This window comes from Clostridium fungisolvens (assembly GCF_014193895.1).
Classification (GTDB): Bacteria; Bacillota; Clostridia; order Clostridiales; family Clostridiaceae; genus Clostridium_AR; species Clostridium_AR fungisolvens.
Window position 1 is genome coordinate 4,383,025 of sequence record NZ_BLZR01000001.1, and the last position, 230,686, is coordinate 4,613,710.

Annotated in this window: 209 protein-coding genes, 13 tRNA genes, 3 rRNA genes, 1 riboswitch and 2 other annotated features (2 of these 228 running past the window's edge); of the genes, 35 read left to right on the forward strand and 190 right to left on the reverse strand. The window is 32.1% G+C overall.

The annotated features are described in order from the left end of the window. Nucleotides 1–1,409: the 5' portion of a phosphoenolpyruvate--protein phosphotransferase gene (gene ptsP, locus bsdtw1_RS19365; protein ID WP_183279158.1), read on the reverse strand. It extends 208 nt beyond the left edge of the window; 1,409 of the gene's 1,617 nt are visible here — the first part of the coding sequence; the start codon lies at nucleotides 1,407–1,409; its stop codon lies off the left edge, out of view. 431 nt (nucleotides 1,410–1,840) lie between these two features. On the opposite strand from ptsP, the gene bsdtw1_RS19370 reads away from it, so the two are divergent. After that, nucleotides 1,841–3,847 carry a sigma 54-interacting transcriptional regulator gene (locus bsdtw1_RS19370; protein WP_183279159.1) on the forward strand — a complete coding sequence of 669 codons (2,007 nt, stop codon included), beginning with the start codon at nucleotides 1,841–1,843 and terminating at the stop codon, nucleotides 3,845–3,847. Between the two features lie 145 nt (nucleotides 3,848–3,992). Here the strand turns inward: bsdtw1_RS19370 and bsdtw1_RS19375 are convergent, their stop codons facing one another. From bsdtw1_RS19375 to ribD, 11 genes are all read right to left on the reverse strand, one after another. After that, nucleotides 3,993–5,441, reverse strand: a complete 1,449-nt coding sequence (locus bsdtw1_RS19375; protein ID WP_183279160.1) for a DEAD/DEAH box helicase — start codon at nucleotides 5,439–5,441, stop codon at nucleotides 3,993–3,995. A gap of 238 nt (nucleotides 5,442–5,679) precedes the next feature. Beyond that, nucleotides 5,680–9,063 carry an ATP-binding protein gene (locus bsdtw1_RS19380; protein WP_183279161.1) on the reverse strand — a complete coding sequence of 1,128 codons (3,384 nt, stop codon included), beginning with the start codon at nucleotides 9,061–9,063 and terminating at the stop codon, nucleotides 5,680–5,682. Between the two features lie 446 nt (nucleotides 9,064–9,509). Beyond that, nucleotides 9,510–9,677, reverse strand: a complete 168-nt coding sequence (locus tag bsdtw1_RS19385; protein ID WP_183279162.1) for a zinc-ribbon domain-containing protein — start codon at nucleotides 9,675–9,677, stop codon at nucleotides 9,510–9,512. Between the two features lie 214 nt (nucleotides 9,678–9,891). Then, nucleotides 9,892–12,048 carry a cellulose biosynthesis cyclic di-GMP-binding regulatory protein BcsB gene (locus tag bsdtw1_RS19390; protein WP_183279163.1) on the reverse strand — a complete coding sequence of 719 codons (2,157 nt, stop codon included), beginning with the start codon at nucleotides 12,046–12,048 and terminating at the stop codon, nucleotides 9,892–9,894. 113 nt (nucleotides 12,049–12,161) lie between these two features. After that, on the reverse strand, nucleotides 12,162–13,412 hold the full coding sequence (locus bsdtw1_RS19395; RefSeq protein WP_183279164.1) for a glycosyltransferase family 2 protein: 1,251 nt from the start codon (nucleotides 13,410–13,412) through the stop codon (nucleotides 12,162–12,164). Between the two features lie 14 nt (nucleotides 13,413–13,426). Next, a complete protein-coding gene (locus bsdtw1_RS19400) occupies nucleotides 13,427–14,779 on the reverse strand; it encodes a hypothetical protein (protein WP_183279165.1) in 1,353 nt (450 codons plus the stop codon). Then, nucleotides 14,769–15,620, reverse strand: coding sequence for a GGDEF domain-containing protein (locus bsdtw1_RS19405; RefSeq protein ID WP_183279166.1), 852 nt, complete (start codon nucleotides 15,618–15,620; stop codon nucleotides 14,769–14,771). The genes bsdtw1_RS19400 and bsdtw1_RS19405 overlap by 11 nt, the downstream gene beginning before the upstream one ends. 67 nt (nucleotides 15,621–15,687) lie before the next feature. Beyond that, on the reverse strand, nucleotides 15,688–17,130 hold the full coding sequence (locus bsdtw1_RS19410; RefSeq protein ID WP_183279167.1) for a YfdI family membrane protein: 1,443 nt from the start codon (nucleotides 17,128–17,130) through the stop codon (nucleotides 15,688–15,690). Between the two features lie 332 nt (nucleotides 17,131–17,462). Beyond that, nucleotides 17,463–18,995, reverse strand: coding sequence for a methyl-accepting chemotaxis protein (locus tag bsdtw1_RS19415; protein ID WP_183279168.1), 1,533 nt, complete (start codon nucleotides 18,993–18,995; stop codon nucleotides 17,463–17,465). A gap of 203 nt (nucleotides 18,996–19,198) precedes the next feature. Beyond that, complete coding sequence (gene ribA / locus bsdtw1_RS19420) at nucleotides 19,199–20,386, reverse strand: GTP cyclohydrolase II (protein ID WP_183279169.1); 1,188 nt, start codon at nucleotides 20,384–20,386, stop codon at nucleotides 19,199–19,201. 117 nt (nucleotides 20,387–20,503) lie between these two features. Continuing rightward, a complete protein-coding gene (ribD, locus tag bsdtw1_RS19425) occupies nucleotides 20,504–21,592 on the reverse strand; it encodes a bifunctional diaminohydroxyphosphoribosylaminopyrimidine deaminase/5-amino-6-(5-phosphoribosylamino)uracil reductase RibD (protein WP_183279170.1) in 1,089 nt (362 codons plus the stop codon). Between the two features lie 839 nt (nucleotides 21,593–22,431). On the opposite strand from ribD, the gene bsdtw1_RS19430 reads away from it, so the two are divergent. After that, nucleotides 22,432–23,511: a glycosyltransferase gene (locus tag bsdtw1_RS19430; protein ID WP_183279855.1), complete on the forward strand. Its 1,080-nt coding sequence runs from the start codon at nucleotides 22,432–22,434 to the stop codon at nucleotides 23,509–23,511. Between the two features lie 378 nt (nucleotides 23,512–23,889). Then, nucleotides 23,890–25,305 (forward strand): aspartate ammonia-lyase, encoded by a 1,416-nt coding sequence (locus bsdtw1_RS19435; protein ID WP_183279171.1) that lies wholly within the window; start codon nucleotides 23,890–23,892, stop codon nucleotides 25,303–25,305. Between the two features lie 126 nt (nucleotides 25,306–25,431). Here bsdtw1_RS19435 and bsdtw1_RS19440 read toward each other — a convergent pair whose 3' ends face one another. From bsdtw1_RS19440 to bsdtw1_RS19450, 3 genes are all read right to left on the reverse strand, one after another. Then, nucleotides 25,432–26,466 (reverse strand): ribonucleotide-diphosphate reductase subunit beta, encoded by a 1,035-nt coding sequence (locus tag bsdtw1_RS19440; protein WP_183279172.1) that lies wholly within the window; start codon nucleotides 26,464–26,466, stop codon nucleotides 25,432–25,434. Nucleotides 26,467–26,527: 61 nt separating this feature from the next. After that, nucleotides 26,528–28,759 carry a ribonucleoside-diphosphate reductase subunit alpha gene (locus bsdtw1_RS19445; RefSeq protein ID WP_183279173.1) on the reverse strand — a complete coding sequence of 744 codons (2,232 nt, stop codon included), beginning with the start codon at nucleotides 28,757–28,759 and terminating at the stop codon, nucleotides 26,528–26,530. Between the two features lie 346 nt (nucleotides 28,760–29,105). Continuing rightward, nucleotides 29,106–29,462 carry an arsenate reductase family protein gene (locus bsdtw1_RS19450; protein WP_183279174.1) on the reverse strand — a complete coding sequence of 119 codons (357 nt, stop codon included), beginning with the start codon at nucleotides 29,460–29,462 and terminating at the stop codon, nucleotides 29,106–29,108. Between the two features lie 305 nt (nucleotides 29,463–29,767). Between bsdtw1_RS19450 and bsdtw1_RS19455 the strand changes: the two genes are divergently transcribed. After that, nucleotides 29,768–30,466: an ABC transporter ATP-binding protein gene (locus bsdtw1_RS19455; RefSeq protein WP_183279175.1), complete on the forward strand. Its 699-nt coding sequence runs from the start codon at nucleotides 29,768–29,770 to the stop codon at nucleotides 30,464–30,466. 1 nt (nucleotide 30,467) lies between these two features. Then, a complete protein-coding gene (locus bsdtw1_RS19460; RefSeq protein WP_183279176.1) occupies nucleotides 30,468–32,045 on the forward strand; it encodes a putative ABC exporter domain-containing protein in 1,578 nt (525 codons plus the stop codon). Nucleotides 32,046–32,307: 262 nt separating this feature from the next. Here bsdtw1_RS19460 and galE read toward each other — a convergent pair whose 3' ends face one another. Further along, entirely contained in the window at nucleotides 32,308–33,315 is a 1,008-nt protein-coding gene (gene galE, locus bsdtw1_RS19465) for a UDP-glucose 4-epimerase GalE (protein ID WP_183279177.1), read from the reverse strand. Nucleotides 33,316–33,461: 146 nt separating this feature from the next. Further along, complete coding sequence (locus bsdtw1_RS19470) at nucleotides 33,462–33,620, reverse strand: hypothetical protein (protein WP_183279178.1); 159 nt, start codon at nucleotides 33,618–33,620, stop codon at nucleotides 33,462–33,464. Between the two features lie 306 nt (nucleotides 33,621–33,926). Between bsdtw1_RS19470 and bsdtw1_RS19475 the strand changes: the two genes are divergently transcribed. Further along, nucleotides 33,927–34,784, forward strand: coding sequence for a YitT family protein (locus tag bsdtw1_RS19475; RefSeq protein WP_183279179.1), 858 nt, complete (start codon nucleotides 33,927–33,929; stop codon nucleotides 34,782–34,784). Between the two features lie 52 nt (nucleotides 34,785–34,836). Here the strand turns inward: bsdtw1_RS19475 and bsdtw1_RS19480 are convergent, their stop codons facing one another. Both bsdtw1_RS19480 and bsdtw1_RS19485 read right to left on the reverse strand, forming a co-directional pair. Continuing rightward, entirely contained in the window at nucleotides 34,837–35,394 is a 558-nt protein-coding gene (locus bsdtw1_RS19480; RefSeq protein ID WP_183279180.1) for a Fe-S-containing hydro-lyase, read from the reverse strand. 12 nt (nucleotides 35,395–35,406) lie between these two features. Then, the gene (locus tag bsdtw1_RS19485) at nucleotides 35,407–36,249 is read right to left on the reverse strand and encodes a fumarate hydratase (protein WP_183279181.1); all 843 of its coding nucleotides are present in this window, start codon (nucleotides 36,247–36,249) and stop codon (nucleotides 35,407–35,409) included. A 172-nt stretch (nucleotides 36,250–36,421) separates the two neighbouring features. On the opposite strand from bsdtw1_RS19485, the gene bsdtw1_RS19490 reads away from it, so the two are divergent. Further along, a complete protein-coding gene (locus bsdtw1_RS19490) occupies nucleotides 36,422–37,231 on the forward strand; it encodes a DUF3048 C-terminal domain-containing protein (RefSeq protein ID WP_183279182.1) in 810 nt (269 codons plus the stop codon). Nucleotides 37,232–37,386: 155 nt separating this feature from the next. On the opposite strand, the gene cwlD is transcribed toward bsdtw1_RS19490, so the two are convergent. The 69 genes from cwlD to bsdtw1_RS19835 form a co-directional block, all read right to left on the reverse strand. Next, on the reverse strand, nucleotides 37,387–38,082 hold the full coding sequence (cwlD, locus tag bsdtw1_RS19495; protein WP_183279183.1) for an N-acetylmuramoyl-L-alanine amidase CwlD: 696 nt from the start codon (nucleotides 38,080–38,082) through the stop codon (nucleotides 37,387–37,389). 287 nt (nucleotides 38,083–38,369) lie between these two features. Continuing rightward, nucleotides 38,370–38,762: a 30S ribosomal protein S9 gene (gene rpsI / locus bsdtw1_RS19500; protein WP_183279184.1), complete on the reverse strand. Its 393-nt coding sequence runs from the start codon at nucleotides 38,760–38,762 to the stop codon at nucleotides 38,370–38,372. A gap of 26 nt (nucleotides 38,763–38,788) precedes the next feature. Continuing rightward, nucleotides 38,789–39,223: a 50S ribosomal protein L13 gene (gene rplM / locus bsdtw1_RS19505; protein ID WP_183279185.1), complete on the reverse strand. Its 435-nt coding sequence runs from the start codon at nucleotides 39,221–39,223 to the stop codon at nucleotides 38,789–38,791. A gap of 157 nt (nucleotides 39,224–39,380) precedes the next feature. Further along, the gene (gene truA, locus bsdtw1_RS19510; RefSeq protein ID WP_183279186.1) at nucleotides 39,381–40,115 is read right to left on the reverse strand and encodes a tRNA pseudouridine(38-40) synthase TruA; all 735 of its coding nucleotides are present in this window, start codon (nucleotides 40,113–40,115) and stop codon (nucleotides 39,381–39,383) included. A gap of 13 nt (nucleotides 40,116–40,128) precedes the next feature. Next, nucleotides 40,129–40,941 (reverse strand): energy-coupling factor transporter transmembrane component T family protein, encoded by an 813-nt coding sequence (locus bsdtw1_RS19515; protein ID WP_183279187.1) that lies wholly within the window; start codon nucleotides 40,939–40,941, stop codon nucleotides 40,129–40,131. Between the two features lie 20 nt (nucleotides 40,942–40,961). Continuing rightward, nucleotides 40,962–41,819 (reverse strand): energy-coupling factor transporter ATPase, encoded by an 858-nt coding sequence (locus tag bsdtw1_RS19520; protein ID WP_183279188.1) that lies wholly within the window; start codon nucleotides 41,817–41,819, stop codon nucleotides 40,962–40,964. Further along, nucleotides 41,804–42,649, reverse strand: a complete 846-nt coding sequence (locus bsdtw1_RS19525; protein WP_183279189.1) for an energy-coupling factor transporter ATPase — start codon at nucleotides 42,647–42,649, stop codon at nucleotides 41,804–41,806. Before bsdtw1_RS19525 ends, bsdtw1_RS19520 begins: the two co-directional genes overlap by 16 nt. 197 nt (nucleotides 42,650–42,846) lie before the next feature. Beyond that, nucleotides 42,847–43,188, reverse strand: a complete 342-nt coding sequence (rplQ, locus tag bsdtw1_RS19530) for a 50S ribosomal protein L17 (protein WP_128211299.1) — start codon at nucleotides 43,186–43,188, stop codon at nucleotides 42,847–42,849. Nucleotides 43,189–43,204: 16 nt separating this feature from the next. Continuing rightward, nucleotides 43,205–44,152 (reverse strand): DNA-directed RNA polymerase subunit alpha, encoded by a 948-nt coding sequence (locus bsdtw1_RS19535; protein ID WP_183279190.1) that lies wholly within the window; start codon nucleotides 44,150–44,152, stop codon nucleotides 43,205–43,207. Nucleotides 44,153–44,247: 95 nt separating this feature from the next. Next, a complete protein-coding gene (gene rpsD, locus bsdtw1_RS19540; protein WP_183279191.1) occupies nucleotides 44,248–44,868 on the reverse strand; it encodes a 30S ribosomal protein S4 in 621 nt (206 codons plus the stop codon). A 25-nt stretch (nucleotides 44,869–44,893) separates the two neighbouring features. Further along, nucleotides 44,894–45,289, reverse strand: coding sequence for a 30S ribosomal protein S11 (rpsK, locus tag bsdtw1_RS19545; RefSeq protein ID WP_128211296.1), 396 nt, complete (start codon nucleotides 45,287–45,289; stop codon nucleotides 44,894–44,896). A 15-nt stretch (nucleotides 45,290–45,304) separates the two neighbouring features. Next, a complete protein-coding gene (gene rpsM, locus bsdtw1_RS19550; RefSeq protein ID WP_128211295.1) occupies nucleotides 45,305–45,673 on the reverse strand; it encodes a 30S ribosomal protein S13 in 369 nt (122 codons plus the stop codon). Nucleotides 45,674–45,893: 220 nt separating this feature from the next. Further along, nucleotides 45,894–46,007 carry a 50S ribosomal protein L36 gene (gene rpmJ / locus bsdtw1_RS19555; RefSeq protein WP_039312872.1) on the reverse strand — a complete coding sequence of 38 codons (114 nt, stop codon included), beginning with the start codon at nucleotides 46,005–46,007 and terminating at the stop codon, nucleotides 45,894–45,896. 143 nt (nucleotides 46,008–46,150) lie between these two features. Next, nucleotides 46,151–46,369, reverse strand: a complete 219-nt coding sequence (infA, locus tag bsdtw1_RS19560) for a translation initiation factor IF-1 (protein ID WP_005212092.1) — start codon at nucleotides 46,367–46,369, stop codon at nucleotides 46,151–46,153. A gap of 7 nt (nucleotides 46,370–46,376) precedes the next feature. Then, complete coding sequence (locus bsdtw1_RS19565) at nucleotides 46,377–46,658, reverse strand: KOW domain-containing RNA-binding protein (protein ID WP_183279192.1); 282 nt, start codon at nucleotides 46,656–46,658, stop codon at nucleotides 46,377–46,379. Nucleotides 46,659–46,745: 87 nt separating this feature from the next. Next, nucleotides 46,746–47,495 (reverse strand): type I methionyl aminopeptidase, encoded by a 750-nt coding sequence (gene map, locus bsdtw1_RS19570; protein WP_183279193.1) that lies wholly within the window; start codon nucleotides 47,493–47,495, stop codon nucleotides 46,746–46,748. Further along, nucleotides 47,495–48,145: an adenylate kinase gene (locus tag bsdtw1_RS19575; protein WP_183279194.1), complete on the reverse strand. Its 651-nt coding sequence runs from the start codon at nucleotides 48,143–48,145 to the stop codon at nucleotides 47,495–47,497. Before bsdtw1_RS19575 ends, map begins: the two co-directional genes overlap by 1 nt. Nucleotides 48,146–48,168: 23 nt before the next feature. Further along, the gene (secY, locus tag bsdtw1_RS19580; RefSeq protein WP_183279195.1) at nucleotides 48,169–49,446 is read right to left on the reverse strand and encodes a preprotein translocase subunit SecY; all 1,278 of its coding nucleotides are present in this window, start codon (nucleotides 49,444–49,446) and stop codon (nucleotides 48,169–48,171) included. A gap of 2 nt (nucleotides 49,447–49,448) precedes the next feature. Continuing rightward, nucleotides 49,449–49,889, reverse strand: a complete 441-nt coding sequence (gene rplO / locus bsdtw1_RS19585; protein WP_183279196.1) for a 50S ribosomal protein L15 — start codon at nucleotides 49,887–49,889, stop codon at nucleotides 49,449–49,451. Between the two features lie 20 nt (nucleotides 49,890–49,909). Beyond that, on the reverse strand, nucleotides 49,910–50,089 hold the full coding sequence (gene rpmD, locus bsdtw1_RS19590) for a 50S ribosomal protein L30 (protein ID WP_128211290.1): 180 nt from the start codon (nucleotides 50,087–50,089) through the stop codon (nucleotides 49,910–49,912). 13 nt (nucleotides 50,090–50,102) lie between these two features. Continuing rightward, a complete protein-coding gene (gene rpsE / locus bsdtw1_RS19595) occupies nucleotides 50,103–50,600 on the reverse strand; it encodes a 30S ribosomal protein S5 (RefSeq protein ID WP_128211289.1) in 498 nt (165 codons plus the stop codon). A 15-nt stretch (nucleotides 50,601–50,615) separates the two neighbouring features. Next, entirely contained in the window at nucleotides 50,616–50,978 is a 363-nt protein-coding gene (gene rplR, locus bsdtw1_RS19600; RefSeq protein WP_183279197.1) for a 50S ribosomal protein L18, read from the reverse strand. Nucleotides 50,979–50,996: 18 nt separating this feature from the next. Next, nucleotides 50,997–51,539 (reverse strand): 50S ribosomal protein L6, encoded by a 543-nt coding sequence (gene rplF / locus bsdtw1_RS19605; RefSeq protein ID WP_183279198.1) that lies wholly within the window; start codon nucleotides 51,537–51,539, stop codon nucleotides 50,997–50,999. Nucleotides 51,540–51,611: 72 nt separating this feature from the next. Continuing rightward, on the reverse strand, nucleotides 51,612–52,010 hold the full coding sequence (rpsH, locus tag bsdtw1_RS19610) for a 30S ribosomal protein S8 (protein WP_183279199.1): 399 nt from the start codon (nucleotides 52,008–52,010) through the stop codon (nucleotides 51,612–51,614). 33 nt (nucleotides 52,011–52,043) lie between these two features. Further along, nucleotides 52,044–52,229 carry a type Z 30S ribosomal protein S14 gene (locus tag bsdtw1_RS19615; protein ID WP_128211285.1) on the reverse strand — a complete coding sequence of 62 codons (186 nt, stop codon included), beginning with the start codon at nucleotides 52,227–52,229 and terminating at the stop codon, nucleotides 52,044–52,046. 14 nt (nucleotides 52,230–52,243) lie between these two features. Beyond that, nucleotides 52,244–52,783 (reverse strand): 50S ribosomal protein L5, encoded by a 540-nt coding sequence (rplE, locus tag bsdtw1_RS19620; RefSeq protein ID WP_183279200.1) that lies wholly within the window; start codon nucleotides 52,781–52,783, stop codon nucleotides 52,244–52,246. A 25-nt stretch (nucleotides 52,784–52,808) separates the two neighbouring features. Beyond that, nucleotides 52,809–53,123 carry a 50S ribosomal protein L24 gene (rplX, locus tag bsdtw1_RS19625; RefSeq protein ID WP_183279201.1) on the reverse strand — a complete coding sequence of 105 codons (315 nt, stop codon included), beginning with the start codon at nucleotides 53,121–53,123 and terminating at the stop codon, nucleotides 52,809–52,811. A gap of 20 nt (nucleotides 53,124–53,143) precedes the next feature. Continuing rightward, complete coding sequence (gene rplN / locus bsdtw1_RS19630) at nucleotides 53,144–53,512, reverse strand: 50S ribosomal protein L14 (protein WP_183279202.1); 369 nt, start codon at nucleotides 53,510–53,512, stop codon at nucleotides 53,144–53,146. 32 nt (nucleotides 53,513–53,544) lie between these two features. Beyond that, entirely contained in the window at nucleotides 53,545–53,799 is a 255-nt protein-coding gene (rpsQ, locus tag bsdtw1_RS19635) for a 30S ribosomal protein S17 (RefSeq protein ID WP_183279203.1), read from the reverse strand. Nucleotides 53,800–53,819: 20 nt separating this feature from the next. After that, entirely contained in the window at nucleotides 53,820–54,032 is a 213-nt protein-coding gene (gene rpmC, locus bsdtw1_RS19640; RefSeq protein ID WP_183279204.1) for a 50S ribosomal protein L29, read from the reverse strand. Further along, complete coding sequence (gene rplP / locus bsdtw1_RS19645; protein WP_183279205.1) at nucleotides 54,032–54,466, reverse strand: 50S ribosomal protein L16; 435 nt, start codon at nucleotides 54,464–54,466, stop codon at nucleotides 54,032–54,034. Before rplP ends, rpmC begins: the two co-directional genes overlap by 1 nt. Nucleotides 54,467–54,487: 21 nt before the next feature. Further along, complete coding sequence (gene rpsC, locus bsdtw1_RS19650) at nucleotides 54,488–55,153, reverse strand: 30S ribosomal protein S3 (protein ID WP_183279206.1); 666 nt, start codon at nucleotides 55,151–55,153, stop codon at nucleotides 54,488–54,490. A 17-nt stretch (nucleotides 55,154–55,170) separates the two neighbouring features. Beyond that, on the reverse strand, nucleotides 55,171–55,506 hold the full coding sequence (gene rplV, locus bsdtw1_RS19655; protein WP_183279207.1) for a 50S ribosomal protein L22: 336 nt from the start codon (nucleotides 55,504–55,506) through the stop codon (nucleotides 55,171–55,173). Between the two features lie 24 nt (nucleotides 55,507–55,530). Next, entirely contained in the window at nucleotides 55,531–55,812 is a 282-nt protein-coding gene (gene rpsS / locus bsdtw1_RS19660; protein WP_128211276.1) for a 30S ribosomal protein S19, read from the reverse strand. A 69-nt stretch (nucleotides 55,813–55,881) separates the two neighbouring features. Next, nucleotides 55,882–56,715, reverse strand: coding sequence for a 50S ribosomal protein L2 (rplB, locus tag bsdtw1_RS19665; protein ID WP_183279208.1), 834 nt, complete (start codon nucleotides 56,713–56,715; stop codon nucleotides 55,882–55,884). Nucleotides 56,716–56,772: 57 nt separating this feature from the next. Then, entirely contained in the window at nucleotides 56,773–57,069 is a 297-nt protein-coding gene (gene rplW, locus bsdtw1_RS19670; RefSeq protein WP_183279209.1) for a 50S ribosomal protein L23, read from the reverse strand. Continuing rightward, nucleotides 57,069–57,689 carry a 50S ribosomal protein L4 gene (gene rplD / locus bsdtw1_RS19675; RefSeq protein ID WP_128215906.1) on the reverse strand — a complete coding sequence of 207 codons (621 nt, stop codon included), beginning with the start codon at nucleotides 57,687–57,689 and terminating at the stop codon, nucleotides 57,069–57,071. The genes rplW and rplD overlap by 1 nt, the downstream gene beginning before the upstream one ends. 25 nt (nucleotides 57,690–57,714) lie before the next feature. Continuing rightward, nucleotides 57,715–58,344: a 50S ribosomal protein L3 gene (rplC, locus tag bsdtw1_RS19680; protein WP_183279210.1), complete on the reverse strand. Its 630-nt coding sequence runs from the start codon at nucleotides 58,342–58,344 to the stop codon at nucleotides 57,715–57,717. A gap of 83 nt (nucleotides 58,345–58,427) precedes the next feature. Next, entirely contained in the window at nucleotides 58,428–58,736 is a 309-nt protein-coding gene (rpsJ, locus tag bsdtw1_RS19685; RefSeq protein WP_183279211.1) for a 30S ribosomal protein S10, read from the reverse strand. A gap of 787 nt (nucleotides 58,737–59,523) precedes the next feature. After that, the gene (gene tuf / locus bsdtw1_RS19690) at nucleotides 59,524–60,717 is read right to left on the reverse strand and encodes an elongation factor Tu (RefSeq protein ID WP_183279212.1); all 1,194 of its coding nucleotides are present in this window, start codon (nucleotides 60,715–60,717) and stop codon (nucleotides 59,524–59,526) included. 46 nt (nucleotides 60,718–60,763) lie between these two features. After that, entirely contained in the window at nucleotides 60,764–62,827 is a 2,064-nt protein-coding gene (gene fusA / locus bsdtw1_RS19695) for an elongation factor G (RefSeq protein ID WP_183279213.1), read from the reverse strand. Nucleotides 62,828–62,902: 75 nt separating this feature from the next. Further along, a complete protein-coding gene (rpsG, locus tag bsdtw1_RS19700) occupies nucleotides 62,903–63,373 on the reverse strand; it encodes a 30S ribosomal protein S7 (RefSeq protein ID WP_183279214.1) in 471 nt (156 codons plus the stop codon). A 141-nt stretch (nucleotides 63,374–63,514) separates the two neighbouring features. Next, nucleotides 63,515–63,892, reverse strand: coding sequence for a 30S ribosomal protein S12 (rpsL, locus tag bsdtw1_RS19705; RefSeq protein WP_183279215.1), 378 nt, complete (start codon nucleotides 63,890–63,892; stop codon nucleotides 63,515–63,517). Nucleotides 63,893–63,960: 68 nt separating this feature from the next. Further along, entirely contained in the window at nucleotides 63,961–64,200 is a 240-nt protein-coding gene (locus tag bsdtw1_RS19710; protein ID WP_183279216.1) for a ribosomal L7Ae/L30e/S12e/Gadd45 family protein, read from the reverse strand. 154 nt (nucleotides 64,201–64,354) lie between these two features. After that, entirely contained in the window at nucleotides 64,355–67,891 is a 3,537-nt protein-coding gene (rpoC, locus tag bsdtw1_RS19715) for a DNA-directed RNA polymerase subunit beta' (protein WP_183279217.1), read from the reverse strand. 21 nt (nucleotides 67,892–67,912) lie between these two features. Next, nucleotides 67,913–71,611 carry a DNA-directed RNA polymerase subunit beta gene (gene rpoB / locus bsdtw1_RS19720; protein ID WP_183279218.1) on the reverse strand — a complete coding sequence of 1,233 codons (3,699 nt, stop codon included), beginning with the start codon at nucleotides 71,609–71,611 and terminating at the stop codon, nucleotides 67,913–67,915. Nucleotides 71,612–72,039: 428 nt separating this feature from the next. Then, the gene (ptsG, locus tag bsdtw1_RS19725; protein WP_183279219.1) at nucleotides 72,040–74,073 is read right to left on the reverse strand and encodes a glucose-specific PTS transporter subunit IIBC; all 2,034 of its coding nucleotides are present in this window, start codon (nucleotides 74,071–74,073) and stop codon (nucleotides 72,040–72,042) included. A 217-nt stretch (nucleotides 74,074–74,290) separates the two neighbouring features. Continuing rightward, nucleotides 74,291–75,142 (reverse strand): BglG family transcription antiterminator LicT, encoded by an 852-nt coding sequence (gene licT, locus bsdtw1_RS19730; protein ID WP_183279220.1) that lies wholly within the window; start codon nucleotides 75,140–75,142, stop codon nucleotides 74,291–74,293. A 292-nt stretch (nucleotides 75,143–75,434) separates the two neighbouring features. Beyond that, the gene (gene rplL, locus bsdtw1_RS19735; protein WP_183279221.1) at nucleotides 75,435–75,797 is read right to left on the reverse strand and encodes a 50S ribosomal protein L7/L12; all 363 of its coding nucleotides are present in this window, start codon (nucleotides 75,795–75,797) and stop codon (nucleotides 75,435–75,437) included. Nucleotides 75,798–75,850: 53 nt separating this feature from the next. Continuing rightward, nucleotides 75,851–76,354, reverse strand: a complete 504-nt coding sequence (rplJ, locus tag bsdtw1_RS19740; RefSeq protein WP_183279222.1) for a 50S ribosomal protein L10 — start codon at nucleotides 76,352–76,354, stop codon at nucleotides 75,851–75,853. 37 nt (nucleotides 76,355–76,391) lie between these two features. Further along, nucleotides 76,392–76,518, reverse strand: a sequence feature (ribosomal protein L10 leader region). 43 nt (nucleotides 76,519–76,561) lie between these two features. Then, nucleotides 76,562–77,251: a 50S ribosomal protein L1 gene (gene rplA / locus bsdtw1_RS19745; protein ID WP_183279223.1), complete on the reverse strand. Its 690-nt coding sequence runs from the start codon at nucleotides 77,249–77,251 to the stop codon at nucleotides 76,562–76,564. Between the two features lie 58 nt (nucleotides 77,252–77,309). After that, entirely contained in the window at nucleotides 77,310–77,735 is a 426-nt protein-coding gene (gene rplK, locus bsdtw1_RS19750; RefSeq protein ID WP_128211260.1) for a 50S ribosomal protein L11, read from the reverse strand. A gap of 72 nt (nucleotides 77,736–77,807) precedes the next feature. Then, nucleotides 77,808–78,329, reverse strand: a complete 522-nt coding sequence (gene nusG / locus bsdtw1_RS19755) for a transcription termination/antitermination protein NusG (RefSeq protein ID WP_183279224.1) — start codon at nucleotides 78,327–78,329, stop codon at nucleotides 77,808–77,810. 38 nt (nucleotides 78,330–78,367) lie between these two features. Beyond that, nucleotides 78,368–78,601, reverse strand: a complete 234-nt coding sequence (secE, locus tag bsdtw1_RS19760) for a preprotein translocase subunit SecE (RefSeq protein ID WP_183279225.1) — start codon at nucleotides 78,599–78,601, stop codon at nucleotides 78,368–78,370. 36 nt (nucleotides 78,602–78,637) lie between these two features. Beyond that, nucleotides 78,638–78,787 (reverse strand): 50S ribosomal protein L33, encoded by a 150-nt coding sequence (gene rpmG, locus bsdtw1_RS19765; RefSeq protein WP_128211257.1) that lies wholly within the window; start codon nucleotides 78,785–78,787, stop codon nucleotides 78,638–78,640. 164 nt (nucleotides 78,788–78,951) lie between these two features. Next, nucleotides 78,952–80,145 carry an elongation factor Tu gene (tuf, locus tag bsdtw1_RS19770; protein ID WP_183279212.1) on the reverse strand — a complete coding sequence of 398 codons (1,194 nt, stop codon included), beginning with the start codon at nucleotides 80,143–80,145 and terminating at the stop codon, nucleotides 78,952–78,954. A gap of 61 nt (nucleotides 80,146–80,206) precedes the next feature. Further along, nucleotides 80,207–80,282, reverse strand: a tRNA-Thr gene (locus tag bsdtw1_RS19775). Nucleotides 80,283–80,373: 91 nt separating this feature from the next. Beyond that, complete coding sequence (sigH, locus tag bsdtw1_RS19780) at nucleotides 80,374–81,012, reverse strand: RNA polymerase sporulation sigma factor SigH (RefSeq protein WP_183279226.1); 639 nt, start codon at nucleotides 81,010–81,012, stop codon at nucleotides 80,374–80,376. A 72-nt stretch (nucleotides 81,013–81,084) separates the two neighbouring features. Further along, the gene (locus tag bsdtw1_RS19785; protein WP_183279227.1) at nucleotides 81,085–81,594 is read right to left on the reverse strand and encodes an NYN domain-containing protein; all 510 of its coding nucleotides are present in this window, start codon (nucleotides 81,592–81,594) and stop codon (nucleotides 81,085–81,087) included. Nucleotides 81,595–81,617: 23 nt separating this feature from the next. After that, nucleotides 81,618–82,478, reverse strand: a complete 861-nt coding sequence (gene rlmB, locus bsdtw1_RS19790; RefSeq protein ID WP_183279856.1) for a 23S rRNA (guanosine(2251)-2'-O)-methyltransferase RlmB — start codon at nucleotides 82,476–82,478, stop codon at nucleotides 81,618–81,620. A gap of 42 nt (nucleotides 82,479–82,520) precedes the next feature. Then, nucleotides 82,521–83,261 carry an FAD-dependent thymidylate synthase gene (thyX, locus tag bsdtw1_RS19795; RefSeq protein ID WP_183279228.1) on the reverse strand — a complete coding sequence of 247 codons (741 nt, stop codon included), beginning with the start codon at nucleotides 83,259–83,261 and terminating at the stop codon, nucleotides 82,521–82,523. A gap of 271 nt (nucleotides 83,262–83,532) precedes the next feature. Further along, a complete protein-coding gene (locus bsdtw1_RS19800) occupies nucleotides 83,533–83,949 on the reverse strand; it encodes a Mini-ribonuclease 3 (RefSeq protein WP_183279229.1) in 417 nt (138 codons plus the stop codon). 35 nt (nucleotides 83,950–83,984) lie between these two features. Then, nucleotides 83,985–85,793: a penicillin-binding transpeptidase domain-containing protein gene (locus bsdtw1_RS19805; protein WP_183279230.1), complete on the reverse strand. Its 1,809-nt coding sequence runs from the start codon at nucleotides 85,791–85,793 to the stop codon at nucleotides 83,985–83,987. Between the two features lie 161 nt (nucleotides 85,794–85,954). Further along, the gene (locus bsdtw1_RS19810) at nucleotides 85,955–87,208 is read right to left on the reverse strand and encodes a glutamate-5-semialdehyde dehydrogenase (RefSeq protein ID WP_183279231.1); all 1,254 of its coding nucleotides are present in this window, start codon (nucleotides 87,206–87,208) and stop codon (nucleotides 85,955–85,957) included. Nucleotides 87,209–87,228: 20 nt separating this feature from the next. Further along, nucleotides 87,229–88,341: a glutamate 5-kinase gene (gene proB / locus bsdtw1_RS19815; protein WP_183279232.1), complete on the reverse strand. Its 1,113-nt coding sequence runs from the start codon at nucleotides 88,339–88,341 to the stop codon at nucleotides 87,229–87,231. Nucleotides 88,342–88,484: 143 nt separating this feature from the next. Continuing rightward, the gene (cysS, locus tag bsdtw1_RS19820) at nucleotides 88,485–89,882 is read right to left on the reverse strand and encodes a cysteine--tRNA ligase (protein WP_183279857.1); all 1,398 of its coding nucleotides are present in this window, start codon (nucleotides 89,880–89,882) and stop codon (nucleotides 88,485–88,487) included. 49 nt (nucleotides 89,883–89,931) lie between these two features. After that, nucleotides 89,932–91,644 carry a proline--tRNA ligase gene (locus tag bsdtw1_RS19825; RefSeq protein WP_183279233.1) on the reverse strand — a complete coding sequence of 571 codons (1,713 nt, stop codon included), beginning with the start codon at nucleotides 91,642–91,644 and terminating at the stop codon, nucleotides 89,932–89,934. Nucleotides 91,645–92,067: 423 nt separating this feature from the next. After that, entirely contained in the window at nucleotides 92,068–92,751 is a 684-nt protein-coding gene (ispD, locus tag bsdtw1_RS19830; protein WP_183279234.1) for a 2-C-methyl-D-erythritol 4-phosphate cytidylyltransferase, read from the reverse strand. A gap of 13 nt (nucleotides 92,752–92,764) precedes the next feature. Further along, entirely contained in the window at nucleotides 92,765–93,874 is a 1,110-nt protein-coding gene (locus tag bsdtw1_RS19835; RefSeq protein ID WP_183279235.1) for a PIN/TRAM domain-containing protein, read from the reverse strand. A gap of 291 nt (nucleotides 93,875–94,165) precedes the next feature. Between bsdtw1_RS19835 and bsdtw1_RS19840 the strand changes: the two genes are divergently transcribed. Beyond that, nucleotides 94,166–94,564 (forward strand): nucleoside triphosphate pyrophosphohydrolase family protein, encoded by a 399-nt coding sequence (locus bsdtw1_RS19840; protein ID WP_183279236.1) that lies wholly within the window; start codon nucleotides 94,166–94,168, stop codon nucleotides 94,562–94,564. Between the two features lie 360 nt (nucleotides 94,565–94,924). On the opposite strand, the gene disA is transcribed toward bsdtw1_RS19840, so the two are convergent. The 4 genes from disA to bsdtw1_RS19860 all read right to left on the reverse strand — a co-directional run bounded on the left by disA (nucleotide 94,925) and on the right by bsdtw1_RS19860 (nucleotide 99,361). After that, nucleotides 94,925–95,989, reverse strand: coding sequence for a DNA integrity scanning diadenylate cyclase DisA (gene disA / locus bsdtw1_RS19845; RefSeq protein ID WP_183279237.1), 1,065 nt, complete (start codon nucleotides 95,987–95,989; stop codon nucleotides 94,925–94,927). Between the two features lie 18 nt (nucleotides 95,990–96,007). Further along, nucleotides 96,008–97,366, reverse strand: coding sequence for a DNA repair protein RadA (gene radA, locus bsdtw1_RS19850; protein ID WP_183279238.1), 1,359 nt, complete (start codon nucleotides 97,364–97,366; stop codon nucleotides 96,008–96,010). Between the two features lie 541 nt (nucleotides 97,367–97,907). Further along, nucleotides 97,908–98,642: a glucosamine-6-phosphate deaminase gene (gene nagB, locus bsdtw1_RS19855; RefSeq protein WP_183279239.1), complete on the reverse strand. Its 735-nt coding sequence runs from the start codon at nucleotides 98,640–98,642 to the stop codon at nucleotides 97,908–97,910. Next, a complete protein-coding gene (locus tag bsdtw1_RS19860; RefSeq protein WP_183279240.1) occupies nucleotides 98,639–99,361 on the reverse strand; it encodes a GntR family transcriptional regulator in 723 nt (240 codons plus the stop codon). The genes nagB and bsdtw1_RS19860 overlap by 4 nt, the downstream gene beginning before the upstream one ends. 1,074 nt (nucleotides 99,362–100,435) lie before the next feature. Here bsdtw1_RS19860 and bsdtw1_RS19865 point away from each other — a divergent pair. After that, complete coding sequence (locus bsdtw1_RS19865; RefSeq protein WP_183279241.1) at nucleotides 100,436–100,663, forward strand: glutaredoxin family protein; 228 nt, start codon at nucleotides 100,436–100,438, stop codon at nucleotides 100,661–100,663. A 51-nt stretch (nucleotides 100,664–100,714) separates the two neighbouring features. Here bsdtw1_RS19865 and bsdtw1_RS19870 read toward each other — a convergent pair whose 3' ends face one another. After that, nucleotides 100,715–101,533: a rhomboid family intramembrane serine protease gene (locus bsdtw1_RS19870; RefSeq protein ID WP_183279242.1), complete on the reverse strand. Its 819-nt coding sequence runs from the start codon at nucleotides 101,531–101,533 to the stop codon at nucleotides 100,715–100,717. Between the two features lie 269 nt (nucleotides 101,534–101,802). Here bsdtw1_RS19870 and bsdtw1_RS19875 point away from each other — a divergent pair, with 269 nt between their 5' ends. Then, a complete protein-coding gene (locus tag bsdtw1_RS19875; protein WP_183279243.1) occupies nucleotides 101,803–102,231 on the forward strand; it encodes a CBS domain-containing protein in 429 nt (142 codons plus the stop codon). A 124-nt stretch (nucleotides 102,232–102,355) separates the two neighbouring features. On the opposite strand, the gene lepB is transcribed toward bsdtw1_RS19875, so the two are convergent. The 10 genes from lepB to bsdtw1_RS19925 form a co-directional block, all read right to left on the reverse strand. After that, nucleotides 102,356–102,946, reverse strand: a complete 591-nt coding sequence (lepB, locus tag bsdtw1_RS19880; RefSeq protein WP_183279244.1) for a signal peptidase I — start codon at nucleotides 102,944–102,946, stop codon at nucleotides 102,356–102,358. 313 nt (nucleotides 102,947–103,259) lie between these two features. Then, nucleotides 103,260–104,654, reverse strand: coding sequence for an MATE family efflux transporter (locus tag bsdtw1_RS19885; protein ID WP_183279858.1), 1,395 nt, complete (start codon nucleotides 104,652–104,654; stop codon nucleotides 103,260–103,262). A gap of 7 nt (nucleotides 104,655–104,661) precedes the next feature. Beyond that, entirely contained in the window at nucleotides 104,662–105,471 is an 810-nt protein-coding gene (locus bsdtw1_RS19890) for a TrmB family transcriptional regulator (protein ID WP_183279245.1), read from the reverse strand. 192 nt (nucleotides 105,472–105,663) lie between these two features. After that, nucleotides 105,664–107,124, reverse strand: coding sequence for an NADP-dependent glyceraldehyde-3-phosphate dehydrogenase (locus tag bsdtw1_RS19895; RefSeq protein WP_183279246.1), 1,461 nt, complete (start codon nucleotides 107,122–107,124; stop codon nucleotides 105,664–105,666). Beyond that, nucleotides 107,124–107,354, reverse strand: coding sequence for a glutaredoxin family protein (locus tag bsdtw1_RS19900; RefSeq protein ID WP_183279247.1), 231 nt, complete (start codon nucleotides 107,352–107,354; stop codon nucleotides 107,124–107,126). Before bsdtw1_RS19900 ends, bsdtw1_RS19895 begins: the two co-directional genes overlap by 1 nt. Nucleotide 107,355: 1 nt before the next feature. After that, nucleotides 107,356–108,297, reverse strand: coding sequence for a thioredoxin-disulfide reductase (gene trxB / locus bsdtw1_RS19905; protein ID WP_183279248.1), 942 nt, complete (start codon nucleotides 108,295–108,297; stop codon nucleotides 107,356–107,358). A 403-nt stretch (nucleotides 108,298–108,700) separates the two neighbouring features. Next, a complete protein-coding gene (locus bsdtw1_RS19910; protein WP_183279249.1) occupies nucleotides 108,701–111,157 on the reverse strand; it encodes an ATP-dependent Clp protease ATP-binding subunit in 2,457 nt (818 codons plus the stop codon). 11 nt (nucleotides 111,158–111,168) lie between these two features. After that, nucleotides 111,169–112,206, reverse strand: a complete 1,038-nt coding sequence (locus tag bsdtw1_RS19915) for a protein arginine kinase (RefSeq protein ID WP_183279250.1) — start codon at nucleotides 112,204–112,206, stop codon at nucleotides 111,169–111,171. 11 nt (nucleotides 112,207–112,217) lie between these two features. Next, a complete protein-coding gene (locus bsdtw1_RS19920) occupies nucleotides 112,218–112,736 on the reverse strand; it encodes a UvrB/UvrC motif-containing protein (RefSeq protein WP_183279251.1) in 519 nt (172 codons plus the stop codon). 20 nt (nucleotides 112,737–112,756) lie between these two features. Then, nucleotides 112,757–113,212: a CtsR family transcriptional regulator gene (locus bsdtw1_RS19925; protein WP_183279252.1), complete on the reverse strand. Its 456-nt coding sequence runs from the start codon at nucleotides 113,210–113,212 to the stop codon at nucleotides 112,757–112,759. 195 nt (nucleotides 113,213–113,407) lie between these two features. Here bsdtw1_RS19925 and bsdtw1_RS19930 point away from each other — a divergent pair, with 195 nt between their 5' ends. Next, nucleotides 113,408–114,046 carry an MBL fold metallo-hydrolase gene (locus bsdtw1_RS19930; RefSeq protein ID WP_183279253.1) on the forward strand — a complete coding sequence of 213 codons (639 nt, stop codon included), beginning with the start codon at nucleotides 113,408–113,410 and terminating at the stop codon, nucleotides 114,044–114,046. A gap of 50 nt (nucleotides 114,047–114,096) precedes the next feature. Here the strand turns inward: bsdtw1_RS19930 and fdxA are convergent, their stop codons facing one another. The 8 genes from fdxA to bsdtw1_RS19970 all read right to left on the reverse strand — a co-directional run bounded on the left by fdxA (nucleotide 114,097) and on the right by bsdtw1_RS19970 (nucleotide 119,210). Continuing rightward, nucleotides 114,097–114,267, reverse strand: a complete 171-nt coding sequence (gene fdxA, locus bsdtw1_RS19935) for a 4Fe-4S ferredoxin (RefSeq protein WP_160678819.1) — start codon at nucleotides 114,265–114,267, stop codon at nucleotides 114,097–114,099. A gap of 98 nt (nucleotides 114,268–114,365) precedes the next feature. Then, entirely contained in the window at nucleotides 114,366–114,569 is a 204-nt protein-coding gene (locus tag bsdtw1_RS19940) for a heavy-metal-associated domain-containing protein (protein ID WP_183279254.1), read from the reverse strand. Nucleotides 114,570–114,580: 11 nt separating this feature from the next. Further along, entirely contained in the window at nucleotides 114,581–115,486 is a 906-nt protein-coding gene (locus tag bsdtw1_RS19945) for a PSP1 domain-containing protein (protein ID WP_183279255.1), read from the reverse strand. A gap of 1 nt (nucleotide 115,487) precedes the next feature. Next, nucleotides 115,488–116,417, reverse strand: a complete 930-nt coding sequence (locus bsdtw1_RS19950; RefSeq protein ID WP_183279256.1) for a DNA polymerase III subunit delta' — start codon at nucleotides 116,415–116,417, stop codon at nucleotides 115,488–115,490. Nucleotides 116,418–116,431: 14 nt separating this feature from the next. After that, the gene (gene darA / locus bsdtw1_RS19955; protein ID WP_183279257.1) at nucleotides 116,432–116,761 is read right to left on the reverse strand and encodes a cyclic di-AMP receptor DarA; all 330 of its coding nucleotides are present in this window, start codon (nucleotides 116,759–116,761) and stop codon (nucleotides 116,432–116,434) included. Nucleotides 116,762–116,851: 90 nt separating this feature from the next. After that, on the reverse strand, nucleotides 116,852–117,496 hold the full coding sequence (tmk, locus tag bsdtw1_RS19960; protein ID WP_183279258.1) for a dTMP kinase: 645 nt from the start codon (nucleotides 117,494–117,496) through the stop codon (nucleotides 116,852–116,854). 38 nt (nucleotides 117,497–117,534) lie between these two features. Next, on the reverse strand, nucleotides 117,535–118,980 hold the full coding sequence (locus bsdtw1_RS19965; RefSeq protein ID WP_183279259.1) for an aminotransferase class I/II-fold pyridoxal phosphate-dependent enzyme: 1,446 nt from the start codon (nucleotides 118,978–118,980) through the stop codon (nucleotides 117,535–117,537). 14 nt (nucleotides 118,981–118,994) lie between these two features. Then, on the reverse strand, nucleotides 118,995–119,210 hold the full coding sequence (locus bsdtw1_RS19970) for a sigma factor G inhibitor Gin (RefSeq protein ID WP_244638195.1): 216 nt from the start codon (nucleotides 119,208–119,210) through the stop codon (nucleotides 118,995–118,997). A 159-nt stretch (nucleotides 119,211–119,369) separates the two neighbouring features. Here bsdtw1_RS19970 and bsdtw1_RS19975 point away from each other — a divergent pair, with 159 nt between their 5' ends. Further along, nucleotides 119,370–120,536, forward strand: a complete 1,167-nt coding sequence (locus bsdtw1_RS19975; RefSeq protein WP_183279260.1) for a zinc-binding metallopeptidase family protein — start codon at nucleotides 119,370–119,372, stop codon at nucleotides 120,534–120,536. A gap of 132 nt (nucleotides 120,537–120,668) precedes the next feature. Here the strand turns inward: bsdtw1_RS19975 and bsdtw1_RS19980 are convergent, their stop codons facing one another. Then, entirely contained in the window at nucleotides 120,669–121,181 is a 513-nt protein-coding gene (locus tag bsdtw1_RS19980) for a hypothetical protein (RefSeq protein WP_183279261.1), read from the reverse strand. A gap of 273 nt (nucleotides 121,182–121,454) precedes the next feature. On the opposite strand from bsdtw1_RS19980, the gene bsdtw1_RS19985 reads away from it, so the two are divergent. Both bsdtw1_RS19985 and bsdtw1_RS19990 read left to right on the forward strand, forming a co-directional pair. Then, nucleotides 121,455–122,399: a magnesium transporter CorA family protein gene (locus bsdtw1_RS19985; RefSeq protein WP_183279262.1), complete on the forward strand. Its 945-nt coding sequence runs from the start codon at nucleotides 121,455–121,457 to the stop codon at nucleotides 122,397–122,399. A gap of 124 nt (nucleotides 122,400–122,523) precedes the next feature. Next, nucleotides 122,524–123,441 (forward strand): S66 peptidase family protein, encoded by a 918-nt coding sequence (locus tag bsdtw1_RS19990; protein WP_183279263.1) that lies wholly within the window; start codon nucleotides 122,524–122,526, stop codon nucleotides 123,439–123,441. Nucleotides 123,442–123,679: 238 nt separating this feature from the next. On the opposite strand, the gene bsdtw1_RS19995 is transcribed toward bsdtw1_RS19990, so the two are convergent. From bsdtw1_RS19995 to bsdtw1_RS20025, 7 genes are all read right to left on the reverse strand, one after another. Next, a tRNA-Cys gene (locus bsdtw1_RS19995) sits at nucleotides 123,680–123,754 on the reverse strand. An 18-nt stretch (nucleotides 123,755–123,772) separates the two neighbouring features. Next, a tRNA-Phe gene (locus bsdtw1_RS20000) sits at nucleotides 123,773–123,848 on the reverse strand. A gap of 6 nt (nucleotides 123,849–123,854) precedes the next feature. Continuing rightward, a 5S ribosomal RNA gene (gene rrf / locus bsdtw1_RS20005) occupies nucleotides 123,855–123,972 on the reverse strand. A 56-nt stretch (nucleotides 123,973–124,028) separates the two neighbouring features. Beyond that, nucleotides 124,029–126,934, reverse strand: a 23S ribosomal RNA gene (locus bsdtw1_RS20010). 128 nt (nucleotides 126,935–127,062) lie between these two features. After that, nucleotides 127,063–127,139, reverse strand: a tRNA-Ile gene (locus bsdtw1_RS20015). 5 nt (nucleotides 127,140–127,144) lie between these two features. Continuing rightward, nucleotides 127,145–127,220, reverse strand: a tRNA-Ala gene (locus bsdtw1_RS20020). A 124-nt stretch (nucleotides 127,221–127,344) separates the two neighbouring features. Further along, nucleotides 127,345–128,864: ribosomal RNA gene (locus bsdtw1_RS20025) — 16S ribosomal RNA — on the reverse strand. Together the 16S, 23S and 5S rRNA genes with 4 tRNA genes alongside form the textbook arrangement of a ribosomal RNA operon. Nucleotides 128,865–129,691: 827 nt before the next feature. Between bsdtw1_RS20025 and bsdtw1_RS20030 the strand changes: the two genes are divergently transcribed. After that, nucleotides 129,692–130,714 (forward strand): DUF5050 domain-containing protein, encoded by a 1,023-nt coding sequence (locus bsdtw1_RS20030; RefSeq protein WP_183279264.1) that lies wholly within the window; start codon nucleotides 129,692–129,694, stop codon nucleotides 130,712–130,714. A 72-nt stretch (nucleotides 130,715–130,786) separates the two neighbouring features. Here bsdtw1_RS20030 and murD read toward each other — a convergent pair whose 3' ends face one another. Further along, nucleotides 130,787–132,163, reverse strand: coding sequence for a UDP-N-acetylmuramoyl-L-alanine--D-glutamate ligase (gene murD, locus bsdtw1_RS20035; RefSeq protein ID WP_183279265.1), 1,377 nt, complete (start codon nucleotides 132,161–132,163; stop codon nucleotides 130,787–130,789). Between the two features lie 209 nt (nucleotides 132,164–132,372). Here murD and bsdtw1_RS20040 point away from each other — a divergent pair, with 209 nt between their 5' ends. Then, entirely contained in the window at nucleotides 132,373–132,846 is a 474-nt protein-coding gene (locus bsdtw1_RS20040) for a methylated-DNA--[protein]-cysteine S-methyltransferase (protein WP_183279266.1), read from the forward strand. An 88-nt stretch (nucleotides 132,847–132,934) separates the two neighbouring features. Here the strand turns inward: bsdtw1_RS20040 and bsdtw1_RS20045 are convergent, their stop codons facing one another. From bsdtw1_RS20045 to bsdtw1_RS20085, 9 genes are all read right to left on the reverse strand, one after another. After that, the gene (locus bsdtw1_RS20045) at nucleotides 132,935–134,209 is read right to left on the reverse strand and encodes an FAD-dependent oxidoreductase (RefSeq protein WP_183279267.1); all 1,275 of its coding nucleotides are present in this window, start codon (nucleotides 134,207–134,209) and stop codon (nucleotides 132,935–132,937) included. Nucleotides 134,210–134,358: 149 nt separating this feature from the next. Next, nucleotides 134,359–135,750, reverse strand: coding sequence for a glycine--tRNA ligase (locus bsdtw1_RS20050; RefSeq protein ID WP_183279268.1), 1,392 nt, complete (start codon nucleotides 135,748–135,750; stop codon nucleotides 134,359–134,361). A gap of 182 nt (nucleotides 135,751–135,932) precedes the next feature. Further along, nucleotides 135,933–136,095: a binding site (T-box leader), on the reverse strand. Nucleotides 136,096–136,384: 289 nt separating this feature from the next. Next, nucleotides 136,385–136,459 (reverse strand) — tRNA-Asn (locus tag bsdtw1_RS20055). Nucleotides 136,460–136,672: 213 nt separating this feature from the next. Then, complete coding sequence (gene lysS, locus bsdtw1_RS20060; protein ID WP_183279269.1) at nucleotides 136,673–138,175, reverse strand: lysine--tRNA ligase; 1,503 nt, start codon at nucleotides 138,173–138,175, stop codon at nucleotides 136,673–136,675. Nucleotides 138,176–138,189: 14 nt separating this feature from the next. Then, nucleotides 138,190–138,672, reverse strand: coding sequence for a transcription elongation factor GreA (gene greA, locus bsdtw1_RS20065; protein ID WP_183279270.1), 483 nt, complete (start codon nucleotides 138,670–138,672; stop codon nucleotides 138,190–138,192). 415 nt (nucleotides 138,673–139,087) lie between these two features. Beyond that, nucleotides 139,088–140,065 carry a tRNA dihydrouridine synthase DusB gene (gene dusB, locus bsdtw1_RS20070; RefSeq protein WP_183279271.1) on the reverse strand — a complete coding sequence of 326 codons (978 nt, stop codon included), beginning with the start codon at nucleotides 140,063–140,065 and terminating at the stop codon, nucleotides 139,088–139,090. A gap of 16 nt (nucleotides 140,066–140,081) precedes the next feature. Beyond that, complete coding sequence (locus tag bsdtw1_RS20075) at nucleotides 140,082–140,861, reverse strand: type III pantothenate kinase (protein ID WP_183279272.1); 780 nt, start codon at nucleotides 140,859–140,861, stop codon at nucleotides 140,082–140,084. 161 nt (nucleotides 140,862–141,022) lie between these two features. Continuing rightward, nucleotides 141,023–142,714, reverse strand: a complete 1,692-nt coding sequence (locus tag bsdtw1_RS20080; RefSeq protein ID WP_183279273.1) for a DEAD/DEAH box helicase — start codon at nucleotides 142,712–142,714, stop codon at nucleotides 141,023–141,025. Between the two features lie 513 nt (nucleotides 142,715–143,227). Continuing rightward, complete coding sequence (locus bsdtw1_RS20085) at nucleotides 143,228–144,898, reverse strand: formate--tetrahydrofolate ligase (protein WP_183279274.1); 1,671 nt, start codon at nucleotides 144,896–144,898, stop codon at nucleotides 143,228–143,230. A 494-nt stretch (nucleotides 144,899–145,392) separates the two neighbouring features. On the opposite strand from bsdtw1_RS20085, the gene bsdtw1_RS20090 reads away from it, so the two are divergent. Next, nucleotides 145,393–146,747 (forward strand): IS3 family transposase gene (locus bsdtw1_RS20090; protein WP_183276183.1). Its coding sequence is split into 2 segments (ribosomal slippage): nucleotides 145,393–145,852 and nucleotides 145,852–146,747, totalling 1,356 coding nucleotides; the frame shifts between segments, so codons are not numbered across the junction. Nucleotides 146,748–146,804: 57 nt separating this feature from the next. On the opposite strand, the gene ftsH is transcribed toward bsdtw1_RS20090, so the two are convergent. The 30 genes from ftsH to purR form a co-directional block, all read right to left on the reverse strand. Beyond that, a complete protein-coding gene (gene ftsH, locus bsdtw1_RS20095) occupies nucleotides 146,805–148,607 on the reverse strand; it encodes an ATP-dependent zinc metalloprotease FtsH (RefSeq protein WP_183279275.1) in 1,803 nt (600 codons plus the stop codon). Between the two features lie 72 nt (nucleotides 148,608–148,679). Beyond that, nucleotides 148,680–149,219 (reverse strand): hypoxanthine phosphoribosyltransferase, encoded by a 540-nt coding sequence (gene hpt, locus bsdtw1_RS20100; protein WP_183279276.1) that lies wholly within the window; start codon nucleotides 149,217–149,219, stop codon nucleotides 148,680–148,682. 5 nt (nucleotides 149,220–149,224) lie between these two features. Then, nucleotides 149,225–150,628 (reverse strand): tRNA lysidine(34) synthetase TilS, encoded by a 1,404-nt coding sequence (gene tilS / locus bsdtw1_RS20105; protein ID WP_183279277.1) that lies wholly within the window; start codon nucleotides 150,626–150,628, stop codon nucleotides 149,225–149,227. A 299-nt stretch (nucleotides 150,629–150,927) separates the two neighbouring features. After that, nucleotides 150,928–153,324, reverse strand: a complete 2,397-nt coding sequence (spoIIE, locus tag bsdtw1_RS20110; protein ID WP_183279278.1) for a stage II sporulation protein E — start codon at nucleotides 153,322–153,324, stop codon at nucleotides 150,928–150,930. Between the two features lie 480 nt (nucleotides 153,325–153,804). Further along, a tRNA-Leu gene (locus tag bsdtw1_RS20115) sits at nucleotides 153,805–153,893 on the reverse strand. A gap of 20 nt (nucleotides 153,894–153,913) precedes the next feature. After that, nucleotides 153,914–153,990: transfer RNA gene (locus tag bsdtw1_RS20120), tRNA-Met, on the reverse strand. A 6-nt stretch (nucleotides 153,991–153,996) separates the two neighbouring features. Further along, nucleotides 153,997–154,072 (reverse strand) — tRNA-Met (locus bsdtw1_RS20125). Between the two features lie 6 nt (nucleotides 154,073–154,078). Next, a tRNA-Leu gene (locus bsdtw1_RS20130) sits at nucleotides 154,079–154,167 on the reverse strand. 22 nt (nucleotides 154,168–154,189) lie between these two features. Next, nucleotides 154,190–154,266, reverse strand: a tRNA-Met gene (locus bsdtw1_RS20135). A gap of 6 nt (nucleotides 154,267–154,272) precedes the next feature. After that, nucleotides 154,273–154,348, reverse strand: a tRNA-Met gene (locus bsdtw1_RS20140). Nucleotides 154,349–154,354: 6 nt separating this feature from the next. Next, a tRNA-Leu gene (locus tag bsdtw1_RS20145) sits at nucleotides 154,355–154,443 on the reverse strand. Between the two features lie 207 nt (nucleotides 154,444–154,650). Further along, nucleotides 154,651–155,055: a S1 domain-containing RNA-binding protein gene (locus tag bsdtw1_RS20150; RefSeq protein ID WP_183279279.1), complete on the reverse strand. Its 405-nt coding sequence runs from the start codon at nucleotides 155,053–155,055 to the stop codon at nucleotides 154,651–154,653. A gap of 62 nt (nucleotides 155,056–155,117) precedes the next feature. Further along, nucleotides 155,118–155,405, reverse strand: a complete 288-nt coding sequence (locus bsdtw1_RS20155; protein ID WP_183279280.1) for an FtsB family cell division protein — start codon at nucleotides 155,403–155,405, stop codon at nucleotides 155,118–155,120. A gap of 90 nt (nucleotides 155,406–155,495) precedes the next feature. Beyond that, the gene (gene yabQ / locus bsdtw1_RS20160) at nucleotides 155,496–155,885 is read right to left on the reverse strand and encodes a spore cortex biosynthesis protein YabQ (protein WP_183279281.1); all 390 of its coding nucleotides are present in this window, start codon (nucleotides 155,883–155,885) and stop codon (nucleotides 155,496–155,498) included. A gap of 8 nt (nucleotides 155,886–155,893) precedes the next feature. After that, nucleotides 155,894–156,184: a sporulation protein YabP gene (gene yabP, locus bsdtw1_RS20165; protein ID WP_183279282.1), complete on the reverse strand. Its 291-nt coding sequence runs from the start codon at nucleotides 156,182–156,184 to the stop codon at nucleotides 155,894–155,896. Between the two features lie 118 nt (nucleotides 156,185–156,302). Then, nucleotides 156,303–156,569: an RNA-binding S4 domain-containing protein gene (locus bsdtw1_RS20170; protein WP_183279283.1), complete on the reverse strand. Its 267-nt coding sequence runs from the start codon at nucleotides 156,567–156,569 to the stop codon at nucleotides 156,303–156,305. 61 nt (nucleotides 156,570–156,630) lie between these two features. Next, complete coding sequence (hbs, locus tag bsdtw1_RS20175; protein WP_183279860.1) at nucleotides 156,631–156,954, reverse strand: non-specific DNA-binding protein Hbs; 324 nt, start codon at nucleotides 156,952–156,954, stop codon at nucleotides 156,631–156,633. Between the two features lie 157 nt (nucleotides 156,955–157,111). Next, nucleotides 157,112–158,566, reverse strand: coding sequence for a bifunctional methyltransferase/pyrophosphohydrolase YabN (gene yabN / locus bsdtw1_RS20180; RefSeq protein WP_183279284.1), 1,455 nt, complete (start codon nucleotides 158,564–158,566; stop codon nucleotides 157,112–157,114). A 13-nt stretch (nucleotides 158,567–158,579) separates the two neighbouring features. Beyond that, complete coding sequence (locus bsdtw1_RS20185) at nucleotides 158,580–160,121, reverse strand: putative polysaccharide biosynthesis protein (RefSeq protein WP_183279285.1); 1,542 nt, start codon at nucleotides 160,119–160,121, stop codon at nucleotides 158,580–158,582. Nucleotides 160,122–160,264: 143 nt separating this feature from the next. Continuing rightward, nucleotides 160,265–160,819: a stage V sporulation protein T gene (spoVT, locus tag bsdtw1_RS20190; RefSeq protein ID WP_183279286.1), complete on the reverse strand. Its 555-nt coding sequence runs from the start codon at nucleotides 160,817–160,819 to the stop codon at nucleotides 160,265–160,267. Nucleotides 160,820–161,020: 201 nt separating this feature from the next. Then, nucleotides 161,021–162,019: a peptidylprolyl isomerase gene (locus bsdtw1_RS20195; protein ID WP_183279287.1), complete on the reverse strand. Its 999-nt coding sequence runs from the start codon at nucleotides 162,017–162,019 to the stop codon at nucleotides 161,021–161,023. Between the two features lie 199 nt (nucleotides 162,020–162,218). Next, a complete protein-coding gene (mfd, locus tag bsdtw1_RS20200; RefSeq protein ID WP_183279288.1) occupies nucleotides 162,219–165,737 on the reverse strand; it encodes a transcription-repair coupling factor in 3,519 nt (1,172 codons plus the stop codon). Nucleotides 165,738–165,761: 24 nt separating this feature from the next. Then, on the reverse strand, nucleotides 165,762–166,328 hold the full coding sequence (pth, locus tag bsdtw1_RS20205) for an aminoacyl-tRNA hydrolase (protein WP_183279289.1): 567 nt from the start codon (nucleotides 166,326–166,328) through the stop codon (nucleotides 165,762–165,764). Between the two features lie 296 nt (nucleotides 166,329–166,624). Next, a complete protein-coding gene (locus bsdtw1_RS20210; RefSeq protein WP_183279290.1) occupies nucleotides 166,625–167,815 on the reverse strand; it encodes a S1C family serine protease in 1,191 nt (396 codons plus the stop codon). A gap of 33 nt (nucleotides 167,816–167,848) precedes the next feature. Then, nucleotides 167,849–169,264 carry a sensor histidine kinase gene (locus bsdtw1_RS20215; RefSeq protein WP_183279291.1) on the reverse strand — a complete coding sequence of 472 codons (1,416 nt, stop codon included), beginning with the start codon at nucleotides 169,262–169,264 and terminating at the stop codon, nucleotides 167,849–167,851. Beyond that, nucleotides 169,265–169,951 (reverse strand): response regulator transcription factor, encoded by a 687-nt coding sequence (locus bsdtw1_RS20220; RefSeq protein ID WP_183279292.1) that lies wholly within the window; start codon nucleotides 169,949–169,951, stop codon nucleotides 169,265–169,267. A gap of 371 nt (nucleotides 169,952–170,322) precedes the next feature. Beyond that, nucleotides 170,323–171,282 (reverse strand): ribose-phosphate diphosphokinase, encoded by a 960-nt coding sequence (locus bsdtw1_RS20225; protein ID WP_183279293.1) that lies wholly within the window; start codon nucleotides 171,280–171,282, stop codon nucleotides 170,323–170,325. Nucleotides 171,283–171,322: 40 nt separating this feature from the next. Next, nucleotides 171,323–172,690, reverse strand: coding sequence for a bifunctional UDP-N-acetylglucosamine diphosphorylase/glucosamine-1-phosphate N-acetyltransferase GlmU (glmU, locus tag bsdtw1_RS20230; RefSeq protein ID WP_183279294.1), 1,368 nt, complete (start codon nucleotides 172,688–172,690; stop codon nucleotides 171,323–171,325). A gap of 440 nt (nucleotides 172,691–173,130) precedes the next feature. Next, a complete protein-coding gene (spoVG, locus tag bsdtw1_RS20235; RefSeq protein WP_183279295.1) occupies nucleotides 173,131–173,409 on the reverse strand; it encodes a septation regulator SpoVG in 279 nt (92 codons plus the stop codon). A gap of 264 nt (nucleotides 173,410–173,673) precedes the next feature. Next, nucleotides 173,674–174,489 (reverse strand): pur operon repressor, encoded by an 816-nt coding sequence (gene purR, locus bsdtw1_RS20240; RefSeq protein WP_183279296.1) that lies wholly within the window; start codon nucleotides 174,487–174,489, stop codon nucleotides 173,674–173,676. A gap of 395 nt (nucleotides 174,490–174,884) precedes the next feature. On the opposite strand from purR, the gene bsdtw1_RS20245 reads away from it, so the two are divergent. Further along, nucleotides 174,885–175,946, forward strand: coding sequence for an HD-GYP domain-containing protein (locus bsdtw1_RS20245; protein ID WP_183279297.1), 1,062 nt, complete (start codon nucleotides 174,885–174,887; stop codon nucleotides 175,944–175,946). A gap of 53 nt (nucleotides 175,947–175,999) precedes the next feature. On the opposite strand, the gene bsdtw1_RS23665 is transcribed toward bsdtw1_RS20245, so the two are convergent. From bsdtw1_RS23665 to bsdtw1_RS20255, 3 genes are all read right to left on the reverse strand, one after another. Then, nucleotides 176,000–176,134 (reverse strand): clostri-philic family protein, encoded by a 135-nt coding sequence (locus tag bsdtw1_RS23665; protein WP_280514157.1) that lies wholly within the window; start codon nucleotides 176,132–176,134, stop codon nucleotides 176,000–176,002. A gap of 113 nt (nucleotides 176,135–176,247) precedes the next feature. Continuing rightward, the gene (locus bsdtw1_RS20250; protein WP_308463804.1) at nucleotides 176,248–176,961 is read right to left on the reverse strand and encodes a DUF1287 domain-containing protein; all 714 of its coding nucleotides are present in this window, start codon (nucleotides 176,959–176,961) and stop codon (nucleotides 176,248–176,250) included. A gap of 175 nt (nucleotides 176,962–177,136) precedes the next feature. Beyond that, entirely contained in the window at nucleotides 177,137–177,703 is a 567-nt protein-coding gene (locus bsdtw1_RS20255; RefSeq protein ID WP_183279298.1) for a hypothetical protein, read from the reverse strand. 633 nt (nucleotides 177,704–178,336) lie between these two features. Here bsdtw1_RS20255 and murC point away from each other — a divergent pair. Next, nucleotides 178,337–179,713 carry a UDP-N-acetylmuramate--L-alanine ligase gene (murC, locus tag bsdtw1_RS20260; RefSeq protein WP_183279299.1) on the forward strand — a complete coding sequence of 459 codons (1,377 nt, stop codon included), beginning with the start codon at nucleotides 178,337–178,339 and terminating at the stop codon, nucleotides 179,711–179,713. A 99-nt stretch (nucleotides 179,714–179,812) separates the two neighbouring features. Here the strand turns inward: murC and bsdtw1_RS20265 are convergent, their stop codons facing one another. Together bsdtw1_RS20265 and bsdtw1_RS20270 are read right to left on the reverse strand one after the other, a co-directional pair. Further along, nucleotides 179,813–181,105 carry an alpha-amylase family glycosyl hydrolase gene (locus bsdtw1_RS20265; protein WP_183279300.1) on the reverse strand — a complete coding sequence of 431 codons (1,293 nt, stop codon included), beginning with the start codon at nucleotides 181,103–181,105 and terminating at the stop codon, nucleotides 179,813–179,815. 312 nt (nucleotides 181,106–181,417) lie between these two features. After that, on the reverse strand, nucleotides 181,418–181,984 hold the full coding sequence (locus bsdtw1_RS20270) for a YdcF family protein (RefSeq protein ID WP_244638197.1): 567 nt from the start codon (nucleotides 181,982–181,984) through the stop codon (nucleotides 181,418–181,420). Between the two features lie 660 nt (nucleotides 181,985–182,644). On the opposite strand from bsdtw1_RS20270, the gene bsdtw1_RS20275 reads away from it, so the two are divergent. Together bsdtw1_RS20275 and bsdtw1_RS20280 are read left to right on the forward strand one after the other, a co-directional pair. After that, entirely contained in the window at nucleotides 182,645–184,381 is a 1,737-nt protein-coding gene (locus bsdtw1_RS20275) for an ABC transporter ATP-binding protein (protein ID WP_183279301.1), read from the forward strand. Between the two features lie 35 nt (nucleotides 184,382–184,416). After that, on the forward strand, nucleotides 184,417–186,168 hold the full coding sequence (locus tag bsdtw1_RS20280; protein WP_503826566.1) for an ABC transporter ATP-binding protein: 1,752 nt from the start codon (nucleotides 184,417–184,419) through the stop codon (nucleotides 186,166–186,168). Nucleotides 186,169–186,264: 96 nt separating this feature from the next. Here bsdtw1_RS20280 and bsdtw1_RS20285 read toward each other — a convergent pair whose 3' ends face one another. Further along, nucleotides 186,265–186,879 carry an NUDIX hydrolase gene (locus bsdtw1_RS20285; protein WP_183279303.1) on the reverse strand — a complete coding sequence of 205 codons (615 nt, stop codon included), beginning with the start codon at nucleotides 186,877–186,879 and terminating at the stop codon, nucleotides 186,265–186,267. Between the two features lie 443 nt (nucleotides 186,880–187,322). Between bsdtw1_RS20285 and bsdtw1_RS20290 the strand changes: the two genes are divergently transcribed. After that, nucleotides 187,323–189,479, forward strand: coding sequence for an SPFH domain-containing protein (locus bsdtw1_RS20290; RefSeq protein ID WP_183279304.1), 2,157 nt, complete (start codon nucleotides 187,323–187,325; stop codon nucleotides 189,477–189,479). 46 nt (nucleotides 189,480–189,525) lie between these two features. Here bsdtw1_RS20290 and bsdtw1_RS20295 read toward each other — a convergent pair whose 3' ends face one another. After that, nucleotides 189,526–190,182 carry a hypothetical protein gene (locus bsdtw1_RS20295; protein WP_183279305.1) on the reverse strand — a complete coding sequence of 219 codons (657 nt, stop codon included), beginning with the start codon at nucleotides 190,180–190,182 and terminating at the stop codon, nucleotides 189,526–189,528. A gap of 669 nt (nucleotides 190,183–190,851) precedes the next feature. Here bsdtw1_RS20295 and bsdtw1_RS20300 point away from each other — a divergent pair. Both bsdtw1_RS20300 and bsdtw1_RS20305 read left to right on the forward strand, forming a co-directional pair. Then, complete coding sequence (locus tag bsdtw1_RS20300) at nucleotides 190,852–192,021, forward strand: phosphopentomutase (RefSeq protein ID WP_183279306.1); 1,170 nt, start codon at nucleotides 190,852–190,854, stop codon at nucleotides 192,019–192,021. 40 nt (nucleotides 192,022–192,061) lie between these two features. Continuing rightward, nucleotides 192,062–192,880 (forward strand): purine-nucleoside phosphorylase, encoded by an 819-nt coding sequence (locus tag bsdtw1_RS20305; RefSeq protein ID WP_183279307.1) that lies wholly within the window; start codon nucleotides 192,062–192,064, stop codon nucleotides 192,878–192,880. A 31-nt stretch (nucleotides 192,881–192,911) separates the two neighbouring features. Here bsdtw1_RS20305 and bsdtw1_RS20310 read toward each other — a convergent pair whose 3' ends face one another. Continuing rightward, complete coding sequence (locus bsdtw1_RS20310; protein WP_183279308.1) at nucleotides 192,912–193,094, reverse strand: hypothetical protein; 183 nt, start codon at nucleotides 193,092–193,094, stop codon at nucleotides 192,912–192,914. A 78-nt stretch (nucleotides 193,095–193,172) separates the two neighbouring features. Beyond that, entirely contained in the window at nucleotides 193,173–194,246 is a 1,074-nt protein-coding gene (locus tag bsdtw1_RS20315) for a M24 family metallopeptidase (RefSeq protein ID WP_183279309.1), read from the reverse strand. Nucleotides 194,247–194,620: 374 nt separating this feature from the next. Here bsdtw1_RS20315 and bsdtw1_RS20320 point away from each other — a divergent pair, with 374 nt between their 5' ends. Next, nucleotides 194,621–195,319, forward strand: a complete 699-nt coding sequence (locus tag bsdtw1_RS20320) for a metallophosphoesterase family protein (protein WP_183279310.1) — start codon at nucleotides 194,621–194,623, stop codon at nucleotides 195,317–195,319. Between the two features lie 150 nt (nucleotides 195,320–195,469). Here the strand turns inward: bsdtw1_RS20320 and bsdtw1_RS20325 are convergent, their stop codons facing one another. Then, nucleotides 195,470–195,919 (reverse strand): cytochrome b5-like heme/steroid binding domain-containing protein, encoded by a 450-nt coding sequence (locus bsdtw1_RS20325; protein WP_183279311.1) that lies wholly within the window; start codon nucleotides 195,917–195,919, stop codon nucleotides 195,470–195,472. Nucleotides 195,920–196,244: 325 nt separating this feature from the next. Between bsdtw1_RS20325 and asnS the strand changes: the two genes are divergently transcribed. Then, nucleotides 196,245–197,636 carry an asparagine--tRNA ligase gene (asnS, locus tag bsdtw1_RS20330; protein ID WP_183279312.1) on the forward strand — a complete coding sequence of 464 codons (1,392 nt, stop codon included), beginning with the start codon at nucleotides 196,245–196,247 and terminating at the stop codon, nucleotides 197,634–197,636. Nucleotides 197,637–197,758: 122 nt separating this feature from the next. Here asnS and bsdtw1_RS20335 read toward each other — a convergent pair whose 3' ends face one another. Continuing rightward, on the reverse strand, nucleotides 197,759–198,646 hold the full coding sequence (locus bsdtw1_RS20335; RefSeq protein ID WP_183279313.1) for an anti-sigma factor domain-containing protein: 888 nt from the start codon (nucleotides 198,644–198,646) through the stop codon (nucleotides 197,759–197,761). A 4-nt stretch (nucleotides 198,647–198,650) separates the two neighbouring features. Continuing rightward, nucleotides 198,651–199,319: a sigma-70 family RNA polymerase sigma factor gene (locus bsdtw1_RS20340; RefSeq protein ID WP_183279314.1), complete on the reverse strand. Its 669-nt coding sequence runs from the start codon at nucleotides 199,317–199,319 to the stop codon at nucleotides 198,651–198,653. Nucleotides 199,320–199,716: 397 nt separating this feature from the next. On the opposite strand from bsdtw1_RS20340, the gene bsdtw1_RS20345 reads away from it, so the two are divergent. Further along, nucleotides 199,717–200,868: a DUF5667 domain-containing protein gene (locus bsdtw1_RS20345; RefSeq protein ID WP_183279315.1), complete on the forward strand. Its 1,152-nt coding sequence runs from the start codon at nucleotides 199,717–199,719 to the stop codon at nucleotides 200,866–200,868. Between the two features lie 128 nt (nucleotides 200,869–200,996). Here bsdtw1_RS20345 and bsdtw1_RS20350 read toward each other — a convergent pair whose 3' ends face one another. Both bsdtw1_RS20350 and bsdtw1_RS20355 read right to left on the reverse strand, forming a co-directional pair. Further along, nucleotides 200,997–202,481, reverse strand: a complete 1,485-nt coding sequence (locus tag bsdtw1_RS20350; RefSeq protein WP_183279316.1) for a leucyl aminopeptidase — start codon at nucleotides 202,479–202,481, stop codon at nucleotides 200,997–200,999. 169 nt (nucleotides 202,482–202,650) lie between these two features. Further along, on the reverse strand, nucleotides 202,651–203,478 hold the full coding sequence (locus bsdtw1_RS20355; RefSeq protein WP_183279317.1) for a VanW family protein: 828 nt from the start codon (nucleotides 203,476–203,478) through the stop codon (nucleotides 202,651–202,653). Nucleotides 203,479–203,749: 271 nt separating this feature from the next. On the opposite strand from bsdtw1_RS20355, the gene bsdtw1_RS20360 reads away from it, so the two are divergent. Then, nucleotides 203,750–204,649, forward strand: coding sequence for an alpha/beta fold hydrolase (locus tag bsdtw1_RS20360; RefSeq protein ID WP_183279318.1), 900 nt, complete (start codon nucleotides 203,750–203,752; stop codon nucleotides 204,647–204,649). Nucleotides 204,650–204,950: 301 nt separating this feature from the next. Here bsdtw1_RS20360 and nrdG read toward each other — a convergent pair whose 3' ends face one another. From nrdG to bsdtw1_RS20380, 4 genes are all read right to left on the reverse strand, one after another. Continuing rightward, nucleotides 204,951–205,460, reverse strand: coding sequence for an anaerobic ribonucleoside-triphosphate reductase activating protein (gene nrdG / locus bsdtw1_RS20365; RefSeq protein ID WP_183279319.1), 510 nt, complete (start codon nucleotides 205,458–205,460; stop codon nucleotides 204,951–204,953). Between the two features lie 31 nt (nucleotides 205,461–205,491). Continuing rightward, nucleotides 205,492–206,139, reverse strand: a complete 648-nt coding sequence (locus bsdtw1_RS20370; protein WP_183279320.1) for an HD domain-containing protein — start codon at nucleotides 206,137–206,139, stop codon at nucleotides 205,492–205,494. A gap of 314 nt (nucleotides 206,140–206,453) precedes the next feature. Continuing rightward, entirely contained in the window at nucleotides 206,454–207,194 is a 741-nt protein-coding gene (locus bsdtw1_RS20375) for an NADPH-dependent oxidoreductase (protein WP_183279321.1), read from the reverse strand. Nucleotides 207,195–207,437: 243 nt separating this feature from the next. After that, on the reverse strand, nucleotides 207,438–209,558 hold the full coding sequence (locus tag bsdtw1_RS20380) for an anaerobic ribonucleoside triphosphate reductase (RefSeq protein WP_183279322.1): 2,121 nt from the start codon (nucleotides 209,556–209,558) through the stop codon (nucleotides 207,438–207,440). A 308-nt stretch (nucleotides 209,559–209,866) separates the two neighbouring features. Between bsdtw1_RS20380 and bsdtw1_RS20385 the strand changes: the two genes are divergently transcribed. Beyond that, entirely contained in the window at nucleotides 209,867–210,895 is a 1,029-nt protein-coding gene (locus bsdtw1_RS20385) for a DUF3048 domain-containing protein (RefSeq protein ID WP_183279323.1), read from the forward strand. Between the two features lie 249 nt (nucleotides 210,896–211,144). Here the strand turns inward: bsdtw1_RS20385 and bsdtw1_RS20390 are convergent, their stop codons facing one another. Beyond that, nucleotides 211,145–212,257, reverse strand: coding sequence for a sensor domain-containing diguanylate cyclase (locus bsdtw1_RS20390; RefSeq protein ID WP_183279324.1), 1,113 nt, complete (start codon nucleotides 212,255–212,257; stop codon nucleotides 211,145–211,147). Nucleotides 212,258–212,515: 258 nt separating this feature from the next. Between bsdtw1_RS20390 and bsdtw1_RS20395 the strand changes: the two genes are divergently transcribed. The 5 genes from bsdtw1_RS20395 to bsdtw1_RS20415 all read left to right on the forward strand — a co-directional run bounded on the left by bsdtw1_RS20395 (nucleotide 212,516) and on the right by bsdtw1_RS20415 (nucleotide 215,532). Continuing rightward, nucleotides 212,516–213,358: a DegV family protein gene (locus tag bsdtw1_RS20395; protein ID WP_183279325.1), complete on the forward strand. Its 843-nt coding sequence runs from the start codon at nucleotides 212,516–212,518 to the stop codon at nucleotides 213,356–213,358. Nucleotides 213,359–213,366: 8 nt separating this feature from the next. After that, nucleotides 213,367–213,819 carry a PadR family transcriptional regulator gene (locus tag bsdtw1_RS20400; protein ID WP_183279326.1) on the forward strand — a complete coding sequence of 151 codons (453 nt, stop codon included), beginning with the start codon at nucleotides 213,367–213,369 and terminating at the stop codon, nucleotides 213,817–213,819. Nucleotides 213,820–214,108: 289 nt separating this feature from the next. Continuing rightward, nucleotides 214,109–214,318 carry a hypothetical protein gene (locus tag bsdtw1_RS20405; RefSeq protein WP_183279327.1) on the forward strand — a complete coding sequence of 70 codons (210 nt, stop codon included), beginning with the start codon at nucleotides 214,109–214,111 and terminating at the stop codon, nucleotides 214,316–214,318. A gap of 29 nt (nucleotides 214,319–214,347) precedes the next feature. Beyond that, nucleotides 214,348–214,449: riboswitch (TPP riboswitch) on the forward strand. A 75-nt stretch (nucleotides 214,450–214,524) separates the two neighbouring features. Further along, nucleotides 214,525–215,229, forward strand: a complete 705-nt coding sequence (thiT, locus tag bsdtw1_RS20410) for an energy-coupled thiamine transporter ThiT (RefSeq protein ID WP_183279328.1) — start codon at nucleotides 214,525–214,527, stop codon at nucleotides 215,227–215,229. Nucleotides 215,230–215,241: 12 nt separating this feature from the next. Beyond that, nucleotides 215,242–215,532, forward strand: coding sequence for an MTH1187 family thiamine-binding protein (locus bsdtw1_RS20415; protein WP_183279329.1), 291 nt, complete (start codon nucleotides 215,242–215,244; stop codon nucleotides 215,530–215,532). 47 nt (nucleotides 215,533–215,579) lie between these two features. Here bsdtw1_RS20415 and bsdtw1_RS20420 read toward each other — a convergent pair whose 3' ends face one another. The 10 genes from bsdtw1_RS20420 to bsdtw1_RS20465 all read right to left on the reverse strand — a co-directional run bounded on the left by bsdtw1_RS20420 (nucleotide 215,580) and on the right by bsdtw1_RS20465 (nucleotide 225,778). Continuing rightward, a complete protein-coding gene (locus bsdtw1_RS20420; RefSeq protein WP_183279330.1) occupies nucleotides 215,580–215,768 on the reverse strand; it encodes a ferredoxin in 189 nt (62 codons plus the stop codon). Nucleotides 215,769–215,974: 206 nt separating this feature from the next. Continuing rightward, complete coding sequence (locus tag bsdtw1_RS20425; protein WP_183279331.1) at nucleotides 215,975–216,817, reverse strand: Mrp/NBP35 family ATP-binding protein; 843 nt, start codon at nucleotides 216,815–216,817, stop codon at nucleotides 215,975–215,977. A 19-nt stretch (nucleotides 216,818–216,836) separates the two neighbouring features. Beyond that, the gene (locus bsdtw1_RS20430; RefSeq protein WP_244638198.1) at nucleotides 216,837–217,670 is read right to left on the reverse strand and encodes a YhfM domain-containing protein; all 834 of its coding nucleotides are present in this window, start codon (nucleotides 217,668–217,670) and stop codon (nucleotides 216,837–216,839) included. Nucleotides 217,671–217,844: 174 nt separating this feature from the next. Continuing rightward, entirely contained in the window at nucleotides 217,845–218,429 is a 585-nt protein-coding gene (locus bsdtw1_RS20435) for a hypothetical protein (protein ID WP_183279332.1), read from the reverse strand. Between the two features lie 141 nt (nucleotides 218,430–218,570). Then, the gene (locus tag bsdtw1_RS20440; protein ID WP_183279333.1) at nucleotides 218,571–219,893 is read right to left on the reverse strand and encodes a DUF7922 domain-containing protein; all 1,323 of its coding nucleotides are present in this window, start codon (nucleotides 219,891–219,893) and stop codon (nucleotides 218,571–218,573) included. Between the two features lie 202 nt (nucleotides 219,894–220,095). Then, the gene (gene rsmA / locus bsdtw1_RS20445; RefSeq protein WP_183279334.1) at nucleotides 220,096–220,947 is read right to left on the reverse strand and encodes a 16S rRNA (adenine(1518)-N(6)/adenine(1519)-N(6))-dimethyltransferase RsmA; all 852 of its coding nucleotides are present in this window, start codon (nucleotides 220,945–220,947) and stop codon (nucleotides 220,096–220,098) included. A 4-nt stretch (nucleotides 220,948–220,951) separates the two neighbouring features. Then, nucleotides 220,952–221,506 carry a ribonuclease M5 gene (gene rnmV, locus bsdtw1_RS20450; protein ID WP_183279335.1) on the reverse strand — a complete coding sequence of 185 codons (555 nt, stop codon included), beginning with the start codon at nucleotides 221,504–221,506 and terminating at the stop codon, nucleotides 220,952–220,954. Between the two features lie 483 nt (nucleotides 221,507–221,989). Next, nucleotides 221,990–223,009: a resuscitation-promoting factor gene (locus bsdtw1_RS20455; protein ID WP_183279336.1), complete on the reverse strand. Its 1,020-nt coding sequence runs from the start codon at nucleotides 223,007–223,009 to the stop codon at nucleotides 221,990–221,992. Between the two features lie 309 nt (nucleotides 223,010–223,318). Then, nucleotides 223,319–224,098 carry a TatD family hydrolase gene (locus bsdtw1_RS20460; RefSeq protein ID WP_183279337.1) on the reverse strand — a complete coding sequence of 260 codons (780 nt, stop codon included), beginning with the start codon at nucleotides 224,096–224,098 and terminating at the stop codon, nucleotides 223,319–223,321. 156 nt (nucleotides 224,099–224,254) lie between these two features. After that, the gene (locus bsdtw1_RS20465; protein WP_183279338.1) at nucleotides 224,255–225,778 is read right to left on the reverse strand and encodes a DUF445 family protein; all 1,524 of its coding nucleotides are present in this window, start codon (nucleotides 225,776–225,778) and stop codon (nucleotides 224,255–224,257) included. Nucleotides 225,779–225,955: 177 nt separating this feature from the next. Between bsdtw1_RS20465 and bsdtw1_RS20470 the strand changes: the two genes are divergently transcribed. After that, nucleotides 225,956–226,639, forward strand: a complete 684-nt coding sequence (locus bsdtw1_RS20470; protein WP_183279339.1) for a Crp/Fnr family transcriptional regulator — start codon at nucleotides 225,956–225,958, stop codon at nucleotides 226,637–226,639. 364 nt (nucleotides 226,640–227,003) lie between these two features. On the opposite strand, the gene metG (bsdtw1_RS20475) is transcribed toward bsdtw1_RS20470, so the two are convergent. Further along, entirely contained in the window at nucleotides 227,004–228,632 is a 1,629-nt protein-coding gene (gene metG / locus bsdtw1_RS20475; RefSeq protein WP_183279340.1) for a methionine--tRNA ligase, read from the reverse strand. 134 nt (nucleotides 228,633–228,766) lie between these two features. After that, nucleotides 228,767–230,686, reverse strand: the 3' portion of a protein-coding gene (gene metG, locus bsdtw1_RS20480) for a methionine--tRNA ligase (RefSeq protein ID WP_183279341.1). The gene runs 15 nt beyond the window's last position; only the last 1,920 of its 1,935 coding nucleotides appear in the window; its start codon lies off the right edge, out of view; the stop codon is at nucleotides 228,767–228,769.

Genomic DNA, 230,686 nt, shown 5'->3' on the forward strand with positions numbered 1-230,686 from the left:
AGGTAAGATACCTTTTCACTCATTCTGTCTGCAGCTAAAGTATATTGAATTAAGTCGTTTGTTCCTATTGAGAAGAAATCAACGTGCTTAGCTAACTCATCAGCATAAACTGCTGCTGCAGGGATTTCAACCATGATACCCCATTGAGTTGTTTCTGAGTATTCCTTACCTTCTGCTTTTAATTCAGCCTTACATTCATCAACAACTTCTTTAGCTTGAACGAATTCTTCTAAGCCTGAAATCATTGGGAACATTACACAAAGATTTCCGTATATTGATGCTCTAAGTAATGCTCTTAACTGAACTTTAAATAGTTCTTTTTTATCTAAGCAAAGTCTTATCGCTCTGTATCCTAAGAATGGATTCATTTCTTCTGGTAATGGAAGATATGGAAGTGTTTTATCTCCTCCGATATCAAGAGTTCTTATAACAACTTGCTTTCCTTCCATCTTTTCAAGAACATATTTGTAGCTTTCAAATTGTTCTTCTTCTGTTGGAGCACTATCTCTATCCATGTATAAGAATTCTGTTCTGAAAAGACCAACTCCGTCTCCACCGTTAGCTAAAACTTGGTGTACATCTTCTGGCTTACCTATGTTTCCACAAACTTCTACTCTCTTACCTGACTTTGTAACTGTCTTTACGCTTATAAGCTTCTTTAATTCTTCTTGCTCAGCTACAAACTTTTCTCTCTTAGCTTTATATTCTTCAACTACAGCTTCAGCTGGGTTTACTATAACAGTTCCTTCAATACCATCAACTATTACGAAATCCCCATTTTTTACTGATGTAGTTATATCCTTTAATCCAACAACAGCAGGAATTTCAAGTGTTCTTGCCATTATTGCAGAGTGAGACGTTCTTCCACCAATATTAGTTAAGAAAGCAACTACCTTGCTTCTATCAAGTTGAGCTGTGTCTGATGGAGTTAAATCATGAGCAACAACTATAGTATTTTCTTCAGTTATTTCAAAGCTATCAACTTTACCAGCTATATTAGCTATTATTCTCTTAGAAACGTCCTTAATGTCTGCGGCTCTTTCTCTCATATATGCATCTTCCATTGATTCGAAGATCATAACAAAAGTGTTAGTTACTCCATCAACAGCCTTCATAGCATTAACACTATTATTTTCTATTTCAAGTTCCATAGCTCCAGTAAATTCTGGGTCATCTAATAATGTAATGTGAGCTTCAAAAACTTCAGCCTTTTCTTCTCCCATTGATTCAACAGCTTTTGCTTTTATCTTTTCTAATTGTTCCTTTGAAGAAGCTAATGCTCTTTGAAGTAATTCTTTTTCTGCTTGTATATCATTTATCTTTACGTCACTTATTACTATCTCTTCATGTTCTTGTATAAATACTTTACCTATTGCATAACCTTTTGAAGCTGCAATACCTTTTTTCATTATGTTACTCCTCCTTATAAATAAACGAATAAACTATTATTCCATATAACTAAATAAATAGACCTTAAACAATAAATATCTAAATTTTATGTTTCTAGCCTTTAATTTTATTAGCAATTATCATGCCAACTTCTGATTCACTCTATTTTAATAATAGTTTTTGCATTTTAACCCATTTAATGTAATAATATTTGTCATTCTTATGATTATAATGACAAAATTTGCACAATATTTATTGTTACAAATAATTAATATGATTATTCTCCTAAAGTTAATTACTTAACTCTTGATAATTTTTATCAACCTACCTCCTCGCTTACTAATATATTCTATTACAAACCCTTAAAATATATGATATAATATGTATTGATATTTTTTATCAACATCTAAATACCTTGATAAATTTTATCAAGGTAATATGGAGGTGCACTATGTACTCAAAAGAAATATTTATAAAAGACCCAAATGGATTACATACAAGATTTGCTGCTATGATAGTAAATAAAGCCTCGCAGATAAAGTCAAGGCTTAATATCAATTTATATATAAAGAAAAGTGAATATACCGATTGGCTAGGAATTAGCATGTTAGCACTCTTATCTTTAAGAGTACATTCTAACGAAACAGTTCTTATAGGATGCAAAGAAGAAACCCCTACTGGTATAGTAGCAGTCCAAGAACTTTTAGACTATATAGAAACTCATATAAATCAAGGTTCTACTCTAATGAATCCAATAGATGTTTTTATAGAAGAAAGTAAAATTGCTAATGATCAGATCCTAGAAAATGTACCAATTGGAATTATTGTTATTGATATGAACTACAACATTATAAGTATTAATGACTATGCTTTAAATATAATAGAAATGAAATATGAACAAGTAATAGGCAAAAACGTCAATGACATTATCCCAACTAGTGAACTTCCTCAAATTATTGAGAGAGAGATAAAACAATTCGGACAAATTCAACATATAAACAATAAGACCACAATGGTAAATCGTAGTCCTATCTTTACTAATGATACCGTAATTGGTGCTGTTGGAGTTTTTCAAGATGTTTCCGATCTTGTTGGAATGAAAGAGCTAAATGAAAAGTTTAGCAAAATACTATCAGCTTCTCATGACATGATTTGCTTTGTTGATGAATATGGCAAGGTAAGTTATATCAATCCTGCTTACAGAGAACACTTTCCAACATCGTCTCAAAATGTAATAGGAAAGGATATTTTCACACTTTCTCCAAACGGATATAGGGTGAAGGCTTTCAACGAAAGAAAAAAGATAGAGAATATGATTCATAACAAAGAAAATATAGAAATAATAACTACTTTGGATCCTATATTCATTGATGGAGATTTTAAAGGGATAATCTCCACTTCAAAACCAATAAATGAAATCAAAGAGCTTATGGGAAAATTAAAACGTTCTGAGGAGGAATTAAACTATTATAAGGAAGAGTTAAAGAAACATACTTATTTAGAATCATCCTTTAAGGATATTATAGGTTCATCCGGTACCCTCAAAGATATATTACACATATGCGAAATGGCTTCTAAAAGTACTTCAACTGTTCTTATTAGAGGAGAAAGCGGAACTGGAAAAGAGTTAATAGCTAAAGCTATACATAGTAATAGCGACAGAAAAAACAAGCCTTTTATAAGAGTGAACTGCGCTGCAATACCTGAAAATTTATTAGAAAGCGAATTATTTGGTTATGAAAAAGGAGCTTTCACAGGCGCTGTAAAAAGCAAACCTGGTAAATTCGCTATAGCAGACCAAGGAACTATCTTCCTTGATGAAATAGGCGATATGCCTATTACAATGCAAGTTAAACTCTTAAGAGTTCTTCAAGAACGAGAGATTGAAAGCCTTGGTGGTTTATCTCCTCAAAAAATAGATGTTAGAGTTATAGCTGCCACCAATAGAAACCTTGAAGAAATGATATCCAACAATGACTTTAGAGAAGATTTATATTACAGACTCAACGTACTTCCTATTAATCTTCCACCTCTAAGAGACAGAAAAGAAGATATAGGTCTTTTAGTTGAACACTTTATAACGAAGATAAATGAAAAATTAAATATAAATATCAAAGGCATAAGTAAAGAATGCATACTTTTATTACAAGATTACTCGTGGCCAGGAAACATAAGAGAATTAGAAAACATAATTGAGAGGGCTATGAATCTATGTAATGATGAATATATTAGAGAAATAGATCTTCCTTCTTTCCTAAAGAAATCTTCCATCAGCAACAAGTCACCTATAAATCTTGATGTAGATGATTTACTGCCTTTTGAAGAATATGAAAAACAAATAATAAAAGCTGCTATGGATAAATATAAGAGCTATAACAAGGCTGGAAAAGCCTTAGGACTTACCCATAGGACTATAGCCTTAAAATGTCAGAAGTACAATCTGATAACTAAAGAGTAGGTTACTAAAAATGCACGCACCTTATTTATTCATCTAAATAATCAAAGACCCCGCTTATAGAGGATTTTAATCCTACATCTATGCGAGGTCTTTATTATATACTAAGTATTTCATTAATCAGTTAGTAACATAATTATATAAAATTCTATTTCTTAGCTCTTTGTGCTTTAACCGACTTCCCCTTAATAGTAATGTCAGTGTTAAGCCCATCTAGAACCTTACTTCCTTTTCCATTAAGTATATCAATATAAGAAAATCCGTCTTGAATATCAATAATGCCTATGTCATCACTAGTTAATCCCTCTACACTAAGGATTGCACCAACAATATCTCCTGGTCTTATCTTTTTCTTTTTTCCTGCATTGATATAAATCTTATATACTTGTTTATTAAGTTCACTACTCTTATCTTTTTTCAGCACAGGCTTTGTATTTAGTTTATCCAAGAAATCTTTTTTCAAACTAATAACTAAATCTTTGCTTGGAATCTCTTCTCTTTCAAGATTAAACCCTAAATACTCTTCAATTTGCAATAAGAATCTATTATCATAATTATTTACAAAAGTTATCGCTTTCCCTTGCTTACCAGCTCTTCCTGTTCTACCAGTTCTATGCACATAACTTTCTTTTTCCATAGGAATATCATAGTTTATTATATGACTAACATCTTGAACATCTATCCCTCTAGCAGCAACATCAGTAGCTACTAAAATTCTAAATTTACCTCTTTTAAATGCATTCATTACATCTAATCTATCTTTTTGCATCATACCACCGTGAAGTTTATCGCAAGGAAAACCTTGAGCATTCAACTTACTGCTTACCTCATCTACATTTTCCTTTGTGCTGCAAAATATAATAGAGCTATCAATATTTTCTAATATCAATATATCTTTTAATAGATTAAATTTGTATTCATACCCTACCTTGTAACAAATATGTTTGATCCTTTCAGTGGTGATTCTCTCTGGATTCACCTCAATCTTCATTGGATCCTTCATATGTTTCCCACATAACTTATCTATTTCTTCTGAAATAGTTGCAGAAAAAAGCATTGTAACTCTGTTTTTAGGAAGTTTCTTTATCACATCTTCTACTTGATCTATAAATCCCATATTAAGCATTTCATCAGCTTCATCAATAACAAGATACTTGATTTTGTCTAATACTATGCTTCCTCTTTCTATATGATCTAGCGTTCTCCCTGGTGTACCAACCACTATGTGCGTCCTCTGCTTCAACTCCCTAACTTGATCACTAAAAGGTTGTTTTCCAAACACAGCCGCAGCTCTTACTCTTTTAAGTCTTCCTATATTGGCTATTTCATCTTTTACTTGAACACAAAGCTCTCTAGTAGGTGTTAGCACTAAAGCCTGGGGATCTCTTTCTTCTATATCTATACTTTCACATAAAGGTATAGCAAACGAAGCAGTTTTACCACTTCCTGTTTGTGACTTTACTATTATATCCTTATTCTCCATAGCTTTAGGTATAACTTGCTGTTGTACCTTTGATGGATTTCTGTACCCTAGCTTATGCACTGCCTCCAAAATTTGTCCACTTAAATTTAATTCTTCAAAACTTAAATTATTCATATGTTATTAACCTCTTTGTTTGTTAAGTACTTTCTTATAAATTTTCCTACTGTATCACTATATATACATAGCTTCTAACCTAATTTCTTTATTTCACTCTAACTTTATACATTTGCAATTCATCCATCAACTTATCAATAAAGCAATATAAGTTTTATAACTATGTGATATCTCTAAAGATATATTAATCAACCAATGTATGAATCAAAAATCAAATTATTTACTTGCCTAACTTTTATCATAAATATATATCAGAAAACTCAATAGATAAACTTTTATCATACTTTAACTTAGATTCTTCCCTGATTTGTTTATATGCTATAGAGTTTACATCCTCCCCTTGGATAATTCGCACTGGAAGATTTATAATAAACTCGCTGCCGAGTCCTACTTCACTGACTACTCTTATGGTACCTTCATGCATTTCTACCAAAGATTTTACTAGAGCTAACCCTATTCCACTACCTTCATTTTGTCTTGTTATAGACTTATCTATTTGTGCAAAACGCTCAAATATATATTCTGTCAGCTCTCTTGGAATTCCTATTCCTGTATCCTTGACAGAAATCTCTACATTATCATCTTTATCATATATATTTATAAATATACTTCCGCCTTCTTTTGTGAATTTAATGGCATTTGAAAGAATATTTAATATAATTCTCTCTATCTTTTCCTCATCAAAAGCCATTATCTTCTCCTCAATATCTGTATCAAAGATAATTTCAATTTTTTTTGCATTACCATACTCTGTTACAGATTGGCATATCTCTTCAACAACATAAACTATATTGTCATTTTTAAGATTTAAACCTATATATCCACCATCAATTTTGGTAGTATCTATAAGGTTATTTATAAGCCTTAGAAGTCTTAATGAGTTTTGATTCATAATCTTGAAATAATACTTTATTTTCTCATCCCCTAATTGCTTATTTCTATCCAAGGACTCTAATAATTGTATAGTACTAGAAATTACATTTAGCGGAGTCTTTAATTCATGGGATATATTTGTAAAAAATTCAGTCTTTATCTTATCATATTCCATAAGGGCTTCAACTTTTTTATTATTTTCAACATTTTGCTCACTTAACGACTTTACTTCCTTATTCGCAGCTATAACTTGATTCGATAAGCTTAGAGCTTCTTTTACCTTACTCTTAAGTGTTAACAAAGTAGTTACTCTAGCTAACAATTCATTCTTATCAAAAGGTTTGTTTAAATAATCATTAGCACCGCACTCAAAGGATGAGATTAAACTTTCTATTCTTCTATCAGCAGTCATAATAAGTATTGGTAACTCAAATATATTCTTTTTCTTCCTTATATTTTCTGAAACCTCATATCCTAAGAGGTCCGGCATCATCATATCTAGAATAATCAAATCTATATCTTCATTTAATTCCAATATATCTAATGCTTCTTTTCCACTTGAGGCTATCAAAATATCCTCTGAAATTTCACTTAAATAATTCTCTAACACCTTTTGATTGATATACTCATCATCAACTACTAAAATCTTATATGAATGTCCCATGTTATTTATATACGGAGTATTAGAAGCTTTTTCTTCTACGTGTCCATAATTATAGTCATTTTTATTATTTTCTAATTCGTCGTAAGCCACTTCATAGGCAAAATCGTTGTTTAACTCATCTACACCACTAGGAATTATGTCCCCAGTTGCTAATGGAATTGAAAATGTAAACTTACTCCCTTTACCGAAATCTGAAGATGCCTTTATACTACCTTTATGTAATTCTACAAGTTGTTTTGTTATATATAACCCAATCCCTGTTCCTCCATAATTGGATGAAATCCCTTCAACTTGCTCGTAAATCTTAAATATATCTTGTAGCTTATCCTTAGGAATACCAATCCCTTGATCCTCTACAGAAACTTCTATATAATCTTCGTTACATACGTACGATACAACTATATTACCTGTATGTGTGAATTTAATGCTATTAGAAATCAAATTATATAATATTTGCTGAATCCTATTTTCATCAGCAACTATGTAAGGTACATCTTTATCTATCAAATTAATTATCTTTATTTCTTTTTTCCCAACTGATGTCTCTAAAAACCTTATTACATTATCTACCATCCTATTTATTTTTATTGGCTTTTTGTGAAGTTTAATATTGTTATTCTTTAATCTAGAAAACAACATCATGTCTTCCACAAGATTTGCTAGCCTCTTAACACTTAAGTTAATCAAATTAATACTGCTTTGATCTTCAGCATTTAATATATGCTTATTAATCAAGCTTTCAGATAACCCTACTATTCCACTGATTGGTGTCTTAAGCTCATGAGATGTTACAGCCAAAAAATCATCCTTTAGCTTATTTATAGATTCAAGTTTTTCTCTAGCTACCTCTAGATTATTGTAGGCATTTGATTGTCTACCAGCTAGTACATAATAATTAGCTATAATAAATACTAGAGTTCCAAGAGGAGCTAAGGAAGTTGATATAATAATGCTATATTCATATAATATATCATTAACTCTTGATATAAATAATGCAAACAATCCAACTAAGGCAATATAGTCAGGCTGACCACTGGAAATATGAGTTTTCGATATCTTATACATCATATACAAAAGCATACCCAGTGCAAACCCCTCAAAGGGTATTATATACTGCAGATAGTATTTTATAGGGCTTACAACTGCTATAAATGTATATAAGACTGCAGTAACCGTAGAGATCTTGACTAGATCCTTTAGCAGTATTTCTCCATAACACTTATTTATAAATAAAACAATAAAGGGGATGTACACATAAAAGGTAAGTACCATTATTTTCACTGCAACCTGGTAACTAAAGCCAGGAAAAAGCATAATAAAAAATCTTTCTCCAATAAACATAGTCCTTATCGCAATGAATAAACATACTATAGCAAAATATAATGGAGCCTTATCTTTTCTTCTCTTAACATAGACCCCTAGATTATACAATGCCGCAATAAAAGTACTTCCTAGAATAAACAAGTCAAAAGCTAGCTTTTTATCTCTGTAGCTACTTACGGCTTGATTATCTCCCATAACTATATTGTCTATAAACCCAAGTTCACTATAATAATTACTTACCTGCAATGTTATGTAAAATTCTTTACTATTTGGACTAAATGTTCCCATCTTAGGGAGAAGCTGCGGAGTCATTGCCTCCTTACTACTTCCCACTACTCCGTTACTCATCACTAAACTGTCATTAACCCAAAGCTTATACGCACTTTGGATATAATCTATCTTAATAGAATATATGTCATTTGGATTATTAACTAATACTTTCAATCTATATGTTCCATAGCCTTGTGTCGCAAATATACCAGGCACTGTTGAATACTGCTTATTGCTATTAATAAGCGCTATTTCAAACTCTTCTGGACTAATTAATTTATCTTTATAAAATTCCCATTGGCCATTTAAATTTATCATTCCATTATTCTTGAAGTTCCAATGTGTAAAATCAATTACTCCTGAATTCGCTTGAGGAAATTTGTTTCCACCTTTATTTACGTTTATACTATCTACAATTAAAAATCCAAAAACTAATAATGTAATAGAAAGCATAATTAATAATTTTAACTTTTGCGACTTAAAATATTTCATTAAAAACTCCCCACCATAAATTTATAATTATATTCTTAGTACATTCCACATACAACTTTACCACTTTTCAACACATATCTAAAGTAAATATATCTTATTTTTTATCCAGGCAAATAAGTTTTATTTTTTACTGTATAGCCATAAAAAACTTTTAAAACCATCGAATATCTAGGTTTAACCGACATAGAAATTTTATGCTTTCCTAAACAGTAAAAAATCGCTGAAGCGACTTTCTTCAGTGATTTTTTGCGCATCTGCCTTTCCGAATGCATATGAGGAAAATTTGGCAGGCGACATATTCTTCTTTTTTTATTCTTTAACTTATATTATTACTTAAATGTGCTCGCATAATTATGAACAGATCTCATTGAGTTATAAATTGCTAAAGAATAAAAAAGCTACCTAAAAGAACTAAATCTTCTAGATAGCCTATATTCAGTCAATTATTATCTTCTGAATCCTCTGTTGTTGTTTTGTTGCTTTCTTGCTCTTCTACAATCTGGACATCTTTGTGGTTCGTTTTCGAATCCTTTTTCTTTGTAGAATGCTTGTTCTCCTTCTGTGAAAACAAATTCTTTTGAACAATCTTTGCAAACTAAAGTCTTATCTGCCATTTGAACATTTCTCCTTTTTATTCATATATTAAGATTTAAAAATAGATTACTATACGCCTAAAAAGGTAATGTTCAATCATATTAATTAAATCTTTGTGTTTGCGACAAAAATTTATCACAACGAATACAGTATAGCATACATAGAAATATTAAGCAAGTTTTTTATTCAACAATAAATTCCATTTTATCCAGTTCATATAAATGTAATTATATTTTATTTTCTCTTTCTATTTTTAATAAAATATAAACTTATAGCTGTAATTATAAATATCATAAATAAACTAAAAAAGATTATAAAGTTTTTTGACTCAATATCTAAATTCCTTATTTTTTCGTATCCAGGTTCGCTAATATCCTTCTTAAACCTAAAGGTTCTTAAGTTCCCAAACTTATCAATAATAGCACTATCTCCTATTAGCTTTGGTGACAGCTTAGCAGAAGATAAGTATAAAAGTGATTCAGTTAGTATATTCCTGCTTGGTGATGTTAGTACTAAAAGTGAGCACTGCTTATTAAATGGTGATATATCAAATTGAAAAGTAGCTATATTACTGGCATATTCATCTTCTAAAAACAACTTTTCATTTGATAAAATTTTATTATACTCAGTGTTATATTTAAACCATAGATTTTCATTTATTTGTTTAATTATTGGGTTATCTTGAGCAGTACCATATAATATTAAGTTCATATTTTTATATTGATCATTAAACTTACTAGCCCTAACTACTTTAAAAATACCACCACTTAAACTTGTTCCATTTCCTATGTATGAGAACATATACGACAAGGATCTTATTTCATTTAAAGATAGATTATCAGGTACTACTAATGCTGTATTATTAAATTTGTTATTAACTAAATATGGACTTGGATATGTTTCAAATTTATAGGTCGATACTTCTTTTGTCGGCAAGTATAAAGTGGATATATCATTGACTACTGCCCAAGGCATTTCCATCTGTCTCTGTTCACAGTAGTAATCTTCAAGTTCTAAATCAAAAACTATATTTATCTCTATGTAATTTGTTTTACTTATGTTACTTGGTATATTTAGTTCGACAGTATCTCCGTTAGCCTTTGTTTTATCAAGTTTTTTACTTCCTATAGGAGTTCCATTTACAAAAACAGTAAGCAATGACTTAGAAAAATCAAGATTCTCTGAATACTTCGTAAAAAGAGAAATCTTTGATCCATTGCTAAGTGCCCTATTTTTAGGCAGTGAATAGGATATAGTACTACTTCTTCTAAAAGGACCCTTAATAATTATATTCCCTATACCAAGATCACTAAAAGTAATATTGCTTTTCATACTTTCATTGTTGAATTCAACTTTGGTATTGGTGTCTATTTTAAAAGTATCTGAGTAAATTTGACTTATTAAGCTATTATTCATGAGAGCTGTTACAGCCTTCAATTTTAGATTATCATCATCAGAAATAATTATTAAGCTTTTCCGAAGATCATTTTTTGAGAAAGGTGATCTAGCCTTTTTTATTAATGCAGCATTTTTATAATCAAAATTCTGTTTTTGATCATAAACATTTCTAATTTCGTTTGGTATGTTGTTATAACTTCCTATATATATTATATCCTTATCTGCTTTATCAACATTTTCAGAATACTTATTTATGTCTATCCTGTAGTCTCCACTTGTACTTAGTCCTCCAAAATATGTTGACAACATTAATGCTGCTGTCATATCAGTATCTGTATATTCATCCGGAACTAATATAATACAATTAGAGACTTTATTTTCATTTACCCTGAAAAACGGATATGGAAACTGATCAATGCTATCACTTATACCCTTCTCTTTAAAATTAATCAATATATTAGATTTACTTGATAAGGTCATCCAGTTAGCATTATTTACATCATCATCACAAGGCTTATCTGAAACTCTGCAATAAGCTTGAATAACAAACTCATTTCCACCTACCTTTATTAACTTTTTAGGTATATTAATTTTAAAGTTCTGATCCTCCATTTCTGGATTGTAACTAATTTTGCTTGAATAAAAAGGTACACCGTTTAGTAAACATGTAATTGATGCATTTTTCTCTTGATCTACAATCTGATTTATACTTAAAAATAAATTTGTATCTATGCTTTGAACATCCCACCATTTATTTATATCGAAATACATATTGTGACTTGCAAAAGTTCCTTTAAGAACAACATCATTTCCTATATCAACTCTTTTTATATTATCACTATTAGGCTCATTAGCAATATTTGTATAGTCCACCAACTGATTTTCAGCAGCATATACACTAGGCATTTTATTAATTGGACTTTGAGCACATATTACTATAAAAATCAAAGCAATTAAAAAACTCAACTTTTTATAAAACCATCCTAAGTTCATTACTGCACCTCCATTGATATAGAGTTTATAGTCTTACAGTCACCTTTCAACTTATAGAAAAAATCTATAATTCTTATTCTATTTGAAGCTTTATAACTCAAGCTTTCACCTTACTAAAATCTCTCTGTCTTATACCACTTAACTTCTCTTTTTAGTACGGTATCTTTTAAATAATTATAAAAACCAAGTGCAGCTACTACGGTCCACAACTTGCAGTAAGTAAAATACATAAGTAATATTACAAAAAAATTTTTTATATTTAATTCGCTCTTTTCTGTTGATACAGCTACTAATATGGATAGAACAAAAGCTGAATAAGCCATTACCCATAGCACCACACTATACCCACTAATATGTAAACTTACTGCACCTGTAAAACCTAAGATAAACAATCCATCAGACAATATAACAGATGATAAAAAAAAGAAATATATCATTACATAATAAAATATATCAAATCTAGTTGCACCTGCATTTTTGCTAAATAAATATCTTATATTTTTAATTACTACATATGTATTTCCTTTTGCCCACCTTGTTCTCTGCTTTATCCATACTCTTAGTGTTTCGGGTTCCTGTTCCCAAGTTACAGAAAGAGGTATAAACTTTATCTTATATCCCATTCTGTAAAGTCTAAAGCTTATCTCTGTGTCTTCTGTCACTGCTTTCGTATCCCATCCGCCCATATCCTTTATTATTTTTCTTCTTATTATAAAATTAGTGCCAGGAATAGTGCACAAATTAAACAACTGCCATCTGCCAGCCTGTGCCATCCATTGAAAGGTTATAGTCTCAATGTTTATAAATCTAGTTAGTAAATTTCTATTTTTATTTCTACATCTAAATTTACCTATGACTGCTCCAAATTCTTCTGACTGCTCTATGGTCTCCACTAAATATCTTAACGCTGTCTTCTCTGGGGTATTATCAGCATCATATATAACTATGTATTCTCCTATACTTCTTTGAAATCCAATATTTAGCGCATTAGATTTCCCTTTCCCACCATTTGTCTTATCAGTGTTTATAACGATTAAATTATTACTAGGATTTTTTAATTGTATTGACTTTAGTAGTTCTGCTGAGTTGTCGCTGGAATTATCATTTATTATTATAATTTCATATCTGTCTATAGGATACTCAAAATTCATCAAAGCTTTTACTGTTTTCTCTATAACCTTACTTTCGTTATGAGCTGGAACTATAATAGAGATATAAGGGTAATAATCTAGTTCCCTCTTCATCTTCAGCTCCAAAGTTCTTAAATAGTATCTGTAACCACCAATTACTAACACAATGTTTATAAATATAACTATCCAAATTACAGAAAGTGAATATATAAGAGCATAATCAAATACAGTCATTAATTATCACTCCATTATTTAAAATATTTTCTTCTATCAATAATTCCCCCTAAGTAAGCAATTATAGCAAATACTACACATACTACAATTGTAAAAATAAGAATCAACCTATTCACTTTGCTTATATCTAGAAGTGAACTTGTATTCTTTATTTCATTTGTTTTATCTTGCGAGTAAATTTCCTCTAGTTCAGTCCTAGATAGAAACTTTCCTTGGTATTGCAATATGTTATTTAAATAGATATTATTTTCTTTATTAATTATCTCATTTTCTTTTAATTTAACTCTTGTTTCTACTTCACATATATCGTTAAACTTCATCCCCTTATTAGTAATGCTACTTATCTTTTCTTTAAACTCTGATAAGCTATAATCTGAATTTATGGCCAATCCTATAGGATTAGTCTGTTTTTTTGCAGCTTCTAGATCACCTACGTCGAACTTCTCCATAACTTTCTTATAAGCATCAATATGTAAGTTTTCAAAATCAAGTGCATTCAAATTTTGATCTTTCTCCAATATTATAGTGTCAGAAATATTTATTATTGGCCGATACTCCTCCTTATAAATCCATCTATCTGATATACTAAATCCTATTGGATATACTTGATATTTTAAATAGTTAGTAAATGCCAATTGAGTTCTCTCCATTACTTCTTCGCCACCAGGATCTCCCATATAAAATATAGGGGCTTTCAACATTACTCTGCCCCCCTTACTTTGAGCATATCTTAGCACCTCTCCAAATCTCTTCATGGAAACAAAATCTACATTTTCATAAACAGGCATAGCTTCACAAATAAATGGGATCCCTTTGTCATATAAAAAATCTACTTTCTCTATAAATTGATTAAGGTCTATAAATGGATATACCCTATTCAAAATTAAATACTTTTCATTTTTAGGATTATTGTTATCTTTTATTTCATCAATTATTAAGTTTTTGGTTTTATAGTCATCTATACTTGGTTTAAAAATAGCTATTTTTGCTGCTCTCATGTGAATATTTTTAACTGCTTCTTTTACTTCACGGTAGTTATCAGTAAACCATAAAATATTACCATTATACAAACTTAACTTTTCACATGTACTTTTACTGTAATCATTATTTTCATTATTAATAACAATTAAATTATCATATTCATTAATATTATTCATAGTTAAATTCAACTTATTAATTTGTATATTTACAGTCTTAGATGACATTATAAGCTTTATTATATTATTTAAGTTGCTATAATCACTGGTAAAGGCTTTATAAGAATCGTACAGAATTAAAACTTTTTTTTCAGTTGCGCTACAACTATTATAAAAAAATATTATTATAAGCAAGCTTATGATACAAATACGTTTAATCTTACACATCATATTCTAGCTCCATCTCTGCTTTTTCTAAGAAATCGAAAGCATCTGAAATCTCAGCATTGTATGCATAATACCCAATTTCAACCTCTATTTTTAACTTATTAAATAAATCTTTATCGCTTATATTTATGTTTTCTAGATTTTCTTTAAATCTTTGCTTTACTATTTCTGAACCTTCACCTTCTGAAATAAGTAAAAATGCAAAAATTAGTTTATCCTTTAAGATATACTTTCTATCTTCTAATCTTAGAGACTGTTTTAGTATATTTGATACCTCAATTAATAGTTTATTGAATTGTTCCTCTGAAACTATAGCTTTAAGCTTATCTTTATACCTAAACTTAACTAACATTAATGTTAATGGGATATTGTATCTTTTACTCATACTCATATATATTGGAACTTCATTGAAAAACGCTGCAGCATTTCTTATGCCTGTAGATGCATCAATCATTACTAAAGATTGATTTTCTTTCTCTAAAACTTTTGATTCTTCCTGTAAAGTAACTATGTATCGTGATAAATTCGAAAAAATAACTGCTGTTACAGGAATAGCAACAATCCAATAATAAACATCACTCTCTATACTAACTCCATTTATGAAAGTAATATACAACTTATAACTAGAGTAGATAAAATCAATTATTAAAGTAGTAATTAGAGCTAATGTTATATTAGTATAATAACTAATCATTGCTACTATCATCACAATAGTAAACAAAATGTAGTTTTCAACATTCTCATAAAATTTAAAATATATAAACAAACTATTAATTGCGAAAAAGTAAGCTATTGAAAGAGTTACATATATATCTATTTTCTTCCTATCTTGTTCCGAACTCATAGATCTTTTGCCCTCCTTCTGTTTTAATAACCATCTACTTTAGCTTAAATAGAATAGTATCAATTAATCACTGTTTTTGGTGCTTTAATAGCCGTATAGCTGAAAAATACACCATCAGATCAAAACTTACATTAAACATAAACAAATGTTTTGAAATATCAGCATCTCCTGCACCTAGTACAGATACCAATACTTGTGATGCTCCTACTATAAAAACAAATAGAAATACTTCTTCTACTAGTTGTGCTTTCGTATCTTTTTTATTCCTGTGTAACATATAATCATTAATAGCAAAAATAAAATAGATTATTATTAGAAATATTGTAAAACCAATATTATGGGGTAAATACTTACTCTTAAAATAACTATATAATGAAAAAAAACTACTTCTTTCTCCAAAGCTTTTTCCTGCAGATTTTTCGTAGTTTCCCATTACATCTGGTTTTATGCTATATGCATTTTCAGAGGCTATACTCATAACTTTGCCAAAAGCTCTTGGATTCTTTGCATAATATTTTAATATGGATCCAAAAGAATATTTAGAGTAAAACTCATTCATTAATTTATTGTCATTGGGATCTATCACAGGCATTGATTTATAAAAAATATTTCCCGCTAATATAGAATACTGACTATTAATTCCAAACTCGCTTAGAACTTCTTCTGGATTAACTTCATTTAAAAGTACACCTCTAGTCATGGAATGGTATCTATTTATATAATCAAATGGACCTACTATGGAAAAATAAAATATAGCAGAAACTACTAGAAATGTACCAGTTAAAATCTTTATGGTTTTCTTAATGTGTTTATTATTTGTTATTATTAGTAATCTTAAGAGGACCAAACAATATAATATTCCTACTGGTGCAAGCTGCTGCTTAGATCCTATAAATATTAAAGATATAATAGAAAATAGCATTAGATATTTTGGAGTAAGCTTATCAAATGTATATATGTAAAGTAATAGCCCAATACTTAGTAAAAAGAAGCTTAGATTTACTGCTTCTCCATAAAATGAATTAAAATAAGCTATATATCCCGTATCGCAAAATATTAAAACAAATAATAAAACAGCTAAAAGTTTGTATCTCTTTAACTTTATATCCATTATTAAAGATTTAATAATGAAATAAGCTGCAAAATCCATAGTAATAACATAAAGTATCGCTAAGTATTTTATATCGAAAATATACCCGTCTTTGAGTATTTTATTTAAAAACAAAGCAATTCTTATCAGTATTGCTTGGGTTGATAAAAGCATCATACCATTTTCGTTATAGTACTTATAAATACCGTAATATCTATTAAAATATCCAAAAAAAATATCATTATCATTTTTTGAAAGATGATAAAGCCCACTTTGACTTATAATTCTATAAAAATCTCCGTTGTCTGCAACTCCAATTACAGGTTTTATAAATAAAGTAAAAGTGCATATTAATGATATTAAAATAATAGCAAAGGAAATAAAAAATGAATCGTTTAGATTAATCTTAATTTTTCTCATGTCTTCCTCTTTAAAGAATTCATATCTAGAAACTTAATTTATACTTTTTCGATAAGCTGCACTCTTATTTATTATCTGATATGTATAAGTTGGATTTTCCTAGAGAATCTTTTGTAAATATATTTAATAATTGAACTAGTAATGATACACCTTTATTATTATTCCTCTTATTTTAGTAGGCATTCCAGTCAATAAATTCCATAATCTCTGCAAAATAAAAAAGTCGCTTAAGCGACTTTTTTAGTAAGTTTTTACTCATCTAAAATTCTCAATGAATATTACACGAATGTGATAGACTAATAATTTTTATTTTCCCACAAGAAATTTATTTATCATACTATTTTAATATCCAATCCTAGAACACCAGTTATGTTATCTTTATTATCTTTTATTGGAACTGATACAGTTACACAAGGATTCTTAGTTATTGAAGATATATACTTATCTGATATATATTCTTTTCCCTCAATACTGGCTAAAAACCACTTTCTACTACGTGCATTTACTATTCCATTAGTTGGATTAGAATAAATAAACTTTCCTTTTGAATCATTTGTCCATATTGCTTCAATAAATGTATTCACAGAAAGTATCTTATCTAACATTACTTTATGCTCTCTTTTATCTAAGTTAGAAAAACTTGTTTTACTAAGTAGCTCTGCATTTACTATTTTTAAAGCCTTTTTACATATCTCATATATTAATTCTTTTGTATCATCATCTTTTGAGTCCCGTATAGTATTGTGCTCAATTGAACCTACGTATTGTAAGAGTCCTTTACTAAGCTCCTCTAGTGACATGGTTCTTCCTACTTGTTCATTTATCCCTTTATATAATAACTTAAAACCATCTTTCACTTCTTTTGAACTATTTTCTAAATATATACTCTTGTTTTTAATATCTCTTGTAAAATCATATTGCCTATTTGTAAGCTTTAAGATAATATCTATCTGCTTATCAACAGAATTTAAAGAATCATTTATCTGAGAAAGACCATATCCAATATGTTGAGAATAAGAAAATCCTGCGCTTATTAATTCTATATCTTTACTTACTATCTTTGTAACATCCTCAATGGATTTCTTTATAGAATTAATTAATTTATATATTGAACTAACAGCTTCATTACTATTCTTAGATAGCTTTTCTATCTCTGTGGCAACTACTCCAAAGCTCTTGCCAAACTCCCCTGCTTTTGCTGATTCTATAGTTGCATTTAAAGCAAGTAAATTGGTTTGTTTTGCAAATCCACTTACAGTGTTTAATATGTAATTTATCTCTTCCGAAGTATTATTAAGTTCATTAACAATACTTTTAGTTTTTGAAGATGATTCATTTACTTCTTCAACAATCTTAACTAGCGCTTCAACCACTGATAAATTTTCTTGTATACTAGTTGTAGAGTTATTATTTATATTTAGCAAATCATTTGATGCTTCAATAATCTTTTTTACCATATTTAATATTTCATTTATATCTTCAACTGTTTCTTTTACTTTCTTAGCACTATCATCATTTATACAACCTATTTTTTCTGCTTCGCGATATATATTTTGCATAAATTCATTGTTATCTACAACTGAATCAGACAATTCACCTGATACTGCAGATATCTGAGCGGAAGTTACTTCTACTTCATAATTAAATTTTGAAAGTCTGTCTATTATACCATTAGTAACTTCAACTAAATTCTTATTAGCTAATCCCCTATTATCTAATTGTATTTTCTCAGGTATACATCCTTCCTTAATATTTGTTAAAGCCCCCCTAACTTGCTCAATACTTCTTGATTGATTAATATATTTGTACATTAATACTAGGTTAAGTAATATTGAACCTAGTAATACTACTATAAGTACAATCATATTATAGCCCCCTTCATACTTTTCAAAAAATAAAACATAGGTTTAAACCATATTTACATGTATAATTATCTATACAATAAAAGGGCAAAACCTCACTATTAGTGAGGCTTCGCCCTTGAAGCTCAAACATGTATGTTTAATTTTTATATTATACAAATTGTATAACAAATCCATAAAGTTTGCCATAATAATTTGAAAGTATTTTAGTATAAATGTCCCATCTTTTCTTTTTTTGTTTTAAAATACCTTGCATTATGGAGATTTGTATCCATTATTAGTGGAACTCTCTCTACTACTTCTATTCCATGTCCTTTTAATCCAACTAACTTCTTAGGATTATTAGTCATAAGTCTTATCTTTTTAACTTTCAATTCACTAAGTATTTGAGCTCCTATTCCATAATCCCTCATATCCGCTGGGAAACCTAATGCTATATTAGCTTCTTCAGTATCCAAGCCTTCTTCTTGGAGTTTATAAGCTTTTATTTTATTTATTAAGCCTATACCCCTTCCTTCTTGTCTAAGATATAGAAGAACTCCTTTTCCTTCCTTTTCTATTGTATTTAAAGCTGCTGCCAGTTGCTCTCCACAATCACATTTCAATGAGTGGAATGCATCTCCAGTAAGGCATTCTGAGTGTACTCTTACTAAAACCTTATCCTCTTCATTTATGTCACCCTTTACCAAAGCAACATGATGTTCTCCATTCAACCTATTAACAAATCCAACCATTCTGAAATCCCCATATTCTGTTGGGAGATTAGCTTCTGCTTCCTTAGTCACATAGCATTCACGTTCTCTTCTATATGCAATCAAGTCTTCAATTGATACAATGCTTAATTGATATTTCTCAGCCAATTCCCTTATATCGTTTAAGTTTGATAAAGTACCATCCTCATTTAATATCTGTGTTAAAACTGCTGAAGGATAACTTCCTGATAATATTGCAATATCAACAGCAGCTTCTAGGTTATCAGCTCTTTTTAACACTCCCCCATTAATTGCTTTACGAGGAAATATACTTCCTGGTATCCTAAAGTTTCTTCTAGTCTCTCCTCGCTTTATTAACATTTTTATAGTTGTTGCCTTATCCTCTGCAGATACTCCACTAGAAGTACTCTCATGATCTAATGAAATAGAATACTCATCTCTGCTCTTGATACCACTTCCATCAACTAACTTAGGTAGATTCAATTCTTCAAATCTATCTTCTTTAAGAGCCACGTAGATGATTCCTGAACCATGCTTAGTCATAAAATTAATGTTTTCTTTATTAATATTGTCCGATAAAGTCAATAGAACGCCACTATTTTCTTCATTTTCATCATCAACTAATATAATTGATTTTCCATTCTTTATCTCTTCTATTGCTTCGCTAATCTTTGTAAACATATTTTCCTCCTCAATATTATTTAGGCATAGAACTTATAAAAAATGTTCTATATCTAATTCTTTTATACTCATTATTAATTAATTTAAGATTTATATTATTTTTATACGAGCTTTTGTTTAATCTATATAGCCTTTAAATATTACATCATCACCTATAATTTGGTGAGTTACTCTACTGAGCCTTATAGCATCATTCATCTTTTCTATTCCTAATCCGCCGACTGGAGTGACTGCATCTTTACCACCAATTATCTTAGGTGCTATTGCAGCATATACCTTATTTACCACTCCACTCTCAAAGGCAGATGCCAACAAGGAGCTTCCTCCTTCTATATATAATGAGTCTATATTCCTTTCGCCCAATGCCTTCACTATATCCTCAAATTGTATCTTACCTTGTTTCTCTCTCAGTTTTATCATATCGACACCATAGTTCTTTAATTCCTCTTCTTTTTCTATGGCAATATCTTCTGATGCTATTATCAACGTTCGTGTATTAGCATCAACCTTTAATATATTAGAGTTCAAAGGAATATCACCATATTTTGACACTATAACTCTTAGCGGATTTGATATGACAACACCTTCTAGCCTAGTGGTTAGCAAAGGATTATCTAGCCTTACAGTGTTTTCTCCAACCATTATGGCAGCCACCCTTTGTCTTAAATAATGTACAAATTCTAAGCTTTTCTCGCTACTTATCCATTTAGAATCGCCAGTTCTACTTGCTAGTTTGCCATCTAAAGTCATAGCCCACTTTGTAAATACAAACGGTGTTCCTGTTTTTATATAATGCGTATATATTTCATTCAATTCCTCGCATTCATCCCTTAAAACACCATACTCTACGTCTATCCCTAATGACTTAAATACTTCTTCAGCTTTTCCACCTCTACCCTCTTTAGGATTAGGTATTCCTATATATATTTTCTTTACCCCACTATTTGAAATAAAAGAAATATATTCATCATCTTCTTCATTAATTTCAGGTTCGATATTTATAAAAAGTTCACTGTCTCTAGTGTCTTCGCAGGCATCCTTTATTGCAATCATTTCTGCCTTCTCACCACCAAAATACTTATACCACCCTTGTCCTATTATTTTTTCGTTCTTAACCAATATTGCTCCAACTAGAGGGTCCGGATTTACAAAACCGCTTCCTCTATTAGCAATTTCAATAGCCTTGTTCATATATACTTCTCTCATAAATATACACATCCTTTTTACACAATGGGAAAATGGCAAAAACCTTATATCTATAAATTAACAACTCTATTATTTCCATAATCAACTTCAATATTTATAAACGTTCAATATTTAAAGATTTAGTACACTTTATTTTTCTAATTTATTATGTATAAATTTATCACAGCATCAACTGAACGTCAATATTAATTAATAATAATTATTATCTATACTTTAATCAACTACTTGTAAAACCAAATACTACCGTAATTACTCTTATAAATTAATAGTTAAGTTAGTAACTCTATACTTATCCACAAATTTAACTATAAATTGCTAAACAATAAAAAACAAATTACCATAATAAAATATTAGTCTCATAATACTTTATTATGGTAATCTAACAATATATGTGCCTATAGATAAATTTTTCTACACTAACTTAAATAACTCGCTTATTCACTGATCAGATAATTTGATTATTGAAATATTGCAATTATCATACCTATTACACAAATAGTTATCACAATTATATCAAACATAATAGAAGTTTTATCTATATTACCACTTTGGCTACTGTACTTATTCATAGCTATACTCCCTTCTATTTATTAAACTTTTATAATCCTATGATATATTAAAAAGATTAATATTATCTTACAGTAACCTTAAACTTTTCTTAAATATACATTCTAAAACCAGCCTATTTTAACCCACATCACCGATTTATAGATGAACAAAAAGAACTTTTCAACATATTATATTAAAGGATTTTACAATTTAATTTATCTTTTCATTAAAATATTTAGATATGAAATGAGGTCGTTTCCTTGAGTAAAAGTATAAGTATTAGTTTATGTATGATAGTTAAAGATGAGGAACTTACTATAGGCAGATGCTTAGATTGCATAAAAGACATAGTTGATGAAATCATAATTGTTGATACAGGTTCTACTGACAGAACAAAGGAGATAGTAAAAAAATACAACAGTACTATATATGATTTTAAATGGATTGATGACTTTTCAGCTGCAAGAAATTATGCTTTTAGTAAAGCAAATAAAGACTATATACTTTGGTTAGATGCGGATGATGTATTTTTATCAGAAGATATGAAAAAACTTAAAGAATTAAAAACCAGCTTAGACCCAAATGTTGATTCAGTTACTATGAAATATAATATAGGAATCGATGAGCACGGCAATGCGGCATCATCTTACAGACGCAATAGACTTGTCAAAAGAGCAAGGAACTTTGTGTGGAAAGGTTTCATTCACGAGTACTTAGAGGTATACGGAAATATAATCAATAGCGATATAAGCGTAACCCATCAAAAATTAAAATCCACCCCTAATAGGAACATTGAAATCTTTAGATCAAAACTAAAACAAGGCATAGAATTCACACCTAGAGATTTATTATATTATGCACATGAGCTTTATGATCATAATGAGTTTGAAGAAGCTCTATTAAACTATAACAAGTTCTTAGATGATGGATTCGGTTGGTATGAGGATAATATAAGAGTTTGTTCAAACCTTACAGATTATTATCAAGGCGAAGGCAAATTTGAAAAAGCTCGTGAATATGCTTTCAGAAGTTTCCAGTATGATTTGCCTCGAGCTGAAGCTTGCTGTAGAATTGGCTTTTCATACTTATGTGAGAATAGATTAGACCAAGCGATATTTTGGTATGAATTAGCTACTAATCTAAAGAAGCCAAATGATAGCTTAGGTTTCTTCAATGAAGCCTCTTGGACTTGGTTGCCCCACATACAACTTTGTGTTTGCTACGATAGACTTGGAGACCATAAAAAAGCTTTTGAGCATAATGAAACAGCTTATAATTACTCTCCTAATGATCATAGGGTTCTTTACAATCGGCAGTATTTTGAATCTATAGGTTTAAAGAAAAGTAACGATACGGCTGAAACACTTTGATTAGAAATCTATTTTCAAAACTCCTCTTGGTTCTGAGTGGAGAACTTGAAAATATTACTATTACATTTTTTAACAGTGAAAACTATCATATATTTCATTTTACAAATCATATTTTATATATTTACCAATGAAATCGTATTGAAAATACCATATGTATTTCTACTATTTACAAAATACATTGACAAATATATGGATATAAGAATATTATATTTTATGTAGAACAAAGGTGTTTTCGCTTATAGGCGAAAGCACCTTTTTTTATTTTTTTAAAGATTTTAGTCTAAATAAATCTTTGGCCAAAGGTTTTAATAGATATTAATTATGCATTATGTATTATCTTATTTTATAAAAGAAAAAACTTATAGCGAGGTTAATATTATGGAATATAGAATAGAAAAAGACTTAATTGGCTCAAAAGAAATTGACAATTCCAAATACTATGGTATAAATACTGTTCGTGCGTTAGAAAACTTTGACTTGCATAGCAAACCTGTAAATATAGATTTTGTAAAAGAGATAGCCTTAGTAAAAAAAGCTGCTGCTGTAACAAATATGAAACTTGGTAAATTAAGTGAACAAAAGGCAGAAGCTATAATAAAGGCAAGCGAAGAAATCATTGACGGATTTTTTGATGATCAATTTAAAGTAAGTGCTTTCCAAGGTGGTGCAGGTACTTCAGTAAATATGAATGTTAATGAAGTAATTGCCAATAGAGCTATCGAAATTATTGGTGGCAAAAAGGGAGATTATAATATAGTTCATCCTCTAAATGATGTTAATATGTCACAATCCACCAATGATGTCTGCCCTACAGCGCTAAAAATAGTTACTATAAAAAAAATTCAAAAACTTACAAATGAAATAAATAAGCTTAAAGAAGCATTTGAATTAAAAGAAGCTCAGTTTTCTCAAATCTTTCGTCTTGGTAGAACTCAACTAATGGATGCAGTACCAATGACTGTTGGACAAGGATTTGGCTCATATGCTAAAGCCTTAGAAAGAGATTTATACAGAATACGTGAAACTGAAAAAAATCTAAGAAATATAAATATTGGCGGAACAGCTATAGGCACTGGAATAAACTCAAGTGATAGATATATTTTCATAATATCAGACACTTTAAGATCACTTACTAAACTTAATATAAGAAGATGTGAATGTTCCATAGATGGTACACAAAATACAGATGTGTTCGTTGAGGTATCAAGTACCTTGAAGATTTGTGCATCAAGCTTAATCAAAATATCAAATGATCTTAGAATTTTAAATTCAGGACCAAGAGGTGGTTTTGGTGAAATCATTCTTCCTGCTCGCCAAGCAGGATCATCAATAATGCCTGGTAAAGTAAATCCAGTAATTCCTGAGATGGTAGGACAAATTTCTATGAGAGTAATTGCTAATGATACTGCTATAACAATGGCCGCATCCTCTGGCCAGTTAGAATTAAATGCATTTATTCCATTAATAGCTGAAAGTATGTTAGAATCTTTAGAACTTCTAGAAAAAGCTGCTATATTGTTTAGAGAAAAATGTATAGATGATATTTTAGTTAATGAAAAGAACTGTATTGAAAACCTGGAAAAATCAACTGCTTTAGTGACTTCTTTAGTTCCATTCATAGGTTATGACAAAGCCTGCGAACTTGCTAAAAAGGCTTTAAGAGAAGATAAATCAATTAGAGAAATTCTATATGGTGAAGACATTTATTCCAAGGAAGAAATAGATACAATGCTTGATCCCTCTCAATTAATTAAGCCATCAGAACTAAAAGATAGCATACGTGATGTTTCATAAATGGCACTGTTAAAGTACTGTGTTGAAATTAAGCATATCAATAAATAAAAAGACAAAGGATTGGATAACACCTTTGTCTTTTACTTTTATTAATAATAGCTATCTGTAATTTAGAAATTAGTAATCCTACAGATCATCAACTAAAGCACCTGCTTTTGCATAAGCTGTTGATTTTGCTTCGAAGAAATCAGTCTTAACTGAATTAGCATCAGCATATATATCTACCCATGTAGATGGATTCTTATCATATCCTTCGTATAAAGGCTTAAAGCCTATGTCATTAAGCCTTATATTGCCTAAATACTTAATATAGTCATGTATCATCTTTTTGTTTAGTCCTTGTATGCCATCTGCTATTACATAATGTCCCCAAGCTATCTCATTTTCTACACCTGTTCTAACCATCTCTCTTAGTTCTTCAACTAAATCTTCAGTAAACATCTGAGGTTCTTCTCTTTGAAGTTCTCTTATTATATTTCTAAATAACCAAAGATGGGTATTTTCATCTCTATTTATGTATCGAATTTCCTGAGCTGATCCTGGCATTTTACCATTTCTCTCTAAGTTATAGAAAAACATAAATCCAGAGTAAAAATATATTCCTTCTAAGATATAGTTTGCCATAATAGTTTTTAAGAAAGTTTTCTCATTTGGATTTTCAACAAAATTATTATATAAATCACCTATGAACTTATTACGCTCAAGAAGTATCTTATCGTCTTTCCATTGAAATAATATTTCATTTCTCTTTTCTGGTGGACATATTGTATCTAACATGTAACTATAACTTTGTGAATGTACTGCTTCTTGAAATGCTTGGATAGTTAAGCATAAATTCACTTCACTTGCTGTTATATAGTTATTTATATTTCCAAGGTTAGCTGTCTGTATTGAGTCAAGAAATATTAAAAATGATAATATTTTATCATATGCTACTCTTTCTTCACCAGTAAGCTTTGGATAATCCTTCAGATCTTGAGCTAAGTTAATTTCTTCTGGTATCCAAAAGTTGTTCATAGCCTGCCTATACCAGTCAGATACCCAAGTGTATTTCATATTATTAAAATCATTAAGATTTGTTGTATTTCCATTTACCATTCTCTTTTTTGAGATTTCAGTATCTCCATTTTCATTAAACAGAGGTTTTTTATTGATAGCCATACTTTATTCCTCCTTAATACATATGCACCTTTTTAGTTTATGTTTGATCACTGTGCCGAAATTAAGCTGAGCAGCTCTCACAATCACTTACTGTTAGGGATTTGGACCTAACATAATATATACTCTTAACACCTGATTTACAAGCATCTATATAAAGGTTCATTATCTGTCTCATGGTGTAATTAGTTGTTATATAAAGATTAAAGGACTGTCCCTGATCAATATGTCTTTGTCTTACTCCATTAAGCTTAACACACCATGCCTGATCGATATTATACGCTGAATTGTAGTACCAATAGTTATCTTCTGAAAGATTTGGTGCTATCTTTGGGGTTATACTACCCTTTTTCTCTTCCATCCAGAATCTAGACATAACCGGATCTATTCCCTCTGATGTTCCCGCAATAGTCGCAGTTGATCCGTTTGGTGCTACAGCTAGTAAATATCCATTTCTCATGCCATGCTTCTTTATATCTTCTGATAATTCTACCCATTCTTGTGATTCATAATTTCTAATTCTAAAGTAATCACCAGTTTCCCAATCAGAACCTTCAAAGTGTGGATATGTTCCTTTTTCTTTAGCTATGTTCATTGAAGCCTTTACTGCATAATAATTTATCTTTTCATAAACCTTATCAGCAAACTCTATATGATAATCACTAGTCCAGGACACCTTATTGTTCGCAAGCATATGATGATAGCCGCTTGTTCCTAGCCCTATAGCTCTATATTTTTTGTTTGTAATCTCAGCAAAAGGAACTGAATAGTAGTTTAAGTCTATAACATTATCCATAGCTCTTATTTGAGTTTCTACAATGTATTCAAGCTCTTCATCATTAGTAACATCAACATTTCCTAACACTACTGAAGATAAATTACAAACAACAAAATCACCTGCCTTAGTCCTCTCAATTACTATTTTATCTCCATTAACATCTGTTATTTCTTCCTGAAGGATATCCATAGCACTCATATTTTGCATTATTTCAGTACACAGGTTAGATGAATATATCATTCCTTTATGCTTGTTTGGATTCATCATATTAGCAGCATCTCTATAAAATGCAAATGGAGTTCCTGTTTCTGCTGCACTCTTTATTATAAGTCTGACAATATCTTTTATAGACATTATCTTCTTTTCAATTCTTTCATCATTGACACAGTCCCAATATCTCTCCTCCCAGGCCTCGCCATAGAAGTCTTCTAGAGAATATCCTTTTACTGTTCGTATTTCATGCGGACACATTAAATACCAATTAGTATCTATCTTTTCTTCTGCTAGTTTCCAAAATAAATTTGGGTAGCATATACCAGGAAACACATCATGAGCCTTTTTTCTGTCATCTCCATTATTAGTCTTTAGTTGTAAAAATTCAGGTAAATCTTTATGCCACGCATCTAGCCAAATAGAGACACTCCCATTTCTAACACCAAGTTGATCAACAGCTATGGCTGTATCATTATAAAGCTTCACCCAAGGTATAACCCCTCCTGAAGCACCTTTAAACCCTCTTATTGCCGAGCCTAGAGCTCTTACCTTACCAAAGTATATTCCCATTCCTCCACCAAATTTTGATACCTCTGCAAAGTTATCTAGGGATTTATATATACCTTTCAAACTATCCTCTACTGTATCGATAAAGCAAGAACTTAATTGATAAAATGGCTTTCTGGCATTTGACATTGTTGGAGTAGCCATTGTTGCTTTTAATGAACTAAGTACATCATAAAATCTTTTAGCCCAATAAACTCTTTTATCATCTTTTTCTGGTATTGCTAAATGCATAGCTATTCCCATAAACATCTGCTGTGGTAATTCAAGTGGCTTTCTGTTGAAGTCTTGAATTAGATACCTTTTAGCAAGCAAACTTATACCACTGTATGTAAATAAAAGGTCTCTCTTTTGATCCATATATTTTTCTAATTCGTCTATGTTTTCTCTTGAGTAGTTTTCTAAAATATATTTTCCATAAAGCCCTTTTTCAGTAAGTTCAGAAACAAAATCATAAAAGTTTTTATAAGGATCTGAATCTTTATCAATTCCTCTGTTAGCTCTTACTTCATCATATAGTCTTACTATATATAACTTAGCTGCTCCATTAAGCCATTTTGGTTCATCTTCAGTCGTAAGTTCTAGGCAAACTTGTATTGCTGAATTTATCATATCGTTATAACTCATGTTTTCTCTTATTATACGTTCTAATGAATCTACAAGTTTTTTATTTGAATATACCTCTTTATCCCCATTAATAGCACTTAGCGCTATATCACACAATTCCGATAGATTTTTCATAGCATTTCTCCTCCCACAATATATAGTATGTTTATTAACATTCTATTCTCAATAACACAATATATTGTCTTATATATTATAATAACCAAATAATTAATTTGTAAAATTGCTTTTCTCCCAAAATAGCTAAAATAATATACCTTTATTGTATACATTTCATTTTTTCTTCTTTTTCCTTACTAAACCATTTTTGCATATCTAACTTTTCGAAAAAATTTTCCCAATATAATCCATAAATAACCCTATAGTCTTTGCCTTGTCTTTCATAGCTACAAAACTGGATTATTCCTTATCATATATAATGAAAAAGTTGTTGAAGCGACCTACTTCAACAACTTAATTAAGGTTATTTTATTTGATGTTCCCACTGATCTTCTTTAAATCCAATTAAAACTACATCGTCTTTTAACAATATCGGCCTTTTCACAAGCATTCCATCTGAAGCTAAAATCTCAATAAGCTCTTCGTTTGATGCTGTCTTTACTTTATCTTTAAGATTAAGTTCCTTATAGAGTCTCCCACTAGTATTAAAAAACTTACTTACCGGTAATCCACTCTTTTCTATCCATAGGCTTAATTCTTCCTTTTTAGGATTATCTTCATTAATAATTCTTTCACTGAACTCTATATTATTATCTTGAAGCCACTTTTTGGCTTTTCTACATGTACTACACTTTGGATATTGTATAAATGTAACTGGCATCTTAATTTCCTCCTAATAAATATATCTGTTTTCCGTTGGCATTTGTTTATAAACTATATTAAAATAACCTAATAAAAAAGTAAAGATACTTATCCACTGTTTACTATACATCTTAAAATTCTCTTAAGTTTTACTGTTAATAGAGAATTTTTTGGAATTTAATGGTACAATGTATACGTGTTCTTATATCTACAGATGTACTAATTCAATATTATGTCATATTTAATAAGCATCACTTAGGATAATTCATTTAAATATGAGATTTTATTCTAAAGTATTAAGTCATTATTTCAAGGAGGAATAGTATGTTAGAAGTGATAAACTTAACAAAAAAATATAATAAGCTAGAAGCGGCTAAGAATATAAACTTTACGATAAATAAAGGGGAAATAGCAGTATTAGTTGGACCTAATGGCGCCGGTAAGTCCACTACCTTAAAATCAATTGCCGGCTTATTAAAATATGAAGGTGAAATAAAAATATGTGGTAAAGTTAACAAGTCAGTTGAAGGCAAACGCCTTTTTGGATATGTTCCTGAACTACCATCTCTCTATCCCCTACTAACTGTTGAAGAACATATTCATTTCATGGCTAAAGCTTATGGAATAAGAAATTACGATGCAAAGGCTGAAGAATTGCTTAGAACCTTTGATATGTTTGATAAAAAAGAAAAGCTTGCCCAAGAATTGTCCAAGGGTATGCAACAAAAGGTAAGCATAATTTGTGCTTTAATCACAAATCCTTCTGTAATACTGTTCGATGAACCTATGATTGGTTTAGATCCAAAAGCTATAAAAGAATTAAAGAATTTAATCTCCCACCTTAGGAATGATGGAGTATCAATTCTAATAAGTACTCATCTGCTTGATAGCATGGAAGAGTTATGGGATAGAATACTGATAATGAAAGATGGAGAAATAGTAATATCCAAGAGTAAAAGTGAACTTAATGAATCTAATGAATCTCTAGAAGATATCTTCTTTGAATTCACGGAGAAAAAATAATATGTCTCCTCTTTTATATATATTAAGAAGAAGCCTTATTAATAATATAAAGCTTATAAAAAGAAAACCTTCAAAATTAATACCAATTTTATTTTATGCACTTTTACTTGGTTATTGCGTTGTTGCACCTTTTATATCAAAGAATTCAAATATGAAAAACACTCCGTCTGCTTACTTTATAGGAATATCAACTCTAGTTACTATAATATTTATGATTACTACAGTATATTTTGGAGCTCAGAAAAGAAATTCATCATTTCTTATGAGTGATGTGAATTTTGCTTTTACTTCTCCGTTGAGTCCACAAAATATACTTATGTATGGATTCATTAAAGAGATACAAACTACTTTTATTACATCTTTATTTATCTTATTTCAAATACCAAATTTAATTAATTGGTTTAGATTTGCCCCTTTAGGTGTAATAGTATTACTATTGACATATATAATATTTTTCATAATCTTATCATTTACTTCAGTATTGATCTATAGTATATGCTCTAAAAGAACTTATTTGAAAAATATATTACAAATAGTAGCAGAAGTTTTTGCTGTTGTTTTAGTACTTTACACAGCTTATAACGGCTATAATCACAGAAATAACTTATTAGTATATCTTACATCAATGTATAGTAATCATAACTTAGACTATATTCCTGTAATCGGCTGGGTCAAAGCTATTATAGGTCAATGCTTCACTGGTTTAAACTATTCATTATTTATTTATTTAGGTTTATTACTATCAGTACTAATTGTGATTGTATTGATACTTTATAATCTGAACTTAGATTTCTATGAAGATGTATTAGATAAATCTGAATTAAACGAAACTATGAAAAATATAAAAACTAAGCAAATAAAATCTGCAGATTTTATGCTTGAGGGTAAGAGAAAAAGGAAAACCAGAAAAGTCACTTATAAATACGATAGTATGTTTGGAGAAGCTATCTTCAGAAAGCATTTATTAGAATATAGAAAGACAGGTTTTGGCCTTGTTAATATGTATACAGGTGCCTTACTTCTAGGCGCAATAGGATATGGATTATTCTTTCCTATAAAGGATATAACTATATTCCTATACTTCACTATATATATGGGTTGCATATCTAACTTTGCTTCTAAGTTTAACTTCGAGATCGTAAAACCCTATATATTTTTAATACCAGATAATGATGATAAAAAAATATTCTGGGCCACATTATCTTCAGTATTAAAATACGTCTCAGATGGCGCTATAGTCTTCTTAACCTTAGCAATAATAATAAAAGCTAATCCGCTTGATGCAATACTTTGCATGCTTGTATATATATCATTTGGATTTGTATTCACTTACGGAGCAGTACTTAATTTAAGATTATTTGGTGGTATAAATTCCGATGCAATTAAAGGCCTTTTAATGTTTTTCTCGATAATACTTTATGTTCTTCCTGGCATAATAGGCGCTGCTATCATTGCAAATGAATTATCATTTTTAGGTCATTATGCAATATACTTTGCATTTCTTATCTGGAACTTGTTTGCATCAGTAGTTATACTCCAATTATCAAAGGGAATTCTGAATCATATAGAATTAGATTAAATTATATATATTACTTTCTAAATATTAGTATTGTATGGTTATATATTTAAAAATGAATACTTATTTTATGATTATATCGTCTCGTAATAAATTTTATACTTTTAAATTCTCTCACCAGAACCTATGAGAGTTTTAAAAATAGACTTCGGATCGAAGTGATACATCTTTAATAGTATTCAAAATAAAAATACAGGCTATAAATTTTCATAATTTATAGCCTGTATTTTTTATTATCTTTATATTAAGCGCCATCTTGTACACATTAGTATTTGATTATGGTTTCTCTTATATCTCCCCATTTTAATGCATCAGCAATGCCTTGTTCTATAGACATTTGTGCTTGCCATCCAAGTAACTTTTTAGCTCTATCAGCGTTGGCATAAGCTCCTGGTACATCTCCAGGTCTAGGCATCGCTTCTTCTTTATTTATTTCTTTACCATACACGTTCTCGAAGGCTTTAACTAGTTCCTTTACTGTAACCCCATTGCCACTTCCAAGATTTATAACTAGATAGTTATCTTTAGCAGTTGAGTCCTTAAAAGCCTCTTCAAATCTTTCAACAGCTTTAACATGTGCAAGTGCAAGATCCCAAACATGAACAAAATCTCTAATTCCTGATCCATCTCTTGTATCCCAATTAACACCTGTTATTTTAAATACAGGATCATTTCCAAGGGCAACATCAACTAACTTTCCTAATACATGACTCGGAAATTGAACATGTACCCCTGAACGCATTTTAGGATCTGCTCCTATTGGATTAAAGTATCTTAACGCTATACCCTTCATCCCATATGCCGAGCAGAAGTCTTTTAGTATCATTTCCATCATATATTTTGTCCTAGCATATGGACTTCTTGCATTAAGTGATGCTTCTTCGGTAACCATGAAGTTCGGCACATCATCATATATTGATGCTGATGAGCTAAACACTACATTTTTACAGCCTAATCTATTTAATGTATGAAATAATTCTAATGATTTACCTACATTTTCTCTATAATATTCATAAGGACTTTCTACAGATTCAGGAACAACAATTAATGCTGCACAATGTATTGTATACTGAATACCTGGATGCTCAGAGAATATCTTCTCTAAGAGATCTTTATCAGCTATATCTCCTTGATAAAATATCTTTCCTTTTGTAAATTCTTTTCTTCCTGTTACTAATGAGTCTAATATTATGGGTTCATGTCCATTATCAATAAGTGCAGAGCATATTGTACTACCTATGTATCCTGCTCCACCTGTCACTAATACTTTCATAAATTATCCCCTCCTACATATTCTATTTTAATTTATTACTATATTGTAGTGCATTACAATAATGTTACAAACTGCTATGCACATAATCTCTTTTGTAAATTAATTTTGAATCAATTTCCAAAATGTACATATTACTCTAAACTTCTTTACTTTGATTTAATAGTTTGATTTTCAATAGTAACTTTACTATCAGTATGCTTACTATTTGTAATTCCTTCTTTTATGAAAATCCCTATACTAAGAAATACTAATATTATTAGTAATATAATTTTAGTTTTCATACTTCCAGGAAGCTTAATTCTCATTTTATATTCCTCTATTCAACTAAATATTTTTAATTACTCAATCTATATTCTATATCACAGTATAAATATTGTCTATTAATGCATAAATTAATCATAATTAATTTATTTAAATTTACGTATACATTAATACATAATATTGTATACTAGGCTTTATAAGGAATAATGAAGAATTTATAGCATTTTTTATTAAACCATGAATAAAAACTTGTAATTTGCTTTTAGGGGTTATTCTCCTTTTTACATAATACTGTTATTCTTATATAATTTTCATGTAAAACATTTATCTTTTAGTGAGAGGATTTCAAAATGGACTACATAAGAACTCGAAAATCTTACATACTTGATATTTTAATAATAGTAACAGGCTGCTTTATATCATCCTTGGGTATAAACATATTTTTAACCCATGCAAAGCTTCTTAGTGGTGGAGCTACTGGCGTAGCGCTAATCATTCAATATTTAAAAGGCTTTAAAGCAGGTTTTTCTGTATTCTTAATAAACTTACCTTTATTTATAATTAGTTATATTAAGCTAGATAAAAAATTTACAATGTATTCTGCATTAGGAATGGTATCTTTATCTGTATCACTTATAATTACCTCTCCTTTTTCTAGAATTATAGTGCTTGATGATATTCTACTTTATTGTATATATGGTGGGGTATTATGCGGAATTGGATATGGATTAGTATTTTCAAGAAACGGCTCCACTGGAGGCACAGATATAATTACAATGCTAATCAGAAAAAAATATTCAAATTTTAATATAGGAAAATTAGGTTTTACACTTAACTTAGTCATAGTTGCTGTAGGTGCTTTCTTCTTCGGTATTCCTAAAGCATTATATACTCTAATCTCTATGTTCATTCAAAGTTATGTATTAGATGTTATGGTAAGAGGCTTATCAAGAAAAAACTTGCTTCTTATACTTACTGAAAGAGAAGAAGACGTAATAAATTATATAATTAACGATTTACACAGAGGAGTCACATCGTTATTCGCTGAAGGTGAATACACTCATGATAAAAAGAAAATGCTTTATTGTATTGTGACCACAAGACAGATGATAGAACTAAAAAATACAATTCATTTAGTAGATCCTAAGGCTTTCCTAACGATAATCGATATATCAGAAGTTAGAGGAAAAGGATTTAAAAACATATAGCTAATAAAGGGAATTTCTATAATCAAATGATATAGAAATTCCCTTTATCTATTTACTTAATACTATCTAAATAATTCTTTTGTCCAATTTCATATAAATTATTACCTTCACTATCTATTATAACAACAACAGGTAAATCCTCTACTTCCAATCTCCTTATAGCCTCTGCTCCAAGTTCCTCATACGCAACTATTTCATTTTTCTTTATGCATTTAGAAATGAGAGCACCTGCGCCTCCGATAGCACCAAAATATACAGCTTTATTCTTTATTATACTCTCAACCACTTCATTATTTCTTAGCCCCTTACCTATCATACCTTTAAGTCCTAAGTTTAACAGCTGCGAAGTATACGAATCCATTCTATAGCTAGTTGTCGGACCAGCAGACCCTATTATCTCGCCTGGCTTAGCTGGAGTTGGCCCTACATAATAAATAACTGAATCTTTAACATCAATAGGCAATTCTTTATTATTTTCTATTAATTCAATAAGCTTTTTATGTGCAGCATCTCTTGCAGCATATATAGTACCACTTATAAGTACTGTATCTCCAACCTTTAGCTCTAAGACCTTATCGTCAGTTAATGGCATGATTATCTTCTTTTCCAATTAATCTTCCTCCTATAACTCTATCTCAGCATGTCTAGTAGCATGACAATTGATATTTACTGCGACTGGTAGTCCTGCAATATGTGTTGGATATACCTCAACATTTACACCTAATGCTGTTGTTTTTCCTCCAAACCCTTGAGGGCCTATTCCAAGCTCATTAATTTTTTCTAAAAGTTCCTTTTCTAAATCAGCATAGTAGCTACTTGAATTGCTTTCATTTATATTTCTTATTAGTGCCTTTTTAGCCAAATTAGCAGCCTTATCAAAGGTTCCACCAATGCCTACCCCAACTACTATTGGTGGGCATGGATTAGGACCTGCTTTTCTCACAGTTTCTAATACAAATTCTTTCACACCATCTATGCCGTCAGATGGCTTTAACATTTTTATTGCACTCATATTTTCTGATCCAAAACCTTTAGGCGCAACAGTAATTTTCATTTTATCCCCACTTACTATATTATAATAAATTACTGCTGGGGTATTATCTTTAGTATTAACTCTATTTATAGGATCTTCAACTACAGACTTTCTCAAAAACCCTTCGTCATATCCTCTTCTTACTCCTTCATTTATTGCATCCTCAAGAAGCCCACCGGTGATGTGTACATCTTGGCCTAATTCTACAAACACACATGTCATACCTGTATCCTGACATATTGGCATATTTTCATTTTTAGCAATATCTGAATTTATCACAATATTATCTAAAATATTTTTAGCTATTGGCCAACTTTCATTTTTTCTAGCATTTTCTAAACTATTTCTTAAATCCTCTCCAAGATAATAGTTTGAAGATATACATAATTTTTTTACTGAATCTATTATTTGCGTAATATGTATTTCTTTCATAATTAACCTCCCCAAGTATTTTAATAAAGTATATTTTAAATATATTATTATCTAGTTTTGAAAAAAGATTTTGGATTGAAGTGTTTCATATTTAAATATAAATTATAATTGTTAGCATATTATGCTGAGAATGAAATTATAATCTATTATATCATTATTTTAAGGAGTAGGCATGAAAACAAAACTTTCCTCCAAACTTTACGACATAATAATATACGGATTGATAGTAATACTATTAATAATAGTATTTTATGATTTCTATCATATAATAAATAGGGACAAGGCTAATTCAGTTCCCCATAACAGTATTAGTGTATCCCCTATAACAGGCGAAAGGATTACTGAAGTAGGATCATCAAATTCAGTAATAGGCATTAAGTATTCTCCCGTAAAAATAAAAGACCTCACTAATGTAACAATAAGTGATATAGTCTATGAAACCTTTAATAAGGAAAGCAATTATATAGAATATTGGGCAGTTTTTTATAATAAGAAAATTGAGAGAAATGATTCTATAGATGTGATTAAAAATCTAACATTAAAAGACATACCTCATTTCGATTTTATGGACAAGGTAGACTTATATAAATTTAATTTTAAATCTAACTGTGATACAGTTTTTGTAGAATATAAGCCAGGCATTTCCTCCAGCTTTACATATAATGGAGAAAACTATGTTCACTATAATGGTCCTATAACAGAAAAAAATGTCGTTACAAACAAAGAGCTTTCTTTTACAAATTTAGTCATCCAATACGTAGATGAGAAAAATATAAACCACGAAGATATCTTTTCTCATAAAGGAGAAGGCGATGGTTTTTTATTCACAGGTGGAAAAGTTCAGAAGATATTTTGGAGAGATAACAATTTTTTCTTAAGTGATGGAGTTACTCCGTTGACATTAATTCGTGGAAATACTTACTGGGTAGTCACTGATAGTTCAACAAACATAATTACATCAAAATATCTTGTTAAAAAATAATTCTATCTTATGAAACCATACTTCTCAATTAATTTATAAATAGTATATCCTCTTAGTAAATAAAAAAGAGACTGTTTCAGAGTTTTTTAGATAGTAATTACTTTGAAACACTCTCTATATATTTGTATGATAACATTATTTCCTAGGAAATTTGATTATTCAGCACCATTTTTAGACTGAAAGTACTTATCTACTCCATAGCTAATTGCCTCAGCTAACTTTCTCTGATAATCTTCTGTTTTCAGTAGTTGTTCTTCATCGGGATTAGACAAAAATCCACATTCTACTATAACACTTGGTATCCCTAACTTATCTCTTAATATTTTATATTGATCACCAGCTGCTTTTGCTATTCTTTTATTTTCCTTGTCTATCCTCTCAACTAATGCACTTTGAATCGTATCGCCTAACTTTTTACTTTCTTCATTGCTTGCGTGCCATACCTGTGCTCCGCAGTATTTACTCTGTGGGAACATGTTTTGATGTATGCTTACAAATATATCACACTTAGTACTCTCTTTCAATTTAACTCTATTAGTTAAATCTTCTACTTTTTTTTCCCTCACAGAATTTCCTTTTTCATATAGCCCACTATCATCTTCTCTTGTCATATAGACCTTATAATTTTTCTTTTCCAAATAATCTTTAAGCATTAATGAAATAGATAGATTAATATCTTTTTCTATGGTGCCATTCTTTGACTTAGCACCCCCATCAATTCCACCATGTCCTGCATCTATTAATACTACTTTTTGTTCTTGTTTCGTTTTATCTTCTACTGCATTAACAATTACAGTATTAGTGAAAAATACAATTATGCAAACAAATAATACAGCTATACGCTTCCTCATAGTGACCTCCATAAATACAATAATATCTGTAGTATTTTCTGCAGCATTTATATATTTATACACTATATTAAAAGTATATCTAAGTATATATCATATAAACTTTAATCATAAAGCTGAACTACTTCTTGTTGGAGTCAATTAAAATAAAGATTCCTAGATATATAAGATTAGTAAGACTTTAAAAATATATTAAGCTGGTTGCTTACTAATATTAATTCAAATGAACAAGTATCTTTTTGTAATTATATGCATAAAAAAAAAGAGGAATACTCCTCTTTTTTGAAATACTATCTCTTTGAGAACTGTGGTGATCTTCTAGCTTTCTTAAGACCGTATTTCTTTCTTTCCTTCATTCTTGGATCTCTTGTTAAGAATCCTGCTCTCTTTATTTCTGGCTTAACTGCTTCGTCAGATTTAACTAAAGCTCTTGATATACCGTGTCTTATAGCTCCTGCTTGACCTGTAAGTCCACCACCATGTACATTAACTATAACATCAAATTTATCTTTAGTTCCAGTTAATACTAATGGTTGATTAACTATAACTCTTAAAGTTTCTAAACCAAAATATGTTTCTATATCTTTGCTATTGATTACTACCTTACCTTCACCTGCAACAAGTCTAACTCTTGCAACTGATTTCTTTCTTCTTCCAGTAGCCATGTATTGAACCTTTGCCATTTCTAATCCTCCTCCCGAGCGTCAAATTAGTACTTTAATTCAAGTACTTCTGGATTTTGAGCTGCATGATTGTGTTCTGCACCTCTATAAACCTTAAGCTTTGTAAGCATTTTTCTTCCTAAAACTCCCTTTGGAAGCATTCTTCTTACAGCTTCTTCAAAAGCGAATTCAGGTTTCTTATCTAAAACTTCTCTATATGGAGTTTCTTTTAATCCACCTGGATATAAGCTGTGCTTTCTCATTAATTTTTGATCTAGTTTCTTTCCAGTTAAAAGAACCTTTTCAGCATTTATAATTATTACGAAATCTCCGCAATCAACATTTGGAGTAAATGTTGGCTTATTCTTACCTCTTAATATTGAAGCAACTTGGCTAGCAACTCTTCCTAGTGGCTTTCCAGCAGCATCAACGACATACCATTTTCTTTCAACTTCATTAGCTTTTGCAATGTATGATTTCATCGTTTTCCCTCCCTGAACTTTCTTTAAAGCTTGCTTACGCATATAGTCAAATCTATAATGTCAAGATCCATGCTAAGTGGATCTTATACACGTATCTCACGAACATAGACTATTATAATACACGCTTACGGGCGTGTCAACAAATTTTATCAATAATTTAGTAAAAAACTTTTTCTAAGCATAAACCACAAGCTGGCGCAGACTTTCCAGCTTTCTGCCTTATTCCCTCTGATATAATTTTTTCCACATCACTAGGCTCAATCTTATGTATACCCACCATTATTAAGGTCCCTACTATTATTCTAACCATATTATATAAAAAACCATTACCAGCTACATAAAATTTAATAATATCATTATTCACTTCAATATCTAGCTGAGTTATTGTTCTAACAGTGGTTTTTACTGATCCACCTTTATTTTGAAAAGCCTTAAAATCATGAGTTCCTAAAAAATATTGAGCCGCCAATTTTATAGCCTCTATATCTAGTTTTTTTTCATAATTATAAAAATAATTTCTTCCTATAACAGTGGGTACTTCATTGTTTCTTATAGTATAACTATACATTTTTCCCTTTGATGAATACCTAGCATGAAAATCATCTGAAACCTCTTCAGATGATATAACTAATATATCATCCGGCAGCTTTGTATTAAGGGCGTCCTTAAACCTCTCAGCAGGTATTCTGCTATTAGTTTTAAAGTTTACTACATAACCTCTTGCATGAACCCCAGAATCCGTTCTGGAGCTTCCTAACGTCTCTATGTCCTCTTTAGTTAAAGTTCTAATTGCCTTATCTAATTTATTCTGTACAGTCATCCCATGTTTTTGCTTTTGCCATCCGTTGTAGCCAGTTCCATCATACTCTAAAATAAGTTTTATATTTCTCAACTAAATCACCTAATTATCTTATTCCAAACCTAACGTAAAAACTTATCACTAGTAAAGCAATTATTATAATATAAGCTACAACATCCCTAGCTCCATATTTTAGTTGCTTCATTCTTGTTCTTCCTTCTCCACCTCTATAACATCTAGCCTCCATTGCCATAGCAAGCTCATCAGCTCTTCTAAATGAACTTATGAATAGAGGAACTAATAAAGGAATTAAGCTCTTTGCCTTTTGTATAACATTTCCTGATTCGAAATCTGCTCCTCTAGCTTGTTGAGCCTTCATTATCTTATCAGTTTCATCCATTAAAGTTGGTATAAATCTTAGAGCTATAGTCATCATCATTGCAAGCTCATGTGCTGGAACCCCTATTTTCTTAAATGGATTAAGAAGATTCTCAATTCCATCAGTTAACTCTATAGGAGAAGTGGTTAATGTTAATAACGATGTCCCTAAAATTAAAAATATAAGTCTAAGGGTCATAAATACTGCAGTATCTATCCCTTCTTTATATATATTAATGAATTTGAAAGTATAAATTAAGTTCTCAGGTTTGCCTTGTATCATAAAGATATTTAACGCAGCCGTTATCAGAATAAGTACAAAAACAGGTTTCAAACCTCTATATAAAAATCTTAAATGAACTTGTGAAAATAGTATTGATGCACATAAGAAAGCTGTAACAAAAATATATCCAACATATTTATTCATAATAAAGAGAGAAACTATAAAAAGCATGGATATCAATATTTTAGTTCTTGGATCTAACTTATGTATGAACGAATCACCCGGTATATACTGGCCTATTGTAATTTCCTTTAGCATAATATCCCTAATCTCCCTTCCTACTTGTTATTTTTTATATATTGCAGCAATTCTTCTTTTGCCTGTTCTACTGTAAATACACTACTGCTTATATTAAATCCCTTATTTCTTAATGATCTAACTAAGTAAGTTACCTGTGGTGCAGCTAATCCTACTTCTTCTAATACTTCTATTTTATTAAATATTTCAGAAGGAAAACCATCTAATATAGATTTACCTTTATTCATAACTATTACTCTATCTGCCAGCTTTGCAACATCTTCCATACTATGGCTTACTAGTATTATAGTCATATTATATTCCTTATGCAGTATATTTATCTGCTCTAATATCTCATCTCTGCCCTTAGGATCTAATCCTGCTGTAGGTTCATCTAATATTAATATCTTAGGTTCCATTGCCACAACTCCAGCTATAGCAACTCTTCTTTTTTGACCTCCGCTTAGTTCAAATGGTGATTTATCCTTATACATCTCATATTCTAAACCAACCATTTTCATAGCTCTCTTAGTTCTTTTATCTATCTCATCTTCTGATAGACCTAAATTTCTTGGTCCAAATTGTATGTCCTTCTCTATTGTCTCTTCAAAAAGTTGATATTCCGGATACTGGAATACAAGTCCTATTTTTTTTCTTATATCTGATAGTTTTACCCCTTTTTGAGTTATGTCAATGTCATCAACAATTATCTTCCCACTAGATGGTTTCAATAATCCATTTAAATGTTGAATAAGAGTTGATTTACCTGACCCAGTATGACCTATAAGAGCTACAAACTGTCCATCCATTATTTCTAATGATACATCATCTAATGCTTTTTTCTCAAAGGGTGATTTTGGCATATATATATGAGTTAAGTTTTCTATTTTAATTGACATAATGCATCCACCATCTCATCTACATTTAATATTTTAGTGCTTATATTTATTCCTGACTTCTGAAGTTCATAAGCCAATTCAGTAACTTGAGGCACATCCAATCCTATCTTCTTCATAGTTTCAACTTGAGAAAATACTTCTCTTGGAACACCTTCCATCATTACTTTACCTTGATCCATTACTACTATTCTATCAGCTTCAGCAGCTTCGTCCATATAATGAGTTATTAGAATTATAGTTATTCCATAATTCTTATTAACATCTTTTATAGTACTAATAACTTCTTTTCTACCTATAGGATCTAGCATTGCAGTAGGTTCATCTAATATTATACATTGTGGCCTCATAGCCAGAATACCAGCTATTGCAATTCTTTGCTTTTGTCCTCCTGATAACAGATGAGGAGCATGTTTCCTATATTCGTACATTTCAACTTTCTTCAAGCTATCATCTACTCTTTTTCTTATTTCTGAAGGTTCTATTCCCAAATTCTCAGGTCCAAAAGCTACATCTTCTTCTACAATTGTAGCTACCATTTGATTGTCAGGGTTCTGAAACACCATTCCAGCTCTTTTTCTTACTTCCCAGGTATTATCTACATCAGATGTGTCAATACCATCCACGTATACTTTCCCACCGCTAGGAAGGAGTAACGCATTTATATGTTTGGCAATAGTGGACTTTCCCGAGCCATTATGTCCAAGCACAACCAAGAATTCACCTTTTTTAACACTTAGGTTAACACCATTAATAGCATACTTTTCTTCCCCATTTTCACCATTTACATATTTAAAAGTGAGATCTTTGCATTCTACCATCATATCACTCATTGAAATTCCTCCAAAATTATTTCTAATCACATTATAAAGCTTACTAATTTCTGAATAAGTTTTATAATGTGGACAATATCTATTGTCTATTATACTTTATAAAATAGTAGTTTTCTATACTGTTTACACATGAATATACATCCAAATAAAATTATATGTTAAAATGGGGACTAAGCCGTAACTTAATCCCCAGTAAATTATACTAATTCAAGTATAACTATTTCAGCTCCGTCGCCTCTTCTTGGGCCAACTTTATACATTCTTGTATAACCACCGTTTCTCTCAGTGTATTTTGGAGCAACATTTTCAAATAAGTTCTTCACTACTGCTTCTTCAGTAACAAAAGACAAAACCTGTCTTCTTGCATGAAGATCTCCTCTTTTAGCAAGAGTGATCATTTTTTCTGCAAGACTTCTAGCTTCTTTAGCTCTTGTTTCAGTTGTTTCTATTTTACCATGCTTTAAGAAGCTTGTAACAAGGTTTCTTAGCATAGCTTTTCTCTGATCAGTAGGACGACCTAACTTACGATATCCTGCCATAGCTTTACCTCCTTACCTACTCGTCATTTAATCTAAGACCTAAACCCAATTCTTTAAGCTTTCTTTCAACTTCTTCAAGGGACTTCTTACCAAGGTTTCTTACCTTCATCATATCATCCATTGATCTTTGAGCAAGCTCTTGAACAGTGTTTATACCAGCTCTCTTTAAACAGTTATATGATCTAACTGATAAATCAAGCTCCTCTATAGTCATTTCAAGTACTTTTTCTTTATTATCTTCTTCTTTTTCGATCATTATTTCAACATCATTAGTGTTGTCTGTAAGAGTCATAAATAATTTGAAGTGTTCTATAAGAATCTTTGCAGATAAACTTATAGCTTCCTCAATCTTTATTGTTCCATTAGTCCAAACTTCTAAAGTTAACTTATCATAATCTGTGATTTGGCCAACTCTAGTATTTTCAACTGTGAAATTAACTCTTTTTACAGGTGTGTATATTGAGTCCATTGCTATAGAACCTATTGGAAGATTGTCGCTCTTATTTTTATTTTGGGAAACATACCCTCTTCCTCTATTAACGGTAATCTCCACATACAACTTAGCATTTTCATCTAGAGTTGCGATATGTAAATCTTCGCTAACAACTTCTACATCACCATCAGTCTTTATATCAGCACCTGTAACTACTCCAGGGCCTTTTGCATCAATATATATAGTCTTTGGGCCATCTCCAGTCATTCTAAGCGCTAAGGACTTCATGTTAAGAATTAATTCTGTAACATCTTCCTTCACACCAGTTACTGTAGAAAACTCATGAACTACACCATCAATTTTTACTGATGTTGGTGCAGCTCCTGGTAAAGAAGAAAGTAATATTCTTCTTAATGCATTACCAAGAGTTGTTCCATAACCTCTTTCTAGCGGTTCAATAACAAATTTACCATAAGTACCGTCATCGCTAGATTCAACACATTCGATTATTGGCTTTTCTATTTCTAACATTAACAAACCCTCCTTTTATATAAAATGGCAACCTTATTATGAGGGCAACTGATCCTATATCTGCAAGGATTAAAAAACCTATACAAATATTACTGTTACTTGCTGTATAATTCGACGATCAGTGTTTCATTAACTGGAACATCGATGTCCTCTCTTGCAGGCTCAGCTACAACTTTTCCTTCAAAGTTGTCAGGGTTTCCTGTTAACCATTTTGGTAATGGCTTTGGATTTTCAGCAAAAACTTTGAACTTTTCAGAAGCTCTGCTCTTTTCTGATACAGTTACAACGTCATTTACTGATAATTTGTATGATGCAATGTCAACCTTCTTGCCATTTACTAAGAAATGACCATGGTTAACTAATTGTCTAGCTTCAACTCTTGATGCACCGTATCCTAATCTGAATACAACATTATCAAGTCTTAATTCAAGAAGTTTTAATAGGTTTTCACCAGAAATTCCTCTTAATTTTTCAGCTCTTTTATAGTATGTTGAGAATTGGCTTTCAAGAACACCATATATTCTCTTTGCTTTTTGCTTTTCTCTTAATTGTACGCCATAGTTAGAAAGTTTCTTCTTGCTAGCTCCATGCTGTCCTGGTGCATAACTTCTTCTAACAAATGCGCATTTGTCTGTATAGCATCTATCCCCTTTAAGGAATAGTTTCATACCTTCTCTTCTACATAATCTGCATGTAGCTCCAGTATATCTTGCCATTAATTACACCTCCTAATTACGTAAACTATACTCTTCTTCTTTTTGGTGGTCTACATCCGTTGTGTGGTATTGGAGTAACATCTTTTATTAATGTAACTTCAAGACCTGCTGCTTGTAAAGATCTGATTGCTGCTTCTCTACCAGCTCCTGGACCTTTAACATAAACTTCAACACTCTTTAAACCGTGTTCCATTGCTGCCTTAGCAGCAGTCTCTGCTGCCATTTGAGCTGCATATGGAGTGCTCTTTCTTGAGCCTCTAAAACCTAATCCACCTGCACTTGCCCATGATAATGCATTACCTTGAACATCAGTTAAAGTAACAATAGAGTTATTGAAAGTTGACTTGATGTGTGCAGCACCATGTTCAACATTCTTTCTCTCTTTTCTTCTTCTTGTCTTCTTAACCTTTTGAGCTGCCATTGTCTTCCCTCCTCACTATTTCTTCTTGTTAGCTATAGTCTTCTTAGGACCTTTTCTTGTTCTAGCATTAGTCTTAGTCTTTTGACCTCTTACTGGAAGACCTCTTCTGTGTCTAATTCCTCTGTAAGAACCAATTTCAACTAATCTCTTAATGTTTAACGCAATGTCTCTTCTTAGATCACCTTCAACATTTAAGTTCTTGTTGATGTAATCTCTTACTGCGTTTACTTCTTCTTCAGTAAGATCCTTAACTCTTGTATCAGGATTTACTCCTGTTGCTTCAAGAATTTTGTGTGAAGTAGGTAGTCCTATTCCATATATATAAGTTAGACCTATTTCAACTCTTTTTTCTCTTGGTAGGTCAACACCTGCTATTCTTGCCATTAAAAGTTACACCTCCTGGTAATTGAAATGCGTTTTCTAAAGTTTTAATTCATATTTTATATAAAAAATCTTAGGTCTATAGGTAACGCCTATAGTCAGCCGCCCTAAAATTTATTAGCATTAAGAAAATACCTATATAATCTTATTTTAGTTTTAGCAAAAAGTCAACAAATACTTTTATACTAACGCAAATTATTTTTTTATTTCTTATATTTTCTTATTAGCCTTGTTTTTGCTTGTGCTTAGGATTTTCACAGATTACCATTACTCTTCCTTTTCTTCTTATAACTTTGCACTTTTCGCAAATAGGCTTAACTGATGGTCTTACCTTCATCGCTAACCCTCCTCATATTCCTTTAGAGGCCCAAAGATAATATATTATATCTTCAAACTACTCTGAATAGTATTTTCGCTAGCAAAATTTGATTGCTATTAATTTGATTTGTTAACACAAAATATTAAAGTTACTTAAGAATGTTATTTCGCTCTCCAAGTTATTCTACCTCTAGTTAGATCATATGGAGAAAGTTCAATAGTAACTTTATCTCCTGGTAGAATTCTTATAAAGTTCATTCTAAGCTTTCCTGAAATATGTGCTAATATCTTATGTCCGCTTTCTAACTCAACCTGAAACATAGCATTTGGTAGTGCTTCTAGCACCACGCCCTGCATTTCTATTACATCATCTTTTGACATAAGGTAATCAGACCTCCTTGACAATGCCATTAAGTTTTAAAAATCTTTTTAATTTAAGATCTGTAGTATTATCTTTAGATAATATACATTCCTTAACATGTTCATCCACTTTATTAGTTAAAACTAAGTGTTTTAGTTTCTTTTTCTTTGGCATTTCTAATGTTTTCGTATTTCCATTAGCAAGCAAAACATATTCCTCATTTAACTGATCAACAATTATATAAGGTTTATCTTCATCTCTTCCTGCTTTTGAAAATACCATCTTGCCAATTAAAGTGTCTTTTTGCAAAGTTTTCACCTCGATGATTACCTTAGCCATAAATCAACATAGCCAATAAAATGGCAAGATGTGAATTTATAACTAAGCAACACGTATTTATTTTATCAGTGTCAATATTTCAGGGCCATTCGGTAATATAGCTACAGTATTCTCATAGTGTGCTGACAAGCTACCATCAACTGTCACTACAGTCCAATCATCAGATAATGTTTTAACATGGTAATCCCCTATGTTAACCATAGGTTCAATTGCTAAAACCATACCTTCAGTAAGTTTAGGACCTCTACCCGGACGCCCGAAATTAGGAACTTCAGGATCCTCATGTACATCCTTACCAATGCCGTGTCCTACATAATCACGTACTACAGAAAATCCGTTTGATTCAACATATTGCTGAATATCATAAGATATATCTGTTAATCTATTTCCTACATGAGCTTTTTCTATCCCTTTAAAGAAACTTTCTTTGGTAACATCTATTAATTTTCTTGCTTGATCAGAAATTTCACCTACAGCAAAGGTTCTAGCAGCATCGCTATGATATCCATTTAAAAAGACACCACCGTCAACGCTTATTATATCCCCTTCTTTTAATCTGTACTTTCCTGGAAATCCATGAACTACAACTTCATTAACCGATATACAAAGTGAACTAGGAAATCCATATAAGCCTTTAAAAGATGGTTTTGCTCCATGCTTAGTTATAAATTCTTCTGCAATTTTATCTAGTTCAGCTGTAGTTATTCCTGGTTTTATGTTTTCTTCTAGAAGTAATAATACTTCTCCAAGAAGTCTTCCTGCTTTTCTCATTAGGTCGATTTCATTATCATTTTTTAATATAATCATTACTTATCGCTCCCTAATATGCGACAGATACTTTCAAAGACCTCATTGATTGCTTTTGTACCATCAACAACTGACAGCATATCTCTATTGCTATAAAAATCAATCAGTGGCTGTGTTTGTCTTTCATAGACATCTAGTCTTTCCCTAACGGTCTCTTCTGCATCGTCTTTTCTTTGAATGATATCACTTCCGCAAACATCACACTTACTAGCTACTATTGGTGGGTTGAATTTTACATGGTAACTAGCTCCACACGATGGACAAACTCTCCTACCAGTCATTCTTTCTAAAATAAATTCCTTTGGTACATCAATGCATAAAGATGTATCCAAGTTTTCGTCTCTATCCTGTAAAAATAACTGTAATGCCTCTGCTTGATGAACTGTCCTAGGAAAACCATCTAATAGATATCCGTTTTTACAGTCTTCTTGCTGAAGCCTATCTTTAACCATATTGATAGTCACATCGTCTGGCACGAGTTGACCATCATCAATATATTTTTTAGCTTCTACACCTAACGGTGTGTTTTCAGAAATATTCTTTCTAAATATGTCACCAGTAGATATATGTGGAATGGAGTATCTATTACTTATTGATTTTGCCTGTGTTCCCTTTCCTGCACCAGGAGGACCTAATAATACTATTTTCACGGGCATCATCTCCATTGTTTAATCTATTTAAGGAATCCTTGATAATGTCTCATAACAAGTTGAGATTGCAATTGTCTCATAACTTCAAGTGAAACACTAACTAATATTAGGAGAGATGTTCCCCCAAATGAAAGACCCTTAAAAGCTGTATAATTTTCAACTAATAACGGTGATACTGCTATAATTGCAGCAAAAATACCACCTATTAATGAGATTCTATCTAAAAGTCTTGTTAAATAATCTGCTGTTGGTTGACCAGGTCTTATTCCAGGAATAAACCCAGCTGATTTATGCATATTCTCAGACATTTCTTCAGGTTTAAATGTAACCTGAGTATAGAACCAAGTAAAGAATACAGTCAATAAAGCGTAAATCACTAAGTATAGCCACTTATCTTTATTGAAAGGACTCCATGTTCCAGCCTGAATCCACTGTGCCCATCCCTTTGTTGGGAAGAACTGAGCAATTACAGTTGGGAACTGCATTACAGACATAGCAAAAATTATTGCTATAACTGTTGATCCTATTAAACTTAAAGGAATATGAGTTGATTGTCCTTTATATACTTTACCACCAACTGCTTTTCCAGCATATTGAACAGTTATTCTTCTTTCTGATAAAGATAAATATACAACTGATGCTAATAAAGCAAGTGATGCTACAGCTAATAAAAACACTTCAACTATATTTGTTTCACCTTTGCTTTGAGTACTTAATACCGCACTCAAAGTTTGAGGGAATCTAGAAATAATATTTACAAATATTAAAAGTGAAATACCATTTCCAATACCTTTAACTGTTATTTGATCTCCTAACCACATACAGAAGGTTGAACCAACTACCAATGTTAACATTATTAAAAATGTATTAAAAGGTGTATCAGTCTTTAATGCTCCTAAATTATGAATAAGAACATAAGTACCATATGCTGTTATAAAACCAAATGCTATTGACGCATATCTAGTAATCTTTTGTATCTTCTTTCTTCCCTCTTCACCTTCTTTTGAAAGTTGCTCAAGCTGAGGAATAGAAATATTCAACAACGACATTATGATTGATGCATTAATATAAGGAACAACTCCTAATGCAAATATACTAAATCTTTTAAAAGCACCACCAGAAATTAAATCATAGAATCCAAATAAACTTCCGGACTTAGTTAGGTTATCAAGACTAGTTGTATCAATTCCAGGAACAGGAATATGATTTCCTATCCTGAAAATTGCAACTAATACAAAAGTCCATATCAATCTTTTTCTTAACTCCGGAACCTTCCAGGCATTACGTAGGGTTGATAGCATTATTAGATCACCTCAACTTTTCCTCCAGCAGCAACTATTTTATCAGCCGCTGATTTTGAGAACTTGCAACCTTTTACTGTTAAACTCTTCTCAACATTTCCGTTTCCTAATATCTTAACTCCGTCAAGCACCTTACTTACTACTCTTCTTTCAAGTAATAAATCTGGAGTAACTTCTGTTCCATTTTCAAATACGTTTAATCTATCTACGTTTATTGTAACATATTCTTTAGCAAATATGTTTGTAAATCCTCTTTTAGGAAGTCTTCTGTAAAGTGGCATTTGGCCCCCTTCAAATCCTGGTCTAACTCCGCCACCAGTTCTTGAATTTTGACCCTTTTCACCTTTACCAGCGTTTCTTCCTAATCCTGAACCAGTACCTCTACCTACTCTCTTTGGAGCTTTTTTGCTTCCAGCAGCTGGTTTTAACTCATGAAGTTTCATTTAAGTACACCTCCTTGTTATTAAACTTCTTCTACCTTTAACAAGTAGTCAACTTTGTTTATCATACCTCTGATTTGAGCAGTTTCCTCATGTTCTACTGTTTTACCGATTTTTCTTAGTCCAAGGGCATTTGCAGTAGCGATATGGTCCTTTTTTCTACCTATTAAGCTTTTAACTAATGTTACTTTTAGTTTAGCCATCGCCTAATCCCTCCTAACCTAAAATCTCTTCAACAGATTTTCCTCTTAACTTAGCTATATCTTCAGCTGTTCTTAAGCTAGCTAATCCGTTGATTGTTGCGTTTACCATGTTTCTTGGGTTATTAGAACCTAATGACTTAGCTCTAACATCCTTTAATCCTGCTAATTCTAGTACTGATCTTGCAGGGCCTCCTGCTATAACTCCAGTACCTTCTGTAGCTGGCATTATAAGAACCTTACCAGTTCCGAACTTACCATATATTTCGTGAGGTACTGTTGTTCCAACTATAGCAACCTCTACTAAGTTCTTCTTAGCATCTTCAATTCCTTTTCTAATTGCTTCAGGTATTTCAATTGACTTACCCATTCCAACGCCTACGTGTCCGTTGCCATCTCCTACAACTACTAGAGCGCTGAATCTGAAGTTTCTACCACCCTTAACAACCTTAGTAACTCTGTTTATGAAAACAACCTTTTCTTTAAGGTCTAGTGTGCTAGGATCGATTCTCATGTATTTCCCTCCTTATTAGAATTTTAGTCCTGCTTCTCTTGCACCATTAGCTAATTCTTGAACTCTGCCGTGATATACATATCCGCCTCTGTCAAAAACTACTTCTGTTATACCTTTTTCAGCAGCTCTCTTAGCAACTAATTCGCCAACAAATTTTGCAGCTTCTTTATTGCTTCCAGCTTTTGCTGTAAACTCTTTATCTAGAGTTGAAGCAGATGCTAAAGTAACAGCATTAACATCATCTATGATTTGAGCATATATATTCTTTTCACTTCTATAAACTGAAAGTCTTGGTCTAGCTGAAGTACCGAAAACTTTCTTACGTACTCTAAGGTGACGTCTTTCTCTTGACGCTTTTCTGTCTACCTTCTTGAACATAAGGTTCACTCCTTTCTATTACTTCTTACCAGTCTTACCTTCCTTACGTCTGATAACTTCATCAGAGTATTTAATACCTTTACCTTTGTAAGGTTCTGGTTCTCTCCATGATCTTATATCAGCAGCAACTGCACCAACTTTTTCTTTATCAATACCTTGAACGAAAACTTTTGTAGTTCCTTCTAAAGCAAAAGTTACTCCATCAACTGGTTCTACTTCTACTGGGTGTGAGTATCCAAGGTTCATTACAAGCTTCTTACCTTGTAATTGTGCTCTGTAACCTACACCTACTAATTCCAATGTTTTTTGGAATCCATTAGTTACGCCTGTAACCATATTATTTAATAAAGCTCTTGTTAAACCATGTAGAGCTCTGTGTTCTTTAACATCACTTGGTCTTGTAACAACCACTTGGTTGTCTTCAACTGCTATTGTTATGTCCTTGTGCATAGCTTTAACTAGCTCTCCCTTTGGACCCTTTACTGTAACAACGTTGTCTGGTGTTACAGTAACAGTTACGCCAGCAGGGATAGCTATCGGCAATCTACCAACTCTTGACATAATTGCACCTCCTGTATTTTGGCATAAACGATCTAATATATTTATACTTAACCTATCTATATGGGATAGTAATTACCATACGTAGCAAATAACTTCTCCGCCTAGGCCTTCTTTTCTAGCTTCTCTATCAACAACTATACCTTTTGAAGTAGATATTACTGCAACTCCTAATCCATTAAGAACCTTAGGAATATCATCTTTCTTACAGTATACTCTTAAACCTGGCTTAGAGATTCTCTTTAATCCAGTTATAACTCTTTCTTTGTTAGAACCGTATTTTAAAGCGATTCTTAACATTGGTACAACACCATCATTGTACTCTTCAACATTCTTAATGTAACCTTCTTGTAATAATAAATTTACTACAGCCTTCTTTATGTTAGAAGAAGGTACCTCTACTACTTCATGTCTCACAGCATTTGCATTTCTTATACGTGTTAGCAAATCTGCTATAGGATCTGTCATAACCATTATATTGTGCCTCCTTTCATTACATCAATGATTTTACCAGCTTGCCTTCTTGCATCCAGGGATTTCTCCTTTGTAAGCAAGTTCTCTAAAACAGATACGGCAAATTCCGAATTTTTTAAGTACAGAATGTGGTCTTCCACATAATCTACATCTAGTATAAGCCCTAGTTTGGAACTTAGGCTCTTTTTTCCATTTTTCAATCATTGCTTTACGTGCCATCGTAACCCTCCTTATTATTGAGCGAATGGCATTCCCAAGAATCTTAACAATTCTCTTGCTTCTTCGTCAGTATTTGCAGTTGTAACGAAGATAATATCCATTCCTCTAACCTTATCAACTTTATCGTACTCGATTTCTGGGAATATTAATTGCTCTTTGATTCCTAGTGAGTAATTTCCTCTACCATCAAAAGATTTACTTGAAACTCCTCTGAAATCTCTAACTCTTGGAAGTGCTATTGACATTAATTTATCAGCAAATTCATACATCTTTGCTTTTCTTAATGTAACTTTGCATCCTAATGGCATATTTTGTCTGATCTTAAAGTTAGCAACTGAATTCTTAGCTCTTGTTATAATAGGTTTTTGACCTACTATTATTGTTAAGTCACTAACAGCTGATTCTAGGGCTTTAGGATTATCTTTAGCCTCTCCTACTCCCATGTTAACTACTATTTTTTCAAGCTTTGGAACTTGCATTACATTCTTATAACCGAACTTTTCCATCATTGCTTGAACTACTTCTTTTTCATATTTTTCTTGAAGTCTTGGCATAATTTTTTGTACCTCCTTTCAGATTCTAGAATGTTTCTCCACACTTCTTACATACTCTTACTTTAGTTCCGTCTTCTAAAACCTTATGGCTTATTCTAGTTGCGCTTTTACATTTATCGCAATATAGCATAACCTTTGAACTATATATTGGTGATTCAACCTTAATTATTCCACCTTGCATGTTTGTTCTGCTTGGTTTTTCATGTTTACTCACTATGTTAACACCTTTTACAAGAACTTTTCCTGTCTTTGGTGATACTTGTAAAACTTCACCGATCTTACCTGAATCTTTTCCTGATATTACAACTACAGTGTCGTTTTTTCTAACATGTACCTTCATCTTAGCCACCTCCTAATCTATTATAGAACTTCAGGTGCTAATGATAAAATTTTGTTAAATTCCTTATCTCTTAGCTCCCTAGCAACTGGTCCGAAGATACGAGTTCCTCTTGGTTGCTTATCTTCCTTTATAATAACTGCAGCATTCTCATCAAATTTGATGTATGAACCATCTGCTCTTCTTAGTCCTCTTACTGATCTAACGATAACTGCTTTTACAACATCACCTTTTTTAACAACTCCGCCTGGTGTTGCACTTTTAACACTAGCAACGATTATATCTCCGATGTTACCATACTTTCTTTTTGAACCGCCTAAAACTCTGATACACATTATTTCCTTTGCTCCAGAATTATCTGCAATTTTAAGTAAGGTTTGTTGTTGTATCATTGAATTACCCTCCTTTCGAAACTTAAGCTAAATTACTTAGCTCTTTCAATTATTTCAACAAGTCTCCATCTCTTATCCTTTGATAATGGTCTTGTTTCCATTATTTGTACTCTATCATTAACTTTTGCTTCATTATTTTCATCATGAGCTTTAAACTTAGTAGTTCTGTTAACTGTCTTTCCATACAATGGATGTCTTACCTTAGTTTCAACTGCAACTACTATAGTCTTATCCATTTTATCTGAAACAACTCTTCCTATTCTCTTTTTTCTTAATCCTCTTTCCACAGGACAAACCTCCTTTCAGACTATTGTTGGAATGCCTTCAATTCTTCTTCTCTTATTATTGTTTTAATTTGAGCTATTGATTTCTTAACTTCTCTTATTCTCATTGGATTTTCCAATTGGCCAGTTGCTAATTGGAATCTTAAATTGAATAATTCAGCTTTAAGGTCGTTTAATTTAACCTTTAAATCTTGAGGATTGCTTGATCTTAATTCTTTTAATTCTGTAGCTTTCATTATTCTTCACCACCCATTTCCTCAAAATCTCTTCTTGTAACGAACTTAGTCTTTACAGGAAGTTTGTGTGATGCAAGTCTCATAGCTTCTCTAGCTACTTCTTCTTGAACTCCTGATAATTCGAATAATACTCTACCTGGTTTAACAACTGCTACCCAGTATTCAGGTGAACCTTTACCAGATCCCATTCTTGTTTCAGCAGGTTTTTCAGTTACTGGCTTATCAGGGAATATCTTTATCCAAAGCTTACCGCCTCTTCTAATGTATCTGTTTATAGCTATTCTCGCTGACTCTATTTGATTGCTTGTTATCCATCCACAAGTTGTAGCTTGAATTCCGTAGTCTCCGTACGCAAGGAAATTACCTCTTGTAGCTTTACCTGTCATTCTACCACGTTGTACCTTACGATGCTTTACTCTTTTAGGCATTAACATGATGTTATTCCTCCTTTCTTACTATGCGTTTACTTGTTCTTTCTCTACTTTTTTAGTTGGAAGAACTTCTCCATTGTAAACCCAAACTTTTACTCCAATTTTACCGTAAGTAGTATCTGCTTCAGCAAATCCATAATCTATATCTGCTCTTAAAGTTTGTAGTGGAATTGTTCCTTCATGATAAAATTCAGCTCTTGCAATTTCAGCTCCGCCAAGTCTTCCTGAACAAGCAGTTTTAACACCCTTAACTCCAGTCTTCATAGCTCTTTGTATTGTTTGCTTCATTGCTCTTCTGAATGATATTCTCTTTTCTAATTGTGAAGCTATGTTTTCAGCCATTAATTGAGCATCAGCTTCAGCACTTTTAACTTCCACTATGTTAATTAGAACGTTCTTTTCTTTGATGAACTTTTCTAATTTAACTTTTAGACTTTCAATACCAGCTCCGCCTCTACCGATGATAACACCAGGTTTAGCAGTGTGTATATTTAATTTAACTCTCTTTGCAGCTCTTTCTATTTCTATCTTAGAAATACCTGCTGAGTATAATTCTTTCTTCACGAATGTTCTTATTTGATGATCTTCAACTAAGTTGTCTGCGAAGTTCTTCTTATCAGCATACCATTTAGCATTCCAATCTTTAATAACGCCAACTCTTAATCCATGAGGATGCACTTTTTGACCCATCTGTTTCCCTCCTTCTATTAAGCTCTTTCTTTAACAACTAGTGTTATATGACTTGTTCTCTTGTTTATTCTGAATGCTCTACCTTGAGCGTGAGGTCTGAATCTCTTTAATGTTGGTCCTTGACCTACATGTGCTTGTGCTACAAATAATCTGCTAACATCTAAACTATGATTGTTTTCAGCGTTAGCAACAGCTGACTTAAGTACTTTGTTTATTACTTCAGCAGCATCTTTTGGAGTGTATTGTAATATAGCAAAAGCTTCATTAACATTTTTTCCTCTTATTAAATCAAGAACAACTCCTACTTTTAAAGGAGACATTCTTACATACTTAGCTATAGCTTTAGCTTCCATTCTAAGTTCCTCCTTTCCAGGCTATTACTTTCTCTTTGAAGTCTTTTCTGTATCAACATGACCTTTGAAAGTTCTTGTCAATGCAAATTCACCTAATTTATGTCCAACCATATCTTCTGATACATAAACTGGAACGTGCTTTCTTCCATCATGTACAGCAATTGTATGACCAATCATTTGTGGGAATATAGTTGAGCTTCTTGACCAAGTCTTTACAACTTTCTTGTCACCAGCTTGATTCATTTCTTCTATTTTCTTCATAAGACCAGCATGCACGAAAGGTCCCTTTTTAGTTGATCTACTCACTAGAATATCCTCCCTTCACTTTCCGAATAAGTTAGTAAGCTATGAAGAGAATTAAACACTCTCTTCATACTACTTGTTGTTTCTTCTCTTAATGATGAATCTATCTGAGTATTTTTTATGCTTTCTTGTCTTGTATCCAAGAGCTGGTTTACCCCATGGTGTTAATGGTGATGGTCTACCTACTGGTGACTTACCTTCACCACCTCCGTGTGGATGGTCTACTGGGTTCATTACAGATCCTCTTACAGTTGGTCTCCAACCCATGTGTCTCTTTCTACCAGCTTTACCTATCTTGATGATTTCATGTGTTAAGTTTGATACAGTTCCTATAGTAGCTCTGCATTCAATTCTAACATATCTCATTTCACCTGAAGGTAATCTTAAAGTAGCATATCCGCCTTCTTTAGCCATTAGCTGAGCAGCTGTACCAGCTGATCTAACCATTTGGCCACCCTTACCAGCTTGTAATTCTACATTGTGTACAAATGTACCAACTGGAATGTTCTTTAAAGGAAGAGCGTTTCCTGGTTTTATATCTGATTCTGGTCCTGATACTATTACATCTCCAACTTTTAATCCAACTGGAGCAAGTATGTATCTCTTCTCACCATCAGCATATACAACAAGTGCTATATAAGCAGATCTGTTTGGATCGTATTCTATAGTAGCAACCTTTGCTGTAATTCCATCTTTGTTTCTCTTAAAATCGATAATTCTGTATTTTCTCTTAGCTCCACCACCGTGGTGTCTAACAGTTATTTTACCCTGTGCATTTCTACCACCAGTACTACTTAATGATACAAGAAGTGATTTCTCAGGTATATCAGTAGTAATTTCTTCGAAAGTAGACATAGTCATATTTCTTCTTGATGGAGTGGTAGGGTTAAACTTCTTAACTGCCATTTAAATTCCCTCCTTCTTACGCTTATCTGGCCTTACGACCAATAACTGCTTTTATTATTATTGCATTCCTTCAAAGAATTCAATATTCTTGCTATCAGCTGTTAATTTAACTACAGCTTTCTTGAAGTCAGCTCTCTTTCCGATGTGAACGCCAACTCTCTTTGTTTTTCCTTCAACTCTCATAGTTTTAACATCTTCAACTGTTACGCCGAAAACTTCTTCTACAGCTTTCTTTATTTGAACTTTGTTTGCTGATTTATGAACTATGAAGGTGTATTTTTTTTCTGCCATTATTGCCATACTCTTTTCAGTTATAACTGGCTTTCTTATTATATCATGGCTATTTAAATTCATTATGCGTACACCTCCTCAATCTTAGCTACTGCATCTTTAGTGATCACTAGCTTATCATATTTTAATAAATCATAAACATTAATATTATTTACTGGAACTACTGCAACTCCAGGAATATTTCTTGCTGATTTATATACATTTTCATTTGATTCAGCAGTTACTATTAATGTCTTCTTTGCTTCTAAAGCATTTAAAAGACTAATAACTTGCTTTGTCTTTGGAGTTTCGAAATCTAAACCTTCAAGAACTAATAAGCTGTTATCAACTACTTTGCTGCTTAATGCAGATTTCATAGCAACTCTTCTCATAGTCTTTGGTATAGATACTCTATAACTTCTTGGCTTTGGTGCAAATACAATACCACCGTGTGCCCATTGTGGTGATCTAGTTGAACCTTGTCTTGCTCTACCAGTTCCTTTTTGTCTCCATGGCTTTATTCCACCACCTGAAACTTCAGCTCTTGTTTTAGCTGATTGAGTTCCTTGTCTTTTATTAGCAAGCAATGCTACAACTACTTGATGCATTGCATGTTCATTTATTTCAACTCCGAACACATTTTCATTTAATTGGAAATCTCCAACTTTTTGTCCTTCTTTATTAAATAATCCTACTACAGGCATCATTATTCCTCCTTTCTAAAGAAAATTAACCCTTAACTGAGTTTCTTATAACTACAGTTCCCTTATTAGGACCTGGGATACCACCCTTTATTAGTATAAGATTCTTTTCAGGCATTACTTTTACAACTTCTAAATTAAGAACAGTTGTATTTTCAGCGCCCATATGTCCAGGCATTTTCTTATTCTTAAATGTTCTTGATGGATCTGAAGAAGCTCCCATTGAACCAACAGATCTGTGGAACTTAGAACCGTGAGTCATTGGTCCTCTGTGTCCATTCCATCTCTTTATTGTTCCTTGGAATCCCTTACCTTTTGATATACCAGAAACATCGATTTTTTCTCCAACTTGGAATAAGTCAGCTTTTATTTCTTGACCTACTTCATAAGCTGATACATCTTCAAGTCTGAACTCTTTAAGACGTCTCTTTAATGCAACACCAGCTTTTGCAAAGTGTCCTTTCATTGGTTTGTTAACCAACTTTTCTCTTACATCACCGAATCCAACTTGAATTGCTTCATAACCATCTTTTTCAACAGTCTTCTTTTGAACAACTACACATGGACCAGCTTCAACAACAGTTACTGGAACAACCTTACCATTTTGATCAAATATTTGAGTCATCCCAATCTTTTTTCCTAATATTGCTTTTTTCATGTGGTTACACCTCCTAAACTTATTAGCGGATTACTATCAAGCAATCATAATAGTTCAAAATCATAAAAACTTATAATCTAAAATTAAAGCTTTATTTCGATATCTACACCTGCTGGAAGATTTAATCTCATTAACGCATCAACAGTTTTTGGTGATGGATTAACTATATCGATTAATCTCTTGTGAGTTCTGATTTCGAACTGCTCTCTTGAATCCTTATATTTGTGAACTGCTCTAAGAACTGTTATAACATCTTTTTCTGTAGGTAGTGGAACTGGTCCTGCAACCTTTGCTCCAGTAGCCTTAGCAGTTTCAACAATTTTTTCAGCAGATTGATCTAATATTGTGTGATCAAACGCTTTTAATCTGATTCTTATTTTTTGTTTTGACATTTGCTTTCCCTCCTTTTCATGTACGCATTACTTCTTACGCACAACAGCGGAACTTCTGTAAACTGCACCGGGTGTTTCGTGTTTTTAGAAATAGTAATACAGATTCCCTGTCGTCGGATTCTAGATCCAGACATACTCATCAAGAATTACCGGGAAGTCCCGCAACCTCTTGATTCATCACTGTTTGCTTTGCAACTTCTTTATTATACTATGAACAAATTTGATTTTCAAGCTTTTTTTATCTTTTTACTTCATCTTTGCTAAATAATCTATTTATTATACTTTCTTAGAAATTTGTCTGCAAATTCTGTTAAATTACTACACATTTTCTTATTTTGCTTATTATTTATTTTTCTATTCATTTTAAGTATGTACAAAATCAAAATCACTAAACATTTTTACGTATCTTTCTTATAAATATATCCGAAAAAAATTCAGCATCACATAAATTCTTCTTTTTACTCTAGCCTTGAACTGATCACTTTTATGTCACACTAAAACTAATTATACACATACCTCAGTTCATTATAATTTTTAAAGAAAAAAGTAGCAAGTAAAGACGTCTCTTTACTTGCTACTTAAGGCCTTTTTGAACTTATGAATTAATATTGCGCTTATTAATTCATGTTTAAGTATATACTCGAACCATTCCTTTACTCCAAATAATAATCATAGTTTGCGCAAACTACTTTTACTATTTAGATTCAGGCATATTTCCCGAAAGTTCAACCGGTACTAAAGAATTTATATAAATTATAATTTAATACTAATTAAATGTGTAAGAATATTAGCCGATGATGCTAGTAACAACACCTGAACCTACAGTTCTTCCACCTTCTCTTATAGCGAATCTTAATCCTTCATCCATCGCTACTTGAGTGATTAATTCAACGTTCATGTCGATGTGGTCTCCTGGCATAACCATTTCCATTCCTTCTGGTAACTTGATTGATCCTGTTACGTCAGTTGTTCTGAAATAGAATTGTGGTCTGTATCCATCGAAGAATGGTGTATGTCTTCCGCCTTCTTCTTTCTTAAGTACGTATACTTGACCTACGAACTTGTTGTGTGGGTTTACTGATCCAGTTTTTGCTAATACTTGACCTCTTTCGATGTCTGTTCTTTGAACACCTCTTAAAAGAGCTCCTATATTATCTCCTGCTTGTGCTTCATCTAGTAACTTTCTGAACATTTCTATTCCTGTTACTACTGTCTTTCTTCTTTCTTCTGATAAACCGATTATTTCTACTTCTTCACCTACATGTAGTATTCCCTTTTCAACTCTTCCTGTTGCAACTGTTCCTCTACCTGTGATTGTGAATACATCTTCTATTGGCATTAAGAATGGCTTATCTGTTGCTCTTTCTGGTGTTGGGATATAGCTATCTACTGCATCCATTAACTCACCTATGCAAGCTGTTGCTTCTGGGTCAGTTGGGTTTTCTAATGCTTTTAATGCTGATCCCTTTATTACTGGAATGTCGTCTCCTGGGAAGTTGTATTCGCTTAATAGTTCTCTAACTTCCATTTCAACTAATTCTAATAATTCTTCGTCGTCAACCATATCTGCTTTATTTAAGAATACTACTATATAGTCAACACCAACTCTTGATGCTAGTAGTATATGTTCTCTTGTTTGTGGCATTGGGCCATCTGCTGCTGATACAACTAATATAGCTCCATCCATTTGTGCTGCTCCTGTTATCATGTTCTTAACATAGTCAGCATGTCCTGGACAGTCAACGTGAGCATAGTGTCTGTTTTCTGTTTGGTACTCAACGTGTGCTGTATTGATTGTGATTCCTCTTTCTTTTTCTTCTGGTGCCTTATCTATTTCGTCATACTTAAATGCTTCTGCAAATCCCTTGTTTGCTAATACTGATGTGATTGCAGCTGTTAATGTTGTCTTACCGTGGTCTACGTGTCCTATTGTTCCGATATTTACGTGTGGCTTATTTCTTTCAAATTTAGACTTTGCCATTTTTGAATTCCTCCTTAAAATAACTTTTATATAATTAAGCTATCTATTAAGCTTTTTTACCTGCTATTTGTTCTTGAATGCTCTTTGGTACTTCTTCATAATGATCGAATACCATTGTATAAGTTCCTCTACCTTGAGTTCTTGATCTTAGAGTTGTAGCATAACCAAACATCTCTGAAAGTGGAACGAATGCTCTGATAACTTGAGCTCCATTTAAAGCTTCCATTCCTTCGATTCTTCCTCTTCTTGAGTTAAGGTCACCCATAACATCTCCCATGTACTCTTCAGGCATAGTAACTTCAACTTTCATTGAAGGTTCAAGTAATACTGGGTTTGCTTTAGCCATAGCATTCTTAAATGCCATAGATCCAGCGATCTTAAATGCCATTTCAGATGAGTCAACTTCATGGTATGATCCATGAACTACTTTTACCTTGAAGTTTATAACTGGGTATCCAGCTATAATACCATTCTTAGATGCTTCTTGAATACCGTTGTCGATAGCTGGAATATATTCTCTTGGAATAGCTCCTCCAACAACACCGTTTTCAAACTTGTATTCTCCTTCAGTTGGTTCCATTTCAATAACGCAGTGACCGTATTGTCCTTTACCACCTGATTGCTTAGCATACTTAGCTTCTGCTTTAACTGCAGCTCTAATTGTTTCTTTGTAAGCAACTTGAGGAGCACCTACATTACATTCAACTTTGAATTCTCTTGTAAGTCTATCAACTATAATTTCAAGGTGTAATTCACCCATACCAGCTATAATTGTTTGACCTGTTTCTTGGTTTGTGTAAGTTTTGAATGATGGATCTTCTTCTGCTAATTTAGCAAGAGCTAAGCCCATCTTTTCTTGACCAGCTTTTGTTTTTGGTTCTATAGCAACATTTATAACTGGTTCTGGGAATTCCATAGACTCAAGAACTATTGGTCTATCTTCATCACATAAAGTATCACCAGTTGTAGTGTTCTTTAAACCTATAACTGCTCCTAATTCACCTGCTTCTAATTCTTCAACTTCTTCTCTAGAATTAGCATGCATCTTAACAAGTCTACCAATTCTTTCTTTCTTATTCTTAGTTGAGTTAAGTACATATGTACCACTCTTCATAACACCAGAATAAATTCTTGTAAATGCTAACTTACCAACGAATGGGTCAGTAGCTATCTTAAATGCTAGTGCTGACATAGGAACATCATCTGATGCTTCTCTTGTATCAGCTTCGCCTTCTAAGCTTGTTCCTTGAACTGGAGGTATATCTAATGGTGATGGTAAGTAATCAACAACTCCATCAATCATTAATTGAACACCCTTATTTTTGTATGAAGAACCACATATACATGGTACTATTTGATTAGCTATAGTAGCTTTTCTTAAAGCTGCCTTTAACTCTTCTGCAGTTATTTCTTCACCTTCAAGGTATTTCATCATTAACTCTTCATCAGTTTCAGCTATAGCTTCAACCATTGCAGCTCTATATTCTTCTGCTTGATCTGCTAATTCTGCTGGTATATCTTCTTCTCTTACATCTTTTCCAAGATCGTCGTAGTATACTTCAGCCTTATTCTTTAAAAGATCTATTATTCCTTTAAAGTTTTCTTCTGATCCAACTGGTATTTGTATTGGAACAGCATTAGCTTTTAATCTATCTCTAACTGTATTAATACATCTGAAGAAATCTGCTCCAGTTGCATCCATCTTGTTTACATAAATCATTCTTGGAACTCCATACTTGTCTGCCTGTCTCCATACAGTTTCAGTTTGAGGTTCAACACCTGATTTTGCATCTAATACAGTTACGGCACCGTCAAGTACTCTAAGAGATCTTTCAACCTCTATTGTAAAATCTACGTGTCCTGGTGTATCTATTATATTTAATTCATGATCTTTCCATACACATGTTGTAGCAGCAGAAGTAATAGTTATACCTCTTTCTTGTTCTTGAACCATCCAGTCCATAGTAGCTGCACCTTCATGAACTTCACCTATTTTATGACTTTTTCCAGTATAAAATAATATACGCTCAGTAGTCGTTGTTTTACCAGCATCTATATGAGCCATTATTCCAAAGTTACGGAATTTTTCTAACGAAAATTTTCTAGCCATGAAACATTTCCTCCTCTCGATTTATGTTATAAATTCGACAAAACTGCTTTGGCACAAGCCAAAACAGTTTTATGATTAGTATCTGTAATGAGCGAATGCTTTATTAGCCTCAGCCATTCTATGCATATCTTCTCTCTTCTTAACAGCTGCTCCAGTATTATTAGCCGCGTCTAAAAGCTCGTTAGCTAATCTTTCTCTCATGTACTTTTCGCCTCTGTTATTTGAAGCTGCAAGTAACCATCTAAGTGCTAGAGTCTGTCTTCTTTCAGGTCTAACTTCTATCGGAACTTGGTAGTTTGCTCCACCTATTCTTCTAGCCTTTACTTCAAGTAATGGCATGATGTTGTTCATAGCTGTTTCGAAAACTTCAATAGCTTCCTTGCCTGTTCTTTGAGCCATGATTTCAAATGCATCGTAGCATATTTTTTGTGCTACTCCTTTTTTACCATCTTCCATAACACTGTTTATTAGCTTAGTAACAACCTTTGAGTTGTAAACTGGATCTGCTAATACATCTCTCTTTGCAATATGTCCTTTTCTTGGCACTTTTCTTCCCTCCTTAACAATTTAGTTTTAAGTTCATCGGTACTCGGTAAATTAATACCGTAAAGCGCTCTGACTTCTGCTATCTAAATAAATCTATATAAATCTATGTAAATACTGAAGACATAGCACTGTCAGCAAAAATTATTTTTGCTTTGGTCTCTTAGCACCATATTTTGATCTTGACTGCATTCTGTTAGCTACTCCAGCAGAGTCTAATGCTCCTCTTACTATGTGGTATCTAACACCAGGAAGATCCTTAACTCTTCCACCTCTTATAAGAACAACGCTGTGCTCTTGTAAGTTGTGCCCAACACCTGGGATGTAAGCTGTAACTTCATATCCATTAGTTAATCTAACTCTTGCAATTTTTCTAAGCGCTGAGTTAGGCTTCTTTGGAGTAGTAGTTTTAACTACAGTACAAACTCCTCTCTTTTGAGGACATTCCTTTAGTGCTGGTGCAGTTGATTTGGTTGCTAGTGTCTTTCTGCCTTTTCTTACTAATTGGCTTATAGTTGGCATTCATTTCACCTCCTGAAAGTTTTTGAACTATCTATATAAATATTAGGTGTTCGCTAAGTTACTTTAAGTTACTCTAGCATAAGTGTAGCAGCAGAACCTACTTCTATACCACACATACGACCAAGTTCCTTCATTGTATTAACATACTTTACATCAACACCATGTTCTTTAGCCAAATCCACTATTGGATTAACTAGCTTTTGTTCAGCATCTTTAGCTATATAAAGCGTTTTTCCTTCTCCATTTTTCATGGATTTGATACATTGCTTAGTGCCTATGACCTTTTTACCTAAAAGTCTGTCTATCATGAAAATTACCTCCCTAATAAACAGTAACATAGAGGTAAAGCATCAGACTTTACCTCAATGCTATCATTAAAACAAGTTAATCTTGTAGAATTATGCTAAATCACACAAATTGTATTGTATCATCTATCAATTTTACTGTCAATATAATTAATTACTACTCTTCCAGAGCATTTGCAGTCTCTTTTTCAGCTAAACTGCTTTCTGTGCTCAATTTTACTGACCTGTACCTCATCATACCGGTACCAGCAGGAATAAGTTTACCAATTATTACATTTTCCTTTAATCCAAGTAATGGATCAATCTTACCCTTTATCGCAGCATCAGTTAAAACTCTAGTAGTTTCTTGGAATGATGCAGCAGATAAGAAGCTGTCTGTTGCAAGAGCTGCTTTTGTAATACCAAGAAGAACTTTCTCACCTTGAGCTAATTCTCCTCCAAAAGCTTGAACTCTTTCATTTTCACCATCAAAATCAAACATATCTATTAATGTACCTGGAAGAAGTTCAGTATCTCCAGATTCAGTAATTTTAACTTTTCTTGTCATCTGTCTAACAACTACTTCTAGATGCTTATCATTGATATCAACACCTTGTAGTCTATAAACCTTTTGAACTTCATTTAGAAGATATTGTCTAGCTCCATCCACACCTTTAATTGCCATAACATCATGTGGGTTTACTGAACCTTCTGTAACTTCATCACCGGCTTCTACTACGCTTCCATCTGAAACTTTAAGTCTTGATCCGAATGGTATATCGTAGCTATATTCTTCACCTTCATTTGAAGTTATTATAACAGTTCTCTTCTTCTTTGTTTCTTCTACTCTTGCTGTACCTGATATTTCACTTACTATTGCTAATCCCTTTGGCTTTCTTGCTTCGAACAATTCTTCAACTCTAGGAAGACCTTGAGTTATATCTGCTCCAACAACTCCACCAGTATGGAATGTTCTCATTGTAAGCTGTGTACCAGGCTCACCTATTGATTGAGCTGCTACTATACCTACAGCTTCACCAATGTTGATCTTTTGTGCAGTTGCCATGTTCATACCATAACATCTAGCGCAAACTCCAACCTTAGCTTTACATGTAAATACAGATCTAATCTTTATTTTATTAACTCCAGCTGCAACAATCTTATCTGCCATATCATTTTCTATATAAGTTTGTGCAGGAACTATAAGTTCTTTAGTTGCTGGATTAATTATATCTTCTGCTATATATCTTCCGACAATTCTTTCTTTAATGGTTTCAATTATTTCATTACCATCTTTTATCTCACTTACATATAAACCTTCTTCAGTGCCACAGTCCTCATGTCTTACTATAACATCTTGGCTTACGTCAACAAGTCTTCTTGTTAGGTATCCTGAGTCAGCAGTCTTAAGAGCTGTATCGGCATTACCTTTTCTAGCACCGTGAGTGGATATAAAGTATTCTGATACGTCTAGACCTTCTCTAAAGGAAGCTCTGATTGGTAATTCTATAATTTTACCTGATGGACTTGCCATAAGACCTCTCATACCAGCAAGCTGCTTAATCTGAGATTTAGATCCTCTGGCTCCTGAGTCCGCCATCATGAATATTGGATTAAATTTATCCAAACTATCCATAAGTGCATTCGCAACTTCTTCAGTTGTCTTAGTCCATTTTTCTATAACTCTTTCATATCTTTCTTCTTCAGATATGAATCCTCTTCTATACATCTTTTCTATCTTTTCAATAGTTTCATCTGTTTCTCTTAATAGTTCATACTTAGCATCTGGTACTATCATATCTGATGCTGCTACTGTTACAGCACCTATTGTTGAATAGTGATATCCTTGTGCCTTTATCTTATCAAGCATAACAGATGTCTTTGTTGGACCATGAACCATATAACAAGCATCTATAATTTTTCCTAATGATTTCTTTGTTATCAGGAAATCAACCTCTAGGTTAAATTCATCAGCTGGGTTAGTTCTATCAACAAATCCTAAATCTTGAGGTATAGATTCGTTAAATATTATTTTACCAATAGTAGTATAAATACTACCGGATTTTTTAACTCCATCCACAACCTTAGTCATTCTTACAAATATCTTTGCATGAATCTCTATTTCTTTAACTTGGTAAGCCATTAAAGCTTCTTCAACTGATGCAAAATGTCTACCTTCTCCTAGAGCTCCATCCTTATCCATTGTTAGATAGTATGATCCTAGAACCATATCCTGTGTAGGTACAGATACTGGTTTACCATCTGATGGCTTAAGTATGTTTCCAGCAGCAAGCATTAAGAATCTTGCTTCAGCTTGAGCTTCCACTGATAACGGAACATGGACAGCCATTTGGTCTCCATCAAAGTCCGCATTATATGCTGTACATACAAGTGGGTGAAGCTTTATAGCTCTACCTTCTACAAGTACAGGTTGGAAAGCTTGAATTCCAAGTCTATGAAGAGTAGGAGCACGGTTAAGTAACACAGGATGATCAGCAATTACATCTTCAAGTACATCCCATACTTGAGGCATTACTCTTTCTACCATTCTCTTTGCACTCTTTATATTGTGAGCTACTCCATCTTGAACTAGCTTCTTCATTACAAAAGGCTTAAATAATTCTAGAGCCATTTCCTTAGGAAGTCCGCATTGGTACATCTTAAGTTCAGGTCCTACAACTATAACAGATCTTCCTGAGTAGTCAACTCTCTTACCAAGTAGATTTTGTCTAAATCTACCTTGCTTACCTTTAAGCATATCTGATAGAGATTTTAGAGGTCTGTTTCCAGGACCAGTTACTGGTCTTCCTCTTCTACCGTTATCTATTAAAGCATCAACAGCTTCTTGAAGCATTCTCTTTTCATTTCTAACGATTATGTCAGGAGCTCCAAGATCTAACAACTTCTTAAGTCTGTTATTTCTGTTTATAACTCTTCTGTAAAGATCATTTAAGTCAGATGTTGCAAATCTTCCTCCATCTAGTTGAACCATTGGTCTTAAATCTGGAGGTATAACTGGAATTACATCAACAATCATCCATTCAGGATAATTTCCTGATTTTCTGAATGATTCTATAACTTCAAGTCTTCTTATAACTCTAACTCTTTTTTGTCCAGTGCTTGTTTTTAATTCTTCTTTTAGCTCAACTGATGATCTTTCCAAATCAATCTCAGCTAATAAATCCTTAACTGCTTCAGCACCCATTCCAGCAACAAAGCTTTCTTCACCGTATTTATCTACAGCTTCTCTATATTCTTTTTCATTTAAAAGCTGTTTCTTTAATAAAGGTGTTTCCTTTGGATCTATAACTATATAAGATGCAAAGTATAAAACTTTTTCTAATGCTCTTGGGGACATATCAAGTATTAATCCCATTCTAGATGGAATTCCTTTAAAGTACCAAATGTGAGATACTGGGGCAGCCAGTTCTATATGCCCCATTCTCTCTCTTCTAACCTTAGCTTTGGTAACTTCAACACCACATCTATCACAAACAATACCTTTATATCTAACTCTCTTATACTTACCACAATGACATTCCCAGTCTTTTTGTGGTCCAAATATTCTTTCACAGAACAAACCATCTCTTTCTGGCTTTAGTGTTCTGTAATTTATAGTTTCAGGTTTTTTTACTTCACCTCTAGACCATTCTCTTATCTGTTCTGGAGATGCCAATCCTATTTGTAAAGCGTCAAAATTATTTAACTCAAACAAGGGTATATCCTCCCTTCACTTTTAGTGTTCATCATTGAAATCATCAAGTTCTAAGTCTGTATTGAATTCGTCAAAATCTAAACTATCGTAATCTATATCTTCTTCAGTTTCTTCTCCGCTAGTATAACTATCGTCGACATCTGGAGTTTGTGGTACTAAATCTTCAGTACCTTCTATATTTACTTCTAATTCTTCTATATCTTCATCTACAAGTTCTTTAAGTTTAACTTCTTCTTTATCATCATTTAAGACTCTAACATCTAAACATAAAGCTTGTAGTTCTTTGATTAGAACCTTGAATGATTCTGGTACACCTGGTTCAGGAATATTTTCACCTTTAACGATTGACTCGTAAGTCTTAACTCTACCTACAACGTCATCTGACTTAACTGTTAAGATTTCCTGAAGTGTATGAGCAGCACCATAAGCTTCTAATGCCCAAACTTCCATTTCACCAAATCTTTGGCCTCCGAATTGAGCTTTACCACCTAGTGGCTGTTGTGTAACCAAAGAGTATGGACCTGTAGATCTAGCATGTATCTTATCATCAACTAAGTGAGCAAGTTTTAATATATACATTATTCCAACAGTAACTTCATTATCAAACTCATCTCCGGTTCTACCATCTCTAAGTTTTGTCTTTCCATTTCTGTTGTATCCTGCTTGTTCTAAACAATCTTCTATATCAGTTTCAGTAGCACCATCAAATACAGGAGTTGATATATGCCAACCTAATCTAGAAGCAGCCCATCCTAAATGAACTTCTAATACCTGACCTATATTCATACGAGAAGGAACTCCTAGTGGGTTCAAGCAGATCTGAAGTGGTCTTCCATCTGGTAAGAATGGCATATCTTCTTCAGGTAATACTCTAGAGATAACCCCCTTATTACCATGTCTACCAGCCATCTTGTCACCAACAGATATCTTTCTCTTTTGAGCGATATAACATCTTACAAGTTCATTTACTCCTGGAGGTAATTCATCTCCATTTTCTCTTGTAAAGACTTTAACGTCTACTATTATACCAGCTTCTCCATGAGGAACTCTTAAAGAAGTATCTCTAACTTCTCTTGCTTTTTCACCGAATATAGCTCTAAGTAATCTTTCTTCAGCAGTAAGTTCAGTTTCACCCTTAGGCGTAACTTTACCAACAAGAATATCGCCTGATCTAACTTCAGCACCAATTCTTATTATTCCTCTGTCATCAAGATCTTTTAAAGCATCTTCTCCTACGTTTGGTATATCTCTAGTTATTTCTTCAGGTCCTAGCTTAGTATCTCTAGCTTCACACTCATATTCTTCTATATGAATCGAAGTAAACACATCTTCTCTTACTAGTTCTTCAGAAATAAGCATAGCATCTTCATAGTTATATCCTTCCCAAGTTATGAAACCAATTCTTATATTTTTTCCTAGAGCTATTTCTCCAAGGTCTGTTGAAGGTCCATCTGCTAATACTTGATTCTTAGCTATCTTCTCTCCCTTTGAGATTATAGGTCTTTGATTTATACAAGTACCTTGGTTACTTCTCTTAAACTTAAGAAGTCTATAAGTATCTATTCCACCATCAGAATCTCTCTTGATTCTAATTTCATTTGCACTTACGTATATAGCTTCACCAGCGTTTCTAGCCTTAGGAAGAACTCCTGAGTCTACTGCCGCTTTAAATTCAATCCCCGTACCAACTACAGGAGCTGCAGGTTTTAAAAGTGGAACCGCCTGACGTTGCATGTTTGATCCCATAAGTGCTCTTGAAGCATCATCATTTTCTAAGAATGGTATCATTGCAGTAGCAACTGAAACTATCTGTCTTGCAGAAACATCTACTAAATCAACTTCTTCTCTAGGGACAACTAAAACTTCTCCCTTTTCTCTTACTGTTACTCTCTTATCAACAAAGTTACCTTCTGCATCTATTGGTTCCTTTGCTTGAGCAACTAGATATTGATCTTCTTCATCTGCTGTGAAATATCTTATTTCGTCTGTAGCTTTTCCTGTTTCCTTGTCTACAACTCTATAAGGAGTTTCTATAAATCCGTACTCATTAACTCTTGCAAATGTAGCAAGTGAGTTTATAAGACCTATATTTGGTCCTTCTGGAGTTTCTATAGGACACATTCTACCGTAATGAGAATGATGAACGTCTCTTACTTCAAATCCTGCTCTTTCTCTTGAAAGACCTCCTGGTCCAAGAGCTGAAAGTCTTCTCTTATGAGTTAACTCAGAAAGAGGATTTGTCTGATCCATGAATTGTGAAAGCTGTGAACTACCAAAGAACTCTTTAATAGCCGCTGCTACAGGTCTTATATTTATTAATCCACCTGGAGTTAAGCCTTCTTGATCTTGTATAGTCATTCTTTCTTTTACTACTCTTTCCATTCTTGAAAGACCAATTCTAAATTGGTTTTGTAGTAATTCACCAACAGATCTAAGTCTTCTATTTCCTAAGTGGTCTATGTCATCAACATATCCTACACCCCAAGCTAAGCCAAGTTCATAGCTTATTGTAGCAAATATATCATCTCTTACAATATGCTTAGGTATAAGTTTATTTATGTTTTTCTTTATAGCTGTCTTTATAGACTCTTCATCTGAGTAGTTATCTTTAATTTCTTTTAAAGTTGGGTAATGAACTAATTCTCTAATATTCAAATCATCAGTGTTAAAGTTGAATTGTTTATGTATGTTAACAAAGTGATTACCTATTACTCTAATTACTTTATCATCAACAATAATATCAACTGAATTGATTCCTGAATCTTGAATTTCTTCTGCCTTAGCTCTTGATATCTTTTCACCCTTTGAAACTAAAACTTCACCAGTTTCAGGATTAACAATATCAGTAGCTGCAATTTGATTTGCAACTCTTAAGTTAATTGCTAATTTTTTGTTAAACTTGTATCTACCTACTCTTGATAAATCATATCTCTTTGCATCAAAGAACAATGAATCTATAAGTGACACTGCACTATCAACAGTTGGTGGTTCGCCTGGTCTTAGTCTCTTATATATTTCTAGTAAAGCTTCTTCTTTTGTCTTAGTATTATCTTTTTCAATACTAGCTTTAAATCTTTCGTCTTCGCCAAAGTATTCAACAAGTTCTTGATCACTTCCAAAACCCATAGCTCTTGCTAAAATCGTTATTGGTAATTTTCTTGTCTTATCTATTCTTACATAGATAACATCGTTTGAATCTGTTTCATACTCTAACCAAGCACCTCTGTTTGGTATAACTGTTGAAGAATAAAGTTTTTTACCACTTTTATCAACAGCAAAATTATAGTATACGCCTGGTGATCTTACCAATTGTGAAACTATAACTCTTTCTGCACCATTAATAACAAATGTACCTTGTTCAGTCATCAGTGGGAAATCACCCATGAAAACTTCTTGTTCCTTTATTTCACCAGTTTCTTTATTCTGGAGCCTTACTGCCACCTTTAATGGAGCAGCAAATGTTGCATCTCTTTCTTTACACTCTTCTACAGAGTACTTGATATTATCCCTATCAAGCTTGTAACCTACAAATTCAAGTACAAGATTCCCAGTAAAGTTTCCTATTGGATTTATGTCATCAAATACCTCTTGAAGACCTTCATCTAAAAACCACTGGTATGAATCTAATTGTACCTCAATTAGGTTCGGCATTTCTGCAACATCGTTTACCTTTCCAAAGCTCATTCTAGTTCTTTTTCCATTTTGGACAGGATGTACCATCAACTTTCACCCCTTGTATAAACTAAAATAACCAATAAACATAAAAATGCTATTGGAGTTAATACACTGCATCTAATTATTTTGCCTAAATTTTATAATTTAATTCATAACTTTCCAATTTACATGTAAAAAGTTATATTTCAATGCAATTAAATATACTACCATAACATTGAATAGTTGTCAATTAAATTTATAAAAATATATTATAATGTATTTATGATAACTTTGCAAACAAAATTTACTAATATGGTTTTGTGAATAGAAACTAATTTATTCCCCTATTATAAATTCCTGCTTTTATTAAATTATGAAACTTGACATATAAATACATGTTAATATTTCCATCAAAACTAATCAAATTAAATTTTAGTTAACAAATATAAAAAGAAACCTAGAGTTTTACCCTAGGCTTGCCTAATTAGATATTACTATTTTTTCACTATAAATGCTATACCTTTTTGTCCCGTTACTACAGCTCTGTTAGATGATAAAATCACTTCTTCTTCTTCACTTAAATTAGTAAATATTATAGGAGTAATCGTAGATTTAGTGTTTGCTTTTATATAATCTAAATCTATTTTTAGAAGCGTGTCTCCTTTTTTAACCTTTTGCCCTGGTTCTACTACCAACTCAAATCCTTGCCCCCTTAAATGCACCGTATCTATACCTATATGAATTAAAAGCTCTCTTCCGTTGGTTGCAATCATCGTTAATGCATGTTTAGCTGGGAATATTGATTCTACAACACCATCTACCGGTGAAACTAATACTCCGTCAGTTGGATTTATAGCAAATCCATCACCCATCATTTTTGATGCAAATACGTCATCTGGTACTTCACTTAGATCTAAAAGTTTTCCCGCCATAGGAGCCGCTATACTATCATTACTTGAAACTTCTTTATATTCCACTGGCTTATTAACAACCACCTGTCGCTTAGGTAAAGTCTTAGTTACAGTTCTACCAGCCATTATATCACTTATCTGTGATTTTATTATATCTGACATTGGTCCAAATATAGCCTGAATGTTTTCACCAACCCTCATAACTCCTGCTGCACCTAATTGCTTTAATCTATTACTATCAACCTTATGTATATCATTTACTGTAACCCTCAATCTTGTTATACAAGCATCAATACTCTTAATATTTTCTTTGTTGCCTAATGCAGCAATTATTCCTGCAGCTAGATCATCGTTACCTCCAGCAACCGCAACATTTTCATCTTCAATTTCTCTTCCTGGAGTCTTCAAATCAAATTTTCTTATTACAAATCTGAATCCAAAGTAGTAGATTACTGAGAGTACTAATCCAACCGGTATTACTAACCACCATTGTGTTCTATTAGGTATAACACCAAACAATATGTAATCTATTACTCCACCTGAGAATGTCATGCCTATCTTTACGTTTAATATATTCATTATCATAAATGATAATCCTGCAAATATACAGTGTATACCAAATAATACTGGTGCAACGAACAAAAATGAGAATTCTAACGGCTCTGTTATACCTGTTAGGAATGAAGTTAATGCAGCAGAAAGCATTATGCTTCCAATTACCGCTCTCTTTTCAGGCCTAGCTTCATGATATATTGCTAATGCAGCTGCTGGCAGCCCAAACATCATAAATACAAACTTACCAGTCATAAAAGTACCTGCAGTGAAAGGAACCCCATCCTTTAACTGAGCCATGAATATATTCTGATCACCCATTACTAACTGTCCAGCTTTATTGGTATATTCACCAAACTGATACCAGAACGGATTATAAAATATGTGATGTAAGCCAAATGGTATTAATGCTCTTTCAATTACTCCAAATACAAATGCTGCCAACGTTTTGTTTGTGTCGATCATTCCACTTGAAAACGCAAATAAACCATGTTGTATAGGAGGCCATATTAAAGTCATAAGAAGTCCTATTACTACTGCAATTGCTGCAGTTACTATCGGTACAAATCTTTTTCCTGCAAAGAAACCTAAATACGATGGCAATTCAATCCTATAATATCTTTTATATAATACAGATGCTACTATGCCTATAATTATTCCACCAAAAACTCCTGTTTGAAGTGTTGGTACACCTAATACATTTGCATACATCGGATCCTTTAGCATGTCTGCGTTGACACCAAGGAAGGTTCCCATCGTTGTATTCATTATAAGAAAACCCACTATTGCAGCTAATCCCGCAACACCTTCACCATCACTTAATCCAACAGCAACACCAACCGCGAATAAAAGTGCAAGGTTGCCGAAAACTACACTACCTGAATTCTCCATTACAGAGGCTAAAAGCTGGAACCAATGCGCATTTAATGCTGGAACCTTGTCTAAGAATGAAGGATTTCTAAACATATTACCAAAAGCAAGTAATATACCTGCTGCTGGGAGAAGTGCTACAGGAAGCATAAGCGCTTTACCTACAGGCTGTAAAACCCCAAAAATCTTTTTCATTTTTTCTCCTTTTATATTTGTTATATTTGCATCACTTGTCTATACTATTTTTCAATATATTTTCTTAATTAAAAAGCCGTATCTATGGCAACATGAAGAGAAATAATCTATATAATAAAAGACCCAAATCTATTGCAAACCGATCTCTAAAACGATGTAAATCGAATTAGATCTTGCAATAAACTTGGATCTGCTTGCATACTCAGTAACAATCATGTTATTTAATTTTAGCCTTTATTACATTTATCACTCTATGTATATGTAAGCTTAGGTATACTAGCTCATCTTCAATAACATCATAGTTATATTTACTTTTTATAAAAGCTTTAATCTTTAATGAACAGTCATAAGCATCTCTATATTTAATTTTAATTATATCTATAAATTCACTGTCTGTTTTTTCAGTATTTTCGGCAGTAATTACTCTTTTGGCGAAAAACTTTAAGTGAGTTAATAGTCTATCATAATTTAAATCATCCTCTATAAATTCTGTAGAAAAATGATATCTAATTATATTTAGAACATCTCTTACAACATTAGTTAATATATATGATTCGCCTATATTATCAGTATAACTAGCATTTACTATATGAAGCGAAATGAAACCTGCCTCATCTAAAGGTAATGAAACATTAAGTTTCTCATTTATATACCCTACTGCCCATTGTCCAATTTTAAACTCTTCTCTATGTACTCTTTTTATTTCCACTAACAAGTTATTTTGAACCATTATATCGTTTGCAAGTCGCTTTATAGAAAAAGCTATGTGATCGGACAATGCAACATAAATGTGATTATCTAACGTCCTGTTTAATCGCTCTTCAGCTTCTTTTACTATATCTCCAGTTATCTGTATAATCTCCATAGGAATTTCTTCTATCAACTTTTTAAACTTATCGCTGTCATTAGGATTATCCATTATAAATATCTTCTCAATTTTATCATCCTCAATTTCTTGCCCTACTTTTTTCTTAAAAGCTAATCCGCTCCCCATGAGAATCTTTTCTCGTCTTGTCTTGGGATCTACAGTAATCACAACATTGTTATTCAATATTTTTTCAATGATCATAGATTAACCCACTTCCATCTCAACTTATTTAACAGCTAAATTAATAAAATACCCAAATCAAAATTAACTATAATATTTTAATAGTTTACTTTAATTTAGGTATTGCCTGCTTATCAGTAACAATCCTTATATATAACTATACCATCTTAATCAAAATATCATTTAACGCTTTTCTTGTCAATGTATCTTTATTGCTTCATATATAAAAATTCCCAATAATCTTTACCTTCTATTTAAATTGTTATATTAAATGATAAAGACACCGCTTTAAGCAGTGTCTTATCTTAAAAGACTACTTTACTTCTACAGTAGCTCCAACTTCTGATAACTTAGCTTTCATAGCTTCAGCATCTTCCTTTGAAACGCCTTCTTTAAGAGTCTTAGGAGCTCCGTCAACTATTTCCTTAGCTTCCTTTAATCCAAGACCAGTTATTTCTCTAACTGCCTTTATAACCTTTATCTTTTCTGAACCAGCGCTAGCTAATACTACGTCGAATTCAGTCTTTTCTTCTGCAGCAGCAGCAGCTGGAGCACCAGCAGCAGCAACAGGAGCAGCAGCACTAACTCCAAATTCTTCTTCGCAAGCCTTTACTAAGTCGTTTAATTCTAAAACAGTCATATTCTTTATAGCTTCAATGATTTGTTCTTTATTCATTATTCGCACCTCCGAAATTTTTCAGTTAATTTTATAGTTTAGTTTTTTAAAGACTATTCAGCAGATTCTGCTTCTTTCTTGTCTTTTATAGCACTTAATAAGTAAGCAAGGTTTGATATTGGAGCCTTGAAGCTTCCAAGAAGTTTTGCAATAAGAACTTCTTTTGATGGTATTGATGCAAGTTGGTTAACCTTATCTTGATCAAATATTTGTCCATCAACTATACCAGCCTTAAGCTCTAGTTTCTTATGAGTTTTAGCGAAATCAGCTAAAATTCTTGCTGGAGCTGTAACATCTTCGTATCCGAATGCTATTGAAACTGGTCCTTCTAAGTATTGAACTATACCTTCGTGTCCAAGTTCTTTAGCAGCTAATGTTACCATAGTGTTTTTATAAACCTTATATTCTACACCAGCTTCTCTTAATACTTTTCTTAATTCAGTATCTTCTTCAACTGTTAGACCTTGATAGTCTGCAAGAATAACTGATTGAGCTTTTTCTAACTTTTCTTTAATTTCAGCAACTTTTGCTTCTTTTAATTCTCTATTCTTGTTCATTACTGTGTGTCCACCTCCTCACAGTCTAAAACTGCTTTATATAAATAAGAAAGGTCTTTCCGTAGATACGAAAAGACCATTACAAACTTGTATTGGAACCCTCGGCAGGTTGTTTTACGTTATGCTTACGCACCCACTGTCTACGGAAATATTATTCTCTTTTAACAACAAAAATTATTATACTAGATTAATATCGTTAAGTCAATACTATTCTAAAACTTTTGTTGGGTTAACCTTAACTCCAGGTCCCATTGTAGCTGAAAGTGATACTGATTTAACGTATTGTCCTTTTGCAGCTGCTGGCTTAGCTTTTATAACAGCTTCCATTAAAGTATGGAAATTATCTGCTAACTTTTCTACGCCGAATGAAGCCTTTCCTATTGGACAGTGAACTATAGCAGTTTTATCAACTCTATATTCTACTTTACCAGCTTTAATATCAGCTATAGCTTTAGCAACATCAAATGTTACTGTACCTGACTTAGGGTTTGGCATTAATCCCTTAGGTCCTAAAACTCTACCTAATCTACCAACAACACCCATCATATCTGGAGTAGCTACAACTACATCATAATCGAACCAGTTTTCGCCTTGGATCTTTGAAACTAATTCTTCAGCTCCAACGAAATCTGCTCCTGCAGCTTCTGCTTCTTTAGCTTTATCGCCTTTAGCAAAAACTAATACTTTAACAGTCTTACCAGTTCCGTGTGGAAGAACAACAGCTCCTCTAACTTGTTGGTCAGCGTGTCTAGGGTCAACCCCTAATCTTACATGTATTTCTATAGTTTCATCAAATTTAGCTTTAGCTGTCTTTATTGATAATTCTAAAGCTTCTGCTGGTGAATATAATGCGCTCTTATCAACTAACTTCGCGCTTTCTACGTACTTCTTACCCATTTATATAAGCCTCCTTTGTGGTATTAACGGTAAGTACCTCCCACCGATTAAGTGAATATTATTCTTCTACAACTACGCCCATGCTTCTAGCAGTACCTGCTATCATGCTCATAGCAGCTTCTACTGATGCAGCGTTTAAGTCTGGCATCTTCAATTCAGCTATTTTTCTAACTTGTTCTTTTGTTATCTTACCAACTTTAGTTCTGTTTGGTACTCCTGAACCGCTTTCTAATCCTAGCTCCTTCTTTATAAGAACGGCAGCTGGAGGAGTTTTAAGAATGAAGCTGAAAGATCTATCTTGATATACAGTAATAACAACTGGTATTATAAGACCAGCTTTATCAGCTGTTTTTGCATTGAATTCTTTACAGAATCCCATAATGTTTACACCGTGTTGTCCTAAAGCTGGACCAACTGGTGGTGCTGGTGTTGCCTTTCCTGCAGGAAGTTGTAATTTAATCATTCCTGTTACTTTCTTAGCCATGAGTTATTCCTCCTATACTGTGGTAATTTCGGACATACGCCCTCCCACTTGATTAAGACGTTAGTCTGATTGTTAATCTAATTTTTCAACTTGATGGAAATCTAGTTCAGCAAGAGTCTCTCTGCCAAACATATCAACCAAGGCCTTAACCTTGTGCTTTTCCGGATTTATTTCTTGAATAGTCGCCATAAAATCTTTTAAAGGACCAGAAACAATCCTAATTGACTCTCCTACCTCTAAGTTAATCTCTATTGGAGCTTCATTCACTCCCATAGATTCTACCTCTTCATCGGTAAGTGGCACTGGTTTTGATCCAGGTCCAACGAATCCTGTAACTCCTCTAGTATTTCTAACTACATACCATGAGTCATCAGTCATCATCATTTTCACTAACACATATCCTGGGAACTTCTTCTTCTGAGTTACTTTTTGCTTACCATCTTTTTCTTCAATTACTTCTTCCATCGGTACTTGAACGTCTTGGATGAATGATTGAAGATTTCTGTTTTCAATGGCTTTTTCAAGGTTAGCTTTAACCTTATTCTCATAGCCAGAATATGTGTGTACTACGTACCATCTAGCTCTTTCACTCATAATTTATCAGATGGATATAAATCCATCCAACCTCCCTCTTATTTCTTAAGTTTAAAAAGTAAATCAAAGAGGTTTTGTAATATGAAGTCTACTCCGCCAACTAGTACCATATATACTAGAGCGAAAATCACTACTGCTATAAACGCCTTCTTTAATTCGTCTTTGGATGGCCAAGTTATTCTACTAACTTCAGCCTTAACCTCTCTTAAAAACTTAAATAAGCCAGCTTCTTTTTTAGCTTCAGCCTGTTTAACCTTCCCATTTACAGCCATAAATTCACATCCTTAAACAAAGTGTGTAAAATTTAATTACTTTGTCTCTCTATGAAGAGTATGCTTCTTGCAGAACTTGCAGTATTTCTTCATTTCTAATCTATCTGGGTCATTCTTCTTGTTCTTCATTGAATTATAGTTTCTTTGCTTACATTCTGTGCATGCTAAAGTTACTTTCACTCTCATGATCTGCACCTCCAGTCAAATAAATAATGGGCATAAAAAAATAAACTCTTTTTTTATAATGAGTTTGTTACTCAATTAACTTATCATAAATAGCGTATCATGTCAAGAAATCATGATTATTTAAAGGACTAGGTTATTTAACCCAGCCCTCACATAAGATGATCTTAACCGATAATGCTAGTAACAACACCTGAACCTACAGTTCTTCCACCTTCTCTTATAGCGAATCTTAATCCTTCATCCATCGCTACTTGAGTGATTAATTCAACGTTCATGTCGATGTGGTCTCCTGGCATAACCATTTCCATTCCTTCTGGTAACTTGATTGATCCTGTTACGTCAGTTGTTCTGAAATAGAATTGTGGTCTGTATCCATCGAAGAATGGTGTATGTCTTCCGCCTTCTTCTTTCTTAAGTACGTATACTTGACCTACGAACTTGTTGTGTGGGTTTACTGATCCAGTTTTTGCTAATACTTGACCTCTTTCGATGTCTGTTCTTTGAACACCTCTTAAAAGAGCTCCTATATTATCTCCTGCTTGTGCTTCATCTAGTAACTTTCTGAACATTTCTATTCCTGTTACTACTGTCTTTCTTCTTTCTTCTGATAAACCGATTATTTCTACTTCTTCACCTACATGTAGTATTCCCTTTTCAACTCTTCCTGTTGCAACTGTTCCTCTACCTGTGATTGTGAATACATCTTCTATTGGCATTAAGAATGGCTTATCTGTTGCTCTTTCTGGTGTTGGGATATAGCTATCTACTGCATCCATTAACTCACCTATGCAAGCTGTTGCTTCTGGGTCAGTTGGGTTTTCTAATGCTTTTAATGCTGATCCCTTTATTACTGGAATGTCGTCTCCTGGGAAGTTGTATTCGCTTAATAGTTCTCTAACTTCCATTTCAACTAATTCTAATAATTCTTCGTCGTCAACCATATCTGCTTTATTTAAGAATACTACTATATAGTCAACACCAACTCTTGATGCTAGTAGTATATGTTCTCTTGTTTGTGGCATTGGGCCATCTGCTGCTGATACAACTAATATAGCTCCATCCATTTGTGCTGCTCCTGTTATCATGTTCTTAACATAGTCAGCATGTCCTGGACAGTCAACGTGAGCATAGTGTCTGTTTTCTGTTTGGTACTCAACGTGTGCTGTATTGATTGTGATTCCTCTTTCTTTTTCTTCTGGTGCCTTATCTATTTCGTCATACTTAAATGCTTCTGCAAATCCCTTGTTTGCTAATACTGATGTGATTGCAGCTGTTAATGTTGTCTTACCGTGGTCTACGTGTCCTATTGTTCCGATATTTACGTGTGGCTTATTTCTTTCAAATTTAGACTTTGCCATTGTGTGTTCCTCCTTTTTTAATTTGATAAACTTTGCCTAGCGTTTTGTAAATTCCAAAAAATGGAGCTCACGAACGGGATTGAACCGTCGACCTCCACCTTACCAAGGTGACGCTCTACCGACTGAGCTACGTGAGCAGTTTTATATAATATAATTGATATATAACATATACCAATTATAAAGTTTACTACCATTAATTTTTTTTGTCAATATTTTTTGTATTTTGTATTATTTAATATTTAAACATTTTTCTAACTTTCTTTTTACTCTTTGCAGTGCGTTATCTATGGACTTAGCCTGCCTATCCAAATCACAAGCAATTTCTTGATATGACTTGCCGTCTAAATAAGACATAAGCACCTCCATCTCAAGATCCGAAAGCACTCTTCCCATCTCTTTTTCAATATGAGTCATTTCTTCCTTGCTTATTATAAGTTCTTCTGGGTCTGTTATCTTAAGCCCAGCCAGTACATCAAGCAATGTTCTGTCAGATTCTTCATCATATATAGGTTTGTTAAGGGAAACATAAGTATTTAGAGGAATATGTTTTTGCCTTGTTGCAGTTTTTATTGCTGTAATTATCTGCCTAGTGACACATAATTCAGCAAACGCCTTAAATGAGGTAAGCTTTTCAGGATTAAAATCCCTAATAGATTTATACAAACCTATCATACCTTCTTGATAAATATCTTCTTTGTCAGCTCCAATAAGAAAATACGACTTAGCCTTTGTCTTGACAAAGTTTTCATATTTATTTATAAGATACTCCTGTGCATTAGTATTACCCTTTTTGGCTCTAATTACTACTTCTTCGTCAGAAATTTCTTTAAACTCCCCAAAGCTATTATCTCTACCTCTCGTCTCCACACTATCCCCCCTTTAACCACTGATGCTACTTAAATAATTATAAATCAGCCAATCTTTCTAAGTCAAGTAAAATCAACGACTCCTGCGTATTTTCTCAAGTTCTTCCAGTATTTTTTTATCAATACTATCTTCTAGTAAGTTTTTTTGCTTTAGTTTACTTTTTTCCGTCTTTTTTCTTATCTTATCCTCTATAGATAAAACTTCATTATAAAACTCTAAGGAAGACATCCTTACAGCACCTCTTTGAAAAATAGTTTGTTGTTCTAACCAGTCTGACGTTACAACAAAAACTTCAACTTTTCTACCTATGTTATTTATCATTCTCTCTATGTATCCATCAGCAGTTTCTCCGTCTTTAGTAAAGACCACAGTCACCATCCCAGCTATATCTTTCTTCTCCATATTTCCACCCACTTTGTGAGCATCAAAGACAATAACTATCTTGGAGGATTTATAGCTTCCGTAATTCTGCATAGTATCGATAAGCTGTTGTCTAGCTGACTCGAAACTATAGTCTTTAATCTTATTTAAATTCGGCCAACTGTTTATAACATTATACCCATCAATATATATTATTCTCACAATATCACTCTACTCTATTGAAACTATTTCAAAAGTCTTGATTTTAATATTTCGTACATCATTATTCCACCTGCAACTGAAGCATTCAAAGAGTTTATTTTTCCTACCATAGGTATCTTAACTAATTTATCGCACTTATCTTTTGTAAGCTTAGACATACCTCTTCCTTCACTACCTATAATCAAAGCACATGCACCAGAAAAATCAGTTTCATATGAATATGAATCACCATCTATTTCAGCGCCATAAACCCATACTCCAGCTTCCTTTAATTCATCAATAACTGCATTTATGTTTGTAACCTTTGCAATCATCATATGTTCTATTGCCCCTGCAGCTGATTTGTATACCGTTGGTGTTACTCCGACATTTCTTCTTTTTGGAATAATTATGCCATGCACCCCTGAAAGCTCAGCAGTTCTAACTATGGATCCGAGATTATGAGGATCTTCAAGTTCATCTAATATTACAATAAATGGCTTTTCGCCTTTTTCTTCTGCATATTTTAGTATATCCGCTACTTCTGAATATTTGAATGGAGTTACTATTGCAATTACGCCTTGATGTGCTCCTGTTTCACTAATTGAGTCTAGTTTTTTTCTATCCACTTCTTTAATAACAACTTTTTTATCTTTAGCCATTGCAATAATCTTATTAATTGAACCTTCCATATTACCGTTAGCAATTAATATTTGCTCTATAGTTGTATCAGACTTTAAAGCTTCGATAACTGCATTTCTACCTACTACTACGTCTTCTCTAATAGGAGCGTCTACTTCTCTTCTATCTTCTCTTGTGTTCCTTTTTACATTTTCATTCTTGACAAACTTATTATTCTTTTTATAATCAGTCTTATTCTCATTTTTGTAATTACTTTTGTTCATTTTTTGAGCCATAAGTGCTTCATCTCCTTAAATCTTGTATTCCTATTTTCCTAAGTATTTTTCCCTTACTTCAACAATTTTGCCGCAAGTCATCTTTCCTTCCGGACAAGCTCCTTTAACGCAATTAGGTCCAGCTTTCTTAAATAGAGTAGGACAGACCTGTTTAACTTCTTCAAGCATCTCATCTGCCATTGCTCTTATTTCCCATTGCGCTCTGTTACAGCATCTATGATGAAAGAAATTCAGTAAGCTTCTTGCATTCATAGTAAAAACAACTTTTGTCTCGCAGGCATTTGGAAATACATACCTTGCATCCTCAATAGCCTTTTTCTCAGCGCTCTTTTCATCTATACCAGAACTTATGTAGTTAGTCTTTAAAATTTCCACTAAAGAATCATAAGCCTCTTGACTTTTTTCCATAGCAGCTATGTATACTTCTTTTGCTTTTTCGTCACTCTCTATACTTGGAGGTATTATATACTCAAATTGATTTAATTTTACATACCTTTGACTTTGTTGAGAGTATGATGCTATTCTATGCCTTACTAACTGATGACTTAAACTTCTAGACACGCCTTCTACTCCAAAAGTAAAAGATACATGTTCTATAGGTGATTCATGTCCTATAGATACAAGCATATTTAAAAACTTATCCGTATTTTCTTCATTCAGATTGTCCATAATAGAATCAATTCCAACTGAACTATAACAAAGTTTAGCTGCTGCTGCAATAACTTTCTCAGCATCAGGGGTATATTGTATTAACTTAACTTTTAAACTCAAACCTTCCACTCCTCTTAATATTATTGCTCATATAAAGAACCTTAAACTAATGTATTAACATTATCATATTATTTTTCAACTTATACAAAGCTTTTTTAGCTATGAATATTTTATAAAAACCCCATCAAAGACTCATACTTACTATATATTTATATAATCTTATATTTTTATAAACATATAATTATATAAATAAAAAATCTTATGAGTATTTAATTTTATAAACATATACATATAAATATTTAAATATCTAAACATCTATATGTATATAATTTTAGTGATTAATTATCTCTATACTTCTGTTTAAAACATAAAGTAACCTTTCTTTATCTGCTATAAGAAATAGATATCCGATTAATGCTTCAAATCCAGTTGCAGCTCTATATTCAATAACATCTGCATTTTTAGGAACTGTTGCCGACTTAGCATTTCTTCCTCTTTTGAAAATATAAAACTCATCTTCACCAAGCTCTGATTCTAAAGCCTTCATAATTTCACTTTGTCCATGAGCCTTTACATACTGAATAGCTTTAACATGAATTTTATGTGCTGATAATTCCTTATTTTCTAGCAATATATAATTTCTTATAAAAGTTTCATAAACCCCATCTCCTACAAATGCTAATTGAAGTGGGTTTAATCTCCTAGCTTCTTCTTTTGTTAACTTTTTAAAAAGTAAATCTTCTAACATGTAATCTCCTTAAAATTATGCTTTCCTAAAGCGCATTATTTTTTTGTAGGGTCATATCCAATAGCTCTAAATATTTGATCAAAAAGATCATGAGCTACCGGTGCTGCTATTTCTCCCCCCATATGTTCAATTCCTTCAGGTGAATCTATTGTAACTAGAAGGCTTATTTTAGGGTTATTATATGGAGCCCCTCCAATAAACGAAGCAACTACATCTTTTCCATATCCTTTGCCACCAATATTTGCTTTCTGAGCAGTTCCAGTTTTACCTGCTACTCCATAACCTTCAATGTAAGCAAGCTTACCAGAGCCCTTAGATACAGTTTCTTCTAAGAATCCAGCAACTGTGTTAGCAGTTTTTTGACTTATTACTTGCCTGCTATTCTTTTCTTCATAGGTAGCAACTACCTTTCTATTACCGTCTGCATCTACTTGTGATAAGTTCTTCATGAAGTGAGGAGTTGTATATACTCCATTGTTAAATACAGCATTTATAGCTCCTATAAGCTGTACCATAGATGCCGCATCAGTTTGACCAAAAGAAATTGTAGCCAAATCTACATTACTCATAGTTGATGTAGATTTTACTATACCTGCTGCTTCTCCTGGGAAGTCTATACCAGTTTGCTTTCCGAATCCGAATTTTTCTATATAGCTATTCATTTTTTCTTTACCTAGTCTTTTACCCAATTCTATAAAACCTGGATTACAAGAATTTTTTAATAAGTCTACTAGATTTTCAGCTCCATGCCCTCCATCTTTCCAACAATTTATCCTTACCCCATCAACAATAACATATCCCTTATCATAAAACTGATCGTCTCTATAAGTAAGATTTTCTTCTAAAGCAGCTGACATAGTTACCAATTTAAAAGTTGAACCGGGTTCATATACATCATTTACAGCCTTATTCCTCCACAACTCAAAAAGGGCATTGTTATCCGTGATTCCTTTTTTAGGATCATTTGGATTAAAATCAGGCTTATTTACCATTGCTAATATTTCACCAGTTTTCGGATCAGTGACTAGTATATTTACACCTTTAGCCTTAGTAGATTCCATTGTCTTTTCCGCTATTTTTTCGCAAATATATTGAATTCTCGAGTCTATACTTGTAGTTAAATCTTTACCGTTCACAGGTTGAGTATATATTTGATTAGAATATGGTAAGTCTCTAGATTTTCTATCAACCTGGCTTATGCTAACTCCAGGAACTCCTGTAAGATCCTTATTATAGTACTGTTCTAAGCCAAATAGACCTTTTCCATCTAGATCTACTCCACCTAATACCTGAGCAAGAAAGTTATTGTTAGGATAGTATCTATTAGTATCATTTTCAATGATCACAAAATTATAGCTATTTTTATCTCTTAATTCCTTTATTTTATCTATTTGGCTCTTTTCTATTTTTCTAGCAAGAGGCAAACCTCTTGGATAAACCCCTTGATCATTTGTTTTTTCCATAAATTCTTCAACTTCTTTTTTATCTTTTCCTAAAATATCTGCAAATTTATCTGCTATATCCTTCACTATTTCTTGAGGCTTATCTCCAGTTTTTCTACTTTTAGTATCCGCATAATTATGAACCTCAAGCAAGTCCAAACTCAATTTATAAACATCACCACTAACTGCGAGCTGTTGACCATTTGTATCTAGTATACTCCCTCTCTTAGGCATAATTGTCTGTTGATACGAAGACTGTGATTCAGCTTTAGCTACAAGAAAGTTTTTTCTGACAATCATCAAAAATCCCAATCTAAAAAATAATGCAGCAAATAAGAATGTTATAATCCCTATAACTACAAAGGACCTTTTAGTACTATTAATAAATTTTCTTTGCTTCATAAAAAACCTCCTCAGCTTGTACATATATATCTTAACCTATATACTACTCATTCCTAATAAATTTTATTCCTATTCTATTTTAAATCATATTATAAGATTTTTATATAAAAATTTAAAGAGTAGCATAAGCTACTCTAATAAAATTAAAAATTTCTTCAAATTTATTTCCTAATTTGCCCATCTCCGTAAATCAAATACTTATACGAAGTTAATTCTTTTAATCCCATAGGTCCTCTTGCATGAAGCTTTTGAGTTGATATACCTATTTCTGCCCCAAAACCAAACTCTCCTCCATCTGTAAATCTAGTAGAAGCATTTACATAAACTGCAGCTGCATCTACTTCTTTTAAGAACTTTTGAGAATTTGTGTAGTTCTCGGTTACTATAGCTTCTGAATGTTTCGTTCCATACTTATATATATGTTCTAACGCTTCATCAATATCTGTAACAACCTTAACTGCTAATATTAGCTCAAGATACTCCGTAGCCCAATCTTCATCTGTCGCTTCTTCGCATTGGATAAACCTTCTAGTTTCTTCACAACCTCTTAATTGAACCTTTTTTTCTTCAAGCTCTTTTTTAAGTTCTCCAAGTATATTTTCCGCAATATTCTTATGGATTAATATAGTCTCTATAGCATTACATACTCCTGGTCTATGAGTCTTAGCATTAACTATAATTTCAATAGCCTTCTTAACATCAGCACTTTCATCTACAAATACATGGCAATTACCAACTCCAGTTTCTATTACAGGAACTGTGGCATTTTCAACTACCTTCCTTATTAGGTTAGCACCACCTCTAGGAATAAGAACATCAATGCATTCATTGAATTTAAGCATTATATCAACTATTTCTCTGTCAGTTATATCAACAAAGGTTACAGCTCCATTTGGAAGTCCACTTTCTGTTGCAGCCTTAGATATAATTCCCGAAATTACTATATTAGAATTTATTGCTTCAGAACCACCTCTAAGGATACAGCTATTTCCGCTCTTTATACATAATGCTGCCGCGTCAATAGTAACATTAGGCCTAGCTTCGTATATTATACCTACAACACCTAATGGGACTCTTATCTTAGAAATCTTAAGTTCATTATAAGTTTTAAATCCTTCAATAACTTCTCCTATAGGATCATTAAGTCCTGCTACTTGTTCCACGGCTGAAGCCATAGCTTCTATTCTTTTTTCATCCAGAAGCAATCTATCTAATATAGCTTTAGATAAACCTTTGTTTCTACCATTTTCTATATCCTTAGCATTCTCTGATATTATGATATTTGTGTTTTCTCTAATAGCTTTTGCTATATTTAAAAGAGCTTGATTCTTAACTTCTGTCGTAACATTAGCCATACGTCTTGAAGCTTCTTTTGCTAGTAATCCTTTTTGCATCATATATGCTTTATAATCCATCTTTGTTACCTCCCCAACTTTTAAAATATAACCATATTATTTATATGAATGATTTCATCATAATGCTTGTAGCCTAGTATTTCTTCTATCTTTTTCGTTTCTACTCCGATTATAGAACTTAGATCTTTTGAGTTATAGCTAGATATTCCGTGCCCTATCCTATTCCCGTCGACGCCTAATATACTTACTACATCCCCTTCATCGAATTTACCTTCAATAGATACTATACCTTTTGGCAACAGACTTTTATGATTTTTTAGAGCCTTTTCAGCTCCCAGATCAACTATTATACTAGCTTTTGGAGCTGCCTCGTATGCTAACCAATGTTGTCTTCCTTTCATAGGTTTAACTTTACCTTGAAAATAAGTTCCAACATTTTCACCATTTACAGCTCTTATTATGCTATCATTTGATGCACCATTACATATTATCATTGATACACCAGATGAGCAGCAAATCTTAGCTGCATGAAGTTTTGTTATCATCCCTCCCGTACCAAGCTTTGATCCTGCACCACCTGCATATCCTTCAATTTCTTTGGTTATAGTCTCAACATAATCTATGATTTTAGCATCTTTATTTTCTTTTGGGTTGCTATCATATAATCCATCTATATCTGAAAGTATAATTAACAAATCTGCATCTACAAATGAAGACACCATAGCCGAAAGACTATCATTATCACCAAACTTTATCTCATCAACCACAAGAGCATCATTTTCATTAACTATTGGTATTGCCCCTATATCTAACAAAGTAAAGAAAGTGTTTCTTCCATTTAGATATCTTTTTCTATCTCTTATGTCTTCTCTAGTCATGAGAATCTGAGCCGAAACCTTATTATATTCTGAAAAAAGTTTCTGATACATGTGAATAAGAGTTACCTGACCCACAGCAGCACATGCTTGCTTCTCTGGTATAGTTTTTGGTCTTTCCTTATATCCCAAAGCACTAGCCCCTGTCCCAATAGCACCAGAAGTAACTAATATAACTTCAAGACCTCTGTTATGTAAGTCTGATATTTGCCTAACTATATTCTCCATCTTAACTAAATTAAGATTTCCATTTGCATAAGTAAGAGTTGAGGTTCCTACTTTTATTACTACTTTTTTTATATTTTCTAGATTTCTCAACCTTTTTTCCCCCTTCAAGACTTATAGCTTATTGCTAAATTTAAAACACTTTCCTGTATAGTAAAAAGACTCGTGGCAAAGAAACACCATTTATGCTCTTCAATGCCACAAGTCTAAAATAACCAAAACAATTCACTAAAAGGCTAGATCTTTTTCCATCTTACTCCTTGAGGTGTATCCTCAAGAACAATACCTCTATCTTTTAGCTCATCTCTAATCTTATCTGCTAATGCCCAGTCCCTATCTTTTCTAGCCTGTTGTCTTTGTTCAACTAACTGTTCTATCTCATCCTCTAGAGAAACCTTAGTTGATCTTTGTAGAATTCCTAAAGGTCCACCAAGTTCTCTTATAAGCTCTAACGCTTTAACTATAACTTCCTTGGAAGAGCTTATTGAAATATTTGTATTAATATCCTTTATTAAATCAAAGATAGCTGTAATAGCATCTGCAGTATTAAAATCATCATCCATTCTTTCAATATATTTCTCTCTATGTTTTCCTAGAGAAGTTAAATAACTTTTCTCTTCATCAGTAGCAGCTTCCACTTTAACTTCTTCAAGTAGATTTTCTAAATTTGCTATGGCATTATAAATTCTATCTACTGATGCCTTAGCAGATTCTAATAGCTCCTCACTAAAGTTAAGTTGTTGTCTATAATGAGCTGATAGCATTAAAAATCTTATTACATCAGCATCATATCTTTCTAATATCTCTCTTGCTGTAAAAAAGTTATTTAATGATTTAGACATTTTTTGATTGTTTATATTTACAAAAGCACTATGCATCCAATAGTTTGCAAAAGGCTTTCCTGTAAGAGCTTCACTTTGAGCTATTTCATTTTCGTGATGTGGGAATACTAAATCAGATCCACCTGCATGAATATCTATTGTCTCACCAAGTATATCCTTAGCCATGCAAGAACATTCTATATGCCACCCTGGTCTTCCTAGTCCCCACGGACTTTCCCACCCAGGCTCACCTGGTTTTTGAGATTTCCATACGGCAAAATCCATAGGATCTTGCTTTCTTTCATCTACATTTATTCTTGCTCCAGCCTGTAAGTCTTCTATATTCTGCCCTGATAACTTTCCATAGTGAGAGAACTTTTTAGTGGAGAAATACACATCTCCATTAACCTCATATGCGTATCCTTTATCAACAAGACTTTTCACAAATCCTACTATTTCATCCATGTATTCAGTTGCTCTAGGGTTTACTGTAGCTCTCTCTATATTAAGAGAATCTGCATCATGATAATATTCATCTATATATCTATCCCCTAGCTCTTTAACTGTTGTTCCTTCTTCATTAGCTTTATTGATCATCTTGTCATCAATATCTGTAAAATTTTGAACAAAATTCACATCAAAGCCTCTATATTCGAAATATCTTCTTATAGTATCAAACACTATAAAAGTTCTTCCGTTTCCTATATGAAAAAAATTATATACAGTCGGTCCACAAACGTACATCCTCACCTTATTTTGTTCAATGGGGATAAATTCTTCTTTTTTATTTGTTAGAGTATTATATATTTTCATCATTAACAACCCTCCCTTTGTGAATTAATTTTATATATCCATTATATTCTTATATATATAAGCCAGCTTCATCAAACTGTTTTTTTACTGTATTATATACATCATCTATATTTATTACATCAATATCTTGAGAATTTCTTAGCTTAAATTCTACTTGACTTTCAGTAATTTTTTTACCTACTGTTATTCTCATTGGTATTCCCATAAGGTCAGCATCCTTAAACTTAACCCCAGCTCTTTCATTTCTATCATCTAGAATTACATCAACGCCTCTTTTTCTAAGAGATTCATAAAGTTCAGTAGCAACCTTCACTTGAGCTTCATCCTTTATATTTACAATAACTACTGCTACTTGATATGGCGCTACAGAAAGTGGCCATACTATACCATTTTCGTCATGATGCTGCTCTATTATAGACGCCATTGTTCTTGTTATTCCTATACCATAACAGCCCATTATAAATGGTTTTTGTTCTCCATTCTCATCGATAAAGTTTGCATTCATAGAAACTGAATATTTTGTTCCAAGCTTAAATATGTGTCCTACTTCAGTTCCTCTAGATATAGTAATTGTCCCTCCACAGTGTGGACATTTTTCGCCTTCAGTTATGTTTCTAAAGTCTCCAACAGTTCCTTCAAAGTCTCTTCCATAGTTTACATTCTCTATATGATAACCAGTTTCATTAGCACCAACTATGAAGTTATACATCCTTGCAACTTCAGTATCAACAAATAAAGCTTCAACCTTAATGCCTATTGGTCCAGCAAATCCAACTTGTGCACCAGTTGCTTTTGCAACAGCTTCATTATCTGCCATTTCTAAATTAGTAACACCACCTAAAGCATTTGCAACCTTTGTTTCGTTTACTTCTCTATCTCCTCTTACCATAACTGCAACTATCTTGCCATCTGCATTGTATATAAGAGTTTTAGCAAACTTTTTTTCTGTAGTATTAAAGAATTTTATAAGTTCTTCTATTGTTCTAGTGTTTGGAGTTTCTATTTTATTAAGCGCCTTTAATTCTTCAACTTCTGCTAGTTCAGGAGTTGGTGCTGCCTTTTCAATATTAGCTGCATAATCGCAAGAACTGCAGAATACAATATCATCTTCTCCAACTTCAGATTTAACCATAAATTCTGCTGAGTTTGATCCTCCAATAGCACCTGAGTCAGCTTCAACGCATTTTGCATCTAATCCACATCTGTTAAATATGTTCACATAAGCCTTATTCATCTTGTTGTAAGATATATCAAGACCTGCTTCATCTTTATCAAAGCTATAAGCATCTTTCATTATGAATTCTCTAGATCTCATTACCCCGAACCTTGGTCTTCTTTCATCTCTGTATTTAGTTTGTATTTGATAAAGATTTACTGGTAATTGCTTATATGATTTTATTTCATTTCTAGCTATATCTGTGAATACTTCTTCATGAGTTGGCCCAAGACAGAAATCTCTTTCGTTTCTATCTTTCAGTCTAAACATCTCTGCGCCGTAAGCATCCCATCTTCCTGATTCTTTCCATAATTCTGCTGGAATCATAGCTGAAGCCAAAAACTCTTGCGCTCCTGCATTATCCATTTCTTCTCTAACAACATCTTCTATTTTTTTTAGTACTTTAAGTCCAAGTGGCATATAATTATAAATACCTGATGCCATCTTTCTCATCATACCTGCTCTTAACATAAGCTTATGGCTATCTATTTCAGCTTCTGCAGGTACTTCCCTTAGTGTAGAAACTAACATGTTTGACATTTTCATTTGCATATCCTCCTCTATCTTTAAAGCAATTATAAAATTACATACTTTTGATTTAAATAAAAAGTGGTTAATATAACCTTACTTTCATTTGCGTTTCTATCCATATTGTTTTTAAAAAAGAATAAAAAAAGTCCACCCTATGCTTAGGGCGAACTTATATCGCGGTACCACCTAAATTTGTACTCAACTAATAATAACGGTATTAGACCGATAGTTTTTACCTACAACTCAGAAGCAGGTTCAAAGCAGGCGAAAATCTTTCAGCCAAGGATTCTCTCTCTGTAAGGTTGCTCTTACTATTCTTCTTCAATGCTTTTCAATATTAAATTTGATTAATTTATTATAACTTCTAAAAAAAAGCATGTCAATATATGAAATTTTCACTTAACTTATTCTAACACATTTCATATATTTACTGAACACTTATACCTCTTTTACAAAGTTTTCTGCTAAAATCAAATCTTCTGGAGTAGTTATCTTTATATTCTTATAGCTACCTTCATATAAAAACACTTTGCCATGATATAGTTCAAAAGCCATAGTATCGTCTGTTACTGATATATTATTTCTTTTTATTTTTTCATGGCATTGTCTTATATCATCATATCTAAAACATTGCGGTGTTTGTACTGCAAATAATGTACTTCTATTTGGTGTTGATAAAGAAAATCCATCATCAGACTTGATTTTAATAGTATCTTTAGGTGTAACTCCTGGTGCTGCTCCACCAAACTCTTTAGCATATATTATACCATTCTCAATTATATCTCTACTAACAAACGGTCTAGCAGCATCATGAATTAATACTATATCGCAATCTTGTATTGATTTTAATCCATTATATACGGAATCCTGTCTTTCTGTTCCTGCCTCAACAATCTTCTTCACAGGCAGATTAAACTTTTCAATTATTTCATTCTTACAATATTGGATCTCATCCTTTTGAGTCACCAATACTACTTCATCTATAGAACTACAATCTACAAAGGCCTTAATTGCATAATATAATATAGGTTTTCCTCCAATATTTATATATTGCTTAGCTATATCAGTTCCCATCCTCTTGCCCTTGCCACCAGCCACAATAATAGCACAAGCCTTCGACATAATAATAACCCCTTTAAACTACTTCTTTCTGTTTCGCAAATATCATTCTTCCTGCAGCCGTTTGGAGTACTGAAGTAACTGTAACATCAATATTCTCTCCAATAAACTTTCTTCCACCTTCAACAACTATCATTGTACCATCATCAAGGTATGCAACACCTTGCCCTGATTCTTTACCATCTTTAACAATTGTTATGGTCATGTCTTCTCCTGGAAGTACTACGGGCTTTATAGCATTAGCCAATTCATTTATATTTAGGACTGGTACACCTTGGAATTCTGCTACTTTGTTTAAGTTATAATCATTAGTTACAACTTTTCCACTTAAGGTTTGAGCAAGCTTTAAAAGCTTAGAATCCACTTCCTGAATATCTGGAAAATCACCTTCCCAAATCTGAACTTCTATACTCAGCTCTTTTTGGATCTTATTCAGTATGTCTAATCCTCTTCTTCCTCTATTTCTTTTTAAGGAATCTGATGAGTCTGATATATGTCTTAGTTCATCAAGAACAAAGCTTGGAATAACGAGAGGTCCTTCAACAAATGCCGTTTGGCATATATCAAATATCCTTCCATCAATTATTACAGACGTATCTAAAACTTTTGGATATCCTTTATTTCCGTGTTTATTCTTTTTGTCTTTGCTTGAACTTCTTTTTAATCCATCAAATAAAGCTATTATATCATCTCTTCTTTTAACAGAAATATCTACTCCAATTACTAAAGCAACAAGGTTAACTACAATGAAGACTACCTGAGCTAATATTTCATGTATCTTATTTAATACTCCATTAAGTGGCAGCATAAATAATGATGCTATTATTAGTGATATTATCGCACCTATCGCACCAAATAATATTTCACTGGCAGTGAGTTTCTGCATACTGCTTTCTATAGCATCTATTAACTTTGATATACCTAGATATAAAAGTGGAGAAACAATAAAAAGTATAAGTCCGAAAATAATAATAAATAAAGAATAAAAAATCAACGCTACTACTGGCATTTTTATAGATGAAAAATTATTTGCTATATAATTCGTTTTTATAAGCCCATCTGCTAAAAAATAGCCAACTACTAATCCAATTATAGTGAAAGTAAGTCTAAAAAGTTTTTTTACCAATATTATTCACCTCCTATTATTTAAGTATTTCCATTATATTGAAATACATTCTTAAAAACAACAATTTTTATAAAATCCTTTAAACAATTATAACATATAGTTTCTAAAAAACATAATGAATAGATTTGAACTTTCTATAAATTACTATTTAAATACCCCCTATAAAAAAAAATAGCAATGCTTTAATATAATATCTAAGGATGATCACATCTTACTTCATTGACAAAATTATCTGAAAATACTTATAATTGAATTAAATATCAAACTAATTTATCAAAAGGAGTGATACCGATGAAAGACGTTATATTCGATGATTTTCAAAATGCTGTGCAGGAATCACTACTAAGACACAAGAGTATTCTTGATATTTTATCTAAATTTCAAGAGTCTAATGCTAGGGTGAATAGAGCTGTGGCTAAAGCTGTAACAAATTGTGGGTGCGTAAAAATTTCTGCTGATAAACAATGTCTTCCTGAAGAGGATGATTCTATAGATGTCTTAGATAAATGTTTAAAAAGTCATCTTGAAGGAGAACTATGCGAAGGCTGCAGAGAAATTATTGAAAGAGAACTTGGTAATAATATCTTCTATCTTACTTCACTTTGCAACTCCTTAGATTTAAACCTTTACGATATATTGATAAAGGAATATGATCGAATAAATACACTTGGGAAATTTACATTTAGATGATGCTTTCTTAATTATTCCCTAAATATTGTATTTTAATAACAACACTTTGTAACTTTTTTAATATTCCAGTGACTTTAAACGTATTCATTGATATGATATTTATAATACTTACTCGTAATCAAAAACAGTATGTTTGTAAGCTTTTTTGTCCCGTATATATAATATCCAAATAATCATACTTTTAGTATTAACTTCACAAAACTTTTATATAATTTTGTAAAACTTATTCTAATAAGCTGTAAATTAGATAAATATATATGATTTTATCTTTCTTAACAATGTGTTAAGTTTTAAAAGTTTTTAATTAGTGAGAGGTATGAAACAAATAAAAAGTTAGCAGGATTATAACCTGCTAACTTTTTATAATTGTTTATTTAATGAAACTTGTTCTTTTATTCTTCTTAACCCATTTCTAATTGCCCTTGCTCTTGCTTCCCCAATACCTTCAACTTTATCTAAATCATCTGTTGTAGCATCTAAAATTGCTGTCAATTCTTTAAAGTGCTTAATGAGATTCTCTATAACAGTTGTAGGAATTCTTGGTACTTTGTTTAGAATCCTATACCCCCTTGGAGAAATTAATGTATCTATCATTGGAACTGACACATATCCTAAAAGCTTACCTATCATATCTAAATCTAGTAATTCTTCTTGGCTAAGCTTCTGCATATCTTTATATATTTCATTATTGTCCATATTAATTTTGCAGTAATCTCTTATTAGAAGTATTCCGTCTTGCTCTATATTTTTTATTAACTCATTTAACTGCATGGAAATTAGTCTTCCTTCATTTCCAAGTTCAACTATATATCTCTCTATCTCTCCTACTATTCTCATTACCATTTCTGTCCTTTGGATAGCAGTAACTACATCAAACAAGGTTACTAAGTCCTGGAACTCTAATAAATTCAGATTATTAATAACTCTATCTAGAACCGCCACATACTTTTCAAGTGTCTGTACAGCCTGATTAGCTCTTGCTAATATAACACTGCTTTCTCTCAATACATATTTTAGCTCACCTTTATATATAGTTATTATATTTCTTCTCTGAGAGATAGCAACTGCTATCATTCCTGTTTGTTTAGCTACTCTTTGAGCAGTTCTGTGCCTTGTTCCTGTTTCAAAAGTCTGTATAGATGACTCCGGCACTAACTGAGCATTTGCACAAATAATCTTTTTTAGATCTGAACTTATTACAATTGCCCCATCCATTTTAGCTAGTTCGTAAATATATGATGGTGAATAATCAGAATTTATGGTAAATCCCCCATCAACAATTCTCATAACCTCTTCAGTGTTACTTAGTACTATAAGCCCTCCAGTCTTAGCCCTTAATATATTTTCAAGACCTTCTCTAAGCTGCGTTCCTGGACCAACTATTTTTAAGATGTTTTTAATTTCTTTATCATTTTCTATTCTCATATATATTTCACCGACCTATCAGAAAATCTTGCTTACTGCTTCCTTTAAAGTTCTGACACCAATTACATTTAGTCCTTCCTTGTTAAGCTTATCTAAGTTTCTATATGGTACTACTACATTGGTAAATCCCATCTTTTGTGCTTCATTCACCAATCTATCACAATTGTTTACTGGTCTTATCTCTCCCGTAAGTCCTACTTCACCAATAATCATCACTTTTTCTAACGCCCCTGCATTTCCCTTAGATGAGGATATAAGTGCTAATGCTATACCTAAATCAGCAGTTGTACCTTCTATATTAAGCCCACCTACTACATTTAAATAAACATCGCTATTATAGAATGGTATCCTTATCTTTTTCTCGAGAACAGCTAAAATTAAGCTAAGTCTTTGATGATCTATACCTACTCCAGTACGCCTTGGCATCACAGCTTTAGTTTCTGTAACTAACGCTTGTATTTCTACAAGTATTGGCCTTGTACCCTCCATAAGTCCTACAACCATAGATCCCTCTTGATTGTAATTAGTGTCCTCTAAGAACATTCTTGATGGATCATAAATCTGAATAAGACCTTCTTGACTCATTTCAAATACTCCAATTTCACTAGTTGTTCCAAATCTGTTTTTCATTGTTCTAAGTATTCTAAATTCTTCTGTTCTTTCCCCTTCAAAAGAAAGTACTGTATCAACCATATGCTCCAACACTCTAGGACCTGCTAATTCACCTTGTTTAGTCACATGTGCTACTATAAACAAAGGTATATTGTTGTTTTTTCCCACTCTCATTATTACATTAGAGCATTCTCTAACTTGAGATACACTTCCAGGTGCAGAAGTAACTCCTTCTTTATATATGGTTTGAATAGAGTCAATTATTACAAAAACAGGTTTTATATCTTCTATATAGCTTTCTATCACATCAAGGCTGGTTTCTGATACTATATATAATTCTTCGGCTTCAACCCCCAACCTATCCCCTCTTATCTTAATCTGCTCTTCTGATTCTTCACCAGAAACATAAAGAACTTTTCCGTATTTTTTTGATATGTTATTAGCAGTTTGTAAAAGCAGTGTGGATTTTCCTATACCAGGATCCCCGGATATTAATGTAAGAGATCCCCTTACAAGGCCACCTCCTAAAACTCTATTGAGTTCAATAATTCCTGTATCATATCTTTCTTTTTCCCCAGATTTAATATCTTTTATTTGTTTAGGAGAACTGGTTTGTCTTGATGGAAAGGATGATTTTTGCGGCTTAGTTTCCTTTACTTCTTCTAGCATAGAATTCCAAGAATTACATTCTGGGCACTTTCCTAACCATTTTGGCGATTCATAACCACATTGCTGACAAACATATAGAGTTTTAATTTTAGCCATTATATCCACCTACTATTTTATCTTTTCCTGTTACATATTAATATTCTTTCATTTTAATAAAAATATAACCATATTTTATCATAATAAAATTTAAATTTTAATTTTTATAACTAAAACATTTTAAAATCTCGAATAAACTTTCAATCTAATGCACATTATCTAGTTAACATTAAACATTATATAATAATATTATGTGTATATTAAAGTATATCATATAAATATATCCTATTTTTTGCTGCATACTCTAAAGAACTATGGTAAACACTTCAAATTACTAGTTTTAGCTACCTTAAAGATTTTATATTTTCTTTTGCATAAAAAATTCGCTAAAGCGACCTTCTTCAGTGAGCTTTTTTAACGCATCTGCTTTTCCGAATGTATATGAGGAAAATCTGGCAGGCGAATAAGTTTTATTTTTTACTTTATATCTATAAAAAACTTATAAAAGCATTGAAATATCTAGGTTTAGATCCCTTGAAAATTTTATAATTTCCTACACAATAAAAAAATGCCACAAACATGTGACATTTTTAATCTATAGTTATGCTCTTTTTATAAACTTAGCTGCTGCTTCATCGATAACAACAACTACATCCCCATGCATTTGTAGCATTGAAGCAGGTGCCTTTGTGCTTATCTTTCCACTTACTAATTGTGCAACTGCCTCAGCCTTATTTTCTCCACTAGCTAAAAGAAGTATCTTCTTTGATTTCATTATTCCACCAATGCCCATAGTTATAGCTTTCTTTGGAACTTCATCTATTGAATCAAAGAATCTAGCATTAGCTTCTATAGTGCTTTCAGCTAATTCAGTTTGGTGCGTACCTTGGTATAAATACTCAGCTGGTTCATTAAAACCTATATGACCGTTTCCACCTATTCCAAGCAATTGAAGGTCAACGCCTCCAAGTTCTGATATTCTTTGGTCATACTCTCTGCATGATGCATCTATATCTTCTGCTAATCCATTAGGAACAAAAGTTTTACTTTTATCTATATTAACATGATTGAATAGATTATCATCCATAAAATATCTATAGCTTTGTTCATGTTCACCACTTAGTCCAACGTACTCGTCAAGATTTACACTAGTTATTTTAGAGAAGTCTACTTTTCCTTCTTTATATAACTTTATAAGCTCCTTATACATTCCAGCTGGAGTTCCTCCAGTAGCAAGACCTAAAACCGCATCTGGTTTGTTATTTATAAAATCAGCAATTTCTCGAGCTGCAATTTCACTCATTTCATCATAATTTTTAGCAATTATTATTTTCATCTAAATTTCCCCTCCCGTGTTGAAATATCTACTTCTAATAAATACTTATCTGATCTGTAGGTAGATTCCTCTACAAAAAGAATCTTTCCATTGTTTGTTATAGTTTTAGAGTATATATTAATCAAAGGAACGTCTCTATCTACATTAAATAGCTTTTTATAATAGTCATCCATTATTATTGCTTTTATTGAGGATTGAGAATAATCTATTTTGTAACCAAAGCCTTCTAATATTTCAAAAAGTGAGCCTTCTAATAACTTTTCATCTATATATCCACAATAATCACATGGTATATATACTATTTCATTTGCTATGGTTTCTCCATCTACAATTCTCATTCTATCTATTCTATACAGCTTATCAAAAGAAAATACATCATGCATATCTTCAGGTGTATCTATAATCTCTAGTGCCAAAACCTTAGTTTCCAGCTTCCCACCAAGCTTCTTAATTATATTGGAAAAGCTCATCATATCTTTCTGCTTTACTTTAGGCTCACATACAAAGGTTCCTTTTCCTTTTTCTCTAATCAGTATACCTTCTTGAACTAGTTCCCCAAGAGCCTGTCTTATTGTCATTCTACTTACGCCATAGCTCTCCGAAAGCTCTCTCTCACTATCTATACACTGACCAACCTTCCATACTCCTTGAGATATCTTTCTCTTTATATCTTCCTTTAACTGATAATAAACTGGTATAGGACTATTCTTATCTATCATTTTCGTTCCTCCTAATTTAATTATATTATAAATTTCTCCACCTGTCTAGACCACTATACTACTATACTTTATTTTTTTATATATTTGCTTATTTTCTCATAAGCGAAAATAATTAATGAAATATTATCACTTTGAATATATTATAAGTGCAAAACTCCACCGACCAGTATTAATTCATTACCACCCTTAATTAATCACAACTTAATATTCATTTTACTTTTACAAGCATTAAAATATAATTATCAAGATTTATTTCAAAGCTTATTATAGCATTTTAAACTATAGTCTTCCATTATAGAAACTTAAGTTGTGCATGTTCAAAAATCATACACATATAAATTTTAGATATGCATAACTTATTAGTTGAAGTTGGAACTATATTAACCTTAAAGAATAACTTTTTAATTATAATCTTATTACTTGTTTAATATAGTATCAAAAATTCAACTAAAATATATTTTTCGTATTCTACAAAATATTACATCTGATTTATAAAAAATAATTTATTAACTAATTTTTATAGGTATATAATTTTTATATTGTCAAAACATATTATTATAGAACTACTGCTTTATTCATTGTTAAAGTACCATTTAACATAAGTATGTAAATTTTGTATTTTAGAACATTGCAATCCTATAACCTCAACTATTACTGCACAGGTATTGAAACTAATCTAAACCTTTGTTTTATAAAAAAGTCGCTGAAGCGACCTTCTTCAGTGAGCTTTTTTAATGCGTCTGTCTTTCCAAATGCATATAAGGAAAACTTGGCAGGCAAATAAGTTGTATTTTCTTTACTATATAGCCGTAAGAAACATCTAAAACTATTGAAATATCTAGGTTTAACCGGCATAAAAACTTTATATTTTTCATACAGTAAATAAATACAGCTTAGACTTATGAATAAGAAAAATATTGTTACGATTAAATATTTTTAACCATTATTTGTAAGCACAACATAATAATAGTCATATACTATAAAAGATTCAATAACTTTTGTATTGAATAACATACCCTCATGAGGTATAATATATTTAGATAATAATTATTTGTTAATAAGGAGTGAAATATTATGGTAAAAGTATATACAACTAATTCATGCCCTTGGTGTGTTAAGGCAAAGAGCTACTTAAAATCACAAGGAGTTAATTATGAGGAACTAAATGTTCAAGAGGACTTAACTGCTAGAGAAGAAATGGTTAATAAGTCAAGACAAATGGGAGTTCCTGTTTTAGATATAAACGGTACTGTAATAGTTGGATTTGATAAACCTGCCATAGATCAAGCTTTAGGTCTTTAATTAAAATAAATGGAGGTATCTCATTATTGGGATACCTCCATTTATTTTTGTTTAAATTTGATTTTTTACATGTTCATGATTTCTTAAATGATTTATGCAGTATTCATGATTTCCTTCACAAATTGAGCAATACCTAAACTCCATTGTAGGGTCATCATTTTCTGTTATTCCGCAAATCTCACACTTATGTCTCCATACTAGCTTAATATTCTTAGTTTTATTTTTAAATTTTTTCTTGTTATTATAAGCATGACTACCATGCTTTCCTCTACTTAATATATCCTTACCGAAAAATAATACGAAGTTAATCAAAGCAGCAACTATAGCTAACTTATCATCTAGGCCTCCACCAATAAATGATAAGGCTAAGAATGCTGCATCAAGCCAAGCTAAGTACTTTATCTTAACTGGTATTATAAAGAATAGCAGTATTTGATAATCCGGATATACATATGCAAATGCTAAAAATAATGAAAGTGTTAGGTATGTTCCTAATACTCCCCCAGATATAAAGCCAGCTATTATAGTTCCAATAACACCAACGAAGTAATAAACATTAAACTTAAAGCTTCCCCACTCATTTTCTAAAGATGAACCTATAATATAATAAAAATATAAAACAAATATAATAAAAAGTGGAGAGGAGCTCGGTGGTATAAAAATAAAAGTTATAAGCCTCCATACTTCACCTTTTAAAATAAGACTTGGTATAAACGCAAGTTTATATGATAAACTTGTTTGAAATAATCCATTACCTTGGAATAAGTAATCAACTAAATATACAAGTAAATTTGCCCCCACTATATACATCATCAAATTTCTTATTGCAAACCTACCAAACTTTCTTTCTAATTTATTTAACCACTGCACTGTATTCACTCCTTATATTAAATGTAGGCGCTATTAAAGCACCGTGCTAACCATAGCTTAAATATAAAATCAATCTTAAACTTTATATTCTAATTATATCCAAATAGTTGCTAATTAACTAGATATAAAAACCTTTTGATATCAATTAATATTATTATGTATTAATCATGGATAACCCATGTTAAATACTCCCATATAGATTTTTCTAGTAATATTTTATTTTTTAAGGAAACACTAATGTTGAAATTTAATTGAAGGTAGGTGTTTTTATGAAAGCAAGCGATATAATGAGCAAGTCAATGGTCAGTTTGTCTTCAAACGATACCATTGAAAGAGCTGCAACACTTATGAAAGAATATGATATAGGATCAGTTCCAGTATGTGACGGCGACAAGGTTATAGGTATAGTAACCGATAGAGACATAACTTTAAGAGCCGTTTCCTCTGGAACTAATACCTCAAGCGAAACCGTTAAAAATGTTATGACAACTAATCCTGTAACAGCTTCACCAGACATGAGCTTAGAAGACTTATCAAAAATAATGAGTCAGCAACAAATAAGAAGAATTCCTATAGTTGAAAATCAAAGATTAGTAGGAATAGTATCACTTGGTGATTTAGCTACAGAACCTCAAGCTGATCAAAAAGCTGGTCACTCACTAAGCGATATATCTCAGCCTGGTACTCAAAATTATTAGTTAAAATATCTTAATTAATTGAAGTGATTGCATTAAACTTGCAATAGTAATTTACTTGGAACTTTTAAAGTATAAGTAATAAATAAAATAACCACTGAGACTATCTAATCTCAGTGGCTATTTTCTATTTTACAGAACTAATCTTATCTAAAGGCCATACTCTTAGCCTTGCTTTTCCTTCAACTTGCTTTTTATCGATAAGGCCAAAAGACCTGCTGTCTATACTTACTTCCCTGTTATCTCCTAAAACAAACAGTTTACCGTCAGATACTTTTAACGGAAAATTAATTCCTTGCTTAACAGTTGTACCTTGAGTATAAGTTTCATTAAGCTTTTCTCCATTTACATACACATAACCATCTTTTAAATCTATCTCATCACCTGGAACACCTATAACTCTTTTTACTAGTCTAGTATTTTCTTGTTTTCTTTGAGTAACATCATCTAAAAATATTTTAAAGTCTGAAAAAGAATTATCTCTCATCTTATTTTCTAGAAATATTACTACATCTCCTCTTTGAGGTTCGGTGAAATCATAGCTTACTTTATCTACAAGTAATTCCTGACCATCATGTAAAGTATTTTCCATGGACCTCTGTTGTACTTGAACCATAGCAAAAACCTTTGTATCAAGTATTGTCACTAAAATTAATGCTCCAGCAATTGTGTAAACCCAACTCATAAATTCTTTAAATATCTTCTTTTTTTCTACCATATTTCCTCCTAAAGGCATATTAATAATATAAATTAACTACATATTAAATATTATTTGTATGATTCAAAAATCCTTCTTAAATTTATTAACTTATTGAGTATATTTTGTAAACTTATTACTAACCACTATAGATTCACACTATAACCATAACTAATAAAGATATTTTTATTATATTAAGTTTATAATGTGCTAAAATACTTCACTTATACTTTTTAACAGTTCTTAAATTTCGTGCTTAATCACAATGCAAAAAAATCTAGGTTGGAATTACAAACCTAGATTTCTCTATAAAGTAAAAGCTTAAATAGTCTTTCTAATTTGCACCGCTTAATTCTGCTTGTTTAACCATGCCTTTCTTTACAAAGGCCATCTTCTCCCACTTTCTTGTTCTCCATCTCCAAAGCATTAAAACTCCTCTGAACCATTCATCACAAGCGAAAGCTATCCACATACCAGCAAGTCCTAAACCTAATTTTATGCCAAGCAAATATGATAAAGTTACGCTAACTCCCCACATTGAAAATATCCCCATGTACACAGGGAACTTAACATCGCCAGAGGCTCTTAAAGAATTTATTACTACTAAATTAAAGGAACGTCCTGGCTCCAAAAATGCATCTATTATAAGAATCACTCCACCCACTGCTAATATGTTTGGATTAGAAGTAAATATACCTAGGGCTTGATTTCTAAGTATAGCAAATATAATTCCTATTCCAAAGGATATCTTTAAAGCAAGCTTCAAGCTGTGGATACATGTCTTATAAGCTTTATCATTTTCCTCCGCACCAACTAAATGACCTATAAGTATTTCAGTACCTTGCCCTATAGCTATTGAGAATAGATATGCAAACATTACTATATTTTGTACATAAGCTTTTGTAGTTAAAGCTTCATTTCCTAAGAAGTTGATAAAGTATGTTATAACAAGCTGAGATACATTATATGAAAGTTGCTCTCCTGCAGTAGGAACCCCTATCTTCAAAAGATCTTTTACGATCTTTGTAGGAAATGGTTTTAAGTTTTTTAATCTAAAACCTCTCTCAACATTTCTGAATACAACAAAAATCATTACAATAAGTCCAAGTAACTTACTGATGTTTGTAGATATTGCAACTCCAGATACTCCTAATACAGGCACTCCAAAGGCACCAAATATAAATACATAGTCCAGTACAACATGTAATACATTCATCCCTATGGTAACATACATTGATATTTTAGTAAGTCCATGACTTCTAACTATAGCTGTACAAGTCATCATCACAGCTTGCATAAATAGAAATCCACCTACTATCTGTAGATATTGTACTGCAAATTTCATAAGCTCTGGTCTTATTCCCATAGCTCCCAATATACCGTGAGCAGCAAAGTACATTATTCCACTAAGTAAAAGTCCAAATAATAGATTAATAATCAATGATACTGTAGCCACTTTTGAAGCCATCTTTTTATTACCAGCACCTAAATTTTGAGCAATAAGTACTGAGGTACCTGTAGATAATATTCCAAACATTATATTCATCATCGCTATCAGCTGATTAGATACCCCAACAGCCGCTACTGAATTGTCAGAATATCTACTTAACATCAATGTGTCTACACTACCTAGGAGCATAAACAGTAAGGTTTCTATAAAGATTGGCCATGTTAAGTTAAATACAGTTAGTTGTCTTTTCTCTTTCTTTTTATTTGTCAAAATACTCATCTCCGATTTAATATTTATCTTTATTTTTTCCACAAACCGATGACCCAAGTTCGAAACCACTATTAATTAATATATCTTTTGTAACCATATTTTGATTATATTTATTCTTTAATTTTAAAAGATATATATCATGATGGATATGCTCTGCAATTATTGATACCATTAATGAATTCTCAGTTATGGTTCCTAATATATCTCCACTTCGTGACTCATTAGCTATAAGTGACTTTCTATTATCGACAATCATCATCCATCTTCTTCCGCCATAAAACATACTCTTGCTTTCATGATGATAATATTCTATATCTAATCCACTTGTGTCTAGACTCTCAAAGGAGAAAACTATTACTCTAATCTTCTTATTAATCAATTGCTTTATTTCTTCTTCAAATAACTTTAATTCAAAAGTAGTGGATATATATACTTCCTTTTCAGCCTCTAATAATAACCTCTTAGTAGTATCTATAAAATTTGAATACCCTTTCATGTTCCAATATTGATCATCCAACTTAAATTTATCGATATTACTTAGAGACTTTTCTAATATATCTATAGAATTCTGGTAGTTATTTTTTATATTATTTATCAAAGTATCTGGTGATTGAGCTTTATAGACAGTAGGTTCACCAGAAAGCATTAACACGTTTCCTCTGTTATATAAGTTCTCTAATGAACTATATATTGAACTCCTTGATATATTAAGTATTTTTGATATTTGAGAACCATTTAGCTCTCCATTCTTAAGCAAACATATATAAACTTCAGCTTCTGTTTTTGTAAAATTAAAGTCCTGTAATTTATTAATTAAGTCTTCCATTTATCCTCCTAATGACTATTTTCACTATGTTGTACTTATTGTACAACACAATCATTTTATAAGTCAAACAAGAACCTATTTTAAAAACCATTAATAATTGATTTTAAAATTTTTTGTTATACAAATAAAAAAACCTCTTTAGGATGATTTTACTAATCATCCTAAAGAGGTTTTTACGAATTGCATTAATAACTAATCAGCTAAATTTATAACTATAGCTTTTGGTCTACTCATTGCTTCTATTGAGTATCTTATACCTTGAGTACCTATACCTGAAGATTTAACTCCTAAGAATGGGAAGTGGTCTGGTCCTCTTTCAGTCTTATTATTAACTTGAACAGTACCAACTTCAAGTTTTGATGCTATATAGAATGCAGCATTAATATCCTTTGTAAATACAGATGATTGTAAACCATATTCTGAAGCATTAGCTATTTTTATTGCAGCATCTCTATCACTAATTCTTATTATAGGAAGTACTGGTCCAAATGGTTCTTCCCATGCTAATCTCATATCCACTGTAACTCTATCATATAATGTTGGATAGATTAAGTTTCCTTCTCTATTTCCACCAATGATAAGTTTTGCACCTTTTTCCTCAGCTTCTCTCATAAGTTCTTCAACAAAATCTGCTGCCTTAGTATCTATTAAAGGCACTACGTCAACTTGATCTTGTTCTAAAGGATTGCCTACCTTTAAAGCTTCAATCTTTGTTTTAAGTTTAGCTATTAATTCATCTGCAACTGATTCCATTACTAATATTCTCTTAACTGCTGTACATCTTTGACCTGAATATGAATATGCACCTGCTATTATATTTTTAACAGTAAGATCTAAGTCTGCATCTTCTAAAACTATAGCTGCATCCTTTCCTCCTAGCTCCATAAGAAGTGGCTTCATTGCAGTTATTTGTGATATATGCTTACCAACCTCTGTACTTCCTGTGAAGTTTATAAAATCAACATGGTCATGAGTAACTGCATAATCACCTATTTCACTACCTCTTCCTGTTACTGTATTTAATACACCTGCTGGAAGACCGGCTTCTTGGAAAGCTTTTGCCAGATATAAAGCTGATATACTTCCTTGAGTAGCTGGCTTTAACACTACTGAATTACCTGCTACTACAGCAGGAGCTATCTTTGAAGCAGAAAGATTTACAGGATAATTAAAAGGAGATATCGCAAGTATTACACCTAGTGGTTCCCTAGTTACTACTGAAATTTTGCTTCTATTGAACCCAGGGAATGGATCTGAAGGTATTGACTCACCTTCCATACTTTTGGCTGCATCTGCAGTAAATCTAATATAATCAGCTGTTCTTGTAACTTCCGAAACTGCACTCTTCTTATCTTTTGCAACTTCTCTTACCATTATATTAGCTATTTCTTCTGCTTTTTTATCTAAAATATCTGCAGTTTTATAAAGAATATCTGCCCTTTCATTTAGTGGCACATTCCTCCAAGATAATTGAGCTCCGCTAGCATTTTGTATAGCATCATCTACTTCTTCTTTACTCATAGCCTGAATGCTTCCTACCAATGATTGATCAATTGGTGATTTTATATCTATTAATTTTTTTGTATTTGACTCAATCCATTGCCCATTTACAAGATTTTTATAGATATTTTCATTACGTATATCACTAAACATTATTTTTCCTCCAATGCTCTATCTATTTTCTCTCTATCAAAACCTACTATTATTTTTCCGTTTATATCAATAACTGGCACCGATCTTTGACCAGATACGGCAAATACTTCTTCTCTAAACTCATGTTCATCAGCTACATTTATCTCTGAGTATTCTACTCCTTTTATCTTAAAATAATCCTTTGCTTTAACGCACCATGGACACCATGATGTTGAATATATTTTTACCATCTTACTTACCTCTCTTTGCTTCTAAAATATATTTTTCTGCATCAAGTGCAGCTATAGTTCCATCTGCTACTGCAGTTGTAATTTGTCTAAATTGCTTTTCTCTCACGTCACCAGCAGCATAAACACCTTTTATGTTTGTTCTTGTATTTTCATCCGCTAAAATATAACCTTGAGGAGTCAAGTTTACGTAATCCTTGAAGTGTTCAGTCTTAGGTTCTGTTCCTATATATCCAAAAACAGCTTCCATCTGAATCTCCTTTTCTTCTCCTGTATTTGTGTTCTTTATCTTAGCTTTCTCCATGAACTTTTCACCAGATACATCAACTAAATCCCAGTTGTACATAACTTCTATCTTTGGATGGTGTAAAACTTCCTCAAGAGTTGCTGCTTCACCTTTAAAATAATCATATCTTCTTATCATAATTACTTTTGATGCAAACTTAGTAAGAAATAAAGCTTCTTCAAGAGCTGAGTTTCCTCCACCAACTACTCCAATAACTTTCCCTTCATACATCGCACCATCACAAACTGCACAGTAATGTATTCCCTTACCAGAGAAGCTTTCTTCATTAGGTATAGGAAGTTTTTTAGGAGTCGCCCCTGTTGCTATTATTACTGCTTTAGGCTTATATATATAACTAGTAGTTTCAACTATTTTTTCATTTTCTGAAAAATCTACTCTTTCTACTAAATCAAATTCATCTATTTTAGCACCTAATTCAAGCGCTTGTTCTTGCATTAAGTCTGCTAATTTGCTACCTTCAACTGTTTTAAACCCTGGATAGTTTTCTATAGAATAACTATTTCTTACCTGCCCACCTACTATAGCATCTTCTAAAAGCACCATATCTAGCTTAGCTCTTGCTGCATAAATAGCTGCAGTTAACCCCGCTGGTCCTCCACCTATTATCATTAAATCAATTAGCTTTTCACTTTTCGCCATGCTTTTCCCTCTTTCCTAATAATACTTTTGACCGCTTTATTACCCCCAAGGGGTATCTTTAATATTATTATAGCACTATAAACTCATTTTGCAACCTATTTTTAAAAGATAATTATTATTAACTATATATACCTCTTCTACTTCATAGTTTTTTATTAATTATATTTATTATTCAAGTTTTTATTGAGTTCCTATTTACATCTTTTTTCATAAATGTACGTGTGTGCTTCTTAACTTAACCATAAATTTATATATTAGTGAAAATACTAGAGATTTACGGTTATCAAAAATAGTAAATTAGGTATGTATAGATAAAACATAATAAAAGAACCGTAGTTCTTCCATACATAAACTTTAATACTTAAAGTTCATATACTTATAAACTACGGTTTTTCTAATAAATTTATTCCTGTGGTACTAGCTCTGGAGTAAACTTTAATTCTCCTTCTTCTACAGTAACCTTTACTCTTTGGCCTCTCTTTATATTACCTTTAAGCATCTCTTCACTTAACTTATCTTCAACACTCTTGGTAATCACTCTTCTTAGAGGTCTTGCTCCATAGGTTACATCTTTACCTTTTTCAACAAGAATCTTTCTACTTTCTTCATCAAAATCTAAGTGTATATCTTGTTCATCTAGTCTTTCTGTAACTGAATTTACCATTAGGTTCACTATTTGTAACAAGTCTTCCTCTTGTAATCCATGGAACACAATTGTATCATCTATTCTATTTAGGAATTCTGGTCTGAATGTCTTTCTAAGATCATCCATAACATTTTCCTTCATCTTTTCATATTCTGTTTCACTCTTATTTTCATCTAAGCCAAAACCTATAGATTTTTGCTTCTTTATTGTATGAGCACCTACATTAGATGTCATTATAATTATTGTGTTTTTAAAGTTAACAGTCTTTCCTTTTCCATCTGTAAGTCTTCCATCTTCAAGTATTTGAAGTAATACATTAAATACATCTGGATGAGCCTTTTCTATTTCATCAAGCAATACTACTGAATAAGGTCTTCTTCTTACTGCTTCTGTAAGCTGACCACCTTCCTCATATCCTACATACCCTGGAGGAGATCCGATAAGTCTTGATACTGCGTGTTTCTCCATATATTCAGACATATCTACTCTAACAATATTATCTTCATCACCAAACATAGCCTCAGCTAATGCTTTTGAAAGCTCTGTTTTTCCAACCCCAGTAGGTCCTAAGAAGATGAAAGATCCAATAGGTCTATTAGGATCCTTTAGACCTACTCTAGCTCTTCTTACTGCTCTAGCTACAGATTTAACTGCTTCATTTTGTCCTACAACTCTCTTATGAAGTATTTCCTCAAGCTTTAAGAGTTTTTCTGATTCTGTTTCTGTAAGCTTTTCTACAGGAACTTTAGTCCATTTTGAAACAACTGATGCTATTTGCTGTTCACCAACTATATGAGTTTTGGTACTACTTTGAGTAGTCCAGTTGGTTTTCATATGGTCTAGCTTCTCTCTTAATCTCTTCTCTCTATCTCTAAGTTCAGCTGCTTTTTCAAAGTTTTGTACAGCTATGGCATCTTCTTTTTCTTTTGTAGCTTTTTCTATTTGCTCCTCCATTTCTTTTAAGTCTGGAGGAGTAGTTAAGTTTTCTATTCTCACCTTAGCTGCTGCTTCATCAATTAAATCGATGGCCTTATCTGGCATATATCTATCTGTTATATATCTATCTGAAAGATTAACTGCAGCCTCTAGCGCTTCATCTGTTATCTTAACACCATGATGAGCCTCATATTTATCTCTAAGTCCTTTTAATATCTGTAGTGTTTCATCCTTAGAAGGTTCTCCAACATTTACTGGTTGGAATCTTCTTTCAAGTGCAGAATCTTTTTCAATATATTTTCTGTATTCATCTATAGTTGTAGCACCTATACATTGAATTTCTCCTCTTGCTAATGCTGGTTTTAGTATATTAGATGCATCTATTGCCCCCTCAGCTCCACCAGCTCCAACAATTGTATGAATTTCATCTATGAATAAAAGTACATTACCTGCGGTTCTGATTTCTTCCATTACCTTTTTTAATCTATCTTCAAATTCACCTCTATATTTTGCACCAGCTATCATTGATGTTATATCTAATGCAACTACTCTTTTATCTTTAAGTATCTCAGGTATATTTCCTTCAACTATCTTTTGAGCTAATCCTTCTGCTATTGCAGTCTTACCTACTCCAGGGTCTCCTATTAAACAAGGGTTATTTTTTATTCTTCTACAAAGAATTTCTAAAACTCTTTGAGTTTCTTCATCTCTTCCTACTACAGGGTCCAACTTGCCTTCAATAGCCATTTCAGTTAAGTCTCTGCCAAACTGATCTAAACTTGGTGTTTTATCAGTTCTTCTTCTCTGAGGACTATCTGGCTGACCACCTTGTGATGCTGGTTTTCCATTAAAGCTGTTTATTATATCTGACCTAAGCTTTTCAAAATTTACATTAAGGTTATTAAGTATAGTGTATGCTACACCTTCATTATCAGCTAATAGTGCCAACAATATATGCTCTGGACTTATATAGTTATGTCCTAGGTTTCTAGCTTCTACTAGACTATTATCCAAAAGTCTTTTTGTTCTTGGCGTTAATGGAATCTCACCAGAAAAGTATTCTACTTCTCCTTCACCAACGTATTGCTGAATCAATTTACCTACAGCTTCTACAGTAACACCGTAAGAGTTTAATAATTCTTTACTTTTACCTTCATCTGCTAATATACCTATAAGTATATGCTCAGTACCTATATAACCATGTTTATACTTTTTAGACTGCTCTCTAGCATTCATTAACACCTTTTGAGCTCTCTCAGTAAATCTTCCAAATAACATGGTGTCACCTCCTAATTATTAATTTTTCTAAATGTCTCTCTAACTAATTTCCCTCGTTCCATATCTCTTTCTTTTTCCGTTAACTTCCTACCAACCTTAAGTTGAAGAGAAGCTGGCTGAATCAGTACTAGTAAGCTGTTCAAAAGTTTTTTATCTATATCATCTATTATTGACATTTCTACGCCTAATCTTACATAAGACAAAAGTTCTAGGCATTCTTTTGAACTTAAAATAATTGCATTCTTTAGTATTCCAATTGACCTATATATTTTATCCAAAATTTCATATTCATAATTAGCTCTTAGATATTCTCTTGATTTTATTTCTTGAGCTGTTATTTGAGAAACAACTGCTTGAAGATTAGTCAATATTTCTTCTTCAGTAATACCTAGAGTTACTTGGTTAGAAATTTGATATATATTACTATCAGCATTAGATCCTTCTCCATAAAGACCTCTTATTGTCATTCCTACTTGAGCTAAGCCTTTTATTAACCCATCTATCTCTTTATTCATAGTAAGTGCTGGAAGATGGATCATTACTGAAGCTCTCATTCCAGTACCTATATTGGTAGGACATGCTGTCAAATATCCAAACCTCTCATCAAAAGCATAATCAAGAAAGTTTTCAAGCATATCATCAAGTTTAGTGGCTTCATTATAGGCTTCTTTAATGTCAAATCCTTTTGTTATACACTGAAGTCTTATATGATCTTCTTCATTTATCATTATGCTCATTGTTTCATCTTTATCAACTAAAAAGGCCGTTTTCTTATAAGATTTTAGTAAATTAGGACTAATAAGATGCTTTTCAAAATAACTAGTTGATACATTTCCACCCATCTCCCAAAGCCTAACTGTTGTAAACTTATCTCTTGTGTTTTCATTTAAATAGAATGCGCTCTCTATTCTATCAACATTCTCTCTTCCTGCATTTTCATCAAGCTTATTAGTAAAAGGTATTTTTTTTAGATTTCTTGCCAGTCTTACTCTTGAACTAATAACTATTTCATCATTAGCATTATCAGGTCCACTAATCCAGTTATTCATAAAGTATCCTCCTATTCTCCAATGGTTTCTTGAAGTGACTTTATCTCATCTCTAAGGACTGCAGCTCTTTCATACTCTTCACCCAAAATTGCGTGCTGAAGTTCTTCCTTCAATTTCAATAACTTTTTCTTTTCTACTAAACACTTACCTGCTTTTGTAGGAACTTTGCCCACATGTTCCACGTCGCCTTGAACTCTTTTTATTACAGGATTAATTGTATTCTGAAAGTTTTTATAACATTCACTACACCCTAAAAGCCCTGTCTTTTGGAATTCATTATAGGCCATTCCACAATTCTCACAAGTTACTTCGGTTTTCTGAGCATCTCTGGACGTTTTATTTACATAATCCACAAGTCCACTCAAAAGGTTTTGGAAAGAGAACTCACCTAAATCCTCAAAAGGATTTAAAGGTATTTCCATGGATTCATTAGCACACTTATCACATAGATTTACTTCTTTCTTATCTCCATTTACAACCTTCACGATATGAACACTAGCTTCTCTTGAACCACATTTATCACATAACATATCTCTTACCTCCCTTTATTTTAAGATAATAGAACCATAACCAATGATCTTAATATATCTGCTCTAACTCTATTTCTATTTTCTGCATTTTGAAGAGTTCTATCATTAATTGTAATTTTAATTAAAGCTAATTCACGTTTATTTATTATATCTAAATCATATAAGCTTTCTATTATTGCTACTCCGTTTTGATAGGTTAAACTATCTCCTATACTAGAACTTATTATTTCATAAATCTTATCCTTTGTATCATAAGTAATTTTCTTTATAAGTATGCAGCCTCCACCGCCTCTTTTGCTTTCAATTAAATAACCCTTATCACAAGTAAATCTAGTTGTTAATACATAATTTATTTGTGATGGTGCACAAGAGAACTTGTCAGCTAGCTCATTTCTTTGTATTTGAAGTTCTTGATCGCAGCTCTGCTCAAGTAAGTTCTTTATGAATTCTTCTATTATGTCCGACAATCTCGCCACCATATCACCACCTTACTTTGACTTTCTCTGACCTTAAATATATAATAATATTTTCTTAATATTGAATCAAGTAATAAATTTTATTAATTAACAAAGATAATCAAAGAAACTTGGAGTTATTTTGTTCTAATTGAGTATAACCACATGTTATGGTTATAATAGAAGTATAAAAGATAAATTTAAGGATGTGAATATATGGAAATAATTTGGCTAGGACATGCTTCATTCTTATTAAAAAATTCTATTGGGAAAAGGTTATTATTAGACCCGTTTCCTAGCGATATAGGCTATTCAACCTATGAAGATAAAGCGGACTTAATAGTTATGAGTCATAAACATTTTGATCATTGCTATATATCTGCAGCTAATTCCGAAACTAAATTAATAGATACAACAGGATATCATGAAACTGACTTTTGCACATTAAAAGGCATACCAAGTTATCATGATAAAGAAAATGGATTAAAAAGAGGCCCTAATATTATTTATATTATCGATATGGATGGTTTTAGAATATGTCATCTTGGGGATCTAGGTCACACACTTGGTCCTGAAACAATATCACAGATAGGAAAGGTAGACGTCCTTATGGTGCCTATAGGGGGAAACTTTACTATTGATGGCTCGGAAGCTGCTAAGGTTGCAACCTCTATTAACCCGACATATATTATTCCTATGCACTACAAAACTCCCCAACTTACTTTCGAGCTTGAAGGTCCAGAAAAATTCCTGACTTCTATTAAAAACGTGAAAAAAATCGATTCTTATGAGTTTATACCTGATAAAAATGAAAGTTCATCTAATAACGTTATACTTTTTAGTTTGATTAAGTAACATTTTCGTATAAAAAAAGACCACCTTACGGTGGCCTGTCCAATTTAAAACTAGTCTTGAACTGGTGCTCCTACTGGGCAAACATTAGCACAGTTTCCACAATCGATGCATGAATTTGCATCTATGTCGAATTGTGTATCTCCTTGACTTATAGCATTAACTGGGCATTCAGCAGCGCATGCTCCACAGCTTACGCAAGCATCTGTAATTTTATATGCCATAACAAACACCTCCTAAAAAAATGTGGTGTACAAACACCACATTTATTTTAACATGTTTTTTTAAATTTTAAAAGACTTTTGTTATTAGTTCTACAATTTTACAAAACAATATATCCCAAATCTTCAATGGAAGTTATTATATCATCCAGTTCAACAAAATAATTGTCATAAACAACATTAACTTCTCCCTTTTCCTTGCTTATCTCACAAGCAATTACTCCTTCATTACTTGAAATAGCCTTTTTAATCTTAATAATGTCATCTGATGTTTTCATGCTAGGAATTCTTATTGAAGATTTCATAGTTTACCTCCTTAATTACCGCTAAACAAGTCCTTTATCATCTTTTTATCTATATCGTCATCTAATTCTAGCTTTATATCATTATCATCTACGGTACCCTCATATCCACCTGATATAAGCTTTACATTTTCAATCTTGAATTCTTCTACAAAATCTTCTTCTCCTCTGAAGAGTTTAACTTTAACCTTCTCTTTAACTACTGAGTTAGAAATAACTTCCCCTCTTCCAAGTTCAGTTTCAACAACTGAGCCAATCTTAGGCAATCTCTTACGTATATCTTCATATGTATTTTGCTCATAATTAAGACAGCACATAAGTCTTCCGCATATTCCTGATATTTTGGTAGGATTAAGTGAAAGATTTTGTTCTTTAGCCATTTTTATTGAAACTGAAGCAAAATCACCTAAAAATGTAGAGCAACATAAGGATCTACCGCAAGGTCCTAGCCCCCCTATCATCTTAGCTTCATCTCTTACTCCAATCTGTCTAAGTTCTATTCTTGTTTTAAATATTGTTGCAAGATCTTTTACAAGTTCTCTAAAATCCACTCTTCCATCTGCAGTGAAATAAAATATAACTTTATTATTATCAAATGTATATTCTACATCTATAAGTTTCATATTTAATTTATGTTCTGTTATTTTATCAAAACATACTTCAAAAGCATGTTTTTCTCTACTTTTATTGTCTTCATGTCTAGCTATATCATCAGCATCAGCCACTCTTAGAACACTCTTTAGAGGTGCAACGATTTCACTTTCATCTATTTCTTTAGGTCCAATAACGCATTCTCCAAATTCTATTCCTCTTGCTGTTTCAACTATAACGTTATCGTCCTTCTTTATTTCAATCTCATTAGGATTAAAATAATAAATCTTTCCTGCTTTTTTAAAACGAACTCCTACGACTTTGATCATATTAAACCTCCAGTAGGCTTATCATCATAACATTAAAGGTCATTTGAGCATTAGTATTACTCCTTAAATTTATCCTAGTTTCATCTATAACTCTGATTATTCCCCTTAACTTTTTATAAGCCATCATGTTTGATAAGTCTTTTATCTTATCTAGCTTATCTCTATTTATAATATACGTACTATCTTGTAGCTCTTTATATATAATTATATCCCTTACAAAGGATATTATAATCGAAAATATATCCTCTTCTTTATTATCATGCTTAGCTATAATAGTCTCATACTTTAGTATTATGTCTTCATTATGACTATTTATGTCCTTTAATAAATCCAATACTATATTTCTTAAGTCTTCAAAACTACTATCTTCAATAAATTTTTCGACTTTTCCAGGTATTCCTTCACTAAAAGAAATTAAGGTACTTTTCTTATCTTCATCTATATTAGAATACTTTTCTTCTATAAAAAGCTTTATCTCTGATTCCTTTAATGGAAACAACTTATGTACTTGGCATCTAGACTTTATTGTATCTAAAATTAATTCAGCACTTTCGCACAGAATTATTATATATACACCAACAGGGGGTTCTTCAATTGTTTTTAGTAAAGCATTCTGTGCCTGAATAGTTAGCTTATTCCCCTCATATATAATAATTACTTTTTTATCTCCTTCATAAGGCCTTTTATTTGTTTCTGTAATAATTTCTCTTACTTCATCTACTCCAAAGGAATTTTTAGTAGTTTTATAATTAACTATATCAATATATTCTTTAAAATCATCCTTATCCATTATTTTAGCTGCAAATCTTTTAGCTAAGATACTTTTTCCGATTCCGTCTTCACCAATTATTAGATGAGCATGAGAGAGTGCATTTCTTTCTACACTATTATCAAACCTGCTTAGTATTTCACTATGTCCTATAAAATTCATGCACTCTCCTCCTTTTATATTTTGACAAACTTATCAACGTCAACTACAAATACTGTTGCTCCTCCAACCTCAACTTCTACGGGGTATGGTATATAGACTCCTGTTGTTCCAGCCATAGGAGATGGGGAAGATACTACCTGTTTTCTTGTCTTGCAGATATCTTCTATCAGGTTAATAACTACATCAACTCTTTCCTTTTCAACACCTATCATTAATGTAGTATTGCCTGATTTTAAGAAACCACCTGTTGTTGCAAGCTTCGTTACTCTAAACCCTTCATCTGTTATTCCATCAATTAAGTCTAATGCATCATCATCCTGAACTATTGCAATAACTAACTTCATAATAACACCTCCCGCAAATTTTATTGAATATATTGTAAGCCTTTATTATTCTTTATTTTATCACAACTAATTAACTTTGAATACAATTAGTTAAATATATCCTTTTCTTTCGATAAAAGTAATAATCTCTTTAGCTACCTTTTCTATTACTTCAGCTAAAGATTTAGAAGCATCTACAATCACTGTACTATTCTCATACCTTTTAGCTAATATATGATATGCCTCTACTACCTTTTCATGGAACTCTATACCTTCTAAATCTAGTCTATTAACTTCTCTTTCGCTATTTATATGTATCCTTTTTAAACCCTCTCTAGGATCTATATCAAACAATATAGTCAAATCTGGCATATGACCTTCGATCGCAAAATTATTTATTTCCATAACATTATCCATTCCAAGACCTCTAGCATAGCCTTGATATGCCAAAGATGAGAATATAAATCTATCACATAAAACTATTTTACCCTTTTCTAGAGCAGGAATTACTTTTTCAACTAAATGTTGTCTTCTTGAAGCTGCATAAAGTAATGCTTCAGTTCTTCCATCCATCTCTACGTTATCTTTATTAAGAATTATATCTCTTATCTGTTCTGATATTGATATCCCACCTGGTTCTCTTGTAAATATGTATTCTATATTAGAATCTGTAAATAAACTTTCAAGTTCCTTTATCACAGTAGTTTTTCCAGCACCTTCTGGTCCTTCAAATACTATAAATAACCCTTTTTTCATACGTCTCACTCTTTCTTGTTATATTCAGTTAAATTTGTTTACTTATCCATTTTACATAATTGATTATCTTTTATAACCTTAATATTGCCACTATTTATTCCTAACATAGTTATTCCATCACTAAGTGATTTTTTTATAACTTCAATATGTTCATATTCTATCTTTTCACCCATTATCAACATAGGTACTCCAGGAGGATATGGGATTATATTTTCTCCAACTGTCCTTCCTAGCGAAGATTCTAATGGTATTATTTCTTTTTCAAGCCCAAACGCATCTGCTGGTATCAATTCTTGTATTGGCAATTTAGTTTCATATATACACTTATCTCTATCTCTTATTACCTCAATATCTAATATTTCAAGCGTCTTTAAAAGGCTAACAAAATCCTCTTCAGTATTAAAGGGGGAAGTTAATAATACCACATTATTATCTCCACTCATCTCAGCTTGAATTCTATTATCTCTTAATACATCTAAAAGCTTATGCCCACTTAATCCTTTACTTAAAAATAAGACTAGCCTGCTATCGTCAAATATAACACCCGATTCGTGTATATAACTATTATCGAAAACCTTGATATATGAAAGATTGTTTATCTTGCTTTTTATCTTGTCCATTATATCAAATAGATTATCATAAGCTCTTTTACCTTCATATTCAAGAAAAGCTCTGCTATAATCTAAAGAAGCCATAAACATATATGATGGACTCGTACTCTGAAATACTCCAAAATAGAAGTCAGCTTTTTCTATTAGCATTTTATTATTTATGTGCAAATAAGAAGTTTGAGTAAAGCTTGGCAAAGTTTTATGAGCACTCATTACTACCATATCAGCACCAAGTTCAACTGGATTTTTAGGTAGCCTTTCATGAATTCCAAAATGGGCTCCATGTGCACAGTCAACCAGCACTCTTATATCTCTCTTCTTGCACTGATCGATTATGAACTCAATGTCACATCCAATTCCATAGTAATTAGGATAAGTAAGAAAAATCCCTTTTATATCCTTGTTATCAGAAAGCAGTTTAATAAAATAGTCTTTATTTATAGACTCCGGAGCCTTTAGTGTTGGATTTATTGTATTTTCCATGTATACAGGTTTTAATTTTCTCATAATAAGACTATTCATTATAGACCTATGACAATTTCTTTCAACTAATACCTTGTCTCCTTCATCAAAACATGTATAGCTCATTATTAAATTTCCTGAAGTACTCCCATTAACTAAAAAGTATGATTTTTCGCTGCCATAAAGATTACTAAGCATATCTAAGGCTTCTTTTAATACTCCTTCTGGTTTATGGAGGTTGTCTAATCCATCTACTTCTGTTATATCAGCAGATAATATAAATTCAGTTAAATCTATATCTAAAGCATCACATTTAAATCCTCTTCCGCTCTTATGTCCGGGCATAGAAAACGGTGCATTACGTAGCTTAACATATTCCTTTAAAGCTTCAACTAAAGGAACTCTCTTCATAAGAACCTCCTATATTATAAATACTCACTTGTTTCATAATTATTTTTCAAAATGTGAGGGGTTACGTTTTTCTTAATACAGCTTAAATAATACTTATAAAAATCTGTATTTGATTTGCAACCAATTAAATTCATCTCGCAATTACGGCAAATCTTTTTACCGCTTATTATTATACCATTTTCATGAGTTTTTCCACATACTATACATTTATTTTTATTTATATTATTCATATCTAACTATTGCCTCCATATATTTATATATTGTCTTAATTCTTAACTCATCTAATATATTTTATTCAGTACTGATTGTAATCTTAATTTGTCCACAATAAATATTTTCTTTCAATAAGGATAAACTATATTAAACTGTTTATTTCGGAGGTAAAATTAATGAAAAAAGATATGGAATCTTATTTATCTTCTGAGAAGGAAAATTTAAGTGACCTATGTAAATTCTTATACAATAATCCTGAAGAAAGCTATTCTGAAAACGAATGTTGTAGATATATTAGTAACTTCCTATCTGAGAGAGGATTCAATGTAACAAATAGTTTTTTAGGTTTAAGTACTTCTTTTTGCGCAACAAAGGGATCAGGCTACCCTAAGATATGTTATGTTTGTGAGTATGATGCAATTAAAGAAGCTGGTCATATTACTGGTCACAATCTTCTCTCAACGATATCTGTAGGTGCAGCTATAGCCTTAGGACACATAATTGAAAAAAATTCTGGAACAGTAATACTCTTAGGATGCCCAGGCGAATACCTTGGTGGCACTAAATCAACTATGGTTCATCAAGGTTTTTTTGATGATATTGACGTTGTACTAGAAGCACATCCAGATATAGTTACTTGTGAAAGTGGAACTTCAGCAGCAATAATCCCATTGCAAATAAACTTTAGCTGCGTAAATGGATTGAGATTCTTAAATGAATATACTTATTCTTGTCTAGACGCAGCACTACTTACTCTTAATACAGTAAATGTGCTGATGAAAGGTTTCCCTGATGATGTTAAAATCGACTCGGTATTATCTAAAGGCGGAACTACACCATCTCTTATGCCTAATGAAACAGAAATAAAATTTTATATAAGAGCCAAAGATATGGATCTTGCCATGGTAGTAGATCAGAAAATTAAGGAGGTATGTTATTATATATCAAAGCTTATGAGAGTTCAGAACTCCACTTCACTTTATGAACCACCAAGTGAGGAACTTCTTACCAACCTGACACTAAATAGATTACTAAGTCATAATTTAAAGGAACAGGGTATAATTGATATTAAGCCTCCGCGCAATATTAGATCTGGTTTGAGTCTAGGGGTGGTAAGCCAAAAGGCACCTTGTATACAATCATATATTTCTATAATTGAAGATGATAGTATAAAATATGGAACTAAAGAATTTAGGGATTCTACTTTAACTGATCATGCCCTAGAAGTTGCAGTTAAAACTGCTTTAGCTTTGGCATCAACAGGATATGATATAATCGAAAGCGAAGAACTTCTTGGAGAAATTAAAGGGGAATTTTATTCATTTAAAAAGGATTTAAAGTGATTCTTATATTAATTTTAAACTTATTAACAAAGCACCGTGTTGAAACTAAGCGGTTAGCCATCTAATTATTTTATGAAATTATAATAAGGTTGAATAGGGCCACTAAGCGTATACTGCTTAGTGGCCCTATTTTTAAACTACCAATATTTCCTTTTGTCGTATTCCATGACATCCTAATTTATTTATCAAATCTCCACTTGGTTGAAAATAGAACTTCTTATATTTGTGTGCATCCTTATATATACAACAGTAAGTTTTGAGTCCAAGAATATTGCATACATAAAGCCTTGTGCTACTTATAGGATATTTCTTAGGAGAAGATATTACTTTCCCTAAATAAACTATATCATTTATCTTAATATTCTCTAAAGTTATCTGTCCGGTAGATTTAACTTTATGAATAATAAGCTTATCAGCAACAATAGAATACTTATAGTAAGTTCTGCATCTTACTACTTGAAAAACTCCAAAGGCTATCGTTAATAATATTATAGATACATTAATAAGTATACTAACTTGCTGATTATAAATTACTACTGATTGATTATAATTTGATAAAACAATCATGAAACATAAAACTATTATACTAACAACAATTGTGGAAGCTTTTTTTCTTTCTATTACTTCCTTATGCATCGTACCCATATACTTGTTTCCCCCATTGTACAAGTTAATACTGTAACATAGAGATTATACATCCATTTCAATTATTTATCCATTACTTTTGTAAGCAAATATTTGCTTTTAAAGCCTTAAACTGAGGTTTTTCATATTTAGATTAGTTTATTCTTTCATATAATCTCTTTTACTTAATTTTACTAATGTATGTTATAATCTATAGTATATATAATAATTCTTATTAAGTATATTGTTATTAAGTTTTATAATTTTGATGAAATATTAATGGAGGTATTTTAAATGATTCAGATATATAAATCAGTAAGTGATGTTGATCCAACATTAAAAAACTTAGATAATATTGAACCCGGCTGCTGGATTAACTTAGTCGCCCCTTCAGATGAAGAGCTTCTTCTTATCTCAAAAAAAACCTCCGTGCCAATAGAATTCTTAAGGGCACCTTTAGATGACGAAGAAGCATCTCGTATTGATATAGAAGATACAAACATGCTTGTAATAGTTGATATACCTTTTACTGAAATGGAGGATAACTCCTTAACCTATGATACCTATCCACTGGGGATAATACATACTGAAAATGAGCTTATTACAGTTTGTTTAAAAAATTCTAAGATATTAAGTGATTTCACTTATGGGAAAATTAAATCTTTTTTCTCATTTAAAAAATCCAGATTTATTCTACAAATTTTAAATAGAGTTTCTACATATTATCTTATATATCTAAGACAAATAGACAAGAAGAGCCTTATGATAGAAAAAAGACTCCATAAATCTATGAAAAATAGGGAACTAATACAACTTCATTCTCTAGAGAAATCTCTTGTATACTTTTCTACTTCATTAAAATCTAATGAAATAACTTTAGAAAAAATGTTGAAGCTTGAAATTATGCAAAAATATGAAGAAGATAAAGATGTATTAGAGGACGTAATCATTGAAAATAAGCAAGCTATCGAAATGACAGAAATATATAGTAATATACTAGCAAGTACTATGGACTTTTTTGCTTCTGTTATATCAAACAACTTAAATATAGTAATGAAAGGCCTTGCTTCATTAACCATACTACTAGCTATCCCAACTATAATGGGTGGAATATATGGAATGAATATTAGGTTACCATTACAAGACAGCCCTTATGCATTTCACATAGTTATGGGCGTTACCATGGGTGTAGCTCTACTTGTTGCTGGGATGCTTTATAAGAAAGATATGTTTTCATAGTTTTATTTAAATTAAATACTATTTCAATCTCAATTATGGATTCTGATGAATAATATAATAATTGAGATTGTTACACAAGAGGACTATATGGTCCTCTTATATTTTTATTTGGGAGGTGCTTATCATGCTCGCTCATGGAATTAAGTTTGGAAAGACCGTTGGAATTATATCCCCTGCTGGTTGTGATGATGCAGAAATAATAAATAAAAAAATCTCTGATTTTAGAAATTTAGGTTTTAATGTAAAAGTCGGTGCTCATGTATTTGATAAGTATGGATACCTAGCGGGAGAAGATAAAGTGAGAGCTTACGATCTAATGAATATGTTTATTGATGATGAAGTAGATGCTATTGTTTGTTTCAGAGGTGGGTATGGAAGTGCGCGAATGCTACCTTATCTGGACTTGGGCGTTATAAAAAGACATCCTAAAATATTTTGCGGTTATAGTGATATAACTTTGATTTTAAATTATCTATACAAGAAGTTAGGTCTTATAACCTTTCATGGTCCAATGGTAAAATCAGATTTCTCAGATTTAACTACTCGAGATAGCTTTTTTAATGCCGTTATGGATAGATCATGTAATTATAAAATAGATTTAAATTCTTTCGACTCAGTACAAGTTCATAATACCAAAAATATAAGCGGAAAGCTTGTAGGTGGAAATCTCTCTATTATTTGTAGTAGTTTAGGAACTCCCTTTGAAATTGATACAAAGGATAAAATCCTATTTCTAGAAGATGTGAATGAAAAGATTTATTCAATTGATAGAATGCTAACTCAACTTAATTTAGCTAATAAATTAAAATACTGCAAGGGATTTATACTAGGCAATTTTACACCAAACGAAAATGACATGAAAGAACATAATTTCACACTAAATGAACTTATTGCTCAAAAAATATTACCCTTAAGAAAGCCTACTATTGTTAACTTACCTTTCGGTCATGAACATCAAAATATAACGCTTCCAGTAGGTGGCTCTGTTAAAATAGATTTTGAAGCAGGCTTAATAACTCCAGTTAAAGAGTTCGTATTATAAATAATCCACAGAAATAAAAATAATCAACAATAGTTATCCACAAAAACTGTGTATTATTTTGATTTTTCTGTGACTAACTTTTGATTTTTCTGAATTTTATCGCAGAATAGTGTTCTTTTATATACTTATCCACAATTGTATCTATTTTTTATTATACTTAGTATTAACTAAAACCATACATTTATTTAGCTTATACAAAACAAAAGTCTGTAAACAAAAAGTTTACAGACTTTATTTTTGGAGGCGCCACCCGGATTTGAACCGGGGCATAAAGGTTTTGCAGACCTTGACCTTACCGCTTGGCTATAGCGCCGAATTAATTTAAAATAAATGGTGGCCAGACCAGGAATCGAACCAGGGACACGAGGATTTTCAGTCCTCTGCTCTACCGACTGAGCTATCTAGCCACATTTACCTAGCGACCACTTACTCTCCCACACAGTCGCCCATGCAGTACCATCAGCCGTCTAAGTCTTAACCTTCGTGTTCGGTATGGGTACGGGTGTAACCCTTAGACGCATCATCACTAGATATTGAAAGATTATTCTTTCAAAATTGCACTTAAGTTTACTTTGTAATATCTTGTATTGGTCAAGCCCTCGACCTATTAGTATCGGTCAGCTGAACATGTTACCATGCTTACACCTCCGACCTATCAACCTCGTGTTCTTCGAGGGGTCTTACTAGCTTACGCTATGGGAAATCTAATCTTGAGGTGGGCTTCACGCTTAGATGCTTTCAGCGTTTATCCCTTCCCGACGTAGCTACCCAGCTATGCTCCTGGCGGAACAACTGGTGCACCAGAGGTCAGTCCATCCCGGTCCTCTCGTACTAAGGACAGCTCCTCTCAAATTTCCTACGCCCGCGACGGATAGGGACCGAACTGTCTCACGACGTTCTGAACCCAGCTCGCGTGCCGCTTTAATGGGCGAACAGCCCAACCCTTGGGACCTACTTCAGCCCCAGGATGCGACGAGCCGACATCGAGGTGCCAAACCTCCCCGTCGATGTGGACTCTTGGGGGAGATCAGCCTGTTATCCCCGAGGTAGCTTTTATCCGTTGAGCGATGGCCCTCCCACGAGGTACCACCGGATCACTAAGCCCGACTTTCGTCCCTGCTCCACTTGTGGGTGTCGCAGTCAGGCTCCCTTCTGCCTTTGCACTCTACGAACGATTTCCGACCGTTCTGAGGGAACCTTTGGGCGCCTCCGTTACTTTTTTGGAGGCGACCGCCCCAGTCAAACTGCCCACCTAACAATGTCCCGTCACCAGCTTCATGGTGCCCGGTTAGAATCCCAGTACTGTCAGGGTGGTATCCCAAGGACGACTCCACATCCCCTAACGAGGATGCTTCCAAGTCTCCCACCTATCCTGTACAGACAATACCGAAACTCAATGCTAAGCTACAGTAAAGCTCTACGGGGTCTTTCCGTCCAATCGCGGGTAGCAAGCATCTTCACTTGCACTACAACTTCGCCGGATTTACAGTTGAGACAGTGCCCAAGTCATTACGCCATTCGTGCGGGTCAGAACTTACCTGACAAGGAATTTCGCTACCTTAGGACCGTTATAGTTACGGCCGCCGTTTACTGGGGCTTAAGTTCACCGCTTCGCGTTACCGCTAACGATTCCCCTTAACCTTCCAGCACCGGGCAGGCGTCAGCCCCTATACATCAGCTTTCGCTTTAGCAGAGACCTGTGTTTTTGCTAAACAGTTGCTTGGGCCTATTCTCTGCGACCTACTCTCGTAGGCACCCCTTCTCCCGAAGTTACGGGGTCAATTTGCCGAGTTCCTTAACTGTAATTCTTCCGCCGGCCTTAGGATTCTCTCCTCACCTACCTGTGTCGGTTTGCGGTACGGGTACTACATTTCTCCCTAGAAGCTTTTCTTGGCAGCGTAGAATCAAGTACTTCAGCCTAAAAGGCCTTCCCCATCACACCTCAGCTAATACAGGCGGATTTGCCTACCTGTATACCTAAGTGCTTAGACTAGCATCCAATAGCTAGCACACTCTATCTTCCTGCGTCACTCCATCGGTAATAACGATTTGCAGTAGTATCGGAATATCAACCGATTGTCCATCACCTACGCCTTTCGGCCTCGGCTTAGGTCCCGACTAACCCTCAGCGGACGAGCCTTCCTGAGGAAACCTTAGGTTTTCGGCCACTAGGATTCTCACCTAGTTCTCGCTACTGATGCCAACATACTCACTCGTAATCAGTCCACCGCTCCTTACGGTACGACTTCAGCCCGATTACGACGCTCCCCTACCCCAGCAGATAAATCTGCTAGCCGTAGCTTCGGTGATAAGTTTGAGCCCCGAACATCTTCGGCGCAGGATCTCTCGACTAGTGAGCTATTACGCACTCTTTTAATGAGTGGCTGCTTCTAAGCCAACATCCTAGTTGTCTTAGAAATCCCACATCCTTTTCCACTTAACTTATACTTTGGGACCTTAGCTGACGATCTGGGCTGTTTCCCTTTTGACTACGGATCTTATCATTCGCAGTCTGACTGCCGGACTAATACTATATGGCATTCGGAGTTTGATAAGGTTCGGTAAGCGATATGCCCCCTAGCCCATTCAGTGCTCTACCTCCATTAGTCATATCCGACGCTAGCCCTAAAGCTATTTCGGGGAGAACCAGCTATCTCCGAGTTCGATTGGAATTTCTCCGCTATCCACAGCTCATCCCATGGTTTTTCAACACCAACGTGGTTCGGTCCTCCACGAAGTTTTACCTTCGCTTCAACCTGGCCATGGATAGGTCACCCGGTTTCGGGTCTACGGCATGCAACTAGTCGCCCTATTCAGACTCGGTTTCCCTTCGGCTCCGTACCTTAAGTACTTAACCTCGCTACATACCGTAACTCGTTGGCTCGTTCTACAAAAAGCACATCATCACACACATATGGTGCTATGATCGGTTGTAGGCACACGGTTTCAGGTTCTATTTCACTCCCCTCCCGGGGTTCTTTTCACCTTTCCCTCACGGTACTTCTTCACTATCGGTCATCAAGTAGTATTTAGCCTTGGGAGGTGGTCCTCCCTGCTTCCCACAAGGTTTCACGTGTCTCGTGGTACTCTGGAGCAGAACTATGGTCTTCTTGTTTCACTTACAGGACTATTACCTTCTACGGTGTATCTTTCCAGATATCTTCAATTACAATAGCCACCAATGTTATGTTCTGTCCGCAACCCCAAAGATAAATCTTTGGTTTGGGCTCTTCCGATTTCGCTCGCCGCTACTGACGGAATCGATTTTTCTTTCTCTTCCTCTAGGTACTTAGATGTTTCAGTTCCCTAGGTTTACCCTCCTATAGCTATGTATTCACTATAGGATACGTAGGGTTACCTACGTGAGTTTCCTCATTCGGAGATCTTTGGATCACAGGCTATTTGCGCCTACCCAAAGCTTATCGCAGCTTGTCACGTCCTTCTTCGGCTCTTGATGCCAAGGCATTCACCATGCGCCCTTTGTAGCTTGACCTATCAAATCAAATTTGAGTTACAAATTTGCTGATTTACTAAAATACTAGCGTGCATTTTAGTAATCAATTTATTACAAAGAATAGTAAATATCTTTACTTTAACTTATGTGCAATTTTCAAAGAACAATGGTGGGCTTAAATGGACTCGAACCATCGACCTCACGCTTATCAGGCGTGCGCTCTAACCAGCTGAGCTATAAGCCCACAAATGGTGGAGATAAAGAGATTCGAACTCTTGACCCCCTGCGTGCAAGGCAGGTGCTCTCCCAACTGAGCTATACCCCCATATGTGTATATTAAATTAAGATGCCAATTACTTGGTATCTCAAAATTAAACAGAGAGAGATTCTAACCAGAATTCGTATATATTAAGTCTGAAATGCATCAGTACTTAATAATTTCTCCATAGAAAGGAGGTGATCCAGCCGCAGGTTCTCCTACGGCTACCTTGTTACGACTTCACCCCAATCGCTGACCCTACCTTCGGCTGCTGCCTCCCTTACGGGTTAGCTCACAGACTTCGGGTATTGCCAACTCTCATGGTGTGACGGGCGGTGTGTACAAGGCCCGGGAACGTATTCACCGCGACATGCTGATTCGCGATTACTAGCAACTCCGGCTTCATGTAGGCGAGTTTCAGCCTACAATCCGAACTGGGACAAGTTTTTGAGATTTGCTCCACCTCACGGTCTTGCGTCTCTTTGTACTTGCCATTGTAGCACGTGTGTAGCCCTAGACATAAGGGGCATGATGATTTGACGTCATCCCCACCTTCCTCCCGGTTAACCCGGGCAGTCTCGCTAGAGTGCTCAACTAAATGGTAGCAACTAACAATAAGGGTTGCGCTCGTTGCGGGACTTAACCCAACATCTCACGACACGAGCTGACGACAACCATGCACCACCTGTCTTCCTGTCGGTACCAAAGGTACCGACTTCCCCGGTTAAGGGTAATTCAGGAGATGTCAAGTCTAGGTAAGGTTCTTCGCGTTGCTTCGAATTAAACCACATGCTCCGCTGCTTGTGCGGGCCCCCGTCAATTCCTTTGAGTTTTAATCTTGCGACCGTACTCCCCAGGCGGGATACTTATTGTGTTAACGGCGGCACGGAGGTGTTGAAACCCCCACACCTAGTATCCATCGTTTACGGCGTGGACTACCAGGGTATCTAATCCTGTTTGCTCCCCACGCTTTCGAGCCTCAGTGTCAGTTACAGTCCAGAAAGTCGCCTTCGCCACTGGTGTTCTTCCTAATCTCTACGCATTTCACCGCTACACTAGGAATTCCACTTTCCTCTCCTGCACTCTAGATATCCAGTTTGGAATGCAGCACCCAAGTTAAGCTCAGGTATTTCACATCCCACTTAAATATCCACCTACGCTCCCTTTACGCCCAGTAAATCCGGACAACGCTTGCCACCTACGTATTACCGCGGCTGCTGGCACGTAGTTAGCCGTGGCTTCCTCCTTGGGTACCGTCATTATCGTCCCCAAAGACAGAGCTTTACAACCCGAAGGCCTTCATCACTCACGCGGCGTTGCTGCATCAGGGTTTCCCCCATTGTGCAATATTCCCCACTGCTGCCTCCCGTAGGAGTCTGGACCGTATCTCAGTTCCAATGTGGCCGATCACCCTCTCAGGTCGGCTACGCATCGTCGCCTTGGTGAGCCATTACCTCACCAACTAGCTAATGCGCCGCGGGTCCATCTTATAGCGGATTGCTCCTTTGATTTTCATTTCATGCGAAACGAAAATGTTATGCGGTATTAATCTTCCTTTCGGAAGGCTATCCCCCTCTATAAGGCAGGTTACCCACGTGTTACTCACCCGTCCGCCGCTAAGAAAGTTCCGAAGAACTTTCTCCGCTCGACTTGCATGTGTTAGGCACGCCGCCAGCGTTCGTCCTGAGCCAGGATCAAACTCTCAATTTAAAGTTTAATCATAGCTTACTTACTTAGTAAGTCTTTTTTCAAAAGAATTGCTGGTTTAGTTTAAGTCTAGTTTTAGACTTTGTTTATCTTCTCTGTTTAATTTTCAAAGACCAGTGCAATCGTTTCCGACTGCTTAATAATATTAACATTTAAGATTTAAATTGTCAACTTATTTTTTCAACAAGTTTTAATTTATTATCTTGTCACTCATCTGCGACGTTTATTATAGTAACATTTTTATTATTTTACTCATTCCTATCTATGATATAAATAAAGAAATTATCTCACTATAGTTTTATTTTACTAATATATTTAAGCTATTTCTATTAATGATACACGTGGTAATGTTTATAAATAAATTTGTATTTTATTGTTAATATATCTAATATCATTACGATAATATACTTAGTATACATCTACTTTTTTGAATTATTAACAGAACGTTTTACATGTTATATATTCTTTTTTATTCTTTAGTAGTGTAATTTTTTTAGGCACTAAAGTTTAACTACAAGCAGTTTTGTCTAAATCATTTTTTTAAAGAATAAAAAACTTATAACTAACAATCAATTGATATATACTTAAATATGAACTACTTCAATCAAAAATCTATTTTTAAACTTCTCATGTTTTCTCATGAATAGAACTTTAAGCCATGGATTCAAGTATGAAGTAATTTATTAATGATTAAAACTATAAACCAAAAAACTATATTCATTAACAGAATTTAGTAAAGTCAATATTAGTATTTAAATAGTTCTGTATGAGATTTTACACTACTATTTATAAATCTATATATTTTATAAATAATACTTAGGAGGAAAAGCATGAAGAAATTTTTAATTTGTTCAGTTATCGTATTTTCTTTTTTATTAGTTGGTTGTTCATCTAAAAGCAATTCAACAAACTCAAGCACTAATAGTAGCAATTCAACTGAGATAAAAATAACTTCTCCAACTACAGAAAATAATTCAAACAATGATGTAAAAAATGATACAAAAAGCATCTCAGTGTCTGGAGATCCTATTGTCGCTCTACCGATCGTAAAAGTAGGTAACAATATATATGTATCTCAATGGAAAGACAATAATAGGTTATATGAATATTTAGGTAGCGATATTAACTCAATAAATGATTTGCTCAAAGCTACAAAGAAATATGATTTATTTTCTAGAGAAATGGTTCAAGATACTGAAAAAATATATTTTACTAATATATCTGATAACGGCAATATATATACTTTATCTGATAGCACAAAGGAAGTAAAAAAACTTGATAACAGCAAAAGTTCAAATATAACTTTAGGAGCCGACGGATTATATTTTATAAATCAAAGTGATAACAGTAAGATTTATAAAATAAATTTGAGCGATAATACTAAAACTGCAGTAATTCAAGATTCTGTAGGAAAGTTTCTTTTATTTAACGATACAATAATATATCAAAATAAAAATGACAAATTCAAACTATACGCTTACTCTCTTACTGATAAAACAAAAACTGAACTAACTAGTAATTCGGCTGAAAGCTTTGGTGTTGCTAACAACAAACTAATTTATGTTAATTCAGGAGATCAAGATTCTATATGGAGTTTAGATTTGCAGAGCATGGAAGATAAGAAGCTTATGAATGTTGAAGCAGAGAACCTACAAGTAATTTCAGGAAGAATATTCTTTATAAATAGGTCTTCAGGTAATTATTTAAACGAATTAATTTCACCTGCAAACGGAACAGCATCAACAAACCCAATTATAAACGAAGGTGTTGAGCAATACTTTATATCTGAAAACACTGTATACTATGAATCAAAAACTTCTCATAATGATATAAAAACATATAATATCAAATAATCGAAATTTTTATACTTTGCTTTACATAATAAAAGACGCTAATGCCTACTTCATTAGCGTCTTTTTTATTAACTATAAATTGTTAACTATCTCTTTAAATTTATTTCCTCTTACTTCAAAGTTTGCAAACATATCAAAGCTTGCACAAGCAGGAGATAGCGCAACTATATCCTCTTCGTCTGCCAATTCCTTTGCTTTCAACACAGCGTTTTCTAAACTATCTACACAATATATAGGAACTTCAATACCCTCTTCTTGTTTTAACTTATTAAATGCTTCTACTATTTTATCTTTTGTGGCACCTAATAAAATAAGTTTTTTTATATATTTATATCCTTCATACGCAAGAGGTTCAAAAGGTATCTTCTTATCATATCCTCCTGCTATTAGTATCACAGGTTTTTCAAAAGCTTTTATTGTAGCTAAAGTTCTTGTAGGAGATGACCCTATAGAATCATTATAATATTTCACTCCATTTACTTCTCTTATAAATTCACTTCTATGTGCAACCCCTCTGAACGAAGTTGCAACATTTTTCATAACTTCCACAGATACTTCTCCGTAAGTTGCTGCGAAGGCTGCCAAATAATTCTCCACATTATGCATTCCCTTTATGACAATATCGCTCTTTTTACATATCTCATTGCCAAATACGTACAAACTTCCATCTTTATAGTAAGCCCCATCTTTTAGTTCTCTTTTAGAACTAAATTCTATAACTTTTCCTTGAGCCTCATCTTTAAATGAAGCTGTTATGTCATTTTCTCTATTTATAATAAGTAAATCTTTTGGAGTTTGAAACTTGAATATATTCTTTTTAGCATCAATATACTCTCCCATTCCTTTATGCATATCTAAATGATTAGGAGTTATATTCGTAACAATTGCAACATCTACTTGACTATTCATTGTCATCAACTGAAAGCTTGATAATTCTAAAACAACTCTATCTTCTTCTTTAATTTCCTCTATTTTTGTAAACAGTGGTATACCTATATTTCCACCTGTCCAAGTCTTAAATCCTTGAGCCTTAAGCAACTCAGATATTACAGAAGTTGTAGTAGTTTTTCCATCACTGCCAGTAATTCCATACACCTTTCCTTTACAATATCTAACGAACTCCTCTATTTCTGATGTTATATACGCTCCATTAGCCTTTGCATTTAATAGAGCTTCATGATCTATTCTCATCGATGGACTCTTGAATATAACATCAAAGCCTACTAAATTATCAAGATAACCTTCTCCAAGATTCAACTTAACACCTTTTATTTCAAATCCAGTTGCAACTTCACCTAACTCAGACTTACTTTTCTTGTCAAATGCAGTAACACTAGCCCCTAAACTTAATAAGAAATCTATTAAAGGTATATTACTGACACCAATTCCTATTACAGCAATATTTTTACCTTTAATAAACGTCTTAAACTCGTTAAAATCTTTTCTCATCAAATACTCGCTCCTTTAAAATTATAAATCTTAATAACTAATCAAAAAATCGATGAAGCGATAAAGAATAAAAATCGCTTAACGATATTATTTTATGTACTATATTAAATACTGTCCCATTTCTTTCTAATTATAACACCAGCAAATTATTTATTCTACTTTTCAAATAGTATATAATTTATAATTATACTCATTTTACGGAGGACATTATGGATACATATTATATAGGTTACTATTCCTCTCCTGTTGGCTTAATAAAGGTTGAGGCCTGCACAGATCATATCGTTGGTCTTGATTTTATAGAAAACAAAACATCAGAGGATGAAAACCACAACTTTCTAATCACAAATTGTCTAAACCAGTTACAAGAATATTTTGAAGGTAAAAGAACTCAATTTGATTTGCCTATTTTGCCTTCTGGTACTGATTTTCAAAGGGCTGTATGGAATGAACTTATAAATGTTCCTTTTGGCTCTATAAAGACATATAAAGATATTGCTATAGCCATAAATAACCCAAAAGCTGTTCGAGCTGTAGGTGGAGCAAATAATAAAAACCCTATTCCATTAATAATACCTTGTCATAGAATTATAGGTAGCTCAGGAAAATTAGTTGGTTATGGAGGTGGCCTTTGGAGAAAAGAATGGTTATTAACCCACGAAAAAATAAAATTCAAAAAATGATAAACGTGTTGCAATTGATATTATATAAAACAGATAAAACTTTAGAACTGTCACAAACTTAAGTGACAGAATCTAAAGTTTTATTATTCTATAGCTTTTGGTTAAATATATTACTTATCCCCAAATCTTCTATTTTCTTTTTAATTTCCTCATTATCTGTTGTATATAAACCTAATGCCTTCATTCTTTCAAAATACTCAGCTCCAGAAAAAGTATGCCTAACTCTTCTTCCGTCTTCAGTATTTAGCCTTTCATTAGCATAAGCAATTATATCACCTACTACAGTTTTTCTAGGAAGTATTACAGTCTCCATTCCTAAATAACTTCTCACTGCATTATGTCCAGCTAGTGTTCCAGTACTCATTGCTTCTGTGTGGCCAATAAAGAAACCTGCCTTTTCTCCTGCTACAAATAGATTATCAATCCCCTTAACTTTCATATCATTATCTCTAGGTGTTGATGAAAGATATCTTATGGAATTGCCTACTCCTCCTGAGTAAGGATCTATATACCTGGCATTTTCCAAACCTTTTATCTTTCGTAACTTTTCTAAAGGATAATAAGAAGTCATAACCTTTATATGCCCAGTATCAAGTAATACAATATTTTCAGCAAATTCTTTTAGTGCATATTGTTGACATACCTTTGAATCTAGTTTACCCATATTTATATCTTCTTCTGGAACTTTAAGAACTGCTGATCCTTTTTCTTCAAGCTCTTTTAATATCTCCGGCGAAACACTTTCTCTAGGTATCTCACAAGAGCCACTAAACGCACCTATAGTTCCATCACCTCTTTCTCCAGGTATATCAACTATTCCAGCTTTTGCACTTAAGCTCACTCTCATTCCAAATGTAGGGCACCTTAAGATACACATAACACATCCATTGCCATACTTATTGCAGTTTTCCATAGATCCTGTAGATCCGGTAGCTTCTACAAACGCATCAGCTTCTGCAATTGTCTTATCAAAAAACTTTATTGCTTTTATTTCATTATTTTCTTTAACTACATTTATAGCTCTAGACTTAAAATTAACCTTTATCCCTAGATCAAGAATATATTTTCTAACTTCTGGTTCAACCTTACTTACATCACAGAGCCATGCATGCTTATGTTGTGGAAAATCTACATTTTTATGAATTGCATTTCTATCCATGATGTCTATAAGTTCTCCTGCTCCAAGAGCTATTAACTCTTCTGCCGCAGTATATCTGCCATTATTCCTCATTATACCACCAACATTGCCTACACCAAGAAGCAGGTCTGTTCTTTCAAAGATTTCTACCTCAGCTCCAGCTTTCTTTGCTGCGATAGCTGCTGCACATCCAGCCCATCCACCACCTATTATAACTAGCTTCATATTCTACCTCTTTTAAATTAGTATAATATTAGAATATTTATCTGTTATTGATATTGTTACAACATGGAGCCATATTTTAAAACTTATATAATCTTAAATAATAAAAGACTGAACAGATTATAAAACTGTTCAGCCTTTTATCGCTATAATTAAAATTCTAATTTTGCTGCTATATAATTATCTAGTTCTTCTATCTTAATTCTTACTTGTTCCATAGTATCTCTATCTCTTACTGTTACTGCATTATCTTCTAATGTATCAAAGTCTACAGTTATACAGAAAGGAGTTCCTATTTCATCTTGTCTTCTATATCTCTTACCTATGCTTCCAGCTTCATCATATTCAACATTAAACTTCTTTCTTAATTCTGAGTATACTTCATCAGCTTTTTCTGAAAGCTTCTTAGATAATGGTAATATTGCTGCTTTGTATGGAGCTAATGCTGGGTGTAGGTGCAATACATTTCTAACGTCTCCATCTTCTAGTTCTTGTTCTTCGTATGCATCTGCTAAAAATGCAAGTGCAACTCTATCTGCTCCTAGTGATGGTTCAATACAGTATGGAACATATTTTTCATTAGTAGTAGGATCTAAGTAACTCATATCCTGTCCTGAATGTTCCTGATGTTTTGTTAAGTCATAGTCAGTTCTATCTGCTATTCCCCAAAGTTCTCCCCAGCCAAATGGGAATAAATATTCTATATCTGATGTTGCATTTGAATAGAATGATAATTCTTCTTGTTCATGATCTCTCATTCTTATATTTTCTTTAGTCATGCCTAGGTTTAATAAGAAATTCCAGCAGTAATCTCTCCAGAAATTAAACCATTCCATATCAGTTCCTGGTTTACAGAAGAACTCAAGCTCCATTTGTTCAAATTCTCTTGTTCTGAAAGTAAAGTTACCTGGTGTTATTTCATTTCTAAAAGATTTCCCTATTTGTGCAATTCCAAATGGAACCTTTTTTCTTGAACTTCTTTGAACTGCTTTAAAGTTTACGAATATACCTTGAGCAGTCTCTGGTCTAAGGTATATCTCAGCCTTTGCATCTTCAGTTACACCTTGGAATGTTTTAAACATTAAATTAAACTTTCTTATATCAGTGAAGTTTTTCTTTCCACACTTAGGGCATTCTATTTGATGTTGTTCTATATAATCTTTTAATTGTTCGTTAGACCATCCATCAGCTGAAGCAACCTCAGCTCCTTGTGCTGTCATATGATCTTCTATTAATTTATCAGCTCTAAATCTTGTCTTACATTCTTTACAGTCCATAAGCGGGTCTGAAAATCCACCTACGTGTCCTGATGCAACCCATACCTCTCTATTCATAAGTATAGCGCAATCAACTCCAACGTTATAAGGGCTTTCTTGTACGAATTTTTTCCACCAAGCTTTTTTTACGTTATTTTTAAATTCTACTCCTAGAGGACCGTAATCCCATGAGTTTGCTAATCCACCATAAATATCTGACCCCGGGAATATGAAACCTCTATTTTTACATAAAGCCACTAGTTTATCCATAGTTTTTTCAACTGCCATTTTAATACCTCCATTTATAATTAAGTTTTAACTTATTGTTCATTTAATCTATCTCTAAATTCCATAAGTTTACATATTAATAGCATTGCTTAATATTTCATAATTTAATATGCATTTTTATTATATTTACACTATTGTCATATAATAAAATTAATTTAGACAAATAAAAAAAGCCCTTACCATAAAGGGACGAAAATTTCCGCGGTTCCACCCTTCTTGGCAAATGCCCTGCTTTAATATCTAAGCATTCAAAAGCGCCCTTCATCAGTATAACTTAACGGTTCACACCAAACACCGTCTCTCTAAAAAGTTATAAAAATTACTCCTCTTTATCATTATGCTATATTCATTTATAATTAGTATTTTATCAAAGAATTCCTTATTGTCAAGAAAAATATAAAATTCTCTTAAAACCCATGTTAAAATAGTGCTTTTATATAGAATTCCTAATCTAACTATTAATTTGAACTTTAATATGTAACTTTCATGAATATTAATTATCAGTTCAATATATAACCGTTTTAACATTTGTCTTCAATAACCATGTTATAATTTCAAGTTCAATACTTATACTAAAATGTAATAAAATAATAAAACCTCATGCATAGCATGAGGTTATTGTACAAAATAAAAATGGCTCCGCGAAGAGGGCTCGAACCTCCAACCTATCGGTTAACAGCCGAGTGCTCCACCATTGAGCTATCGCGGAACGTCATTACAAATAATATTATAACACCTTATAAAAACTTTGCAAGTACTTTTTTAAACTTTTTTCACTTTTTATAATTATATTTTATTAATTCAAGTTTTATCAAAAGCTATATTTTAGATAAAACTTGACCATAGTAATAAGCATAATGGCAAGTGAAATATATAAACAAAACCTTGCCCAAATAAAATTTAAGCAAGGTTATTTTTATTCTTATAGTGGTTTCATTGTTGGGAATAAAAGTACATCTCTTATAGACGCAGAATCTGTTAAGAACATTATTATTCTATCGATTCCTATTCCTAATCCACCTGTTGGTGGCATGCCAGTCTCAAGAGCACTCATAAATTCTTCATCAATTACATATGCTTCGTCATCTCCAAGCTCTCTTTCCTTAGCTTGTTGTTCAAATCTTTGTCTTTGAACTATTGGATCATTAAGTTCAGAGTATGCATTACATATTTCTCTTCCATAAACAAAGCCTTCAAATCTTTCTGTAAATGCTTCGTTTCCTCTCTTCTTCTTTGTTAAAGGAGAGATTTCAACTGGGTAATCAGTAATAAACGTTGGTTGAATCATATGCTCTTCTGCATATTCTTCAAATAACATGTTTAACACTTCACCTTTTGTTACATTCTTTATATCTTTCTTAAACTCAAGATGCTTTTCTTTTGCTATTGCTTGAGCTTCTTCATCACTTACAATATTATTGAAATCTACACCTGCATATTCTTTAACAGCATCAACCATAGTAATTCTTCTCCATGGTGCTTTAAAGTCTATTTCAGTTCCTTGATATGTTACTTTAGTTGTACCATGAATTTTTTCACATACACTTGAGATTAAATTTTCAGTGATTTCCATCATATCATTATAATCTGAATATGCTTCATAAAGCTCAATCATAGTAAATTCAGGATTATGTCTTACATCTATCCCTTCATTTCTAAAGTTTTTGCCCATATCATATACTTTTTCAAAACCTGCAACTATACATCTCTTTAAGTAAAGCTCAGTAGCTATTCTTAGATACATATCTATATCCAAAGCATTATGATGTGTGATAAAAGGTCTTGCTGCTGCTCCACCTGCTATAGGTGAAAGTATAGGAGTTTCTATTTCTAAGAATCCTCTATTATCCAAGAAGTTTCTAATTTCTTTTATAATCTTAGTTCTTTTTATAAAAGTATCCTTTACTTCTGGATTTGTTATAACATCTACTTCTCTTTGTCTATATCTTAAATCTGGATCTTTTAATCCATGCCACTTTTCTGGTAATGGTTTTAATGATTTACAGATTAGTTTAAATGTTGAAACCTTAACTGAAACTTCTCCAGCTTTTGTTTTAAACACTTCACCTTCTGCCCATATCCAATCTCCAAGATCGTGTGTCTTATATTCTTTTAGAGCTTCTTCTCCAACCTCATCAATCTTTATAAATAGTTGAAGCTTACCATCTCTATCATGAATATCTGAAAATATAACCTTACCTTGACCTCTTTTAGACATAAGTCTTCCGGCTACTTTAACAATTTTTCCTTCTAATGTATCAAAATTGTCTTTCACTTCAACTGATGAATGACTTCTTTCAACCTTATAAACATCAAATGGGTCCTTACCTGCTTCTTGTAGATCTAAGAGTTTCTGCCTTCTTAATCTTTCTTGCTCATTAAATTGAGCCTCTAACTGGTTTATACTCATTTCCTCATTTGACATTAAAAATCCCTCCGTTAATCTCTTCTTATTCCTAATACTTCAAACTTACTCACACCTGATGGAACAACTGCTTCTACTATATCGCCTACTTTTTTGCCCATTAAAGCACTTCCTACAGGAGATTCATTTGAAATTTTATTTTCCATTGGATCTGCTTCAGCCGAACCAACAATTATATATTCAACTTCTTCATCGAAGTCATAATCCTTCACTTTAACAATAGAACCTATTGTAACTGTATCTGTTGATATTTCTGACTCATCTACAACCACTGCATTTTTCAGCATGTTTTCAAGTTGTATTATTCTACCTTCTGTAAAAGCTTGTTCATTTTTAGCTTCGTCATACTCTGAATTTTCGCTTAAATCTCCATAGCCTAATGCAACTTTTATTTTTTCAGTTATTTCTTTTCTTTTAACTGTTTTTAAAAATTCTAGTTCATCCTCTAGTTTTTTGACTCCTTCATAAGTCATCATATACTTCTTAACTTCGCTCATTTTTTTCTCCCCTTCAACAGTCATACTATTATAATATATCATATTTTAACAAAATTTCATATAAATTTGTTATATATTACCTTCCTTAAACTGTCAATTATTTTTCATATTATAAGACCTATATTAACTAATGTCAATATCGTTATCACATAAATAATTAATTATATTTCAAGCTAATAAATAATTTAACAGTTTTGTTGCAAACGTTTTATAGATTAAGTTTCTATTATAAATCTTTCATGGCAAATTATTATTTAAGACCTGCTATTTTAATGCCCATATATAAAAAATATATGGTACAGCAAAATAGCAAGTCTCATGTACTAACTTTAAATTTATGACTTTTTTCATTATTGTCTTTTTAGTATATTGTTATACCATATATTTATTCATTAATTTATCATAAAATGCTGTATCAAAATTCATTAATTAAATTTTTTTTATATTCTCTTAATATTCTTATAACAGAATTTACATCATCTTCTGTATTAATAATATTTTTAATTTCTGTGCAGTTTTTTAAACCTTTTATGTACCAAGCAATATGTTTCCTCATTTCTCTTAAAGCTTTCCGTTCTCCGTCATACTTTAAAGCCAAATCATAATGCTCTAAGCACATATCAATTTTTTCAGAAGGAGTAGGTTCTAAAACCTCAATTCCACTCATCATGTCAGTAATCTGTTTAAATATCCACGGATTCCCCATACTTCCTCTTGCTATCATTATTCCATCACAATTAGTCATTGATATCATATTTTTAGCATCAACAGCAGTCACTATATCTCCATTACCTATAACCGGTATATTAACAGATTGTTTCACTTGTCTTATTATATCCCAATCAGCCTTACCTTCATACATTTGCTCTCTAGTTCTGCCATGAACTGCTATAGCATCAGCTCCTGCTGATTCTACCACTTTAGCAAAATAGACCGCATTAATATCATCTTTATCAAACCCTTTTCTAAACTTAACAGTTACAGGTTTATTAGAAACACTTTTTACAGCCTTAACTATATCGTAAGCAAGGCTTGGATTTTTCATAAGTGCAGAACCTTCTCCATTTTTAACTATCTTCGGAGCAGGACATCCCATATTAATATCAACTATACAAATATCATCATTATTATTAAAATAACGATTAGTAACTTCAGCCATAACTTTAGGATCATTACCAAATATTTGTACAGCTACAGGTTTCTCTTCTTCTGAAACTCGTAGAAGCTGCTCAGTATTATCACTTCCGTAATAAAGAGCCTTACTACTTACCATTTCAGTATAAACAAGGGAACATCCCATTTTCTTGCATAGACCTCTAAAGGAAATGTCAGTAACCCCTGCCATAGGAGCTAAAAATACATTGTTTTCTAAACTTACATTACCAATATTCATCAGACCGTACCATCTTCTATTCTTTATTCTTATAATAAATTATCTTAAGTCCTTCTAAAGTCAATTTTGAATTAACCTTATCTATCAGGTCCGTTTCTCTAGCAATTAAATTAGCTAAACCACCTGTAGCTAATACGAATGGTTCATCTTCTCCAAGTTCCTTCATTTCCTGTTTCATTTTCTTAACAATATATTCAACTTGCCCAGTGTATCCATATATTATTCCAGCTTGCATGCTTGTAACTGTATTTTTACATATTAGGGTATCTGGTTTTTCAAGTTCTACTCTAGGAAGCTTAGCAGCTCTCTCAAATAGAGCATCAGATGAAATTCTTATTCCTGGAACTATATTTCCTCCAAGATAGTTACCATTCTTGGATATAGCACAGAAAGTAGTAGCAGTACCAAAATCTATAACTATAGTGCTTCGTTTATACATTTCATATGCAGCAACTGCATTAACTATTCTATCAGCACCGACTTCTTTCGGATTATCGTACTTTATATTTATACCTGTTTTTATACCTGGTCCTACTACTATTGGATCCATATTGAAACATTTTCTAACCATATGTTCAAATGAATACATTATATTCGGAACAACAGATGAAATTATTATTCCTTCTATGTCATTAATATCTAAGTTATTCTGAGAAAATAATGCTCTTACTTGTATGCCATATTCATCAGACGTTTTCTTCGAATCTGTTGATATTCTCCAGCTCATCATATACTTATCGTTGTCATAAACTCCTAAAACTATATTAGTATTGCCAACATCTACTAATAAGATCATAATAATAATCCTCCAACTAATACAATTAAAAGCAGCTTTTGAAGCTGCTCATTGATGTTTTATTTTATTTAACTGCACATCTGGTTAGTTTCAAAATGTGTTGTATAAATATCAATATAATTTTAGCAATTAAATTTTATTTGTCAAGTTTTTATCAATCTTTAGCTGAAGTCTCTTCTTTTCTTAGTTCCTTTTTTCTGAGCTACTTCTACATTAACTCTTACTCCATTAATCTTAACCTTGTTCATAACATCTAATACATCATTGGAATATTGCTCAGGAACTTCTACAAATGTATATTTTTCATATATATCTATAGCTCCTATACTTCTGCCTGGTATCCCAACTTCACTAGCTATAGCTCTCACAAGATGCTCTGGCTTTAGATTTTTGTCTCTTCCAATGTTGACAAACATTCTAACCATACCTTCTTCTCTACTTTGGCCGCCTTCTCTTCTACCTCTGTCACTTCTGTCACTTCTGTCGTTTCTGTCGTTTCTTCCACTTCTTCTAGCACTTTCGTCTCTAGAAGATGACGGATTCATATCTACATCGTCTCTTTCAGTAAAGTTAAGCTCTCTTTGTAAAAGTGCAGCAGCTATATCTTTAGCATCATGTCCTTGTTCAAGCATCTTTTCAACTATTGATACATATTTCTTATATTCATCATTCTTCATGTCTTCTTCAAGCATATCTACAAACTTTTGAACCTTAACTTTTCTTACATCCTTTAATGTAGGTATGTTATGAAGCTTCATTTTCTTCTTTGTATATGTCATGATGTCTCTAAGATCTCTCATTTGTCTTCCAGTTACCATAGTGAAGGCTCTTCCTTCTCTACCTGCTCTACCTGTTCTACCAATTCTATGAACATAGTGTTCCTCATGTTGTGGAACATCAAAGTTAAATACCATTTCAACATCATCTATATCCAAACCTCTAGCAGCAACATCTGTAGCTATAAGTATCTTAATGTTTCCTTGTTTAAATCTTTGTATAACACTACTTCTTACAGATTGCTTCATATCTCCATGTATCTTACTTATATTATATCCTTTATTTAAAAGCTTCTCTTCAATTTCATCTACTTTACTCTTTGTATTACAGAATATTAAGGAAAGCTTTGGATTGTACATATCAATAAGTCTTGTCATTACTTCTAATTTATCTTGTTCCTTAACTTCCACATACATCTGAGATATATTTGGAGTTGTGATTTCTTTATTCTCTATCTTTACCATCTCAGGATTCTTTAAGTGTTTCTTAACTATGTCAAGTATAGATCTTTTCATAGTAGCTGAGAATAAAAGTTTTTGAACTGGTTGTTCTATAGTTGATAATATTTCTTCAATATCTTCTCTGAAACCCATATTAAGCATTTCATCAGCTTCATCCAATATAAGAACTTTTAAAGAATCCATCTTTATAGTTCCTCTTCTCATATGGTCCATAACTCTTCCAGGTGTTCCAACAACTATTTGACTTCCTCTTCTAAGGCCTCTTATCTGCCTTTCCATAGAGTCTCCACCATATACAGCTAATACATTTAAACCTCTTTTGTATTTTGCAAGCTTTTCAAATTCTTCGCCAACTTGAACTGCAAGTTCTCTAGTTGGGCATAAAACTAACACTTGTAAATCCTTGCTTGAAGTATCTATTCTATCTATAGTAGGTATACCAAAAGCTGCTGTTTTACCTGTACCAGTTTGTGCCTGACCTACCATGTCAGCTCCACTCATAACTACAGGTATAGCTAACGCTTGTATTGGTGTAGCTTCTGTGAATCCCATATCACTTATAGCTTTTTTTATCTCGTCTGAGCAATTTAACTCATTAAATATCATTTTTTCCATTCAGTATCTCCTTTTAACTAACTCTAATTTTTTATTTATTTTACGTATTATAATTTATTGCGCACCAAAAAAGGTCGAACTAAAAAAATCCTATCCATATCTAAGAGGATTTTTCAAGGCGACCAAAATTTCGTTTATACTCTTGAAGTAAATCGGAAAAAAAACCCAAAAACATGTTATAACATATTAATTCTTACGAGACTCTATTGTATCACATGGTTTATTCTCTGTCAAAGTATAAACATAAATATTAAAATTATAATATTTATTTTTAATTTACATCTCTTTAATTTTAAGTAAGTTTTCATATTATAGACCTAAAATTATAGTAGCCTTATGAAAATCTTCTATCACTTTCGCACTATCATTTTCATAGAATTCAAATATACCCTTTTTCAAAAATCTGTTGTCTAAGATTTTTGTATGCATCATTTTCTTTATTAATTATTTGAAAAGTCCGCTGAATTTATACATTAAATCAGCGGATTTCTAATATAATTTCTAATTTAGTTTTTAAAATAAACCTACTATTTCTCCATTTTCAAGGATATCCATCTTATTTGCAGCAGGAACTTTAGGCAATCCAGGCATAGTCATTATATCTCCAGTCAACGCTACAATAAATCCCGCTCCATTTGATACTCTTATCTCTCTTACAGTTATCTCAAAACCTTCCGGTCTTCCTATCAAAGAAGGATTATCAGATAGCGAATATTGAGTTTTTGCCATGCAAATAGGTAACTTATCTAATTTAAAATCTTCTAATTCCTTTATTTGCTTTTGAGCCATTGAAGTATAATTTACACCTGTTGCCCCATATATCTCTTTTGCAATAACTTCAATTTTTTGCTTAATCTGAAGCTCTGAGTCATATATAGGACTAAAGTTTGATTGTTCTAGCTCTATAGTTTCAACTACTTTTTTAGCGAGATCAATTCCGCCTTCTCCACCTTTTTCCCAAACTTCAGTAAGAGATACTTTAATATCTATGGAGTCACAAAACTCTTTTACAATTCTTATCTCTTCATCAGTGTCTGAAATAAACTTATTTATTGCAACTATAACTGGAACCCCATACTTTTTAATATTTTCCACTTGTTTTTCTAGGTTTTTAATTCCTTTTTTCACTGCTTCTATATTTTCTTCATTTAGATTATCTTTCTTTACTCCACCGTGATGTTTTATAGCTCTAATTGTTGCTACAAGAACTGTACAATTTGGCTTTAATCCACCATATCTACACTTTATATCAAAGAACTTTTCAGCCCCCAAATCCGCTCCAAATCCAGCTTCAGTTACAGTATACTCACCTAACTTCATTGCTGTTTTAGTTGCAATTATTGAGTTACACCCATGTGCAATATTAGCAAAAGGTCCTCCATGTATTATAGCTGGTGTGTTTTCTAAAGTTTGAACCAGATTTGGTTTTATGGCATCTTTCATTAACAATGCCATAGCACCTTGTATCCCTATCTCTTTCGCATAAACAGGAATTCCATCCAAATTATATGCTACAAGTATATTGCCCATTCTTTCCTTCAAGTCCTTAAGGTCCTTCGCCAAGCATAATATAGCCATTATTTCTGATGCTACTGTTATCATGAATCCGTCTTCTCTAACAAATCCGTTCGCTTTACCACCCATACCTATTACTATATCTCTTAACGCTCTATCATTCATATCCATGACTCTTTTAAAAATTATTCTTCTAGAATCTATCTTTAACAAATTACCTTGATGTATATGATTATCTATAGCAGCACAAAGCAAGTTATTTGCAGTCGTTATCGCATGCATATCTCCAGTAAAATGAAGATTTATGTCCTCCATAGGAACAACTTGCGAATATCCTCCACCTGCTGCTCCACCTTTCATCCCAAAAACAGGACCTAAAGAAGGTTCTCTTAGAGCTATCACAGCATTTTTACCAATTCTGTTTAATGCTTGCCCAAGTCCTACAGTAACTGTAGACTTACCTTCTCCTGCTGGTGTTGGGTTTATAGCAGTAACAAGCACTAGCTTTCCAGATTTATTTTCTTCTTTGTTGTTAACAACATCAAGCGATATCTTACATTTATATTTTCCATAAAGTTCAATATCATCATCAGTTAACCCTAGCTTTTCTGCTATCTTTATTATTGGTTCTATTTTTGCTTCTTGAGCAATTTCTATATCTGTTTTCATAATAAAATGCACTCCTTCAGTTTAATGTTCTTGAATAGAAGATTTTTTTCTTTCAAACAAACAACTAACATTAGTAAAAATCATAACTTACAAAACTGGTATAATCATATGTAATGCTAATAACATAATATTATTATCTGCCAGAGCATTATTAACATGTATATTATACCATCTTTAAAAACAAAATAAATATACATTCGAATGATTTTGTATATTTTTTTATTATCATTCGTAATATTACATATTATATTCACAATATTAAATTCACCGTACGTGTAAGTAACATTTTTAATCTTCTATCACTTTTTATTTTCTTCTTTTAAACACACCTATATCTAGTTTATAAATTTATTTTTAAATGCTATATTAAAACAGCAATAATTTAAAATTTACTTTTAAATCAAAAACATCATCAATATGTAAAATAAGGTAGCCGCAAATATGAAGTGCACCCCAAATATTAGACAAAACTAATATTTGGAGGTGCATTTTTTATGTCTAAACATACTTTAGAAGTTAAACTGAAAGTGGTGAATGATGTATTAGAAAAAGGTATGTCAGTCAATTCTGTAGCAAAATCACTCCCTACAGCAAAAGTTGTAGTTCAAAGATGGGTTGCGCTTTATGAGAAATTTGGAGTAGAAGGACTTTCTATGAAGTCTGGAACATATACTGGTGATTTTAAAGTTCATGTTATAGAATATATCCATAAGAATAATTTATCTCTATTCCAAGGGGCTGTTCATTTTGGGATTCCAAATGGTTCAACCGTAGGTGTTTGGGAACGGATATATCTCGAGTATGGTCCCGAAGCTCTGTATAGAGATAACAGAGGGAGGAAGGCAAAAATGAAAAAGGATAAGTTTAAAAAGCCTAATACTGATAACTCACAAAATGAAGATTTAATTGCTGAGGTTCAACGCCTTCGAATGGAGAATGAGTACCTAAAAAAATTGAATGCCTTAGTTCAAGCCAGGGAAAAATCAGCGAAAAAGACAAAGTAGTTGTTATTAGAGAATTAAGGCATAAATATAAGTTAGCTGATTTATTAGAAATTGCAAACATTCCTCGCAGCACGTTCTACTATCGTATAAAAAGCATGGAGAAATCTGATAAATACGATGTTGTTAAGTCCTGTATCGTCCAGATTTTCCATGAGAATAAAGGTAGATATGGATACAGGAGAATTACTTTAGAACTGCACAATAGAGGATATATTGTAAATCATAAAACTGTTCAAAGACTGATGAAGCAGTTATGTTTAAAGTGTATGGTTCGTATTAAGAAGTACAGGTCATACCGAGGCAAAATCGGCAAGATTGCCCCAAACTTGTTATCGCGTAACTTCAAAGCTAATAGACCTAATGAGAAGTGGGTTACTGACGTGACCGAATTCGCTGTCTTTGGAAAAAAGCTATATCTTTCGCCAATCCTTGACTTGTACAACGGAGAAATAATAAGTTATAACTTATCCGAAAGGCCTACATTTCATCAAACAGTTGATATGCTTAAAAAGGCCTTTGAGAAGATTCCTGATGACATAGAATTGATACTACACTCAGATCAGGGATGGCAATATCAAATGAATAAATATCAAAAGATGCTAAAGGAAAAAGGTATTAAGCAAAGTATGTCGCGAAAAGGTAACTGTCTTGATAACTCAGTTATGGAAAACTTCTTTGGATTACTGAAAACAGAGTTGCTATATCTACAGGAATTTGAAAGTATAGATCACTTTATAGAAGAGTTAGTATCTTATATAGATTATTATAATAATAATCGTATTAAGATAAAATTAAAAGGACTGAGTCCTGTTCAATACAGGATTCAGTCTCTAAAAATAGCTTAATTAATATTTGTCTAAAATTATGGGGTCAGTTCAAATAATGTGGCTACCTTATTTTTATTATGCATTATTAAATATCTCTTCAAATTCTTCAGCTTCAAGCTTTTCTTTTTCTAAAAGAGCCTGAGCCACTGCATGTAACTTACCCATATACTCAGTAAGTAACGATTCAGCTTTTCCATAAGCCTCATCTATTAGACCTTTAATTTCTTTGTCAATCTTAGATCCAATTTCTTCACTGAAGTTTCTACTTCTTCCGATATCTCTTCCAAGGAAAACTTCATTATGGTCAGTTCCGAAGGATATAGGACCTACTTCATCACTCATACCATACTCCATTACCATGCTTCTAGCAATGTTACTAGCTCTATCAATATCATTTTTTGCTCCAGTACTTATATCGCCCATTATCAATTTCTCTGCTACTCTACCGCCAAGAAGTCCTACCATTTCATCTTTCAATCTAGACTTAGATGTATAACTTCTATCTTCAGCTGGTAAATGCATTGTATATCCACCAGCCATTCCTCTTGGAATTATGCTTATTTGATGAACTGGATCCGCATTTGGTAATAGCTTAGCTACAACCGCATGACCCGCTTCATGATAAGCAGTAAGTTTTCTATCATGTTCACTGATAACTCTACTCTTCTTTTCAGGACCGGCTATAACTCTAGTTATTGCCTCTTCCATTTCATCCATACCAATTATCTTCTTGCTTCTTCTTACTGATAGAAGCGCTGCTTCATTAGCTAAATTTTCAATATCAGCCCCTGTAAATCCAGGAGTTCTCTTTGCTAAAACTTTAAGCTCTATATCATCAGATAAAGGTTTATTTCTTGTATGAACCTTAAGTATCTCTTCTCTACCTTTTACATCAGGAGCTCCAACTACAATCTGTCTGTCAAATCTACCTGGTCTTAATAGAGCTGGATCTAAGATATCTGGTCTGTTAGTAGCAGCTATCATAATAATCCCTTCATTAACTCCAAAACCATCCATTTCAACTAATAACTGGTTAAGAGTTTGCTCTCTTTCATCATGACCACCACCAAGGCCAGCACCTCTTTGTCTACCTACAGCATCTATTTCATCTATAAATATTATACATGGGGCATTCTTCTTTGCTTGTTCAAATAAGTCTCTTACTCTCGAAGCACCAACTCCAACGAACATTTCTACGAAATCTGAACCTGATATACTAAAGAATGGTACTCCAGCCTCTCCAGCAATCGCTCTTGCAAGAAGAGTTTTACCAGTTCCAGGAGGTCCAACTAAAAGAACACCCTTCGGAATTCTGGCTCCCATTTCTATATATCTCTTAGGCTGCTTTAAGAAGTCAACTATTTCCTCTAGTTCAGCCTTTTCTTCATCTGCACCTGCAACATCTTTAAATGTAACCTTCTTTTTATCTGGAGTAGCCATCTTAGCTCTACTCTTCCCAAAATTCATTACACCTCGGCTTCCGCCTCCACTCTGAGATTGCTGCATAAATATAAAGAAAAACGCTATAAATAAGAAAATTACTAAAACTGTTGGTATTATCTGTACCCAAACAGATATATTTGTTGGAAGTTCAAACGAAACTTTTACATTTGGTTTATTATTATTTGCAAGTAATATATTTAATGTTTCAACAGGAACTACTGTATTAAAAGTTTTGTTATTTGTTAAGGTACCCTCAACAGTCATTTTATCCTGTTTTACTTGTATACTCTTAACTTGGTCACCAATCCATTTTTGTTGAAAATCGCTATATGGTATAGTACTTCCTGCTTCGCCGCTTTTCACGAGAAAAACTGCAGAAATTACAACCATTATCATTACCACAACCCAGGCCGTTAAGCTAGAAAATTTTTTCATGATAGGCCCCCCTCTCTTACTAGTTACTATAAAATTTTACCATATGATTTTTTCCATTACAATACAGTTACATTACTTATTATATACTTCCTCTTTTAAAGAAGCTATAAATGGTAAGTTTCTATATTTTTCGGCATAATCAATGCCATAACCAACTATAAATTCGTCTGGAACTTCAAATCCATAATACTTCACATTAATATCCGTCTTTCTTCTTACTGGTTTATTAAGCAAAGATACTATTTCTATGCTATTAGCATTTCTATCCTCAAAATACTTCAATAAATAGCTTAAAGTAAGTCCTGTATCAACTATATCTTCTACTATTATGACATCCTTACCCGCCACATCATTGTCTAAATCTTTTAAAATTCTAACAACTCCTGAAGTTTGCGAAGAATTTCCATAACTTGATACAGCTATGAAGTCTAACTCACAAGGTATTGATATATACTTCAATAGTTCAGAAGTAAATATAACAGATCCTTTTAGTACTCCAACTACAAGCAATTCTTTGCCCTTATAGTCATCGCTTAAATCCGCCGCTATTTCTTTAACCTTGCTAATGATAGTATCTTCAGAAAACAGTATTTCTTTTATGTCTTCTCTCATGTTAACTATTCCCTTTCTATAAAACGTATTTGTAAAATATTTTTTGTATTCTTATTAACTTTAAATAAGTCACTTATCTTTAAGCCTACAACCCAAGAAATATGGTTATCAAAACAAACCAAAGGTATTTCATCTCTTAGACTATTAGGTACTTTATTGTCAATGAATATATCTTTTATCTTTTTAGTGCCAGTCATACCTAAAGGCTTAATTTTATCACCATTTTTTCTATTTCTAATAATTATTTTTTGCTTTATTTTATCATAATCAAAATATTTGATTAAGTCACTACTATTTAAGTCAATTTTAGTATCATTCTGCCTCACCTGTAAGACAACATCATACATTAATCCATTTAATCTTAGATTTTCTACTATTTTCTCATCAAGATCTTGTTTGGATATTATAAACTCTATACTTTTGCATTCCTCAAATTTTCTTATTGAGATAATTATATCTCCATAAGAATTTTCTGCAACTATATTATTTGGAAGATTTATGTTTTTTCCCGTTTTTCCTTCTTGTAATAGGATAATATCATAAATATGTTTCATTTCAAAATTATATGTAGCTCCAGAAACATAAAATATAGATTTTCTTATAAGCCTTGTCAATAATGCCTCATGAATATGAAAAGCATCTTTGTTTATTATTATAGTCCCAGCTTTTTCTTTACAAAACTTAAAATACATATCTTCAGAACTTTTATCAATATACTCACTATCAATATTTGCTAATAAGGCAAGTCTATTAAGAGACTCTACAATATCTTTATTAAAATTATTTTTTATAAAAGGAATCATTTCAAGTCTAACCTTATTTCTGGAATATATACTTTCTAAATTAGTTCTATCTATCCTAGGATTAAGGTTATTACTTACACAATAATCTTCTATTTCTTCCCTTGTTATGCACAGTATAGGTCTTATATAGATTTCATCTCTTATTGGCTTTATACCAACCAACCCATCTATACCTGTTCCCCTCATAACTCTCATCAAAATAGTTTCTGCTTGGTCATTTGCATTATGAGCTATAGCAACCTTATCGAAACCTTCTTCTTTTATTACCTGGCTAAAAAATTCGTATCTCGCTTCTCTACCAGCCATTTCAGAGGATATACTTTTCTCTTTTGCCATCGACTCAATATTTATTCTTTTTATAAAACACGGTATTCCAAGACTAGAGCACATTTTTTCAACATAGCTTTCGTCTTCAAAGGAATCATCTCCTCTAAGCAAATGATTAATGTGAGCCGCTCCAAGAGTAATACCAAGTTCATGCCTCATCATATATAGAACATGCAACAAGCAAACCGAATCTGGACCTCCAGAAAGCGCAACTAAAACCTTATCTCCATTTTTTATCATATGATGTTCTCTTATAAAATTTATAACTTTATCATTCAAGTTAGAACACTTCCTAATCAAGTTTAATAACTTATTATAACATACCATTAAACTCTTATTAATATAAATTATTACAAATTCACTAAAACTTAAATAAATCGTATATTGTTAATTTATTAATGCTTCCATTTAAAACTACAGACTTAATCCTATGTTTTATACATAAAAACGACTATGAAACTAAGTTAGCATTAGTTTCATAGTTAAAGTGTATTTTATTCAATTGAAATATCAAAATTTTATTTTGCCCATAAAAACTTTATTTTATAACTTCTGCAAGTTACAAAGACACTTGTTCACTAGTATATCGCAAACACCTTAGATACCACCACCGTCATATCATCTTTTATCTTAGCGCCACTTATTTCCTTAGCTTTATCTAATATCTCAAGAGAAAGCTCTTTAGGATTTTTATTATTAGTTGTACGTAAAAATTCAGTAAGCCATTGACAGCTTCCATCACCATCTTTACCATATAATATCCCATCGCTTATTGTTACTATCAAATCTCCATTAGATACTTTTTTCTCTACAATATCCACATCTGTTGTATCCAATATACCAAAAGGTAATGTTTTTGACTTCACTAATTCAACCTTCTCACCCTTCTTGATAAAACTTTCTACAGCTCCAACTTTCATAAACTTGGCATTTCCTGTATATAAGTCAATATTTTGAAGATCCAAAGTTGCGAACTTTTCATCTTCACTAAACTTCATAGACATTATAGAATTAACAGTATTTATGGCTGTTAATTCCGAGAACCCAACTTGTGTGAATTTTTCTATAAGCTCCACAGCAGCTTTACTCTCTGCACCAGCCTCAGGTCCTGATCCCATACCATCACTAACCAAAACCATATAGTTACCATCTTGAGTTTTCCCATAGCTATAGCTATCACCAGTATACTTTTCTCCATCTTTACACGCTATTGCTGCATATGATGATACATGATATTTAGGGGTCTCCTCAATGTATACAGAACATTTATTAGTATTTGGGTCTATAGAACAACCATCCCCACCTATACTCATAGTTTTGCCTATAGATTTATTTATTACTGGAAGGACATCTTTTATACATATCTGTCCACCTCCACAACTATCCATAGTTACCTTTATGTTTAATCTACCATTTTTATCGTTATAACATAAAATATCATCATACTTTATACTTTCTTTATTCAACGCTCTTTTTATAGTTCTTTCTACATCATTACATATAACTATATCTTTGCTAAAATCATCTATTAATTCTCCAATTGTAACAGCCATATTGTTTATATGCCCTGCTAAAAGTTTCCTTCCTTCCCCAAGCCTTCTTTTAAGCATTTCATCCTGAACATAATTACCAACTATCTCTTCTGTATTCTTTACTAGCGCATATTTTTTAATACATTTCTTATCTAACTCTAATGGAAAACTTGATTTTCCTTCTTGATTACTTCTTATCAATTCAGAAAACGAATTGTAAGTAGTATGTAATTCTCTTTTCCAACAAGTATATCTCATATCACAGCTGCTACACACCCTGTCGGCCAGGTTTTCTATAAGCGCACTACTTTTGTTTTTTAACAACAGCCTATCATTATCAACTAAATTACTCAACGTAACTGATATAGTAGATAAAATATCTGTAAAATCAACAAGTCTATTAGTAAACTCTTCTTTAATCTTGCAAAAATGCAAATCTCCTAAAGTATCCTGCTTCCTTTCATTATCTAATTCAAGTGACAGTTTATTATAAAATTTAAGTGGAACTACAGAAAATAATACTGCTACAATCAATGCCTCTATAACCTTAAAATCATCAAACTTCTTTGAATACATCGATAGCACAAAGTATACTACAATATAAGCTAGCATTGTAAACCACTTACCTGTATCTTTAAATATACCAACCATCAATCCGCATATACTATATACACTTATATAAAGCATCATATTATTAGTAGAAAGACCCACTATTATTCCCATGGCAACACCTGCTGCTGCTCCCACTGAGCTTCCCAAAGAGAACGCTATTATTATTACAAAAAATAATGCAACTACATTTCTTATACTAATACCAAAAATCGCCACACTACCTATGCCTGAAATTATAAGACAAAACAGTAATGCCATAGCTATAAGTTCTTCACTTGTAAAAAAGTGATTTGTTTTTATATCATCTAGGCATGTAAGTGCATATTTTATAATATAATATATTGGATAAACTACAACACATTGCACTAACGAAGTTACTATATTAATCCATAAACTTATATTTGAACTAAATGCTCTATAAAAAATCATCGACAACATAAGTATAGAAAAACTCATTATTAAGCTAACCTTCTCCTTTAACTTAAACGGAAGGTTTGTAAATATAGATATAATAGCTGCTGACAAAATATAAATACCAACATTAGGCGCACTACCTAGAAGAGTGGCGTATCCTAATAAAACTCCAACTGCCGCTACTATCCCTTCTTTCTTACTTTCCTTATTTAAAAACGATAGTATGAAAGCTATTCCGAATGGTGATAGCCCATCTATACCCGCCCCATTTGCATTTATAGTTACCCTACTTATCAAAAAAGCTCCTATGAAATTAAATAGCAATCTATAAGGAGATCCTATAATCTTAAGTTCTTTCTTATCTTTTTTTCTATCACTTATTCTTTTATATGTAGTGACATCTACTCCATACTGCATTGGTAAACCCTCCCATTTTTCTAAAGCGTATTTCTATTATATCAAAGGGTATTGGAAATATATGTCACTTGTTGTTTGCTGAAGATATTTTTATTCGGACATTTATCACTGTATTTCTTTATATTATTTATATTGATTTTTACTTAACTTATTGCAAAAACACCCTTCTGGCATAATTAACTATACAGTATAGCAAATGTACCTTTCCCTAGAAAAACCTACTTATTTGTCGTTGTACAATAGTCCTTGTGAATTTATAAGGATATTTTTTATGCATATAATTAAATATTTAATTTTTATGTCAGAAAAAGCAAAATTAAATAAAAAACTTTATTCTCTCTTTACAAAAAAATCACTAAGAGACTTTCTTAGCTATCCTTTATATATATATCTTCCTGCACACACTAGTAAAACTTAGCAAGTGAGCAAGCTTACAATTTTTTATATAGCAAAAAAGAACTCATAATATATGAGTTCTTTTGGTGCTGAAGACCGGAATCGAACCGGTACGATGTTTTAGCATCGCAGGATTTTAAGTCCTGTGCGTCTGCCAGTTCCGCCACTCCAGCAAGATGTATTAAATTTAAAATGGTAGCGGAAATAGGACTTGAACCTACGACCCTTCGGGTATGAACCGAATGCTCTAGCCAGCTGAGCTATTCCGCCATGTTATGGTTGCGGGGGCAGGACTTGAACCTACGACCTTCGGGTTATGAGCCCGACGAGCTGCCAACTGCTCCACCCCGCGATATTATGGTGCTGAAGACCGGAATCGAACCGGTACGGTGTTTTAGCACCGCAGGATTTTAAGTCCTGTGCGTCTGCCAGTTCCGCCACTCCAGCGAGTATTGTATTTAATTTGAAATGGTAGCGGAAATAGGACTTGAACCTACGACCCTTCGGGTATGAACCGAATGCTCTAGCCAGCTGAGCTATTCCGCCATGTTATGGTTGCGGGGGCAGGACTTGAACCTACGACCTTCGGGTTATGAGCCCGACGAGCTGCCAACTGCTCCACCCCGCGACATTATGGTGCTGAAGACCGGAATCGAACCGGTACGATGTTTTAGCATCGCAGGATTTTAAGTCCTGTGCGTCTGCCAGTTCCGCCACTCCAGCATTTTTTTGTCCGCCTCTCAGCGACAAGTTTTATTATAAAGTATGATATGTTTACTGTCAACACCTTTTTTATTTTTTTATTTATATATGTTTTAATAGTTAATCTATCTTATAAAAAAGCAAACTACAACCCTATGTTTTAGGCTTAGTTATTTATGATAAAAGCCGGATGTTTCCATCCGGCTTTTTCTATCTGAATACTTTATATTAACCTAAATTTTTTCTTCCCTTTGACTTAAACTCTTGATGTTTTTTTACATCCGCAAGTTTTTCTTCGCTATCTTTAAGGAACTTTGACATTATATCTTCAAAACTATTTGAAGAAGCCTTCTTTTTTTCTGAACTCCAGTCAATCTCTGCAGGCTTAACTGATTTCTTTTGAACATTAGCTTGCTTTATTGAAAGGCTTATCTTTCCATTGTCATCTACTGATATAACTTTTACCTTTACCTTATCTTGCTCTTTTAGGTGCTGTCTTATATCTTTTACAAATGAATCTGCTACCTCCGAAATGTGTACAAGTCCAGTTTTACCTTCCACTTCTACAAACGCTCCAAAGTTTGTGATGTTAACCACTGTGCCTTCTAAAATGTTTCCTGCCATTAAGGTCATGTTAAAAATGTTCCTCCTTAAAATAATTAGAATAATTAAATCTATGTTATTTTTATAATAACCTATTTTGTAGAACTTGAATCATTACTTGTTAAAACTTTCTTTTCACCTGGTTTAATCATACCTAATTTCTCTCTAGCCATCTTCTCGCTATAGGCATCAGTTTTTGACATATTAACTTCATCTTTTAATCTATCATTAACTGCTTTCACTTTATTAAGTTCTAGTTGCCTTTCACTTACCTGTGTACTAATTTTGTGCATAGTAATCTCTTGTCTTATAAAACTAAATACAAATATTGATACAATTAGGAGTATAGCTATATTTTTAAGAGTAAATTTCTTTCTCATGACTAAAGCCCCTTCGATTTCCAAAAAAATTCATTTATACTCCTATTTTAATAACTATTTATTTTTTATTCAAGTTATTTTTTTATCTTGCTATTTATTAATCCTATTCCTGAAGAATATAAGTTTAAATATATACGATAAGTTCTTTAAAAATATTCTAGCACCTTTCCCTGCAATTCTCTCAGCTTTTTTTTCAGTTCTGAGTACTTTCTTACTAAATAACTTAATATAAATAAATGCGCCTATTATTATAAATAGATATACATACATCCCTAAGAAAGCATAATTGACATAAAGAAGGAATGTAAATATTATTATTGCAGTTAGTATCCAGAATAAAAAATCCTCTATAAAAACTATAAACTTAGGTGTTCCAATGCCTCTTATCGCTCTGTAAATGTCGAAAAGCACACCAGTTAACATCCCAGCTGCAAGGCTAAATATTACAATCTCAAATTGAATTTTCAATGGAAGCAGCATGATATCACCTATTTAAATATCTTCTTAAAGATATTTTCCTTTTCTTTTTTCACTTCACCTGTATATATCATAGCTGATACTTTCCCTATTATGACTACATCTCCATTCTGTACATCCAACTTATTCATCTTAAGCCCCTCACCCTTTACTGTAAGCATGCCTAAACATGTATTTAATAATATTTTTTCTTCATCAAAACTTAGAACTTCCACTACTCCTGTCAAAACAATTTTCTTTCTATTTTCCAGCGCTAAGTTGCTTTTTCTTTCTTCAACTTTAAGCTCCTTCTTATTCTCCATAATATCCTCCTGTATGTTTTTATAATAAAATATATGACTATAAATTTTGATATATTCAAAATAGAGATATTTTATTTAAAATGACAAAAGGTCTCCTTGACTATTCGTCAAAGAAACCTTACATTTCGTCTTGATCTTCTTCACCTTCTAATATTTCATACATCTGCTTTGCATTTTCTTTCTTTACATGCTCTGCAATATTAGTTATCTTAGCTTTCAGTTTTTTGTTAGCAAATACTATTTCAATTACATCCTCTTCTTTTACCTCTGTAGAAGGTTTTGCAACTTTACCATTAATAGATACTCTTCCACCTTCACACACTTCCTTAGCCACGGTTCTTCTCTTGATTATTCTAGATACCTTTAGATACTTATCTAATCTCATAATATATCTCCTTATAACTTTAAGAACCCGAGATTCCTCGGGTCCTAAAAATATATATCTATTACTTGTTAACTTTTTCTTTGAACTCTTTACCAGCTTTGAATACTGGAACTTTTGAAGCAGGTATTTGGATAGTTTCCTTAGTTCTTGGGTTTCTTCCTTCTCTAGCTGCTCTTTCTCTAGTTTCGAAAGTTCCAAAGCCAACTAATTGAACCTTTTCTCCATTTTCTAAAGCTTCTTGAACACTGTCAATGAAAGATTTTAATGCAACTTCTGCATCTTTCTTAGTTAACTTACTCTTCTCAGCCATGCTTGAGATTAATTCTGCTTTATTCACTTTTACATCCTCCTTAAAACTCTTATGATATGTTTTATGGTACCTGATTATAATTATGTATTATAATCTACATTAACATATTATATAACCACTTTTTTATATAGTCTATAGTAAATTACTTATTTAACAGTACAAATATAATATGGTAATGATTGCTCACTTATGCTATATATTCTTCATAAAAGGGAAATTTCCTTCTTTGCCCTTAGTTTTTTTCGGTTTTTTTTGCTTTATTCCACAAATTATCCATTTCTTCAAGGGACATATTCTCTAATTTTTGTCCTTTTTTAGAAGCTTCTTGCTCAATATAAGAAAATCTTCTTATAAACTTTTCTGTTGTTTGAGTTAAGGCAAGCTCACCTTCTACCTTAAGGAATCTGGCAACATTAACACAGGCAAACAATAAATCTCCTACCTCTTCTACTATCTTTGCCCTATTTTCTCCATTATATACCTCTTTTATTTCATTTAATTCTTCTTCTACCTTAAGCATAGCATCTTCTACCTTATCCCAATCAAACCCAACCTTTTTAGCCTTATTTTGCACCTTTGTAGCTCTGATAATTGATGGCAATGACCTTGCTATAGCATTTAATTCATCAGTTATACTGTCAAACCCTTTTTCTTCTTTCTTGATATCTTCCCATCTTTCTAACACTTCACCAGATGAATTTACCGATTGGCTGCCAAAAACATGCGGATGTCTATTTATCATTTTTAAGCAAATTCCTTGAATTACATCCTTTATATTAAAGTACCCTTCTTCCTTAGCAATAGAAGAATGGAATACTATTTGGAGCAATACATCTCCTAATTCTTCTATCATTCCAGCATCATCCTGGTTATCTATAGAATCCAAAACTTCATAACACTCTTCTATAAGTGCTTGTTTTAGACTTTCATGTGTTTGTTCTCTATCCCAAGGACACCCATCTTCACTTCTTAAAGTCTCTATTATGTCTACTAAATCATAAAAATCTTTTTTATTTGTCAAATCTTTTGGCACATAGATCGAAGTTAAATAATCTATATCTTCTTGCATATCAATTTCATAAAGAGGCATCTTCCTTATACTTTCTTGATTTTTTATGCCTGCGGCTCTAACAAAGTATACTTCTGTATCATCATTAAATTCTTCTTGAAGCTTCAGCTTTACCTCTGATGCGATAAATTGGTTATACACCTGAGTTATTATAATACCATTCCTTTTATCTAGAACTTGGTTTTCAATATCAAATGCATCAACAATTTTAAGACCTTCCACTGGATCTATTTCTAAAGCCTCCATCATTACATCAATAAAGCTAACTGCTGGTAAAATTTCATATGGTAAACCTTGTTCCTTGCACAGGTTTACTAGATTTAAAACAGACCTTTCTGCCACTAATGGATGCCCAGGAACAGCATAAATAATATCATTAAGATTTTTATGCTGCTCAACTAAATCCAAAGCAATGCTTTCATAAACTTGGTCAAATGTATTAGACCTCTCATAAGCATCGTCATAAGTATTAAACTTTACCCCCTCATCAATTAAATATTGAACGGTAGGGTGCTTTTCTGTCCTAAGGAATATATTAGAGCACCTCTTTAATTCTCTTATAGCTCCTAAAGTTAAGGCTTCTTCGGATCCAGGTCCTAAGCCGATTATCTTGATCATGTTCTTTCTCCTTTTATCTATGTCTTTTTAGAAATCTACTCTTTATATAATCATATTTAAAGACACCAAGAATTACTATTAGCATCACATATATAATAATACCCAAAAAAACAGAAATCAAGCAAGCTATTCCATTACTAGAGGTTCTATTAAATATATTAAGATAGGTTATTAGAACTACTAATATCATTATAGTAGCTGCAGCTAATGGCTTAATCATTGCTGCTCCGTAATCTATTCTAACTTTAAGTTTTAAATGGAGATATATGAGATTCAAAATAGAGGCAGCTATATATGCTAATATTGAAGCAGCTACTGCTCCATAAATATTTAGCCACGATATCGGTATAAGATACAATGTCAACACTACCTTAATAAAGCATCCTATAAGAAGATTGATCACAGGCATAGCATAGGATCCTGTAGATTGCAATATCGCTGTGGTAGTTTGTGCTAATATTATAAACGGAATAGAAATAGCTAGATATTTAAGTATCTGATAACCCTCATATCTTCCTGGAAATATAAGCATCATTACAGGCTCCGCTAAAAAGTATAGCCCTAAGGTACAAGGTATAGCTATAACCATTGACATTCTTATAGCAGAGTCTACCTTAGAAGCAACTTCTCTCATATTCTTCAATATATAATTTTCAGCAATTATAGGTATTAAGGAAGTACTTAGAGCAACAGATAGTGTTAAAGGTATGTTGACTATTACCGAAGCTTTACCTGTTAGCTGAGCATAAAGTATAGTAGCTTGTCTATAATCAAAACCTGCGTTCAAAAGTTGCCTTGGCACTAATATTGAATCAATCAAACTAGCTATTGTACCAACCGCACCACCTAGAGATATTGGGATAGCTATTTTAATCAACTGAGTAAGAAGTTTATCATTTGATTTTACTTTCCTTACACCAAAGCTTTTTTTAACTTTAAAGTACTTTCTTATCAGATATATTCCGCCTAAAAAGCCTCCTGCTGCTGCGCCGAAGGCAGCACCACCTGCTGAATATTCTATTCCATAAGGCAGTAATAAAACCGCTAGTCCAACACCTACAACTACTCTTCCTATTTGCTCAATTATCTGCGATATTGCAGATGGATTCATATTTTGTAGCCCTTGAAAAAAGCCTCTAAAAGCAGACATTATAGATATGCATATAGGTGCAAAAGCAACTCCAATAATAGAATAATACGACTTTGAATCCCATCTTAATGCGGACATTATAGGTCTAGCACCTAAGAATAAAAACAGCGACATGCCTGTCCCTAAAATTATCATTAAGATAAATGATTCTTTCATTGTTTGAAACGATGTATCCAAATCTCCAATTGCATTACTTTCTGAAACCATCTTAGAAACTGCCACCGGAATTCCTGCTGCTATTGCGACATAAAACATATACAAAGGATAAGTCATTTGATAATATCCTATACCCTCATCGCCTATAAGCATTATTAAGGGCCAACGAAAAAATATCCCTAAGAATCTTGTGAATATTCCAGCAACACCTAATATTATACTCCCTTTTATAAGTGATTGTTTTTTCATAAAATACCTCCAAATTTTTTAACTACTTAATCTTTATTGCAAATTTGGAGGTATTATTACAGAATTTTTTATATCTAACTGAATAAATCTTTAAAACCTAGTCAATAATTAAAATGGTTTTGGGATGCAAGTCCTAGGAGATATTATTGTTCCATTTGTTTTCCTAGGAATGCGGCTGCTGTTTCAGCAAGCTTGATTTCTAAGTCTCCAAACTTTTCTCCAGCTTGTTTGGATAATATCAAAACAGCGCCTATTGCATCCCCCTCTGATATTATCGGTGATACTACTTGACATGAATATTTGTCTTCAGCTGTATCTTCGCTATACAATGGTACAACTTTAGCTCCAGTAGCTCCTAAACATACAGTTTTTCTTTCATCCATAATTTTTTCTAATTCATTACTTATTTTCTTCTCCATAAAATCTTTTTTGGAAGCTCCACTGACTGAAATGAAAGCATCTTTATCAGCAATTAAAACTATATGTCCTATTGCTTGTTGAAGGCTTTCCGCATACTCTTTAGAAAAATCTGTCAATTCCCCAATAGGAGAATATTTCTTTAAGATGACTCCACCTTCTCTATCTGTAAAAATTTCTAGAGGATCTCCTTCTCTGATTCTCAAAGTTCTTCTTATTTCTTTTGGTATAACTACTCTACCTAAATCATCGATACGTCTAACAATACCTGTAGCTTTCATTATTATATTTACCTCCTTATATATCTTTCACTTAAAACTTTCGTTATTATTATTTTTCAGAATAGAAATTTTATACATGCTTTGGCTATAATTATCTTTTTGTATAATTTCAATCCAATAAAGTAAAAACTCACATAAATTTGCGCAAACAAATTCATGTGAGTTTTATTATGTCATTAAGACCAAAATTTATTCAATTAATTAAAGCTTATCATCATATGTTACAACGTTTAATTCTTTTTTCCATTCTTCATACTTAGCTTTAAATATATCATTCTTCTTGTTTGTTTCTAGTGTATCCTTAATTGAAGCCTTAACAGCCGATAATTCTTGAGTCTTTGATGTAGTTTGAATTCCAGTAACTTTTATTATATGCCATCCATATTGAGTTTTAACTGGACCTGATACTTCACCTTCCTTAAGCTTCTTTGCAGCCGCTAAGAAGTCCTTATCATAGTTTTGTGAATCATAAGGAACGTATCCTAAACTTCCGCCTGAGTCTTTTGTACCATCTGTACCATATTTAGCTGCTAAATCTTCAAATTTCGCACCTTTATCTAACTCAGCTTTTATAGATTTAGCCTTATCTTCACTATCCACAAGGATATGGAACATATTTGCACCAGGTTGTTGTGTGTATTGAGTTTTATTTTCGTTGTAATATTTTTCTATATCTGCATCAGTGATTTTTAAATCTTTAAATAAGTACTTATCAAAAACTGCTTGCATCTTTATTTGAGTAGCTAAATATTCTTTCAAAGTATCTAAAGTGTAGTTTGCAGATTTTAGCGCATTATTGAACTCATCATCAGTCTTATAAACTTTCTTTATATCAGCAAGTTTTGACTCAACTTCTTTGTCTAGTTCAGCCTTTTCGGGTATCAATTTTAAGTCAGCTGCTTTCTTTAAAACTACCTTTTCTTGTATAATTTGCTCCAATTGAGTTTGTCTTTGTTGCTTTAAAGCAGCCTTACCATCAGTACTCTTTTCCAAATCATTTCCATATTGTTGCTTTAATTGGTCTATAGTAGACTGCATCTTCTCATCAACACTACCAAGTGTGATTTTCTCACCATTAACAGTCGCTACTACAGTCTTGCTTATAGCTTCTGGAGTTTTTTGTATCATCTTACAGCCTGATAGTGATAATCCAATAACACCAATCAAAGCTATTGAAACTAATTTCCTTATGTTCTTCAAAATTCTTACCTCACTTTTCTTAAAATTAATTCCCCTTTATAACCAAAATTCAATAGACATAAATTAGTATATCAATTTATAACATTAATTTCAATTTATATTAGGTAAATTTATTTATTTATTAACATAATTTGGTTTATATGAATTATTTTTATTATCATTATACAGCTAACTTAGTTAATTTACATTTAAATTTTAGTTATACTAAGGTATTTTTGTTTAAACTGTTTAACATATTTTTAAGCGCAGGCAATATATCTTCCCTCTTTATATCTCTTAACTTATATCCAAAGGAAGGTTTATCACCCATTCTTATTATTATATTATTCTTATATTGCTCAAGCAACTTTTTAAATATATCTTTATCAACTTTATCTCTACTTTGGAATTGGAATAAAACTTCTCCATCTTTTTCTTTAACATCTTCTATCCATAAATTTCTAGCCTTACTCTTAATATAAGCTATATCCATAAGATTATAAACCGGGTCAGGAATTTCAGAAAATCTGTCTTCTAGCTCTTCTTTTACATCCATATAATCTTGTATACTTTCGATGGCTGCGATTTTTTTATATATTTCAATCTTCTGTAATTCATCTTCAATATATTGAGAATCAATAAACGCATCGACTTTAATATCAATAGATGTTTCTATAGGCTCCTGCTCTATTTCACCTTTTATTATCTTTATCGTATCTTCTAGCATTCTACAATATAGATCATACCCAATAGTAGCCATATGTCCATGTTGGGCTGATCCCATCATATTTCCAGCCCCTCTTATTTCTAAATCTCTCATGGCAATTTTAAATCCTGAACCCAATTCAGTGAAATCTTTTAGGGCTCTTAATCGTTTTTCGGCTACTTCAGTTAATATCTTATCTTTTTTATATACGAAATAGGCATAAGCTATTCTATTACTTCTTCCAACTCTTCCTCTCAATTGATAAAGCTGCGACAATCCCATCTTATCTGAATCATATACAATTATGGTATTTACATTCGGTATATCTATACCAGTCTCAATTATTGTAGTACATATAAGGACATTATATTCATTATTCATAAACTGCATCATTTCATTTTCTAGTTGTCTTTCTGTCATTTGTCCATGAATTACTGTTGTTTTACATTCTGGCACAAGCTTTTGAATATAATCAGACATTTCCATAATATGTTCAACTCTATTATATACAAAGAAAACTTGCCCTCCTCTATTTATTTCTCTAAGAATGGCATCTCTTATAAGTTGATCGTTTTGTTCTACAACGTAAGTCTGTATAGGATATCTATCCTCAGGAGGAGTCTCTATTACCGATATATCCCTTACACCAGTAAGAGACATATGGAGTGTTCTTGGTATAGGCGTAGCACTCAAAGTTAATACATCCACATTTTTCTTTATACCTTTTATTTTCTCTTTCTGTGTTACCCCAAATCGTTGTTCTTCATCTACAATAAGTAGTCCTAAATCTTTAAACTGTATATCCTTAGATACTAACCTATGGGTTCCCACAAGTATATCTACATTTCCCTCTTTTACTGCTTGCAAAGTTTCTTTCTGTTGCTTAGCTGTCCTAAATCTAGAAACCATATCTATTTTTATAGGAAAATCTGAAAATCTTCTCTTCATATTACCATAGTGTTGCTCTGCCAATATGGTTGTTGGAACAAGTAGTGCAACCTGTTTACCATCCATTACAGCCTTAAATGCAGCCCTTAACGCAACTTCAGTCTTTCCATATCCTACATCTCCACATAGCAGTCTATCCATAATCTTTCCCGATTCCATATCAGTCTTTATTTCCTCTAAAGCTGTCAATTGATCGGGGGTTTCTTCATAAGGAAATTCTTGCTCAAACTGATCCTGCCACTGAGTATCATTTGAAAACTTATGCCCTCTTAATGTATTTCTTGTTGCATATAGTTTAACCAAATCTTGTGCTATCTCGTTTATAGACTTTTTCACCTTAGCTTTAGCTTTTTGCCAATCACTTGATCCAAGCTTGCTTATTTTAGGTGACTTTCCTTCACTGCCAATATATTTTTGAACTAGATCCAATTGATCTACCGGAACATACAACTTATCGCCTTTAGCATACTCTATATCTAAGTAATCTCTTTTATGTCCACTTACATCAATTTGTTTAATTCCTTTATATACTCCAACACCATGATTGGCATGAACCACATAATCTCCTAGCTTTAATTCCGCAAAACTCTTTATTTTTGAAACACCTTTTTGCTTAGGAGATTTTCTAGCTGACTTTCTTTTAGCCTCTCCAAATACTTCTTTATCTGATATAACACAAATCTTTAGATCTGTGAACTCAAACCCTTTCAACTGATTTCCAAAGGTTATTATAACTTCGCCAAATTGTATTTCATTTATTATATCTTTATAGACACTTTCAATATCACTATCTCTTAATGTATCTACCAGCCTTTCTCCTCTAGGCCTAGTTCCTGATAATATAATAGTTTTATATCCATTTTTCTTTTTCTCTTTTATTTCATCTATCAGCATATCAATTCTTCCATGATAACTATTCAAGGTTACTTGAGAGAAAGCTATAGAATCGACATTTTCAACAAAATCACTATTCCTAGCAAATGCATTTATTGTTATTAATCTAGATGAATTAAACTTCTGCACTAAAATATCTTTACCTAGTATCAAGTTTCCCTGCGATGGCAAGATATCTCCTCTTTCAAGGAATGAGGAGTAGTTTTCTTCAAATTCATATATAACACTATCTAATTTACCATTGCATCTTTGATCATCATCCATAATCATTATATAATCTTCAAAATAGTCAAAAAAGCTTGATACTTTTTGAAAGAAAAAAGGTAAATAACTATCAATTGTTTCAAAGGACCAGGTTTCTTTAAGATTTTCAATATTAGATCTAATATTAGATGTTATTTTTGATACTATATCTTTGTCATTACTACTTCTAGACTTTATAAAATTCGACAATTCATCATTAATCTTACTTATAGCCTTCTGTATAGTTTCATCATCTAGTATCACTTCTTTTGCTGGAAAAATCTCTATTTCTTTAACTTTATCTATACTTCTCTGACTTTCTAAGTTAAAAAATCTTATAGAGTCAATCTCATCCCCAAAAAGTTCTATTCTATATGGTAACGCAGTATTAGGAGGATATATATCTAATATACCTCCTCTTACCGAGAACTGGCCTTTACCATCAACTATATCCATTCTCTCATATCCACATTCTATCAATCTTTTAGAAAAATCTTTAAAGTTTATTTCATCTCCAACTGCAACTCTAAAAGTATGACTTATATATAAATCTTTAGGTGTATATACAGTTGCAAAACTCTCAATTGATACTACTATTATTTTCTTTCTACTATCCAAAATCTCTTTTAAAACTTTTAGTCTAGCCCACCTTAAATCCCCTGAAATAGCGTCAATATTATAAAAAACTATTTCTTTTGAAGGGAAGTAGTATACATCGGTAGTATATAGTAATAGGTCTTCATATAAATTTTTAGCTTCAATATCATTATGAGTAATTACAACTATAGATCTATCACTATTTTCAAATATACCATTTATTATATAACCTTTTCCTGATTCAGAAACACCATAAGTAGAAAACGGATATCGATCCCTGTCAATATTTGATTTAACTTTCTGAAAGTTAATACTATTATTCAACGGCTCCATCAGGCCATTTAATCTCATAGAAACACCACCTGTAATACATTATTATTCCGCTTTAAATCCATTAAATTTATTCATTGCTTCACTAATATCATTCTTTATTATAACCTCAACAGCTTGAACAACAGCTTCTAACGTTTTTTCTAAGACCTTATTTTCTTCCGCATTAAATTTCCCTAAAACATGTGAAACAAGATCATGTTTAGGTTGTCCTACTCCGATTTTTATTCTTTGAAATTCTTCTGTTCCCAAATTTGCTATTATACTCTTTATTCCATTGTGGCCTCCAGCACTACCTTTAGGTCTTATTCTAAGTTTTCCAACTTCCAAACTAATATCATCGTATAATACTATAATTTCATCATTATCTAATTTGTAAAAGTTTACTATGTCTCTTACGCTTTCTCCACTAAGATTCATATAGGTTGTTGGCTTCAGTAGGATAACTTTGTTGTTGTTTATGTATCCTTCTCCATACACACCTTTAAATTTTTCCCTATTTATTTCTATATTATACTTATTAGCAATATAATTAATTGCATCAAACCCTATATTATGTCTAGTATTAGCATACTCTTGCCCAGGGTTACCAAGCCCTACCACCAAATACATACGTTTACCTCCATTAGGTGCATTTTATTTTACACAGCAAAGTTACTTGCATATCTATTTATAGTTATTATAATTTATCTTTTGAATCTAATGATCCAAGTACTTTATCTAAACATAAGAAAGTACATCCCATTTCTATTAGTTAAGCTACATCAATTATCATTTCAGCTATAAACGATAACTTAATTATAAAACTAGATTTTGCTTAGAACTAGTATATCTCTATAATACAAATATAAAATAAAAAATGCAACAAAGCATGCATTTGCTACATCTTATAGCAAGCATGCTTTATATCACACCTTTTGTAAAAGTTTCATAGTTAACTCTACTGTACTTTTTCCTCTTAGTACTTTACATGATATATTATCCCCAATATTATGAGAATTAATTACATCATTAATTTCAGTCAATGTTTTTATCTTTCTGCCATCCATCTCTATAATGATATCAAAAGCCTTCATTCCTGCAACATCAGCGCTTCCTTTAGGAACTATACTTTCTACATACACACCTTCAATATCTTTGTTTTGCTTTGATGTGAGATTCCATCCCCTAAACCCGAGATTAACAAGCTTTACTTCATTATCACTTATTATTGAATCTATTATCTTCTTTGCATCTTGAATGTTTATAGATATTCCTAGACCTTGAGAAGAATACTTATTAGTAACAGGTAAATTATTTATTCCTATTACCTCTCCATATATATCAGTTAATACTCCGCCATTATTTTCCCTATTTATTATTGCATTCGTTTGGAATGTTCTAATAGATTGCTTGCCTAGATCTGCATTCTCAAAATTAAATCTTATATTGGTGGAAGTAATTATTCCTGATGTAACAAGCCCTATATAATCGTCTCCTATACAATTACCTAGCGCTATTACAATACTTCCCTCTCTTACATCAGATAGGTCCGATACCTTTACAACAGGCAACTTATCCGAATCAATCTTAACAACAGCCAGATCGGTTGTTTTATCATATCCAATTACCCTACCTTGCTCAATCTTAAGACCCAGACCTGCTCTTTTTACTAAAATTTTATCAAATGTTGATATAGCACTATAATTTGTTACTATGTATCCATCTTCTTTGTATATTACTCCCGTTACATTTGTATAGCTATTTATATTAAAGTTTTCTTCTTTATTACTTATACTCACTATAGAAGGGGAAACTTTTGAAACAACCGAACTAATTTGACCATCCCCTGAAGTAATGGAACTTTCTCTAGTGTCTATAATCTGAAATATTGTCTTATTGCTGTCCTTCAATTTTAGCCCATATTTTCGCTCAACAATATAAGCACCTGATATAGCACCTGCTACTGAAGCAACCAAAATTATTATAATACCTTTTGTTAACCTCTTTATGTTATTTCTTCTTTTATTTTCCTTAAACCTTATCATTCCTTCTAAATTACTAGTATCATCTTTTTTAGAAGATTTTTCGATGCGTATAGTTTTATCCTCCTTCTCCATGTAGCACCTCCTACGGTATTAAAACCATACATTTTATACTTTTTTTAGTGAAAATGTGAAAACTACTCCTTTATCTGACGCCTTATTCTCCACCCAAATGTCTTCACCATGTAATGAAAGTATATGTCTAACTATAGGCAATCCTAACCCAGTACTAATCTTATTTGTTCTGGACTTATCTGACTTATAAAATCTATCCCATATATAAGCTTTTTCTTTTTCTGATAACATAGGTCCATCGTTATAAACACTAATTAGTGCTTTACTGCCCTTTGATCTAGTGGTTATCTTTACATTACCACTTTCGTTGCAATATTTAATTGCATTATCAATAAGATTATTTACTACTTGGATTATTCTATCTTTATCACCAGCTACATTCAGATTTTGCCCCTCTAATACCACATCTACTTTTAATTTCTTCTCTTTTATCTTTTGTTCTAAACTTATTGTGCAATGTTTAATTATTTCATTTATATTTATTTCAGAAACATTCAACTTTAGCTTACCAGCTTCCATTGCTGATAAGTCAAGCAAATCATTTATAAGCCTTGTAAGTCTTTGTATCTCTTCATAAGCTATACCCAAATAATACTTTTCCTTATCTATAGGAATAATACCATCCAGAATACCTGCAATAAATCCCTTAATCGAAGTTATTGGCGATCTTAATTCGTGAGATACATTAGAAATAAATTCTCTTCTATTCTTCTCAACTTCCTCTAAAGACTCTGCCATTATATTAAATGAATCAGCCAATTCACCTATTTCATCTTTAGAATTTATATAAACTCTATTCTCTATATCACCTTTTGCTAACCTTTTAGCACCAATATTTATCTTAGCTAATGGAATTATAAGCATTCTATTGCATACGTAATATATTATTATACTAGATAATATCAAAGCAATTAAAACTGTTATCCATATGATTGCATAAACTTGTTTTAATTGACCTTTTATCTGCTCCAATGGCGTAATCATAACTATAGCACCTGCAAAAGTATCTCCGTACATTATCGGTTTGTAATAAATGTATTGTGATTCCCCAAGCATCTTATTATCTGTATTCCTCACCTCAATGGATATACCATTTTTAAGTTCATTAAGATTCTTACTATCAATAACTTGCATTCTCATAAGACTGCTCTTATCTTCACTATACGCTTTAACTATACCCCATAAATCTGTGACTAGAATATCAGATTTTATAGATTGCCCGCTATAATTCACAAACTTCTCCAAGTCATTGAAGGTAATTTCTTCATCATCAAACTTAGCCTTTTCTTTAGCTATTAAGCTAGCCTGTATATCTAATTGCTGCTTTTTTTGATTAAAGTGATAGTTTTCAAACCAGAAAGATAACACTATTGCTATTATTACCAGACATCCTGCTATTATCAAAGTAAACGTTCCTAAAAGTTTAGAAACTAAACTGTTTCTCTTCATCTACTTCACCTCAAACTTGTATCCTACACCCCATACAGTTTCAAGCTGCCAATTAGAACCTCCATGTAATTTTTCTCTGAGTCTCTTAACATGAACATCAACAGTTCTAGAATCTCCTGGATAATCGTATCCCCAAACCTCACATAGTAACTGTTCTCTTGTAAATACTCTATTTTTGTTAGATGCTAGATAATATAACAATTCAAACTCCTTAGGTGGCATCTTTATTTCATTACTCTTATAAACAACATTATAAGAATTTGCATCTATAACAAGCTCTGAAAAATATAAAGTTTCCTTGTTAGTTGAGTCTACATTATATCTTCTCATTACAGCCTTTACCCTAGCAATCATTTCTTTTGGTTCAAAAGGTTTTACAATATAGTCATCAGCACCAAGTTCTAATGCAAGGACTTTATCAAATGTCTCTCCTTTGGCTGTAAGCATTATTACAGGCGTTTCATGTTCTTTCCTAATCCACTTTAGAACATCAATACCATCTATATGTGGCAACATCATATCTAATAATACTAAATCCGGTTTATAGTCCAAAAACATTTCTTCTGCAATTCTTCCATTACTAGCTACTCTAGTATCATAGTTTGCACTCTGTAAATACATCTTTATTACTTCGCATATATTTTCATCATCATCAACAATGAGTATCTTTCCTAATAGTCCATCCATAACTAACACTCCTCATTTCTTTATATATTAAATTTAACACACTTATACTATTCTTTTATATATCTTTTCAAAAATGTTACAAATTATTTACTACATATATATTATTAAATTGAATTTTCCCAATAAATATGAACAAATATATCATTTATGCTAAAAGTTATTACAAAAAAAAGACACTATCCTATTTATTATTTACAATAAATCGATAGTATCTTTCATTTCAACTATATATATTTCGTATTAATAATTCTTATTTATAGATGCACCACTTCATAATTAAACTTATATTTTCAAATTCTCCTCTCAGAATCCAGAAGAGTTTTGAAAATAGGTTTGGGATTGAAGTGTTTCATCCTTATGTATAGATACGTTTATCCTTCAAATAACTTACTTAACGGTTTGTCGTCATATATCCTGTTTATAGCCTCAGCAATAAGTGGAGCCACTGACAATGACTTAAACTTATGTAAATCTTCTCTTTCAGGAAGAGATATAGTATTTAGCATAACTAACTCTTCAATAGCTGAATTATTTATCCTTTCAAATGCAGGACCTGATAGAACTCCATGTGTGCAGCAAGCATATACATGCGTTGCTCCTAAATCCTTCAGAGCATTTGCAGCATTTGCTATTGTTCCTGCAGTATCAATCATATCATCTATAAGTATACATATCTTCCCTTTAACTTCACCAATTATGTTCATTATTTCGGAAACATTAGCTTTAGGTCTTCTCTTATCAATGATTGCAATAGGTGCATGAAGTCTATCTGCAAATTTTCTAGCTCTAGTTACGCTACCCAAATCTGGCGATACCACAACTACATCATCTCTATCTATTAATCCCTTTTCTATGAAGTACTTAGAAAGTATAGGAGCTCCCATCAAGTGATCCACAGGTATATTGAAATAACCCTGAATTTGCGCTGCATGTAAATCCATAGTTAATACTCTTTCTGCTCCAGCAGCAGTAAGCAAATCTGCAACTAGCTTTGCTGTGATTGGGTCTCTTGATTTTGCTTTTCTATCTTGTCTTGCATACCCGTAGTAAGGTATTACAGCTGTTATTCTTCCTGCTGAAGCTCTCTTAAATGCGTCAATCATTATAAGTAATTCCATAAGGTTATTATTAACTGGAGCACTTGTAGATTGAACTAAAAATACGTCAGCACCTCTAACAGTCTCTCCAATATCTACTGAAATTTCTCCATCACTAAACGTACCTACTTTTGCAGTACCTATTGGTAAACCTAAAATACTTGCAACTTCATGTGCTAATTGAGGATGTGAATTTCCAGTAAATATTTTGATATTCTTTCCATGGGTTATCATATTGTGAAGACCTCCTTAAAATTTGGGGTAGCTAATAAAACTATTTTTTTAGTCCTTTTTTATCTACCCAACCTTCTATGTTGGTTTGCTTTGCTCTAGCTATAGCAAGACTTCCTTCAGGAACTTCTTTAGTTATAGTAGAACCAGCAGCTATATAAGTATTATTTTTAACTTCCACAGGAGATACTAAATTGGTATTGCAACCTATAAATGAATTGTCCCCTATGATAGTTTTATGCTTATTCTTTCCATCATAATTTACCACTACAGTTCCACATCCAAAGTTACAGTTTTTGCCTACTTCTGCATCTCCAATATAAGTCAAATGCGAAACTTTGGTGTTGTCTGCTATTGTAGATTTTTTTATTTCTACAAAGTCACCAATTCTTACTTTACTTCCAATTTTACTCTCAGGTCTAATGTATGCAAAAGGCCCAACAGTGGTTTCATTCCCTATTGTACTATCTATTATTACAGAAGATTGTATCTCAACACCGTTGCCTATAGTACTGTTGCTTATCCTTGAATTTGGATATAATGTACACTCTTCTCCTATTACAGCATTTCCTTCTATATAATTACCTGGATAAATTATAGTATCCTGTCCAATCGAAACATCTGCACCTATATATGTGCTATTTGGATCAATCAGCGTAACTCCATTATCCATGTGGAATTTGTTTATTCTATCTCTAAGTATCTTTTCAACTTTAGCTAATTCTACTCTAGAATTTACCCCTATTGTTTGTTCAAATTCTGTTATCATTGCTCCAATTTTTTTATTTTCATTCTTGAATATTTCAATTATATCTGTAAGATAATATTCACCCTGAGCATTTTCATTAGATAACTTTTCCAACGCTTCACTTAAGCTTTGTATATCAAAACAATACATTCCTGCATTAATTTCATTTACTTTAAGCTCTGCTTCATTACAATCTTTATGCTCAACTATCTTTTCTACACCTTCAGCACTTCTTACAATTCTTCCGTATCCACTTGGATCATCAATTACTGATGTCAAAAGTGTAGCATAATTATTTTCTTTTATATGAGTTTCAATAAGGTTTTCTACAGTACAACTTGTTATTAATGGAGCATCTCCTGTGAACACTGCCACAACGCCATCTTTGTCCTTAAAAAAATCCTTTGCACATTTCACTGCATGCCCAGTTCCTAGTTGTTCTAATTGCATTGAATAAGAAACTTCCCTGCTTGTTGTTTTTTCTTTAACAAGTTCAGCTCCCTTTCCTATTATTACATTAATATCAACTATTCCAGCAGTTCTTATAGTGTCAATAACATGGTTAACCATTTCTTTTCCAGCAACTTTATGCAAAACTTTAGGTAAGTTTGATTTTATTCTTTTTCCTTGACCAGCGGCTAAAATTATAGCACATTTATACATTAAATCACCTCTTTATGAGTTACATTAAATTAATAGCATATTCAATTAATTTTATAATTCGAGCTTAACGCCTATTATATTATATTTTAAATAAATCACTATTTCAACTTTTTATAAGAAATTAACTAAATTGATTCTTTAACTTATACTATGTCTTAAGTCAGTTCGCATAATTATCAACAGATATAATTGAGATATAATTTCATAAAGAAAAACAAAAATTTCACTAAAGCGATCTTCTTTAGTAAATTTTTTTTGCGCATCTGCCTTTTCTGAACGTATGTGAAGAAATTCTGGCAGGCGACATATTCTTCCTTTTTTATTCTTTAACTTATACTATGTCTTAAGTCTGTTCGCATAATTATCAACAGATATAATTGAGATATAATTTCATAAAGAATAAAAAAATAAAAGGAAGTATTAACTTCCCTTTATCTACACTACTCGGCATCTTCAGTATCTGCTTCTAATGCCTTTTCATATTCAGTTAAAATAGCTTCTTGAATCTTTTCTCTAGTATCTGTATTTATTGGATGGGCTATGTCTTTGAATTCTCCATCTGGAGTTTTTCTACTTGGCATAGCAATAAATAGACCATTTTGACCTTCTATAACCTTTATATCATGAACTACGAATTCATTGTCAAAGGTTACTGAAACTATTGCCTTCATTTTACCCTCAGCAGCTATCTTTCTGATTCTAACGTCTGTGATTTGCACTTCACTACACCTCCAGTTGCTTTATTGATTTATAAATTCTTCAAAAATTACTAAATTCCTCTTTTTTAAATTAAATTTTTTGAAAATTTTTTATTGTTTCTAAAATCAATCTAATATACAGTACTAATTATACAAACCATAGTATATACATCCTAGTACCATTCTCTAAAATAAGTTGATAATTCCATTACTATTTGTAACAATTTAGTTATCAGCTCAGGTCTTGTTTGGAACTGATACATCTTTAGTAATTACTGAACAATTCTATTGAAATAGAAGAGACGGATTCATTATAACTTCTCCAGTTTCCTCTACACCTTTTAACTCTGCTATTGCAACATAGTTATTAATAAGTTTTTTGTTAGTACCTACGTTATCTACTAATACGCCGATACCGATTAGATTACTATCGAATTCCTTTAATAAATCAGTTATTCCTTTTGCTGTGCCTCCGCCTTTCAAAAAGTCATCAATAAAAATACACTTACTTCCTGTTTTCAATGACCTCTTTGAAAGAGACATCTGTTGTAGTCTTCCTGAAGATCCAGATACATAGTTAATAGTAACTGTTGGTCCTTCAGTAACTTTACTATCCCTTCTTGCTATTACAAGTTGTACTCCAAGATTTCTCGCAACTTCGTATGCTAAAGGAATTCCTTTGGTCTCTACAGTAACTACATAGTCTATTTCATCTTTGTTGAAAAACGAAGATAAAATCAGTCCAGCTTTACTGATTATTTCAGGATTATACATCACATCTGTCATGTATATAAAATTACCTGGAACTACTCTATTTGGGTCTTTTAACATTTCGCATAACCTATTTGCAAAGTCTTTTTTTGCTGTCTCGCCTATTTCAGCTATATATCTGATGCCACCAGCTGCTCCTGATATAGTTTCAACTCTTCCCATATACATTTTCTCTAAAAGCTCTCTTACTATCACTATATCCTCACTTATTGTGGACTTAGCGGCATTTAGCAATTCAGAAAACGTATTCAATCCAATAACTTTGTTGGGATTTTCTATTAAATACTTAGTTATAGCTGCAATTCTACCATTTCTACTTATCTTCTCCAAAATATCACCTACATCATATACTTTACGAATTATATATATAAATTTTAATACTATCATTCATATTGTATTCAATATTATATCCAGAATCAATCTTTTTAACCATTTTATTATATATTCTAAACTATACTGCCAAGTTTATTGTAATATAATTGAACTTTTTGTAATTAACCAATCTAATTATTTCGTATTTTATACAAATCCTATTAATTTTTCTATTAAATTCTAATATAATGGTATATATCAACCGATATATTAAGTATGTAATTCCATATTTAATATTTTACATGTTTTTTATATCCTTATATATACTAGTTCAAATCAAGATCAATTAATTCATTAAAACGCCAATACATAATATATTGTCCATTGTTATTATTAAAGGAAGGTATCTAACTATGAATATTGTTCAAGAAATCTCATCTCGTGAATTACAAAATGGTATGATCATAGCTAAAGATCTAGTTGTTAACAACTCTGTACTTTTAACCAAAGGAACAGAAATTTCAGAAAATCTAGCCGAGAAAATAAAGCTTAATTTTCCACTTATTCGCTTAGTGATTTACACAGAAACAAATCCTAGTAATTCAATTCTCTTTGAAAGTCGAAATTCTGTGAAGACGGTCAAAATAGAAGAGTCTTTCAACAGAATGTCTTCAGTTGCAGAAAATATCTTTTACTCTATCAGGGAAAGCGATAAATTTAACATGTCAGAGGTAAGAGAAATATGTGATGGTGTAATGGATGAATTAAGTGAAACAGGTCTAGTAATAAAAAATATAATTGGTGAAAGAGAGGAAAACCTCTATCTTACAAGACATTGTGTTAACGTTGCTGCTATAAGCTCTTTAATTGGCAAGTGGCTTGACCTAAGTAAAAAAGAAATAGTGTTCTTAACATACTCTGCCCTATTACATGATATAGGGAAAGCAAAGATAAGCCCAAAGATTCTTAATAAGAAAACAAAATTAAGCAATGAAGAAATAAATCATTGTCATTCCCACTCTGCTTTAGGATATGAAATAGCTAAAAAAATACCTTACATAGATCAATCTATACTCTTCGGAATACTATTTCATCACGAAAGGGAGGACGGGTCTGGTTATCCGCTTAAGGTAAAAGGATCACAAATACCTAAGTTTGCAAAAATAATAGCCATCGCTGATATCTTCGATGCAATGACTTCAAATAGAGTGTATAAAAATAAAGAATGTGCACTTGTAGTTTTAGAGGAAATAAAAGCTGAGATATTCGGAAAACTAGATCCAACTATAGGGACAATCTTTATAAATAACATATTAAATTATTATATAGGAGAATTGGTTGTACTTAACGACGGAAGGATAGGAAAGATAGTAAAAATCGATTTAAACTCCATAACAAAACCTTGGATATCTATTAATGCTGAGGTTATTAACTTAATGTCTAATTCAACTTTAAAGATAGTTGACATTTTATAAATTTATTAAGATTCAGCTAAAATCCTATTTTTATTTTAGCTGAATCTTATATTTTATTTTATTGGTTCACCATTGAAATTTTGATACTGAGGGATATTTTTTGCATCTCCCTTATTATTTTGATCTCTATGTAGTTTTTGTCTTCTTTTTCCGTCATCAGTTACATTATTTCTTATTTTATTAGACATATTTATCAACTCCTTTCAAAAATATTTTTCAACAATAAATCTCTTTTTATTCTTAGTAATATCTTTGAAATTAACCCTTATTTATAATATAAATTCTCCTTAAAGAAACAAATTTAATATTTCCATCTATAATGTGCATATATAGGACACTTAAACCAAGAAAGTTTAACTTCACTTGCATTTGGGTTAGTGTTATGAATAACATAAGGAATTCCGTCCTCGTCTCTTTTATCAGAAACTATAGCTACATGTTCATAGTCTTGCAAAAAGACAACAATATCACCTGGTTGCCATTGTTGCAAATTTTCAATATCTCTTGGCTTAAGTTCTGTAGTAGCAGAAATACATTTTCTCTGAAAAAACACATTTTGATTTGGAACTCTTCTAAAATCTATATTAGGATCTGGATTCTCTCTAACTCTTATATAGCTTTTTTTATTCTCTTTTATATCATTATCTATAAGAGTCTTTAAGTCAATCCCAGCACCTTTTAACCCTCTCCATATTACATCAGTACAAACACCTTCACCTTCTGGAGGATATCCACCATAATAATAATTGCTTTTGTACTTTGTCTTAATTTCAACTTCTTTTCTTGCTGAATTTACTATATCAAGTGGATCTGCGATTCCATTATTATTTTTGTCAATATTAGAATATTTGTCAGGTACTTCAAAATCACCTTTGAAGAAAAATCTTATTAAGTTATCATTCAATAAATCTTTATACTTATTTCCTATAAAGTTAACCACATAATGTGTAAAAAAAACGACTAAAACAATAAATATAATTAATATATACTTTCTAATCCTATTCAAACTAATCACCTCTTTCAAAAACTATACGTATAAGAGGTGTGTTTAGTATCACTTTATTAGACTAAACTTATTTTAAAATATAGTTTCTACTGGAAAATTATATATGTAACTTTCTTAAATGTAAAAAAGGAGACATTGCAAAACGAACTTATTTTGTTCATTTTGCAATGGCCCCTTTGATATACTATGCTTCTAGCAATTCCTCCATAACATTGAACTCCCTAGAATACTTATAAACATAACCTTTATAAACTAATTCTTTATTAGGAATCTTTATTATATCATCACTTTTAATAAGTTCAGATTTTTTATCGAATTTATATATATTGCTATTTGACAATACTTGAGAAACAAATTGAGTACAAAAATAATGATTTTTCCGCTTTATAGGTTTATTAAACCAAACACCAAATAGCCCTATAAAATTATATTTAAGTTCACTCTTAGAGATTATAAACTTATTGATTTCTGATATAATTTGATCGTATTGTTCTTCTGAAACTTTTATTCTATAAATTATACATTCACTATCTTTAAATATACTATATACACCTTCATATAAGTTTTCTTGCACAAATCCACCAGAAAACGGATTTCTAGGACTTGTCCTTCCAAACGAATACATCTTAGTAAAGGTATCATCAATACTCACCGAAGAGTGGGCATACTTATTTTTTGTAATTAGGTATATTATCTTAGAAAGCCATGTTCCTGTCTTTGAAAAAACCAAATATATATATCTATCTTCCATAATTTATATGCTATCTCCTTTACATGGGTTTTATTATACGAATCTTCTCAGGCTTTAATCTTTCAATTCTAAAAATTAATAGCGTTAAATTTACGTGTATCTACTATAAATTATAATAATACATATAATTATAAATATTAATTATTTAGAATTTATGTTATATATATTAATTATTTCTTAATTTTTAGAAATGTACCCTTTTATAATAAAATGTAATATAAACCATAGTGTACTTTATGTACGGCGTCCATTTATATGAACTTAAGTTATGTAAATTGAAAAATCGTACCCATATGTCTTTTAGCACATTTAACTTAATTGTTGAAGCTAGATATCAATAGCACTTTACTCAGATCAATGTAAGTAAGATAAAATTGAATTTTCCAAATAGAGACCTTTTAAAATTCAAAATCTAGAAGGATACTGCATAGATATTTAGATTACAGATAAGATTGTCTATTATAATAAATGATACATTATTATTTCAGTAATAACAACAATTTGATTTTTTTAAATAACAGTAACATATTTACCCTTTTTTCATAAAATAATTATGAATTATGTTTTCATACGTGTGCAATTCAAAAAAAATGTATATAATTATAGATGGTAACTTATAAAGGAGTTGATATCTTGTCATTTAATTTTATAAAAGATAAAAATAAAAAGGTTCATTTTATAGGTATCGGTGGGATAAGTATGAGTGGTCTTGCTGCTATTCTATTAAGAGAAGGATATAAAGTATCAGGATCAGATGCTAAAGAATCCGAAATAACAAACAGGCTTAAAAACGAAGGTGCAGAGATTTACATAGGACATAATAGTGATAATCTTAAAAATGTAGACTTGGTGGTATACACAGCTGCAATCCCTTCAGACAATCCAGAAATATTAGAAGCTAAAAGATTAAATATATCATTGATGGATAGAGCTGAGTTTCTAGGTAAGATAATGTTAGGTCATAAGTATGGTGTTGCTGTAGCTGGTACTCATGGTAAAACCACATGTACCTCTATGATTTCCCATATAACATTAAAAGCAGATTTAGACCCGACTATATTGGTTGGTGGAGACTTAGATATTATAGATGGTAACTTTAAGATAGGAAATAGCGAATATTTCGTAACAGAAGCATGTGAATATAAAGAATCATTTTTAAAATTTTCGCCGTTTGTTGGTATTATATTAAACATCGATGCAGACCATCTTGATTACTATAGAGATATTGATCATATTCAAGAAACATTCCAAAAATTCGCATCAATAATTCCTAATGATGGCTATCTAGTTGGTTATGCAGATGATACTAGAGTAATGTCAGTAATCAACAATGCAAAATGTAATATTTTAAGCTATGGTATAGACAGCGGTGAAGTAACTGCTAAAAATATATCATTTGATGAAAATGGTTGTGCTACATTTGACGTATTCAGAAATGATTCCAGATTATTCTCTGTTACTTTAAATGTACCTGGAAAGCATAATATTTTAAATGCTCTTTGTTCAATATGCATTGGACTTATATTTGAATTACAGTCTAAGGATATAATAGACGGGCTATATGCCTTTAGAAATGCTCATAAGCGATTTGAGCTTAAAGGAAAAAAATCAGGCGTTACAGTAATTGATGATTATGCTCATCACCCTGTAGAAATCAAGGCAACATTGAGCACTGCAAAAAATATACCTCATAAATCAGTTTGTTGTGTCTTCCAACCACATACTTATACAAGAACCAAGAGCTTGTTCAATGAATTTACAGAAGCATTCAATGATGCAGATGAACTTGTGCTTATGGATATCTATGCGGCTAGAGAAAAAAATACTGGCTTAGTAAGCTCAGATGAATTGGGTGATGCTATAAGGGCTAAGGGAATATCCTGCGTGAATGTTCATTCTCACGAAGAAGCAGTTAATTACGTAAAAAATAAAGTTTCTAACGGAGACATTTTAATCACTGTTGGTGCAGGAGATGTTGTTAAAGTAGGAGAATTATTCTTACAATCATAGATTCTATTATAAAAATCTTTATATAAAATAGATGTATCACTGAGTTATTGTTTTAACTTATAGTGATACATCTATTTTTATTTAATCAGTTAGTCTTATTTATAGCGTTACTTCAATGATTATTGGTTTATTGACAAGTTCAACAGTTCCATTAGATACTGTTATAACACTATCATCAATTATATTCGTATAAATTCCATCAGTTAAAGGTATAACAATACATCCTTCTTTTTTTTCAACATTGAATATACCTATAAGCTTTGATCTATTATACTCATAACATCCGTATAAAACATCCTTTTCTAGACACTCTAATGAATAAAATCCCTCTGCCAATATTTCTTTTCTTTTTATCTCACCCAGTCTTTTCATTAGATCCACATATTCGTTGTTCCTAATGCCAAATTGAATCTTATCTAATTCAAATAAACTAGGACATTTATCATCTTGAGCTTCTTGTCCAGCATAAATTAAAGTTGTGCCCTTTTGGAAATAAAGAAATCCTGTCCAAATCTTTAAGGCTTCTTCATCAGGTATTAGACTCTTAGCTCTAGGTTGATCATGATTTTCTAGAAATCTAAGTTTTACATAATTATCAGGATACATTCCTTCCTGCATTTTAACCTTATTTATATAGTCCCTTAGGCTGTTTTTATTAGCAAAGTATCCTGTGTACTCTACATTCACATCATAATCATAAGTTATATCAAAAGCTTGGTAAATTTCACTGTCTGAAAGTCCCACAAATCCATTCTTCCTCATTTCTAATAAAAAGTGAGGGTGTACAGTCTCAGAAAGCCATATATGATCTGGGTTTACTTGTGCAACCGCTTGCCTAGCAGACAACCAAAAGTCTAATGGAACTAATGGAGCTACGTCACATCTAAATCCATCTACCCCTATTGATGCCCAATATTTTAAAGTTTCTATCTGATAATTCCATAAATCCTTATTGTTATAATCTAGATCTACAATATCAGTCCAATCCCCAACCTTGTTGCCCATTTCTCCATTTTGTTTCCTGTAAAAATACTCAGGATGATTGTCCACTAACCATGAATCAGGTGAAGTATGATTATAAACTACATCTATCATACATAACATATCTAACGAGTGAATCTTATCTATCAATCGTTTAAAATCTTCCAACGTTCCATACTCTGAATTTATACCTCTATAGTCCTTTATTGCATAAGGTGAACCTAAAGAGCCTTTTCTATTTTTTTCTCCTATAGGGTGTATAGGCATGAACCATACTATATCTGTGCCTAATTCTTTTATCCTTTTGAGATCATCTTCTACATCTTTAAAAGTTCCATTTTTACCATGGTTTCTTACAAATACTGAATAGATAATCTTATTTCTTAAATTCTTTTTTGTGTCTTTAGCCATATTTACCTCCTCAAAATATCACTGTAGTCTAGCAAAATATTAAACTATATAACTACTTTACTTCACTTTTTATAATTTATCAATATCGTTTACATTTATTTAATAACCGGCTATCTTAGTTACCTAAGCATACAGCAAAAGATCAGGCACAATAAACCTTGTTCCTGATCAAAATCACTAATATAATAATTCCTCAGCATACTTAATCTTTCTATCAATATGTTCCTTTTCTTTAATTTGTTCTTTAGCTTTTCTTATTTTCTCATTTAATTCCCAATACATCCTTACTTCTCCAATATCTTTTATAATAAATTATCTTACTATTAAATCCTTAATTATACCTGGAATTTCTCTAATAGCGCCGTATATTTCATTGGCAGCATACGCTTTAACAAACACGCCCTTATACGTAGCTGAAACTTTATTTCTCTTGCATAAAATCTCTGCTCTCCTAAGGTGAAACTCATTAGATACCACTACTACACTATTAATATTATTTGCCTTCATTATTTTAGACGTGAACTTTATATTTTCAGCTGTGTTAGTTGATTTATCTTCCATGATTATTTTATCTTCATCTATCCCTTTACTTGATAAAATCCTTTTCATTCCTTCTGCCTCAGAAATACTTTCTCCCTGTCCCTTTCCCCCAGAAACTATTATATATTTACCATAGCCATCCTTAAAAAGTTCTGCTGCTTCTTCTGTTCTAGCGGTTAAGAAAGCACTCGGAGTCTCACCTCTCATCCTACATCCCAGCACTACTATGGCATCACTCTTATCAGGACTTGTAAAAAGGGGAATCCAAAATATAAATATTTCTGCTGCTATAAACATTATTAAAATTATAGGAAGAAACATCTTAATCCTCTTTTTCATTATTAATACTCCTCTCTTTATTAATAGTAATAATACTCCATATTTGTGCATAGAATTAAATGCATGCTATATACTAAAAAAGTTGCTGAATCAATCTTCTCTTCTCATAAACCAGATGAGTTTTAAAAATTAGTTTCGAATTGAACTGATACATCTTTACTTATGTATTCAAAATTATATACGAAATTATAGGTATAATAGTTATTTTTAGGTTACGTATTTAAAAAAATTTAAAATATTGATTTAAATTGTAAAATTTTAATATGTGATTATAGAAATTTTTGGGTATTCTCATAAATTTAAAAATATTGGAAAAAACCTTTGACACTTTCTGAGAAATCCGTATATAATGTTATTAAAGTAATTTCATTAAATAAATTTTAACGAAAAGGAGGTAGGACCATGTTAGTAGCAAGATTTAATTTTATGAATGGCAAATTTAGAAAATCAAATAACTTAATAACTATTAACAATAGCCCTATCTCTGCGAGTTTTATTGTCGAGTAATTATTGACAGCTTTTAACTTTGTATGTATTTAGGTCATGGGCTATTGCTCATGACTTTTTATATTGTGTTTTTATGCAAAAAGGTCGTGGGATATCCATGGCCTTTTTTTGCATAAATGGGCACCATGTACAAACAAAAAGGGGGGAATAGATTTGAGAAGAATCTTAAATTATTTATTTAAACACAAAGCTATATTACTTATAGGCACTTTGGCCATGATTATAATTATAGCTGTAGACAACATTACACCTTATCTTCAAAAGATAATAGTTGATAAAGTAATTACAGATAAACAATATTCACTTTTATATCCAGCGCTTGGAGGGATCCTAGCTATTACTCTATGTAAGGCTCTTTTGGGATATGTTAAAGAGTTTCTCTTTGACTTTATTGCAGCAAAAGTGCACAGAGATATTAAAAATGAATTATTCGAGCATATTCAAACTATGGAGTTTAAATATTTCGATAATATGAACACCGGAGAACTGATGTCTAGAATCGGTGAGGATATAGAAAACATCTGGCAAACCATTGGATTCGGTTTAAGACTTTTTGTAGAGAACATTATTTATTTTGTTATTGGTACCGTTATATTACTAGCCCTAAGCTGGAAGCTTGCTATTGCATGCATAGTTATAATGGTTCCTATAGGATATATGGCTATAAAATTAGAAAAAGAGTTTGGATCAGTATACAGCAACATAAGCGACCAAACAGCCGAGATTAATACAACAGCTCAGGAAAATATAGCTGGAGTAAGACTTGTAAAAGCTTTTACTAGAGAAAAACATGAAATTCTTAAATTCTTAAAAATGAACAGAACTTATTATGATTTGAATATGAATCAAGCAAAGATTGTAGGGAAGTATTTTCCTCCTATGGAATTTTTAACAAACATCTCATTAATAATAATGATTATTCTTGGTGGTGTCTTTGTTATAAAAGGTGAGATAACAATAGGAACTTTAGTAGCATTCAGCGGTTACTTAAATTCCCTTATCTGGCCGATGAGAAACCTTGGATGGTTAACTAATATGCTTGCTCAAAACCAAGCATCTGCAAAGAAAATTTTTGAGATACTAGATAGGAAACCTGATATTGCAAGTAAGGAAGATGCAATATCACCTGAAGAAATAAAAGGAGCCATATCATTTAATAATGTAAGCTTCAAATATAATGACGAGTTAGTTCTTAAAAATGTAAACTTAGACATCCCCGCTGGAAGTACGGTAGCCATAATGGGTACTACTGGTGCTGGTAAATCATCTATACTGCAATTAGTTGGTAGATATTACGATGTAGCATCTGGTGAGGTTTTAGTTGATGGAATTAACGTGAAAGATATTGATCTGAAAAAGCTTAGAAGTAATATGTCTGTAGTACCACAAGATACCTTCTTATTTTCTGATACTATCGAAAACAACGTAAAATTTGGAAATAAGAACGCTTCAACTGAAGAGGTTATAGAGACTTGCAAAACTGCTTGTTGCTATGACTTTATATCTTCTTTTGAAGAAGGCTTCGATACTGAAATAGGTGAAAGAGGTATTGGTCTTTCTGGTGGTCAAAAGCAAAGAATTTCAATTGCTAGAGCTCTTTTAAGAAAGGCTCCGATTCTTATTCTTGATGATTCTACATCAGCTTTAGACATGGAAACAGAATATGAACTTCTTAAAAATCTTAATGATAAAGAACAAAAAAGCACTACTTTTATAATCGCTCATAGAATATCTGCTGTTAAAAATGCTGATATGATACTGTTTATTGAAAACGGTGAGATTAAAGAAGTAGGAAATCACACCGACCTTCTATCTAAGAAGGGTAGATACTACGATATTTATTGTGAACAATTTAAAGATTTCGATTTAGTTGAAAGCGAGGTGGTATAATGGCTAAAAACACAGTAAGTCGTGATGAAGAAGGAATGCAAAGAAGTAAAACAGAACTTACTATAAGACTTCTAAAATATTTAAGTCCTTATAAGCTTAAGGCAACTATAGTTATTATACTTCTATTATTTGTCATGATTTGTGGGATAATAAATCCTTATTTATTAAAGGTAGCGATAGATAGCTATATTGGAGACAGTAATATAAAAGGTTTAATGTACATTGGTGCCCTCCTATTAACATTAAATATTTTATCTATGATAGCTTCTAAAATAAGAATTGTTATGATGTCCGCAATAACAAATAATATATTGGTAAATATACGACATGAACTTTATACCCATATTCAAAAATTATCTTTTTCATTTTTTGATAATAGACCAGTAGGAAAAATATTAGCTAGAGTTATGGGAGATGTAAATGCTCTTCAAAACCTATTTAACCAAAGTATACAAACTCTTATACCAGAACTCATGAGTTTAGTATGCGTTTCAATAATGATGCTTTTCCTAAACTTTAAGTTAGCATTAGCAGCTATTGCTATATTACCTTTTCTTGCAGTAGCAATGTTCTTCATAGAAATCCAATCTAGAAAAAGATGGGAAGTATATAGAAAGAAACGTTCAAACTTGAATGCCTATAACCACGAAGATTTCTCAGGAATTAAGGTAGTTCAAGCTTTTGCAAAGGAAGGAGATACACTTTCTAAGTTCAAAGACCTAGTAAGCGAACTCGTAAACTCTTTTGTTGCCGCTGTTAAATTTAATGACTTCTTCTGGCCATTAGTTGAACTTTCATGGGGCGTGGGTATTGTAATAGTGTTCTATGCTGGCTACTTACTAGTAAGATCTAATGATGTTACTATAGGTACTCTCGTAGCATTTTCAATGTATATAGGTATGTTTTGGAGACCTATTATGAACCTTTCAACTTTCTATAATACATTAATCACAAATTTCTCTGCTGCTGATAGAATATTTGATATCATGGAGATTGAACCAGACATTGTAAGTGCTATAGACTCTATAAAGATGCCTAAGATAAAAGGCTCAGTTGAATTTAAAGATGTTACCTTTGCTTATGACGAAGGCTCAGTTGTATTAGATAATGTGAATTTTAAAGTTAACCCTGGAGAAACTGTAGCACTAGTTGGTGCAACAGGTGCCGGAAAGACTACCATCGTATCTTTACTCAGCAGATTTTATGATCCTACTTCTGGTGAAGTGCTAGTGGATGGAAAAAATATAAAAAATGTAGAATTAGAATCTTATAGAAGCCAGATGGGTATAATGCTTCAAGATACGTTCCTCTTCTCTACTACTATTAAAGAGAATATACGATATGGTAAACTTGATGCAACTGACGAGGAAGTAATTGCTGCTGCTAAAGCAGTAAATGCTCATAGCTTTATAATGAACATGGAAAAAGGTTATGATACAGAAGTCAATGAAAGAGGATCTAGACTTTCCTTAGGTCAAAGACAGCTTATTTCCTTCGCAAGAGCACTACTAGCTAATCCAAGAATATTAATATTAGATGAAGCTACTTCAAATATAGATACGCATACTGAAAAATTAGTCCAAAAAGGTATAGAGAAACTTTTATTTGGAAGAACTTCTTTCGTTATAGCTCATAGATTATCCACAATAAGAGATTGTGATAAGATTATGGTAGTTGGCGATGGAAATATAAAGGAATGCGGCACCCATGATGAACTTTTAACTCTTAAAGGAATTTATTATAACCTTTATAATGCCCAATATAAGTTCTTAAATGAAGGAGCATAAAAACTGATTTAGATTTATATTAAAAGTGGTGAGGATTTATTATTCTCACCACTTTTACATTCATTATAATAATATAGTTTATACAACTACTTTGCTCTATCTCATTATATCCTCGCCTAGCATTGAAAAAGCCTTAAGCATCATATATACCTTTATATCCATTTTGTGATTTGCCTTAAGTATCTCTTTGGCTTCAAACTGATCAATCATATGAACTTCGATATCTTCATCGTCCTCCAAATAGTCACTGCACACTTCTCCATCACAGTAACAATAAACTAAAGCGATAGATTCGTCTGTCATACCTACAGAAACATACAAAGATTTTATATCTTCCTTATTTATAATATCAATTAAATTAAGCCCAGTTTCTTCATGAAGCTCTCTTCTTACTGCATTATTTATTTCTTCTTCACCATCTATAAGTCCAGCTGGAAGTTCATAAACATAATCATTAATAGGAACTCTAAACTGTCTTATGAGAACAAGCTTCTTACTCTCTTTATGAATAGCTATTATTATTACTGCATCAACCTTTTCCTCTTTTTCTTTTTGTATCTGCAGTCTCAACGTTTCGATATTTTTCCTAGATGCAATGGTCCAACTTCTAATATTTCCTTTTTTATTTGTATATTTAGCATCATATAAACTAAGATATTTAGTCTCAGCTAATGTTTCTATATTATTAATCTTAGGTCTTAAATTTTTCATGTTATCACCTTCATTTAATAAATTTGGTCATTTATTTAAAGTTACTTATGTATAATTCTATATGAAAAAATATTCTATTTCAATTAACTTATATTAATCAGTATTATTCTTCAATAACTTAGCTCTTTAATTTAGGCTTACTGTGTCAAAACTTAATTTTATGTTATTTTAGCGTTAATTCTATACATGTTATGTAGTTTCACTACACACACATGAAAATTAAAGGTATAATTAGAAAAAAATAGATTCAGGGAGATAGTATTGTCCAATAGATTATAGACCCTAAGAAATATTTAATTGTTATCCTAAACACTTTTTGCGTTATTAAATACCATATAATATAATTACAACATGAGTTAAGTCTTTAAGAAAAGATAAATATTCATACATTATCTTATTATTAAAGTTTAACAATATAAAAATTATTAAGGGGAGAGGTTTGTATGAACCAAGAAACAATATTATTATTAATAAAGGTAGGCGTAGGAATTGTAGCTTTCTTTTTCTTAGTTTGGTTATCCGGTTTTAGGATTATTCCTAACTCCAAAGTAGCTATCATAGAAAAATGGTGGTCCTCAAAAGGTTCACTTAAGGAACAAATTATAGCCTTAAACGGTGAAGCAGGATTTCAACCAGTTGTTTTAAGAGGTGGCATTCACTTTTTAAGTCCTTTAGTTTATAAGATCCATACAGTTCCATTAGTAACCATACCTCAAGGAAAGATAGCCTATGTATTTGCTAGAGATGGTAAACCACTAGAACCAACTCAAACACTTGGAACAATAATTCATGAAGGCAATAACTTTCAAGATGTCAGAGGTTTTATAACAAATGGGGGGCAAAAAGGTCCTCAAAGAGGTATAATCCGTGAAGGTACTTACGCCTTTAACTTAGCACAATTTATAATAATAACAGAAAACAAAACTTATTACCTTCCAATGGGAAATGATACTGAGCAAAAGACTATAATGGAGATGGCACAAAAAATTAGTGCAAGAAATGGTTTTGATCCTGTAGTTATTCAAGGTGAAAGTGACTTAGTCGGTATAGTTACTATACATGATGGTCCTTCTCTAGGAAAAGACAATATAATCTGTCCTACTGTTGGTGATGAACCTTCTGATCCAAATTATCATAACAACTTCCAAGATCCTGAAAAGTTCTTATCTGCTGGCGGTTACAGAGGTAGACAATATCAAGTTCTTGCAGATGGTACTTACTTAATAAACAGATTATTTGCCACAATAGAATATATACCTAAAACAGTTATCCCTGTGGGTTATGTAGGCGTAGTTGTTTCATATACTGGTATGAAAGGAACTGACTCATCTGGAGATGATTATAAACATGGCGAACTAGTACAAAAAGGCTTTAGAGGAGTTTGGAGTGAAGCTCTTATGCCTGGTAAATATGCTTTCAACACTTATGCAGGAAGTATCATAAAAGTTCCTACTACTAACGTAATCTTAAAATGGATAAGCAATCAAAATGGTAATCATCGATACGATGAAAATCTTAAAGAAGTTAGCTTAATCACAAAAGATGCATTCGAACCATCATTACCTTTATCTGTAGTTTTCCATATAGATTATAAGAAGGCTCCTATGGTTATTCAAAGATTTGGAGATATAAAGATGCTTGTTGATCAAACACTTGATCCTATGGTATCAGCATATTTCAAAAACATAGGACAAACTAAGACATTAATTGAGTTAATACAACAAAGAAATGAAATACAGAATCAATCTTCCGTAGAAATGAAGACAAAATTCTCTCACTATAACTTAGAGCTAGAAGAGGTTCTTATAGGTACTCCTACAAGCTCAAAGAATGATACAAATATAGAGCAAATTTTAACTCAGCTTCGTTCAAGACAAATAGCTAAAGAACAACTTGAAACCTATTCAACTCAACAGGCAGCTGCTGAGAAAGAGAAGGAACTAAAAGAAGCTGAAGCAGTAGCTAAACAACAGACCTCACTTACTGAATCAGATATCAACATCAAGATTCAAGAAAACCAAGGTAAAGCTGATCTTATGAAATCAAGACAAGATGCAGAAAAGATACAAAGACTTTCAGAAGCTGATGCCTACAAAGTTAAACAACAAGCTGAAGCTGAAGCTTATAGATTAAAGCAACAAGCTGAAGCAAATGCATATCAAGTTAAACAACAAGCTGATGCTGAAGCATTTAGACTTAGACAAACAGGTGAAGCTGAAGCATTTAAAATCAAAACAGTTGGTCAAGCTGATGCTGATAGAGAAGCTAGAGTTGGTATATCTAAAGCTATAGCTGCAAAAGAACAAGTAAATGCTTTTGGTGGTGCTCAATACAAAGTAGTCCAAGAAATAATGAATAACTTTGCTGACGCTATTAAAACATCTAAGATTGATATAGTACCAAAAACTCTTATAACCTCTGGATCTAATGAGGGAGAAAACGGTCTGCATAATGCATTTGAAAATTTAGTTATGCTATTATTAAGTGACAAGTTAACCTCTCAAGCTTCTAATGTTACTGAGTTATCCGAGGAAGCTGAAATCTTAAAAAAAGAAATACTAAATAATGTTTCTCCTTCAGATATAAAAAATAATAAATAACATTAAGATAGGCAAACTACCTTTGGTAGTTTGCCTATCTTTTAAATTACGTAGTATATTTTATTGCTTCATATACAACAGAACTTTTATTTTCCTCAGCTAATATATACAATTTATTCATTGATTTAAATCTAGTTTCATCATCAAAATGCAAAACTATATATCTACTACCTTCTAGCTTAACAATTTCTTCTCTTACTGTTCTGAACTTTTTTTCATTTTTATGTTCAACTATAGATATAATTGCATTTATATCTTCTTTTTTAGATGGCGCAATGTCCCATACAGATTGTGTATCTTTTAAATTCAAGTGCTTTTTTATCATCATCAAGTCAGACATAATATATTTACTGTAATCATTAACTTTACTATTTAAAATTCTATCATCTATATAATTATTTATTTTAACCACATTCTGCGAAAATGTTCCTGTTATAAGACCTGAACACTCATATACTTCGTCTGTCATTCGTACCCAAAAAGTATTTCCTGCAACTTTTCTAATTTTATCTTCAATTATCCCTAGATCGGTTCTGAAATTTATATCTTTGTTTATTAAATCAAATATAAGCACTACCCTTTGAGCAAAATCCATTAAAACTACATATCCTTTAAATCTAACTTGATACACCTCACGTTCAACATTTTCAGCTACCTTTAAGACTTCTGATTTTAACCCCTCACTAAGTGAAAATAACTTCAAATTATTTACCCCCTTAAAATCAAACTATAATAATAGTTCATATCTTTGGTTATAATAGCCTTTATAAAGATGAAATATTTCAACCCAAATTTATTTTTAAAACTTCTCTGGATTCTGAAAGGAGAACTTGAAAATATAAATTTAATTATGAAGCAATTCATCTATATATCAATCACTATGTTCAATAGCATAACAGAATCTATATTTTTAATTATATCTCTAAAGTACATACGAGTTCTAACAAATGTTTTCAATCAAAATCATATACCATTAAACACACACAATATACATTATACATTTTTGTTAATTATATACAACACTTCTTTCTGTTATTTTATAGTTTGCCCTCTATTTTTTTCAAATGCATTTTAAAACAAGTAATTTTATACGAAAATAATTTATAAAGAATAAATAATATTTCTATTTATATATTTATCTTTATAAATTATAATATATATATAATTAGTTATTAAACGAGTATTTTCCAACTTTTGTTGTAAAAATAATAGTTTTATTATTACTAAAATGTCTTTATTTAAATGGCTATTTATGTAGCTTATAATCTATTTTAGTTATAGACATTTAGGTAAGCGCTTTCACATTATATACTTTTAATTAATTTACTAATGGACACAATATATAATATATTATTTTGCGAGGTGTTTTACTATGATAAAAAGAGTTATATGGGTTGTACTTGATAGTGTTGGCATAGGTGAACTTCCTGATGCTGAAAAATATGGTGATGTAGGTTCTAACACCCTTGGCCATGTAGCTGAATTCAACAACGGATTAACTATACCTAATATGGAGGAGATTGGTTTAGGTAATATCACTGGAATTACTGGCTTAAACAAAGTAGCTTCTCCAACAGGTTGTTATGGCAGAATTCATGAAGCATCGAACGGAAAAGATACTGTTACCGGACATTGGGAGATGGTTGGAGTTAAATCAGAAATTGCTTTTCCTACTTATCCTGATGGTTTTCCTAAATCTGTAATAGATAAATTTGAAGAATTCACTGGAAGAAAGGTTATAGGCAACAAATCTGCTTCTGGTACAGAAATACTTGATGAGCTTGGTGAAGAGCATATGAAAACAGGTGCTCTAATAGTTTATACTTCTGCCGACAGTGTATTTCAAATAGCTGCACATGAAGATATAGTTCCTTTAGAAGACTTATATAAATATTGTGAATTTGCTAGAGAAATGCTTACTGGTGAAGAGTCTGTAGCTAGAGTTATTGCTAGACCATTCCTCGGAAACCCTGGTAGTTTTACAAGAACACCTAACAGAAGAGATTATGCTTTACTTCCTCCACATGATACCTTATTAGATTTATTAGCTAAAAAAGGCTTAGATGTAATGGCTGTAGGTAAAATCGAGGATATATTCTCAGGTAGAGGAATAACAGAAGCTGTTCATACTAAGGACAATATGGACGGAGTTGATAAAACTCTTGAATATATAAAGGAAGATAAAAATGGCCTTATATTTACAAATCTTGTTGATTTTGATATGAAGTGGGGCCACAGAAGAGATGCAAAGAGCTATGGTAAGGGCTTAGAAGATTTTGATGCTAGGCTTCCAGAAATACTATCTTCTATGAAAGATACTGATGTATTATTCATAACTGCAGATCATGGATGTGATCCTACATTTAAAGGAACAGATCATACTAGAGAGTATGTGCCTTTCTTAGCTTATGGTGCTCAATTAAAGAAAGGATTTGATCTTGGCACAAGAATTGGATTTTTTGATATGGGTCAAACAATAGCTGATATATTTAACGCCGGTGAAATAAAAAATGGCGTGAGCTTCTTAGGCGATATAAAATAACAATTAATAATAATTAAACAACATTACTTGAGGTGAAATTATGGATTTAACTAAAAAAATACAAGATTCGGCTGAATTTATTTTATCTAAAAGCAAATACAAGCCACAAATAGGATTGATTTTAGGATCTGGTTTAGGCGCTATTGCTGATATGATAGACGATGCTGAATATTATAACTATAATGAACTACCAAACTTCCCAGTATCAACTGTAGAAGGTCATGCTGGCCGATTAGTAATAGGCATGTTTCAAGGAAAGCAAGTGGTTGCTATGCAAGGTAGATTCCATTATTATGAGGGCTACGCCATGGAGCAAGTTACTTTTCCTGTAAGAGTTATGAAGCTTTTAGGTATAGATACAATCATTGTAACTAATGCAGCAGGTGCAGTAAACACAGACTTTAAACCTGGTGATCTTATGATTATAAATGATCATATAAATCTTTCAGGAACTAATCCTTTAATAGGTAGAAACCTTGATTCATTTGGGACTCGTTTCCCAGACATGTCTGAAGCTTATAATGGTGAACTTATTAATAAAGCAAAGGAAGTTGCAAATTCATTAAATATAGATATAAAAGAAGGTGTATACGCTATGTTTAGTGGACCAACTTATGAAACCCCAGCTGAAATAAGGATGACAAGAATCTTAGGTGGCGATGCAGTAGGTATGTCTACTGTTCCAGAAGTTATAATAGCGAACCACAGTAAAATAAAGGTTTTAGGAATTTCTTGTCTTACAAATATGGCTGCAGGAATATTAAAACAACCATTAAGCCATGTAGAGGTAATGGAAACTTCTGCACTAGTAAGAGATAACTTCATAGCACTTATGACAAACATAATAAAAAGTCTGTAATACAAAAGGTTGATGGCTACAATTGATGCCATCAACCTTTTTGTTCATTAGGTGTTCTATTTATAAATCTATTGTATATATTTAGTGCCTCGTTAAATTCATTTCCAGCTTCTATTATATCTTGAGATACAAGATTTTGTTCACTAGCTTTAATTAGGTTTTCTAATTTTTCTCTAATATTAGTTATGTTGTTTAACAACGTCTTCTCGTCCATTTAACTAACACCTCCATCTATATTTTTTACATTTAATGTAAATTTTAAACATAGTAGGGTGATTTTTATTTTAGACTACTAGAGAACAATTAAATTTTTCGGATAACTATTAAGCACTTCACATCCCTTTTCTGTTACTAATACTAAATCTTCAATTCTGACACCAACATTATTATGAATATAAATTCCTGGCTCAATTGAGAATATCATACCTGGTTTCACTTCTTCTTTATTAACAGAGCTTACATCACCAAAGTCATGTACTTCAATACCTATGGAATGTCCTGTTCTGTGAGTAAAATACTTCCCATAGGCATATCCCTCTATAACATCTCTAGCAGCCTTATCTATATCGCAAAATCTAGTGCCTGGTTTAACCATTCTTATACCAGCTAAATTAGCTTCAAGAACAATTTCGTAAACTTTCCTTGCTTCCTCGGAAGGCTCTCCACAGAAGAAAGTTCTTGTCATATCTGAACAGTAAAATTCATTTCTACAACCAGTATCTATTATTACACTATCCCCTAACTTTACCATAGATGCATCAGTTTCATGATGTGGATCGGCTCCATTAGCACCATATGCTACTATTGGTGTAAAAGAAAATCCTTGAGTTTTTTCTTCTTCATACAGTTCCCCTAGTATACTACTGATAACTTTTTCACTCTTATCCTTTGAAAATCTGTTCACTATTTTGCCCATTACTCTATCATTAATAGCAGATGCTTTTCTCATAAGCTCAATCTCTTCTGCATCTTTAATCGTTCTTGCCCTATCTATAATTGGTGACCCATTCACAAAACCAGTTGCTGCATTCTTTTCCATAAGTCTAATTAAGAAGTGCGCCTGCCAGTTCTTGTCGATACCTATTGAGCATGATTTATCTATAATATTGCAGAGTGCTAAAATAGGATCTTGTGTATCATTGTACCAAACCAAATCTACTCCTAAATTTTCATGTATAGGGAAAAGTTCATTGATTACAAGCTTTCTATCTCCTTTTGTATTTATATATAAAGCTAATAATCTTTCACCCGATTCTATCCATTTACCAGTAAGATAAAATACCGCTGCTGGTGAGGTTATAATCATTTGATGCAGATTTTCTCTAGTCATTTCTTCTAATATTTTATTTAATCTATTCTCTTTCATTCTGCTCTCTCCTTCTATAAATACAAAACTCTCATTATATATGTTTTGAGACTATGTTTATTTATATGGTTAATTAAGTATTTCTTCTTTATTAAAGCTACATATTAATTATATACAAAAAGAACTAGATAATCCATTACCTAAAATCATCCACCGTATATATAAATATAATGTTACATAATACTATATCTTCAAGTATTATGCACTTATATATTCACAAAAGATATTTTGTTATAAGTCAGTAATATATTTTATATTATAATAATCTTTAATACTTTATTAATATTGAGCAAATTGAGATGTGAATATACATTAAGTGGTATAATATAGTTAATAGAAGTATACTTATCTTTTTTTAATTAGGAGGAAACTAAATGAGAATTGCAGTTATATCAGACATACACAGCAACCTTTATGCTCTAATTAGAGTTATTGAAGATATAGATAGCCAAAATATAGACACAGTGATTTGCCTAGGGGATTTGGTTGGTTATGGTCCTCAGCCAAATGAAGTCATAGCTATGATAAAAAGAAGATCAATTTTATGTATAAAAGGCAACTATGATGCATCTGTTGTTGATAATGGCTTCACATATATAAGAGATACAAACATAAATTCTTTTTCTCTACCTTGGACTGTAGATGAATTAAGAGCTTCAAATAGATACTACCTTGAAAACTTACCAGACAGTATCTCTTTAAAAATTGACAACAAAAAAATACTTTTTGTTCATGGAAGCCCAAATAAAATAGATGAGTATTTATATGAAAATAATCCTGATTTAGATGCTATAGTAGACGGAATGGATGAGGATATATTGGTATGTGCTCACACCCATATACCTATGGTAAAACAGCTAAAAAATAAAATGATAATAAATGGCGGTAGTGTAGGCAAACCTAAAAATGGCTCTCCAGACTCAACTTACGCAGTAATAGATATATCAAAAGGCAGAAGCGCTCGTGCAGAAATAAGAAAAGTGAGTTATGAATATAAAAGAATAATGAAGGACATGGAGATGAAAAAGTTTCCTTCTTCCTTAATACATTCTTACGAAACTGGTTGCGAATAAATTTCTCATTATAAATATTCAATTGATTTTAATAAAGGCGCTATTAGAACACCATGTTAAAATTAATTGGTTATCCATCTGATGCTTTAATGAGCTTTCACAAAGAATAAAGTGATCATGATATCTAATTATGTATCATGATCACTTTATTCAATCTCTCAGAACACCAACAATTCTTGTATTATTCAGCAACTGTCTGCTAAGCTTTCCTGAATTAAACTGTTCTGAAAGGTCAGTTCCTGGTCTAAAACCAGCAGCTATTATCTGATTTAATGCCCTCTCTCCTGTGATATCATAAACTGTTCCATTAACAGCTATGTAAGCAGGATTATCGCCTACGCCATTATATCCGGATAATTCTTTCATTGTAAACTCTCTAGTTCTAAAAGAAAAAGCTGTTTCTACATTATCGTTTTTCATTTGTTTTTCTGCATCCTTTTCCTTATAATACTCTAATATACCTTCAATTTGTATTGTTAACCTTTCGATATCCTTTATAATACCTAGACTATTTTCTCTTGTACTTAATAAAATCATCTTTTTATAAAAATTTATCTTATTATACTTTTGTAATAATAACTCTTCACTGGAACTTGTCATAAGCTTTCCTCTTAAATATCAATATATCTGTATATTTTATGAGGGAATAATTGCATTTATTAAACTATTAGTGTAAAATAAATATTATTTAAGGGTTAAAGTGTTAAATTTACTAGGCTTAACCGGTTAAAACCGTTATATTAAAAGCACTCTTGTGCTGTATGCAAAGTCATCTATTATGACAAATTAGATGGTACCGTGAAAATATAGCCTTTCGTCCATACTGATGGATTGATAGGTTTTTTTATTTTAGTCTTAAATGTAAACTATACCTATAAAATACATTAGAAACGTAAATAATATAATTAGAAAGTGAGGTCATATAATGAACACTACATTAGTTAGAGCTCTATACAGAAACACAGAAGAGCATATTGAAAAAAGTGTAAAAATTTCAGGTTGGATAAGAACATTAAGAGCATCAAATGCTTTTGGGTTTATAGAAGTTAATGATGGCTCATTCTTCAAAAATGTTCAAGTGGTATTTGATAATAAGATTACAAACTTCAAGGATGTATCCAAATTACCGATTAGTTCGTCAATTTCAGTTGTAGGTAAATTAGTACCAACACCTGATGCAAAACAACCTTTCGAAATACAAGCTGAAGAGATAACAATAGAGGGAATGTCTTCTTCTGATTATCCTTTACAAAAAAAGAGACATACTTTTGAATATTTAAGAACAATAGCTCATTTAAGACCTAGAAGTAATGCATTTTCAGCTGTATTTAGAGTTCGTTCTGTAGCTGCCTATGCAATACATAAGTTCTTCCAAGATCAAAGCTTTGTGTATGTTCACACTCCAATAATAACTGGTAGTGATTGTGAAGGCGCTGGAGAAATGTTTAAATTAACTACTATGGATTTAAACAACATCCCAAAAACTGAAGAAGGAAGTATTGATTTCAGTGAAGACTTTTTCGGAAAAGAAGCTAATCTTACTGTATCAGGTCAGCTAAATGGAGAATCTTACGCTTTAGCTTTCAGAAATATATACACTTTTGGACCTACATTTAGAGCAGAAAACTCAAATACAGCAAGACATGCTGCTGAGTTCTGGATGATAGAACCTGAAATGGCTTTTGCTAACCTTGAAGATGACATGGAATTAGCAGAACAAATGCTTAAATATGTTATAAAATATGTTATGGATGAATGTCCTGAAGAAATTGATTTCTTCAACCAATTCATAGATAAAGGCTTAAAAGAAAGATTAGATCATATATTGAATTCTGACTTCGGAAAGGTTACTTATACAGAAGCAGTTGAATTACTTAAAAACTCAGGAAAAGTATTTGATTATCCTGTTGAGTGGGGTATAGACTTACAAACTGAGCATGAAAGATATTTAACTGAGGAAATATTCAAAAAGCCTGTGTTTGTAACTAATTACCCTAAAGAAATCAAAGCTTTTTATATGAGATTAAACGAAGATGGAAAAACAGTTGCTGCAATGGACTGTCTAGTTCCTGGTATCGGTGAAATCATAGGGGGAAGCCAAAGAGAAGAAAGACTTTCGATGCTTGAGGCAAGACTTGAAGAGCTAGGTCTTAACAAAGAGGATTATTGGTGGTATCTTGAATTAAGAAAGTATGGCGAAACTGTCCACTCAGGTTTTGGCCTAGGATTTGAAAGATTAATAATGTACATCACTGGTATGTCAAATATAAGAGACGTAATTCCTTTCCCAAGAACTACAGGGCAAGCGGATTTCTAATACAAACATTAATAATTACACGCTCAATTATTAATTGTAATAAAATGAGTTTTAAAAATAAATTTTATTATAATACTTATGATAAACATAATACCCAGCAGGATTTCTGCTGGGTATTATATTTATCTATTTCCATTGTCTTTTAAATTAGCTTTGTTATTTTCTTCTTTATTTTTATTTCCATTACTGTTGGCCTTACCTTCATTTGTATTCTTACTAGTTTTGTTATCTGAGTTTCCGTTATTTTGTTTTATTTCCTTATCTGATTGACTTGAATTATTGCTTTTATTATCATCACTTTTTCTATTATCATTAGTATTTGTGTTATTTGTGTTATTTGTTTTATCAACTTCATTGGTAGACTTTTTATTTTCATCATTAGAAGGCTTACTTTCTTTATTTTCAGTTTTATTATTTATAGAATTGTTATCTTTATTTAAATTCTTGTTGTCATCATTCTGATTTTTTTGTTGCTCTTTTTGATTAGCATTGTCTTCTCTTATCTCGAGTTTCTTCAATTCATTGATATCTTTAGCAACTTCTGCTATATCAACTTTCCCTTTAACTGATGTTATATTTATATCCGAATAGGAATCTATCAACTTCTCGTTCTTAGCTTCACTTATAATCTCTTTTACTGCATCAGCTAAAGTCATATTATTAATCTTAATTTTATCCATCACAACTTTAAAATTCTCATCATCTACTTTAACTTTAACCACTCTATTCCAACGATTAGCCTGTATTAATATTTTAGATTTAGCATCTAATTCAACTGCTTTTACAGGATTATAATAATCTACTATACCGAATGTAAACACCATTAAGAAGGTTGCAGCTAAGACTGCAAGTCTTTTTACTGTATTCTGACTACTAACAATATTACCCTCGTAGACTTCACCCTTTATAGGTAAAATATTAGAAGCTTTTACAAGTGCAAACTCACCAGTCTCAGTTAGCAATATAACTTTACTTCCTTTTGTTTCAACAACTACTCCATTCTTCTTCATTATACTACTCCTTCCTTCTTATATTTAAATATGACTTAAGGTATATGTATTCATTACTAGAAAGCAGAATTATTAATGATATCATATATTTTCTCCACTTTTCTATAAACTTCCTATTCCTACCAGTAAGTTCAATGATTTGTACTATAGGTAACTTTTTCGTTTCATATAAGATGTTCATTATTTCTTTATTTCTGGAGCATAGTACTGCTGCATTAAGCACGTCTTCTCGAGTATCCTTATGGCTAGGAGAACTTTTAGAAAGCTCATAGAAATTTATCTTAAACTCTTCTAACTTCTCTTTATATATGCTTATTTCTTCTAATCTACTTTTTTGCTCTTGTTCTCTATCATATTTATCTAAAGATATAGTGTTATCTATATCTTTCATACCTTCTTCTTCTTCAAAATACAAAATAGGAACATTTTTAGAGTTTCTAAAAAAATCAATTAAAGAATTTCGCATTACTATTTTAGCGTACGAAAAGAAGTTTCCTTTTTCTTCAGAAAAATTATCGCATGCTTTATTGAAAGCCTCTATGGCTATACTGAACTCTTCATCATTTCTCCTATCTAACTGCTTTTTACATATAAAAGAAGCAGTTTTATATATGAAACCTAAGTTTTCTTCTATAAATTTATTCTTATCTTCAATCAAAAACTCTTCCTTCATAGTTTTTCACCATCCTGCTTGAGTTCATAGTTTTTAAAGAGTTCCTATGAAAGTTTAATTGATAATCTTTTGAAAATAATAAATCAAGAGTATCTTCAAAAGATTATCAATTATCACATGAACCAGGAGCCCTATAATATTATAGCCTATTAATTTAGATTATTTGTAAATTTCAACTTCACAATTGAATAATACTAAAATAAATATTCTCAAATCTCAATAGTTCTATACTTATTTATACGTAAGAGCTTTGATTTTTAAGGGGGCATTTTCTTACCCCCCTAAAGCTTTTTTATATACCGTAAATTAATATGCAAGGCTAATTGCTAGCAAAAATTTGATTATATCAGAATTTAGTCTTAAATAATATTATTTGAAATAATAAGGGGGATTACTCATGAAGAAAAAATATATCTTAGCATTATCATTAATGTTTTCATTATCATTTTCTGTTCCAGCTTTTGCGGCAGATACTACTACTACTACTACTACTACTAACAAGGCCACAGATTATAAATCTTACGCTGGATTAACACCAAACAGCATATTCTACCCTTTGGACAAAGCTATAGAAAATATCGAACTAAGATTCACAAAAGATCCTAATAAAAAGATAGAGAAATTACTGGAAATTCAAAAAGAAAGACTAGGAGAAATACAAACACTAGTAGAAAAAGATAAGAAAGATCTAGTTCCAATAGCTTTAGCAGGTTTGGAAGATGTGACTTCGCAGACCCAAACAGAGGTATCAAAAGCTATAACTGATACCAACATCGTCAAATCAACTGCTGATTCAGATACTACAACTTCTGATACTAATGCCACTGCTGGTAGTACATCAGAACTAAATAAAGAAATGGATTCAATTGACTCAACAAGTAAGTCCATTGAAGATACTAACACAGATTCTATTGAAATTCTTGACTCAGTAAAAGATCAGCTTCCTCAGGAAGAACAAGACAAATTATCTTCAGTAATTGAAATGCAAAAGCAAAAGAAAGAAGCTGTTAAGCAAATGGTATCTGCTATACATGATCTTAACACTGCTAGAAAGCACTTAAACGAAGCCAACAAGGCTTTAAAGTACGCTACTAAATCTGGTGATTCTAATGCAATAGAAAAGGCTCAGGAAGCATTAAATGCAGCTAATGCTACATTTACACAAAAGCAAACTGATCTTGAAACAGCAAAAACAAATAAGCAATCAGTTATACAACAAGCAAAGGTAAATAAAGACTCTGATACTACAACTAAAGAATCTGATTCTGATGATACTGCAACTACACCAACTACAGAATCAAAATCTTCAAATAGCAATACAAGCAATGAAGGGTCATCTAGCACAGCAATTAGTTCTACTTCAGCTGTTCAAGCACCTACTCCAACAGCAAAAAAGGCTACTAATGCCAAGGAAAGTTCCACTACTGAAGTGAAGAAAAAAGAAGATAGTGAAAAGAAAGTATCCAGTGAAAAAAAAGAAACTAGGGATTCAGAGCAAGAGGTAAAAAAAACTGAACATTCAAATGAAAAAGACAAAGAAAATGATTAAGATACCTATAAAGTAAGGTCAATTAATATTAACTATCCATATAATTCTACAAATACACAAAAATAATTTTACAAATACGCTCAAAGTAAAAAGCCGCTAAAGTAACCTTCTTTAGCGGCTTTTCTATGCTAAGCTCTAGCCTTTGCTAATTCATATAGAGTTCTTACTCCAGCTCCAGTTCCACCCTTTATAGAGTAATCATCTGCAGCATCAGTCCATGCAGTTCCTGCTATATCAAGATGAAGCCATGGCTTATCTTCAACGAATTCTCCTATGAAAAGTCCTGCAGTTATCGTTCCTGCGTTTCTTCCCCCTATATTCTTAAGATCAGCAATGTCAGACTTTATCATTTTTTTATAGTCATCAAATGCAGGTAGTTGCCAAACCTTCTCTCCTGACACCTTTGAGGCTTTAACAAGTTCTTCATAAAAACTATCCTTGTTAGTTACTACTGCAGTTGTTGTAGTTCCAAGAGCTACTAAAGCAGCTCCAGTAAGAGTGGCTAAATCTATAACTTCAGTTACATTTTCTTTTCTTATTATATAAGTAACCGCATCAGCTAAAGTTAGTCTTCCTTCTGCATCAGTATTTAAAACTTCTATAGTTTTCCCAGCCATAGACCCAATTATATCACCAGGCTTATAGGCTTTACCAGACACCATATTTTCACATGCTGCTACTACAGCAATTACATTAATCTTAAGCTTAAGTTTTGATATTGCACTTATTGCACCTATAACTGCAGCAGCACCGCCCATATCTGACTTCATTGTTACCATTCCATCATTTGGTTTTAATGAATATCCACCTGAATCATAAGTTAGTCCTTTTCCAACTAGTCCAAGGATATTGTTTTTATTTTGATTATCACCAAAATATCTCATTACTATAAGTCTTGGTTTTTTCTTTGAACCTCTAGCTACAGATAAAAAAGCATCCATTTTCAAATCACATATTTGTTCTTTTTCAAGAACCTCAGTTTCAAATCCATATTTAACTCCAGCTTTTACAGCTTCTTCAGCTAAAGTTTCAGGATAAATTGTGTTTGCAGGTTCGTTTACAAGATCTCTCGCTAATATTGTTGTTTCAACAAGCACCTTAGCTTCTTCTATAAATTTATCTACATCTAAAGCTTTAATATCATCTATGTTCGGGCTTCCAAGTGAAAATTCAAATTCTTTTTGGTCTTTGTCATCATTTTTTTCACTCTTATACTTATTAAATTTATATGAGCTTAGTCCAGCTCCCTCAACCATAGCTTTTACAACTAAGTTTAATTCAACTTTATCTGTATCTATAAGTCTCATGAATACTTTCTTATTTTTTAGTTCTGCAGCTCTTTTTAAAGCTTTCCCTATAGCTCTTCTAATTTTTTCTCCATCTATAGTTTCTTCTTTACCAAGGCCAACTAAAACCATATCCTGAGTTTTGCCATCTATAGTTCTAACAAAATTATATATTTCACCGAACTTTCCTAAAAAGCTTCCTTTGTTTTTAGCATATTCTAATATAGTATTTACATCACTATTAGGAGTCTGTAATCTATCTTCAAAAAGAGAAATTATAGCTGCCTCACCATCAGTGCATCCAAATTTTTTAAATCCAATATTCATTACTTTACACCTCTTTCTTGATAATAAGTTTACTTTTTAAATATAAAGCTTGCTTCTTTAATTGTAATTAAAATTATTATAATCATCTATATTGAATTATTATTACTTAATAATATACCACAAATAGATAATTATAGATAGCCGTACCTAATTTTGTTATAAAATAATTTTATCGTTTAATTAATTCTCTATCTATATACTTACTATCATACATAACCTTTGAATGGTTTTTTATTAGTAATCTCTCTTCAATTATATTACCATCAATTTTATTAATTATTCTCCTAAACACTTCGTTGTTTCTATAATAATTATTGTCTTCTATCGAAAAGTACGCGTCTTTTTCAACTATATGATATGAGTATTGTTGATCATATAAACTTCGTAGTTCTCCACATAAATGAGTATCCGTAGTATACGTTATTATCTGATAAGTATTGTTGGTGTTATTTTTGAACTGATAATCAAGGTAGTTATATACTATAGATGTGCCTGTTCCAAAAGGAAGAGCTCTATTATAATCCGGGAACAGATCGAATTCATTATGATGATGATGTTCTACAATAGTAAGATCACTGTGAAGAATCATCCAATGTATTAAATTTGTAAACTGGCACATTCCTCCACCTACTCCACTGCTTGTACCGCTATTGTTTATAGTAAGCCCTTCTAAATAGCCTTTTGATTTAGTGCATTTCCCTACAAGCTTCCAAAATGAGAATGTCTCTCCAGGCCTTATTAAAATGCTATCAACTTTTGGAGTTGTCAGCATTAAGTTGGTTGCCTTATTTTCTTGTAGCCTCTGATCAACGTTACCAAGCTTTCTCCTTATTAGTGAATTATGTTCATATATCAATATTGGAAGTTTACTATGGCTTTTTTCCCTTGCATATATCTGTCCACCAAACCACCATTTAATATACCTTTTAATCTGTTCTTTACATACTGAAATCCTATATGTTAAAGGATTTATCTCACAAAATAATCTTCTACCCATTTTAATTTATAACCTCTCTTTAATATACTTACAATAATTAATACGTATCATTTCATAAAAAGTTCTGTTATGCTAATCATATACTATTTTACATTCTATTCCAATTGTTTTTAAGCTTGTGCCCCATTTACACGATTATTTAACTACATCATATAAATTTGGTATAATTAGTTTATACTAAATTTATATGATGTAATCATAATGCATTATTAAACAGTAATATATCACATACAAAGGGACTTTCACTTTTAATTAATCAGGAGGATACTTGATGAAACGTTGGCTAAAATCAACTAGTCTAATTATTATATTATCGCTTATATTAATTCTTGCCATAAATTATCTTCAAACATTCATAATTGATAATTCTCTTGAAGCAATACCAAATAATATTGCTAAAATAGATAATGTAAATATAAATTATAAAATCACTGGAAACCAAAGTAACCCGCCTATATTATTAATACACGGATTATTCTCATCTTCTGATGATTATAATAGTTTAGCCAAAAGATTATCAGACAAATATAGAGTAGTTTCAGTAGATTTAATAGGCTTTGGATTATCAGATAAAAAAGAGGATTTAGACTATAGCACCAATAATGTTGCTAAGTTATGCAAGGATCTAATGAATAACCTAGGATATAATAAGTTCTCTGTACTCGGCCATTCTATGGGTGGTGGAATTGCGTTATTGATGGCACTTAACCATCAAGATTCAATCGATAAACTTATACTAGTAGATAGTACTGGTCTTGGAGAACATATTCATATAAATCCTCCAAAGTTTATAATAAAAGAAGGAATGCTAACCTATTTTCCTCAGCTTGCTATGTATAGTCTCAACTTTAATAATCCTAAATATATCAACTATGATACCTTTGAAAAAAACTTATTCTATAACAGACATCTAGATAGTGGTACAGTACAAAAGTTATTGGATAATTGTAAATCTATCGATAATTTGAAGGATAAATTAAAAGATATACATGCTAAAACCTTAATAATTTGGGGTGCTAAAGACAATGTTCTTCCTGTAGACAACGCCTATACCTTTAATGATCAAATCAAAGACAGTAAGTTGTCTATAATATCTAATTGTGGGCATATGCCATTTGCAGAATCAGAAGATTTATTTGTAAACGAGCTGATCTCTTTTATGTCAAGCTAATACAATCACATTGAAATATCTAGGTTTAATCGGCGTAAATCTTTATACTTTCATTTACAATAAAAAAGCCACTGAAGCGATCTTCTTCAGTGGCCTTTTTGCGTATCTGCCTTTTCTGAACGTATGTGAAGAAATTCTGGCAGGCGACATAATTTTATTTTTTTACTGTATCGCCATAAAAAGCTTCTGAAAGGATTAAAATATGTAGGTTTAATCGACATAAAACTTTATACTTTCATTTACAGTAAAAACTATTTAAATAAAATGGTTTCTTCATTGGCTTTTATATGATTTAGTTATACTAATATAAAGTTATAATTTCACCACCACTTAGCGAATTCTTAACATCTATAACACGTTGATTTGATGAACCTCTATACTTTATACTTTCATCTCTTAATGTTACATCAAATCTTCCATCAACCAACACATCTATATTATTTATAAGCTTATCCCAAGCTTCATTATCTTTTAAGTTGTTTAATATGTACTCAAACTTATAGCCCGTATAACACCATATATTAAGACCTAGAGCTTTTATTCTCTGCGCCATATAAGAAAACTTATCTGCTTGTTCAAAAGGATCACCACCGCTAAAGGTTACACCACTTATTATTGGATTGCTTTTAAGCTCCTCTATAAGCTCATCCATGTTTCTTAGCTCTCCACCATCGAAGCTATGTGTTTCTGGATTAAAACACTCCTTACAATTATGTTTACATCCCTGAGAAAAGAAAACTCTTCTTATTCCAGGACCATTTACTAAACTTTCATGAATTATACCCGAAAGTCTTATCATATTATCTTCCATTGTTAAATCAACACCTCAACTTTTTTGAGCATTATAGCTCTCCATTCCACTCTTTGTAAAATTCATCTAAAAACAGTTGCATAAACTTATGTCTTTCATCTGCCAACATTTTTCCACGTTCTGTATTCATCATATCTTTCAGCAAAAGAAGTTTTTCATAAAAATGATTTATGGTATTACTCTCACTGTTCTTATAAGCCTCAAAGCTATCGTGCATTTCATATGTCACATTTGGGTTGTACATCTCTCTACCTTTAAATCCACCATAAGCAAAAGCTCTTCCTATTCCTATAGCGCCTATTGCATCTAATCTATCTGCATCTTGAACTATCATTCCTTCTATGGAATTCATATGTCCAACAACTTTTGCTCCTTTAAAAGTTACATTATCTATAATATAACATACTCTATCTATAGTCTCCGACTCAACATTTAACCCTTCAAGCCATAACTTCGCAACCCTACTGCCTGCCTTCTCATCTCCATCATTAAACTTCCAATCTGCAATATCATGTAATAATGCAGCTAATTCAACAATGTCTTTATCGCATTTTTCAAAAGCTGCTATATTTTTAGCATTCTGCCAAACTCTATATATATGCCACCAATCATGGCCACTTCCCTCACCACTGAACTTTTTTTCTAGCATTTCTGCAGTTTTTTGTATTATTTCCGTCATTATTTACCTCCATTTTAATTAGTGAATCTAGTATATTCTAAAAACTTTTGTGATTGAACTTGATAATACATAAATAATGATCATCTACTATTACTACATACTAAATTATAATACATATTGCCAATTAAATCATATGCTAGCATCTAAATAATTTTTTTGTAAATCTATGTTTTCCGATTTATTTAGATTATAATTTCGTAAAGAATAAAAACTCGCTTAAGCGAGTTTTTACATATATGCCTTTCCAAATTCACATGAGGAAAATGTGACATTCAATATATTCTTCTTTTTACAAATTAGCTACTTATCCAATACTATTTATCATTCTTAAATCCTTGTTGAGCCATAGTATCCTTAACCTTAGGATAATAAACAGTTTGATATAGAGAAGAGGTTAAATCACTCCAATTACCTTCCTGCTCCCTTCCTATTTCCTTAAGATATTTTTCCATGTATTCATCATACTCATCTATCTTAGTTTTTAATGCTTCTTTATGGTATCTATCTTCATGCTTAAATGTCTCGAATGGCAATCTAGGTTTTTGCTTAGATTGATTTTCTGCATAACCTAGAACCAATCCACATACTGGGTAAGTAAACTCAGGTAGCTCCAAAAGCTCTATAACCTCTTCTGGATTTCTTCTTATACCGCCAATAGGAACTACTGATAGCCCTAATGATTCTGCCGCTATTATAGCTGCTCCCATAGCTATACCAGCATCAAATACACCTGCTGCAGTACCTTCAACACTTTCGTGGATAATTTGCTTTCTCCCATACTTCTCAGCACCTATATTAGTTTTATAAAAGTCCATTACAAATATTAAAAATACTGGTGCTTTATCTACATATACTTGATTACCAGTCACTTCAGAAAGTTTCCTTTTCTTTTCCTTATCTCTAACTACTATAATTGATGTTTGTTGACCATTGATTGAATTTGGCATAGCCTGAGCAGCCTTAAGAACTTCATCAACTAAGTCTTCTGATATATCCTTATCCAAGTACTGTCTTATTGATCTATGTTGTTTTATTAAATTTATAGTTTCATTCATTTTTACACCTCTATTGATAATTGTTATTTACTAGTATTATATATCAATTAAATTAAATTGTAAACAATCTATTGTACTATTATGATTCCACAAATTAAAATGTTTATGTAAGCTAATATTTTTAATTTACTTCCAACTAAATATAGGTTCTTCAGCAAAATAAAATCCAAGCATACACTAAGTATATGCCTGGATCTTGTATTAATTAACACCTATAAATATCTGTTTTTTATAGCCAAACTACTATTTTTCTATGAAGTAATTATGCTTATGATTTTCAGTGTGAGTCACCCTGTCTTCTCTTTCTTCATACTTCCCTGGACCAAATCGTTCATCAAGACTTAAGTATCCTGTAACCCTTGAAACACCTTGTATATCATGACTTCCACAACATGTGCACTTTGATTCACCATTATTTAGATAAGTTCCACAGTTCTTACAATATCTTATGTGGAAGTTTATACCTAAGTAACTAATATTGGTATTCTTATATGCATAGTTAAGTATATTCATTATAGCTTCTCCATCTGGAGTTCCATCTACTTCAAGATATGATATATGTCCACCATTACAAATCTTATGGTAAGGTGCTTCTATCTTTATCTTGTCTATTATAGATATTGGATATCCTACTGGCACATGATAACTGTTAGTGTAATACTCCTTATCAGTAACACCTTTAACTATTCCAAATATCTTTTGATCTTGCTTTATGAACTTTCCGCTTAATCCTTCTGCTGGAGTAGCGTAGCAGCTCCAATTAAGATGAGTCTCTTCTTTAAGTCTATCAGTATATTCTCTGATATATGATACTATCTTAATACCTAGTTCTTTTGTAGCTTCATCTTCGCCATGATGCTTTCCAACTAAGGCAATTAAAGTTTCAGCAAGTCCTATGAACCCTAAAACCCAAGTTCCTTGTTTTAAAATAGGTTCAATGTTATCATCTGGGCTTAAGCCCTCTGATCCTTTCATAAGCCCTTGACCTGCTACAAATGGAAGATCTTTCACTCTTAAGTTCTTAAGAACTGAGTATCTATGCATTAGAGATTCCTTAGCAAGTTCCATTCTACTTTGAAGTATTTCAAAGAACTTATCAACATTTCCTTTTGCTTGTAGTCCTATTCTTGGTAGATTTATTGTTGTAGGTGCAATATTACCTCTTCCCTTACAACCATGATCACCATTTATATTATTCATAAGATATGTTCTACATCCCATTGTTGCAGGCATATATCCCTTATCGTAATACTCTTTATTAAAATCTGCATCTATATTCATAAATGTAGGATTCATTCTTTTAGCAGCTACTCTACATGCTAATTCAAAAAGATAGAAATAAGGATCTTCTTTTTCCCTATTCACCCCTTCTTTAACTCTAAAAATTATGTTAGGGAATATAGGTTGCTCTCCTTTTCCTAGCCCTTTCTCATATTCAAGTAAGAATATCTCACATACAAGCGCAGCATCTTGATTATAAGGAATTCCTAAATTTATAGATGAGAACGGCACTTGAGAACCTGCACGAGAATGCATTGTGTTTAAGTTGTATACAACACCTTGCATTGCTTGATGAACTCTTTCTCTAAGCTTAGAATCTACAAGCTTTTCAAGTTTCTCTCCCTCTATTCCATATTCCATAAGCTCTTCTTTTATCTCTTGCCTAGTTGGTTCAACAAATATTGACATGTCATTATCAAAATCAGGATGTGATTGTCCTCCAAACATATCATTTTGAGTTGATTGAAGCAATATGCAAGAAAGTTCTGCTGCTGTCTCTATTCTTCTTGGATTATTAATTGTTCCATATCCAGTGTTAAAACCATTTTCTAATATTTCTTTAGTTGGTATATGTAAGCAGTTTGTAGTTAAATTATAGCTGTCTAAATCATGATAATAAACATCCCCATTTTCATGAGCTTTTGCCAAATGCTTAGGCATTGAGGCAAGATTATGCCACTTATTAGATTCTGAAGCTATTCTAAGTAGCTTTGATGAGAAATTGTTTCCTACATTCGCATTATCTCTATCAGTTTCAATTCCAATTTTCCCTATTGCTCTCATTAAGTCTGATTTTATTTCTCTAACTTTAGTTCTTTCGTTTCTGTAAGTTGAATATGCTTGTGCTATATTCTTAAACCCATTATCACTTAAAGCCTTTTCAACTAAGTTTTGAATTTCTTCTACAGTAACATCTAATTTTCCAGACATTTCGATATAATTGATTACCTTTTGTATAGTATCAATTACTTGACTCTCTTTTAAACTCTGACCAATTTCTTCTGCTGCTCCCTTAATAGCTTTCCCTATCTTCTGAGCATTGAAGCTAACCCTTCTTCCATCGCGCTTCACAACATCTAGCACATCGACGACCCCCATTACACTATATCTTGTACTGACTTATTATACTTCACTAGAAATTTAAAGGCAATTCTAAATTAAACTTTATCTTAATAATAGCAAAGTATACGTCATTATATCTCCTATTTTTAAACTTTTTTACAGTATTTCTAATGTTGACATTAGGAATATTTAAGAAAATACTGGCAAATTAATATTACTATTTTTGATTTTCGTCTAAATTTTAATAATATTAATAGGTTGTCGCATATATATTTAAATATAATGTACAAGCTTATACGCTAAACGCATTAAATTAAGGAGGTGAATTCATGAAAAAAATCACTTTTATTATCCCCTTGTTATTATGTATTTCAATAGTTGGTTGCAGTTACACTGATACTAAATCTAGCTCTACTAAACCTTTTAAAAGAGAATCTCCCCCTGTGATTGACATTTCAAGCAATGATACTGTTACAAATGATTGTTTCTATACTGGTGAAAATTTGACTGAAACAGAGAAATCTAATATTCCTTTTATGGCCATAATAGAGAATTCAAAAGATGCAAGACCACAGAGCGGTTTAAGTGAAGCAGATATTGTATTTGAGACTATGGCTGAAGGTGGAATACCAAGATTTATAGCATTGTTTCACAAGAACACACCTAAACAGATTGGCCCTATAAGAAGTGTTCGACCTTACTTCTTATCTATTGCTGAGGAATATAACTTACCGTTTGCCCATTGTGGGGGAAGTGCTGAAGCCCTATCAACCATAAAAGCAGACTCTTCTATAAAAAGCATAAATGAGATAGCCAATGGGGCATATTTTTATAGAGATGCTTCTAGAAAAGCTCCTCATAATCTATATACTTCTGCTGATAAGATACGTAAGTATATAACTTCCAACAATATAAAAATAGATATAACATCAAATCTTTCTTTTGACAATTCCTTTTGGAAAAATGAAGACTTAGCTAATGCAACCGTAGTAAATTTAAAACTGAATAATTTTTACACAACTAATTATAAGTTTGTTAATGGTAAATATGAGAAGTATATGGACGGTGTCAAATCTATCGATAAAAACAATAATATACCTCTTTCTTTTACCAATATAGTCGTACAACAAACCCCTATAAAGATTCAATCTGATAATTTACATTTAGATATAGCTATGATTGGAAAGGGATCTGGGTACTTATTCTCTAATGGTAAAGTTGAAAAAATCCTATGGTCCAGAACTACTTCTAATACCCAAACTGAACTGACCACTGCAGATGGCAATAAAGTTTACCTAGCAAAAGGTAACACAATATGGCATATAATCGATAACTCAGTCACTCCAACCTATAATTAAAGAAGTCGCTGAAGCAACCTTCTTCAGTGAGTTTTTTAATGCATCTGCATTTCCAAATATACATTAAGTAAATCTAGTACTTTACTATACACTAAAAAAGTTGACGGATTACATTTCCGTCAACTTTTTTATTATATAGATATATAAGTTCCAAATAAGATGATTATACGAATGTTTATTTGGATAAATTCTAATATAAAGTAGTTTATCTATAGATATACCAGTTGGATTCGAAATTTATAAAAGTGCTTAGGTACATTCACTCTTACACTTCTTCTCTCTTTTGTCTTTATACATATTTTTATCTGCTATAGAAAGAATTGCATCTATACTTAGATTATTTATTCCATCTATCTGAACTAATCCATAACTAAAATCTATGCGATTCTTCGCAGTACAATTTCTTAGTAAATAATCTTTCATACTCATAATTTTCTCAACAGCCTGTTTCTGAGTGCTATTTCTAAAAAGTATTACAAATTCATCCCCTGACATCCTAGCATAGAGGTCATTGTTATTCAAGTTGATCCTCAAAGCATCTGACATTATTATAAGCGCCTTGTCCCCTTCACTATGACCATAATTATCATTTATAAATTTAAAATCATCTAAATCTATAAGAGCAACCTGTGATATATGTTTTTTTCTTTGCATATCTAGAATTTCTCTACTAAAATAGTCTTTGAAACTCCTCCTATTGTAAAGATTGGTAAGTTCATCATGTGTTGCTATATACCTGAGCTGCTCTTGAGACAGGAAATTTTTAAGCGCAAGCTCAAGCTCATGATTTATATACTTCATTTTGTCTATATCAGCTTTATTAAATAATGCATCAGGTACAGTACTATCTAAATTTACTATAGCTACAACTTCATTATCTATATAAATTGGTGAAAATAAAACACTTTTGATATTAGTTCCTTTCTCTAATAACTGGATCTCACTCGAAATACTGTCATTAAATATGTCTTCTTTGTCATTGAATGGCATCTTAAGAATACAAATATCTGCTAGTCTATTATACTTATAAAGATACACATCTTCTCTTTTTATCTTCATGTTTAATAGATCTTTGGGATATCCTTTGATTGCTCTATAGTGAAAATAATCGTCTTCTTCTAATACTAGAACACTACCTCTATTAGCTTTACTAATTATAGACATCGCTGAGTCCAGCATAATTTCATACACTAAGCTTCGACTATCAGTAGTGCTTATCTTTTTACCCATACTATATATTTCTTTCTTTATTATTTCTATCTGCATAATATTATTTTTCAACTTAATATTTTTTATAATAAAAAATATTATAAAAAATAATTGAAAAGCCAATACTATATATATCAGAAAATCTTTTTTCAAAATCTTCACCCCAAAAAATAAAAATAAACTTAATATTGACACCTTAAAATTACAATTACCTTTACGTACAACCTGCTCTTATATTATAATTAATTTTTTAATTTTTTTAAATATATGATTGAATAATTTAATACTTATTCAACGCAATATATGTATAATATTCAAATGATCAAATTTTTTTCTTCAACTATATCAGTATTGATATAGTTATCACTTGTGATATAATTTAATCATAATAGATCTGAGGAGGAATATACCTTGCAAAAAATAGCTTTAATTACTGATAGTGGCTGTGATTTAGACACTGAAATTTTAAATAAATATAATATGTTTTTCTTACCTTTAAGAATTATATATAAAGATAATGATTATTTAGACAGGCTAGAGATAAGCCCAGAAGAGTTATACCTATCTCTTGAAAAAGAAATACCAAAAACATCACTTCCTGATGGACAATTTATAGAAAATACCTTGAACCAAATTGAAGCTCAAGGATATACACATGCTATATCTATAAGTATATCGTCCGGACTTTCTGGCACTGCAAATAGTTTAAGAATAATAGCTGAGAATCATCCAAATCTAAAGACATATATCTTTGATTCTAAAACCTTAAGTATGCCTCAAGGCGCTATAACTTTAGTAGCAGCTGAAATGATAGAATCAGGTAGCACTTTTGAAGAAATAATCGAAGTTCTACCAAAACTTAGAGAAAAAACTGATGGTTACTTTACACTTAAAACTCTAGATTATTTAAAAAAAGGTGGAAGAATCGGAAAGGTTTCTGGAACTATAGGAGAAATGCTAAATATAAAGCCAATAATCTCTATAAATGATGATGGTATTTATTTCACTCATTCTAAGGCAAGAGGTAGAAAGCAAGCTATAGGTAAGTTAAGAGAAATACTAGATGAGCATCTAAGTATCTCTAAATGTAAGGTTTGGATACTACAGGGTGATGCATTGGATGAAGCAAAAGCTTTCTTAGAAGTTGTAAAGGATTTACCAAATATAACTCATATAAGTATATCAACCATCGGGCCAGCATTAGGGGTACACGCAGGACCTGGACTCTTAGGCCTTGCTATACAAAGGGAATAGTCGTTATAGTGGACGAATTTAAATTTAGTAACATAGAAGATATAAAAGCTGAAGAAAAACGCCTGTATGAGGAATATAAGCAAAAACTCAATGAGCTAAAAAAAGTTCAAAAAGAAAAAGAGGCCGTAGGACAAGTACTTACTAAAGGTCTGCTTCCAATTTATGTTCTTTATATATTAAGTTTGGGTCCTACAAACGGAAATGATATATCTCATAAAATAGGAGAAAGAACTAATGGCTTATGGGTTCCTAGCACTGGCGGAATATATCCTTTACTAAAGAAGTTTGAAAAAGAAGATCTTATACTCGGCGAATGGGATGATCCTAAGAAAAAATTCATGAAAGTTTACACTCTTACAGATAAAGGTTTCAAAGAATTTAACAACAGAAAATCTCTCCTAAAAATTAAGATAGAAGAAGCATTAGATGTTTTTAAAATAATTTATTCTGATTTATATTAGAAGTATTTATACAATCAGATTCTCAACTTTATGTACTGATTTTTCGTCAAAATATTGAAGTAAGACTTTTATAAGTCTTACTTTTTTTATTCTTTATAAATTTATAATTCAATTAGATAAGGCTATGTTTAAGAATATTGTTGAAATTAATTGGTTATACAGAAGATGCTATATGAGCGAGCAATTACAATTAAATGATTTTTTCAGTATAAATATTTATTAAAAGTAAAGACTAGTGTTTATAAAAAAGATTTTTTTACGTATATAAATTTAGCAAAGAGGTGATTTTTTGAAAGGAAAAGTTTTAGACATGAACAAAACCGATGCTTTCATATCTTTAGAAGATGGAAGCACTATAGATTTAGATGTATCTAGGCTCTCTCAAAATGTTAAAGTTGGCGATACAGTTGATATACCCATAACTATGAGGAATTCTGTTGATACAAATTCCTTCTCACATGATAAGTCTAACAGCAATAAACAAATTGATTTTTTCTAAAATTTGGAGTATAATAATGCTAAATTAAAACAGTGTGCTAGGGGTGCCTTAAGGCTGAGAGATGACTTCGTTCATTAACCCTCATACCTGATCTGGATAATACCAGCGTAGGAAAGCGTTATTGATAGTATATCAACCGTATTCCGTCTGGAATACGGTTTTTTTCTCTCGCTTTTCACTCCTTAAACACTAAAAGGGGGATTATTATGATTAATTACTTTAGTCAAATGGTTAAAGAATTTTTTGAGGGACTATCTAAATTTAGCAGTTTACCAAAAAATTTAGCAGACATCTTTACAAACCCTATGAATGTTATAGCATTATTAGGTTGTGCAGTACTAATAGGAGTTTTTGCAGCCTCAAGGAAAATTAAATTTGATGCAAAGCTTATAGCAAGAATTGCCTTAGCACTTGCTCTAGCTACTATTCTACAAGCGCTTAAATTATATCACTTTCCTCAAGGTGGAAGTGTTACTCCTGGAAGTATGATTCCTATAATACTTATCGGGCTAATATATGGTCCATCTGTTGGCCTTCTAACTGGATTTTTATATGGTTTGATAAATCTTCTTACTGATCCTTATATTGTTCATCCAGTGCAATTACTATTTGATTACCCTTTAGCATTTGCTGCTCTTGGTTTATCTGGTTTCTTTAAAAACAGCAAAATACTAGGTGCAAACACAAAGTTGTTAGCATGTATTATTGCAATTTTCGGAAGGTTCCTATGCCATTTTATATCTGGAGTTGTATTCTTTGGTGAATATGCACCTGCTGGTACATCTGTATGGATATATTCCTTAACTGTAAATGGCTTAATAATGGGCGCAGAGGCAATCATATGCGTTATAATACTTTATTTCCTACCAGTTGAAAGACTTGTTAAACAAGCCTCTCTAGGCTCATATTAGTGAGGTATTGATATGGTCATAGTAGATATAGCAGTAATGCCATTAGTTCCATGTGCAAGTGAAGATGAAATGTATAAAGTAGTAGATAAGGTAATTGAGTATATAGGACAATCAGGGTTAAAATATGAAGTTGGTGCCATGAGTACAACTATTGAAGGTGAATTGGACAAAGTATTTGAAGTAATAAAAAAAGCTCACAGGATACCCTTTGACCTAGGAATTGACCGAGTAGTAACTGTTGTTAGACTCGATGAAAGGTATGGCGGTATTTCAATTGATGAAAAACTAAAAAACCATAGATAATTAAAGTAAAAAAGCAGTGCTAAAAGCACTGCTTTTTCAATATAGTACTATTCTACTGATATTGCATTTACAGGACAACTTTCTTCAGCTTCCTTAGCTGAATCCTCTACTCCTTCAGGAACATCAGGATTTACCGCTGCAGCTTTTCCATCATCCTCCATATCAAATACCTCTGGGCAAATAGATGGACAAAGTCCACATCCAATACAAGTATCCTTATCTACGTCAGCTCTCATAAAACTTCCTCCTCAAAAATAATTAACATCTATATTATCTCCTAAAGGTTTCATTTTATGTCTAGAAAATGATAATTTAACAATGAAACTTGAATATTTAATTAATAGCTTTATTAACGCATCATGTTGAAATGAATTGAATAGTCATCCGATGCTTTAATACTGTTAGGGCTAAATTTAAGGTTAATTCATATCACAGAAGTCTTTTAATATAATCCTGCAAAGAGCATTTCATATAAGGCATTATCTGCTACGTAACCTTCTGCTTTTCCTTCTTCTAAAGCCTCAGTTAAATCAACATTTATCGGCAACTCACAGATAAGTGGTAACCCTAAATACTCTGCATGTTCTTCTGCAGATTTTTTAGAAAATACTCTCATCTTTGTACCACATCCATCACATTCTATGTAAGACATGTTCTCTACAACGCCTCTTATTTGTACTCCAACCTTTTCAGCCATAATAACAACCTTTTTAACAATCATTGAAACCATGTCTTGAGGAGTTGATACGACCACAATTTCTGATATAGGAAAACTTTGCATTACTGTAAGAGCTATGTCACCAGTTCCTGGTGGCATATCTATCAGCAAGTAGTCTAAATCATCCCATACAGTATCAGTGTACATCTGATTTAGAACCCCAGTTACTACAGGTCCTCTCCATATAACAGGCTGAGCTTCTTCAGCTGTAAGCAAATTCATTGATATTACCTTTATTCCCATTTCTGTTTCAACAGGAATAAATTTAAAGTTGTTATTATCATCTATTGGTAGCATTTGTGCTCGCTTTTCATTGATCCCAAAGAACCTTGGCATTGATGGACCTGTTATATCAGCATCTAACACTCCAACTTTATACCCTTTCTTTCTCAAGTGAGTAGCCATTATACCAGTAACAGTAGATTTTCCAACTCCACCTTTTCCACTTATAACACCAATTATATTTTTAATATTACCGTATTTAGGCATAACCTTAACACATACATTTGTACCGCTTTTAGCGCTTGAACATTTATCTTTACTTGCACATGTTGAACAATCTCCCATTTATAGTACCTCCTATTTTCTACCAGGTATCTGGCTTTTTATCTAATACGTTTATTTGCCATGCATTAAAATCATCATACTTACAATCTACATAGTAATTTGTTTGAGAATTATCTTTTTTATTTGTTATAGTTACTATAGTTTTAAATGTTTTAGTCTTATACCCTTGATTTTTAACGCTAATTATTACATTGAACTTATCTGAATTTTTATCCACCAACTGGCCATTTGGAATTATGGATTTTATATCTCGTTTGAACTGCTCTAAATCAGTAGATAAGATGTACTGCGCACAGTCCCTATCATCAGAAATATCTATCCCAATACTTCCATCATCTTTCATCAACCCATCTTTATTCTTTTTTATAACCTCTAATATAGAAGAATAATATACATTTTCAAATTCTCTAGGTTTCCTGATAAAAGATAAGTTTTGTATTATATCATTATCTAGTCGCTTTGGAACTACGTATATAGATTTATCATCATAAAAATTGCCGGTTTTCTTATCATATATACCAACTACATAATTAAACTTCTTTACTTCTTTTCCCATTTGCATTTCAAATACATAATCTGGTGCAAGAGTGGATTTTTCACTTACTGCTTTTGCAGAGGATAATAAATCATATATCTCTGATATAGTACTCTTGTCTGTTACAACAAATCTAAATCCAGTATCTCTAGTGCTCTGAATCACTATTTTATCAACTTTATTTTGTTTTATATATTCGAAATCTTTATTTTTACTTCCAAGCTTACTTTGTATTGCTTCAGTTACACCACATGATACAAATAACGCTGACACTAAAACAAATATCATTAATAAAATAATGCTCTTTCTACTATTCACTTTGTACCAAACTCCCTTATAGATATAATAATTGTAACTAAACTCATATTTTCAGGCTCATTCTCAAACTAAGAACAATACATAAAGGAGAAGCTTAATACTTCTCCTACCTTCCTCTTACTTAAATTATAATACTATAGGGTTCCTAACTCAACTATTAATTTATATCGGTCATTATTTATTCTGGGTAAAACTCTCTACAATAACATCGAATACAGAATTTAAACTTTCCTTATATTTGTCTTGTCCTATACTAAAATCCACCTTGAAGACTATTCCGTTTGCTTCACTAACGTAGTATGTATTGTGATATACTAGTTTTCCTTGATTTAGCTTTTCCTTATAGTCAACCTTTCTGCATTCTTTATCTTTTATCTTTATATTTACTATCTTATAATCTAATATCTTTTCATTATTTAATCTAACTTTGTCTTCTCCAGATATCTTGTCCAAATTTTCTTTTGAATTTAATAGCTGAGCATAGCCCATGACCCCTAATTCATCATTTTTAAAGTTATTGGAGTAAATTATATAATTTCCTGGATAAGATTTTTGTTCTGCAATCCATTCACTAGGCAATTTATACTGATACTTCCCATCATTTATTGAGTATTGCTTGAAATCAGTTATATTACTGTTCATTAAAGACACTATCCTCAATCTATCATTAAACCCTATTTGGACTACAAAAAGTACCGCCATAAGACTTATGAGAATCAGCATAACTCCCAATTGCTTTTTGTTCATAAACGCTTTCACTTTTTACCCCCTGTAATATAGCATTTTATACTCTAGTATATTATAGGTACAAGCCTTTTATTACAAAATTAAGGTGGTGAAAAGATAAACTATTTATACTTATTTGTTATAAGCAGTCTATCAAACTACACCACCTTGATTCTATTTCATTGGTACAACTATCATGGAATTTTTAAAATCATAGAACATTAGCCAATAACCATAATCCTTACCCTTCTTAGAATAAGGCATCCAAGTTACAAATCCTGACTTACCTCCATATGGTTGTTCTAACTTATCTTTAGTTCCAGGTACTGCATAAACCAAGTATTTAACTCTGCCCTCATCATCGCATTTAAACCCAATCATAAAGTATCCATATTTTTTAATGTATGGATAATAATTTATCATAGGATAATATACTACTGTGTACTTATTGTAGTTTGATATGTTGCACATAACGTCTAAATCTTTTACTGGAACCTTGTACCACTTACAGTACTTTATGTCTCTGAATCCACCAACTTCTTCAAAGTCCTGAACAACACCTTGGAAGAACTCTCCTATACTACCTCTTATCTCGAAGCTATTTTCTACATCTATTTCTATATCTTTTTCTTTTTCTTTTGCCTCAATAATTGACCTCTCATATTCATCAAACTTATGATCCTTAGGATCTTCTTCGTCTTCTCTATCGTTTATTTTATCCAAGTAACTTTCTACAGGCTCATCCTCTACTTCATTACTAGGAGTTTCAACTTCAACTCTATTTATTTCTTCCTCTGCCTCTAACTTTTTATCGGCTTTTTCAATAACTACCTTATCTTCTTGTGGAATCTCTTCTGGTTTTCTTGGATTCTCTTTAATTTCTTCTACAATCGGTTGCTGTAGTACTTCTTCTCTCTTTTCTTCTACTTCTTCTTTAATTTCTACTTTAACTTTCTTATCTTGCTCATATTCAAGTTTTTTATGTTCATCTTTATGATGATGCTCATCTTTACTACTTTCTTTTACTTCTACTTTTTCTTCTGCTTTCACCTCTGTCTTAACCTTTGCATTGATTAGTTTGTAAGCCTTCCAATCATCACTTGGCAACTCCCCATTCATAAATCCACCAAGTACAAAGGTCAACTTTCCATCCAATTCTTTTGCAAGGGCCGCTCCTGAGACTTTATCAAATAATATGCCTGCTCCACCGATATCATTTGCTAAATACTCACAACTTGTCTCAGCCTTACCTTGTTCAGATATGTTCACAGGACCTAGGTTTATTAATTGCTTATTATCTTTCTTTGAACAGATAAGGATCATGCACAACTTCCCATTATCTTTTTTTAAGTTCTGCGCATAGAAGGTTATCTTGCATTTATCATTTTTAGCCTCAATCTTTGCATAGCCTGACAAAGGCTTATCAGATGATACAGAATGACCTCTTTCATCTTCTTGAAGTATAATAAAACTCCTATATAATTTTCCGTGTGACAACTTAATAGTCCCTCCACATTATATTTATTCTTTATATTATATGTGTAAAGTCTTATAATATGATTGAAAAGGCTTCTATACAGTTGTCCCATTTTAAAAAGAAAAAACCTCTGTCTTTAACAGGGTTTTTCTATAGAATTAAATAATTACTAGTGCTATCACACTAAAAGCTTAATTAAATATTTTTATGTACATATAACTATTAACTATTATTCTTTTCTTCATATATTGAATCACTAAGAGCTGCAAATTCAGCAATACTTAGAGTTTCACCTCTTCTTTTAGGATCTATTCCACTATTTTCGAACGCCTTTTCCATATGCTCTTTTGTAAGACCTATACTTTTAACGGTATTCCATAAAGTCTTTCTTCTCATATTAAATGAATTTCTTACGACATCAAAAAATAGTTTTTCACTTTTTACATCTACTCTAGGTTTTCCAAGTCTATCTAACCTTATAACAATTGATTCAACCTTTGGCCTCGGAATAAAGCAATTAGGTGAAACATATCTTACAATTCTTGTATCGCAATAGTATTGGACAAGAACAGATATAGAACCGTATTCTTTACAATTAGGCTCTGAATTTATTCTTTCTGCAACCTCTTTCTGTATCATTATTGTTAGAGATTTAAAATTGTATCCTTCGTTCAAAAGTCTTACAATAATTGGAGTAGTAACGTAGTACGGAAGATTGGCTACAAGTTTTACACTCTTCTCTTCACCTATCAATTCATTAAAATCAACTTTTAATGCATCTTTATGAACTAATTGAAACTTAGGGTTATCTCCGAGTTCATTTTGTAATATTGGTACTAGCTCATCATCTAGCTCTATTGCTATTACCTTTTTTGCTTTTTTAAGAAGCTCTGCTGTTAGAGTCCCAACTCCTGGGCCGATTTCTATGACTAAATCATCCTCGGTTACTTCAGCTCCATCTACAATGTCTTGTAATACCGAATCATCTACAAGAAAGTTTTGACCTAAACTTTTAGTAAATTTAAAATTATACTTTTTCACTAATTCTTGCGTCTTTATATCTTTTATATCCATAAAATTATTCTCCTATACTTAACTTTTTATCAACCTTTTTCATAGCTTCCACAAATTCTTCTTTAGTTATTCCATAATTATTTAATCTGGAAAGCAGTTGGTTCCCATTTCCATATCCAATACTAAGTTCTTTACCTAAAAGAGCTCTCCTATTTTTAGCAGCTCCATCACCAACTAATTTAAAATATAAAAGGTCTTGAATGCTAAACTCTTCTCTTTTTTCCTTTTGATTAGCCTTTGCCTCAGTTAAAGCTCTTATTATAACTTCTGGCGTAGCATTTTCTACCCCAATGTCACCATCCTTTGTTCCATCCTCCCTTGCTATATAAGCATGTTTTATTCCTTCTACTCTTTTAGAAATTATTCGTCTTATCTTTTCACCAGCAAAGTCTGGATCAGTTAGTACTATTACACCTTGTCTTTTCTGTGCTTCTTTAATTCTATTTATAATCTTACCGTTTATTCCAAATCCACCTACAGCTATAACTTCAGCATCTACAGCTTTTTTTACCGCAGTAACATCATCTCTTCCCTCAACCACAATAACTTCTTTTATCACAAAAAGACTTCCTTTCCTTTTTAAATCATAATCTTAATTTAACTAGTTACACCGCTTCTGTCAACTTTATAAAAAAGTCGCTGAAGTGATCTTCTTCAGTGAGCTTTTTTAACGCATCTGCCTTTCCGAATGTATATGAGGAAAATTTGGCAGGCGAATAAGTTTTATTTTTTACTGTGTAGCCATAAAGAGCTTCTAAAAGCATTGAAATATCTAGGTTTATCTAACTTAAAAATTTTATAACTTCCTATACAGTAAAAAAGTCGCTGAAGCGATCTTCTTCAGTGAGCTTTTTTAACGCATCTGCCTTTCCGAATGTATATGAGAAAACTTACAGGCTAATAAGTTTTATTTTTTACTGTGTAGCCATAAAGAGCTTCTAAAAGCATTGAAATATCTAGGTTTATCTAACTTAAAAATTTCATACTCTCCTTAACAGTAAAAAGAAAATAGAGATAACTAGCCGTTATCTCTATTTCTCTATTATCCTTGACCTGGATAAGCAATAATATAAACATCTACGTTTCTTACACCCCACGAATTTGCATCACTACTTGAATTCATATAAAGATCTACCCTATTATTTTTAATTGCACCGCCAGTATCATGTGCAACAGCAAACCCATAACCAGGTATGTAAACCTTTGTTCCTAAAGGAATTACCCTTGGGTCTACCGCAATAGTACTAGTTCCACTTGCATTTCTCTTAGGTGTGTTGCCTGTAGCTGTACTTCCACCTCCAGTATAAGCAGTTGCTACTACTGAAAGCTTTTTCTTATAAGCTATTGAATCTCCTCTAGACAGCGCAAGAGTATTCATCGTACCCTTTACAACTACTTTATTCTGAGGATCCTTTACTACCTTTTCAGCTACTACTTTCTTACTTACCTCTTTGCCATTTTCAACGATAACTCTATAAGTAACTTCTTTTTCTCCAGGAGCACCTTCCTGAACCGTTTTTACAACGCTTCTGTCTAGATTGTCATCATTATTGACAACAGTACTATAATCCAACTGTTGACTTTCCTTTACAACCTTAGACTCCACTCTTACAACTTCTATTTTCATTCCTGCTGTTATTTGGGTGTTTATTGCTGGAGATATCTTGTCATATTCTTCAAGTTGTATCCCTTCAGCACTCAACATTTCATTTACGTTACCTTCGGCGGTTTGTATCTTTAGCTCTTTTCCATCAACCGCAACCTCTACATCAACTGCCTTTTTTATATTAATCTTTATATTGCTCTTCACAGATTGATCTAAAGATGGTTGAATTTTGTCCTTAGGGCCTAGAACTATACCGTTATCGTGTAATGCCCCTTTAACAGTCCCTTTAAATGTCGTTAATGTCTGTTCATTGCCGTCTATACTAACTATTACAGTCTTTCTCATGTTGCATATTACTATAACCAAGCTTGTTGCAACAACAAGCCCCAACACGATTTTTGCCTTAGGACCATTAGAAAAAATCTTTCTTAGATTGATTTTCATTTTTTCTACCATTTATTTTCCCTCCTTTGGCAAGAGCGTCTGTAGCATTATAACTTAAAATATCGATTTTTGTCAAATTTTAGCCTCTTGCTTTTTTGTTGACTGTCTAGAAATGCACCATCTGCATATTTTAAAAGTAAATAATAATTAAATAAAATGAGAGCATTAGTGAGGAAACAGTCACTTTGGGGAGTATTTACAGATAAATGGCCCAAGTTTATTACCTTATATATATATTAAATTCATCTTTTAGTTATTACTACTATTTTTATTTTCTGTTCCCATAATATGTAAAACTATAAAATATATTTTACCCTATACCTATAATTTTAGCAACTGTTTAATATTTTTTATAAATTGATCATTTATTTCTTTAGGTTCTAATCCTTTTATATCTGCTAACTTTTCAACAATATATCTGATATAATCAGATTGATTTCTCTTTCCCCTAAAAGGTACTGGTGCCATATAAGGACAGTCTGTTTCAACTAACATCCTATCTAATGGTACCTCCTTAGCAACTTCTAATATCTTTTTAGCATTTTTAAAAGTAACTACTCCAGTAAATCCTATGTAGTACCCAAGCTTCAAACATTCCTTTGCAAACTCCACGCTACCAGAAAAACAGTGCACTATACCCTTTACATTAGTAAATTCCTTCATAATTTCTAAGGTATCTCCGTGTGCCTCTCTATCATGTATCACAACTGGTAGTTTAAGCTCTTCTGCTAACTTCATGTGCGCTCTAAACACACTTTTCTGAACTTCCCTTGGAGGATTTTCTTCCCAATAATAATCTAATCCTATCTCTCCAATAGCCTTTACTTTTTTATTTTTGGCTAATTCCTTTATTCTTTCAAAACTACTTTCATTAAATTCATCAGCATTTTCTGGATGTATACCTACTGCAGCATAAAAAATATCATATTGCTCTGATAACTTAACTGACATTTCAGCTCCATATAAAGAAGATCCACAGTTAAGTACCCCGATTACACCATTGTCTCGAATATCAGTTATAACCTTTTCTCTATCATCATCAAAGGACTTATCGTCATAATGTGCATGGGTATCAAATATGTTAAATGCAAAATCACCCATAAATAGCCACCTTTCAAAATTTAATATATAAATTATTACATAAGATGTATAAGCTGTCAAACCAAGTTTTCAAATTATTCGATCAATTCGTGAACATACAAAACTGCTTCATATCTAATTATCACCCTATTTTTGTAAACTTATACATATTTTAAATTAACTTCCTATACTTGCAAGAACAGGAGATAGTATACCTAATACTCCTCCTAAAAGTGCTCCCAACCATGTAATAGCTGAAAGTTCCTTACTTGCTATATCCAATATTATTTTTTCAGCATAATCTACATCGAAGGAATTGATTTGATCTTCTACAATTTTAGGTATGTCAATTATATGTATAATATTAGAACCCTCATCATTAATGAATTTATCATATATATTTTCTATCAAATTACTTAATTCATCATTAATGCTTCCATCATAACTATTGAGCAACTTTGTTATTGAAGTATTAGATATTTCTTTGATAAGCACATCTATAGCACGGCCTATCTTTTCTTCAAAAGCCCCACTCATAACAAGTGTTTTAATCGTACTTCTTATGTACTTTTCTATTCTGTCCTCATAGTTTTCAGCTAATAATATCAATATATGATGATACGACTCAAAGCTGTCTATCTTATCTAGAATCAGTTTTAATCCGCCTTCTAACACATCAGAGGTTATTAGCCTTTCCACTGCTGAAGCCGATAATATGTCTATTAAGTTTTTTCTTGAATCCTGAGGAATCCCATAAAGCACGTCTTTTACTTGCTTTTTTCCAAAGCTAGAAATTATAGTTCCTATATATGAAACCAGTAAAATCTTATTATCATCATCTTCAATATAACTATCTATGGCTTGCAGAAATTTGTCATATACCGAATCCACATTTAAAAACATTGATACTAATGGATTCATCCCAGATAAAACATTGTTTTTTATTGCTTCTTTAACCTTTTCCTCTACCTTATCTTCCCTAAGTATAGATGATACTTGCTTAGAAATACCATCTCTTTCATTATAAATATATGTATTTATAGAAGAGAATACCTCTGGAGGAACAATGTCCTCTACCTTCATACTTTCACTAACCAAATGATCTAATGATTGATTAATATTTTGATTAATATATTGCGCAATTTTAGATTTATCAATTACTTTTGGCATGTCATTAAGTATGTTATTATAGAATCCCTTTCCCGAAGACAATTCTTTTAGCTTACTGGGTTTTTCTAACAAGGTTATATTAATTTTATTCATAATAAATTTAGATGCTGAATCTATAAACTCTTCATTTCTAAATTTAGTAAGCGCATAACTGGAAGCTTTAACTTTAAATCTAATCTTTAGTTTTTTATAATAGTCTCCAATCTTATCTTCTAGAACTTCATCTAAATCTTTATCTAAACTCTTAGCACTGCCTATCTTCTTTTCAATAATACTCTTTAAGTGATTTTTTATATTATCATTACTTAAAGCACTAATCATAACGTCATTAGTAAGAAGATGATTTCCAACAGTTTCACCAACACTTCTAGAAATCCTCGCTTTTTCTTTAGGTATGAGCCCTGGTGTAAAAGGTAACTTAATACCAAATAACCTTTTCTCATAGTGTGGTCTAAAAAGCATTTTTATAGCTACCCAATTTGTTATATATCCGATTATAGCGCCTATTAAAACTCCAAAAAAGTATTTCATACTAATCCTCCCTTACTAGAACTTATGAATTGAAGTTGTATATGTATATTTCTTTAGATATAATATCTATAATATATAGATGAACTAAGTTTTACATATAATACTTTTTATAAACTTTAACTTATAAACAATGCATCTATTTATGATAAACAATTATTTTATATGGTTGGTGATATTATGAATGACACAAGTTCAATAATTATAAAGCTTCAAAGATGCAAGTTATTCTCACATTTTACAGAAGAGAATCTAAAATCTATTTTATCAAACAACAAAACCTCTCTGAAATCTTATACTCCGAATGATGTTATATTTATCGAGGATGAGCCTTGCAATCATCTTAGTGTAATATTATCTGGAAAAATTGATATACAAAAACTCGATTCAGACGGCAATGTCCTCATCGTTTCGACCATGGAAGACGGAAACGTATTTGGCGAAAATCTATTATTTGGGGATAGAAACCAATACCCTATGTCAGTTATATGCAAAGACGTTTCTGAAGTACTTCATATATCTAAAGAAAAAGTATATGAACTTTGCGAAACAGATCATATTTTCATGTTGAAATTTTTTAGAATTCTTTCAAACAAAGCAGTTGCCCTAAGCTCAAAACTTAAGCAAGTAAGCATGAAGTCTCTCCGCCAAATGATCTGCCACTTTCTAATGGTTAAATACAATAAATCAGAAAGTTCTTTAATTCAATTAAATATGACTAAGAAAGAGTGGTCTGATAAGCTTGGCGTCCAAAGACCATCTTTGTCTAGAGAATTAATTAAAATGAAAGAAGAAGGACTTATTGACTATGACAGAAGATCAATAACCATATTAGATATAGAGGCTATTGAAGCTGAAAGTTAATAAATCAGTTCATAATTTTTTTATTTTTTTGACATCAAATCGACATATTAGAGGAGTATATTTATATATGTAAAGTAGCTAAGCGCTAAATAATTTACCCCTTAAAACCATTTATAAATAGGCTAAAGCCCTTGAAAGTTTGTTCCCCTTACACAGACTTTCAAGGGTATTTTTTTACTGTATAGAAAATATAAAACTTTAGAACTAGCTAAATCTAAAGGCTTCAATTGTTCTACAGTGTTTTTAATAATATACAGTAAAAAAAGAAAACTTATTCGCATGCCAGATTTTCCTCATATACATTCGGAAAGGCATATGAGGAAAAAAGTCGTTGAAAAAAGTCTCTTCAACGACTTTTTTTACATTATAACCTTCCAGACTTTAATCTCATTACTTCATAATCAATTGTCTTTTTATCAATTCTTTCGAATAATAAGTCTAAATCATTTAATTTAATGTCTTTTAACTCCTGAAAGCTCCAACTAGCTTCTCCTATACCAAAAAAACCTCTAAGCTTTTCACAAGAAAAAGGTATTATTGGGTTTAATAAATTAGCTAGGTTAACTATAATCTGCACACAATTATATAAAGTTTGTCTGCACTTCTCCTCGTCTTCTTTAATTGTTATCCAAGGAGTTTCTTCATCAAAGAGCTTATTCCCCCTTTTCACTAGAGAAAATATTGTATTTATTGCGTCTTTAAATTCACCATTTTCAATGCTTAGTCCAGCTTTTTTATACGTTTCTTCTATCTCTCTCTTTATTCTAGGATTTAATCCACAATTAGCTATACTTCCTTTATAATTTTTGTGGATAAAAGTTAATGTTCTGTTGACAAAATTACCGAATCCACCTAGAAGTTCACTATTATGCGAATTAATAAATTCTCTCCAGGAAAAATCAGAATCCCTCTTTTCAGGCCCATTTACCATCAAAAAGTACCTTATAGAATCTGGATTGTAGTGCTCTATTATATAAGGAACCCAAACTGCCCAGTTTCTGCTGGTTGAAAATTTTTTCCCTTCTAGATTCAAATATTCACTAGAAACAATTCTAAGATTCACATCATTAAAACCAAGAGCAAAAAGTATTGAAGGGAAAATAACAGTATGAAATGGAATGTTGTCCTTTCCATGAATTAAATAAACCCTACTATCTTTACTATTCCAGTATTCATCAAGTAAGTCTTTGTTTCCATTACAGCATTTAAGTGATGCGGAAAGATACCCTAGCACTGCCTCTATCCAAACATATATCTTCTTATCTTCAAAACCTTCTAAAGGCACATCAATTCCCCATTCTAGATCTCTTGTAACTGCTCTATCCCTGAGTCCTTCCTTTATATATCTTTCTGTTAGCTTTACAGCATTATCTCTCCATCCATGCTCTGAGCTTAATAATTGTTTTAAATTATCATCAAACTTTGAAAGCTTAAAGAAAAGATGCCTACTTTCTTTAACAATAGGTTCCGAACCACAGATCTTACACTTTTTATCTATTAGGTCCTCAGGATCTAATATTTCAGAACATTGTTCACACTGGTCCCCTCTAGCTACCCCTCCACAATGTGGACATATTCCTTCAATATATCTATCTGGAAGAAACTGATTACAACTTTCACAGTAAGTTTGAGCCACCAATTTTTCATATATATATCCATCTTCATATAACTTCTTTATATATTCCTTTACTACCTTATGATGGTTTACACTATCAGTTTTGGCATACAAATCATATGATATCCCTAAAGAGCTGAAGCAATGTTCAAATTCTCTGTGATAGTAGTCTGCAATCTCTCTAGGAGCTTTCTTTTCTTCTTTTGCTTTTATTGCTATAGGTGTTCCATGACAGTCACTGCCAGAAACAAATATAACCTCGTCCCCTTTTGCTCTATGATATCTTGCAAGTGCATCTCCAGGAATTACAGATGCTAGTCTTCCTAAATGTAATGATCCATTGGCATAAGGCCAAGAATTTCCGATAACTACTTTCATTAATATAAGCCCCCTTTATTAATAAACTCCTTTTTCAATTATACATAAAATCCACTTATTGCTATCATACTTAACTTAAGTTAAAAACTCGCCTAACTATAGACGAGTTTTTAGTAATTTATAGATAAAAAACTTTATCTAACAACACTTCCTGTTTCAAGATTGCCTGGATCAACCACAAAAAGCTTACCATCATCATCGGTAGCAGCTGCAAGAATCATACCTTGTGAAAGTTCTCCTCTTAGTTTTACAGGTTTTAAGTTTGCTACAAGCACTATGCTTTTCCCTACAAGTTCTTCTGGCTTATAGTACTGAGCTATACCTGATACCACTTGTCTTTCTTCCCCACCTAAATCAACTTTTAGTTTCAATAGTTTTTTTGCACCCTTTACAGGTTCACAGCCTATTACTTTTGCAACTCTTAAATCTATTTTTTCAAAATCTTCAATAGTTATTTCTTCTTTTATTGGCTTCATTTCTTTTTTCTCTGTAGCCTTTAACTGCTCTTGTCTTAATGCTTCTAATTCAGCTAGTTTAGCATCTACATCTATTCTTGGGAATATAACTGCTCCTTTATTAACTTTAGTTCCTGCACTAGTTCCATCAAAAGCAGATAAACTATCCCATGTAGTTACTTCTGAATTTATTTGTTCATTAATCTTACCGCTAGTTGTTGGTAAGAATGCTGATATCATAACAGAAGCAAATCTTAAGCTTTCTACAAGGTTATATAAAACTGTTCCTAGTCTTTCTTTCTTACTTTCATCTTTTGCAAGTATCCAAGGAGTTGTTTCATCTATATATTTGTTAGCTCTTCCTATTAAATCCCATATTGCTTCCAAAGCTTCAGGAATCTTAAGATCATCAATTGCAGCTTGAACTTTAACCGGAGTAGCTAAAGCTAAAGTTATCAATTCATTATCAATATCTTCTTTTGCAGTTGGAGCAGGTATTACACTATCAAAATACTTCTCTATCATAGTAATAGTTCTTGATAGGAGATTTCCTAAATCATTTGCAAGATCCGAATTTATCTTTTTTATAAATATTTCATTATTAAATAATCCATCAGAACCAAATGGTATCTCTTTAAGAAGATAATATCTTACTGGATCCACTCCGAAGCTGTTTACAAGAGCTACAGGGTCAACTACATTTCCTTTTGATTTTGACATTTTTCCACCATCAACAAGAAGCCAGCCATGACCAAATACTTGTTTAGGTAGTGGTACTTCAAGAGCCATAAGCATAATTGGCCAGTAAATTGTGTGGAATCTTAAAATATCTTTTCCAATTAAATGTACATCTGCAGGCCAAAATCTTTCATATAAAGAAGTATCCTCATTGCCATAGCCTAGCGCTGTTATATAGTTTGAAAGAGCATCTATCCATACATATATTACGTGTTCGTTATCAAAAGTTACTGGTATTCCCCAGTTAAAACTTGTTCTAGAAACACAAAGATCTTGTAACCCTGGTCTTAAAAAGTTATTTAACATTTCATTCTTTCTTGACTCAGGTTGAATGAATTCTGGATGGTCCTCAATATGCTTTATAAGTCTATCTGCATACTTACTCATCTTAAAGAAATATGCTTCTTCTTTAGCTTTTTCTACAGGTCTGCCACAATCTGGGCACTTTCCATCAACAAGCTGAGTTTCTGTCCAGAAAGATTCACAAGGAGTACAGTACCATCCTTCATAAGAGTCTTTATAGATATCTCCTTGATCATATAATTTCTTAAATATATCTTGAACAGCTTTTATATGATAGTCATCGGTAGTTCTGATGAACTTGTCATAACTTATGTCCATCATTTCCCAAAGACTCTTTATTCCAGCTACAATTTCATCTACATATTCTTTAGGTGTAACCCCTTTTTCTTCTGCTATTCTTTGAATCTTCTGTCCATGCTCATCTGTACCTGTAAGGAACATCACATCATATCCAGTAAGTCTCTTAAATCTAGCAAGAGCATCTGCTGCTACTGTAGTATAAGTGTTTCCTATGTGTAAATTTGCAGATGGATAATAAATTGGTGTAGTAATGTAATA

Coding starts and splice junctions, on each gene's coding strand:
- radA (WP_183279238.1), bottom strand. CDS start 97,366: ATGGCTAAAATTAAAACTCTATATGTTTGTCAGCAATGTGGTTATGAA.
- bsdtw1_RS20210 (WP_183279290.1), bottom strand. CDS start 167,815: ATGGAGAAGGAGGATAAAACTATACGCATCGAAAAATCTTCTAAAAAA.
- bsdtw1_RS20040 (WP_183279266.1), top strand. CDS start 132,373: ATGGATACATATTATATAGGTTACTATTCCTCTCCTGTTGGCTTAATA.
- tmk (WP_183279258.1), bottom strand. CDS start 117,496: ATGAAAAAAGGGTTATTTATAGTATTTGAAGGACCAGAAGGTGCTGGA.
- bsdtw1_RS20325 (WP_183279311.1), bottom strand. CDS start 195,919: ATGACAAGTTCCAGTGAAGAGTTATTATTACAAAAGTATAATAAGATA.
- rpoB (WP_183279218.1), bottom strand. CDS start 71,611: ATGGTACATCCTGTCCAAAATGGAAAAAGAACTAGAATGAGCTTTGGA.
- bsdtw1_RS20335 (WP_183279313.1), bottom strand. CDS start 198,646: ATGAAGAAGAATGGAGTAGTTGTTGAAACAAAAGGAAGTAAAGTTATA.
- darA (WP_183279257.1), bottom strand. CDS start 116,761: ATGAAGTTAGTTATTGCAATAGTTCAGGATGATGATGCATTAGACTTA.
- rplV (WP_183279207.1), bottom strand. CDS start 55,506: ATGGAAGCTAAAGCTATAGCTAAGTATGTAAGAATGTCTCCTTTAAAA.
- bsdtw1_RS19435 (WP_183279171.1), top strand. CDS start 23,890: ATGGAATATAGAATAGAAAAAGACTTAATTGGCTCAAAAGAAATTGAC.
- fdxA (WP_160678819.1), bottom strand. CDS start 114,267: ATGGCATATAAAATTACAGATGCTTGCGTAAGCTGTGGAGCATGCGCT.
- bsdtw1_RS19395 (WP_183279164.1), bottom strand. CDS start 13,412: ATGACTGTATTTGATTATGCTCTTATATATTCACTTTCTGTAATTTGG.
- rplQ (WP_128211299.1), bottom strand. CDS start 43,188: ATGGCAGGATATCGTAAGTTAGGTCGTCCTACTGATCAGAGAAAAGCT.
- bsdtw1_RS19930 (WP_183279253.1), top strand. CDS start 113,408: ATGGAAATAATTTGGCTAGGACATGCTTCATTCTTATTAAAAAATTCT.
- bsdtw1_RS19885 (WP_183279858.1), bottom strand. CDS start 104,654: ATGAGTATTTTGACAAATAAAAAGAAAGAGAAAAGACAACTAACTGTA.
- bsdtw1_RS23665 (WP_280514157.1), bottom strand. CDS start 176,134: ATGTCTAATAAAATAAGAAATAATGTAACTGATGACGGAAAAAGAAGA.
- bsdtw1_RS20455 (WP_183279336.1), bottom strand. CDS start 223,009: ATGGTAGAAAAAATGAAAATCAATCTAAGAAAGATTTTTTCTAATGGT.
- rpsC (WP_183279206.1), bottom strand. CDS start 55,153: ATGGGTCAAAAAGTGCATCCTCATGGATTAAGAGTTGGCGTTATTAAA.
- bsdtw1_RS19410 (WP_183279167.1), bottom strand. CDS start 17,130: ATGAGAAAAATTAAGATTAATCTAAACGATTCATTTTTTATTTCCTTT.
- tuf (WP_183279212.1), bottom strand. CDS start 60,717: ATGGCAAAGTCTAAATTTGAAAGAAATAAGCCACACGTAAATATCGGA.
- bsdtw1_RS19875 (WP_183279243.1), top strand. CDS start 101,803: ATGAAAGCAAGCGATATAATGAGCAAGTCAATGGTCAGTTTGTCTTCA.
- bsdtw1_RS19400 (WP_183279165.1), bottom strand. CDS start 14,779: ATGATGTGTAAGATTAAACGTATTTGTATCATAAGCTTGCTTATAATA.
- map (WP_183279193.1), bottom strand. CDS start 47,495: ATGATTATATTAAAAAATGATAATGAAATCGACCTAATGAGAAAAGCA.
- bsdtw1_RS19430 (WP_183279855.1), top strand. CDS start 22,432: ATGATAGTTAAAGATGAGGAACTTACTATAGGCAGATGCTTAGATTGC.
- bsdtw1_RS20255 (WP_183279298.1), bottom strand. CDS start 177,703: ATGGAAGATAGATATATATATTTGGTTTTTTCAAAGACAGGAACATGG.
- bsdtw1_RS20155 (WP_183279280.1), bottom strand. CDS start 155,405: ATGAGAAAGAAATTTACTCTTAAAAATATAGCTATACTCCTAATTGTA.
- spoVT (WP_183279286.1), bottom strand. CDS start 160,819: ATGAAAGCTACAGGTATTGTTAGACGTATCGATGATTTAGGTAGAGTA.
- bsdtw1_RS20470 (WP_183279339.1), top strand. CDS start 225,956: ATGAATGACACAAGTTCAATAATTATAAAGCTTCAAAGATGCAAGTTA.
- nusG (WP_183279224.1), bottom strand. CDS start 78,329: ATGAGTGAAAGAGCTAGATGGTACGTAGTACACACATATTCTGGCTAT.
- rpmD (WP_128211290.1), bottom strand. CDS start 50,089: ATGGCTAAACTAAAAGTAACATTAGTTAAAAGCTTAATAGGTAGAAAA.
- bsdtw1_RS20285 (WP_183279303.1), bottom strand. CDS start 186,879: ATGAAAAATTTAAGACCTAAGATTAATAATATAGAAACATTAGCTGAG.
- bsdtw1_RS20460 (WP_183279337.1), bottom strand. CDS start 224,098: ATGGGTGATTTTGCATTTAACATATTTGATACCCATGCACATTATGAC.
- bsdtw1_RS19965 (WP_183279259.1), bottom strand. CDS start 118,980: ATGAAGAGAGTTCCTTTAGTTGAAGCTTTAAAGGAATATGTTAAGCTA.
- bsdtw1_RS20220 (WP_183279292.1), bottom strand. CDS start 169,951: ATGGATGGACTATTAGGAAAGATACTCATTGTTGATGATGATGAAAAT.
- bsdtw1_RS20345 (WP_183279315.1), top strand. CDS start 199,717: ATGAAGAAAAAATATATCTTAGCATTATCATTAATGTTTTCATTATCA.
- bsdtw1_RS19940 (WP_183279254.1), bottom strand. CDS start 114,569: ATGAAATCTTCAATAAGAATTCCTAGCATGAAAACATCAGATGACATT.
- bsdtw1_RS19405 (WP_183279166.1), bottom strand. CDS start 15,620: ATGAGTTCGGAACAAGATAGGAAGAAAATAGATATATATGTAACTCTT.
- bsdtw1_RS19920 (WP_183279251.1), bottom strand. CDS start 112,736: ATGTTATGTGATAAATGTGGTTCAAGAGAAGCTAGTGTTCATATCGTG.
- bsdtw1_RS19475 (WP_183279179.1), top strand. CDS start 33,927: ATGGACTACATAAGAACTCGAAAATCTTACATACTTGATATTTTAATA.
- bsdtw1_RS19455 (WP_183279175.1), top strand. CDS start 29,768: ATGTTAGAAGTGATAAACTTAACAAAAAAATATAATAAGCTAGAAGCG.
- bsdtw1_RS19950 (WP_183279256.1), bottom strand. CDS start 116,417: ATGAATTTTATAGGACATAGTGAAATACTAAGCAGGTTTGATAATAGT.
- rpmG (WP_128211257.1), bottom strand. CDS start 78,787: ATGAGAGTGAAAGTAACTTTAGCATGCACAGAATGTAAGCAAAGAAAC.
- infA (WP_005212092.1), bottom strand. CDS start 46,369: ATGTCAAAAGATGATGTAATAGAAATGCAGGGCGTGGTGCTAGAAGCA.
- bsdtw1_RS20425 (WP_183279331.1), bottom strand. CDS start 216,817: ATGGGAGATTGTTCAACATGTGCAAGTAAAGATAAATGTTCAAGCGCT.
- licT (WP_183279220.1), bottom strand. CDS start 75,142: ATGATCATTGAAAAAATATTGAATAACAATGTTGTGATTACTGTAGAT.
- lysS (WP_183279269.1), bottom strand. CDS start 138,175: ATGTCAAATGAGGAAATGAGTATAAACCAGTTAGAGGCTCAATTTAAT.
- bsdtw1_RS20420 (WP_183279330.1), bottom strand. CDS start 215,768: ATGAGAGCTGACGTAGATAAGGATACTTGTATTGGATGTGGACTTTGT.
- rpsJ (WP_183279211.1), bottom strand. CDS start 58,736: ATGTCAAAACAAAAAATAAGAATCAGATTAAAAGCGTTTGATCACACA.
- bsdtw1_RS19450 (WP_183279174.1), bottom strand. CDS start 29,462: ATGCCAGTTACATTTATACAATATCCAAAGTGTAGTACATGTAGAAAA.
- rplF (WP_183279198.1), bottom strand. CDS start 51,539: ATGTCAAGAGTTGGTAGATTGCCGATAGCTATCCCTGCTGGCGTAACT.
- bsdtw1_RS20360 (WP_183279318.1), top strand. CDS start 203,750: ATGAAACGTTGGCTAAAATCAACTAGTCTAATTATTATATTATCGCTT.
- bsdtw1_RS20290 (WP_183279304.1), top strand. CDS start 187,323: ATGAACCAAGAAACAATATTATTATTAATAAAGGTAGGCGTAGGAATT.
- rplR (WP_183279197.1), bottom strand. CDS start 50,978: ATGTTCAAGAAGGTAGACAGAAAAGCGTCAAGAGAAAGACGTCACCTT.
- murD (WP_183279265.1), bottom strand. CDS start 132,163: ATGAGAAAAGATTTTAACGAGTTTAAGACGTTTATTAAAGGTAAAAAT.
- fusA (WP_183279213.1), bottom strand. CDS start 62,827: ATGGCTAGAAAATTTTCGTTAGAAAAATTCCGTAACTTTGGAATAATG.
- bsdtw1_RS19470 (WP_183279178.1), bottom strand. CDS start 33,620: ATGAGAATTAAGCTTCCTGGAAGTATGAAAACTAAAATTATATTACTA.
- rplN (WP_183279202.1), bottom strand. CDS start 53,512: ATGATACAACAACAAACCTTACTTAAAATTGCAGATAATTCTGGAGCA.
- bsdtw1_RS20385 (WP_183279323.1), top strand. CDS start 209,867: ATGAAAAAAATCACTTTTATTATCCCCTTGTTATTATGTATTTCAATA.
- bsdtw1_RS19890 (WP_183279245.1), bottom strand. CDS start 105,471: ATGGAAGACTTAATTAATAAATTACAGGACTTTAATTTTACAAAAACA.
- rplM (WP_183279185.1), bottom strand. CDS start 39,223: ATGAAATCATACATTGCAAAAGCTAATGAAGTTGAAAGAAAATGGTAT.
- bsdtw1_RS19810 (WP_183279231.1), bottom strand. CDS start 87,208: ATGGATTATAAAGCATATATGATGCAAAAAGGATTACTAGCAAAAGAA.
- bsdtw1_RS19860 (WP_183279240.1), bottom strand. CDS start 99,361: ATGATAGATAAGAATAGTCCTATACCAGTTTATTATCAGTTAAAGGAA.
- hpt (WP_183279276.1), bottom strand. CDS start 149,219: ATGAGAGAAGACATAAAAGAAATACTGTTTTCTGAAGATACTATCATT.
- rplW (WP_183279209.1), bottom strand. CDS start 57,069: ATGAATTTAAATAGCCATGATATAATAAGAAAGCCAGTTATAACTGAA.
- yabQ (WP_183279281.1), bottom strand. CDS start 155,885: ATGCTGCTTCCATTGAAAATTCAATTTGAGATTGTAATATTTAGCCTT.
- bsdtw1_RS20280 (WP_503826566.1), top strand. CDS start 184,417: ATGCAAAGAAGTAAAACAGAACTTACTATAAGACTTCTAAAATATTTA.
- bsdtw1_RS20415 (WP_183279329.1), top strand. CDS start 215,242: ATGGTCATAGTAGATATAGCAGTAATGCCATTAGTTCCATGTGCAAGT.
- mfd (WP_183279288.1), bottom strand. CDS start 165,737: ATGAGATTAAATGGCCTGATGGAGCCGTTGAATAATAGTATTAACTTT.
- bsdtw1_RS19375 (WP_183279160.1), bottom strand. CDS start 5,441: ATGAATAATTTAAGTTTTGAAGAATTAAATTTAAGTGGACAAATTTTG.
- trxB (WP_183279248.1), bottom strand. CDS start 108,297: ATGGCGAAAAGTGAAAAGCTAATTGATTTAATGATAATAGGTGGAGGA.
- bsdtw1_RS20375 (WP_183279321.1), bottom strand. CDS start 207,194: ATGAATGAAACTATAAATTTAATAAAACAACATAGATCAATAAGACAG.
- rplA (WP_183279223.1), bottom strand. CDS start 77,251: ATGGGTAAGAAGTACGTAGAAAGCGCGAAGTTAGTTGATAAGAGCGCA.
- rplL (WP_183279221.1), bottom strand. CDS start 75,797: ATGAATAAAGAACAAATCATTGAAGCTATAAAGAATATGACTGTTTTA.
- bsdtw1_RS20355 (WP_183279317.1), bottom strand. CDS start 203,478: ATGGGTAGAAGATTATTTTGTGAGATAAATCCTTTAACATATAGGATT.
- rlmB (WP_183279856.1), bottom strand. CDS start 82,478: ATGAACAAAAGTAATTACAAAAATGAGAATAAGACTGATTATAAAAAG.
- bsdtw1_RS19370 (WP_183279159.1), top strand. CDS start 1,841: ATGTACTCAAAAGAAATATTTATAAAAGACCCAAATGGATTACATACA.
- bsdtw1_RS19915 (WP_183279250.1), bottom strand. CDS start 112,206: ATGAATAACTGGATTAGTGGACCTGATAATGCTAATGATGAAATAGTT.
- ribD (WP_183279170.1), bottom strand. CDS start 21,592: ATGAGAGAAGTATATATGAACAAGGCTATTGAAATTGCTAATAGAGGA.
- bsdtw1_RS19980 (WP_183279261.1), bottom strand. CDS start 121,181: ATGGGTACGATGCATAAGGAAGTAATAGAAAGAAAAAAAGCTTCCACA.
- bsdtw1_RS19865 (WP_183279241.1), top strand. CDS start 100,436: ATGGTAAAAGTATATACAACTAATTCATGCCCTTGGTGTGTTAAGGCA.
- rpsM (WP_128211295.1), bottom strand. CDS start 45,673: ATGGCAAGAATAGCAGGTGTTGACCTACCAAGAGAAAAAAGAGTTGAA.
- ispD (WP_183279234.1), bottom strand. CDS start 92,751: ATGTCGAAGGCTTGTGCTATTATTGTGGCTGGTGGCAAGGGCAAGAGG.
- bsdtw1_RS20310 (WP_183279308.1), bottom strand. CDS start 193,094: ATGGACGAGAAGACGTTGTTAAACAACATAACTAATATTAGAGAAAAA.
- bsdtw1_RS19520 (WP_183279188.1), bottom strand. CDS start 41,819: ATGTCAATTAAAATAGAAAACTTAACTCATATATATATGCCAAAATCA.
- bsdtw1_RS20085 (WP_183279274.1), bottom strand. CDS start 144,898: ATGAAAACAGATATAGAAATTGCTCAAGAAGCAAAAATAGAACCAATA.
- secE (WP_183279225.1), bottom strand. CDS start 78,601: ATGGCTGTAAATGGGAAGGTTAAACAGGCTGAAGCTAAAAAAGAAGCT.
- cysS (WP_183279857.1), bottom strand. CDS start 89,882: ATGAAAATATATAATACTCTAACAAATAAAAAAGAAGAATTTATCCCC.
- bsdtw1_RS20370 (WP_183279320.1), bottom strand. CDS start 206,139: ATGACGGAAATAATACAAAAAACTGCAGAAATGCTAGAAAAAAAGTTC.
- ptsG (WP_183279219.1), bottom strand. CDS start 74,073: ATGAAAAAGATTTTTGGGGTTTTACAGCCTGTAGGTAAAGCGCTTATG.
- bsdtw1_RS19805 (WP_183279230.1), bottom strand. CDS start 85,793: ATGAAGCAAAGAAAATTTATTAATAGTACTAAAAGGTCCTTTGTAGTT.
- nagB (WP_183279239.1), bottom strand. CDS start 98,642: ATGAAAATAATAATTGCTAAAAATTATGATGAAATGAGTGAAATTGCA.
- bsdtw1_RS20185 (WP_183279285.1), bottom strand. CDS start 160,121: ATGAAAAAACAATCACTTATAAAAGGGAGTATAATATTAGGTGTTGCT.
- metG (WP_183279340.1), bottom strand. CDS start 228,632: ATGAAAGTAGTTATCGGAAATTCTTGGCCTTATGCCAATGGATCATTA.
- bsdtw1_RS19710 (WP_183279216.1), bottom strand. CDS start 64,200: ATGATAGACAGACTTTTAGGTAAAAAGGTCATAGGCACTAAGCAATGT.
- rplB (WP_183279208.1), bottom strand. CDS start 56,715: ATGGCAGTTAAGAAGTTTAACCCTACCACTCCATCAAGAAGAAATATG.
- rplK (WP_128211260.1), bottom strand. CDS start 77,735: ATGGCTAAGAAAGTAACAGGAATGATTAAATTACAACTTCCTGCAGGA.
- bsdtw1_RS19840 (WP_183279236.1), top strand. CDS start 94,166: ATGAAAGACGTTATATTCGATGATTTTCAAAATGCTGTGCAGGAATCA.
- rpsK (WP_128211296.1), bottom strand. CDS start 45,289: ATGGCAGCTCAAAAGGTTAAGAAGACAAGAAGAAGAAAAGAGAGAAAG.
- bsdtw1_RS20050 (WP_183279268.1), bottom strand. CDS start 135,750: ATGGCAGTTGAAAAAACTATGGATAAACTAGTGGCTTTATGTAAAAAT.
- rplP (WP_183279205.1), bottom strand. CDS start 54,466: ATGTTAATGCCTAAAAGAGTAAAGCATCGTAAGGTACAACGTGGTAGA.
- bsdtw1_RS19515 (WP_183279187.1), bottom strand. CDS start 40,941: ATGCTAAAGGAAATTACAATAGGCCAGTATATACCGGGTGATTCGTTC.
- bsdtw1_RS19985 (WP_183279262.1), top strand. CDS start 121,455: ATGATTCAGATATATAAATCAGTAAGTGATGTTGATCCAACATTAAAA.
- dusB (WP_183279271.1), bottom strand. CDS start 140,065: ATGAATATTGGTAATGTAAGTTTAGAAAACAATGTATTTTTAGCTCCT.
- secY (WP_183279195.1), bottom strand. CDS start 49,446: ATGCTATCAACCCTACGTAATGCCTGGAAGGTTCCGGAGTTAAGAAAA.
- bsdtw1_RS19970 (WP_244638195.1), bottom strand. CDS start 119,210: ATGAATAATATAAATAAAAATAAATGTATAGTATGTGGAAAAACTCAT.
- bsdtw1_RS20170 (WP_183279283.1), bottom strand. CDS start 156,569: ATGAGATTAGATAAGTATCTAAAGGTATCTAGAATAATCAAGAGAAGA.
- nrdG (WP_183279319.1), bottom strand. CDS start 205,460: ATGGAAGATAATATGATAAGACTTTCGGGTATAATTCATGAAAGTTTA.
- bsdtw1_RS19895 (WP_183279246.1), bottom strand. CDS start 107,124: ATGTTTAGTGATATACGTAATGAAAATATCTATAAAAATCTTGTAAAT.
- bsdtw1_RS19975 (WP_183279260.1), top strand. CDS start 119,370: ATGAAAAAAGATATGGAATCTTATTTATCTTCTGAGAAGGAAAATTTA.
- bsdtw1_RS20045 (WP_183279267.1), bottom strand. CDS start 134,209: ATGAAGCTAGTTATAATAGGTGGTGGATGGGCTGGATGTGCAGCAGCT.
- yabN (WP_183279284.1), bottom strand. CDS start 158,566: ATGATCAAGATAATCGGCTTAGGACCTGGATCCGAAGAAGCCTTAACT.
- bsdtw1_RS19825 (WP_183279233.1), bottom strand. CDS start 91,644: ATGAAAATGTCAAACATGTTAGTTTCTACACTAAGGGAAGTACCTGCA.
- galE (WP_183279177.1), bottom strand. CDS start 33,315: ATGAAAGTATTAGTGACAGGTGGAGCAGGATACATAGGTAGTACAATA.
- bsdtw1_RS20315 (WP_183279309.1), bottom strand. CDS start 194,246: ATGAAAGAGAATAGATTAAATAAAATATTAGAAGAAATGACTAGAGAA.
- rsmA (WP_183279334.1), bottom strand. CDS start 220,947: ATGGATATAAAAGATATAAAGACGCAAGAATTAGTGAAAAAGTATAAT.
- lepB (WP_183279244.1), bottom strand. CDS start 102,946: ATGGTAGAAAAAAAGAAGATATTTAAAGAATTTATGAGTTGGGTTTAC.
- disA (WP_183279237.1), bottom strand. CDS start 95,989: ATGAGAATAGAAAATGATAAAGAAATTAAAAACATCTTAAAAATAGTT.
- bsdtw1_RS20225 (WP_183279293.1), bottom strand. CDS start 171,282: ATGATAACCCATGGAAAGAATATCAAAATATTTACTGGAAATTCACAT.
- rpmJ (WP_039312872.1), bottom strand. CDS start 46,007: ATGAAGGTAAGACCATCAGTTAAGCCTATTTGCGAAAAGTGCAAAGTT.
- rpsE (WP_128211289.1), bottom strand. CDS start 50,600: ATGAGAATCGATCCTAGCACACTAGACCTTAAAGAAAAGGTTGTTTTC.
- bsdtw1_RS20320 (WP_183279310.1), top strand. CDS start 194,621: ATGAGAATTGCAGTTATATCAGACATACACAGCAACCTTTATGCTCTA.
- bsdtw1_RS20465 (WP_183279338.1), bottom strand. CDS start 225,778: ATGAAATACTTTTTTGGAGTTTTAATAGGCGCTATAATCGGATATATA.
- greA (WP_183279270.1), bottom strand. CDS start 138,672: ATGAGCGAAGTTAAGAAGTATATGATGACTTATGAAGGAGTCAAAAAA.
- spoIIE (WP_183279278.1), bottom strand. CDS start 153,324: ATGCAGTATGGAGTAGATGTCACTACATATAAAAGAATAAGTGATAGA.
- bsdtw1_RS20305 (WP_183279307.1), top strand. CDS start 192,062: ATGGATTTAACTAAAAAAATACAAGATTCGGCTGAATTTATTTTATCT.
- bsdtw1_RS20265 (WP_183279300.1), bottom strand. CDS start 181,105: ATGGCTAAAGACACAAAAAAGAATTTAAGAAATAAGATTATCTATTCA.
- bsdtw1_RS19460 (WP_183279176.1), top strand. CDS start 30,468: ATGTCTCCTCTTTTATATATATTAAGAAGAAGCCTTATTAATAATATA.
- bsdtw1_RS19440 (WP_183279172.1), bottom strand. CDS start 26,466: ATGGCTATCAATAAAAAACCTCTGTTTAATGAAAATGGAGATACTGAA.
- rpsH (WP_183279199.1), bottom strand. CDS start 52,010: ATGGTTATGACAGATCCTATAGCAGATTTGCTAACACGTATAAGAAAT.
- pth (WP_183279289.1), bottom strand. CDS start 166,328: ATGTATTTGGTGGTAGGGCTTGGTAACCCTGGGCAAGAGTATGCTAAT.
- rplX (WP_183279201.1), bottom strand. CDS start 53,123: ATGAAGGTACATGTTAGAAAAAACGACACTGTAGTTGTAATATCAGGA.
- bsdtw1_RS19415 (WP_183279168.1), bottom strand. CDS start 18,995: ATGATTGTACTTATAGTAGTATTACTAGGTTCAATATTACTTAACCTA.
- bsdtw1_RS19385 (WP_183279162.1), bottom strand. CDS start 9,677: ATGGCAGATAAGACTTTAGTTTGCAAAGATTGTTCAAAAGAATTTGTT.
- bsdtw1_RS20350 (WP_183279316.1), bottom strand. CDS start 202,481: ATGAATATTGGATTTAAAAAATTTGGATGCACTGATGGTGAGGCAGCT.
- rpsI (WP_183279184.1), bottom strand. CDS start 38,762: ATGGCAAAGGTTCAATACATGGCTACTGGAAGAAGAAAGAAATCAGTT.
- rplD (WP_128215906.1), bottom strand. CDS start 57,689: ATGCCTGTAGTAGGATTATTTAATAAAGAAGGACAAAAAGTTGGAGAT.
- cwlD (WP_183279183.1), bottom strand. CDS start 38,082: ATGAGGAAGCGTATAGCTGTATTATTTGTTTGCATAATTGTATTTTTC.
- bsdtw1_RS19990 (WP_183279263.1), top strand. CDS start 122,524: ATGCTCGCTCATGGAATTAAGTTTGGAAAGACCGTTGGAATTATATCC.
- rplE (WP_183279200.1), bottom strand. CDS start 52,783: ATGCCAAGACTTCAAGAAAAATATGAAAAAGAAGTAGTTCAAGCAATG.
- rplC (WP_183279210.1), bottom strand. CDS start 58,344: ATGAAAAAAGCAATATTAGGAAAAAAGATTGGGATGACTCAAATATTT.
- bsdtw1_RS19800 (WP_183279229.1), bottom strand. CDS start 83,949: ATGTTAGAAGATTTACTTTTTAAAAAGTTAACAAAAGAAGAAGCTAGG.
- rpsL (WP_183279215.1), bottom strand. CDS start 63,892: ATGCCAACTATAAGCCAATTAGTAAGAAAAGGCAGAAAGACACTAGCA.
- bsdtw1_RS19945 (WP_183279255.1), bottom strand. CDS start 115,486: ATGATCAAAGTCGTAGGAGTTCGTTTTAAAAAAGCAGGAAAGATTTAT.
- rpsD (WP_183279191.1), bottom strand. CDS start 44,868: ATGGCAAGATATACTGGAGCTACATGCAGATTATGTAGAAGAGAAGGT.
- ribA (WP_183279169.1), bottom strand. CDS start 20,386: ATGTTTACAAAGATTAGCGAAGCAATAGAAGAGATAAAGAATGGAAAA.
- yabP (WP_183279282.1), bottom strand. CDS start 156,184: ATGGAGAATAAGAAGGAGCTTAAAGTTGAAGAAAGAAAAAGCAACTTA.
- glmU (WP_183279294.1), bottom strand. CDS start 172,690: ATGTATAAATGTGCTATAATTTTAGCCGCTGGTCAAGGAAAAAGAATA.
- bsdtw1_RS19525 (WP_183279189.1), bottom strand. CDS start 42,649: ATGAGTGATATGATGGTAGAATGCAAAGATCTCACTTTTAAATATGTA.
- bsdtw1_RS20300 (WP_183279306.1), top strand. CDS start 190,852: ATGATAAAAAGAGTTATATGGGTTGTACTTGATAGTGTTGGCATAGGT.
- rplJ (WP_183279222.1), bottom strand. CDS start 76,354: ATGAACAAGAATAGAGAATTAAAAGAAGCAAAAGTTGCTGAAATTAAA.
- bsdtw1_RS19900 (WP_183279247.1), bottom strand. CDS start 107,354: ATGGTAAAAATATATTCAACATCATGGTGTCCATGGTGCGTTAAAGCA.
- bsdtw1_RS19380 (WP_183279161.1), bottom strand. CDS start 9,063: ATGAAATATTTTAAGTCGCAAAAGTTAAAATTATTAATTATGCTTTCT.
- bsdtw1_RS20215 (WP_183279291.1), bottom strand. CDS start 169,264: ATGAAGAGAAACAGTTTAGTTTCTAAACTTTTAGGAACGTTTACTTTG.
- bsdtw1_RS20030 (WP_183279264.1), top strand. CDS start 129,692: ATGAAGAAATTTTTAATTTGTTCAGTTATCGTATTTTCTTTTTTATTA.
- bsdtw1_RS20150 (WP_183279279.1), bottom strand. CDS start 155,055: ATGACCTTAATGGCAGGAAACATTTTAGAAGGCACAGTGGTTAACATC.
- bsdtw1_RS19485 (WP_183279181.1), bottom strand. CDS start 36,249: ATGAAAGAAATACATATTACGCAAATAATAGATTCAGTAAAAAAATTA.
- bsdtw1_RS20245 (WP_183279297.1), top strand. CDS start 174,885: ATGAATATTGTTCAAGAAATCTCATCTCGTGAATTACAAAATGGTATG.
- bsdtw1_RS19490 (WP_183279182.1), top strand. CDS start 36,422: ATGAAAACAAAACTTTCCTCCAAACTTTACGACATAATAATATACGGA.
- bsdtw1_RS19615 (WP_128211285.1), bottom strand. CDS start 52,229: ATGGCACGTAAAGCAATGATTGAAAAATGGAAAAAAGAGCCTAAGTTC.
- thiT (WP_183279328.1), top strand. CDS start 214,525: ATGATTAATTACTTTAGTCAAATGGTTAAAGAATTTTTTGAGGGACTA.
- bsdtw1_RS19535 (WP_183279190.1), bottom strand. CDS start 44,152: ATGTTAGAAATAGAAAAGCCAATAATCGAATGTGTTGAATCTAGCGAT.
- bsdtw1_RS19390 (WP_183279163.1), bottom strand. CDS start 12,048: ATGAACTTAGGATGGTTTTATAAAAAGTTGAGTTTTTTAATTGCTTTG.
- asnS (WP_183279312.1), top strand. CDS start 196,245: ATGAACACTACATTAGTTAGAGCTCTATACAGAAACACAGAAGAGCAT.
- bsdtw1_RS20340 (WP_183279314.1), bottom strand. CDS start 199,319: ATGAAGGAAGAGTTTTTGATTGAAGATAAGAATAAATTTATAGAAGAA.
- rplO (WP_183279196.1), bottom strand. CDS start 49,889: ATGAAACTTCATGAGTTAAAACCAGCTGCTGGAAGCAAAAAAGCTCCA.
- ftsH (WP_183279275.1), bottom strand. CDS start 148,607: ATGAAAAAATTTTCTAGCTTAACGGCCTGGGTTGTGGTAATGATAATG.
- bsdtw1_RS20080 (WP_183279273.1), bottom strand. CDS start 142,714: ATGGAAAAAATGATATTTAATGAGTTAAATTGCTCAGACGAGATAAAA.
- bsdtw1_RS20075 (WP_183279272.1), bottom strand. CDS start 140,861: ATGATCTTATTAGTAGATGTTGGCAATACTAATATAGTTTTAGGAGTT.
- tuf (WP_183279212.1), bottom strand. CDS start 80,145: ATGGCAAAGTCTAAATTTGAAAGAAATAAGCCACACGTAAATATCGGA.
- bsdtw1_RS19445 (WP_183279173.1), bottom strand. CDS start 28,759: ATGAAAAATCTATCGGAATTGTGTGATATAGCGCTAAGTGCTATTAAT.
- bsdtw1_RS20270 (WP_244638197.1), bottom strand. CDS start 181,984: ATGAAAAAGAGGATTAAGATGTTTCTTCCTATAATTTTAATAATGTTT.
- bsdtw1_RS19910 (WP_183279249.1), bottom strand. CDS start 111,157: ATGTTATTTGGAAGATTTACTGAGAGAGCTCAAAAGGTGTTAATGAAT.
- rpmC (WP_183279204.1), bottom strand. CDS start 54,032: ATGAAAGCTACAGAATTAAAAGAATTAAGATCAAGCAATCCTCAAGAT.